Source organism: Undibacterium sp. GrIS 1.2 (assembly GCF_040544435.1).
GTDB lineage: Bacteria > Pseudomonadota > Gammaproteobacteria > Burkholderiales > Burkholderiaceae_D > Undibacterium.
The window spans coordinates 1-230,686 of sequence record NZ_JBEONP010000001.1; the positions used below are offsets into that span (position 1 = coordinate 1).

Annotated in this window: 192 protein-coding genes and 2 pseudogenes (1 of these 194 cut by a window edge); 85 read left to right on the forward strand and 109 right to left on the reverse strand. The window is 47.1% G+C overall.

The features are described from left to right. Window positions 1-654 precede the first annotated feature (654 nt). The 8 genes from AAKU61_RS00005 to AAKU61_RS00040 all read left to right on the forward strand — a co-directional run bounded on the left by AAKU61_RS00005 (window position 655) and on the right by AAKU61_RS00040 (window position 9,061). Window positions 655-855, forward strand: coding sequence for a helix-turn-helix transcriptional regulator (locus tag AAKU61_RS00005; protein ID WP_354328704.1), 201 nt, complete (start codon window positions 655-657; stop codon window positions 853-855). Between the two features lie 9 nt (window positions 856-864). Next, window positions 865-1,578 carry a Rha family transcriptional regulator gene (locus AAKU61_RS00010; RefSeq protein ID WP_354328705.1) on the forward strand — a complete coding sequence of 238 codons (714 nt, stop codon included), beginning with the start codon at window positions 865-867 and terminating at the stop codon, window positions 1,576-1,578. After that, the gene (locus AAKU61_RS00015) at window positions 1,526-2,890 is read left to right on the forward strand and encodes a plasmid recombination protein (RefSeq protein WP_354328706.1); all 1,365 of its coding nucleotides are present in this window, start codon (window positions 1,526-1,528) and stop codon (window positions 2,888-2,890) included. The genes AAKU61_RS00010 and AAKU61_RS00015 overlap by 53 nt, the downstream gene beginning before the upstream one ends. Window positions 2,891-2,893: 3 nt before the next feature. Next, window positions 2,894-3,565 carry a DUF3102 domain-containing protein gene (locus tag AAKU61_RS00020; RefSeq protein ID WP_354328707.1) on the forward strand — a complete coding sequence of 224 codons (672 nt, stop codon included), beginning with the start codon at window positions 2,894-2,896 and terminating at the stop codon, window positions 3,563-3,565. A gap of 64 nt (window positions 3,566-3,629) precedes the next feature. After that, a complete protein-coding gene (locus AAKU61_RS00025) occupies window positions 3,630-3,941 on the forward strand; it encodes a hypothetical protein (RefSeq protein ID WP_354328708.1) in 312 nt (103 codons plus the stop codon). 1,375 nt (window positions 3,942-5,316) lie between these two features. Next, window positions 5,317-5,769 carry a P-loop NTPase family protein gene (locus AAKU61_RS00030; protein WP_503012559.1) on the forward strand — a complete coding sequence of 151 codons (453 nt, stop codon included), beginning with the start codon at window positions 5,317-5,319 and terminating at the stop codon, window positions 5,767-5,769. Window positions 5,770-6,044: 275 nt separating this feature from the next. Continuing rightward, entirely contained in the window at window positions 6,045-8,219 is a 2,175-nt protein-coding gene (locus AAKU61_RS00035) for an AAA family ATPase (protein ID WP_354328709.1), read from the forward strand. Beyond that, window positions 8,216-9,061 carry a hypothetical protein gene (locus tag AAKU61_RS00040; RefSeq protein WP_354328710.1) on the forward strand — a complete coding sequence of 282 codons (846 nt, stop codon included), beginning with the start codon at window positions 8,216-8,218 and terminating at the stop codon, window positions 9,059-9,061. Before AAKU61_RS00035 ends, AAKU61_RS00040 begins: the two co-directional genes overlap by 4 nt. 161 nt (window positions 9,062-9,222) lie before the next feature. On the opposite strand, the gene AAKU61_RS00045 is transcribed toward AAKU61_RS00040, so the two are convergent. Continuing rightward, the gene (locus tag AAKU61_RS00045; protein ID WP_354328868.1) at window positions 9,223-9,759 is read right to left on the reverse strand and encodes a DUF2058 domain-containing protein; all 537 of its coding nucleotides are present in this window, start codon (window positions 9,757-9,759) and stop codon (window positions 9,223-9,225) included. A gap of 449 nt (window positions 9,760-10,208) precedes the next feature. Here AAKU61_RS00045 and AAKU61_RS00050 point away from each other — a divergent pair, with 449 nt between their 5' ends. Next, entirely contained in the window at window positions 10,209-10,928 is a 720-nt protein-coding gene (locus AAKU61_RS00050) for a DUF2158 domain-containing protein (protein ID WP_354328711.1), read from the forward strand. 145 nt (window positions 10,929-11,073) lie between these two features. Here the strand turns inward: AAKU61_RS00050 and AAKU61_RS00055 are convergent, their stop codons facing one another. Both AAKU61_RS00055 and AAKU61_RS00060 read right to left on the reverse strand, forming a co-directional pair. Further along, the gene (locus tag AAKU61_RS00055; RefSeq protein WP_322119968.1) at window positions 11,074-11,712 is read right to left on the reverse strand and encodes an NAD(P)H-dependent oxidoreductase; all 639 of its coding nucleotides are present in this window, start codon (window positions 11,710-11,712) and stop codon (window positions 11,074-11,076) included. A 523-nt stretch (window positions 11,713-12,235) separates the two neighbouring features. Further along, complete coding sequence (locus AAKU61_RS00060) at window positions 12,236-12,931, reverse strand: GntR family transcriptional regulator (RefSeq protein ID WP_354328869.1); 696 nt, start codon at window positions 12,929-12,931, stop codon at window positions 12,236-12,238. A 209-nt stretch (window positions 12,932-13,140) separates the two neighbouring features. Between AAKU61_RS00060 and AAKU61_RS00065 the strand changes: the two genes are divergently transcribed. From AAKU61_RS00065 to AAKU61_RS00115, 11 genes are all read left to right on the forward strand, one after another. Continuing rightward, a complete protein-coding gene (locus tag AAKU61_RS00065; protein WP_354328712.1) occupies window positions 13,141-14,172 on the forward strand; it encodes a TRAP transporter substrate-binding protein in 1,032 nt (343 codons plus the stop codon). Continuing rightward, on the forward strand, window positions 14,169-14,735 hold the full coding sequence (locus tag AAKU61_RS00070) for a TRAP transporter small permease (RefSeq protein ID WP_323492459.1): 567 nt from the start codon (window positions 14,169-14,171) through the stop codon (window positions 14,733-14,735). The genes AAKU61_RS00065 and AAKU61_RS00070 overlap by 4 nt, the downstream gene beginning before the upstream one ends. Continuing rightward, the gene (locus tag AAKU61_RS00075) at window positions 14,732-16,081 is read left to right on the forward strand and encodes a TRAP transporter large permease (RefSeq protein ID WP_354328713.1); all 1,350 of its coding nucleotides are present in this window, start codon (window positions 14,732-14,734) and stop codon (window positions 16,079-16,081) included. Before AAKU61_RS00070 ends, AAKU61_RS00075 begins: the two co-directional genes overlap by 4 nt. Next, a complete protein-coding gene (mdcA, locus tag AAKU61_RS00080; protein WP_354328714.1) occupies window positions 16,078-17,781 on the forward strand; it encodes a malonate decarboxylase subunit alpha in 1,704 nt (567 codons plus the stop codon). The genes AAKU61_RS00075 and mdcA overlap by 4 nt, the downstream gene beginning before the upstream one ends. Before the next feature lie 51 nt (window positions 17,782-17,832). Then, window positions 17,833-18,159, forward strand: a complete 327-nt coding sequence (gene mdcC, locus AAKU61_RS00085; protein WP_354328715.1) for a malonate decarboxylase acyl carrier protein — start codon at window positions 17,833-17,835, stop codon at window positions 18,157-18,159. Beyond that, the gene (locus tag AAKU61_RS00090; RefSeq protein WP_354328716.1) at window positions 18,156-19,049 is read left to right on the forward strand and encodes a biotin-independent malonate decarboxylase subunit beta; all 894 of its coding nucleotides are present in this window, start codon (window positions 18,156-18,158) and stop codon (window positions 19,047-19,049) included. The genes mdcC and AAKU61_RS00090 overlap by 4 nt, the downstream gene beginning before the upstream one ends. A 62-nt stretch (window positions 19,050-19,111) precedes the next feature. Further along, window positions 19,112-19,840, forward strand: coding sequence for a biotin-independent malonate decarboxylase subunit gamma (locus tag AAKU61_RS00095; protein ID WP_354328870.1), 729 nt, complete (start codon window positions 19,112-19,114; stop codon window positions 19,838-19,840). Beyond that, window positions 19,837-20,565 (forward strand): malonate decarboxylase holo-[acyl-carrier-protein] synthase, encoded by a 729-nt coding sequence (mdcG, locus tag AAKU61_RS00100; RefSeq protein WP_354328717.1) that lies wholly within the window; start codon window positions 19,837-19,839, stop codon window positions 20,563-20,565. The genes AAKU61_RS00095 and mdcG overlap by 4 nt, the downstream gene beginning before the upstream one ends. After that, complete coding sequence (mdcB, locus tag AAKU61_RS00105) at window positions 20,547-21,590, forward strand: triphosphoribosyl-dephospho-CoA synthase MdcB (RefSeq protein ID WP_354328718.1); 1,044 nt, start codon at window positions 20,547-20,549, stop codon at window positions 21,588-21,590. Before mdcG ends, mdcB begins: the two co-directional genes overlap by 19 nt. Next, a complete protein-coding gene (locus tag AAKU61_RS00110; RefSeq protein ID WP_354328719.1) occupies window positions 21,587-22,501 on the forward strand; it encodes an ACP S-malonyltransferase in 915 nt (304 codons plus the stop codon). The genes mdcB and AAKU61_RS00110 overlap by 4 nt, the downstream gene beginning before the upstream one ends. 101 nt (window positions 22,502-22,602) lie before the next feature. Then, window positions 22,603-23,232 carry a carboxymuconolactone decarboxylase family protein gene (locus AAKU61_RS00115; protein WP_354328720.1) on the forward strand — a complete coding sequence of 210 codons (630 nt, stop codon included), beginning with the start codon at window positions 22,603-22,605 and terminating at the stop codon, window positions 23,230-23,232. Window positions 23,233-23,529: 297 nt separating this feature from the next. Here AAKU61_RS00115 and AAKU61_RS00120 read toward each other — a convergent pair whose 3' ends face one another. The 5 genes from AAKU61_RS00120 to AAKU61_RS00140 all read right to left on the reverse strand — a co-directional run bounded on the left by AAKU61_RS00120 (window position 23,530) and on the right by AAKU61_RS00140 (window position 29,346). Beyond that, window positions 23,530-24,264, reverse strand: a complete 735-nt coding sequence (locus AAKU61_RS00120; RefSeq protein ID WP_323492449.1) for an ABC transporter ATP-binding protein — start codon at window positions 24,262-24,264, stop codon at window positions 23,530-23,532. A 16-nt stretch (window positions 24,265-24,280) separates the two neighbouring features. Then, a complete protein-coding gene (locus AAKU61_RS00125) occupies window positions 24,281-26,287 on the reverse strand; it encodes a branched-chain amino acid ABC transporter ATP-binding protein/permease (RefSeq protein WP_354328721.1) in 2,007 nt (668 codons plus the stop codon). 2 nt (window positions 26,288-26,289) lie between these two features. Next, window positions 26,290-27,180, reverse strand: a complete 891-nt coding sequence (locus AAKU61_RS00130) for a branched-chain amino acid ABC transporter permease (RefSeq protein WP_354328722.1) — start codon at window positions 27,178-27,180, stop codon at window positions 26,290-26,292. A 110-nt stretch (window positions 27,181-27,290) separates the two neighbouring features. Next, on the reverse strand, window positions 27,291-28,460 hold the full coding sequence (locus tag AAKU61_RS00135; protein WP_354328723.1) for an ABC transporter substrate-binding protein: 1,170 nt from the start codon (window positions 28,458-28,460) through the stop codon (window positions 27,291-27,293). A 553-nt stretch (window positions 28,461-29,013) separates the two neighbouring features. Then, on the reverse strand, window positions 29,014-29,346 hold the full coding sequence (locus AAKU61_RS00140; protein WP_354328724.1) for a TIGR02450 family Trp-rich protein: 333 nt from the start codon (window positions 29,344-29,346) through the stop codon (window positions 29,014-29,016). 106 nt (window positions 29,347-29,452) lie between these two features. Between AAKU61_RS00140 and AAKU61_RS00145 the strand changes: the two genes are divergently transcribed. After that, window positions 29,453-30,163: a haloacid dehalogenase type II gene (locus tag AAKU61_RS00145; RefSeq protein WP_354328725.1), complete on the forward strand. Its 711-nt coding sequence runs from the start codon at window positions 29,453-29,455 to the stop codon at window positions 30,161-30,163. On the opposite strand, the gene AAKU61_RS00150 is transcribed toward AAKU61_RS00145, so the two are convergent. Continuing rightward, complete coding sequence (locus AAKU61_RS00150) at window positions 30,157-32,394, reverse strand: S9 family peptidase (RefSeq protein ID WP_354328726.1); 2,238 nt, start codon at window positions 32,392-32,394, stop codon at window positions 30,157-30,159. The two genes, AAKU61_RS00145 and AAKU61_RS00150, sit on opposite strands and share 7 nt — an antisense overlap. 407 nt (window positions 32,395-32,801) lie before the next feature. Further along, window positions 32,802-34,757: a glucokinase gene (locus AAKU61_RS00155; protein WP_354328727.1), complete on the reverse strand. Its 1,956-nt coding sequence runs from the start codon at window positions 34,755-34,757 to the stop codon at window positions 32,802-32,804. Between the two features lie 417 nt (window positions 34,758-35,174). Here AAKU61_RS00155 and glk point away from each other — a divergent pair, with 417 nt between their 5' ends. Beyond that, window positions 35,175-36,182: a glucokinase gene (gene glk, locus AAKU61_RS00160; RefSeq protein WP_354328728.1), complete on the forward strand. Its 1,008-nt coding sequence runs from the start codon at window positions 35,175-35,177 to the stop codon at window positions 36,180-36,182. Between the two features lie 14 nt (window positions 36,183-36,196). On the opposite strand, the gene pulA is transcribed toward glk, so the two are convergent. From pulA to AAKU61_RS00195, 7 genes are all read right to left on the reverse strand, one after another. Beyond that, complete coding sequence (gene pulA, locus AAKU61_RS00165) at window positions 36,197-39,115, reverse strand: pullulanase-type alpha-1,6-glucosidase (protein WP_354328729.1); 2,919 nt, start codon at window positions 39,113-39,115, stop codon at window positions 36,197-36,199. Between the two features lie 174 nt (window positions 39,116-39,289). Then, a complete protein-coding gene (locus tag AAKU61_RS00170) occupies window positions 39,290-40,951 on the reverse strand; it encodes an alpha-amylase family glycosyl hydrolase (protein WP_354328730.1) in 1,662 nt (553 codons plus the stop codon). Between the two features lie 123 nt (window positions 40,952-41,074). Next, entirely contained in the window at window positions 41,075-42,088 is a 1,014-nt protein-coding gene (locus AAKU61_RS00175) for a substrate-binding domain-containing protein (RefSeq protein WP_354328731.1), read from the reverse strand. 145 nt (window positions 42,089-42,233) lie between these two features. Next, on the reverse strand, window positions 42,234-44,702 hold the full coding sequence (locus AAKU61_RS00180; protein ID WP_354328732.1) for a glycoside hydrolase family 31 protein: 2,469 nt from the start codon (window positions 44,700-44,702) through the stop codon (window positions 42,234-42,236). Window position 44,703: 1 nt separating this feature from the next. Beyond that, a complete protein-coding gene (locus AAKU61_RS00185; protein ID WP_354328733.1) occupies window positions 44,704-46,452 on the reverse strand; it encodes an alpha-amylase family glycosyl hydrolase in 1,749 nt (582 codons plus the stop codon). A 26-nt stretch (window positions 46,453-46,478) separates the two neighbouring features. Further along, window positions 46,479-47,801 carry an MFS transporter gene (locus tag AAKU61_RS00190; RefSeq protein WP_354328734.1) on the reverse strand — a complete coding sequence of 441 codons (1,323 nt, stop codon included), beginning with the start codon at window positions 47,799-47,801 and terminating at the stop codon, window positions 46,479-46,481. Between the two features lie 169 nt (window positions 47,802-47,970). After that, window positions 47,971-50,724, reverse strand: coding sequence for a TonB-dependent receptor (locus AAKU61_RS00195; RefSeq protein WP_354328735.1), 2,754 nt, complete (start codon window positions 50,722-50,724; stop codon window positions 47,971-47,973). A gap of 414 nt (window positions 50,725-51,138) precedes the next feature. Here AAKU61_RS00195 and AAKU61_RS00200 point away from each other — a divergent pair, with 414 nt between their 5' ends. Continuing rightward, a complete protein-coding gene (locus AAKU61_RS00200; protein WP_354328736.1) occupies window positions 51,139-51,582 on the forward strand; it encodes a thioesterase family protein in 444 nt (147 codons plus the stop codon). 234 nt (window positions 51,583-51,816) lie between these two features. Then, window positions 51,817-52,443 carry a flavin reductase family protein gene (locus AAKU61_RS00205; protein WP_322119997.1) on the forward strand — a complete coding sequence of 209 codons (627 nt, stop codon included), beginning with the start codon at window positions 51,817-51,819 and terminating at the stop codon, window positions 52,441-52,443. Window positions 52,444-52,459: 16 nt separating this feature from the next. Here AAKU61_RS00205 and AAKU61_RS00210 read toward each other — a convergent pair whose 3' ends face one another. Beyond that, window positions 52,460-53,026, reverse strand: a complete 567-nt coding sequence (locus AAKU61_RS00210; protein ID WP_354328737.1) for a hypothetical protein — start codon at window positions 53,024-53,026, stop codon at window positions 52,460-52,462. Window positions 53,027-53,151: 125 nt separating this feature from the next. Here AAKU61_RS00210 and AAKU61_RS00215 point away from each other — a divergent pair, with 125 nt between their 5' ends. After that, entirely contained in the window at window positions 53,152-53,880 is a 729-nt protein-coding gene (locus AAKU61_RS00215; RefSeq protein ID WP_354328738.1) for a ribonuclease HI family protein, read from the forward strand. Between the two features lie 113 nt (window positions 53,881-53,993). Here AAKU61_RS00215 and lnt read toward each other — a convergent pair whose 3' ends face one another. From lnt to AAKU61_RS00230, 3 genes are all read right to left on the reverse strand, one after another. Next, window positions 53,994-55,529, reverse strand: a complete 1,536-nt coding sequence (gene lnt / locus AAKU61_RS00220) for an apolipoprotein N-acyltransferase (RefSeq protein ID WP_354328739.1) — start codon at window positions 55,527-55,529, stop codon at window positions 53,994-53,996. A 75-nt stretch (window positions 55,530-55,604) separates the two neighbouring features. After that, window positions 55,605-56,486 carry a CorC family transporter gene (locus AAKU61_RS00225; RefSeq protein WP_322120001.1) on the reverse strand — a complete coding sequence of 294 codons (882 nt, stop codon included), beginning with the start codon at window positions 56,484-56,486 and terminating at the stop codon, window positions 55,605-55,607. A gap of 139 nt (window positions 56,487-56,625) precedes the next feature. Beyond that, entirely contained in the window at window positions 56,626-57,672 is a 1,047-nt protein-coding gene (locus tag AAKU61_RS00230; protein WP_322120002.1) for a LacI family DNA-binding transcriptional regulator, read from the reverse strand. A gap of 330 nt (window positions 57,673-58,002) precedes the next feature. Between AAKU61_RS00230 and AAKU61_RS00235 the strand changes: the two genes are divergently transcribed. Beyond that, window positions 58,003-59,358 (forward strand): GH1 family beta-glucosidase, encoded by a 1,356-nt coding sequence (locus AAKU61_RS00235; protein WP_354328740.1) that lies wholly within the window; start codon window positions 58,003-58,005, stop codon window positions 59,356-59,358. Window positions 59,359-59,509: 151 nt separating this feature from the next. On the opposite strand, the gene AAKU61_RS00240 is transcribed toward AAKU61_RS00235, so the two are convergent. Both AAKU61_RS00240 and AAKU61_RS00245 read right to left on the reverse strand, forming a co-directional pair. After that, the gene (locus AAKU61_RS00240; RefSeq protein ID WP_354328741.1) at window positions 59,510-60,712 is read right to left on the reverse strand and encodes a cation:proton antiporter; all 1,203 of its coding nucleotides are present in this window, start codon (window positions 60,710-60,712) and stop codon (window positions 59,510-59,512) included. Between the two features lie 590 nt (window positions 60,713-61,302). Next, entirely contained in the window at window positions 61,303-63,708 is a 2,406-nt protein-coding gene (locus AAKU61_RS00245; protein ID WP_354328742.1) for a TonB-dependent receptor, read from the reverse strand. Window positions 63,709-63,945: 237 nt separating this feature from the next. Between AAKU61_RS00245 and AAKU61_RS00250 the strand changes: the two genes are divergently transcribed. Continuing rightward, window positions 63,946-65,526, forward strand: a complete 1,581-nt coding sequence (locus tag AAKU61_RS00250) for a tryptophan halogenase family protein (RefSeq protein WP_354328743.1) — start codon at window positions 63,946-63,948, stop codon at window positions 65,524-65,526. Between the two features lie 131 nt (window positions 65,527-65,657). Here AAKU61_RS00250 and AAKU61_RS00255 read toward each other — a convergent pair whose 3' ends face one another. From AAKU61_RS00255 to AAKU61_RS00270, 4 genes are all read right to left on the reverse strand, one after another. Then, window positions 65,658-66,413, reverse strand: a complete 756-nt coding sequence (locus AAKU61_RS00255) for a hypothetical protein (RefSeq protein ID WP_354328744.1) — start codon at window positions 66,411-66,413, stop codon at window positions 65,658-65,660. 452 nt (window positions 66,414-66,865) lie between these two features. Beyond that, complete coding sequence (locus tag AAKU61_RS00260; RefSeq protein WP_354328745.1) at window positions 66,866-67,357, reverse strand: TlpA family protein disulfide reductase; 492 nt, start codon at window positions 67,355-67,357, stop codon at window positions 66,866-66,868. A 286-nt stretch (window positions 67,358-67,643) separates the two neighbouring features. Then, window positions 67,644-68,060 carry a BLUF domain-containing protein gene (locus AAKU61_RS00265; RefSeq protein ID WP_354328746.1) on the reverse strand — a complete coding sequence of 139 codons (417 nt, stop codon included), beginning with the start codon at window positions 68,058-68,060 and terminating at the stop codon, window positions 67,644-67,646. Next, window positions 68,023-68,313: a hypothetical protein gene (locus AAKU61_RS00270; RefSeq protein ID WP_354328747.1), complete on the reverse strand. Its 291-nt coding sequence runs from the start codon at window positions 68,311-68,313 to the stop codon at window positions 68,023-68,025. Before AAKU61_RS00270 ends, AAKU61_RS00265 begins: the two co-directional genes overlap by 38 nt. 270 nt (window positions 68,314-68,583) lie before the next feature. Here AAKU61_RS00270 and AAKU61_RS00275 point away from each other — a divergent pair, with 270 nt between their 5' ends. Together AAKU61_RS00275 and AAKU61_RS00280 are read left to right on the forward strand one after the other, a co-directional pair. After that, a complete protein-coding gene (locus AAKU61_RS00275) occupies window positions 68,584-69,825 on the forward strand; it encodes an MFS transporter (RefSeq protein ID WP_354328871.1) in 1,242 nt (413 codons plus the stop codon). Between the two features lie 227 nt (window positions 69,826-70,052). After that, window positions 70,053-71,624: a POT-type proton-dependent oligopeptide transporter gene (locus AAKU61_RS00280; RefSeq protein WP_354328748.1), complete on the forward strand. Its 1,572-nt coding sequence runs from the start codon at window positions 70,053-70,055 to the stop codon at window positions 71,622-71,624. A 346-nt stretch (window positions 71,625-71,970) separates the two neighbouring features. Here AAKU61_RS00280 and ybeY read toward each other — a convergent pair whose 3' ends face one another. From ybeY to AAKU61_RS00300, 4 genes are all read right to left on the reverse strand, one after another. Further along, on the reverse strand, window positions 71,971-72,423 hold the full coding sequence (ybeY, locus tag AAKU61_RS00285; protein WP_322120012.1) for an rRNA maturation RNase YbeY: 453 nt from the start codon (window positions 72,421-72,423) through the stop codon (window positions 71,971-71,973). Then, window positions 72,423-73,592, reverse strand: coding sequence for a PhoH family protein (locus AAKU61_RS00290; RefSeq protein ID WP_354328749.1), 1,170 nt, complete (start codon window positions 73,590-73,592; stop codon window positions 72,423-72,425). The genes ybeY and AAKU61_RS00290 overlap by 1 nt, the downstream gene beginning before the upstream one ends. Before the next feature lie 63 nt (window positions 73,593-73,655). Next, complete coding sequence (miaB, locus tag AAKU61_RS00295; RefSeq protein WP_354328750.1) at window positions 73,656-74,999, reverse strand: tRNA (N6-isopentenyl adenosine(37)-C2)-methylthiotransferase MiaB; 1,344 nt, start codon at window positions 74,997-74,999, stop codon at window positions 73,656-73,658. A gap of 177 nt (window positions 75,000-75,176) precedes the next feature. Beyond that, the gene (locus AAKU61_RS00300) at window positions 75,177-75,539 is read right to left on the reverse strand and encodes a hypothetical protein (protein ID WP_322120015.1); all 363 of its coding nucleotides are present in this window, start codon (window positions 75,537-75,539) and stop codon (window positions 75,177-75,179) included. A 173-nt stretch (window positions 75,540-75,712) separates the two neighbouring features. Between AAKU61_RS00300 and AAKU61_RS00305 the strand changes: the two genes are divergently transcribed. Together AAKU61_RS00305 and AAKU61_RS00310 are read left to right on the forward strand one after the other, a co-directional pair. Continuing rightward, complete coding sequence (locus tag AAKU61_RS00305) at window positions 75,713-76,225, forward strand: flavin reductase family protein (protein ID WP_354328751.1); 513 nt, start codon at window positions 75,713-75,715, stop codon at window positions 76,223-76,225. Window positions 76,226-76,259: 34 nt separating this feature from the next. After that, window positions 76,260-76,517: a SemiSWEET transporter gene (locus tag AAKU61_RS00310; RefSeq protein WP_322120019.1), complete on the forward strand. Its 258-nt coding sequence runs from the start codon at window positions 76,260-76,262 to the stop codon at window positions 76,515-76,517. 83 nt (window positions 76,518-76,600) lie between these two features. On the opposite strand, the gene AAKU61_RS00315 is transcribed toward AAKU61_RS00310, so the two are convergent. From AAKU61_RS00315 to AAKU61_RS00355, 9 genes are all read right to left on the reverse strand, one after another. After that, entirely contained in the window at window positions 76,601-77,662 is a 1,062-nt protein-coding gene (locus AAKU61_RS00315; protein ID WP_503012560.1) for an L-threonylcarbamoyladenylate synthase, read from the reverse strand. A gap of 28 nt (window positions 77,663-77,690) precedes the next feature. Then, complete coding sequence (locus tag AAKU61_RS00320) at window positions 77,691-78,896, reverse strand: 5-(carboxyamino)imidazole ribonucleotide synthase (protein WP_354328752.1); 1,206 nt, start codon at window positions 78,894-78,896, stop codon at window positions 77,691-77,693. Window positions 78,897-79,388: 492 nt separating this feature from the next. After that, the gene (gene purE / locus AAKU61_RS00325) at window positions 79,389-79,916 is read right to left on the reverse strand and encodes a 5-(carboxyamino)imidazole ribonucleotide mutase (RefSeq protein ID WP_354328753.1); all 528 of its coding nucleotides are present in this window, start codon (window positions 79,914-79,916) and stop codon (window positions 79,389-79,391) included. Window positions 79,917-79,918: 2 nt separating this feature from the next. Next, on the reverse strand, window positions 79,919-80,815 hold the full coding sequence (locus tag AAKU61_RS00330) for a phosphoribosylaminoimidazolesuccinocarboxamide synthase (protein ID WP_354328754.1): 897 nt from the start codon (window positions 80,813-80,815) through the stop codon (window positions 79,919-79,921). Between the two features lie 103 nt (window positions 80,816-80,918). Continuing rightward, the gene (fba, locus tag AAKU61_RS00335) at window positions 80,919-81,983 is read right to left on the reverse strand and encodes a class II fructose-bisphosphate aldolase (RefSeq protein WP_322120024.1); all 1,065 of its coding nucleotides are present in this window, start codon (window positions 81,981-81,983) and stop codon (window positions 80,919-80,921) included. A gap of 121 nt (window positions 81,984-82,104) precedes the next feature. Further along, complete coding sequence (gene pyk, locus AAKU61_RS00340) at window positions 82,105-83,538, reverse strand: pyruvate kinase (RefSeq protein WP_322120025.1); 1,434 nt, start codon at window positions 83,536-83,538, stop codon at window positions 82,105-82,107. 75 nt (window positions 83,539-83,613) lie between these two features. After that, the gene (locus tag AAKU61_RS00345; RefSeq protein WP_354328755.1) at window positions 83,614-84,807 is read right to left on the reverse strand and encodes a phosphoglycerate kinase; all 1,194 of its coding nucleotides are present in this window, start codon (window positions 84,805-84,807) and stop codon (window positions 83,614-83,616) included. 185 nt (window positions 84,808-84,992) lie between these two features. Then, entirely contained in the window at window positions 84,993-85,316 is a 324-nt protein-coding gene (locus tag AAKU61_RS00350) for an AzlD domain-containing protein (RefSeq protein ID WP_354328756.1), read from the reverse strand. Next, a complete protein-coding gene (locus tag AAKU61_RS00355; protein WP_354328757.1) occupies window positions 85,313-86,170 on the reverse strand; it encodes an AzlC family ABC transporter permease in 858 nt (285 codons plus the stop codon). Before AAKU61_RS00355 ends, AAKU61_RS00350 begins: the two co-directional genes overlap by 4 nt. A gap of 302 nt (window positions 86,171-86,472) precedes the next feature. On the opposite strand from AAKU61_RS00355, the gene AAKU61_RS00360 reads away from it, so the two are divergent. From AAKU61_RS00360 to AAKU61_RS00375, 4 genes are all read left to right on the forward strand, one after another. Beyond that, window positions 86,473-86,685, forward strand: coding sequence for a zinc-finger domain-containing protein (locus tag AAKU61_RS00360; RefSeq protein WP_322120029.1), 213 nt, complete (start codon window positions 86,473-86,475; stop codon window positions 86,683-86,685). 136 nt (window positions 86,686-86,821) lie between these two features. Then, window positions 86,822-87,253, forward strand: a complete 432-nt coding sequence (locus AAKU61_RS00365; RefSeq protein WP_322120030.1) for a YybH family protein — start codon at window positions 86,822-86,824, stop codon at window positions 87,251-87,253. 44 nt (window positions 87,254-87,297) lie between these two features. Then, window positions 87,298-88,254 carry a YheT family hydrolase gene (locus AAKU61_RS00370; RefSeq protein WP_354328758.1) on the forward strand — a complete coding sequence of 319 codons (957 nt, stop codon included), beginning with the start codon at window positions 87,298-87,300 and terminating at the stop codon, window positions 88,252-88,254. Between the two features lie 17 nt (window positions 88,255-88,271). After that, window positions 88,272-88,889 carry a DUF2946 family protein gene (locus AAKU61_RS00375; protein ID WP_354328759.1) on the forward strand — a complete coding sequence of 206 codons (618 nt, stop codon included), beginning with the start codon at window positions 88,272-88,274 and terminating at the stop codon, window positions 88,887-88,889. 233 nt (window positions 88,890-89,122) lie between these two features. On the opposite strand, the gene AAKU61_RS00380 is transcribed toward AAKU61_RS00375, so the two are convergent. From AAKU61_RS00380 to AAKU61_RS00390, 3 genes are all read right to left on the reverse strand, one after another. Then, window positions 89,123-91,462 carry a xanthine dehydrogenase family protein molybdopterin-binding subunit gene (locus AAKU61_RS00380; RefSeq protein ID WP_354328760.1) on the reverse strand — a complete coding sequence of 780 codons (2,340 nt, stop codon included), beginning with the start codon at window positions 91,460-91,462 and terminating at the stop codon, window positions 89,123-89,125. After that, window positions 91,455-91,982 carry a (2Fe-2S)-binding protein gene (locus AAKU61_RS00385; RefSeq protein WP_354328761.1) on the reverse strand — a complete coding sequence of 176 codons (528 nt, stop codon included), beginning with the start codon at window positions 91,980-91,982 and terminating at the stop codon, window positions 91,455-91,457. The genes AAKU61_RS00380 and AAKU61_RS00385 overlap by 8 nt, the downstream gene beginning before the upstream one ends. Before the next feature lie 88 nt (window positions 91,983-92,070). Further along, the gene (locus AAKU61_RS00390) at window positions 92,071-93,399 is read right to left on the reverse strand and encodes a cytochrome c (protein ID WP_354328762.1); all 1,329 of its coding nucleotides are present in this window, start codon (window positions 93,397-93,399) and stop codon (window positions 92,071-92,073) included. A 514-nt stretch (window positions 93,400-93,913) separates the two neighbouring features. On the opposite strand from AAKU61_RS00390, the gene AAKU61_RS00395 reads away from it, so the two are divergent. Further along, the gene (locus tag AAKU61_RS00395) at window positions 93,914-95,191 is read left to right on the forward strand and encodes an MFS transporter (protein ID WP_354328763.1); all 1,278 of its coding nucleotides are present in this window, start codon (window positions 93,914-93,916) and stop codon (window positions 95,189-95,191) included. A 166-nt stretch (window positions 95,192-95,357) separates the two neighbouring features. Further along, window positions 95,358-96,569: a DUF2252 domain-containing protein gene (locus AAKU61_RS00400; protein ID WP_354328764.1), complete on the forward strand. Its 1,212-nt coding sequence runs from the start codon at window positions 95,358-95,360 to the stop codon at window positions 96,567-96,569. Window positions 96,570-96,744: 175 nt separating this feature from the next. Here AAKU61_RS00400 and AAKU61_RS00405 read toward each other — a convergent pair whose 3' ends face one another. From AAKU61_RS00405 to AAKU61_RS00440, 8 genes are all read right to left on the reverse strand, one after another. Then, the gene (locus AAKU61_RS00405; protein WP_354328765.1) at window positions 96,745-96,936 is read right to left on the reverse strand and encodes a DUF4177 domain-containing protein; all 192 of its coding nucleotides are present in this window, start codon (window positions 96,934-96,936) and stop codon (window positions 96,745-96,747) included. A 107-nt stretch (window positions 96,937-97,043) separates the two neighbouring features. Further along, the gene (locus AAKU61_RS00410; RefSeq protein WP_354328766.1) at window positions 97,044-97,199 is read right to left on the reverse strand and encodes a hypothetical protein; all 156 of its coding nucleotides are present in this window, start codon (window positions 97,197-97,199) and stop codon (window positions 97,044-97,046) included. A gap of 193 nt (window positions 97,200-97,392) precedes the next feature. After that, on the reverse strand, window positions 97,393-97,881 hold the full coding sequence (locus AAKU61_RS00415; protein WP_354328767.1) for an MgtC/SapB family protein: 489 nt from the start codon (window positions 97,879-97,881) through the stop codon (window positions 97,393-97,395). Between the two features lie 206 nt (window positions 97,882-98,087). Next, on the reverse strand, window positions 98,088-99,719 hold the full coding sequence (locus AAKU61_RS00420; protein ID WP_354328768.1) for a methyl-accepting chemotaxis protein: 1,632 nt from the start codon (window positions 99,717-99,719) through the stop codon (window positions 98,088-98,090). Window positions 99,720-100,176: 457 nt separating this feature from the next. Then, window positions 100,177-101,082: a serine hydrolase gene (locus AAKU61_RS00425; RefSeq protein WP_354328769.1), complete on the reverse strand. Its 906-nt coding sequence runs from the start codon at window positions 101,080-101,082 to the stop codon at window positions 100,177-100,179. A gap of 161 nt (window positions 101,083-101,243) precedes the next feature. Then, entirely contained in the window at window positions 101,244-101,774 is a 531-nt protein-coding gene (gene pal, locus AAKU61_RS00430) for a peptidoglycan-associated lipoprotein Pal (RefSeq protein WP_354328770.1), read from the reverse strand. A gap of 203 nt (window positions 101,775-101,977) precedes the next feature. Continuing rightward, window positions 101,978-103,387: an ATP-binding protein gene (locus AAKU61_RS00435; RefSeq protein WP_354328771.1), complete on the reverse strand. Its 1,410-nt coding sequence runs from the start codon at window positions 103,385-103,387 to the stop codon at window positions 101,978-101,980. After that, a complete protein-coding gene (locus AAKU61_RS00440; protein ID WP_322120045.1) occupies window positions 103,384-104,046 on the reverse strand; it encodes a response regulator in 663 nt (220 codons plus the stop codon). The genes AAKU61_RS00435 and AAKU61_RS00440 overlap by 4 nt, the downstream gene beginning before the upstream one ends. Window positions 104,047-104,773: 727 nt before the next feature. Between AAKU61_RS00440 and AAKU61_RS00445 the strand changes: the two genes are divergently transcribed. After that, on the forward strand, window positions 104,774-106,984 hold the full coding sequence (locus AAKU61_RS00445) for a prolyl oligopeptidase family serine peptidase (RefSeq protein WP_354328772.1): 2,211 nt from the start codon (window positions 104,774-104,776) through the stop codon (window positions 106,982-106,984). A gap of 88 nt (window positions 106,985-107,072) precedes the next feature. On the opposite strand, the gene AAKU61_RS00450 is transcribed toward AAKU61_RS00445, so the two are convergent. The 8 genes from AAKU61_RS00450 to AAKU61_RS00485 form a co-directional block, all read right to left on the reverse strand. Then, window positions 107,073-107,288, reverse strand: a complete 216-nt coding sequence (locus AAKU61_RS00450) for a TOBE domain-containing protein (protein WP_322120047.1) — start codon at window positions 107,286-107,288, stop codon at window positions 107,073-107,075. 107 nt (window positions 107,289-107,395) lie between these two features. Next, on the reverse strand, window positions 107,396-108,439 hold the full coding sequence (locus AAKU61_RS00455; protein ID WP_354328773.1) for an ATP-binding cassette domain-containing protein: 1,044 nt from the start codon (window positions 108,437-108,439) through the stop codon (window positions 107,396-107,398). Next, window positions 108,439-109,221 (reverse strand): aliphatic sulfonate ABC transporter permease SsuC, encoded by a 783-nt coding sequence (ssuC, locus tag AAKU61_RS00460; protein ID WP_354328873.1) that lies wholly within the window; start codon window positions 109,219-109,221, stop codon window positions 108,439-108,441. The genes AAKU61_RS00455 and ssuC overlap by 1 nt, the downstream gene beginning before the upstream one ends. 152 nt (window positions 109,222-109,373) lie before the next feature. Beyond that, a complete protein-coding gene (ssuD, locus tag AAKU61_RS00465) occupies window positions 109,374-110,534 on the reverse strand; it encodes an FMNH2-dependent alkanesulfonate monooxygenase (protein WP_354328774.1) in 1,161 nt (386 codons plus the stop codon). Window positions 110,535-110,628: 94 nt separating this feature from the next. Continuing rightward, window positions 110,629-111,669, reverse strand: a complete 1,041-nt coding sequence (locus AAKU61_RS00470) for a sulfonate ABC transporter substrate-binding protein (protein WP_503012561.1) — start codon at window positions 111,667-111,669, stop codon at window positions 110,629-110,631. Window positions 111,670-111,800: 131 nt separating this feature from the next. Then, the gene (gene ssuE, locus AAKU61_RS00475; RefSeq protein ID WP_354328775.1) at window positions 111,801-112,454 is read right to left on the reverse strand and encodes an NADPH-dependent FMN reductase; all 654 of its coding nucleotides are present in this window, start codon (window positions 112,452-112,454) and stop codon (window positions 111,801-111,803) included. A gap of 114 nt (window positions 112,455-112,568) precedes the next feature. Beyond that, a complete protein-coding gene (locus AAKU61_RS00480; protein WP_354328776.1) occupies window positions 112,569-113,609 on the reverse strand; it encodes a sulfate ABC transporter substrate-binding protein in 1,041 nt (346 codons plus the stop codon). Window positions 113,610-113,826: 217 nt separating this feature from the next. After that, window positions 113,827-116,151, reverse strand: a complete 2,325-nt coding sequence (locus AAKU61_RS00485) for a TonB-dependent receptor (protein WP_354328777.1) — start codon at window positions 116,149-116,151, stop codon at window positions 113,827-113,829. Between the two features lie 290 nt (window positions 116,152-116,441). Here AAKU61_RS00485 and AAKU61_RS00490 point away from each other — a divergent pair, with 290 nt between their 5' ends. From AAKU61_RS00490 to AAKU61_RS00540, 11 genes are all read left to right on the forward strand, one after another. Next, entirely contained in the window at window positions 116,442-117,485 is a 1,044-nt protein-coding gene (locus AAKU61_RS00490) for a LacI family DNA-binding transcriptional regulator (RefSeq protein WP_354328778.1), read from the forward strand. Window positions 117,486-117,609: 124 nt separating this feature from the next. Beyond that, the gene (locus AAKU61_RS00495) at window positions 117,610-118,563 is read left to right on the forward strand and encodes a sulfonate ABC transporter substrate-binding protein (protein ID WP_354328779.1); all 954 of its coding nucleotides are present in this window, start codon (window positions 117,610-117,612) and stop codon (window positions 118,561-118,563) included. 300 nt (window positions 118,564-118,863) lie between these two features. Next, window positions 118,864-119,838, forward strand: coding sequence for a sulfate ABC transporter substrate-binding protein (locus tag AAKU61_RS00500; protein ID WP_354328875.1), 975 nt, complete (start codon window positions 118,864-118,866; stop codon window positions 119,836-119,838). Window positions 119,839-120,019: 181 nt separating this feature from the next. Next, complete coding sequence (locus tag AAKU61_RS00505; RefSeq protein WP_354328780.1) at window positions 120,020-120,742, forward strand: response regulator; 723 nt, start codon at window positions 120,020-120,022, stop codon at window positions 120,740-120,742. Further along, window positions 120,739-122,391 carry a sensor histidine kinase gene (locus tag AAKU61_RS00510; protein ID WP_503012562.1) on the forward strand — a complete coding sequence of 551 codons (1,653 nt, stop codon included), beginning with the start codon at window positions 120,739-120,741 and terminating at the stop codon, window positions 122,389-122,391. The genes AAKU61_RS00505 and AAKU61_RS00510 overlap by 4 nt, the downstream gene beginning before the upstream one ends. A gap of 85 nt (window positions 122,392-122,476) precedes the next feature. Beyond that, complete coding sequence (locus AAKU61_RS00515) at window positions 122,477-122,803, forward strand: DUF4212 domain-containing protein (RefSeq protein ID WP_354328781.1); 327 nt, start codon at window positions 122,477-122,479, stop codon at window positions 122,801-122,803. Next, window positions 122,803-124,857, forward strand: coding sequence for a sodium:solute symporter family protein (locus AAKU61_RS00520; protein ID WP_354328782.1), 2,055 nt, complete (start codon window positions 122,803-122,805; stop codon window positions 124,855-124,857). Before AAKU61_RS00515 ends, AAKU61_RS00520 begins: the two co-directional genes overlap by 1 nt. Before the next feature lie 125 nt (window positions 124,858-124,982). Further along, complete coding sequence (locus AAKU61_RS00525; protein WP_354328783.1) at window positions 124,983-126,440, forward strand: circularly permuted type 2 ATP-grasp protein; 1,458 nt, start codon at window positions 124,983-124,985, stop codon at window positions 126,438-126,440. An 80-nt stretch (window positions 126,441-126,520) separates the two neighbouring features. Next, window positions 126,521-127,471, forward strand: a complete 951-nt coding sequence (locus AAKU61_RS00530) for an alpha-E domain-containing protein (RefSeq protein WP_354328784.1) — start codon at window positions 126,521-126,523, stop codon at window positions 127,469-127,471. Window positions 127,472-127,588: 117 nt separating this feature from the next. Further along, window positions 127,589-128,446, forward strand: coding sequence for a transglutaminase family protein (locus AAKU61_RS00535; protein ID WP_354328785.1), 858 nt, complete (start codon window positions 127,589-127,591; stop codon window positions 128,444-128,446). 188 nt (window positions 128,447-128,634) lie between these two features. Beyond that, window positions 128,635-129,510 carry a proteasome-type protease gene (locus tag AAKU61_RS00540; protein WP_354328786.1) on the forward strand — a complete coding sequence of 292 codons (876 nt, stop codon included), beginning with the start codon at window positions 128,635-128,637 and terminating at the stop codon, window positions 129,508-129,510. Between the two features lie 142 nt (window positions 129,511-129,652). Here AAKU61_RS00540 and AAKU61_RS00545 read toward each other — a convergent pair whose 3' ends face one another. Next, on the reverse strand, window positions 129,653-130,222 hold the full coding sequence (locus tag AAKU61_RS00545) for a DNA-3-methyladenine glycosylase I (protein ID WP_354328787.1): 570 nt from the start codon (window positions 130,220-130,222) through the stop codon (window positions 129,653-129,655). Between the two features lie 314 nt (window positions 130,223-130,536). Between AAKU61_RS00545 and AAKU61_RS00550 the strand changes: the two genes are divergently transcribed. Further along, a complete protein-coding gene (locus AAKU61_RS00550; RefSeq protein ID WP_354328788.1) occupies window positions 130,537-131,049 on the forward strand; it encodes a TlpA family protein disulfide reductase in 513 nt (170 codons plus the stop codon). Window positions 131,050-131,065: 16 nt separating this feature from the next. Here the strand turns inward: AAKU61_RS00550 and AAKU61_RS00555 are convergent, their stop codons facing one another. The 3 genes from AAKU61_RS00555 to AAKU61_RS00565 form a co-directional block, all read right to left on the reverse strand. Next, complete coding sequence (locus AAKU61_RS00555) at window positions 131,066-131,641, reverse strand: CcdC protein domain-containing protein (protein ID WP_354328789.1); 576 nt, start codon at window positions 131,639-131,641, stop codon at window positions 131,066-131,068. A gap of 146 nt (window positions 131,642-131,787) precedes the next feature. Continuing rightward, window positions 131,788-132,360, reverse strand: coding sequence for a GNAT family N-acetyltransferase (locus AAKU61_RS00560; RefSeq protein ID WP_354328790.1), 573 nt, complete (start codon window positions 132,358-132,360; stop codon window positions 131,788-131,790). Between the two features lie 16 nt (window positions 132,361-132,376). Beyond that, window positions 132,377-132,895: a hypothetical protein gene (locus tag AAKU61_RS00565; protein WP_354328791.1), complete on the reverse strand. Its 519-nt coding sequence runs from the start codon at window positions 132,893-132,895 to the stop codon at window positions 132,377-132,379. Window positions 132,896-133,352: 457 nt separating this feature from the next. Between AAKU61_RS00565 and AAKU61_RS00570 the strand changes: the two genes are divergently transcribed. Beyond that, entirely contained in the window at window positions 133,353-134,147 is a 795-nt protein-coding gene (locus AAKU61_RS00570) for an EAL domain-containing protein (RefSeq protein ID WP_354328792.1), read from the forward strand. 100 nt (window positions 134,148-134,247) lie between these two features. Here the strand turns inward: AAKU61_RS00570 and AAKU61_RS00575 are convergent. The 5 genes and pseudogenes from AAKU61_RS00575 to AAKU61_RS00595 all read right to left on the reverse strand — a co-directional run bounded on the left by AAKU61_RS00575 (window position 134,248) and on the right by AAKU61_RS00595 (window position 139,789). Beyond that, a pseudogene (locus AAKU61_RS00575) lies at window positions 134,248-134,664 on the reverse strand (STY0301 family protein). 103 nt (window positions 134,665-134,767) lie between these two features. After that, window positions 134,768-136,321, reverse strand: a complete 1,554-nt coding sequence (locus AAKU61_RS00580) for a cryptochrome/photolyase family protein (RefSeq protein ID WP_354328793.1) — start codon at window positions 136,319-136,321, stop codon at window positions 134,768-134,770. A gap of 9 nt (window positions 136,322-136,330) precedes the next feature. Further along, the gene (locus tag AAKU61_RS00585; protein ID WP_354328794.1) at window positions 136,331-137,716 is read right to left on the reverse strand and encodes a DASH family cryptochrome; all 1,386 of its coding nucleotides are present in this window, start codon (window positions 137,714-137,716) and stop codon (window positions 136,331-136,333) included. Continuing rightward, complete coding sequence (locus tag AAKU61_RS00590; protein ID WP_322121327.1) at window positions 137,713-137,862, reverse strand: DUF2256 domain-containing protein; 150 nt, start codon at window positions 137,860-137,862, stop codon at window positions 137,713-137,715. The genes AAKU61_RS00585 and AAKU61_RS00590 overlap by 4 nt, the downstream gene beginning before the upstream one ends. 352 nt (window positions 137,863-138,214) lie before the next feature. Further along, window positions 138,215-139,789 carry an FAD-binding domain-containing protein gene (locus AAKU61_RS00595; RefSeq protein ID WP_354328795.1) on the reverse strand — a complete coding sequence of 525 codons (1,575 nt, stop codon included), beginning with the start codon at window positions 139,787-139,789 and terminating at the stop codon, window positions 138,215-138,217. A gap of 293 nt (window positions 139,790-140,082) precedes the next feature. Between AAKU61_RS00595 and AAKU61_RS00600 the strand changes: the two genes are divergently transcribed. After that, window positions 140,083-140,358 carry a hypothetical protein gene (locus AAKU61_RS00600; RefSeq protein ID WP_354328796.1) on the forward strand — a complete coding sequence of 92 codons (276 nt, stop codon included), beginning with the start codon at window positions 140,083-140,085 and terminating at the stop codon, window positions 140,356-140,358. Between the two features lie 303 nt (window positions 140,359-140,661). Here the strand turns inward: AAKU61_RS00600 and AAKU61_RS00605 are convergent, their stop codons facing one another. Together AAKU61_RS00605 and purM are read right to left on the reverse strand one after the other, a co-directional pair. Next, a complete protein-coding gene (locus tag AAKU61_RS00605; protein ID WP_354328797.1) occupies window positions 140,662-141,471 on the reverse strand; it encodes a class I SAM-dependent methyltransferase in 810 nt (269 codons plus the stop codon). A gap of 259 nt (window positions 141,472-141,730) precedes the next feature. Beyond that, the gene (purM, locus tag AAKU61_RS00610) at window positions 141,731-142,774 is read right to left on the reverse strand and encodes a phosphoribosylformylglycinamidine cyclo-ligase (RefSeq protein ID WP_354328798.1); all 1,044 of its coding nucleotides are present in this window, start codon (window positions 142,772-142,774) and stop codon (window positions 141,731-141,733) included. Between the two features lie 210 nt (window positions 142,775-142,984). Here purM and AAKU61_RS00615 point away from each other — a divergent pair, with 210 nt between their 5' ends. From AAKU61_RS00615 to panB, 6 genes are all read left to right on the forward strand, one after another. Then, window positions 142,985-144,070: an AI-2E family transporter gene (locus tag AAKU61_RS00615; protein WP_354328799.1), complete on the forward strand. Its 1,086-nt coding sequence runs from the start codon at window positions 142,985-142,987 to the stop codon at window positions 144,068-144,070. Further along, entirely contained in the window at window positions 144,067-144,750 is a 684-nt protein-coding gene (gene hda, locus AAKU61_RS00620; protein ID WP_323492856.1) for a DnaA regulatory inactivator Hda, read from the forward strand. Before AAKU61_RS00615 ends, hda begins: the two co-directional genes overlap by 4 nt. A gap of 87 nt (window positions 144,751-144,837) precedes the next feature. Next, window positions 144,838-145,515, forward strand: coding sequence for a histidinol-phosphatase (locus AAKU61_RS00625; RefSeq protein WP_354328800.1), 678 nt, complete (start codon window positions 144,838-144,840; stop codon window positions 145,513-145,515). Next, window positions 145,512-146,858: a polynucleotide adenylyltransferase PcnB gene (gene pcnB, locus AAKU61_RS00630; RefSeq protein ID WP_354328801.1), complete on the forward strand. Its 1,347-nt coding sequence runs from the start codon at window positions 145,512-145,514 to the stop codon at window positions 146,856-146,858. Before AAKU61_RS00625 ends, pcnB begins: the two co-directional genes overlap by 4 nt. Window positions 146,859-146,880: 22 nt before the next feature. Further along, window positions 146,881-147,363 (forward strand): 2-amino-4-hydroxy-6-hydroxymethyldihydropteridine diphosphokinase, encoded by a 483-nt coding sequence (folK, locus tag AAKU61_RS00635; protein ID WP_354328802.1) that lies wholly within the window; start codon window positions 146,881-146,883, stop codon window positions 147,361-147,363. 141 nt (window positions 147,364-147,504) lie between these two features. Next, the gene (gene panB, locus AAKU61_RS00640; protein WP_354328803.1) at window positions 147,505-148,317 is read left to right on the forward strand and encodes a 3-methyl-2-oxobutanoate hydroxymethyltransferase; all 813 of its coding nucleotides are present in this window, start codon (window positions 147,505-147,507) and stop codon (window positions 148,315-148,317) included. A 316-nt stretch (window positions 148,318-148,633) separates the two neighbouring features. Here the strand turns inward: panB and can are convergent, their stop codons facing one another. The 5 genes from can to grpE all read right to left on the reverse strand — a co-directional run bounded on the left by can (window position 148,634) and on the right by grpE (window position 154,399). Continuing rightward, window positions 148,634-149,302 (reverse strand): carbonate dehydratase, encoded by a 669-nt coding sequence (can, locus tag AAKU61_RS00645; RefSeq protein ID WP_354328804.1) that lies wholly within the window; start codon window positions 149,300-149,302, stop codon window positions 148,634-148,636. 255 nt (window positions 149,303-149,557) lie between these two features. After that, entirely contained in the window at window positions 149,558-150,178 is a 621-nt protein-coding gene (locus AAKU61_RS00650) for a chalcone isomerase family protein (RefSeq protein ID WP_354328805.1), read from the reverse strand. Window positions 150,179-150,526: 348 nt separating this feature from the next. Then, window positions 150,527-151,648: a molecular chaperone DnaJ gene (gene dnaJ, locus AAKU61_RS00655; protein WP_322121314.1), complete on the reverse strand. Its 1,122-nt coding sequence runs from the start codon at window positions 151,646-151,648 to the stop codon at window positions 150,527-150,529. A 110-nt stretch (window positions 151,649-151,758) separates the two neighbouring features. Beyond that, window positions 151,759-153,711, reverse strand: a complete 1,953-nt coding sequence (gene dnaK / locus AAKU61_RS00660) for a molecular chaperone DnaK (RefSeq protein ID WP_322121313.1) — start codon at window positions 153,709-153,711, stop codon at window positions 151,759-151,761. A gap of 142 nt (window positions 153,712-153,853) precedes the next feature. Further along, window positions 153,854-154,399 (reverse strand): nucleotide exchange factor GrpE, encoded by a 546-nt coding sequence (gene grpE, locus AAKU61_RS00665; protein ID WP_354328806.1) that lies wholly within the window; start codon window positions 154,397-154,399, stop codon window positions 153,854-153,856. Between the two features lie 806 nt (window positions 154,400-155,205). Between grpE and rfbB the strand changes: the two genes are divergently transcribed. Genes rfbB through rfbD form a run of 4 tightly spaced genes read left to right on the forward strand, consistent with a single transcriptional unit; the run spans window position 155,206 to window position 158,663 of the window. After that, complete coding sequence (rfbB, locus tag AAKU61_RS00670) at window positions 155,206-156,279, forward strand: dTDP-glucose 4,6-dehydratase (RefSeq protein WP_354328807.1); 1,074 nt, start codon at window positions 155,206-155,208, stop codon at window positions 156,277-156,279. Next, window positions 156,276-157,172: a glucose-1-phosphate thymidylyltransferase RfbA gene (rfbA, locus tag AAKU61_RS00675; RefSeq protein WP_354328808.1), complete on the forward strand. Its 897-nt coding sequence runs from the start codon at window positions 156,276-156,278 to the stop codon at window positions 157,170-157,172. Before rfbB ends, rfbA begins: the two co-directional genes overlap by 4 nt. Window positions 157,173-157,197: 25 nt before the next feature. Then, complete coding sequence (gene rfbC / locus AAKU61_RS00680) at window positions 157,198-157,743, forward strand: dTDP-4-dehydrorhamnose 3,5-epimerase (protein WP_354328809.1); 546 nt, start codon at window positions 157,198-157,200, stop codon at window positions 157,741-157,743. Further along, window positions 157,740-158,663 carry a dTDP-4-dehydrorhamnose reductase gene (gene rfbD, locus AAKU61_RS00685; protein ID WP_354328810.1) on the forward strand — a complete coding sequence of 308 codons (924 nt, stop codon included), beginning with the start codon at window positions 157,740-157,742 and terminating at the stop codon, window positions 158,661-158,663. The genes rfbC and rfbD overlap by 4 nt, the downstream gene beginning before the upstream one ends. A gap of 27 nt (window positions 158,664-158,690) precedes the next feature. On the opposite strand, the gene AAKU61_RS00690 is transcribed toward rfbD, so the two are convergent. Further along, window positions 158,691-159,659, reverse strand: coding sequence for a glycosyltransferase family 2 protein (locus tag AAKU61_RS00690; protein ID WP_354328811.1), 969 nt, complete (start codon window positions 159,657-159,659; stop codon window positions 158,691-158,693). A gap of 46 nt (window positions 159,660-159,705) precedes the next feature. Next, a complete protein-coding gene (locus tag AAKU61_RS00695) occupies window positions 159,706-160,947 on the reverse strand; it encodes a flippase (RefSeq protein WP_354328812.1) in 1,242 nt (413 codons plus the stop codon). Between the two features lie 451 nt (window positions 160,948-161,398). Between AAKU61_RS00695 and AAKU61_RS00700 the strand changes: the two genes are divergently transcribed. The 10 genes from AAKU61_RS00700 (at window position 161,399) to AAKU61_RS00745 (ending at window position 174,724) form a co-directional block, all read left to right on the forward strand. Beyond that, window positions 161,399-162,220, forward strand: a complete 822-nt coding sequence (locus AAKU61_RS00700) for a glycosyltransferase (protein WP_354328813.1) — start codon at window positions 161,399-161,401, stop codon at window positions 162,218-162,220. 5 nt (window positions 162,221-162,225) lie between these two features. Next, complete coding sequence (locus AAKU61_RS00705) at window positions 162,226-163,200, forward strand: UDP-glucose 4-epimerase family protein (protein WP_354328814.1); 975 nt, start codon at window positions 162,226-162,228, stop codon at window positions 163,198-163,200. 3 nt (window positions 163,201-163,203) lie between these two features. Beyond that, on the forward strand, window positions 163,204-163,764 hold the full coding sequence (locus AAKU61_RS00710; protein WP_354328815.1) for a sugar transferase: 561 nt from the start codon (window positions 163,204-163,206) through the stop codon (window positions 163,762-163,764). 34 nt (window positions 163,765-163,798) lie between these two features. After that, the gene (locus AAKU61_RS00715) at window positions 163,799-165,769 is read left to right on the forward strand and encodes a polysaccharide biosynthesis protein (RefSeq protein WP_354328816.1); all 1,971 of its coding nucleotides are present in this window, start codon (window positions 163,799-163,801) and stop codon (window positions 165,767-165,769) included. A 24-nt stretch (window positions 165,770-165,793) separates the two neighbouring features. Next, a complete protein-coding gene (locus AAKU61_RS00720; protein WP_354328817.1) occupies window positions 165,794-167,170 on the forward strand; it encodes a phosphomannomutase/phosphoglucomutase in 1,377 nt (458 codons plus the stop codon). A gap of 378 nt (window positions 167,171-167,548) precedes the next feature. Next, entirely contained in the window at window positions 167,549-168,550 is a 1,002-nt protein-coding gene (waaC, locus tag AAKU61_RS00725) for a lipopolysaccharide heptosyltransferase I (RefSeq protein WP_354328818.1), read from the forward strand. A 37-nt stretch (window positions 168,551-168,587) separates the two neighbouring features. Beyond that, on the forward strand, window positions 168,588-169,577 hold the full coding sequence (locus AAKU61_RS00730) for a glycosyltransferase family 2 protein (protein ID WP_354328819.1): 990 nt from the start codon (window positions 168,588-168,590) through the stop codon (window positions 169,575-169,577). Window positions 169,578-169,743: 166 nt separating this feature from the next. Further along, window positions 169,744-170,661 (forward strand): DMT family transporter, encoded by a 918-nt coding sequence (locus AAKU61_RS00735; protein WP_354328820.1) that lies wholly within the window; start codon window positions 169,744-169,746, stop codon window positions 170,659-170,661. 12 nt (window positions 170,662-170,673) lie between these two features. Beyond that, window positions 170,674-171,963 (forward strand): lipid IV(A) 3-deoxy-D-manno-octulosonic acid transferase, encoded by a 1,290-nt coding sequence (waaA, locus tag AAKU61_RS00740; RefSeq protein ID WP_354328821.1) that lies wholly within the window; start codon window positions 170,674-170,676, stop codon window positions 171,961-171,963. A 271-nt stretch (window positions 171,964-172,234) separates the two neighbouring features. Further along, the gene (locus tag AAKU61_RS00745; protein ID WP_354328822.1) at window positions 172,235-174,724 is read left to right on the forward strand and encodes an adenosylcobalamin-dependent ribonucleoside-diphosphate reductase; all 2,490 of its coding nucleotides are present in this window, start codon (window positions 172,235-172,237) and stop codon (window positions 174,722-174,724) included. A gap of 293 nt (window positions 174,725-175,017) precedes the next feature. On the opposite strand, the gene AAKU61_RS00750 is transcribed toward AAKU61_RS00745, so the two are convergent. The 15 genes and pseudogenes from AAKU61_RS00750 to AAKU61_RS00820 form a co-directional block, all read right to left on the reverse strand. Then, window positions 175,018-175,506, reverse strand: coding sequence for a hypothetical protein (locus tag AAKU61_RS00750; protein WP_354328823.1), 489 nt, complete (start codon window positions 175,504-175,506; stop codon window positions 175,018-175,020). Between the two features lie 287 nt (window positions 175,507-175,793). Beyond that, window positions 175,794-176,144, reverse strand: coding sequence for a hypothetical protein (locus AAKU61_RS00755; RefSeq protein WP_354328824.1), 351 nt, complete (start codon window positions 176,142-176,144; stop codon window positions 175,794-175,796). 1,010 nt (window positions 176,145-177,154) lie between these two features. Beyond that, window positions 177,155-177,568, reverse strand: coding sequence for a GFA family protein (locus tag AAKU61_RS00760; protein WP_354328825.1), 414 nt, complete (start codon window positions 177,566-177,568; stop codon window positions 177,155-177,157). Window positions 177,569-178,470: 902 nt separating this feature from the next. Further along, complete coding sequence (locus AAKU61_RS00765) at window positions 178,471-179,412, reverse strand: LysR family transcriptional regulator (protein ID WP_354328877.1); 942 nt, start codon at window positions 179,410-179,412, stop codon at window positions 178,471-178,473. A gap of 126 nt (window positions 179,413-179,538) precedes the next feature. Beyond that, entirely contained in the window at window positions 179,539-180,600 is a 1,062-nt protein-coding gene (locus AAKU61_RS00770) for an aldo/keto reductase (RefSeq protein WP_354328826.1), read from the reverse strand. 80 nt (window positions 180,601-180,680) lie between these two features. Then, the gene (locus AAKU61_RS00775) at window positions 180,681-181,736 is read right to left on the reverse strand and encodes an arabinan endo-1,5-alpha-L-arabinosidase (RefSeq protein WP_354328827.1); all 1,056 of its coding nucleotides are present in this window, start codon (window positions 181,734-181,736) and stop codon (window positions 180,681-180,683) included. Between the two features lie 74 nt (window positions 181,737-181,810). Further along, window positions 181,811-182,578 carry an SDR family NAD(P)-dependent oxidoreductase gene (locus tag AAKU61_RS00780; protein WP_354328828.1) on the reverse strand — a complete coding sequence of 256 codons (768 nt, stop codon included), beginning with the start codon at window positions 182,576-182,578 and terminating at the stop codon, window positions 181,811-181,813. A gap of 100 nt (window positions 182,579-182,678) precedes the next feature. Beyond that, window positions 182,679-184,250 (reverse strand): aldehyde dehydrogenase (NADP(+)), encoded by a 1,572-nt coding sequence (locus AAKU61_RS00785; RefSeq protein WP_354328829.1) that lies wholly within the window; start codon window positions 184,248-184,250, stop codon window positions 182,679-182,681. Beyond that, complete coding sequence (gene araD1 / locus AAKU61_RS00790; protein ID WP_354328830.1) at window positions 184,247-185,251, reverse strand: AraD1 family protein; 1,005 nt, start codon at window positions 185,249-185,251, stop codon at window positions 184,247-184,249. The genes AAKU61_RS00785 and araD1 overlap by 4 nt, the downstream gene beginning before the upstream one ends. Window positions 185,252-185,361: 110 nt before the next feature. Continuing rightward, the gene (locus AAKU61_RS00795) at window positions 185,362-187,104 is read right to left on the reverse strand and encodes an IlvD/Edd family dehydratase (RefSeq protein ID WP_354328831.1); all 1,743 of its coding nucleotides are present in this window, start codon (window positions 187,102-187,104) and stop codon (window positions 185,362-185,364) included. Between the two features lie 452 nt (window positions 187,105-187,556). Further along, on the reverse strand, window positions 187,557-188,444 hold the full coding sequence (locus AAKU61_RS00800; RefSeq protein ID WP_354328832.1) for an SMP-30/gluconolactonase/LRE family protein: 888 nt from the start codon (window positions 188,442-188,444) through the stop codon (window positions 187,557-187,559). Window positions 188,445-188,562: 118 nt separating this feature from the next. Continuing rightward, the gene (locus AAKU61_RS00805) at window positions 188,563-189,681 is read right to left on the reverse strand and encodes an aldose epimerase family protein (RefSeq protein WP_354328833.1); all 1,119 of its coding nucleotides are present in this window, start codon (window positions 189,679-189,681) and stop codon (window positions 188,563-188,565) included. Between the two features lie 44 nt (window positions 189,682-189,725). Then, window positions 189,726-190,673, reverse strand: coding sequence for a glycoside hydrolase family 43 protein (locus AAKU61_RS00810; RefSeq protein WP_354328834.1), 948 nt, complete (start codon window positions 190,671-190,673; stop codon window positions 189,726-189,728). Between the two features lie 95 nt (window positions 190,674-190,768). Next, window positions 190,769-192,121, reverse strand: a pseudogene (locus tag AAKU61_RS00815) (MFS transporter). A 150-nt stretch (window positions 192,122-192,271) separates the two neighbouring features. Further along, window positions 192,272-194,890 (reverse strand): TonB-dependent receptor, encoded by a 2,619-nt coding sequence (locus AAKU61_RS00820; RefSeq protein ID WP_354328835.1) that lies wholly within the window; start codon window positions 194,888-194,890, stop codon window positions 192,272-192,274. Between the two features lie 202 nt (window positions 194,891-195,092). Between AAKU61_RS00820 and AAKU61_RS00825 the strand changes: the two genes are divergently transcribed. Next, complete coding sequence (locus AAKU61_RS00825; protein ID WP_354328836.1) at window positions 195,093-195,347, forward strand: hypothetical protein; 255 nt, start codon at window positions 195,093-195,095, stop codon at window positions 195,345-195,347. A 135-nt stretch (window positions 195,348-195,482) separates the two neighbouring features. On the opposite strand, the gene AAKU61_RS00830 is transcribed toward AAKU61_RS00825, so the two are convergent. The 4 genes from AAKU61_RS00830 to AAKU61_RS00845 form a co-directional block, all read right to left on the reverse strand. Continuing rightward, window positions 195,483-196,424 carry a family 43 glycosylhydrolase gene (locus AAKU61_RS00830; protein ID WP_354328837.1) on the reverse strand — a complete coding sequence of 314 codons (942 nt, stop codon included), beginning with the start codon at window positions 196,422-196,424 and terminating at the stop codon, window positions 195,483-195,485. A gap of 871 nt (window positions 196,425-197,295) precedes the next feature. Beyond that, the gene (locus AAKU61_RS00835; protein WP_354328838.1) at window positions 197,296-197,565 is read right to left on the reverse strand and encodes a hypothetical protein; all 270 of its coding nucleotides are present in this window, start codon (window positions 197,563-197,565) and stop codon (window positions 197,296-197,298) included. Window positions 197,566-197,623: 58 nt separating this feature from the next. Further along, window positions 197,624-197,836 carry a hypothetical protein gene (locus AAKU61_RS00840; RefSeq protein ID WP_354328839.1) on the reverse strand — a complete coding sequence of 71 codons (213 nt, stop codon included), beginning with the start codon at window positions 197,834-197,836 and terminating at the stop codon, window positions 197,624-197,626. Window positions 197,837-197,864: 28 nt separating this feature from the next. Continuing rightward, on the reverse strand, window positions 197,865-198,137 hold the full coding sequence (locus AAKU61_RS00845) for a hypothetical protein (RefSeq protein WP_354328840.1): 273 nt from the start codon (window positions 198,135-198,137) through the stop codon (window positions 197,865-197,867). Window positions 198,138-198,307: 170 nt separating this feature from the next. On the opposite strand from AAKU61_RS00845, the gene AAKU61_RS00850 reads away from it, so the two are divergent. Together AAKU61_RS00850 and AAKU61_RS00855 are read left to right on the forward strand one after the other, a co-directional pair. Then, window positions 198,308-199,444, forward strand: a complete 1,137-nt coding sequence (locus AAKU61_RS00850) for a catalase family protein (RefSeq protein ID WP_354328841.1) — start codon at window positions 198,308-198,310, stop codon at window positions 199,442-199,444. 336 nt (window positions 199,445-199,780) lie between these two features. Beyond that, window positions 199,781-201,064, forward strand: coding sequence for an extracellular catalytic domain type 1 short-chain-length polyhydroxyalkanoate depolymerase (locus tag AAKU61_RS00855; protein ID WP_354328842.1), 1,284 nt, complete (start codon window positions 199,781-199,783; stop codon window positions 201,062-201,064). Window positions 201,065-201,283: 219 nt separating this feature from the next. Here the strand turns inward: AAKU61_RS00855 and AAKU61_RS00860 are convergent, their stop codons facing one another. From AAKU61_RS00860 to AAKU61_RS00880, 5 genes are all read right to left on the reverse strand, one after another. Then, window positions 201,284-203,359 carry an AI-2E family transporter gene (locus AAKU61_RS00860; RefSeq protein WP_354328843.1) on the reverse strand — a complete coding sequence of 692 codons (2,076 nt, stop codon included), beginning with the start codon at window positions 203,357-203,359 and terminating at the stop codon, window positions 201,284-201,286. Between the two features lie 297 nt (window positions 203,360-203,656). Continuing rightward, complete coding sequence (locus AAKU61_RS00865) at window positions 203,657-204,967, reverse strand: glycosyltransferase (protein ID WP_354328844.1); 1,311 nt, start codon at window positions 204,965-204,967, stop codon at window positions 203,657-203,659. Window positions 204,968-205,247: 280 nt separating this feature from the next. Further along, window positions 205,248-208,331, reverse strand: a complete 3,084-nt coding sequence (locus AAKU61_RS00870; RefSeq protein WP_354328845.1) for an efflux RND transporter permease subunit — start codon at window positions 208,329-208,331, stop codon at window positions 205,248-205,250. A gap of 11 nt (window positions 208,332-208,342) precedes the next feature. Continuing rightward, window positions 208,343-209,470, reverse strand: coding sequence for an efflux RND transporter periplasmic adaptor subunit (locus tag AAKU61_RS00875; protein WP_354328846.1), 1,128 nt, complete (start codon window positions 209,468-209,470; stop codon window positions 208,343-208,345). A 107-nt stretch (window positions 209,471-209,577) separates the two neighbouring features. Then, window positions 209,578-211,143 (reverse strand): efflux transporter outer membrane subunit, encoded by a 1,566-nt coding sequence (locus AAKU61_RS00880; protein WP_354328847.1) that lies wholly within the window; start codon window positions 211,141-211,143, stop codon window positions 209,578-209,580. Between the two features lie 399 nt (window positions 211,144-211,542). On the opposite strand from AAKU61_RS00880, the gene AAKU61_RS00885 reads away from it, so the two are divergent. The 3 genes from AAKU61_RS00885 (at window position 211,543) to AAKU61_RS00895 (ending at window position 215,293) form a co-directional block, all read left to right on the forward strand. After that, window positions 211,543-212,232 (forward strand): response regulator, encoded by a 690-nt coding sequence (locus tag AAKU61_RS00885; protein WP_354328848.1) that lies wholly within the window; start codon window positions 211,543-211,545, stop codon window positions 212,230-212,232. Between the two features lie 20 nt (window positions 212,233-212,252). Continuing rightward, complete coding sequence (locus tag AAKU61_RS00890; RefSeq protein ID WP_354328849.1) at window positions 212,253-213,605, forward strand: ATP-binding protein; 1,353 nt, start codon at window positions 212,253-212,255, stop codon at window positions 213,603-213,605. A 131-nt stretch (window positions 213,606-213,736) separates the two neighbouring features. Then, a complete protein-coding gene (locus tag AAKU61_RS00895) occupies window positions 213,737-215,293 on the forward strand; it encodes a Do family serine endopeptidase (protein ID WP_354328850.1) in 1,557 nt (518 codons plus the stop codon). 441 nt (window positions 215,294-215,734) lie between these two features. Here AAKU61_RS00895 and AAKU61_RS00900 read toward each other — a convergent pair whose 3' ends face one another. Then, on the reverse strand, window positions 215,735-216,403 hold the full coding sequence (locus AAKU61_RS00900; RefSeq protein WP_354328851.1) for an energy transducer TonB: 669 nt from the start codon (window positions 216,401-216,403) through the stop codon (window positions 215,735-215,737). A gap of 331 nt (window positions 216,404-216,734) precedes the next feature. Here AAKU61_RS00900 and AAKU61_RS00905 point away from each other — a divergent pair, with 331 nt between their 5' ends. From AAKU61_RS00905 to AAKU61_RS00920, 4 genes are all read left to right on the forward strand, one after another. Further along, complete coding sequence (locus AAKU61_RS00905) at window positions 216,735-217,385, forward strand: response regulator transcription factor (protein ID WP_354328852.1); 651 nt, start codon at window positions 216,735-216,737, stop codon at window positions 217,383-217,385. Window positions 217,386-217,446: 61 nt separating this feature from the next. Further along, window positions 217,447-219,186 (forward strand): ATP-binding protein, encoded by a 1,740-nt coding sequence (locus AAKU61_RS00910; protein ID WP_354328853.1) that lies wholly within the window; start codon window positions 217,447-217,449, stop codon window positions 219,184-219,186. Window positions 219,187-219,258: 72 nt separating this feature from the next. After that, the gene (locus tag AAKU61_RS00915; protein WP_354328854.1) at window positions 219,259-219,858 is read left to right on the forward strand and encodes a nucleoside phosphorylase-I family protein; all 600 of its coding nucleotides are present in this window, start codon (window positions 219,259-219,261) and stop codon (window positions 219,856-219,858) included. 47 nt (window positions 219,859-219,905) lie between these two features. Beyond that, on the forward strand, window positions 219,906-220,553 hold the full coding sequence (locus AAKU61_RS00920; RefSeq protein WP_354328855.1) for a glutathione S-transferase family protein: 648 nt from the start codon (window positions 219,906-219,908) through the stop codon (window positions 220,551-220,553). A gap of 66 nt (window positions 220,554-220,619) precedes the next feature. Here the strand turns inward: AAKU61_RS00920 and AAKU61_RS00925 are convergent, their stop codons facing one another. From AAKU61_RS00925 to AAKU61_RS00935, 3 genes are all read right to left on the reverse strand, one after another. Beyond that, window positions 220,620-221,525, reverse strand: a complete 906-nt coding sequence (locus tag AAKU61_RS00925; RefSeq protein WP_354328856.1) for a peptidylprolyl isomerase — start codon at window positions 221,523-221,525, stop codon at window positions 220,620-220,622. 158 nt (window positions 221,526-221,683) lie between these two features. Continuing rightward, entirely contained in the window at window positions 221,684-223,183 is a 1,500-nt protein-coding gene (locus tag AAKU61_RS00930) for an ATP-binding protein (RefSeq protein ID WP_354328857.1), read from the reverse strand. A gap of 38 nt (window positions 223,184-223,221) precedes the next feature. Then, window positions 223,222-223,950, reverse strand: a complete 729-nt coding sequence (locus AAKU61_RS00935; RefSeq protein WP_354328858.1) for a response regulator transcription factor — start codon at window positions 223,948-223,950, stop codon at window positions 223,222-223,224. 595 nt (window positions 223,951-224,545) lie between these two features. Here AAKU61_RS00935 and AAKU61_RS00940 point away from each other — a divergent pair. The 3 genes from AAKU61_RS00940 to AAKU61_RS00950 all read left to right on the forward strand — a co-directional run bounded on the left by AAKU61_RS00940 (window position 224,546) and on the right by AAKU61_RS00950 (window position 226,437). Then, window positions 224,546-225,013, forward strand: coding sequence for a hypothetical protein (locus AAKU61_RS00940; protein WP_354328859.1), 468 nt, complete (start codon window positions 224,546-224,548; stop codon window positions 225,011-225,013). A gap of 89 nt (window positions 225,014-225,102) precedes the next feature. Then, entirely contained in the window at window positions 225,103-225,468 is a 366-nt protein-coding gene (locus tag AAKU61_RS00945; protein WP_354328860.1) for a cysteine rich repeat-containing protein, read from the forward strand. Between the two features lie 45 nt (window positions 225,469-225,513). After that, a complete protein-coding gene (locus AAKU61_RS00950; protein WP_354328861.1) occupies window positions 225,514-226,437 on the forward strand; it encodes a sterol desaturase family protein in 924 nt (307 codons plus the stop codon). 117 nt (window positions 226,438-226,554) lie between these two features. Here the strand turns inward: AAKU61_RS00950 and AAKU61_RS00955 are convergent, their stop codons facing one another. The 4 genes from AAKU61_RS00955 to AAKU61_RS00970 all read right to left on the reverse strand — a co-directional run. Beyond that, complete coding sequence (locus AAKU61_RS00955) at window positions 226,555-227,877, reverse strand: TolC family outer membrane protein (RefSeq protein ID WP_322121257.1); 1,323 nt, start codon at window positions 227,875-227,877, stop codon at window positions 226,555-226,557. 181 nt (window positions 227,878-228,058) lie between these two features. Then, window positions 228,059-228,382, reverse strand: coding sequence for a rhodanese-like domain-containing protein (locus AAKU61_RS00960; protein WP_322121256.1), 324 nt, complete (start codon window positions 228,380-228,382; stop codon window positions 228,059-228,061). Between the two features lie 17 nt (window positions 228,383-228,399). Continuing rightward, the gene (locus tag AAKU61_RS00965) at window positions 228,400-229,047 is read right to left on the reverse strand and encodes a protein-L-isoaspartate O-methyltransferase family protein (RefSeq protein WP_354328862.1); all 648 of its coding nucleotides are present in this window, start codon (window positions 229,045-229,047) and stop codon (window positions 228,400-228,402) included. Window positions 229,048-229,186: 139 nt separating this feature from the next. Further along, a protein-coding gene (locus AAKU61_RS00970) for an efflux RND transporter permease subunit (protein WP_354328863.1) crosses the window boundary here: on the reverse strand, window positions 229,187-230,686 show its end. It continues 1,671 nt past the right edge of the window; the window shows 1,500 of its 3,171 coding nt (coding positions 1,672-3,171); its start codon lies beyond the right edge, outside the window — the gene reads right to left on this strand; it ends in the stop codon at window positions 229,187-229,189.

The following is a 230,686-nucleotide window of genomic DNA, read 5'->3' on the forward strand; positions in this document are numbered from 1 at the left end:
ATGGTCACATAGGGATTGACACGCCATAAAACGATAATCCGGCACAAATTCATGTCACATGTGCCGCTTCAAACAAGAAAACCAATCGCAACAGTGGCCACACCCATGCTCGACTTTACTGGTTTGGGTATTTTGCAAGAAGCTCGATGGAAAGAAAAAGCAGAGTTTAGCGATTATTTATATTGCTTATTGAGCAATTATTTTTGACTTATGTTAGTGCCTGCTAACACTGTATGGACTACTGTAGGCGACTCTAAAAAAGTCAATCGACTCCAGCAATAAAAAATGTCCTTTTATCTCACGGTTTTAAGGTGGTGCCTGTGGATAACTCTATCTGTGGGGGTTATAATCGCTCATCCAATAGCTTCCTGGTAACTTTACTTGGTTGATATTGGAAATGAAAACGCCCCAAAGACGGGAATCTGAGGGGCGTTAATTTGAAACTTAATTGATTTAAACGCAAGGCTTAAAACAAATTGTCTTTGACAGGACGACTACAAGAATATAGGTAAACCCTTAATCCGTAAATACGTTTATTTAAGTTTATTTAAGTTTGCATAAACTTAACCGGACGTTTGTGGATTTATTAGTACAATATTTTCTTGAGTTTTACACCTTTGCGTGTCCTCTTATTAAAGAAAGGGACACCGCACCATGTCAGCATTCAATCAGAAATTTATTAAACTTCCCGAAGTAATAAACACCGTAGGAAAAAGCCGTTCGTCCATTTATATGGCGATCCAAAAAGGTGAATTTCCTGCACCTATCCGCATAGGCATGCGCGCGGTCGCGTGGACTTCGGAATCAATCGCGCAATGGCAAGAGTCTTGCGTCAATGCCTCTAAACTAACCTAGAGGTCAACCATGAAAGCACACACAAAAACAGCCACCGCTCGAACGGTAGCTGCTGAAAACACACGCCCAAATTTTAACACGTTGGTAGTTCATTTATCTAAGGGCGAACCCGTCACGGACTCGCTGGCAATCTCGGATGAATTTGGACGGCGACACGACAATGTTATTCAATCGCTTGAAAATTTGGTCAAAGATGGCACGATCAACCGCCTTGATTTTAAGGTGGTTAAATATTCTGATGCAAAGGGAGAGCAACGAAAGAAAATAGAATTGTCCGAACGTGGGGCATTAATCGCCATGCCGTTTATTGGAGGGAAAAAGTCACGGCAAGGGCAAGTTATTCTCGTTAATTCGTTCCTGGCGATGCGTGCGGAAGCGGCTGGTCAAGCGCCGTGGATTGAATCACGCAAGGCGGCTGCTGTAAGTTACATCACCATGTCAGAAACATTGCAAGAGACCCGAGAGGATCAAGGCAAGGCGACTGCTGGCTATCACTACTGCAATGAAGCCAAGATGATAAACGGCATCTTATTTAATACGGTGGGCGCGGTAAATCGTAAAACGCTATCAAGCAAACAGTTGTCTTTTCTGGTGAGGGTGGAAAGTAAAAACGCTATCCTTATCGGTACGGGAAAAACATTTGCAGAGCGCAAGGCGGCATTAATTCAATATGTCGCCAAGCTCATCACAAAGGCACTTCCAAAACTGGCAGGTGCAGCATGATCGCGGCGATGAAGTATCTCATCATCAAGCTGGCATTGCTGCTGCAAGCTATCGCGGCTGCCGTGGGGGTGCGACCATGACCCAAGGATCGTACTATTTGGAAGTCAAACCATTAAGCAAGGAAACAACCAGATCACCCACAAATGAATCCGTTCTTCTTCGCGTGATGCAACATAATTTAAGAGAAATTCAGGCAGAGATAGGCATCAGGGAAGGTAGCAATATTGATGCAAGTCGCTGCCATTTAAATGAAATTGTACGGGGGCTTGGAACGGCTGCTGCCGCCGATCAATCTGCAAAATTAATGTTTGATGAAGGAGTGAAAAAGATTCGACTTAATGCCAGTCTTGGTATCGAGGTCGTAATGTCGCTTGGCTCACGATTGCGGATTGATTACAAAACATTCTTTGAGGACTGTACGAGTTGGGCTGAAAATCATTATGCCGTACCAATTCTTAGTTCAATCGTTCACAACGATGAGTCATGTCCACATTGCCATATTGTGTTGTTGCCGATCCGTGACGGGAAATTAATCGCCTCTGATTTATTGGGAGGCATGGCAGAAACATACGCAATGCAATCTAACTTTTACGCGAAGGTTGGCAAGAAGTACGGACTGGCGCAACAATCCAACAAGAAGGCAGCCAAGCGCCCTAGTAAAGCAATTGAACGTGAGATAAGGGAATTAATGTTTAACGCCTTACAGCCCGATTGCGCTTGGAATGATGAGGTTCTTCGGGCTTTGGTTAATGGAGATAGTGTCACCGTTTTGGCGCTGCTGGATATTCCAATGCCGAAAGGTGGGTTTGCCGAAATAATGACCAAGAAGGTAAAACCAGAAAAACCTATAGGACATTTCAATAAATCACCTATAGGACATTTTACGGAGAGTGATTTACCGGAATCTGAGCCAATCCAAAACGTTGATTCTGAGGGGCAAAACAAATGTCCTATCTCTGTGTATAGGACATTTGTTTCTGACACTGTTCTTTTGCCTGAATCTGAGCCAATCCAAAGCACTGAATCATCTATTCAAGGTGAAGAGATAGCGCTTTTCATCTCAGCAAACGCAGAGATAGAACCTGAGCTACTGCAAACGGTTTGCAGTGACGAGCCGATCCAAGAAGCCTATCAACGTGAGTCGGACAGCGATCAATCACCGGAATCATTCAACGAGATCACTGGTGAGTTCATCAAGATACCAAAAAAAGTATCCATGAAGCCAGCCATCAGGAAGGCTGTCGCCAACTCTTTGAACTCCAACAACAAGACCAGAACCGCACCCCGACCAACTTACCACGCAAGGAATTGAACTATGACCAAGCTAAACGAAATTAGATTGACTATTGCAAGCGAGATCAACGCCCACCACCAAGCGGCAACCAGTAAGGCAAACGAGGCAATCAATCATGCCAAAGATGCGGGCGATTTACTTTTAGAGGTTAAGAAGGCGCTACCACACGGACAATTTTCTCAATGGATGGATGAGAACATTCAGGTATCGACAAGACAAGCGCAAAGGTATATGGCGGTAGCGCAAGGAAAGCCCGTTCCAATTCGTGAACTAGCAACCAAAAACGACACCGTGTCGTATTTGACTCCACCGTCAATGTTAGACGGCGATACGCCCGCGCCTTCCTTCATTCCATTAAAAGGACATTGGTATTGGTGCGCAAGCAATGGAGGCGCTATGGATTTTGTCATCGAACAGTCAACCAGTGAAGGATACTTTTTTGTATCTCGCATTGATGATGACGGGGACACTTACAGCATAACCAGACGACCTATACGCTATGACGCAATAGAACTAATGCTGCAATTATGGGGATTAAAAGAGCCATCCAAAGCCAGTTGGCATGTGCGACCGAGCAAAGGAGTACGGGTGGCTATGGAGACATTAAGCGACGAAGAAACAATTCAAGCGTCCATAAAAGACAACGAAGATTTTCGACTGGCCAAAGGCAAGTACAGCTATTTTAGGGCATAGAACCAACCTGACAGCCAACTCCATTTTGAGGCGGCTGTTATTTCTAAACTAGGGATAAGTAGACATGACAAACGTTACCAAGATCAAGACAGGCGGGCGCAAGGCGGGCACGCCGAACAAGACTACTGCCGAGGTTAGAGCGATGGCAATGGCACATGCTGGCGATGCTATCGAATTAATCGTTAGCTTGATGAACGGCTCAGATAACGATGCAATCAAGCTACAGGCGGCAAAGGAGTTACTTGATCGGTGTTACGGCAAGACGGTAGATCATGCGCAAATGGTGAGGTATGAAGTATCGGCGGCCGTGATGGAAAGGGACAAGGGCAAGACGTTTGATCAGATCATGCAAGAAAGCTTTAACGGTCTGGTGTAATGGCCAGTCAGCAAAAGTCAGCAAGGTTATGCCAGCCTGACACGCTGGCTTTTTTCTTGGTGAGCAACTGATAATTCAAAGGTGGACGCAAGCAGCATTTGAAATGTAACTTACCCTATCCACTTTAAAATCCATAAGGGTAGGATTTGAAATCTTGACCTTCAATGAACCACCTCAAAATTGAGGCGGTGCAACGCGGTCACACGGTAGTACCGCGTTTGAAACGCGATACTCACTCGGCGACATCCGCAATTTTACGGAGACCGCATCCACCGCCTCCACAATTTTATGGAATCAAGAATCTTGTGTTTTCTTAAGGTTCAGCGGAAAAACAACACCGCATTGGTTCGCAGAATAGCCGAACGACCTTAAACACACTGCCGTAGGTGAAAGCCTATTCATTCCGAACAATAAACCCGAATTACCGCGATTATAAGTCCGCACCTGGCAACGTTGCGAGATATGGTGATGGGAGTATGTACGCCAAGGTTACGTCAAGGGTAAGGCACAACAGCGTCACCCGAATTTTTGGGCGATGACCGAGACACCCGAAACGGGGGCTTCGACTGTAGTAATTCGGAATATACCGAGAATGTCCCAAACTGAGGTTCTCTGAGCAGTACGCGCACGCACTCGAGGCTAGGCACCCTACGCTGAAATCAGCGGAGGGTTGCGCGCAATAACCTGGATACCCGATTTGCGGGTATTAAACGTGAACACAGCATACATTTGGGGCGATCCGCGCACGCGCATGAGGCATGACTCCGCAACTTTGCCGAGTCCTATTACCTCAACCCGCACGCGCGCGAGGCAACCTGATAAAACCTGACATTGCACTGCCCCCAAAATTAGGGCGAGTGTGCATGTACCAAACTATGGTTCTCACGGCACAATATTGCACCGCCAAAGTGACGGTCTGGAATGTTGGGGAATGTTGGGGTTTGCCACCTCAATTTTGAGGAGTCAGAATGCTTGCAAATGCTAAGGATTGCTAAGGTTTCCGCGCAATAACAATAAACTATTAAATAACAAATAATGATAGTTAAATATTATCAACTTTCAATTACTTGTTTATTGGTGCGATTTTGAACTGAGGGCATAAAATCAGACAAGGAAATATTTTTGACAGTATCTTTGACGGTATTTATTCATAAAGAAAAACATAGATCGTTTATCAGTATAGGTTTCAAGCCATTATTCAACTCCACCTATCCCACCAGATACACGTTCAAAGAGCTTCTTTAACGTCTTAAAACCCGCTTCTAGCCCAGTGCTGAGGCGGGTTTTTTGTTTTCTAAGCGCTTTTTAACGGCCATTTACTTCCAGCATTTTTGCATCCAGACTTGAGCACATAATCGCTTAACCCCAAAAATACTTGGATGCAAAATACCAAAACTCGCCAAACCTCTCACTGACACACAGGTCAAGAACGCTAAGCCAATCGCCAACTGCACGAACTATCACGCAGCTAACGCCTGCAACGCATCAAGGACACCCTAGCGCTGATGGTGACGAACAACGCTCAATCCACTCCATCTCAGGCGGCGAATCCTTCCTCGTTTCACTCGCGCTAGGCCTAGAATCGCTATCGTCGAACCGCGTACGCGTCGAATCGCTATTCAATCACGAAGGTTTCGGTAGCCTCGATGCAGATACTTTGAGGGTAGCTATGAATGCACTGGATGGTTTGCAGGCGAAGCGGCATAAGGTTGGGGATATTTCGCATGTGCAGGAAATGACTGAAAGGATTGCTACCAGGATTTTGTTACACAGAACGGTTGGGGACGGAGTTTGGTTGGGGTGCGGTGACGGTATATTTCTCGATTAACAATCGAATTGCAATCGTGTCATGTATAGTTCTTTGTAAGAATTTAAGTCAATTATTGAAATATTAGAAATGGCACGTTTTTTTATGTGATTTAAAATCGCTGATTTCTCTGAATGAAAATCTGAATATGATTGAGTAATTATTGAAGTTTTTTTCCCTATAAACTCAATGTAGATGTGTCTATATTAGTACTATTTCTTGACCTAATAATTTACCAACAGGTCAACTCCAATATTAACAGCAAAGTTTCTTATATTTTTAAATGAGGTAGATCAATGAGTGAACCGGAAAGAATCCCATCCCAAAATCAACGTCAACATATTAGTCTGAAAAATCTCTACCTAGATCCTAATAACTATCGATTCATTGATTCAGAAAATTATGTCCAAGTGGCTGATGACGTTGCTACCGACTCAGAGGTTCAACGACGTACGACTCAGCTTATTCTTGGGAAAAATGCAGAGAATGCGCGTGATCTTCTGGATAGTTTTCGCAAGAATGGTTTTCTCCCCGTCGATCAGATTCAGGTCCGTCGCATTGGGGACTCGGGGAAATTTCTTGTGGTTGAGGGAAATCGACGTGTCGCGATACTTAAATGGCTCCAGATCCAACATGAAATTGATGGAATTTCACTGGGGCAACTTGACATTGAAATTTTCTCCAAAGTCCCTGTGATTTACTACACTGACGTCAATGAGAGTCATCACTTAGTGTTGATGGGACTCAAACATATCAGTGGAAATAAAAAATGGCCCGCGATAAATCAAGCTGAGCTAATTCGAACTCTGCATGATACTCATCTAATGCCAGTTCAAGATATATGTCAATCTATAGGGATATCAAAACCGGAAGTCAATACAACTTTACAGACATTAGCCCTGATTGATGCGTATAAAGACAGTGATTATGGAGATCAGTTTCAAAGCGATAAGTATTCTATTTTTCGGGAAGTGATACGCAACAGAAGGATACGTAACTGGCTCCAATGGGACGACATAGAAAATAAGTCGATGTCGAAAGATAATCAAGCTCGCTTTTTCTCTTGGATCTCAGAAGAAATCTCCACAAATGAAGACGAAGAAGATAGTGACGTCATTGGGAACTACTCAAGACTCGAACCTGTATTGATAAAGTCAACTCAAATACGAGATTTAGCAAAAATCATCGACGATGAACAGGCATTGTCGAACCTTGATACGACCAGAAATCTCTCGGATGCAACTCTTTCTAGTGATGTTTTAGGAAAAGATAAGGTAAAAAATGCAATTTCCATTCTCAACCAAGAAGTTAGCGCAATTTTCAGCGTGTCGAGGTTGATAGCTGATGCAGATAGAGCTGACATCAAGCACTTAAATGAAAAATTACAAGGTCTTTTGACCCTCGGTCAAACCCAATCGGTTAGTGATTCTTCACGATCAAACTACCTAGCACCTGAATCCAAAAAGAAATTTACTAGCATTGCAATTAACAACTTTCGGCATTTTAGTGGGTTGAATTTCGAAAATTTAAACCGAATTAATATAATTGCAGGCATAAATAATGCTGGAAAAACGACCTTATTGGAAGCGGTAAAATTACTGTGTTCTTTGAATGACACTAAAGATTTTCTCGATATAATTCGACGAAGGGCTAAAGCAAGTTCGGAGCAGGTTGACATGAACTGGTTCTTGGAACAGTTTCCAAATTGCGATTTATCTGCATTTTACGATGACAAAAATGTTTCGATTAAACTCAATATGGAACAGCAGAGTATTGAGGACACGACCCACTATCTAACTTCTGCTTGTTTTGACGCGTCTTACGATTTGGAGAACTGGTCATCGCAGGTCCATTTTTTTGAGAAATATCCTCAACGAACCGAAGGTAAAGCAAGTTCAATTTGCCCTTCAGTTTTTTCAAGTCCTTTTAATGGATTAGAACCAAATTTATTGCGAGAATGCCATAGCAAAAGTCTAAAAGAAGGCAGCAAAAAAAGGGTTATAGACTTTATTCGTCAGAACATTGATTCAGATATCACGAACATTGAACAAAATGACCGGGGCCATTTTACGGTTATGCATGATCGAATTCATCCGAATCCTGACCTCACGCAGTTTGGTGAAGGACTTCAGCGCATATTTAAAATCGCCCTGCTATTTGCAGGAGCGAAAAATGGAGTATTAATTATTGATGAATTTGAAAATGCTATTCACGCATCATTGCTAGATAAAGTGGTGACATTACTTTATGAATTATCAGTCCAATTCAATGTTCAAGTGTTTATCAGTTCTCATAGCAAGGAATGTATTGATGCGTTCGCGTTATCTAAAACTATTCCATCGTCAGAAATTTCTGCATATGCCCTAGTTAAAACAGATGGAAAATTAAAGTCTCATTATTTTTCTGGTGATCGCTTGAATGATTTGGTTCAAAGTATCAATTTTGATCTGCGTGGGAAGGTGGCATCGTGAATGTACTTTTTGTATTTTGCGAAGGGCCACATGATGCCCAATTCATAGGACGTTTGATGCAAGAATCAAAGCAATATAAATCTTATGATGAGAAATTAAAGGATTACATCCAACCACTTGGGCCATTTTTTTCGCGGAAATTCTTAAGCAAGTCTGTAGATGAGCTGAGAATTGGCAAACCACACTTTCCACTAGTGCCAATCTGCGCTTACGAGACACAAGACAAAAAAACGTTGATTTTTCCGATATCAATTGGTGGCATGGATAAGTTTACACAAGCTATCGATTTAATAAAGGAGATTGAGAACTCATTTTCCACAGATGTATTAGAAACTAGTGGAAGCGCAATTAAAGATTTTTCGATCTTATTTATTTACGATGCTGATTCTAGAGGCGTTGACGACACAGTTAGACTTTTCGAGGAACGATTCAAATCACATTACGATCGAATAAGTGGTTTAACTAATTCTACCTGGATGAAACAACGCAATCACACTTTGTCTGTCTTTGTATTTACTGACACTTTAGGCGAAACGGGTGTTTTAGAAGATCTGCTTCTGGAACTGTTTCGCAATACAAATGAAATCCTTGTACGCGAAACGGAAAAACATTTTAGTACCTATTTTCCACAGCCTGCGGCCAACGCAGATGAAATAGCGCATAACGCGAAAAGAAAAAAAGGTGTGTTGGCTAGCTGCGGCCAGATGGAAACAGGAAATGCCGGGGCCGCTTTAACTGTAGTGGTTCGCGACACTAATTTGTTAAATGGTGCCTTTAATTTTTCTGATGCAAGCACCCAGTGGTCTCGTCTGCTAAAACACATAGACCAAGCATTCATATAAGTAAGGCAGTCGTAATAACTAAGCAAATTAGCCATGCAGGGTCAGGTCTTGTATTGACACGCATATTGCAATGCAGGACCTGACCCGGATTTCGAATTTAAGCTATCTAATTAAATGCGTGTCTTATGAATTTCTAAATTCCAAGGAAGCTTAGTCGCGAGCTACCACGTAAAGTCATCCGGGATCTGGAAGGCGGCATACGGATCATCCGCATCGATTTCGGTCGTTGTCTTTTTCACCCGCACCACCAGTGATGCATCGCGCTCGGCGATTTTGTCCGCGATGATACGGGGCAGTAATTCTGTTTTACCATCCAGACATACGATCACCAGTCGGCCAGCGATCAAATGTGTCTGTACCTCTGCTGACACATAGATCTTATCGATCTTGGTACCGTGAGTGTAGTAATAAGCGATGTCGCCTGCGCCCTTGCTTTGGCGATTGTTTTGCACCAACTGCACAATTTGCGCAAAAACTGCTTTTTGGCTTGCGGCTGCATCGCGCTGCGCATTGAGTTCGCGAGCGCGTTCGGCATTTTTGCGCTGCACCTCAAGCGCGGCCACACGCGCCTCATCCACGCTCTCGTTGCCAGTCCGGCGCTCGACCTTTTTCTGCTTGCTCTTTTCCTGGTGGGCCAGTTTGGCTTTGTTTTTATCGACTAGTCCCGCTTTTAAAAATTGATCTTGTAACGACGCCATCATACAACTCCGAAAAATAAGTGCCACCGGTCCACGGCAACGCTGCCGACCAATGGCAAACCGCTAGCATAGCAAAATTTGCTATGCCGCAAGGTCGTAATCCCAATAAATAGGGTGGACTTCCCCTAATTACTTAGTAAAGCTATTTCCCCGTAGGTGTGACGTAATTTTCAAAGAAAGTTATTTGGATGTGAATCTTATTTGCTGAAAATTACGTACATTAAGGGACTCGCTTTTTATTCAATCTTAGCAAGTGAATTTAAGCATTGTTACGGAACAACGGCAGTGCCTGTTTTGTCTGACGCATTCTTGTAAGCATTTTGATGTTTTAGTAACAAACCGAAAAGCGGGTCAATCTGTTGCAGCGATCACACCAAAAATTTTCCGCAGATATACTATTTTTTGAAATTTCTTTCGTAACCGTGTAGCGCGTGTAGAGAGGGCATCATATGAGCATTACTTTTAAAATTGGCGATATTGTCCAACTCCGTGATGGTGGGGAGTTGATGACGATTGAGGCTATTCTCGGCAATAAACATGATCTGGCTGAGTGTACATGGGGAGCTGGCGCGCACTCGCAATTGAAGGTATTTACGCTGGACTCGCTTGTGCATGTGACGCCTGCTGATGCTCATAAATCCAATCAAGCCGTTTCAAGATATGAAGAAGGCTTAGACCCTAACGATCTGACGGTGCAGCTATCCGAATTATTGGTTGCGACTGCGGATACGTCGGATGAGTTGATTCATCACTCGGTTCAGGAAGTCTTAAAAATTGTGCTGGAAAAACTTAAGATGGATGTTGTGTTTGTGTCTGAATTTGTGGATGGCATGCGGGTGATACGACAAGTTGAATGTCGCGACAATGCGCCGATCTTGAGTGCAGGCCAAGCTGATCCTTTGGAGGCAACATGGTGCCAACGGATTGTGGATGGACGCTTGCCACAAATTATTAATGACGCGCCGAAGCTAGCCCAAGAGATAGAAATACCGAAGACGCATCTGAAGATAGGTTCTTATCTTGCCACGCCGATTATTCTGTCTGATGGCAATGTATATGGCACATTTTGCTGCTTTAGTTCTAAGGCAGACGACAAATTGGTAGAGCGGGATTTGAAAAATCTGCAGCTGGCAGCGAAGTACGCGGCAGAAAAGCTTCAGCTCAGCTAGCTTGAAAATTAGCCTGAAAATGCGATTAAAAATTAGAACAAAGAACAGAGTAGGGTCCGGTCAACTGGCGTGATTAAGGTGATCTACTCTGCTCCGATTGTCGCTAGCTACGAATGCCTTACCCGCAGCTAGCGACATAGTCGATTTACTTCACTTCAGTCACAAACTTGTCGGTTGGGCGACGGACTTTTTTCAGGTTAACTAACCAGTCTTTGTCTTCTTCGCGATAGCCCAACGGCAAAATCACAACGCTGCGCAAACCGTGTGCTTTGAGTCCAAGGATTTCGTCAACTGCGGCAGGGTCAAAACCTTCCATCGGCGTGCTGTCAACTTCTTCAAATGCGGCGGCAATCAGTGCTGATCCCAGACCGATGTAGGCCTGGCGCGCTGCATGTTGATAATTGACTTCTGCATCGCGTTTTGGGTAGGTGTTGAGCAGCATTTGGCGATAATTTTCCCAACCTTCGTTTTTAAAATTACGAATGTCGTTGGTCAGATCAAACATCATGTTGATGCGTTCTACCGTGTAGTTGTCCCATGCGGCGAACACTAACAGGTGTGAGCAATCGGTGATCTGGCCTTGGTTCCATGCAACTGGTTTGATTTTTTCACGGACTTCTGGATTGGTAACGACGAAGATTTCGTAAGGTTGCAAACCGCTGGAAGTCGCGGTCAGGCGCGCTGCTTCCAGAATGCGGTCAACTTTTTCTTGCGGAACCGCTTTGGCAGGGTTCATCTTTTTTGCGGCATAACGCCATTCCAGCTTTTGAATTAAATCGGACATGTGAATAACTTTCGGGTTGAGATTAATGTTTGCTAATAATGATTCTTAGGGGGCTCACTAAGAGCAAACAGAGTTTTAATGACTTGTTACTTTGCCTAGTGTAACCGTGATCGAAATTAGCTGCACTGGCGCACTATTGTTCAGCTTGTGGACATCTGACGGGCATTGTTTGATCCGTCATCGCCACGATGATGGAGATAGCCATTGCCCATTTATTAGCTGCGACCAAACGTCTGACTGATATGGGTCATCGCTGGCATTTGACAAGGCTCTGCGCCCGGTTTATCTGAATCCGCCCGGCTTAGTTGAAAGCGCGTGGGAATTCCCTCGCAGGAATAATACATAAGCTAACGCATAGGCCATATATATACTCTGGGTATGTATATTTAAGTTGTCCACATACTTACTGGACAATAAGCCATATTTTTAAAAATTAAGGGGGAGTATATTTATTTAAGATCTAACTAAGCAAGTAAATCGTAAATATTTACCCGCCCGATATCACCGGTTTAAACGATAACGTCTATGGATTTAACTTAGGTAAGGACGCCATCAGATCGGCAAAACGCTGGCCCTGAATCATGATGTGACCTCTGAGCAACTCTGCTGTTAAATCGCCATTACCAGCGAGAATCGCCTGCACCACGCCGTCGTGCTCAGAAAACGATGCGCCAACTCTGTCCCTCACCCGCAATTGCAAACGCCGGTAATGCCGGAGGCGGCGATGTAAGGCGAGCGCTTGCTCAGCCAGAAAAGCATTGTGACTGCCTTTGTAGATAATCTGATGGAAGGTTTCATTGCAGTAGAAATAATCGTCAGAATTTTGTGCCAAGCTGGCGTCCTTACATGCCTGATGTGCTGCCAGCAGGTTCTGATGTTCCTCTACGGTCATGCGTCTGGCGGCGAGTCTGCCGCACATCGCTTCAAACTCAGCCATGACTTCAAACATTTCTACCAATTGCTGCGGCCCCAGTTCTGCCACAACCGCACCGCGCCTGGGGCGAATAACGACAATCCCCATTGATGCCAGCTGAATCAGAGTTTCTCTGATCGGCGTGCGTGATACGCCAAACTGCGTTGCTAGTTCGGTCTCATCCAGATGCTGCCCAGGAAGCAGCGTCCCTACAGCGATCATTTCTTCAATCGATTCCCGTAAGGATTCCGAGCGATTTTTATTATCGGCCTTATCACTAAGCTTATCGCTGCTTTTGTTACCGATTTTATTAATAGTGTCGACGATAGACAAATGGTATCCCTGGTAAATTTTTTCTTATTATAAAAAACAATTTGTACTTGCATTGCATTTATTAAGTATATATCTTGTATACATAAAAAGAAACCTTGCATGCAAATAGATAAAAATCATTGTAATGCTCTCAACCTTAGTTGCAACCTCAGTTGCAACTTTACTATCCAGCAGGAGACAGAATGTCCACATTATCCAAACGCAGAACCGTCCTCGGTGCTATGGCATCCATTGCCGCTACCCCGCTACTTTCTATGCAAACAGCCTGGGCGCAAACGTCCACTTTAAAAATATCGCATCAGTTCCCTGGCGGCACAGTGACTGAAGGCGATTTTAGAGACCGCTTGTGCCGTATGTTTGCAGCCGAAGTCGAAAAGCGGTCGAAAGGTAGCCTGAAGTTTGAGATTTACCCCGGATCGTCTCTGATGAAGACCAATGCTCAGTTCTCTTCCATGCGCAAAGGTGCATTAGATTTGTCGCTGGTGCCGCTGTCCTATGCCGGTGGAGAAGTGCCAGAGGTCAATATCGGACTGATGCCTGGTCTGGTGACTTCGTATGAACAGGGCTACGGCTGGAAAAACGCTGAGGTCGGTAAAGAGTTAAACCGCATTTTGCTAGACAAAGGCATTGTCGTCGTCAGCTGGATCTGGCAAGCAGGCGGTGTTGCATCCCGTGGCAAACCGATTATCGATCCGGATGATGCAAAGGGAATGAAGATACGCGGAGGCTCCCGCGAGATGGATTTGATTTTGAAAGCAGCCGGTGCGGCGGTGGTGTCCCTGCCCTCCAATGAGATCTATGCCGCGATGCAAACCGGTGCGATGGATGCGGCACTGACCTCGTCCACTTCATTGATTTCGTTTCGCTTGGAGGAGGTATCTAAAGCATTGACCACCGGTCGTGCAGGTGCTTACTGGTTTATGTTTGAGCCGCTAATGATGTCGAAAGCAATCTTTGACAAACTCAGCAAAGAACAACAAACGACGATCATGGCAGTCGGCGCAGAGATGGAAGCCTTCGCCCGTAAATCTGCGCAGCTAGATGATTCGCTGGTCGCTGCGGTGTACCAAAAAGCAGGCGCAAAAGTGGCTGATCTCAACCCGGCTGCTTTAAAGAAGTGGCAATCAATCGCTCGCACGACGGCGTGGAAAGACTATGGCGAGAAAAATGAGAACTGCGCCAAATTGCTGAAGCTGGCGGAGAAAACTCTATGAGCCACGGCTTTGAGTTAGAGCCTGCCAAAGGACCGGCAGTGCCGGATAATAAGATCGTTGCAGGCATATCTTGGGCAATGGATAAATTCAATATGTTGCTCATGAATTTATCCTTGCTAGCATTGGTATTAACTGCCTGCGTACTCACCTATTCGGTGGTCAGCCGGTATTTTTTTAACGCACCGACCGATTGGCAGGATGAAGCATCGGTGTTCATGCTGGTCGGTGTCACTTTTTTCTGTACCGCTTATGTACAGTCATTTCGCGGACATATCGGGATTGAAGCGCTGTCTTCATTGCTGCCAGCGCGGGTAAATGCATTTCGTATGTTGTTAGTGGATGTATTGTCGTTTTTGTTTTGCTTGTTCTTCTCATGGAAATCCTGGACCTTATGGCATGAAGCCTTTGTCGATGGCCAGACCACCACCTCCACTTTTGCACCACCGCTATGGATACCTTACGGAATGATGGCGTTTGGTATGAGCTTACTGACGTTACAGATTTTTGTGCAGGTATTAGCGCGAGTGACTAACGCATCGCCAGCAAAACGGAGCGACATATGAGCCCGCTAACATTAGGCGCGTTATACGGCGCCGTGACATTGGTAGTGATGTTTTCCGGCATGCCGATTGCATTTGCGCTAGGCATCGTCGCTACCAGTTTTATGTATTTTTTTATGCCTGCAACCTCGCTCGATACCGTGACCCAAAACGTGTATGAAGAAATGGCATCCATCACCTTATTGTCGATCCCGCTATTCATCTTAAAAGGTGCGGCTATCGGCAAATCTCCAGCTGGTAAAGACCTCTATTCTGCGATCCATACCTGGTTACACAAAGTACCTGGCGGTCTTGGCATTGCCAACGTGGTTGCATGCGCTTTATTTGCGGCAATGGCTGGCTCATCACCTGCAACTTGTTCTGCAATTGGCTCTGCGGGGATTCCTGAAATGCGCAGACGTGGTTATTCGCCTGGCTTTGCAGCAGGCATCATTGCGGCGGGTGGCACCTTGGGCATTTTATTACCGCCATCGATCACGATGATTTTGTATGCGGTCGCTGCGGAACAATCTTTGGGCCGTTTGTTTTTAGCAGGCGTCGGTCCTGGTGTGTTGCTGGTATTTTTATTTGCTGGTTATGCCGTGTATCGGGCACGCAAAGAATATCGTATGGCATTAGCGGTATTCAATCAGACCGGGACTGGATCTGCCTATCTTGAAAAAGAACATTTCACACTAGCGCAAAAAGTAGAAATGCTGCCACGTGTATTGCCCTTCGTCATTTTACTGATCGGTGTGATGGTTGCGCTGTATGGTGGCTTTGCGACACCATCAGAAACCGCAGGTCTGGGCGCGTTATTAGCGCTGGCTTTAATCGCCATTGTGTACGGTGTATGGCGACCAAAAGATTTGCGTCCGATTCTGACATCAACCGTCAAAGAATCCACCATGCTGCTACTGATCATTGGCATGTCCTTACTCTATTCCTATGTGATGAGCTATTTACATATCAGCCAGTCTGCGGCGCAATGGGTTGTTGATATGCATTTATCAAAATGGGTGTTACTGGCGGTGATACTCACGATGGTGATTGTGTTTGGCTTTTTCTTACCGCCGGTATCGATTATTTTGATGACCGCTCCGATTATTTTGCCGCCGCTAAAAGCCGCAGGTTTTGATCTGATCTGGTTTGGGATTGTCATGACAGTGGTGATGGAAATGGGACTAATCCATCCACCCGTTGGTTTAAATATTTTTGTGATTAAGAACATCGCACCAGATATCCCGCTAAAGGATGTGATCCGGGGCGTGATGCCATTTGTCGCGCTGATGTTTCTGGCAGTACTGTTGTTGTGCTTGTTTCCAGGGATTTCAACGGGCTTGCCTACCATGATTATGGGAGCGAAATGAGTCAATTTTCTGATGCTCATATAAATGAACGATCAAGTGCGCGACCCACTGCGTGGAATAGTTTGCAAGATAATCGACGTCAACGTCTGCAGCGCGCCCGGTCGTCGCTGGGTGAAGCCTTAAACGGTAAAGTTTTGCCAGCCTCACGTATCGCTGATTTACTGCATCAGGTATTGGAATGCGGTGATCGGGTCTGCCTTGAAGGAAATAATCAAAAGCAAGCTGATTTTTTAGGCAAAGCGCTGGCAACGCTTGACCCGACAAAAATCAATCAACTCCACATGCTGCAATCAGTCATCGCCTTGCCCGAGCATCTGGATGTATTTGAACGCGGCATTGCATCAAAGCTGGACTTTTCTTTTTCAGGCCCACAGGCCGGACGAGTCGCTAAACTGGTCAGCTCAGGCAAGTTAAACATCGGTGCGATCCATACTTATCTCGAATTATTTGGTCGCTACTTTATCGACCTGACACCCCGCGTCTGTCTGATCGCAGCGGAGGCGGCAGATCGTCACGGTAATTTATACACGGGACCTAATACAGAAGATACACCCGCCATCGTCGAGGCTACCGCATTTAAAAATGGCATCGTGATTGTGCAAGTGAATCAGATTGTCGATGTACTACCGCGAGTAGATATTCCGGGCGACTGGGTTGATTTTGTCGTGCAAGCACCTAATCCATATTACATAGAACCTTTATTCACACGTGACCCAGCGCAGATTTCAGAGATACAAGTTCTGATGGCGATGATGGCGATCAAAGGTATTTACGCGGAGTATGGCGTACAAAGACTCAATCACGGTATCGGCTTCGATACCGCCGCCATCGAATTATTGTTACCAACCTATGCAGAGTCACTGGGACTCAAAGGTAAAATCGGACGTCATTGGGCACTCAATCCCCACCCTGCTTTAATCCCCGCGATTGAGGCTGGCTTTGTCGAATCTGTTTATTCCTTCGGCTCAGAACTAGGTATGGAAGACTATATCCGTGCCCGGCCCGATGTGTTCTTTGTCGGACCTGACGGCTCAATGCGCAGTAATCGCGCCCTATGCCAAGCAGCGGGACAATATGCCTGCGATATGTTCATCGGTTCGACTTTGCAAATTGATTTACAAGGCAATTCCTCCACCGCGACCTTGGGACGAATCGCGGGCTTTGGCGGTGCGCCGAATATGGGCGCAGATGCACGTGGCAGACGACACGCCAGCCCGGCATGGTTAAAAGCCGGACAGCAAGCGCGGGAAGGGAAAATTCTGATCCCGCGCGGACAAAAATTAGTCGTACAAATTGTCGAAACCTTTCGCGAACATATGCAACCAGCCTTCGTCGAAAAACTCGATGCATGGGAACTAGCGGAACAAGCCAAAATGGCGATTCCACCTGTCATGATTTATGGCGATGACGTGACACATATTTTGACGGAAGAAGGCATCGCAAATCTCTTATTGTGCCGCACGGATGAAGAGCGCGAACAGGCAATCCGTGGTGTGGCAGGCTATACCGCCGTTGGCATCGCACGCGACAAGCGTATGGTAGAAAATTTACGCGATCGCGGCATCATTCAGCGCGCCGAGGACATTGGCATTGATAAACGTCAGGCCACCCGTAGTTTGCTCGCCGCAAAATCGATGAAAGATCTGGTGCGCGCCTCTGGCGGTTTGTATAACCCGCCAAAGCGTTTTAGAAATTGGTAGGCGGATAGTAGAAAAGAATAATAGAAGTGAATAGCTGAGAAGAAAGCCGCAATGGAAACCTTAAATTATCGATTCGAAAATGGCAACCGTCATTTAAATAATACGGCTGAACTGGTAGGCGTTGTCAGTTCCGGCAATCTGGAGGTGCTGATTGAAAGCACTCCACAAAATGGTGCCTGCACAATCGAAATCAAAACAGCCGCCACCGGCTTTGGTGCAATCTGGCAAGCGGTTATGCAAGACTTCCACAACCGCTGGCAGCTTACCGAGACCCGCATTACGATTAACGATATGGGCGCGACGCCTGCGGTCGTGAGTCTGCGTCTGGATCAAGCGGTTGAAGCTATGCTAGGAAAAACTGCCGGAGAAGCCTCATGAGTTATCTGGAATCCAATGCGCGTGAGCGAGTGCATGCCTTATTTGATGCGAATAGTTTTGAAGAATTTTTACCGCCTTCGGCACGTGTCGTCAGCCCCCATTTAGGACAACTGAATGCTCCTGTGTCATTTGATGATGGCGTGGTCATCGGCAGTGCACGACTGGGTGGAAAAACTGTCTTCATCGCTGCACAAGAAGGTGGCTTCATGGGCGGCGCCGTCGGTGAAGTGCATGGCGCAAAACTCGTCGGGATGTTACGTCGTGCCGTTGCAGAACATGCCCATGCAGTTGTGTTGTTGCTTGAATCAGGTGGCGTCCGCTTACACGAGGCCAATGCGGGGCTGATCGCTGTATCAGAAGTCATGCGGGCGGTGTTGGATACGCGTGCCGCTGGCGTCCCGGTAGTCGTATTAATCGGCGGCTCGAACGGTTGTTTTGGCGGTATGGGCATCGTTGCCCGCTGTGCAAATATCATCGTCATGTCAGAAGAAGCACGTCTTGCGATGTCAGGTCCAGAAGTGATTGAAACAGCCAATGGTGTAGAAGAATTTGATTCGCGTGACAGAGCACTGGTGTGGCGCACGACAGGTGGTAAGCATCGATTTTTATTAGGTGATTGTCAGATGATCGTTGCAGATTCTGTCCCAGCATTCCGCGATGCTGCGATTGCTGCAATCGATACTTGCAACCAGCAAGAGGTGGAGTTAACACTGGCGGCGCTAGAACAAGAGCAAAGTCTGCTCACGCAACGTATAAGCCAATTTGGTGAGCTGATTGATCCGCTAGATATCTGGCGCAAGTTAGGTGTTGCCGAGCCAGAACTGCTTCCGCTATTAGAGGTGGATCAGTTCATTACGACGGTTGATCATCTACGTTTAGGAGCGCGGTAATGGTACAGCCTGTCAATTCTGAAACGCAGTTATCAGCAAAAGCATCGGCAGTAGCGCCATCCATACATTGGCAAACGATCGCGACTAAGCTATTTCCGCTCGGCCATACGATTACAGAACTCGATCATTTCTTATCAGGTAGCGCCCAGACCAGCATCGGCACTATTGCCGTCGTCGGCACCTGCGAGCACGAGCCAATTGGTGTTGAAATCGCGCTGGCACAAGCCCGCTTTGTTCTTGATACGGTGCGCGAACATCCGCAGCGTCCGATCTTGATTATGGTCGATACGCAAGGACAACGTTTACGTCACCGTGATGAGATGCTGGGGATTAATAGCTACATGGCACATTTAGGAAAATGCGTCGATCTGGCCCGGCGTCAAGGCCATCCCATACTTGGTCTGGTGTATGACCAGGCTTTGTCAGGTGGATTTATTACCAGTGGCTTAATGGCGGATGCCTGTTATGCCTTGCCAGATTCTACTATCCGGGTCATGGGCTTGCCCGCTATGGCGAGGATCACTAAAGTGCCGGAAGAACGATTAATTGCCCTCGCTAGTAGCAATCCGGTTTTTGCACCAGGTCCAGAAAATTATTTACGTATGGGTGGCATTGAGGCGATCTGGCACGATAATTTATCTGCTCAATTAGAACTGGCGTTACAACAACAAGTGGATGGTAATCGAGGCGGCGATCAGCGTAGTGGTTTAGGGTTGGCACGCAGCGGCCGTAAGCTGGCTCAACCTGTAATCGATGCAATACTTTCTGGCAAAAATAGTCTGGCATCATGATGTCACGGCATGATCTGGTCTGGCTATCCGATCGAGGCTGGCAGCAGCTTATTGACCAGCTTAGTGGTCAACGTAGTAGTCAGCTTATTGTTCAACCGAGTATGACTGCGGCCGACGATCAGCTAGAAGCCGTCAAGCTTTGGCAAAACCAAGACTGGCCATTGGTCGTTAGGCGTGCTGATGCTGATATCGGTGTCAACACGGATCAAATCTGCTTAGGGCTAGCTATGCCACCGCATCCGTTAACTGGTGAGAAAAGACGAATCGCTTTGCGTTGCGCCGTCACTGATATCAAAAAAACGACACCAGCACTACCTTTATCATCCGTCATCAGCGCTGCGCCTGGCGAATGGCAGCAAGGCTTAGCCGAGCTAGCCTTGCAAGCAAATAATTTACGCCTTCATGTCTTCGGATCACTCGCTTTACAAACACTGACTAAGCAGATTTATCTGAGTACGACATCGGATATTGATGTCCTTTTTTATCCTGAAAATATCGAGCAATTGCAGACTGGATTATTGCTATTATCAGAATCTGCCAAAATCCTACCGCTAGACGGAGAAATTATTTTCCCGGGCGACCAGGCCGTATCATGGAAAGAATGGCTTAGCGCTATAGACCGGCAAGCACATGTATTAGTGAAAGAAATGCATACCGTACGGTTAGCGTCCACAGCCTCATTGCTGAGCAGTCTGGGAAAAAAGTCATGCGTCAAATCAGTATAGAGATAGTGCCGAAGATGCCGGCATTGATGTCGCAAGCTTATCGTGACGACGCTGAGAAAATCAGTGTTGATGTTGCTCATCGCGACTTTGCGGCATTACTTGCGCGTCAGGCCGTGCGCTGTTTGTACACAGAATTATCGCTATACCCCAAACCAGGTTTGGTGTCGTTGGTAGATAGCGGCAGTCATCAAGATATGACCGCCAGTACCTTTATGCGCAGCCTGTTTTCTTTACGTGGCTACTATAAAGAAATTAGCTTAGCAGGTATGACTGGAGCTTCTTTTAATTCACTAAAAAAGCTGGGCATCGTCGCTGAAAAAAAGATGATGCAGGCCACCGCGGGGATTAATACCCATCGTGGCGCAATCTTTAGCCTAGGCTTACTTTGCGCCGCTATCGGGCATGCTAAAGTTCAACGACAGTTACTATCACCAGCTAGTATCCGCCACACTTTATTAACATGCTGGGGTGATGAATTACAAAGGCACATGCAAGTTCCATCTGTAGAGTTAAGTTCTCCATCTTACGGTGTTAAGGTTGGTGTGCTACATGGTGCAAGTGGCGCCCGTGAAGAGGCCGCCCTTGGCCTGCCATCCGTATTTGAGATTGGTGTACCCGCGTTACAAGCAACCCTCGCTGCCGGGCGCAGTATCTACCATGCAAAAATTGATGCCCTGTTCGCCTTAATGGCGTATATCAGCGACACCAATGTCTACCATCGTGGCGGTGCAGAAGGTGCGGCCATCGTCAAACATCAGGCGCAACATTTTATGAGCCTTGGTGGAACCGCTCATCCAGATTGGTACGCACACGGCTTAGCTTGTCATCGCATTTTTATCGCTAAAAAATTATCCCCCGGAGGCGCTGCGGATTTGCTTGCTGCGAGCTGCCTGGTGCATGCAATAAGTTCCGATGCAATCACTGCTAATAGAATGCGCGCTAACGATAGTGAGAACAAATTAGGACTTACACAAAATTGTCGCTGCAACGCCGCTGAGGCAGTTTTGGATAAGTCGAAAAAATGACGGATCGGCTGCTCATTCTGTGCTCGGGGCAAGGTAATCAGACATCGGCGATGTTTGATCTGGCGCGCACAAACGACAAGGCCCGAGCCTTGATCGACAGCTTTGATCTGCCCTTTGATGCCATCGCATCGACGCCGCAGCTCTTATTCGCTAACCGTATCGCGCAACCGATGATTGTTGCCAGCGCGCTCGGTATTTGGGAAGCGATCAAACAGCGCATACCTGCACCGAGTCTGGTTGCCGGTTACAGCATAGGTGAGCTTGCAGCGTACAGCGTGGCGGGCATGCTCGGCGCTAAACAAGCGGTAGACTTAGCGAGAAACCGAGCGAGCTTAATGGATACCTGTCTGGCAGAATCGCCGCAACAGACTCTGGCAGCGATCAGCGGTTTGTCCATTAACAGAATCCAAGAGTTGATTCATCCATTTGATTTTCAATTGGCTATCATCACCGGCGAAGATAGTTGCATTACAGGCGGACAACAATCGGCATTTCCATCGGTGGGTCAAGTAGTTCAAGCCGCGGGCGGAAAAATACAGTCATTACCCATTGATATCGCATCCCACACTTCCAAGATGGCACATGCGGTTTCTCCTTTTTTCACTGCGCTGCAAGACATCAATTTTACGGTGGCTAGCTGTCCCGTCTTATCAGGGATAGCGGCAGTTCCGATCACCGATAAGACAATCGCCATCACGCATTTATCACGTCAGTTAGCAGAACCTATCCAATGGAGTGATTGCATGGATGCCTGTGCTGAAGCTGGCGTAACCGTCGCGCTAGAATTAGGGCCAGGCTCTGCTTTATCGCGCATGCTACAAACACGGCATCCACAGATTGCGTGCCGTTCGGTGGCTGATTTCCGAAGCATCGATGGCATCATCACATGGTTAAAGCGTCAGTTTGATTGAAAGCCTATTCTAGTAAGAAACGTAAAATAAGTCATGCATTTCAAACGGAAATTTCACCCAAAATGTAAGCTACTAATCCACCCACCGTCTGAGGAGACAACATGAAAAATAAAATCGCATCTGGTATCACATCCGGGATAGCAGCAGGCTTAATTGCCAGCGCAGCATACGCAAGCGACCGTCTGCCGACCATCCCGCCAGATCAATACACGCCGGAACAAAAACAAGCTGCTGAAGAATTTTTAGCCACCCGCAAAGTACCTGTTTTCGGCCCGTTTGAACCATTAATGCATAGCCCGCAAGTCATGACGCAAGCCCGAGCCATGGGCGACTATCTGCGCTATCACTCTGCCATCGGCAATACCTTAAGCGAGCTGGCAATCCTAATCACCGCACGCGAATGGACACAAGATTTTGAATGGTATGTGCATTATCCAATCGCACTAAAAGCTGGCATCAAACCAGCTATCGCCGATGCAATCGCCGACGGTATCCGTCCGGTGGGCATGAGCGAGGATGAAGAAATCGTCTACGACTTCTCGACTGAACTACACAAAAATAAACGCGTCTCCGACCGCACTTTCCAGCGCGCAGATAAACGATTCGGTAAAAAAGGTGTGGTCGATCTGACCGGAATTAACTCTTACTATGCCTTGCTAGCGATGCAAATGAATGTCGCACAATATCAAATACCGAAGGATGCAAAACGTTTGACCCGTTTCCCTGAATGATATTTTGGCCGATACCAGATGCCATAGGTGCGATTGCGCGATGCGATCGTACCTGTTAGGACTCGGCAAATAATCAGGCTAATGTCAAAGTGGTAGGCATAAAAAATTACAGACGCCCGAAAGCGTCTGCATTAGTCAAAATCAATATACTCCCTCATAAACTATAGAAATATGCCTTATTGTCCAATGATTATATGGACAATAAAATATACTAATCAGGAGTATATATACAATCGCTATACATAAAAGATCATCAACGAGGCGACGACAAACAGATTTCGCCGCCCATTGATCGTATCAGGCATGGCCGTGATCGCCGCCACCGAGGTAAGCTGCTTTGACTGCCGGATCGTTCTTCAAGCTCTCAGCCGGGCCGTGTACCGAGATTCTGCCGTTCTCTAAAACGTAGCCATAATCTGCCACGTTTAATGCGGCGGCAGCAAATTGTTCTACTAGCAGCATGGTGACGCCCTGCTCTTTTAGGCGCAGAATAATTCTGAAAACTTCATCCACCAGAATCGGTGCTAAGCCCATTGATGGTTCGTCCAGCAAAATCACTTCTGGATTCAACATGACTGCACGCGCCATGGCGAGCATTTGTTGTTCTCCACCGGACAAAGTCCCAGCGAGTTGGTGCTGGCGTTCTTTGAGGCGAGGGAATAACTCCAGCGCTTTTTCCAGATCAGCTGCGACGTCGCCGCGAGGACGTGAGCGGGTGAAGCGTGGGAATGCGCCTAACAATAAATTGTCTGTCACGCTCATCGTCGAAAAAACCCGCCGTCCTTCTGGCGAGTGCGCCAGACCTGCACGAGCAATTTTGTGCGACTCCAGACCAGTAACATCTTTACCGGCCAGTTTGACGCTGCCCGTTTTAGGTTTAAGCATGCCAGAGATGGCGCGCATGGTCGTAGTTTTACCAGCGCCGTTGGAGCCAATTAGTGTAACGACTTTACCTTTAGGTACTTCCAGAGAAATACCATGCAGCACTTGCACCTTGCCATAGCCGGCGTGTAAATCAGAGATAGATAACATATCAGTTCCTTGTCTGCTAACTATGGCTAACAATAGATGAAGTCGATTCCGAAGAATTCTCGATGGCGATTTCAGGCGATGTCTCATCACCGATAGATCCGCCAAGATAAGCCTCGATCACTTTTGGATCGGCCTGTACTTCGGCTGGCTTGCCTTCTGCAATCTTCTGACCAAAATCAAGTACGGTGACGGTATCGCAAATCGACATCACTACATCCATGTGATGCTCGATCAGGATAATCGTAATCCCGTGCTGGCGAATTTTTCGGATGATGGCGATCAGCTCTTTGATATCGGGTGCAGTCAAGCCTGCGGCTGGTTCATCAAGCAATAACAATTGCGGATTGAGTCCAAGCGCGCGACCGATCTCCAGCATACGTTGTTTGCCGTAAGGCAGATTACGCGCTTCTTCCACACTTAAATCAGCCAAGCCCATAAATTGCAAAATCGCTGCGGCACGGGTTCTGGCGTCTTGTTCTTCCCGACGATAACGAGGCGTGTTCAGCATCACATCCAACACATTACTTTTGAAGGTGTGATGCAAACCCACCAGAATATTCTCGGTCGCCGTCATCTCAACAAACAATTGCACATTCTGAAAAGTTCTTGCGACACCACCTAAAGCAATCTCCGAAGGCGTCGTACCTGAGATGACTTTGCCGTTAAATTCCACACTACCATCGGTCGGTTTATAAATACCCGTCAAGACATTCATCATCGTACTTTTGCCAGAGCCATTGGGTCCGATCAGACCGTGTACGGTACCTTTGGTGATATTCAGATCCACTTGATTTAAGGCTTTTAAGCCACCGAACTGCATCAACACTTGCTTAGCTTTCAGCAGATGACCACTGATCGCCGCGCTATTATCGACCAGACTCCAGGCTTTGCTTTCATCTGCAGCAACCACGTTTTGATCAGCAGATGCCGAGCGGGTACCGACCAGTCCGCGTAAAAATCCGATGATGCCATCTTGTAGGTAATACACCACAAACAAAGTCATCAAACCAAAAATCGTCAGACGCCAGTCAGTGATATTTTCTAAACGATAGGAAAATATTGCCATGCCTATCGTCGCAACCAACGGCACGATGATATTACGGATGGTGGTACGCTTTTTCATCAACAAGAAAGCGCTAGCAACAACGCCAATCACCGCAGCGGCAGTAGCGATCTTGCGGAACAGATCAATATCTGCTAACAAGCTTGGCAACATCACGACGATCAGTGCGCCTAACAAAGCACCGCTGCGGGTTTTGCGACCGCCCATAATAATGGCCAGTAAAAACATGATCGTGAGTTCAAAGTTGTAGGTATTTGGCGAGATATATTCTTCTGAATAAGAATATAAACTCCCTGCCAACCCCGCCAGCGCCGCACTGATCACAAAGGCATAGACTTTGTAGCGATACACCGATACGCCCATGCAATCTGATGCAATCGGACTATCGCGCAAAGCCTGAAATGCCCTCCCCAAATGCGACTTTAATATCCGGTGTACGACGATGAGGGACAAGACCATCATCACCGCGACCAGATAAAAGAAACCGACTTCGCTGATCTTGGTGCCGAAGAAGATCGGCTTAGCGACTTTCAAACCCATCGGGCCTTCTGTCAGGAAGGTCATTTCATTGATCAGAATCTGGATAATCGTACCAAAGGCTAAGGTCACCATCGCCAGATACGGCCCCGTCACGCGCAAGGCAGGCAAGGCAAGCAAGGCGCCAAACAAGGCCGTCACGGCAATACTGGCAGGCATGGCGAGTAAGAATGGCAAGCCGAACTTAAAATACAGTACGCCAGTAGTGTACGAACCAATACCAAATAAACCGGCATGACCGAGCGACACCTGACCTGTATATCCGACCACAATATCCAGACCAAACAATAAGATCGCATAGATCAAAATCGTTTCAGCCAGATGTATGTAATAAGGGTTATGCGCAACAATCGGGAAGACCGCTAGTGCCACCAGTCCAACGATAGAAATCAATAAGGTCTTCTTATCTGTAATCAAACTCATGATCAGACCTTCTTAATCGCAGTTTTGCCAAACAAACCGGCTGGCTTGATCGCTAATACCAAGAGCAACAAGACCAGACCTGGGACTTCTTTGTAACCTGTGGAAATATAAAAACCCGTCAGCGTTTCAGCCACGCCCAAAATCAGGCCGCCGACAATCGCGCCCATGCCAGAAGTCAGGCCACCGATAATCGCCACGGAGAAGGCTTTTAAACCCAGCGCCGTACCCATAGTGGCACCGGTCAAAGTTAATGGCGCGACCAGCACGCCTGCAAACGCTGCCGTGGCTGACGACAACGCATAAGAAAATGTAATCACCATGCTGGTATTAATACCCATCAGACCAGCAGCGTCACGGTCATTGGATGTGGCGACAACCGCTTTACCATAAATCGATTTGCGATTGAATAATTCCACTGCCAGCATCATCGCCAATGCACCCAGCACAACCACGACCTGCATTGGTTGAATATTTGCGCCAAATACCTGGAACGGTGTTGCGGACAAGGGCGTAGGGAAAGTCAGATCATCTTTGCCCCAGATATTTTCGGCGACGTTTTTAAAAATAATCGCGAGTGCAATGGTGGACATAATCCAGCCGAATTCTGATTTAATTTTAATCGCAGGGCGGACACCAATCCACTCTACGACCATACCTTGCAAAGCGCCAAACGCAATCACGATGGGGATCATCAACCAATAGTTGAGATACGGCCCGCCGTGAATATTGCCGACCAGACTAAGGCCAACCAAAGCACCTAGCATCAGCGCTTCACCCTGACCGAAATTGAGTGTGCCAGACGTGGCAAAAGTAAGTTGATAGCCGAACGCAATGACGGCGTAAATCATGCCCAGCGCAATACCGCTGAACACTAATTGAAGGACAATATCCATGATAATCCTGAGCGCAAAACGCTAGTGAAGAATAAGAAACATCCCACGATCTGTAAGGTATACGAATCGTGGGATGTTAGATTTTATAGACAGAAGCGAGACCTAATTGCTTATTGAACTTGTACGATGTGACCTTCTTTGACCGCGCCCATGACTGGCATGCCCGCCTTGATGGCTTCGTGATCAGTTTTGGTAAATGGCTTGTCGTAAGTCGTGACCAGACCATCGACTTTAGCTTGCAGATTTTCTAAAGCCTCACGTACTTTGGAGCCATCCGTGGTACCTGCTTGCTTGATCGCAGCAGCCAATAAGTAAATGGAATCGTAGCCCTGTGCTGCGGATACAGGCGATGGGATGCGACCGCCTGGTGGGTTGTAGGCTTTTACATAAGCATCGATAAATGCTTTACGTTTTGGCGTATTTGGCTGCTGGATAAAGGTTTGCGGCATCATGACGCCTTCACCATTTTTACCTGCATTGTCGATGAAATTACCCATAGACAGTGTCCAGCTACCGATCATTGGTACTTTCCAATTCAGCTTTTCCATCCCATTGGCAATTTGCGCCAACTCTGGACCAATACCGTAAGTCAGAATCGCTTGTGCGCCGGCTTGCTTGGCTTTTAACAATTGCGCTGTCATGTCCACATCTTTGATGTTGAACTTTTCAACAGCGACTGCTTTCAAGCCTTTTTTCTCCAGCGTCTTTTCCAAATCTTCACGACCTAACTGGCCGTAGTTGGTGGAATCGGCCAGGATCGCTAACTTGCTTAACTTACGCTTAGTCACGGCCTCGTCAACGATCATGGCAGACTGGATCGTATCGTAAGCTGCATTGCGGAAAATATAGTTTTCTGGCTGATCAGCAAACTGCTTGGTCACCACACTACCGGTTGCCACGTTATTCATGACCGGGATTTTGGCTTCTTGATAGAAGCGTTGTGCAGCAAGGGCGACGCCAGTATTCGCAAAACCGACTGTGGATACGACTTTTTCTTTATTAATCAATTCTTGCGCGACTTGCACACCGCGCTCATTTTTTGCTTCGTCATCACGCTCTACGATCTGGAATTGGCGTCCTAACACACCACCGCTGGCATTGATCTCTGCCACGGCGAGTTTGACGCCATCACGCATAGACACGCCCATCGGTGCAGAACCACCGGTGAAGGGACCGGATACACCGATTTTGATTGGGTCAGCAGCGATTGCTGACAATGACAAACTTGTAAGGGCTGCCGCAACAGCAATTGTGATGATTTTCTTGAATTTGTATGACATGTCGTCCTCCGTTTATATTGTTTTAGTGCTGTGATCAGCACTTACTTTGATCCATCTAGTACTTATTTTAGTACTTCTAATTTACAGCAGAAAAGCCAAACTAAAAAAACTATTTACTGCAAAAAAAAACCACTTGCGAGCAATGTAAAACATGTTATCCGCGATCAGGGATCTAAAAAAAATGCATCAGGTTTGGACTGAATTTAAACTAATTCAAAGCGATACAACTGCCATGATCAAAGACAAAGCTAGTTTAAGTGAACAATTTTTAGCAAAAAGATTTTGGCATAGAGAAATTTAATCCAAAGTGAAAAGAAATTAAAGAGTTGGTGAAAAATTTGCATGCATAAATCTGCCAACTACGCATTACTACTTATAAACATGATGTTATTTCGTTGTATCGCGCATTGATACCGAAACGATACCGAAACGCTACTGAGATGATGCTGAAATCACGCGGTAATTGAGATGCAATTACTTTGTACTGAGGCCGCAATAAAACTGAAAGACTGCTGATTTTTTGATCATTTTTTATGCTCTGGCCTCTAAAAAATTATTTCCACCCTTGGTGCCATAAATTACTGTCGGTGAGTTCTCGCCAGGCCAGTCTGATGACATTCTTGGAGTACACCGCCTCTAGCTCAATCAATTCTACCGGCGCATTGGACAAACCGGAATGATCCAAATCATCAGGTGAAACTAATTTGGTCACCATAAAATGCTTTTCTTTATTGCGTGGCGATACCGCGGTCCATTTACTGAGTAATAATTTTTTTGGACTCAGACGACGAACCGGCTGCGTCATTTTTTTAGACGCCTCAACAATATTCTCGTTGGCGTTTAAATGAGTGGCGGTCATCGCACTATTTTCCTGTTGATTTTTCATTCAATAATCCGGCTTGTGTGGGAGTTAAGATAGGTTGACGATGAGTTCATCTGCGTTGTGATAAATTGCCTGTAAAACAAATTACCTATCAATAGGAGACACATACATGCAATCAATGCACAAGAACATTAGGGTACTCGCATTCGACATATTCGGCACGGTGGTCGATTGGCATGGCAGCATCGTCAAAGAAATGCAGCGGATCGCACCGGAAGTAGATGGTGATCGCTTTACCTTAGCCTGGCGGTCTGGTTATGTTCCGGCGATGCAAAAAGTCATGTCAGGCATCTTGCCGTGGATGAAAATTGATGCTCTGCACCGTTTGATTCTGGACGATATCTTGCCGCAGTTTGGGCTGGATCATTTAGATGAATCACAACGGCAAGACCTGAACAAAATCTGGCACAAATTAGACCCGTGGCCAGAGAGCGTTGCAGCTCTGAGTCAGTTGAAATCGCACTATACGATTTGTACTTTATCCAACGGCAATGTGAGCTTGCTGACCAATATGGCGAAGCATGGCGGCTTGCCTTGGGATTGTATTTTGTCGGCAGAAATTTTTAAGAAATACAAACCAGATCCAGCAACTTATCTGGGCGTGGCAGAATTGTTTGACGTGGCACCCGGGCAAGTGATGTTAGTCGCCGCACACCAGAGTGATCTGGCGGCGGCGCGTGCCTCTGGATTGCAGACTGCGTTTATAGAAAGGCCGATGGAGTACGGTGCTAAGCAATCCAATGATATTTCGCCGGTTGCGGAAAATACCTTTCATGCCACAGACCTACTCCATCTCGCAGATCAGTTACTCGATCATTGAGAGATGCCTAACTGATGTAAGACAAATCCATACTCTTCCGCGGTCTCATGCTGGCGCACAAAGCGGCCTGATTTTCCGCCGTGCCCTGCTTCCATATTGACTTTGAATAGCAGCGGGTTTTGATCGGTTTTTGCTGCACGCAATTTCGCTACCCATTTAGTCGGCTCGTAATATTGCACTTGCGAGTCGTACAGGCCCGTAGTGACCAATAAAGGCGGATAATTTTTATGCGCGATGTTGTCGTAAGGCGAGTAAGACAGCATGTAATCATAAGACGCTTTTTGTTTAGGATTGCCCCACTCATCAAACTCGTTGGTGGTGAGTGGAATACTTTCATCGAGCATCGTCGTGACCACATCGACAAACGGCACATGCGCAATCATTCCCGCATATTTTTCACCTGCCATATTCGCTACAGCACCCATCAGCAAACCACCGGCACTGCCGCCCATCGCAAACACTTTATTTTTGGCGGCATATTGCTGGCTGACTAAATAATCGGTTACGTCAATAAAATCTGTGAACGTATTTTTCTTTTTGAGTAGCTTACCGTTCTCATACCAGTCGCGCCCCATCTCCTGACCACCGCGGATATGCGCAATCGCATAGACAAATCCACGATCCAACAAAGAAATTACGCCAGGACGAAATACCGGATCAGTCGATGCGCCGTAAGAGCCATAGGCATATTGGTATAAAGGCGCAGTGCCGTCTTTTTTAAACCCTTTGCGGTAGACCAGTGAGACCGGAATAGACGTACCGTCTTTTGCCGGTGCCCAACCGCGCTCGGTGACGTAGTCTGATTTTTTGAATCCACCGAGAACTGGCTGCTCTTTCAATAGTTTGCGTACACCGGTTTTCATATTCACAGCGTAGACACTGGCAGGTGTCGTCAGTGAGCTATAACTGTAGCGCAGCTCGTCCGTATTTTGCTCGGCATTGATGCCAAAACTTTCTGCATACGCAGGCTCATCCGACTTGATAAAAGTTGACTTACCTGATGCGCTCCAAGGCATGATACGGATACGTAATAAACCTTCCGAACGTTCATTGATGGCGATATAGTTTTTAAACAGAGCAAAATTCTGGATGAATACCGCCTTATTATGTGGCACCAGTTCTTGCCATTTACTGCGATCACCGATTTGATCATCGGCCACCGACATCAGACGATAATTAGGTGCTTGCCAGTCGGTAGAAATAATCCAGCGACCATTGATATGGTCTGCATTATATTTAACGCCAGTACTACGTGCAGCCATGACGACAGGTGCTGCATCTGGATTTTTTGCATCGATAATCCGAGTTTCAGTGGTCTCTGTACTGCGCAGTTCTATCGCAATATAACGATCATCGCCAGTGCTGCCTATGCCCATGTAATAGCTGTGATCTTCTTCGGTATAGACCACCACATCTTTGCTGACATCAGTACCGAGCACATGTTTTTTAACCCTTGTGGTCAATAGCGTGACCGGATCATTTTCGATATAAAACACAGTCTTATTATCCGCCGCCCAGGCGACTTGCGGAGCGAGGCCGGTGATTTGGTCCGGGAGTTTTTTACCGGTTTTGAGATCGATAAATTTTAAAGTGTACTGGCGGCGACCACTGTCATCCTCCAGATACGCCAATAGTTGCTCGTTGCTGCTGACAGCCCGCTGGCCGATATCGAAGTAACTCTTTTTCTCTGCCTCCAGATTGCCGTCAATCATGATCTGCTCGGCACCGCCAGCGGCTGGTTTGCGCGCAAAGAGTGGATATTCGCCACCTTTGGCAAAGCGCGTGTAGTACTGATAATGTCCTTTTTTAAACGGCACGGTACTGTCATCTTGCTTGATGCGGCCAACGATCTCTTGGTACAGCTTCTCAGTTAAGCCTTGATATGCCGCTGACTGGCTGGTGAAGTAGGCATTTTCTGCGGCGAGATACGCCAGCATATCTGGCGACTCCCGCTTATCGTCACGTATCCAATAATAGGGGTCATTACGCGAGCCATTTGGCGACTCAACCTGATACGGACGTTGCGAAGCAACCGGTGGTGTCGTAGTTTGCATAGTCGAAGGTGTTAAGGATACGGAGGGCGGCGCTGCCGGTGCTGGGGTAGTTGCAAAAGAAACGGGCATCAATACAAACGCAGAAAGCGATACGGCCGCAGCATGGTAGTACATCGGAGCAAAACAACGGGAAACAAGACCACGAAAAACAAGACGACGGGAAGCAAAACGACGCATGGTAAAACCTCGATGGAAGTTGGATCAAGATTAGTCAAAATGAGCACAGCGAGAAAGCCGGACACTGCTCAAGAAATACAGCAAGTATATTAACAAGAAGTCAAAGAATAAGCGTGTTGAAGCCAGATTTATCAAACAAACGTAGCCGCAGACTAATCAAATACGTCAATGGTTTTGGTATTAAGTTTGACCAAAACAGAACTAGCCAATCAATATACTCCCCCTCATTTTTTAAAAATATGCCTTGTCGCCCAATGATTCTATGGACGACTAATATATACCTATGAGGAGTATTATTTCTTAAAGATGGAATTCACCGCCACTATTGCAGCGGTGAATGTAGCGACGAATATAGCTATGACCGTCGCAGTGAATGATAGCGATTGGTCATTTAAGAGAACGGTGGATTAGCGGCTGTGCGACGTTAGTCTGGCTAATGGTGATGTACTAGCATTTGCTTTACTACCAATGGCATCACCACGCCCCGCGCGTGGCGAAATCGCTTTCTTCACCAGGACAGAACTGGTTTCGTCCAATCGCTCATTGGCTTCTCCACCCAGCAAGCTGCCGCCGTCCGGATTGCGGCGCATCGCGACGCCGACTGCCAGCATATCAATCACCAGCAAATGCAAAATCCGGCTGACCATCGGCAAATGCGTAGAGACGTCTTCAACATGATCGACAATCAAAGCGACATCTGCTTTGCGCACCAGTGGTGATTGGCTGGCTGCGATGGCAATCACGGTCGCACCGCGCTCATGCGCTTTTTCTGCGACCTCTAATAACTCCGGCAAACGTCCGCTGCTGCTGCTGATAACGACCACATCGCCCGCTTTGAGCACGCTAGCCGCCAGCAATTGCAAACGCGAATCGGTCTGGGCCACACAGGGAATCCCTAAGCGCAGAAATTTAAACTGCGCATCTTGCGCCACCACACCGTAATGACCAATCGCATAAAACTCGACCCGGTTTGCATGGACGATCATTTCAATCGCGCGGTCTATCATGTCGCGATTCAACTGACTACGTACTTGCAAAATGGCGGATGCCGTATTACCCAGTACTTTGGCACCCAGCTCTAAGGCGGAATCATCATTGGTGACCTGTACATGTGTGACTGGCACGGTACCGGTCAAACCGGAGGCAAGGCGTAACTTAAAATCAGATAAACCCTCGCAACCCAGCGAGCGACAAAACCGGATCACCGTCGGCTGACTGACATCGGCAGCACGGGCGATTTCTGCAATAGGATCATTCAGGACTGAACGTGGATGGGCTAATACATGCTCTGCAACGCGTAATTCTGCTGGCGACAACTCATCCCGCGCACGACGGATTTGACCCAAAATGGCAGAACCGGGGTCTGCTTTCAACGTGCGTAATTGCGCATCTAAAATGGCGGAGGCACCGATAAACGTCGCCTGCTCAGCCGTGATGACATAAGTGGGAATCGATCCAACATAGCGACTGAATCGCCCTTTTTCTTCAAAGCGGGAACGAAAACGCGATGCATCAAAATAACTTCCCAGTCGCGGCACTATCCCCCCGCCGATATAGATGCCACCAAATGCGCCTAGCGTCACGGCCAAGTTGGCCGCCGCCGTACCAAGCAGAGCACAAAATACATCCAGCGTATCCATGCAAACCGCATCGGTTTTATCCAACGCACGTTGCGTAATATCGGGTGCCGCCAGCGCCAGCGGCGCTACGCCTGCCAGATCGGCCAACGCACGATAAATCAGCTCCAATCCAGGACCTGACACCAGGCGCTCGAAAGATACGTGTTCGTACTGCTTCCAGACATAGCGCAGCACGGCAATTTCTCGCTCATCTCGCGGCGCAAAACTGGTGTGTCCGCCTTCAGACCCGAGCGAAATCCAGCCATCGCCGGACGGGATCAAGCCAGATACGCCCAAGCCGCTACCCGGCCCTAGCAGACCGATCACACTTTTCTGCACCGGCTCGCCATCGCCAATCTGACGCACATCACTTGCATCCAGTCGGGGCAGCGCCATTGCCAAGGCGGTAAAGTCATTCACAATGACCAGTGTGTCTAAACCCAATCTCAAGCGCATTTCTTCAATCGAAAATTGCCAGTGATAATTGGTCATACTGACTTGATCGCCATCCACCGGATTGGCAATCGCTACGGCAGCATGTTCTACATGAATAGCCGGATTCGTTGCCACAACAGTTGCAAGATACGCTGATACGGTTGCCTGAAAATCAGGGTAATCAGCGCAGCGCAAAGAGTTGATATGTTGAAAATCGCCCTTTGCCATCTCCAGCGCAAAACGGGCATAGGTTCCGCCAATATCGGCGATTAAGCGTGGACTATCGAAAGCTTGCACGAATGGCTGCATGAGATCTCTTTATTATTTATTGTGAGCCTGCCTAACCTAAATTGAGGCAAGCATTAGTGATTCTGAATCTAATCTTATTATTGTAGTCCGGTGTGCTTGCAAACGATAGTTGTTGGCGTGTAGTAGCGATATTTGACGATAAAAATACTGAAAAGCAACAAAATAGAACAATATCTGTAGCTAAGCTACAAATATAAAATGCAAGCAGTTTTCATAATTGACCATCGCTTCACTCTACAGTCATTTTTTAACAGTAATACCTATTTTGACAAACTAGCTAAAATTTCATTAAAGCATAACAAATGCATAACGAGCTGCTTAGTTTAAAACTTTTCTTTCAATTTCTTGCGATTTTTTTGTAGTTTTGCTACATTACGCCAACATTCAGCTTTTTGTGACCTCTTTTTCTCTAGTGTGATGACTTCAACTTCAAACAATAAACTCTCTGATAATCATTTCCCTTGGCTGGTCGCGGATATTGGTGGCAGCAATGCGCGTTTTGGCTGGATAGCCGACAAAAATGCCGGGGTTGAGCATGTGCGCACTCTACCCGTTAAAGATTATGTCGATCCTATCGCAGCAACCAAAGCGTATTTGAGCTTGATCGCCAATAAGCTGAATCAGGATTATCAGCCGCCACGCTGTGCTGCATTTGCCGTCGCCACTGCGGTAGCCAGCGACAAAGTTGCCTTCACCAATAGTCATTGGAGTTTTTCTCAAGCGGCTGTTAAAGCAGCATTGCAATTAGACAGCTTTCTGGTGCTCAATGACTTTGAAGCTCTGGCGCTGTCCTTGCCGCGACTGCAAGCATCTCAGTTAAAAACCAACGGCGCGCTACCAACCCAACATGGCACATTGGCAGTAATCGGGCCGGGCACGGGTCTAGGTGTGGCCAGTGTAGTGGAGACGAAAAGCGGCTGGGTGGCCATACCTGGCGAAGGCGGCCACGTGACATTAGCAGCGGTCGATGAATTTGAAAGCGCGGTATTGCACCATGTCCGCCAGCAGTATCCGCATGTCTCAGCAGAACGCTTATTGTCGGGCATAGGCTTGCCGGTGTTGCATAGTGCGGTTGGCAAAGTGATGCAGATCGAATCAGCACATACTACTTCTGAGGCGATCGTAGAACATGGCCTGTCTGGCAGCGATATTGTTTGCAGCAAAACCTTAGCCGTGTTCTGCGCCATGTTAGGCGGTTTCGCCGGTAACGTGGCATTGATACTCGGCGCACGCGGCGGCGTGTATATCGGTGGCGGCATCGTACCGCGCCTGGGTGATTATTTCTTTACCTCGGATTTTCGTGAGCGCTTTGAAGCAAAAGGTCGTTTGCGCAGCTATCTCGAAGGTATTCCTACCGTATTAATTATTGATACGTTAGCAGCATTGAGCGGCGCTGCCATGGCGATTGAGCAGCATGTTGAGTAATGCACTTTAGGAAATCAAAGTGACTCCACAAACACCACCGCAGTCCGCGCCGGAATAGTAAATTCTCCTGATGCCGCAACATATTTGGCAGACGCCGCCGGGCGCGGATCGGCTGCTGACTTGTTGCTCTGCACCGGATGTAATTGATATGTCTTGCCTGCCTGCTCCGCGATCACCAGTGGTTGTGATTCCTTGCTGACGTTAATGAAATACATCAGCGATTTAAATCCTGAATCAGGATAACCAACACCATCAATATGCGCCGCAATCACCGCAGGATTTTGTCCTGATCCGGTATTATAGAAATGTAGGCGCTGCCGGATGTCTGCCGCTGTCCGCAACCGGAATAACGAAGAGCTAGCTCGAATACGCAGCAAATCACGGAACATATCGCGCGCCATCGCAATATTCTGCGGATCAGGTTTGATCGCAGGATTTGAGATCAGAGGACGGATCAATGGATAATCGACCGCATTATCGGGTTTAGGTGGTAGACCAGTACCAAAATAATTATCGGTATAAGTCCAGTCTAGGCGGTTAAACCAGTCGCCCGATTCAAAGCTATTTTTGTCCATCGATTTAGATCGCAGCGTATCGATCCCGGCATGAAAGTAAGCGATGCCTTGACTAAATGCGTTGATTGCCGCGCCCAACATCTGTACCCGCACTCTGTCGTCTTTACTGGTAGTGAGCGGTAATTTATAGACGTTGATATCAAACAGAGTCTGGTTATCATGGTTCTCAATATAATTCACGACTTCACTAGGCTGACTGACATATCCGGCTGGCTGATCGCCGTAGGGAATCTGCTCCAGACGCAGAGTCGTATCACGTCGCGTCAGCATCGTATAGTCACGAATTGACCCCGCTAGTCCGACCCGCACCATGTCCGCCGCCTCCATTAAATCTGTCGCAGTGACACGATGTTCAGGTTCAGAATTAAGCGCGGAGTTAATAGCGTTAGGATCAACAAATAAACCATTGATATAACCTTGTTTACGAATTAGATTATCACCCGATTCGGACGATCCGCCGCCGCGAATTGCATCACGGGCGCGATCACTAAATGTGGCAATACCCGAACCATTTAATGACAGTTGCGACGCCTGTATAAAGCGGGCACCGTTTGCAACCTCACCAAAATTCCAACCCTCGCCTATCAGTTGTACATCATGCCCCACGCTGGCGAGTAGTTTTGCTTTGAGTTGTTCCATGACTGCACGCGGTTGATGTGCCATCAAATCAAACCGGAATGAGTCGATCTTATACGCATTAGCCCACTGCACAACAGAATCGATAATGAGCTTGCCCATCATCCTGTTTTCAGTCGCAGTATTATCACAACAGGTTGATTGCTCGACTGCACCACGCTCGTTTAAGCGGTGGTAATAACCCGGAACAATTCTGTCCAACACAGACTTTTCTTTTTGCCCGGATGCATAAGTATGGTTATAGACCACATCCATACCGACGCGTAAACCCGCTTGGTGCAAGGCCAGAACCATATTGCGCAATTCAAGAATACGCACAGCGCCATCAGCTGGGTCTGTCGCATAACTCCCCTCCGGTGCGCCGTAATGCGTCGGGTCGTAACCCCAGTTAAAACAATCCTCGGCTGCATGCGCCGTGACTTCGGCTTGAGGTATCTCACTGGCAGGATCAGTCGCATTAAATTCAATTTTCGGGGTGACACAATTATTTTCAGGGACACTACCAAAATCAAAAACTGGCAACAAATGAATATCGGTCAGTCCCGCTTGCGCCAACGCTTTCAAGTGACGCATACCATTGGAATTGGACTCAGTAAACGCCATGTACTTACCGCGATATTGTTTGCCGACTGAAGCATCGTTGATAGAGAAATCACGCACGTGCAATTCATACACCACCATATCAGTCTGCGCCGATATTTTTTTTGTTACCGCCTGAGTTCTCCATCCGGCTGGCTGCAATTGAGATGCTGCCAGATCAGCAATATAGCTGCGCTTGGAATCGGTGGTCAAACTGATGGAATAAGGATCGGTCACCCGATTGCGCACCAAGCCAACATGAGGCACGATCACATCCACAAGATAGCGGTAATACTGTCCAAAGAGATTGGTCGGTATCCTTGCATTCCACGCACCCGTTTTTACATCTGCTTGCATGGCGTCTAAGCGATGTGCCGCACCCGCGCCACTATCGTAAGTACAAACCCATACCCGCTGTGCCGTCGGCGCCCACAAAGAAAATCTCGTTTGAGTCTTTGCTTGGGTCTTCGCTTGAGTCTTCATGCGACTGGTACTTTTAGTCAAGCTCACACCAAGCGAAGTCAGCTCGCTTGCCGGTGCATACAGGTCATCTAAGACCCCTGCCAATTGCAGCGAGCTTGCGGCCATCACGATGCCATCGGCATTCTCTTGTACCAGAAATACTTGCTGTCTCTGCAAAGCCGCGATTTTGCCAAGATCATCTGCTTTGACTCCCAACACCACTCCCTCAGCAAGGTATTTAAAGCGGGTAGCAAGAGGCTCCGGCAAAGCGGCATCAGCGACTGACAAACTGAGCGCACCATCCGCGCCCGTCACTTTTGCGCCAATGCTCGCCGCCAATTGCGCTGTAGCAGAATAGACCAGTTTGAAATGACCAGAAGTAGAGTTAACTCCCGGCCAAGCTATCAACTGACGATTCAACCAGACCGCACGCGCCTCGTTTGTGGCAGCACTGGCGTCAATGCTAGCAGGACGTAAAACCGTCTGAAACTGCTGGCTATTGCAGTCGTCTAATGTGGGATTTATTCTTTGAGATGGTGCGGCTAGATTTACGCTGGCAGCGGCATCTTGAATCACACCAAAGCTACTAAAAAAAATCAGACAGGTGCATAAGCAAGCAGCTACACAACTCTGCGCAAAGCGTCCAAAATCATTTGATTTTTTATCATTTTTGAGGTGCATGATTATGGCTAAATTAATTAAAATAAGGGGAGTATTGGCACTTTTATGCATTAATGTCCAGACTTTATATGGACAATTTAAAATACTGTATCCCAGTATATAAATTAAAAAAAGATGAAAGAAATGATCTGCCAACTCCCTCGTCCGATGGCGAGAGAGAGTTTTTATCCTCTGCTAAGTTCTGGCAATACCAAACCAGGCGCCGTAGGCGGGTAAACTAACTAAGCTTCCAGCGACATCGCCCGGCAATCCATGCCCTGTCAATGCATCAAAATTGGCGGCGACTGGCAAAGTAAATTCAACCTCATCCCCTCCCAAATTAAACACAGCCAATATCTGAGGGGAATCAGGCAATGTCCGGCTCAAGGCCAATACAGGTTCAGGCGCATCAAAAAATGTAATCTCGCCGCCGGTCAGTTGCGGGAGCTGTTTTCGCCAGCGAATAATGTTACGGGTAAAGTTCAGTGCCGAAGCGGGGTCAGATTCCTGTTCAGACGCAGCAACAGCCAGATGTTCTGCTGGCACGGGTAACCACGGAGTGCCCGTCGTAAAACCCGCGTGTGCCTCGAGTTTGTTCCAAGGCATAGGCGTGCGGCAGCCGTCACGACCTTTGGCTTCTGGCCAGAAGGTAATCCCTACCGGATCGCGTAATGACTCAAAGGGAACATCGGCCTCTGTCAATGCCAGCTCATCACCTTGGTACAGACATGGCGTACCTTTTAAGGCTAGTTGCATGGCGAGGACAACTTTGGCAAAAGCGGGCGTTGCTTGCGCGCCACCCCAGCGCGTCATGACACGTGCAACATCATGATTGCCGACCGACCACGACGCACCACCGCCAACCACGCGTGCTTCAAATTCTGCTACCTGAGAGCGGATATAACGTGCAGATTTTTCTGTAGTCAGTAAATTAAAGCTGTATGCCATCTGTAATTTGTCGTTGTCGGCGGTATAGGCCGCCATTACACCCAACGCGTCATCAGAGCCAATCTCACCAATCGAGATGGCACCATACTCATTTAATAAGGTACGGACTTTTTGAAAGAAGGCGAGATTTTCTGGCTGCGTATTATCATAAATATGTGCCTGCATTCCATACGGATTGGAGGCCGCTACACTAATCGTATTTTGCTTGGCCGCCGGTGGATTGCTGCGCAATTGCTGATCATGGAAATGGAAGATACAAGCGTCCATACGAAAACCATCAACACCGCGCTCCAGCCAGAAGCGCATATTATCCAGATGCGCCTGCTGCACCGCGGGCTGGTGGAAGTTCATATCTGGCTGACTGGTTAAAAAATTATGCAGATAATATTGCAGACGACGAGTGTCCCATTGCCATGCAGAGCCACCGAAAATCGAGAGCCAATTGTTCGGTGGTGTACCGTCGGCCTGCGGGTCTGCCCAGACATACCAGTCCGCTTTTGGATTAGTACGGTTCTTGCGACTTTCAGTAAACCAAGGGTGATTTTCTGCCGTATGTGACAGTACCTGGTCAATCATAATCTTCAGACCCAGCGCATGTGCACGCTGCACCAATTGATCGAAATCAGCCAGAGTACCGAACAAGGGATCAACATCGCAATAGTCCGCCACGTCATAACCAAAGTCCTTCATCGGCGAAGTGAAGAAAGGAGAAATCCAGACAATATCAACACCCAGACTGGCGATGTAATTTAGCTTGGCAGTAATGCCGGGTAAGTCACCGACACCGTCGCCATTGGTATCCAAAAAGCTGCGTGGATAGACCTGATAAATGATGGCCTCGCGCCACCACTCAGTATTTGTTGCAGAGATCGTGGCTAGCGGAATGTCGCGCTTGGTTGTTGCAGTCATGTTGAAATCATTCATAAAACAGGTGGTGGTCGCTGCACTATTCAACAACTTTTGTAACAGCTTTATTTAAGTCTGGCTTCTTAAGTCTGGCTTCTTAAGTCTGACTTCTTTAATAGCAGCGGCTCAACTATGGCGGCACTCTCTTACCGTATCGCCCGGCAAAAGTATCGGCTGCCACAGCACTTGTAATTCTTCTGGCGGCGTTCCATCCAATAAGGACATCAACATTTCTATCATTCGGCTACCTGCCTGATCAGGATTTGGCTGATCGATCGTGGTGACGTTGTAGCCCGCCAGGGAATCTTCCATCTTGCTCCAGACGATGATCGATATATCGGTACCAATCTGAATACCCGCATCCAGCAAAGCGCGTACGGCGCCCACGCCAGACATCTGGTTATCGACGATGACTGCGGTTGGTGGTAAGGGGCTGGCAAGTATTTGTTGCATCGCCTGATACCCTCGGCGTCTGTCGTTACTATCGCCGATCAGATGCGCGGGATTCGGTTGTAAGCCCGCCTTTTGTATTGCCTCGATAAAGCTGTTGTAACGTTGACGGGCAAAGTTCATTTCCAAAGGCGCACTGATCAGGCCGACACGCTGGTGTCCGTGCGAGAGCAAATACTGAACAGCAGTCTGCATACCAGACTCATTGTCATAATCAAACCAGGCGTGCGGCTCATTAACCTGTGTGCGTCCATGCGCGACGAATGGCAAGCCGTGTCCGGTTAAGTAAGCAATCCGCTCGTCATATAAACGGGTACGGGAAACGATCAAACCATCGACCCGACGCTCTTGCACCATACGCTGGTAGGCACGCAACTCATTCGCAGGCGACACCGGCGCAATGATCAAATCCATTTGTCTGGACTCCAGCGCGGACGACATCCCGTCGACGATAGACATAAACATAGGATCGCCTAAATCGTTCGGCAGCAAAGGATGAATCATGCCAACCACATTAGTGCGCCCGACTGCCAGACTCCGCGCCATCGGATTGGGACGATATCCCGCTGCATTGGCTGCCGCCATTACACGCTGTCGAGTCTTCTCGCTAACCTCTGGATAGCCGTTCAGAGCGCGGCTCACCGTAGTTTCGGAAATACCCAGATTTTTAGCGAGGCTTTTAAGATTCATTGGTGTCGGTTACTTCAAAAATGAGACTACTTTTAAATTTGCTGAAGCTTACTTATTTGCTTACTTATTTGCTTACTTTATTTGCTTACTAATTTACTGACGTATTTGCCAACTGTTGTCCTACTTTTGCGGATGACTTTTTACTTCAGTTGATCTGCACTACGACGGTCTGCTCTGTTCTTGCTGGTATGTTGACCAAGACTGATAATTGTTTTTTTACCGCATTCCATTTAAATGGCAAAGACCGGTTTTTTGCCTTGACCCAGTTCGGCGCAGTAGCAATGTTATGCATGATCAATTCAATTTTTCTATCAACAGGCTGATAATTCAAACCCGTTTCCGTCTTCAGCTGTACCGTGATTTTTTGGTGATTATTGTCTACAGCGGTATCGCCAAAAAACTGTAAAAGTTGATATCGACCTTTCTCGAAAGCGGCGGATGTCAAACCATCATCGTCATACAATTGACCGCGACTATGCGGTACAGATGAATCGTAGTAATAATGCAGATCAAGTTCTTTAGTCGAATAATCTCTGGTGGTTTGGACCAACTTTGCCATAGGGATAAAGGCACCTGCTCTGACAAATACGGGGATGTGCTCAGGCACAATCGCAACTGATCCAGTACTACCAGCGACATATTTTTGATCAGTATAAAAATCAAACCAGTGATTGGTCGCAGGAAAACGAATCGTCTGCTCTTTGACAGCGGCTTTGAGTACGGGCGACACAAAAAAATCATGCCCCCATAAATAACGATCAGATACGCCGCGCATCTCAGGATTGTCCGGCTCTTCATACAACATGGGTCGCATCAGCGGCAGGCCACGCTGATTATTTTCAAACGCCAGCGTGTAGTTATACGGCAGCATGCGATAACGCAGTTCAATCGCCGCCTTTGCTAGAGCCTTTGCGGATGTGCTTCTTAAAACCGGTTCTGCGGCGACTTCCTCTTGGGCATGTGGACGAAAAATCGGTTGGAATACGCCGTACTGCAACCAGCGCGCATATAGCTCATCATCCAAATTGGCACCCGCAAATCCACCCAAGTCTGAGTGCATATATGCCAAACCTTGCATCCCCATCTGCAATGCAATCTCTGGCTGACTCTGCAAGCCACCCCAAGTGCGGTTCACGTCGCCCGACCAGGGGATCATGCCAAACCGTTGCGAGCCGGAGTAGCCAGAACGCATCAAAATAAAGGGACGCTCTTCCGGAAATTCTTTTTGGTATCCCTCTGCGATCAACCTAGCCCAATCGTGTCCATAAATATTATGCAGCTGATCTGCCGAGCCCGTCTTATGCTGCAAGTCAGACGGGTGCACTTCTGGCTCGCCCAGATCACCCCACCAACCAGCGACACCATCTCTCTTCAAATTTTTATAAATCGACCAGAACCAGTCTTTTGCTTTCGGGTCAAAAATATCGATGAGCCCTGTGTGTCCAAAATAAAAATCATAGACAAATGGTGCTCCATTCTTATCTGTTGCGAGAATTTTCTTCTCTACTGCCTCGTTCCATTTACTGGAAGTCGTCAAGATAAACGGCTCTGTGATCAATATAGTTTTTATGCCTTTTTTAGCAAAATCGGCAATCATCTCCTGAGGATGCGGGAAGTTATCCCGATCAAACTCTAGGTTGCCCATCGTGCCTTTGATGTCTTTGCCAAACCAGTACAAATCAAAAATGATGGCATCCAGTGGAATTTTTTCAGCAGCAAATTGATCTACGATTTTGCGTGCTTCTGCTTCGCTGTGGTAACCGAAGCGACTGGCGAAGTTGCCGAAAGCCCAGCGTGGCGGCAACGGTTGCTTGCCGGTCAAACTGGTGTAGTTACCAATAATATCGTCCCAGCTATCGCCAGCAATAATCTGATATGTTTTTCTGCCGCTGATGGTTTCATAAGCGAGTACATTCTCTTTTTTACTATCCAGATCTAGATAGCCAATCGGCGCATTATCAAAATGAATGCCGTATCGTTTAGACGAAAATATCAGAGAAATAGAAAAATTCATCTGACTAGAGCGATCCTCATAACCGTAATGCGCCTTGTTGTAGAGTGGCAGACGATTACCACGGCGGTTCATCCCTAATGCACGCGCACCTGCACCGTACAGCGCTTCCGTTGCATCCAGATTAAAGTCTAGTACTTCAGAGGTATCTTGTTTGCTGTAACCATTTTTTTCAGAAATGAGTTGCTTGCCTTTATAGGCGTAACTGATTTGAAAAGGCGATTTGGTGATGTGTACCACCATACCGGTCAGACTGGAGCCAACACCGGAGCCGACAGCATAATCGACAGCAACGTCTGTATTGCTAACACTAGTTTTAAGCATGGCGGGTGACAACACAACTGCATGTGACCCGGAGATAAAACTTTGTCCTTTGGGGATAAACGTGGTTTCTATAATCTTGTCAGAATATGGCTTGATCTGATAAAGACCATCGTTGGTCGTCAGTTCTAAGTAACTACCCTTATCAGCAACGACCTCAAGTACTCTTCCTCTGTTTTGAGCAAAAGCTGGCTGTGTCAGTTGTATCGCTAGAACAACTAAGGCGGCTACTATGCAGAATACAGTGTTGCCAATGATTGGGCGTTTTAGTTGATTTTTCATCTTAATTTCCATCCGATCTAGCAGGCGGATGTTCATCCTTACCAATCAGCACCATATTATTCTTGCTATCAAACTTCACCATGCCATTAACGACGATGGCACTATGTCCTGAGTAATAGTCTTTCAATTTTTCTCCATCAAGAAAAACGCCCGTAACGGGAATTGCTACGCTCTCACCAATCGGCAAATCGAGCGCTACTACCACTCTGTCGTTGATGCCATCATGCTGATAAATCCGTTTAAAAATATACGGTCTATCTGATATTTTTTGATGCACGCCAGCGCCCACTGCGACATGCGCTTGGCGGAATAATCCCAGCTTGCTCCAATGCTGGAACACATTTGCGATGTTGTAATGAAATCTCGATTTTTTTTGCGTCAGCTCATCCCAGTTCATCATGGACCGCAAATTGGCATCCCCTTGCGCACCAGCGACTGATAAAGAGCGGGCAGTTTCGTCACCGTAGTAAATTTGTGCGGCACCGGGGCTCAGCAATAGTCGGGTACCCGCATCAAACGGATTGTTACGTTCCCGGTCAAACGGACTTAAATCGTCATGCGAACTAACATAGTTGAGGACGGAATATCCGTGTAAAGGACTATCCGGCATATTGAGTTTTTCTGAATACTCGCTAAACAAGACGTCGATATTTTTCTTAGCATCGGTCTTAAAGCCGAAGTTGATAATGCTATCAAAACCATTCTGATAAAAATTCACTTGGCTACCACCGTCCATAGTGAATTGCTGTCCACTGGCGATGGAGTAGCCATACACTTCTGCCGTCATAAAAAAAGGATCGTCACCTAATTTTTTATCAGGATTGTCCCGTTTCCAATCCTCATACGCGGCGCTGGCTACTTGTTTTAGCTCTTTCCAGACACCGGGTTCTACATGCTTGACTGTATCGGCGCGAAAACCGTCGATACCATATTTTCTGACCCAATCGGCATGCCATTTCATCAGGTAATAGCGTGGTGCGCGAGGGAAGCCCGTATGTTTGAAAAACGAATCCAACTCGCTGACTTGCTGCTCGTAGCGTCCTTCAGATTTCCACTTGGCGACTAAGGCTGGTGGTAACGCTACATTGGCATTACTTTCGGTACGAAAATCTGGCAGATTTTTAACCAGTACGCAATTGACGGTAGTTGCTACATCTTTATAAGTACAAACTGGCGAAGTACGCACCCAGTCATTGGGCCATTGAGGATCTACCTCGGTGACTGGGCCGGTGTGATTCATCACCACATCGAGCAGTACACGGATTCCATTAGCGTGAGCGGTATCAACCAACTTGCGCATGTCGGCTTCTGTACCCCAGTTAGCATCTACCTTAGTAAAGTCACGCGCCCAGTAACCGTGGAAACCGTAAGACAAGCCAATACCTTCATCAGTCGCGCTGTGAATTTGCTCGACAGGCGGTGTGATCCAGATGACGTTGACGCCTAAGTTTTTAAAATAACCTTGCTTGATTTTTTCTGTAATGCCTGCCAGATCACCACCTGCAAATCCGCGTAACTTTGCAGCATCATTTTTGCGTTCATAGGCAAGATCATTAGTCGGATTCGCGTTATAAAACCGATCCGTCAGCAAGAAATATATAGTGGCGTTATTCCATACGAATGCTGCTTTTTTCGATGTTTTCGGTAACTGTTCTTTTGTCGTGGCTGACATGTCTGCCGCATAGACAAGGCTGTCAAAGACATTGACAAAAAATAGTGCCAGAGAAAATACGATCGCAAAAAAATTCATGCCAATTCTATTCAGAAAGAATGTCACTACGACTGTTCTACAACGTCTTTAACAAACATGGTCAATATGCCTGCGAGGATCATGCAAAAGCCACCTAGCATCAGAACTTTGACTGATTGATAATTGAACAAATGTTTCAACATCGCGCCCAATACAAAGCCAGCCACAATTTGCGGAATCACGACAAAAAAGTTAAACAAACCCATGTAATAACCCATGCGATTAGCAGGCAAAGCGCCAGCCAGAATGGCATAAGGCATCGTCAATACGCTTGCCCAGGCAATCCCTACGCCGACCATAGGCAACAACAACATTTGTTTGGAACTAATAAGAAAGATGCTGACCAGACTGACGCCACCTATCATCAGGCAGATCATATGAACGAATTTACGGCTAGTCATACGCGACAGGATCGGTAAGATAAAAGCAGCTATCGCGGATACGCCGCCATATACACCAAACATAATGCCAACCCAGTTACCACCCTCTTGATAAGCAGCAGATTGAGCATCGGTACTATGGAATACGATTTCGGCAATCGATGGTGTGGTGTAGACCCACATAGAAAACAAAGCGACCCAAGTAAAAAACTGCACCCATGCCAGTTGCACCATGGTTTTTGGCATCTTGAGAAAGCCGCCCAAAATTTCTGTAATAGCTCTTGCAAAACCTTGGTTATTTTTACGTTCCTGGCGAAATTTCTCTAAATCAGTTGGCGGTATTTCTTTCGTCGTAAATACAGTCCACATCACCGACAACGCAAAGATAGCGCCACCAAAATAGAAGGAATAACGCACCGTATCCGGTATAGCCCCATCAACCGGAACATTGCTGACGCCGAGATAATTGGTCAGCAAACTTGGCAACAGGGAGGCTATCACACCGCCGCATCCGATCAAAAAAGTCTGCATCGCAAAACCCGCCGTCTGTTGCGAAGGATTGAGTTTGTCACCGACAAAAGCGCGGAATGGCTCCATCGAAATATTGATCGCAGAATCCATCATCCACAAAACAGCAATCGCCATCCATAACATGCTGGAGTTAGGCATCAGGAACATCGCAACCGATGCTAATAAAGCACCGACAAAGAAAAATGGACGACGACGCCCCCAAAATGGATGCCAAGTATTATCACTGAGATAGCCTATCACCGGCTGTACTAGCAAACCCGTGATCGGTGCGGCAAGCCAGAACAAGGCGAGATCATCCGCGTTAGCACCTAAGGTGGAAAAAATCCGGCTGGTATTGGTGTTTTGTAAGGCAAAGCCGAATTGAATGCCGAAGAAACCAAAACTCATATTCCACAACTGCCAGAACGAAAGCCTAGGCTTGTTTGTCGATGATTGCATACTTGCTTGTTCCTGGTTTTTTTAAGTAACGTCCAACAGAATAACGAGATTAAGACTGATGCAAAATTATTCGCGCAGTTGGTATTAAATTGCTGCTGAAACGATTTAGCCTAAGTCCTAAAAACAAGTCCCCGCAGCTTGGAGTCTGCGAGGACTGTTTTAGTGTTACTTAAAACTTGTAGCTGGCGCCTAACAACATGATACGTCCGTATTTTGCATACTCTAACTGACGATCTTTGCTATTTGCGTAGGTTTCATAGGCTGCATTGGTCAGATTATTGACTTGCAACATGATGCCCAGACCTTTGTATGGACCGTCTTCAAACACGTAACCAATTTGGAAGTCAGTGACATTATCACCAACGACATAACGCAATTGACGATCACCGGCAAAGTTACCGATCTCACCAACGTAGTCAGAGCGACGGCGTTGACCGATACGGGCTGAGAAGCCTTTTTTCTCATAGTAAAGCGTGAGATTGGTGACATTCTTAGACAGGCCAGGCAATTGAATTTTGCCGATAGTATCGTTCACTTGAGGAATATTAATCGAGCTATCAGTAAATGTCGTACTAGCAGTGACACCAAATCCATCAAGCGCTGAGGAGATCAGATTCAGCGGTGCTGATGCTGATAATTCCAGACCTTTGAGCGAACCACCTTGGCCGTTCTTAGGAGAGTTATATTGACCAAAATTAGATATCGCTACAGTTCCCGGTGTGAACTGGGAGAAGTCACGAGTTTCCGAATAATCATAGATATAGCTCTTCAAGTCTTTGTAGAAAAAGGCTGCAGCGAAATAAGCTTTAGTACCGAAATACTTTTCATAAGAGATGTCTAAAGCAGTAGCACGCCAAGGCTCTAACTGTGCGTTACCACCGCTACCCCCAGGCAATCTGGTAGAGGCATCCACTTTAAACTCAAAGCCGGCATTTAACTGATCCAGGCGCGGACGCGCAACTTGTTTTGCTAATGCAAAACGTAAAGTTTGCTGGTCAGGCAAACCAAAGACCAGATTCATACTTGGCAGCACGTCGGTATAAGTTTTTCCGTCGGTATATGGATGAGCAGCGCCACTAGGATCGGAATACAGCGATGCCGATGACTGGTCAGTATTGATCACTTGTACGCCGATATTGCCACGGAGCGAAACACCACCGAGTTGAGAGTCAATATTACCTTTAACAAAAGAGGTCGTGATTTTCTCAGTGACATCCCAAGCACGTGAAATCGTGTTGCTATTATTGGTCAAGTTGTAGGTAATTGGATCAAAGTATTTCGCGATGACACCAGGTACATTCCAGGAAGGAACAATGCCGCTACCAGCAAAACCAAGATTGACCGGGGCATACAACAAATCGCTAGAAATAGTTGGACTACCGCTAGCGGTCAGCGCACCACTTGGTTGACGTTTAGTTTTAGTACGATCACTACGATTGACACCCACATCTACATTGTCAAAAACATTGTCGAGCATCGCTGGCACCGGCATTGTTGCAACCATTTTAAAGCTCTTTAAAACGTCTTTAAGATGTGGTGCATAGGTACTGCCGTAGCCATAAATCGAGTTACCGGTATACAGCTGAGTCGGATCACTATAATTTAACTTGCCCGACAAGGTAGCAAAACTGCCTGGTACCCAGCCGACTGTCAGGGCTGGGTCATTGAGCGGTCCGCCAGATGGATTTCTCAGTTGTAAATTGTTTTCAAGATACAGCTCATCACGCTTAGCTTCAGAGTAATTAACGTCTGCTAATAATGACCATTTGTCGAAAGTAAATTTATTACCCCAGCCAGCAGTATGGATAGAATCTTCGCGGTTATTGTATTGTCCGCGTACCAGTGGGTATGCTCCGGTTGCAACGCCACCGAGCAAAGTATTGTTAACCACATTGACCGAACTGTAATTAAATCCTTGTGGATTGTTGCTACCGTTATAGCCACCTAAGTTGGCTTCAAATTGATTATTGGTATCAACTTGTTTAAAAGTAGAACTGAATATATCCAGCGTACTTCTCCACATTTTTGACGGACGATATTCCAATACACCGATGATGCCAGTACGCTTTAAGGTACCGCTCTTCGCCAGTGATTTAACACCCGCAGTAACGTAGGTACCAGGAGGAACGCCAGAGACAGAACTTTGACTAAACGGCTCATAAGTACCAGTCTCATTATCCAACACCGGCGACTCCAGATCTGCAATACCGATGGCAATACCAATCGTACGATCGGCAAATTGATCGATGTAACTTGCGCTGATGCGATGACCAGTATCTTTAATATTAGCAATCGATCCCATGGAATTTTTCTCGCCACGAGCATTTAAAGAAATTGTACGGGTAGAAAAATCCAGCGGACGCACTGTTTGTAAATTGATCGTACCAGACAAACCCTGCCCTACTAGACCAGCGTCAGGGGTTTTGTACACAGTCACGCCGCTCAGCAATTCAGAGGGGTATTGATCAAACTCAACACTACGGTTGTCGCCAGTACTGACTTGCTCACGGCCATTCAACAATGTAGTAGCAAAATCCGGAGATAAACCCCGAACGCTGATGACCTGAGCGCGGCCTGCAACACGTTGCGCGGCTAAGCCAGGCAAACGGGCAATGGATTCGGCAATACTGGTATCGGGCAACTTGCCTATGTCTTCAGCAGAAATTGCTTCGACGATGGAATTAGAATTTTTCTTTACTGAAATCGCATCCTCAATACCCTTACGGATACCGGTGACAACAACCACATTACCGTCGTCTGCTTTGGTAGCAGCGGTAGCAGCAGCTGGGGTGCCAGCTTGTTGCGCATATACCGCAGTGGATGTGGATAGCAGCAATGCACAAGCTGCAGCGATAGGGGTTACGTTAAATACGAAGCGATTGAAGGCAACACTCCCGCCTCGCTTTTTTTGAAAGCTAGTCATTACTCGTCTCCTTGGTTTTTTATTATAAAACTACGATTCCAACAGCAAAATCTTGGCAGCTCAAACGCTCTAATTAAAATCCGGAATTTGATGCCCCGAACGAGATTCTGTACTAATACTAAATTACATGTCAAATCAAATAATTGATATTTCGTCGAATATATTGCGTCAAGAATGAAAATATCAATCTTAACCGTTGCTAATCACCCACAAGCCTAGTCACTTTATGTAGTCATACTACATAAATAATTAAAAATTTCTGTTTTTTATCAAAGCGCATTGAATATTAACAACAAAAAATCCAAAGCGCATTGGATATTTATTTCTTGCCTGCAATGGATTTTGAAGAAATCACAACAATTCCTGCGAATCACAAACGGGTAAAATCAGTCGTTTATATAAATCTTAAAAGCCATGGCTCGCCTAACACTCCATTTCCCAGAAGATCAGTACTACTACTCCACCCTGCTGACGGTAAGGGTGACCGACATCAATAGCGCAAACCATCTTGGCAACGACTCGATGATTTCCATGATCTCTGAGGCAAGAGCCAGGTTTATGTTTGAATTTGGGATTGGCGAAACCAAAGGCGTCGGCCCGGGCACCATCATCACCGACCTGGCGACCACCTACAAATCCGAAGCGCACGCACGCGATCAGTTGTTGTTTGAAGTTGGCGTCATGGATTTCAATAAATATGGCGGCGATATCACTTTCCGCATCACCCGCCCCAGCGACCAGCATCTGATTGCGATGGCAAAATCAGGATTTATTTTTTATGACTATGCCAAAGCAGAAGTCACCAGCATGCCGGACTATGTGAGGGAGAAATTTCCGAAAGTGAATTGGCTGAGTTGATTATTCGTAGTCAGCTTCAATCAACATAAGCAGAAAATAGTAATGGGACGAATTGAATAAAGATATACCCTATGCAGTATATTTTTATTGTCCATAGAAAAATTGGACATCTACGGTTTTTTTATCAAAAAAGTAGGGGAGTATATTTAATCACACCTCTTCCAAAGCAGGCAATCATCAAACGACTTACCCCATTCTCGCTGTACAAATTGAATAGCAAATTAAAGGAATTCCATGCTGATCGACTTTTCATCTATAGCACCAAGACTCGCTTATTTTTGGATGGGCTCTACCATTACGCCGCGTCCGGTTGCATGGGTTTCTTCTAAAGGGAAAAATGGCCTGACTAATCTCGCGCCGTTTAGTTTTTTTCAGATGATTACGGCATCGCCGCCGACCTTGATGATTTCACCTTTGGTCAATAGCGACGGCAGTATGAAAGACACCGTGCGCAATATCCAGGAGACTGGCGAATTTGTCGTCAATCTGGTGTCATTCCCCATGGTGCAATTGATGAACGAAACCTCATTTGGTTACGACGCAGAAACCAGTGAGTTTGAACAATGCAATGTGAAGTCTCTGCCGTCACAATTTATTGGCGTACCCAGAGTGGACGGCGCGCCTGTCAGTTTTGAATGCAGACTGGCAAAGCTGATGCCCTACCCAGAACATGCGCCAACTTGCTATGTGGTCTTTGGTGAAGTCGTCGCAGCACATGTGGATGACAGTATTGTCACCGCAGATGGCCAAATTGATCCGGTCAAATTAGATCTGGTGTCGCGCATGGGTGCGGACTGGTACGGCAGGACGAACGCGACAGAAAATTTTACGCTGGCACGTCCGGCTGGCTGGGCTAAATAAAAACCTAAGGAATAATTCAGTTTGGTGCGCGGGTGGAGATGGATGTCACCAGCGCGCCAAAAAATAATTCATCAATTTTGAAAGCCTCTTTAATCCGCTGCTGTCCTTCTTTATCATTGGGTAATTGCAGCACGACCGTTAAGTATTTTGGCTGCGTTGTGGGTTCTGATAGACTAGATAATTGAGGCGAGCTGACCTTGGCAGATTGGCTTGATGCAAAACTGCCTGGCGCCTTAACTTCTGCAACCACGTCCTCTTTATCTTGCGCATCTTCTAATAACAAACTCAGCGCATGCTCAATCTCTGAGATAGAAACGACGACAGTCGTATGCGGCTCTGGCCATTTTTTGTAGCCACCGCTACCAATCGCGTATCCGCCAGTGCAGACATACTCTGTATCAGAAATTTTTTCGTAATGAAACGGTGCCCAGCCTGCACTACCAGAGCCAGCATCAGCATTAGCATCAGCGCTATGTTTTCGCACTGCTGCCATTTCTATCGCTTGTCCATAAGTGCCTGCATTGGCAATCATGCCGACTGGTAGAAAAGCGGCACTGTCGTTGGTGTTTTCTTTATATGTCATTATGTGCTCCAAAATTCTTTTTTAAGTACTCATCTTGCAAATGATGGCACACTTGCTAAGTACGGTGACTACTATATTCATGGTGCTAAACTAAGCCAAATTTCAAAAAAATGATCCCTCGCAATATGCCTACACATGGTCAACTTCTTACTATTGCGTTTAAAGCAGAACTAGCGAAAAGCCAGTGCTTAGCAAAAGCCAACATCACTGAATCGCAAAGCCTGGAACAGGCACAAGAGCACGCATTAGAAAAAATCCTGTTCAACATAGCAGGTGAAAAAGGCTTAGAAAATCTTATTGCTATACGATTATTGGAGCAGGAAAAAATTCGTGCTCGCCATATCGTACGTCAACAACTACAGGCTGAAAAATTAGCCCAACATAAGCAAAGTAATAAGCAAAGCAACTGCGCTGTCAACGGACTGGGTGCTGACACCTGGCAGGCCTATTTTGATGGTTCAGCACATCCCAATCCGGGCAAAATTGGTATCGGTGGCGTCGTAGTCAGCCCATCAGGAATAAAGATAGAAATCAGCCGGGCGATGGGCTACGGTGATAGTAACGAGGCAGAGTTCTATGCGCTAAACGCAGTATTAGCATGCGCGTTAGAACAGCGCCCTGCCAAACTTGTTGTGTTTGGAGACAGCCGCACCGTGATAGACAGCGTCAACGCCGACCACACCCACAGCAAGAAAAACATCGTGCGCTTGCCTGCATGTTCAACACTGCAAGAGCAGTGCGAACAAGCCAAGCAACTGATAGCGAAATTCACTGATATTCGTTTGATCTGGATTCCCCGCAAAAAAAATACAGAAGCCGATGCGCTGTCACAAAACGCAGTGACACTTTTTTAAAGATCGCTGCGATGGGATAAGGAATTGAATTCAAATTCAAATTCAAATTCAAATTCAAATTCAAATTCAAATTCAAATTCAAATTCAAATTCAAATTCAAATTCAAATTCAAATCAGGATTGTACGTTTTTCCGTGACACAAAATACGCCGCCAGCAGACTCAAGATGATGAGCGCAAGAATACCTGCATTGCCCCAACGCACATACGGCGTCAGACCGTTGGTACCTTGTACTTTGGCGCGCAAAATATCCTTTGTTAAAGGCTTTAGCTGAGCAGTTACAATCCCCTGCGCATCAATCACCGCCGTCGCACCGGTGTTGGTAGAACGCAGCATAGGCCGCCCGGTTTCTAGCACCCGCATTTGCGATATCTGTAAATGCTGCGGGATAGAAATCGAATCACCGTACCAGGCAATATTAGATACATTTAATAATATGGATGGGCTATGCGACGCTGCCGACAATTGGTGCGCGATTTCTTCACCAAACAAATCTTCATAACAAATATTGGGCAATACCCATTGATCTTTTATCTGCATGGCTTCTTGCAAAACATTGCCAGCAAAAAAATCACCCAGCGGAATCTGCATCAGATTCACAAACCATTTAAAACCAAACGGGACAAACTCGCCAAACGGCACTAGATGATGTTTGTCATAACGATAGCCGCGTACCGCATGCTGGCGCGACAAACCTAAAACGCTATTGGTATATTTATCGCCGCCGTCATAGACCCCCAAACCAATGACCAGATGACTGTCAGTGTCTTGTGCAAAGGCATTTAACATCGGCAAATAATCCGGTGGTAATTGGCTGGACAATACCGGTAAGGCGGTCTCTGGTGTCGCTACCAAATCGGCTGGCGCGGTCAATATCATGTCGTGATACAAGCGCAACGAATCATTCACATGTTCCGGATCAAATTTGATATCTTGCGCTACATTACCTTGTAATAAACTGACGCTGATCTGGTTGCCGGATGGCTGTGTCCATGCCACGACTCGCAAACCGATGCCGACTAAAAATAGACAGGCAACGCAAGCAAGCAATGCAGGCCACCAGGTTTTTTTAAGCATCAATAAAACCACGGCGCCTGCGATTAAGGCATTCAACCATCCCAATCCATACACGCCAAAGACGGCAGCATAGCCAGCCAAGGGGCTCGCGGTATGTGCATAGCCCGACACCAGCCACGGGAAGCCAGTAAATATCCAGCCCCGTAGCAACTCCGACAAACTCCAAAGCGATGGCAGCACGAATAGCAAGGATGCGACCAATGATAGCGGCCAACGCTTGCGTAGGTAATGAGCCAGCGACAAGGCCAGACCGGCGTACAAAGCCAGATAAGCGGCAAACAAAGCGACTGCGGCCAATGCCAGCAACCACGGCATACCGCCAGCATCAGTCATCGCCACCATCAACCAGCGCACACCCCAAAACATCCAGGAAAAACTATATGCCCAACCCAGCATCCACTGGCGTCGCAAAGTCCATGCACTGGCGGAATAGCTCAAGCAAAAAATCAGTGCGAGACTGATGATCTGAAGTGGCCACAAATGATAGGGAGCAAAAGAAAATACGTTCAAACCACCTGCCAGCAAAGCCAGCAAGATGGATGAACGAAATGGAGGGGAATGAAATGAAAACAAGATCAGAGAATCTGCAAATGAGTACGAGCTGGGCGACAGAAAACAATTCTATGAATACAACGATGAACGATGGATTCAATCATCATCAGTCTGCACCAAAGACCGTTTTTCGACTAACAACATCTGCACCTGACGGGCATCGGCGCGCAAGACTTCAAAATGCAGATTGCCAATATTAAATTCTTCACCCTTGTGCGGTACCCGTTCCAGATGATTGGTGACCAAGCCGCCGATGGTATCGACTACTTTGTCTGAAAAATCGGTACCCAACGCGGTATTAAACTGTTCAATCTCGGTCAAACCTTTCACACGCCAGCGCACGCCGTCGCCGTTATTATCGAGGACAATAATATTGTCTTCTTCTTCATTGAAGTCATATTCGTCTTCAATATCGCCGACAATTTGCTCCAGCACATCCTCAATCGTAATCAGACCTGCAACGCCACCGTATTCATCCACCACCATTGCCATGTGATTGCGATTAGCGCGAAAATCCCGCAACAAAATATTCAGGCGCTTGGATTCCGGGATATACACCACCGGGCGCAACATCACTCGGACATCAAAAGACTCTTCTGCGTAGTACCGCAACAAATCTTTTGCCAATAGCACGCCAACCACTTTATCTCTATCGCCTTCAACCGCAGGGAAGCGGGAATGCGCCGTCGATAAGACTTCGGGCATCCATTCTGCTATCGGTTTAGAAATATCAATCACGTCCATCTGGGAACGCGGCACCATGATGTCGCGTGCAGCCAGATCAGAAACCTGGAACACACCTTCGATCATTGCCAGTGCATCGGCATCAATCAGATTACGTTCTTGCGCGTCATGCAGAACTTCCAGCAATTCAGCGCGGTTCTCAGGTTCGGGGGAAATCAGTGCGGTCAAACGTTCAAACAATGACCTGTGGGGTTTAACGTCAGATGGTCTGACGCTACTAGAGTGCTCTTGCATAGTGGGCTTAAAGCCGTTGTTTCAATACTATAGGATACAGCAAATACAGATCAGTCCCAAACTTCGATGCCGGTTTAGAACAAATTTAAGCCTGATTTTTAGCTCTTTTTTGTATCAAGAATGTCATAAAGCGGCGACATCATCTGAAGCGACGTGTAGTTTCTCTGACAATCAATTCCAACTTGGGCAGCTCGACATCCACTTTTTTACCGCTGATCAGTCCGAGTAAAGTGGTCGTTGCCAGTAATCCCATGTCATACAAAGGCTGATGTATCGTCGTCAACGGCGGTGTAGTGTAAAGCGAGCCGGGCAAATCATCGAAGCCGATCAGGGAGATATCATCCGGCACCCGTATCCCTTTGCGGTACAAGCTAAGCCGTACACCATAGGCAATCTGGTCATTCGCGGCGAACACAGCGCTAAACTGCTGCTGAGTATCAAACAGACGATTGACTGCAACTAAACCGCTGGCCTCATGGAAATCGCCTTCAACCACCAGGTTCGCATCAAATTCCAGATTGGCGCTTTTCAGTGCGCGCTGGTATCCGAGCAACCGTTCGCTGGCATCAGAGTTATCGGCAGGGCCAGTGACAAAGGCAATGCGACGATGTCCTAACTCAATTAAATGGCGCACAGCAAGGTAGGCACCGTTTTCATTGTCTAGCTTAAATCCAATCGCCGTCTCGCTTTGCAATGCACGCCCTGTCGCGACGATGGGCTTCTGATGCGAAAAATGCAGCACGTCTTTATCCGCAATATGGCCGGACAACAAAATAATCCCATCCACCTTGCGCGCCAGCAATAACTTAATCCGGGCCGCCTCTTCTTGCGCATCCCAATGCCCACTGACGATCACGGAGGCATAACCAGTGCCTTTTAAACCATCATCAACACCACGTAAGGTCTCATCAAAAAACGGACTGGAAATATCTTGTACGACGATACCGATCGTCATCGAGCGACCACTTTTAAGACTTTGTGCCAGTTGGTTTGGCTCAAAGTGCATCTGCTCAATGGCAGTTTCTACTGCTTTACGTTTATCCGCAGAGACTTTGGCAGTGCCATTCAAAATCCGTGACACCGTGCTAGGCGAAACGCCCGCCTGACGCGCCACATCCATCAAAGTCACTGGATTATTGCTTGAAGCATTGTTATCCGAATCGGTATTGATTTGTTTCTCGACCACGTGTGCCTTCTCAACTATGCGAATTGAAGATGAATTAACGATGAATTGATGATGAATATCTAGGTAAGCTTGTGAAAAGCTTTTCGTAGCGAGAATAACATGGATTATTCAAGGTTTTATGAATTGATCAACTCATCACAAATAAAACCATCTTCCCCATCCGTTCCCCTCTGACCGCAGCTTCAAGATGAAAGCTTTCACTGCAGCTAAGCGCCATCCAAAAAACGCAATGAAAATAAAGATTGTTGATTGACAGGCGATATCCCCAATGTTAAATTCTAATCACTCGTGAAAACGATTTCAAACAAAAGAAATATATGAGACCTACACATGCAAAATCACGACTCAGCAACAGAATTTTCTCCCGCATTTACCTGGGGTGTGGCAACCAGCGCCTACCAAATTGAAGGTGCTGCCGCCGTTGACGGACGCGGGCCCTCTATCTGGGACACCTTTACCCATACACCCGGCAAGATCATCGATGGCAGCACCGGCGACGTCGCTTGCGACCATTATCATCGCTACGCTGAAGACATCGACATCATCGCCTCGCTCAATGTCAGCGCATATCGCTTCTCTATCTCTTGGTCACGCGTGCAGCCTTTGGGCTATGGCGCATGGAATGAAAAAGGCTTTGAGTTTTATTCCAATCTGATCGCCAGACTGGCCGAGAAAAATATTCTGGCGCATGTGACTTTGTATCACTGGGATTTACCGCAAGGTTTGCAAGATCAGGGCGGCTGGCTCCATCGTGACACCCCTGCCCGTTTTGCTGACTATGCGGCAGAAGTAGCGCGTCGCTTTGGCAACCGGGTAGCCACCATCGCCACTCATAATGAACCCTGGTGTACTGCTAATCTCGGTTTTGGTAACGGGCAATTTGCACCCGGCATTGCAGATACTGCTGCATCAATTCAGGTTTCTCATCACCTATTGTTATCGCATGGATGGGCAATGAAAGCGATGCGTCAGGCTTTGCAAAAGATCGGTAGTTCCGCAAAATTAGGTATCGTTTTAAACCAATGGACGGCCATGCCAGCAACCGACTCAGCCGCCGATAAAGCAGAGGCAGAATGGGAGTACGCACGCTCGGTGCAATGGTTTATGGACCCGATTTTTAAAGGTCGGTACCCGCAAAAAGCGCTTGATCGCATGGACATGAGCAAGTTTGACGTACACGCTAATGACATGGCTGACATTCAGCAACCCATCGATTTTTTAGGTGTCAATTATTATTTCCGTTCTTTTATCAGTACGGATAATCCGCCTAAAAAACCGGAAGGTAAATTAGGTTTTACCGATATGGGATGGGAAATTTATCCTGATGGTCTGACTGACTTGCTCTTACAACTAAACGAAGAATATAAAGACTTACCACCAATTTATATTACTGAAAACGGGATGGCCGTTGCAGATCAAATAGTTGATGGGAAAATTCATGACCAAGCACGCATACACTACGTTCGCTTGCATCTGAACGCCTTGCAAAAAGCGATCGCACGAGGTGTCAATGTACAAGGGTATTTTTACTGGAGTTTGCTGGATAACTTTGAGTGGAACTCCGGCTACGCCAAGCGTTTTGGCTTGGTATATGTGGACTACGACACACAAGAGCGAACGCTCAAAGACAGCGCACTTTGGTACCGCGATTTTGTAGGGACTCAGCGTTTATCCCGGGCTGAATAAAGTCTAGCGACCGGTGAGAAAATCTTCGCTAAACGCTTAGTTTTAAAAATAAAATGGGCAAAGAAAAACTAATTTCTTTGCCCATTTTTATGATGAATACACCCAACCGTATTTTGATAAAGTCATACAGATATTGATGCTATCAATCTCATCAGGTTGTCCGAAAAATCAATGCCTTCATTTTTTGTAATTGAGGCACTACCATCGGTACCGTCAGCATGGTACTGGCAACAGCCATCATCAACAGCGCGGTAAACGTTTCACTGGTAATGATTTGTTTATCCAGTAATACATTCGCAAAAATAATCATAATCAGCGCTTTGGTTTGCAATAACCAGCCTATGATCGATGCCTCGCCTTTTTCCCATTGAAGGATTTTTCCGGCAATGTGAATGCCTACCAGTTTGCCCGTTACCGACGCCAGCAATAATAAGCCTGCCGCAATAAATACGGTCGTTCCGCCGAGCTGCCAGTTAGTCCGTAAGCCGGTACTCAAGAAAAATACCGGCATCATAATCATCAATACAAAATGACGCAGCTTATCCATGTCAGCCTGATTAAACCAGTCACTATCCATCACCATGCCCGCCAAAAACGCACCAACCATAAAATGCAAACCAGACCAGTCGGCAAAATAAGCGCATACCGCCAGCCAGATAAAGGCAACATACCAGCGATCACTCTCTGGCAGCTTGCGCATCAAACGGCGGAATAGATAGCTCGCCAACGCAAATCCAGCTAAAAATAAAGCTTGCCGCCCGACTCTCGTCCAGTCCAACAAAATCAATGCCAGCACGCCCCAGATCGCTACATCATCCAGGCTGGCGTAACGCAAAATACGTTGCCCGATGGGCTGTCGTAAGATCGCCAGTTTTTCCATCAGCAAAATCAAAATGGGTAATGCCGTCACTGCGCAAGCCATGCCTATGCCAAGGACAAATTGCCAGGTAGTGGCTTTAGTTCCCATCCAGCCTTGGCTCAGATTGAGTAAACAGACTGCAGCGACACAACCGAACAACAGCGGCATACCAAGTGCAAGGCCTGAAGTTATCGCGCTCTCTCGTTTGTAACGCCACATTTTTTTAAGATCTAGCTCAACGCCAGCAATCATCACAAATACCATCACCGCCCACCAGGCAATCCCATTCAGCGCAGAGGTCACTTGCGGGTTAAATACAAATTGATAATAGTCGGGGAAAGCTGCACCCAACACACCTGGCCCTAAGACAATGCCGGTGATGATCTGCACTACGACTAAGGGCGCCCAATAATCAGTTCTGCCAACGCGCCAGATCAGGTAAGGCACGGTAAAAATAATCGCCATTGCGATCAAAAAAATTTCGGTCACGCTCATGATTTTATTCTCGTCATATTGGGGGAGGAGCAGTACAAATTGAATCAACAACAGAATGAAATATTGGATCAAAGATGGGATCAAAAACTGCTTCAAAATTACACTTCAAGCGGAAGTCGGCTAAGGAATATTTAGCAGAGAAATTAAATATACTCCCCATTATTTTTTAATAATATGCCTTGTTGTCCAATGATTATATGGATGATTAAAATATACATACTACGAGTATATATATCAACATGACATATTCAGATTAAGTATTGTTGATTCTTTTGTTAGTAATGCATTGCTTTTTTATGTCATTCCGCCATGGTTTTAGCCGGAATCCCGTGTCGTTATCCTGATAATCAGCATCGTCACTTTCAAGTCTAGGGTACGACTCAACAACCGTCGCTGGATTCCGGCTAAAACCATGCCGGAATGACGCCCTGACCCTTTTGAATATCGATACGACGACAGTACTTTAGTTAGGCGAGTTACTACTACGGAGTTGGGACAGTCTCGCGTAATTTTTAAATAAAAAAAACCCTCATCCTTGGAGAAGAACGAGGGCATTGAACTACCAGAGGTAGCAAGACGAACTAAAAAATTTAAAACTCTACACCAGCATTAATACCAAAAGTACGTGGTGGCAGGTATTGAGATTGCCACACACCGCCAAAGCTATTTTGCGCACTGGTTTTGATGTTGGAATTTTCTACGTTACGAACGAAAGCATCAAAGTACCAGGCCTTGCCTGAGGCGTAACGCAAACCCAGATCAGTTCTTGTATAGGATTTTTGTTTATCGCCATCACCGAGATCAAATACACTGAGCCAGCTTGCGGTCTCGTAATGCATGCTGATGCGCGGCGTCAAGGTAGCACCATTTACCATGTTAAACGTATGTTGATACTGAGCTTGCGCAGAGAACTTAGGCGCATGCGGCATCTCATTACCGGTCACATCTAAACAGTTGCTGATACCCGGGACAGCGCAGACAGGCAAGACGTAATCATTACTGCCGCCGATTAAATGTCCCAGCTCAGTGCGGGTGATTGCAAGAGATACCTGGACTTTATCGGCGGGTGTCAACCTAGCGGCGATCTCAGATTCAAAGCCATAAATCTTGGCGCCATCGGCGTTGGATGTCACTAGAGAATGGCTGCCATCTGGGTTGGTCACTGGTGCGCTGAATTGAAAACCTTTAAAGTTTTCATAGAACAGCGCATTGTTCATCTTGACCGTGCCGCCCAAGAAAGTGCTCTTGGAACCTAGCTCATAATTGGTCAAAGTCTCTGCGCCGTATGGCTTGCCACCGTCTTGCAGACCACCTGATTTATAGCCAGTAGAAATGCTGGCATAGACCATGTTGTTGCGATCGATGTCATAACCAACTCGTGCTAGGGCAGTGGTTTTATTACCGCTAAAAGTACCATCGTTTTGACTAGGGACACCAAAACCAGAACCAGGCGCAGCTGGATTCACACTTGGGTTCACCGGAATTTGCGGTGCGCCATCATATGCCCAGCCATAACCGCGACCACCAACGTTAGTGCGGTAGTCTGCGGTATAACGGATACCGCCAGTCAAGTGCAAACTATCGTTCACATTCCAAGTCGCCTGACCAAATGCAGCTTTCGATTCAACTGTTTCTTTTGGTTGAATAAACGAACCCTGCCAGCCAACCGTACCTTGTTGTGTACCGTTAAAGATAGGAATATCAAAGCGGATATCGTTGGTTTCTGCGGCATAGTACAAACCTAATAACCAGTCGACTTCTTTTTTACCGACGGATTGCAATTCGACTTCGTGGCTATAATTCACATAGTGCGACGATACGGTGTTGTCGGCCTGATAGGTCGCGCCGGTGTTGAAGCTAGTCGGCACACTGGCACCGCCATCCTGATCAAAGGTCGATGATCCGCTGAAGCGTGAGTACCCTGCAATATAGGCCAAGGACATGCTGTCGCCAATCGCATAATCCAGACGACTGCGGAATGAATCTGTATCGCGGTGGACGGACGGCGCCGTGTCAATCAATGCAGACCAAAAATCCTGACCCGGACGCGGTGTTTGCATCAGATTCATGTTTGGCGTACCGCGATCCATATATTTTTCGTAAGAGACATCCCACTTTAGATTAGGCGTCAGCTTCCACAACAAGCTCAGGCGCGCAGCGGTCTGATCTTGTGCACCATATTTTTTAGCAGAACCATTTTGAATAAACAAATTGGAATTGATCGGCTGAAACGTGCTCAACGTTCCGCCACCAGCAATATAGGCAGCTTGCTGACTGGCAAGAGAAGGATTCGGCGCATTCTGATAATCAACATAACCATCATGCTGCTCATGCACTACTGCTACCCGCAAGGCCATCGTGTCGTTGAGTGGAATATTAAAAGCACCACGCACGCCGAAACGGTTGTAGCTGCCAACACCAGTTTCAAAATTGCCTGAGTGGTCGCCCAGCACTGGCTTGACCGTCTGCATATTCACTGCACCAACGGAGGAGTTACGCCCCCATAAAGTACCTTGTGGACCGCGCAATACTTCAATCGCGTCCAGATCAAACAGCAACGAGGTTGCGCCTTCAGGGCGTGGTGAATAAATGCCATTCACAAAAGTAGCGACTTCTGGATCGGCGTATTCTGTCTTGGCACTATCGTTACCAACACCGCGCAAGGTCATGGTGATGACACCGTGATCGCCCTGCGTAGTCGCCTGGAAGCCTGGTACCAGATTGACGACATCTTGTATCGTTTGTACATGCGCATCATCGAGTGCAGCAGCGTTGATCGCCGTAATCGCCACTGGCGTACGCTGCAAGGACGTAGCGCGCTTGGTACCTGTGACAATCACCTCTGCAATCGCAGCAGAATCTGCTGCCGGAGCAACTGGGGCAACGGGCTGCGCAACTTGTGCATGAGCAGAGTTAATGCCCGCTAGCAAGGTGAGTACAGCTAAATGGATAGGTGAGCCCGAGATTTTTCGGGACGTGGGGGTACGGATTTTCATATGTCTCCTGTGCTAGGTTCATTTCATCTGCATGAATGCGATGATGTTAGAATTATGTTTTGAAACCGATTTCATATTTTGAAACCGATTTCATAATAGCGATTATTTAATATCAAAGTCAATTAAAAAAACCAAATCATTTGTTTTCAATGTGCGATTGTTGCCTTTTGTGATGTTGCTGCTAAACAATTACAAGACTTGATAATTACCTCCACCTTCCAACTCTTAGGCTACGTCATGAACCCGATCAAACAAGTTTTAATCGTAGGCGGCGGCACCGCTGGCTGGCTAACTGCGGCATTTCTCGCCAAAACTGTTGGCGCTACCTCGGGTGAGAGCGTACAAATCACGCTGGTGGAATCCAAAGAAATCGGCATTATCGGCGTCGGCGAAGGCACCTTCCCCTCGATACGCGGCACGCTGGCAGCGATTGGTATTGATGAAGCGCGGTTTGTACGGGAATGCAACGCGACCTTTAAACAAGGTATTAAATTTGTAGATTGGGTACGGCCACAAGGTGCAGCAGGCATCGATCATTATTTTCATCCATTCAGCTTACCCAGCCAGCGTGCTGGCGGTCCCGAATTATTGCCCTACTGGTTGCAAGGTGCTGCGGGTGCGGGTGTACCTTTTGCAGAAGCGGCGACCATGCAAAAGCGTGTCGCTGATGCCTCGCATGCACCTAAGCGCATGGACGACGGCGACTTTTTAGGTCCAATGAATTATGCCTATCACTTCGACGCAGGACGCTTCGCTACTCTGCTGTCCGATCATGGAAAATCGCTGGGAGTAAAACATATTCTGGCCAATGTTGAGCAAGTCGAACTGGACGCTGATGGCGCCATTAGCGCCATCGTCACACAAGAGGCTGGTAGGCTAACAGCCGACCTGTATATCGACTGCACAGGCTTCAAAGCCAGGCTGATCGGCGAGGCTTTAGGCTCACCATTTCATAAGGTAGATGATGTCCTGTTTGCCGATCGCGCGCTGGCAGTGCAAGTGCCTTATCCACAAGCCGATACAGCAATCCCCTCCTATACAATTTCTACCGCCAAAGAGGCAGGGTGGATCTGGGACATCGGCTTACAACAGCGCCGCGGTGTTGGCTATGTATACTCTAGCCGCCACACCGACGATGCCCGGGCAGAACAAGTATTGCGTGACTACATCGGCGCAGGGAACGAGAATTTAACACCAAGATCACTCAAACTCAATGTCGGATATCGAGAAGCACACTGGGTAAAAAACTGTGTCGCAGTCGGCTTGTCAGGCGGATTTTTAGAACCACTAGAAGCCTCCGGCATTGGCCTGATCGAAACCGCTGCCTATCTGGTTAGCTACCTGTTCCCGTTCAACGGCGAACTGGAGCCCGTCGCTAAATTATTCAATCATCAAATGAAAGAACGCTACGAACGTATCGTCGATTTCGTCAAAATGCACTACTGCCTGAGCCAGCGCACCGACAGCACATTCTGGACGGATAACACCAATCCCGCATCAATCCCCGACACACTGAAAGAAAAACTCGCAATGTGGCGCTGTCGTCCACCCCACCGCCTGGACTTTATCATCGACCTAGAAATGTACCCACCATCCAGCTGGCAATACGTGCTGTATGGAATGGAATTTCAGACCAAACTCAATGCCAACGCAGCCTCTTACCCACGCTTTGAAGAAGCAAAAAAAGAGTTCCAGATGATCGCCCAGATGTCACAACGCGCACTGGCAAACTTGCCACCGCACCGCACACTGATAGGACATTTATGTGAGAAGGATTATATGACTGCGTCGAAAGCGGCGGTGAAGCTAGCAGGTTAATTTGAATTACTTGGTAGCACTGCCTGCCAAAGATCGTAGGTGCGATTAGCGCAGCGTAATCGCACGCATGTCGACGCTGGTCAGAATATGGAACGATTGTTCGGTGCTAATCGCATCACTGGCTATACATGTTAGCGAAGGCTTGCTACAGATGCTTGTCCAAGCTTACTTCGCAACATCGAGATTGCCAAAACTGCCTTAAGGCACTGCTGTTGGTTCGGACCGCCAAATTTGTAAATTGCACTTACACCTAACGCTGTCCAACCTACCGGACCAAGAAGAAGATGCAACATAGAAGATGCTGCTGTGTAGACTCCAAAACCAGCTAGCCCAGCCGTGACTGTACTAATTACCGTTGACAGCAAGATGTATGGTGCAAAACCACCAACGCTCGCAAGAGTCATCAGTGCAGCCGAAGTTGTCAACCCCCCTATATTCGCTCCCGGCAGTTCTTTAGCTATTTCCTGTACTTTTCTGTCGACTTCTCGCTTTTGTTCTGGCGTCATCCGCTGATAAGTATCCATCAGAAATTTCTTCAATATCTCTTGCTCGTGATGCTGGATATATGCATTCAAAGGTATCTGCCAGCTTTTAGCAATTTCTGAATTGACTACATTATTGTAGGCACGAGAATCCATTTCCGAAATCGAGAGACCGTATGAAGTTATATTCTTTGGGGATACGATATTTTCTATTTTTAGCGAGGTTGCTACGTCGAATATCAACTCTGCGTATGGCAACCCTTGGTTACGAAGCCAGTTTCCTATTGCATGTCCACCAGATGAGCAAATCTTTTCTGCAAGCTGCTCTGGCTTATCTGGTAATTTCATTTCTACATTAAATATCCGACTAAGCTCCAACCGCTCGTCATCTGTTATTTTTGACAACACGTTTCCAATTAACGACCTTGAGCTATAGTAAGTTTTTGTCATAATTGCCTAATGGTGAGTGTTTAGATCACAGGACGTTTTTATAATACTCATTATTAAAAAAGAAACCAATAGCGAGGCCTATATTTATCCCATCTAGCTAGATTAAATTTCATTTTCACATATGACCGGGAACGAAAAAGACGGCAATTTAATTTGAATATACTGAAAATCACTTAGATGTTGAGTAAATATATGGGAGTGTTGGACGTACCTAGCTAGCTGCATGTAGAATTTAGATTCACATACCAAAAAATGTCAACGCTTTTCCATATACTCCCCATCATTTATAAACATTGAGGCTTCTTGACCAAGTAATACTTGGACGTCTAAATATACCTACCAGGAGTATTCAATAATGCGGTGCGTTCAACGCACCTGTACCGATGCCAATTAGCTACACCGAAAGCTTAACCGCCGCTGTTGGCAAGTAAAGACTGGACTAGTGATTCTGTGATCTCTGACGGTTGACCACGCCACAGGATTTTGCCGCTTTTGTTGACAAAGATCGCATAGGGTAATGCTTTGATTCCCAAGGCTTTGTGAAGACTCTTGGCACCTTCGACTGCGTACGGGTAGAGGATGGGCATCTTCTCTAAAAACGGCGCTACGACTTCTTCTGACTCTTTGGTAATGCCGATTACCTCAAAACCTTCTGTCGCAAACTTTGCATGTAATGCGTTGAGCATTGGAATCGATTCTCGACAGGGCACGCACCAAGTCGCCCAAAAATCGATGAGAGTCAGATTCGCGTTTTTATCGGGTGTTTTCGCTAAATACTTGAGGTCACTTTCAGGAAGTTGACCTCCAACTTTCACACCATTAAACAAATCGACGAATCCAGCCGTGGCGATATTACATGCGCCGAACAATAAGGCGACAGTGATTAATAGAGTTTTCATGGTGGCTAACTTGGAGGTTCCAAGTGACAAGTGAAAAATACTAAATTAACAGAATGCCAAGACGGAAGCAATTAATTCAGCGTCGTTGAAACCTTTACCTTAAGTAGCGCAGAAATCGCAGGGGAGATTAGCGCAGCCTGATCCCACGCAATTGAAAAAACTGGACTACGGTACGTATAGGAACCAAGAGATTTGCCTGGCATCTCAGTAAATAAATGCGCGATTACGCTGCGCTAATCGCGCCTACGGGTGTTTGTGTGCTTGTTAAACGCAGCCTTACTCAGCACTAACTAAGCCAACGCGCACTGCTCATTACCTCTGTAAAAAACTCTTTGAGCGCAGGTGCTGACATGCCGTAGGGATCAAATTCGGCAGTTGGAGAATACTTCAGGAACAAGGCTGTGTTTTCTGTGGTCGAGGCAATCAAGCCCATGTTCCAGCTTGTAAACTGGCGTTGAGTAATTTCTTCCAGGGACAGAACTTCGGGCTTGGTGTGACGTTTGTCTCGCAAAATGTGGTGGTAAACCGCGTTGACTGCGGAGCGCTCACCTTCCAGGCATTGTAAAAAGATGCCGTTGGATAAACTCAGTGCTCCGGTCACTGCGAGTTTCTGATTGTTGCGGCGTGAACTTGCCAAAATATCTTTTACATCTGCGGGGCCGAGGTTAACTGCGCGGCTCGCATAAATCAGACGAATCATCATAATCAGACACTTTCAAAAAAATAGTAAGAACACAAAAAATAAGTTTTTTGAACAGACATTGGGCTATTTCAGCATTGGATTTCATTTTAATGATTTTAGATTTGCTGGTGCCGCTGGTGACGGGATGGAATGTCAACACACCGGTACACGCCGCTCCATCATTAGAGGCAAGGGTCTTCCCCTCTGCCAACAACACGAGCTTTAATACGTTACTTAGTACCAGAAAAAATCCCCAAGCGAAGTCAAAGATCATGCTATTCTGCTTTCTTGAAAAGGATTTCATAAATTTTGACTGGCGTCATTTGTGCCTGAATTACGCTTAAAAATCTGGCAATAAAATAGTTTGCGGCAAAGACTGCAAACAAAAAAGCATCCTAAGGACGAGACCATGCAAAACACCCTTCCAGACGCCCTGCCTGGTGGCACGGCAATACCTCCTGCTACGCATACGCCTGCAGAAAAAACCGCTCACACTCGGGTGAAACGCTCCCCGTTATTCTGGGTGCCTACCGGTTATTTCACGATGGCTTTGACGTATATGACGCTCACCAGCGTGACCGCCATCATGTTTAAGAATATGGGTATGGACAACGCTAAAGCGGCGGAATACGCCAGCTACCTGATTCTGGCGTACACCATCAAGCCGCTATTCGCGCCGTTTGTGGAGATGTATAAAACCAAGAAGTTTTTTGTGATCTGCACCCAGATTGCGGTGGCGCTTGGTTTTTTTGGTGTGGCGATCGTGATGTCCTTGCCTAGTTATATGGCGATTTTGATGGTGTTGTTCTGGATTATTTCATTTTTGGGCGCCACGCAAGATATTGCCTCGGATGGTGTGTATGTCACCTCGCTCGACAGCAAAACCCAATCACTGTATTGCGGCATACAGGGACTAAGCTGGAATATCGGCCCCATCATCGCCTCTGGCGGCTTGGTCTACCTGAGCGGCAAATTACATGCTGACGTGTTCCATCATGACCCAAAAGTATTCGGACCAGAATGGGTAGATGCCTGGAGGATCATTTTCTTCATCGTTGCGGGTGTAACTATTCTGATGGCGTTCTGGCACATGCGCGTAATGCCCGACGGTGCCAAAGCCGAGAATACGCCGACCAGCGCCCGTGCTGCGCTGCATATTATGTGGGATTCGTTTGTCACGTTTTTCCAAAAGCGCGATGTCTGGCTGATGATCGCATTTGCTTTTCTGTTCCGTCTGAGTATCGGCTTTCTGGAAAAAATCGGTCCCTTCTTTATGGTCGATCCGATTGCTAAAGGCGGCTTGGGTTTATCCAATGAGCTGCTAGGGATTATTTATGGCACCTATGGATTGATCGCTGTGCTGCTGGGTTCTGTGCTTGGCGGAATTTTTCTGGCACGCCGTGGCTTACAGCCTTCTTTATTTATCTTGTGCTGCGCAGTGAATATCCCTAACGTGACATTTTTGCTGATGAGCCTGTATCAACCAAGCAGCCTGCTAGCGATTACCGCCGGTGTGGCAATTGAAAAATTCTTTTTTGGATTTGGCTCAGTCGGCTTCATGATTTATTTAATGCAGCAACTGGCCCCGGGCAAATACACCACAACGCACTACGCTTTTGGTACCGGCTTAATGGGTTTGTGCATGCTTGTGACTGGCGTTATCAGCGGTCACTTACAACAGTTGTTGGGCTACACCAGCTACTTTACGTTTGTGATGATCGCGACAATCCCCTCGTTTCTGGTGTGCTGGTTTGCGCCCTTCCATCAAAAGGAAAAGACTGACTAGAACGCAGCGAATACATGCAATCCAGGCACTTTGTCTGACAACTCACAGAACTGCCTAGACATACTGCTTGACATCCATTTGTTCGACTGGCGATACTGCGTTGCTGCGACAAGTACTCTAAATCTCAATTATCCATTGAGATTTAGAGCACTAAAAATAAAACGGCCCAGCAATGATTGAGGCCGTTTTGTTGTCCATCACCATAAAACTAAAAAATGGAGAAATGCATGAGTCAAACAATAGAAGAAACCAACACGCCAACAAACCCGGCAAAAATGCCGAAGCAAATTCCCTACATCATCGCCAGCGAAGGCTGCGAGCGCTTCAGCTTTTATGGCATGCGCAATATTCTCACTCCATTTTTGATCACGAGTTTATTGTTGTCGATGCCAGAAGCGATGCGCAAAGATATGGCAAAAGAGGTGTTCCATACCTTTGTGATTGGCGTGTATTTTTTTCCTTTGCTGGGCGGTTGGCTGGCCGATCGGTTTTTCGGTAAGTACAACAGTGTGTTCTGGCTGAGTCTGGTGTATTGCGCTGGGCATGCTTGTCTGGCGATTTTTGACGATAACCGCAACGGCTTTTACACCGGATTGTTTTTAATCGCGCTAGGCTCAGGCGGGATTAAACCATTAGTTGCGTCGTTTGTGGGTGACCAGTTTGATCGCAGCAATAAACATCTGGCGCAAAAAGTGTTTGATGGCTTTTACTGGATTATCAATTTCGGCTCATTCTTTGCGTCGCTGCTGATGCCGATATTTCTGAAGCAGTTTGGTGCCAGCGTGGCGTTCGGCATTCCGGGTATCTTGATGTTGATTGCGACGATCATCTTCTGGTCGGCACGTAAGCGCTATATACATGTGCCTCCCGTAGCGAAAAATCCTGACTCCTTTTTAAACGTAGTCCGCACTGCATTGATGAGTGCAGCACCAGGACAAAGTCGCAATGGACTCATCCTCGCGGCGCTGGGTGGCGTACTTGCGGTTGGTGGTTTATTGATGACACCCAATATTGGCATCGTTGCAGCATTATGTTTAGGCTTGGTACTAGTGCTGGGTTTTGGCGGGCTGGGCGCCTGGATACAACTGGATCGTGCGCGTGGCGTGCATCCAGATGAAGCCGTGGATGGTGTGCGCTCAGTATTGCGTTTGCTGGTGGTGTTTGCGCTAGTGACGCCGTTCTGGTCGCTGTTCGATCAAAAAGCCTCGACCTGGATTTTGCAAGCAGATCAGATGACCAAGCCGGACTGGTTCCAATCAGCGCAGATGCAAGCCTTAAATCCTATGCTGGTGATGTTGTTAATCCCGTTTAATAATCTGATCCTTTACCCGATTTTAAAACGCATGGGTATTGAGCTGACTGCCCTACGCCGCATGGGATTAGGGATTGCTTTCTCAGGGCTTGCGTGGATCGTCGTTGGTCTGATGCAAGTGGCGATTGACGGCGGTAATCCTTTGTCGATCACCTGGCAAATCTTGCCTTATGCTTTGCTGACGTTTGGCGAAGTATTGGTGTCGGCAACCGGCTTGGAATTCGCCTACAGCCAGGCACCGCTGGCGATGAAAGGTGTGATCATGAGCTTTTGGAATTTGTCCGTTACCATCGGCAACTTATGGGTACTGTTAGCCAATTCTAGCGTCAAGAGTGAAGCAGTCACCACGCAAATCCAAAGCACAGGGATGAGCGTGACTGCGTTCCAGATGTTCTTCTTTGCTGGCTTTGCATTATTGGCAGCGCTAGCATTTGCGCTGTATGCGAAAAGCTATTTGCTAGTCAGTCATTATCGAAAAGTAGTGTGACATTGCATCTGACTTTGCCGCATGTAAGCTGAATACAAGCACAGTACAAGCTGAATACAAGCCACATATAAGCTAGAGATAAGCTGCATATATGCTCCCTCTCTCCCGGTGGCGGGAGAGAGGGAGTTAAGTACAGGCGCTTTTTAGTTGTGGAGGAGATAGTCTGAGGTTTGTTCAAAAATCCGCTTAAATCAATATACTCCCCATCATTTTTGTAAAAATAGGCTTATTGTCCAATTAGTATATGGACAATTAAATATACATAGTGGGAGTATGATTTAATTTCGAATAAGGACAAGACCAGATTCAGCGTTCAGAAATAGCGACAACCGCCTACAACCTAGGATTATAAATACGGATTTGGCCAACCCAAGTCAGCCAGAATCTCGATCTCTAAGGCCTCCATCTCTTCTGCTTCTTCGTCGGTCTCGTGGTCATAACCCTGGGCGTGTAAAACGCCATGGACGACCAGGTGAACCGCATGTTCTTCTACCGATTTTTTTTGCTGCTGTGCTTCACTCAGCAAGACATCCGTGCAAAAAATAATGTCTGCCTGCGTCACTTCGGCGTCTTCATCTTCGGTGTAAGCAAAGGTCAGTACGTTAGTCGCATAGTCTTTGCCGCGATAGTCACGATTTAAGGTCTGGCCTTCTTCTGCATCCACAAATCGTAAAGTCAATTCTGCGGGAGCAAACAGCGCCGCCTGTATCGCTTTGCGTAACAGAGGCCGCGGTAGATTTTCTTTTAAGCGAGGATCAGGATATTGAACAGATAAACTGAGTTTGTGTTTTGCTGCCATTATTTTTTACGTCCGTGCGCCGAACTCAACGGCGTCGCTTGTTTTAAGGTGCCGAGATCGGCGTTATGTGCATTGGCTGTTTCATAGGCATCGACAATTCTGCCCACCAAGGGGTGACGCACCACGTCGGCACTGGTGAAGCGGGCGAAGCCGATGCCCCGAACTTCATTTAGCACCTGACATGCATCAACCAAACCGCTACGCTGACCGCGTTGTAAATCAATCTGTGTGACATCGCCGGTAACTACGGCTTTACTACCAAAGCCAATACGGGTCAAAAACATTTTCATTTGCTCTGGCGTAGTATTTTGCGCTTCATCCAGAATAATGAAAGCGTGATTTAAAGTGCGTCCACGCATGTAAGCCAGCGGCGCAATTTCTATCGCCTGTTTTTCAAACATCTTTTGCGTGCGATCAAAACCAAGCAAGTCGTACAGCGCATCGTATAAAGGTCGCAAATAAGGATCGACCTTTTGTGCCAGATCGCCCGGCAAAAAACCAAGCCGCTCGCCCGCTTCGACTGCAGGACGGGTCAAGACTATGCGTTTGACCGCATCGCGCTCCAGAGCATCTACCGCGCAAGCAACTGCTAAGTAAGTTTTGCCGGTACCGGCAGGGCCTATGCCAAATGTGATGTCGTGCTCAACAATCGCTTTGAGGTAGAGATTTTGATGTGGTGTACGTCCACGCAAATCTGCCCGGCGGGTTTTAAGGATAGGGCTTTCTGCCGCTGCGTCTAAGTCAAACTCCGCTTCACCATCCGCACTATCGACGCTGTCAGCATTGACTAAAGGCGCAACGACTTTGACGATTTTCTTCGCTGCACTGGCTTTCGTTGTCTTGCCCACAGGAGCGGTCGCGTCAGGATTGTTCGCCAACTTAGCCTTGGCATTATTGGTTGCCCGTTGCTCCACTAAAGCTAATTGCACTTCATCGATAGAGATGATTTTTTTTGCTTTGGTATAAAAATGCTCAAGGATGTCCAGCGCATTTTGTGCATTGTGACCACTAACGACAAACTTATCACCACGCCGGAAAATACTGACATCCAAAGCGGCCGAAATCTGCCGCATGTTTTCATCCAAAGGCCCGCACAAATGCGCCAATCGGGTGTTGTCCATCGGCTGCGGCATGAAGTGCAAAACAGGAACAGGCATTTTTGGTTTCATCAATAAATTGTTAGTACGGTTCTGATGTCAGGTTAATCGAGTGTTTACGATATCCGTGTCAGCTCAATTGACTTCCAGCATCTCGGTCATTAATTCGCCGCGCAAGGAGTAGTTGTACGATTCTGTAATCCGGGTATTCACCAATTGGCCTATCAGGCTTGCTGGCCCGGCAAAGTTGACTACACGATTGTTCTCAGAACGGCCTTGCAGTTCATTCGGGTCTTTAACCGATGGCCCTTCGACCAGAATACGCTGCACTGTACCTATCATTGCATTACTATATTTTTTGGTATTGCTGTCGATCACTGCTTGCAGATGTTGCAGGCGTTTTAGCTTGAGTTCATGCGGTGTGTCGTCGGCCAGACTGGCCGCCGGCGTACCTGGACGTTTGCTGAAAATAAAGCTAAAGCTGTTATCGAAACCGATGTCGTCAATCAACTTCATCAAGGCATCAAAATCCTCTTGCGTCTCGCCGGGGAAGCCAACGATAAAATCAGATGACACCGAAATATCAGGACGCACCGCGCGCAGGCGGCGCAGGACAGACTTGTATTCAATCGCTGTATAGCCACGTTTCATCGCGGACAAGATACGATCCGAGCCATGCTGTGCCGGCAAGAAAACATGATTCGCAATTTTAGGAATCTTGGCAAACGCATCGATCAAGCGCTGGTTAAATTCTTTAGGATGGCTGGTGACAAAACGAATCCGCTCAATCTGCGGGAACTCAGCAATATATTCCAGCAACAGCGCAAAGTCGGCGATTTCGCCATCGTCCATTTTGCCGCGATACGCATTGACGTTTTGGCCCAGCAGCGAAATCTCTTTGACGCCCTGCTCTGCCAGCCCGGCAACTTCTGCCAGAACATCATTAAACGGACGCGAGACTTCTTCACCACGCGTGTAAGGTACAACGCAATAACTGCAATACTTGCTGCAACCTTCCATGATCGACACAAATGCAGTCGCGCCTTCTACTTTGGCAGGCGGCAAATGATCGAATTTTTCAATTTCAGGAAAACTGATATCGACTTGCGAACGTCCGCTGGTACGACGATCATTCAGCAATTGTGGCAAGCGATGCAAAGTTTGCGGACCAAACACCACGTCAACATAAGGCGCACGCTTGATAATCGCTGCACCTTCTTGCGAGGCGACGCAGCCACCGACACCGATAATCAGATCAGGCTTGTTACGCTTAAGTTCACGCAAACGACCCAGATCAGAAAACACTTTTTCAGAGGCTTTTTCACGCACGCTGCACGTGTTGAGCAGAATGACATCAGCATCTTCTGCTTTATCAGTTTTGATCATACCTTCGGAGGCATGGAGCACATCGTTCATCTTGTCCGAGTCATACTCGTTCATCTGACAACCGAAGGTTTTAATAAACACTTTTTTTGGCATGACGGTTTGATTCTTCTTAATATTACGTATTTAGTTTTGTTTTAGTTTTGCTTTGGGGAGCTTCTAAAAACCTCTTAATCGAGATGCAGCGCTAGGCGCAAAACATAGCAATACGTCGGTATTGCGAGGCTTTGCAACAACGCGATGCGCTCGGGTAAGAGGTTTTTAGAAATCCCATTAGTTTTGCTTTAGTTGTTTGCTTATATCCACATTCGCTTCTTGCACAGTCAAAATCCAGATACGCTCTATCTCACCATACTCATTCGCAAGATAATTAATCTTTAAGGTGGCGTTCGGCAAAGTAGCGGGCAATACCAGCAAACCTAGTTCGTTAAAAATACGGGTAGAAGGCCGAGTAACCTGAACCTTGCCATCAATCACAATGTCAGGGTAGGCAGAGGCAGTTAACACGCCGCGCTTGGTACCAATTGGAAAAGTGCGCGGATCGGCATGCGCCACACTCAAAACCAAGCTTAAACTACCCAATAACATCATTGCGCAACAACGTCGCAGCAGGGAAAATACAGGCATTCTCAACATAGGATTAGCTCTTCCAAAATAGACAAACAAATCAACAACTTATGCAAATTCTGCAAGGTCGTTTGCAGGGTCTTTTGAGGGCGCAAGTTTAACACATGCGGGCTGAACCGCTTGTTACGCTGACGTCTGGGTGACTTATTTGGCATAATGCCCAAAATAAATCTGGAAACACGATGCATACTCGCTCCCCCCGCGCTGCTAAGCGCGAATTTGATACCCCCCACTTTCGTCAGGCTTTGTCGCAGTTTGCGACTGGCGTGACGGTGATTACGACTCGTCTAGCAGACGGGACTTTTTTAGGCCTGACTGCCAGCTCCTTCAATTCAGTTTCGCTCGATCCGCCGCTAGTGTTGTGGAGTCTGGCAAATACCTCAAGTAGTATGGATGCCTTTAGCGGCAATTCTCACTATGTTGTGAATATTTTGTCATCCGAACAGGCCAGATTAGCGGAACAATTTGCCAGTCGCAAAAAAGACCGGTTCGACGGCGTTGAGTATCGTTTGTCACGCACCGGACATCCTATTTTAGTTGGTGCATCTGCTTGGTTTGAGTGTCATAATCGCAGCCGCTATCCAGAAGGTGACCATGTGATTTTTGTCGGTGAAGTGGAGCATTGCGAATTTACTCCGCAAGCGCCACTAATTTATCATTCTGGTCAGTTTTTGCCGCCGCAGTCGACACTGTAGCCAGACCAACCATACCAATACTGCCAAGTAAATGATGCCTCAACTGACTGACCTGATCGGTTATATTGCCGCCAGCATGACGACAACCGCCTTTATTCCCCAAGCATGGATGACCTGGCGTCGTAAGCGGGCTGATGGAGTATCGCTAGGCATGTACATCATTCTGGTAGGCGGGATTGCGATGTGGCTGGCGTATGGTTTGATGCTGAACGCTCTGCCTATCATCATCGCCAATTTTATTACCTTGGTGTTGGCAATCTTTATTCTGGTGATGAAGCTGCTGTATAAATAATCGGCAAGGTTTCTGTGGCCCCTTGGTCAAGCAAACCCATAAGCTAGCTCGCAAACCAAATAAGCTAGGCCAGCCCCATTTATTCAATTAGCCAGCAGCGTTTGTAATACCTCACGCGAATCAAATGCTGCGCGGCGCAAACGATCATTCACGCCTTGCCAGGCAGTCTCATCCGGCAGCATTTCTACCAAAATCACATCGGCATGCGCCGCATCCAGCTCACGTAAACCAGCGTACAAATCATGTGCATACGCTGACGGATCAGCAACGATCACTTTTAATGCCTGCACGTTTTGCTGAACGTGTTCCCGGTAGCGCATGACCGCTACTTTTTTGCCGCTATCCAGCAATTGTTGTATGGTCAATTCCAACGCGTTTTCTGCGATTAAAACAACCGGCGTGTTTGGCGCATAGTGTGCGTCCAAGGTACCCGACGCTCTTGGTGCGGTGATATCAGGCGCGGATGGCTGTATTCCTAGTACGGCTGCCAGTTCGGTAGCAGAGATATGCCCGGGACGCAATAACACTGGACCGTGGGTTGCGAGTCGAGTCAAATCCAAAATCGTTGACTCAATCCCGACTTCACTCTGACCACCGTCTAACACTGCTGCGATCATCTGGTTCGCAATCTCGGCTGGAAATTCATCTTGCACATGCTGGGCTGTGGTTGGACTAACATGACCGAATTTATTTGCCGATGGCGCTGCGATGCCACCTTTGCCATTCTTAAACGCGCGTAACAACTGCTGTGCAACCGGATGCGAAGGACAACGTATTCCTATCGAATCCTGACCGCCAGACACCGCGTCGGGGATATGCGCGGCACGCTTTAAAATCAAGGTCAACGGGCCAGGCCAGAATGCGGCGATCAGCTGGTGCGCCTCGACCGGAATATCTTTAGCCCAGTAGTGAATGTCCGCGTCTGGCGCCAGATGCACGATCACGGGATGATTAGCAGGACGACCTTTGGCGGCATAAATGGCTGCCACGGCGGAGGGATTTTCTGCGTCGGCACCAAGGCCGTATACGGTCTCGGTCGGGAAGGCGACCAGTTGCCCAGACTCCAGCTGCCGGGCGGCTGTTTCTATTGTGGTGATCATTGCTGTTAGTGTTGCTGACATCGCTGAATTAGTCTCGCTACTCATCGTAATTTGATCTTAAACTCGTCTGATATTAGTTAGCAATGCCAAGAATGTCGCAAGCAAGTGCCAGCGTCGCTTGTGCGTCCGCCAACTTGGGGGCAACAAAGGTGACGTGCCCCATTTTGCGTGCGCGTCGCGCTTCAGATTTGCCATATAAATGCAAATGCGTACCCGGCAAGGCGAGTAGTTTGTCCCAGGCGGGTTCGCGTGGATTGACAGCATCACCTTCAAACCAGACGTCGCCTAAAATATTTAACATCACCGCTGGCGAATGCTGACGTACATCACCTAAGGGCAATTGCGCCAATGCCCTCACTTGCTGTTCAAACTGACTGGTGACGCAGGCATTGATGGTGTAGTGACCGCTATTATGGGGGCGTGGTGCCATTTCATTGACGACCAGAGAGCCATCTTGCAGCACAAAAAATTCTATGCACAAGACGCCGACATACGCTAGCTGGGCGATGATATCCAATGCCGCTTTTTGCGCAATTTGCGCTACGCCATCCGTCACATTTGGACTTGGGACAGTGGTGGTGAACAAGATTCCATCGCGATGGACATTCTCTGCAATCGGATACACCACGGCTTGCCCATCAACACCGCGCACGACCAACACGGATACTTCATATGCAAGCGGCAGCATTTTTTCTAATACGCAGAGTTGGCCGTTCATACCGGCGACGGCTTGCGCCAACTCATCCCGGTTACGCACTCTGACCTGACCTTTGCCGTCGTAACCCATGCGTACGGTTTTTAAAATACCGGGTAATAAATCCTCGCTGATTAGAGCAACATCGTCCTGATTCTCGATACGTGCATGCGGTGCCGGAAATACGCCCGTGTGCATGGCACAGCGGGTGAAAAAATCTTTCTCTTGCAAACGATCTTGTGCAACCGAAACACAAGCGCCAGACGGAGCAACGAAACCGTCTTGCGCCAGCATCGTCAAACTATTGGCAGGGACGTTTTCAAACTCAATCGTGACTGCACCGGTCAGCTTGCGTAATGCGGCTAGACCATCGGGGTCGTCATACGCAGCCTGGATATGATGCTCGGCGACCTGACCCGCTGGACAACCCGCTTCTGGCTCCAATACGGCGACCTGATAGCCCATGGTTTGTGCGGCGTGCGCAAACATGCGCCCGAGTTGCCCACCACCTAAGATGCCAAGACAGCTTTGCTCGGTGTTCGGTAACAGGGGATGGCGCGGAGTTGTTTGGGTATCGATAGTCATGATGTTAGGCAAATATAAAACGTAATCTAAAACGGAATTTGAATGTCAAAATAGGATTAAAGGTGCGCACAAGCAGCACACAAAGAGTACACAAACTCGCACTACGGCGTAGCAACAAAGCGATGATCAACCACATCACGACATCCGATAATTTGGCGAGAAACTATGAAAAGCATCATATACTCCCCACCAAATTTACAAAATATGGCTAATTGTCCAGTGATTCTCTGGACAATTAAAAATACACTATGGGAGTATTATTTAAACGCAAAAAAAGCTTGCTGGCGTCATCGTCCGCGCAATAGTAAAATTCAGCATCTGGTCTGATCTTTTTGCATCTGTACCTCGCTGGATTCCAGCCTGCAATGGAATGACGAATCCTTTAATTTTGCATTGTGAATTGCATATTACTTCACTGTGATTTAGCCTCGGGCGCATCAAATATAAACTCATACCAACCCACACCAACCCACACCAACTCATACAACCACACTAAGCAGGTAACACCATGTCACGTGCTACTTGTGTTTGCTTCAGGCGAAAATCCAACAGCTTTTGTGCTAAATCTTCATCGGTTGTCGCCAGCATGGCAATCGCTGCCAGTGCCGCATTAGCAGCACCCGCCTCACCAATGGCAAACGTCGCTACCGGAATCCCTTTTGGCATTTGCACAATCGACAGCAAAGAATCTTCACCGCGCAGATATTTTGATGGCACAGGCACACCCAACACTGGGACGATAGTTTTTGCAGCGATCATGCCAGGCAAATGTGCCGCACCACCAGCACCGGCGATGATGGCGCGCAGCCCGCGTGCTCTGGCAGTTTCTGCATAGCCAAACATCTCATCCGGCATGCGATGCGCAGAGACGACCTGCGCTTCATAAGGGATGCCAAACTCTTTCAGAACAGCGACGGCATGTTGCATCACATCCCAATCGGAGGAAGAGCCCATGACGATACCGATGATCGGCGATATCGACAATGATTGCGATGGTGACTCGTTACTTGATTGATTCATGATTAGGCCTTCAGCGTTTCGCCAGTCAGACGTTCCAGTGCCTCACGATACTTTGCGGCGGTCTTAGCAATCACTTCTTCTGGCAGGGCTGGTGCTGGCGCTGTCTTTTTCCAACTCGTAATCGTTTCCAGATAGTCGCGCACAAATTGCTTGTCAAATGACGGTGGTGATATACCAGTCGCGTACGAATCTGCTGGCCAGAAACGGGACGAATCTGCGGTCAAAACCTCATCCATCAAATGCAACACGCCGCCGTCGTCCAGACCAAATTCAAACTTGGTATCCGCAATGATGATGCCACGAGTAGCAGCATATTCTGCGGCCTCGGTGTACAACTGAATACTGATGTCGCGGATTTTTGCGGCGAGTTCTTTGCCAATCAGCTCTTCTGTTTTGGCATAGCTGATGTTCTCATCGTGCTCGCCCATTTCTGCTTTTGCTGCTGGGGTAAAAATCGGTGCTGGCAACTTTGCTGCCTGTGGCAAACCGGCTGGCAAGGTGATGCCGCAAATTGCACCGGTATCCTGATAATCTTTCCAGCCAGAACCGATAATGTAGCCGCGCACGACCGCTTCTACCATGATGGGTTTCAGGCGTTTTGCCACGACCGCACGACCGCGCACTTGCTCCACTTCTTCAGCAGCGACAACGCTTTCCGGCGCAATACCAGTCAGATGATTTGGCACGATATGTCCGAGTTTTTCAAACCAGAAATTGGCCATCTGATTGAGCACGCGACCTTTCTCAGGAATCGGTTCATTCATGATCACATCAAACGCGGACAAACGATCGCTAGTGACGATCAGGAGTTTGTCGTCGCCGACAGCGTAGTTGTCACGGACTTTCCCGCGGCCTAGCAGCGGTAAGGAATGCAGAGTGGAATTGATTTGCGTCGTCATAATATTTACTTTTTAAAAGTACGCAGGGCGCACTGTGCGCCCCGTCTTTTTCAAATTAATTTACTGATTTGCTGCACTGATTTTGCTTAACATAGTTACCGGCTTATTTAACCAACTGAGCCAAGCTACCTTTTTTGTATTGTTCAGCGATTTTTTCCAAAGGCATAGGCTTGATCTTTGCTGCCTGACCTTCGCAGCCAAATGACAAATAACGCGCTTTGCAGACGAGTTTAGCGGCTTCGCGTGCTGGCTTAAGATAGTCGCGCGGATCGAACTTGCCTGGATTCTCAAACAAATAACGACGGATTGCGCCGGTCATTGCTAAACGGATGTCGGTATCAATATTGATTTTACGCACGCCATGCTGGATACCGATCACGATTTCTTCTACCGGTACGCCGTAGGTTTCTTTCATATCGCCACCAAACTGGCGAATTTCTTCCAGCAGTTCTTGTGGCACTGATGAGGAGCCGTGCATTACCAGATGGGTATTCGGAATACGTGCGTGGATTTCTTTGATGCGGTCAATTGCCAGAATATCGCCGGTAGGCTTACGAGAAAATTTGTACGCACCGTGTGAGGTACCGATTGCAATTGCCAATGCGTCGCATTGTGTTTGCTTGACGAAATCAGCAGCCTGATCGACGTCGGTCAGCAATTGTTCACGGGTCATTTTACCGTCGGCTCCGTGGCCATCTTCTTTGTCGCCCATCATGGTTTCCAGTGAGCCGAGTACGCCCAGTTCTGCTTCTACCGTGACGCCAATTGAGTGCGAGAATTTGACGACTTCACGCGAGACTTCGACGTTATATTCGTAGCTGGCAACACTCTTGCCGTCTTCCATCAATGAACCGTCCATCATCACCGATGTAAAGCCCGATTTAATCGCTGCCATACAAATCGCTGGCGACTGGCCATGATCTTGATGCATCACTACCGGGATGTGCGGATACGCTTCTACCGCAGCTTCGATCAGATGGCGCAGAAAAGCTTCGCCAGCATATTTACGCGCACCGGCGGAGGCTTGCATAATAACGGGCGCGCCGACTTCATCAGCTGCTTGCATGATGGCAGTGACTTGCTCCAGATTATTGACATTAAATGCTGGTAAGCCGTAGCCATTTTCAGCGGCGTGGTCCAGCAATTGGCGCATAGATACGAGTGGCATAATTTACTCCAGAGTACGATTAAAAATCTTGAATTAAAAATATAGAATTAAAAACCTCGAATTAAAAACCTCAATGGCACATTAAAAAATCATTCAAGCTGACAGAGAATTAATTCGAGAATTAATGATCTCCGACCTTGACGATTTTCAGTGCATTGGTTCCGCCAACCTGCCCCATAGGCTCGCCCCAGGTAACAACGATCATGTCACCTTTGGTGACGATGCCGTTTTGCAGCAAGATGGTTTCTGCCGATTTCAATACGGCTTCGCGGTCGCTTGAATGCGGCAAAGTATAGGTTTCTACATTGCGATATAAAGCTACTTTGCGCTGGGTCGCGATACTCGGCGTCAGTGCAAATAAAGGAATATCAATATTGTGACGGCTCATCCACAGTGCGGTGGAGCCGGACTCAGTCAGCGCCACAATCGCTTTTACGCGTAAGTGATATGCGGTGAATAAAGCACCGTAAGCGATGGACTGATCAATCCGAGTAAAGGTCTGATTCAAAAAATCTGCATCCAGTTTGCACTCCTGGAATTTTTCCGCCTCGACACAAATCGCTGCCATTGCCTCGACTGTTTCTACCGGATATTTACCAGATGCGGTCTCTGCGGAAGTCATCACAGCATCCGTGCCATCCAACACGGCATTGGCGACATCGGATACTTCTGCACGAGTAGGTACCGCGTTAAAAATCATCGACTCCATCATCTGTGTTGCGGTGATGGCTAATTTGTTAGAAGCACGCGCCATTTTGATCATGCGTTTTTGCAGGGCAGGCACAGCTGCATTACCTACTTCTACTGCCAGATCGCCACGCGCTACCATGATGCCATCGGATGAGTCGAGAATTTCCTGCAATAACGGGATCGCTTCTGCGCGTTCGATCTTAGCGATCATCATCGGCTTATGACCATAAGCCTCTCCAGCAATATTAGATAACTGGCGCGCCATTTCCATATCAGTCGCGTTTTTAGGAAAGGACACGGCAATGTAATCTGCCTGGAACGACATCGCGGTCTTAATATCTTCCATATCTTTGGCAGTCAAAGCAGGGGCAGTTAAACCACCGCCCTGGCGATTGATACCTTTGTTATTGGATAGCTCACCACCAATTTTAGTAATCGTGTGAATTTCATTACCAATAATTTTATCGACAATTAACACGATCAGGCCATCATTGAGCAACAACACGTCGCCTGGCTTGACGTCACGTGGCAAGGCTTTGTAATCGAGACCAACGCGCTCTTGATTACCCATGCCACAATCGGCATCCAAAATAAACTTGTCGCCGTTAGCGATCTCAATTTTGCTGTTTTCAAACTTACCGATACGGATTTTTGGACCTTGCAGATCCGCCATGATGGCGATCTCACGACCGCACTCTGCCGCGGCCTGGCGTACCAGAGTCGCGCGATCAATGTGATCTTGCGCCTTGCCATGCGAAAAATTCAGACGTACTACATTGACACCCGCTTGCAGCATGCGCTTGAGTGTCGCCAAATCACTGGAAGCTGGGCCTATCGTTGCAACAATCTTGGTTCCGCGTGCCATCTGGTCTCCTGATATTGATATCGGTTTTTAGTTTTTTTACCTTGCCTTACAACTTGATCATCTTGCTTAATTTGATTACTTTGCTGCTCGTTGCAATAAAATATCGACCGCTGGCAAGGTTTTACCTTCCAAAAATTCGAGGAAAGCACCGCCGCCAGTAGAGATATAACCAATTTTGTCGGTGATCTGATATTTTGCAATCGCGGCCAAAGTGTCGCCACCGCCAGCGATGGAAAAGCCCTTAGAGTCTGCAATCGCCTGTGCCAGCACTTTGGTGCCGTTACCAAACTGATCAAACTCAAATACGCCGACCGGACCGTTCCAGACGATGGTGCCAGCTTGTTTGATTTGCGCCGCCAGTAAGGCAGAAGTGACTGGACCAATATCCAGAATCATGTCATCCGCTTCAACCTCATGGACTGACTTAACGGTAGCAACAGCCGTTGGAGAAAATTCTTTAGCGCAAACAACATCGGTAGGAATAGGCACCGATGCGCCGCGTTTTGCCATCATGTCGATAATGGCTTTGGCTTCATCCACCAGATCCGCTTCTGCCAGTGATTTGCCGATCTTTAAACCAGCTGCCAGCATGAAGGTATTAGCAATGCCGCCACCGACGATCAGGTTGTCAACTTTGTCCGCCAGCGATTTGAGTATCGTGAGTTTGCTAGAGACTTTAGAACCCGCGACGATTGCCACCAGAGGACGTGCAGGATGACCTAGCGCTTTACCCAAAGCGTCTAGCTCAGCGGACAACAAAGGGCCAGCACAAGCGACTTTGGCGTATTTTGCAATACCGTGTGTCGTGGCTTCTGCGCGATGCGCGGTACCAAAGGCATCGTTCACATAGACATCGCATAAGGCGGCCATTTTTTGCGCCAGCGCATCGTCATTCTTTTTTTCGCCTTTATTGACGCGGCAATTTTCCAGCAAAACAACTTGTCCTGCTGCGACGTCCACGCCGTCTACCCAATTTTGTTTCAGGTCGACGGTCACACCCAGCAGCTCGGACAAACGCACGGCAACCGGTGCCAGACTGTCAGCAGGTTTGAACTCCCCTTCCGTCGGACGTCCTAAATGCGAAGTCACCATCACTGCTGCACCGGCTTTTAAGGCTTGTTGTATCGCCGGGACCGAGGCGCGAATACGCGTATCTTCTGTGATGTTGCCATGATCATCCTGGGGCACGTTGAGATCAGCCCGAATCAATACACGTTTGCCCTGGAGTTGATTGGCGGCGATCAGGTCGCTGAGTCGATTAAATTGCATGGAGTTGGCGAATGAAAGAGGTGGGAGAAAAATCTAAGTCCCGTATTCTACCAAACACCCGTCGCTGACTACACCGTTTTTAGCTGGAATTAGTGCGCTTTATTGCAAATTTGCAATTAAATAGGGCTTACGCAAAATTGTCGCTGCAACGCAGTTGGGGCATTTTTGCGTAAGTCCTATTAAAATCACAATCCCAATCGTACATAGGTGTACACCGCCATCCCAAAGAAAATCGTTAGTAACATATTTCGTTTAACCAGAAAGAAACCACCTGCGGCGATGGCAGCGATTAATTTAGGGTTATCGAGCGCAAACGATAACTGGCCGTTGCTAAGCAACACATCCGGCACAATGATCGCTGCCAAGGCGCAGGCAGGCGCATAGCGTAAAGCTTCTTGTACCCGTTTTGGCAAATTAATGTGATGCCCGACCAACCAAAACGTACTGCGGGCAATAAAAGTCGCAACAGCCAATGCAAAAATAACCAGCCAGATTTCAAGGTCGCTCATCGTTTCTCCTCGTTGGTGGCAACAGATTGCGCGGCGGTCTTGGGCTGAATTTCAGTCTGAATTTCAGTCTGAATTTCCGTCTGAATTTCCGTCTTAGTGTCAGTCTTAGCATCAATCTTATGCATTGTTTCCAGCCACTCTTCCACCACCATGGCAGTGACCATCCCCACAATGACGGCGATCAGCAACCCCAGCTTGTAAGGAAAATTAACGCTTACCAAGGCAACCACACTAGCCACGACCACACCTGCCAGGGCAGCCTTATTCATCACCAGCGGTAACATAATGCACAGAATCGCCAGAGTACCGGCAAAGCCTAATCCCCAGCTCATCGGCACCTGGCTACCCAGTAAAATACCGATCAGCGACCCGATTTGCCATGCCGACCAATTTGGCATGATCAGACCTTTTAGATAGGCGAGCTTGTTTTCAAGTGTCACCACTGATTGCTCAGGCGATATTTCTTCCTGAACATCAGAATGGGGGAAGCGCAGCATAAAAAATGCCACCGACACGTCACCGGAAAAATAACCCAGATAAGCGCGCACCCGCAAAGGCAAGCGAGAGAAATGTGGTGCCAGAATCGCAGAAAAAATCACAAATCGCAGATTAACAACCAAGGCCGTGGCGAAAATAACCCAGATGGGTGCATGCACAGCGATCAAAGGCAAAGACGCGAGTTGCGCAGAACCGGCAAACACCAGCAGCGTCATGCCAATAGCTTGTGGCACGGTTAAACCCGCTTTGATCATGGCAACGCCCACCACCAAACCCCATGCACCAATCCCAAACAAACTTGGCACGCCGATTTTAAGTCCCTCGCGGAAGGCGTGTTGCTTAGATTGAAAACTCATGGAGGGCTTTGAAAAATCAGAAAAGGTGCTCATTTTAACGACGATAGCCAATCAATGCTGACAGCAATCGCTAAATCACTTCCGCCATCGAAGGGGAAACTTCTAAAAACCGCAAGGCACAGACGCCGCAATCCGTTAAAATCATGGGACTTTGTATAGTTTGTATATTTAAAAGACTTGCATAAAATTGTCCCAGCAAGGCGCAGCGATAAAGACAGTACTTTAGTACCCTAAGTAACTAAAACCCGTCGCTGCAACGCACCTGGAGCATTTTTGTGTAGGTCTTACCTCAGGAGAATTTTATGTCTGCAACCACATCCCCAACTAAAACCCCAGCCGCTGTCGTCGAATTACAAGCCAAGGATTTACCTGCGCACTGCCCAAATCCGGCGATGCCCTTATGGTCCTCCCACCCACGGGTTTATCTGGATTTATCCCATGGTGGCTCAGCGACTTGCTCTTATTGCGGCACCCAATATAAATTAGCACCGGGCACTGTTTTAAAAGCGCATTAATATGAAAATCAGGGAGTATAGGCATTGATAGCTCAATACTCCAGAGAATGATTGGACAATATGACATTGTTTCCATATACCCCAACCCAGTATCATTTATCATCATCCTCGCCGACAACCTCAAACAGAATCCATCATGCCAGCTAAAAAGCAATTGAACGGAAGTGCCGACGAGATTGAAAGCGCCTTTTATGACGCAATCAGTCGCGCTGATCTGGACGCCTTGATGGCATTGTGGGCGGAGGATGAGGAAATCGTCTGCATCCATCCCGGTGGTCCCAGATTGATCGGGCATGCGGCAATACGCACCTCGTGGGAAGCGATTTTTGAGCGCGGCAGCGTGCACATCCGTCCAGCGCAATTGCATGCCTCGCACAATATGCTGACAGCGGTACACAATATTATCGAGAACGTGCAGCAACATAATGATGTTGCACCGGACGTGCATATTTTAGCCACCAACGTGTATGTCAAAACCCCGCGTGGCTGGCGGATTACTGCACACCATGCCTCGGTTGCCTCGGGAAAAGCACCTTTAGATTTATTTAAAGCAAGCGTGCTGCATTAAAGGGAACATCAAATTTTTGTATCAGTCAGGCTAAACCTAAACACATGAAGTACAACGCTCCAAAATGGCTGCCGTCCGGCCACTTACAAACCATCTACCCTGCCCTGTACATCAGCAAACCCAAAGTCGATTTCCGGCGTGAGCGCTGGGACACGCCTGATGGTGATTTTATCGATGTGGACTTTGTTGACGGTCAGGCCGGACAGCCTTTTGTCGTGTTGTTCCACGGCCTCGAAGGCTCTAGCGACAGCCACTACGCACGGGCGCTGATGGCACTGGTTAAAGAACGGGGCTGGTCTGGCGCGGTGCCGCATTTTCGCGGCTGCTCTGGCGAATTAAATCAAGCGCCGCGCTTTTATCACTCTGGCGATGCGCAAGAAATTGCCTGGGTAATTCAACGTCTGCAAGCAGCCTATAGCACGCAACATCCCGGTGGTAAATTCTACGCCGCCGGTGTCTCGCTAGGCGGTAACGCCTTGCTGCGCTGGCTGGGCGAATCACCGGATCAGGCGGCAATTGTCGATGCTGCTGTGTCGATCTCAGCACCGTTGGATCTGGCGCAAGGCGGCGCGTCTTTATCCAGCGGTTTTAATATGCTGTACACGCGGATGTTTTTAAAAACACTGAAGCCAAAGTGTCTGAAAAAACTGGACCAGTTTCCAGGCCTATTCAATCGCAACGCGCTGCTTGCTGCTAAAAATTTATATGAATTCGATAATGTCGTCACGGCGCCTTTGCATGGTTATCTGGATACCGACGACTACTGGAATCGCGCCAGCGCCAAACATGTATTGCCCGATATCCGTGTACCGACACTAGTGATGAATGCGCTGAATGACCCGTTTTTACCTGGTCACCATTTACCGCACAAGGCCTCGTCACATGTTACGCTGGACTACCCTAAACATGGCGGCCATGTCGGCTTTGCAGTGGGCAAACCACCTGGCAGTTTGCATTGGCTGCCAGAAAAAATATTGCATTTCTTTGAACGGGGTCGTTAGAATTTTGAAGGTAGCTCATGGATGACATCGTCAAAGCCGCATTACAAAAATGGCCGAACGTACCGCATTGCTTCGGCTGGCTGGCCTTGGATGCGCGTGGTCACTGGCGCATGCGGGATGAGCGCGCGCAAGCGCAGCATTTGCCAGGCGATAAGATCGTCAACGCTGCCTTGCTCGGTTTTATCAATCGTAATTATCAGCATGATGAGCAAGGTCGTTGGTATTTTCAAAACGGTCCGCAACGGGTCTATCTGGATCTGGAAGCAACGCCGTATATCGCCAGAGTAACGCCGCAAGGTTTGGTATTGCACACCGGCGAGCCGCTGACTCATTTACAGCACGCCTATCTGAGTCAGCAAGGGACATTATTTTTGCTAGCGGCAGATCAGCTGCTGGCGCAAGTTGATGACAGAGATATGGCAAGCTGCCTGGAATGGATCAAACTGAACGGTCAACCAGTCGGTGATGAGTCGCTGATGACATGGCTGGATAGCGCTGGGAATGATCTTGCGTCGGCACATGCAACCGCGCTTGAACTGCAAGCACCAGGACAAGTTGCCGTGCCGATCAAGCGAGGGAGTTTGTCCGGCTTGATGGCAGAATTCCATTATGTCAGCTCGCCTGAGGCTGACTGAGAGCGATTGACAACGCTACTTTGTAGCGTAATTCAAGCCGATTCAACGGCCATTGATCAATTTCCCCATAAATATACTCCCTATATGTATATTTTAATCGTCCAAATAATCATTGGACAATACGGCATATTTTAAAAATTTTCCGGGGAGTATATTCAACACATTAGTCATTTCTCAGGTTTCACCCCAAAAAAAGCCATGCTATCTGGGTGCCAGACAATAAAATTGACTACCTAAACTTTTTTACCCAAAGCCGCCAAAATTGCCTCTGCCCGCATCGGTAAATGCCGCATTCTGACGCCAACCGCCGCAAAAATTGCATTGCCAATCGCGGGAGCCACCACCGTTGTCGGTGGCTCGCCCATGCCAGTTGCGGTCTCTGTACTGCTGACAAATTCAAATTCCATCTCTGGGACATCTGCCATCCGCAGAGGCGTGTAGGAATTTAAATTCGTGTCCCGGACTTCGCCATTCACAAAAGTCGTGCCCTCGTGTAACGCCATGCTCACACCCCACAAAGCGCCGCCCTCTGCCTGTGCCAGCGCGCCATCTGGATGAATGATGGTGCCAGCGTCAATCACCATGACGAGTTTCTCCACCTTGACCATACCGGTTTTACGGTCTACTTTGACGCGTGCTACACACGCAGTCCAGGTTGGCATGTCGCGCTCTTGCCCAAAGGTGCTGGCGATGCCCAATCCGGTATCCGGCGGCATTGCCGATCCCCAGCCCGCTTTTTCGGCAGCACGTTTAAGTACATTGGCCAAGCGCGCTGCGCCGCCAACGGCGTTCGGTGCGCTGCCCGCGTTGATCCCTTTGGCGTCCAGCATCGATAATCTGAATGTCAGCGGATCGGCCTTGATCAGCTGCGCTGCCTCGTCCATAAAACTCTCTACCGCCCAGTTAGTCCAGCCAGGTCCCACTGATCGCAACCAGCCCGGGCGAAACGTGCTGTTCGCCAGATCATTGGAAATCGCCCGTACCCGATGCGCCCCAACGGTATACCAATGATCAGCACCAGAGATAGAAAACGGATCGTAAGGTTTGCCATCTTTTCCCTTGGCTAAAAATGCGGGAATCATCACCTGTGTGGGCCAACCAGCGCAGGCATGATGCTCCATCGCTGTCACGGCATTATTCTCGCCAAACGCCATCCGCACATGCTGAATTGATGCAGAGCGGGGCGAATCAAAACGGGCATCATCAGCGCGGGTACAAAGCATTTTGACGGGACGCCCCATCGCTTTAGCGGCCAGCGCAGCAGGTACGGCGTAGTCGCCATTTAAGCGACGACCAAAGCCGCCGCCTAACAAATAGGTATGCAATATGACCGAGGTTTCGGCCACACCAAGTGACTTAGCTAGAGTTGGAAGTATCAGCGATTGCCACTGGTTACCGGTATGAATATGCCAGACGCTATCTTTAAATAGAGCGACCGCGTTGACCGGTTCTAACTGAAAATGCAGCACGGTACTGGTGGTGTAATCTTGCTCCAGCATTTGCTTGGCTTTAGAGAAAGCATCTTCAACACCGCCATCAGCAACGACCAGCGTACCAACTGCTTTATCGGCAATCAGCTTAGTGCCATGCGCGATGATGTCGTCTTCTGATACGGTGGCAGCGGCGCCGGCGCTCCATTTAATATTGACTAATTCTGCGGCGCGATTAGCAGCGCTAAAAGAATCAGCAAACACCATGACCCAGCCAGGCACCGTGCCTGACGGATCGTCTAATGCGATCGATTTGATATAACCTTTGATCGCTTTGGCGGCAGAATCATCTATCGATACGACCTTGGAGCCATTGCGTGTAGGCGGCAAACGCGGTCTGGCGTAGACCATGCCCTCGATCACAGCATCAATTCCGTACACTGCACTGCCATTGGTTTTGGCGGGGATATCGATTGCTTGCAATGTCAGATCAGCATGCCCAATCAAGCGCCTTTGCTCGGGTGTTTTGAGGACGATGGCTTTGAGTTGCTCTGGTGAATACTTGCGACTGAGATTGCCTTTGCGAATGATGTCGGCATACGATATCGTCTTGCTACCGGCACGCACAACACCGTCGCGTGCTTCACAGGCATCTACTGACGCGCCCATGAGTTTAGCGCCCTCTTCGATCAGCGCGATTCTACCAGCGGCACCGGCACGGCTGAGTGCCTCAAAACTTTGCCAGACCGACCAGCTACCACCGGTGACCATGGTGCCCCATTTAGGATCGCTGTCTACATAATGTAAGCGGATGGCATCCCAGCTGACTTCCAATTCTTCGGCGACGATACGTGCTAATGCGGTACCGACATGCTGACCCATTTCTGCCTTAGCGATATTCACAGTGACCAGACCATCACGATCCATTTCAAACCAGATGGTGGGATCAAACATCGGCAAGATAGATTTTGTACCAGTTGTAGCCGCCAAGTCAGTATCAGCAAATGACATGTCAGCCCGCAAAAACGCTAGCGTAAATCCAGCGCCGGCGGCGGTGATCATAAAGCTGCGACGCTGCAGAGATATTTGCTGATTGTCTGCTTGCGCTTTATTGGACAGAGCCTTGGGTAACTTATTAAGCATGGGTCTGCTCCTGTTTTGTCTCTTGCACACTCGTACTTTGCGTACCTTCGGCAGCCAGCTTGATCGCTTTACGAATCCTCACATACGCCATGCAGCGGCATAAATTGCCACTCATTACTGCATCAATATTGGCGTCGGTCGGGTGCGGATAATCTTTTAATAAAGTCGCCGCCTGCATAATTTGTCCTGACTGGCAATAACCGCACTGCGGTGCCTGAGTCGCTATCCATGCGATTTGCAGCGGATGCTGACCGTCTGCACCGGAGCCGGCACTTCCACCCGAGCCCGCACCTAGCCCTTCTATCGTCGTGATCTGCGCATCCGCCACGGCGCTGACTGGTGTAATACAAGAGCGAATAGCGCGGCCATCCAGATGCACCGTGCAGGCGCCACACATGCCTATACCGCAACCAAACTTGGTCCCTTTTAAACCGATTTCATCCCGGATCACCCAGAGCAAAGGCGTCGCTGGATCAACATCGACGGTGACGGATTTACCATTGACGGTCAATTTATTCATGCTGGTCTCGTTCCACGAAATAGGTTCGTTGTAAAAGATGATTAAAAATTTAGTGACTAAAGTTGATAGAAAACTCGCTAAGCAACATTTATTCAGATTTTGAAGATTTACGTAGCTTTGCTACCGTCACATCTACCGAAGGCCAAGGCGCAAGTTCGGTGCGGCTACGGCGTAAATAGCTTGCAATTTGCGCGATATCGTCATCGCTCATAGTTGCGGCAAAACCTGGCATGACCAGACTGGGCTGCGCCTCACGCTTAGCGATGCCATGCAAAATTACCTGTATCAGATTGGTCGGCTCCGCCGCGGTCAATGCACTATTCAGACCAAGCTCTGGACGGATAGTGGCTGGTTTGCCGTTGCTGTTGGAGTGACATGAGGCACATGCGGCAAGATATAAATTAGCTCCATGGTCATTGTATTGACCACCGACTTGCGACGACTTTGACATGATTTTTGCGAGCGTAGCTTCCGATTTGATCGTATCAAGACTAAGCAATTTAGACTGTTTGGCATCGGGAGCACTGCCATTCATGTCCGCAAAATAAATCGCCATCGCGCGGATGTCACTGTCAGGCGCTTTGGCCAGACCGTCATAAATAACCCCTGCCATCGGACCTGATGCAGTGCCGTGCAAAGCAGTCATGCCGCTGCGTAAGTAGGTATAAATCTCATCCTCAGTCCAGGGTAAAGGCGCGGTATTGGCAGCAGTTAAAGCAGGTGCAAACCATGCGTCAATATTGGCACCAAGGTAGGGTGAATTTTTTATCTCCGCACCCAACTTGTTGCGTGGCGTATGGCAGGCGGCGCAATGAGCAACGCCTTCAGACAAGTAGCGGCCACGATTCCAATCAACGCTTTTACCGACTTCAGTTTCGTAACTGGCTTTTTTAAAATACAACAGCTTCCAGCCAGCTTGCAGCGGGCGCCAGCTGAGAGGGAACGGCACGGTATTGGCAATGGCCGGAGCGACAACCGGCGGGCGGGTCATCAAATACGCATACAGCGCAGTCACGTCTTCATCCGTGATCGTGGTGAAATGGGTATAGGGGAAAGCGGGGAACAAATGCGCGCCATCAGCACGCACGCCTTCATGCATAGCACGCTTAAATGCCTCTTGCGACCAGCTACCAATCCCGGTAGCCGGGTCTGGCGTGATGTTACTGGAATAAATTGTGCCGAATGGTGTTGCCAGGCCGTAACCACCCGCAAATGCTTTGCCGCCTTTGGCCGTATGGCAAGACGCACAATTGCCTAGACCTGCCAGCACTGCACCTTTTTCTACTAACTGCGGAGAAAAACTGTTGGCTGCGGGAACCGGAGTAGCTGCCAGAGAAGGCCGCCAGAATGCGCCATAAACACATAAACCAGCGACAATCATGGTCGCTACCAGAGAAAGTAAAATTCGTCTTAGCAAGGCGGACTCCATTGATGTTGTGTTGAATTTGCGCTGGACTTACATTACATCTGCACTAAAACTTGATTACCTGCGCAGAGGCAATATGCGATGTCTCTATAGCCAGAAGAGCTGATGATAAGAGTGGCGTAGCTACATGTATGTCTGCTACCGAACACAAAAGGGCTTAAGTTAGGACTTATCGGAACTTCTAAAAATCCAGTCGCGTTGCGCTAAGGTATCGTTTTTTAAAAGTGCCCGGTAATAATGGTTGCCCCCATTGCTACGGGTTTTCACTTACTACTTTCTGACACACTGGGCAATAGTCGCTCAGCTATAATTGCCGCTTATCACTCTGGACAAGGATCTAGGGGAATGCGAAGCGTAATTCTTCGCAGAGCGTTGACATAAAAGCTCACTTATTGGCTGAGTTAATAGCTAATACAGTAGCCGAGTCAATCGCTAAAATAACAGTTGGCATACCGGTTTATCCTTTGCCAACAATAAAATAGTTTTACTCTTAAAGGGACAGCAAATGGAGACGGCAGCACCACGCCAATCGCAGCTCGGGATGGTTTTCCGCGTCACTAGCGGCAACTTTCTGGAGATGTTTGATTTCTTCCTGTTCGGCTTTTACGCCACCTATATTTCCAAGACTTTCTTCCCGGCGGCAGATGACTTCAGCTCGCTGATGTTTACCTTTATGACATTTGGCGCAGGATTTTTAATGCGTCCGCTAGGCGCGATCATTCTGGGCGCCTATGTCGATAGAATTGGTCGTCGCAAAGGTCTTATCACTACTCTCGCCATCATGGCGTCGGGTACGGTATTAATTGCCTTTGTACCGGGCTACGCCACCATCGGCATACTCGCACCGATCCTGGTCTTGATCGGTCGCTTGCTGCAAGGCTTTTCCGCTGGTGTAGAGCTGGGCGGCGTATCGGTCTATTTGTCCGAGATGGCAACGCCAGGACATAAGGGTTTTTATGTCAGTTGGCAATCCGCCAGTCAGCAAGTAGCAATTATCCTGGCAGCCGCGCTGGGCTATGGTTTAAACCATTGGCTGTCACCAACGGAAGTGGCTGATTGGGGATGGCGTATTCCATTTGCGATTGGCTGCATGATCGTACCGTTTATCTTTTTGATCCGTCGTTCTTTACAAGAGACGACAGAATTTCTGGCTCGTAAACATCGTCCGACGACAGCGCAGATTTTCCAATCCATGAAGAAAAACTGGGGCATCATCGTCGCAGGTATGATGCTGGTATCAATGACGACAGTATCGTTTTATCTGATCACGGTCTACACACCGACCTTTGGTAAAACTGTCCTGAAATTAACTACCAAAGATAGCCTGGTAGTGACTTTCTGTGTCGGTATTTCCAACTTCATCTGGCTGCCTATTATGGGCGCATTATCTGATCGGGTTGGTCGTCGTCCTCTACTAGTTTTCTTCACTGCATTAACTATCCTGACTGCCTATCCAACCATATATTGGCTGGTAGCTGCACCAAGTTTTGACCGTATGTTGATCGTTGAGTTGTGGCTCTCCTTCTTATATGCCAGTTATAACGGTGCAATGGTCGTGGCCTTAACCGAAGTGATGCCAGTTGATGTGCGTACCGTTGGCTTCTCGTTTGCTTATAGTTTAGCGACCGCCATTTTTGGTGGCTTTACACCCGCCATCGCCACTTGGGCGATTGAGGTCACTGGCGACAAAGCGGCACCAGGTTTGTGGATGACATTTGCTGCCATTTGCGGTTTAGTTGCTACACTTGTGCTATACCGCCGTAAGAGTGCGGCGACTGCATAAAGCTTCAACCATCTGCCAGCAAGGCTGGCGAAATGCAATATCCTTAAAAGCCGTTCAGCACATCACTGAGCGGCTTTTTTTCGTAACAAATATTAAGTTTTCTATTTTGAGAATTAAGTCATGCGATATGATTGCAAAAATATTCATTATAAATAATTAAAATCTTATGCAAAATATCGTCGATAACATTCTTAACTTCAACGCAGGTCGTGATTCCGAGCGCTTGACAATGAAGTATCACAATATGCGCCAAGATCCTTTTGTTTTTTTGCGTGGTACCTGCCATCTATTCTATGCACGGCTTCCTAAACATAAATTATTACAGCAAGCGCCTTTAACCTGGTGTTGCGGCGACCTGCATCTAGAAAATTTTGGTAGCTACAAAGGTGATAACCGGCTCGCTTATTTTGATATTAATGACTTCGACGAAGCTGCATTAGCACCGCTCACATGGGATTTAATTCGTGCCCTTACCAGCATTTTGATTGCAGCACCTACGCTCAGCGTAGCGACGAGCGATGCCACTGCGTTATGTAAGATATTTCTCGAGTCCTATCGTATAGCGCTCGCTAATGGCAAGAGCTATTGGGTGGAACGCGATAACACTAGTGGGATGGTGTACCAGCTACTAGATAGCGTAAAACATCGGCTACGTACTGATTTTTTAAACAAACGCAGTGTCCTAGTCGGTAAAAAACGGAAACTGATTATTGATAGCGTACACGCCCTAGCGCTAACACCCAAACAGCGTAAACGGATTCTTGAATGGATGGCCGCTTTTGCAGAAAAACAAACGGACAAAAAATTCTTTAAAGTGATTGATGTCGCCAAACGCATTGCTGGTACTGGCAGCTTGGGCGTAGACCGCTATATTCTGTTGGTACAAGGTAAAGGAAGTCCTGATAATAATTATTTACTCGACCTCAAACAAGCACTGCCTTCTTCATTGGTTCCCTGTTTAGGCGCACTGAGTAAATTACAACCAGTGTGGAAAAGTGACGCAGAGCGCACCGTTACATTACAGCGCCGTATGCAAGCTGTCTCTATGGCATTCCTACAGCCAGTAAATATCGGCAAGCAGTCCTATATCCTACGTGCCTTGCTACCGACAGAAGACCGGGTCGCGCTAGCTAAAGCTAAAACATCCATGCAGGAGATTCAAGACGTCATCAAGATCATGGGCGGGCTGGTGGCATCGGCACATTTGCGTAGTTCCGGCAGACAAGGCTCTGCTATTGCAGATGAATTAATTGCCTTTGGACAACAGAAAAAATGGAGTAAGCAAATGCTGACTCTGGCGCAAGGAGCAGCTGCGCAAGTCAATCAAGATTGGCAAACTTATTGCAAAGCGTATGATGCTGGTGATTTTGAGTGCTGATAATTAAAAGCAAGTACTAGATAAGCGCAGTAGCATATACTTCATCTGCCAGATTGCGTCAGGTAGGCTGTGGCTTCAGCTCTAAATTGGTCTGGAAGAAGCTCTCGGGAAGCGCCAAATACTGCTAGTTTTGCTCAAATGAAATACTCACGCAAATGGTTATATCGGCATCTCTCTATATCGCGCGCCTGAACGTCAAAACGGGCGATATAGCATGTCGCATACTGAGTCCCTCCATATTCACCAATTCCCAGCCTTGCTGCCCCATGGAATTTAATTTATCCTCAACCACTTTCAAGTCAAATTGCCCCGTCCAAAAGCTACGTTTCGCATGTATTGAAACAATTTTGTATTCCCACGTAGTCATAATTCCCCTTGATAATTTCTTACTGTTTTAATTGACTAAGGTAAAAAATATTACTTCTCCATGTAAACGAAAGATAGTCACTTCTTTCTACGCCCAACCAAGTGAACCTATGCCTGGTCAGCAAATACGACAAGTTTCAAAAGCTGCTTGCCTACTGCCTCTGGCGGAAGCGACGGATTAAACGACAAAGCGAGCTCGATACCATTTCCTGCCGGGTGTGCAATTGCAGCTCTGACGATACTGTTTGATGAGTTCAGGCTCATGCAGGTCATCAGACGATACGAACTCTCGAAGAGCTTCACTGAACTTAAATTCGATGCCGAGGATACTGGCTACTCGGTTTTTATTGTCGCTCGATATATTGAACGAATCTTGGAAATTCACTCTTTGCGTCTAGCTCAAGCTACCACTCAATAATAAGCACTCATCATTGAGCTGGCGAATTTGATTTTAAATTTATTCTTCGTGACGCGTGATTGCCGCTTTTTCTTCCACACTTTTATCCAGCCATTTTTGATGCAACATTCTTTCTAATGGGCGGCCGATCAAAAATAGCATCAACACAATAATCATCGCTACACCAGCAATTTGCCATGATCCCATGCCGCATACAATTCCCAGTGCGGCAGTCACCCAAATAGATGCAGCAGTCGTCAGTCCGCGAACTCTATCATTTCCTGCTTCATGAATGATCACGCCAGCGCCCAAAAAACCGACACCAGTAATTACACCCTGAATCACGCGGCTCACCGCGGATGGATCGTATTTTCCTTGCGAGAGCGAAAAATCCATACTCGCCATGGTTAATAGCGATGCACCTAGCGCCACCAGACCTAGTGTTTTAATCCCGGTTGGCTTGCCATGTAAATTGCGATCTAGCCCGATGATGCAACCGACAAGCACAGCAGATAAGAGTCGAAATGTGATTTCACGATAATCAATCATAGAAATTTTTATTGTTAGAGTTAAGGGATGTAAAGCTTAACAGGATGCAGCGGGGTTGTGAGACATACTGCCGCTGTCGGTAGATAAAAATCAGGCGCATCAGACTGATGCGCTTCGAAGCATTCTAAAATAAAGACAATCCTGTTTTTTTGAACTACTTTATGACTGACAAAACTAAACATAAATCGCCAGACAACCATCTTTTATCAGCTTGGAATCAATTTTAGATTTGACCCAATACGCTTTGCTGCCGGTGCCTGATTCGTATTTTTATGTGTCACAAACACACTGACCACTGCAGTTAAATGCTGCGCCTGCTCTTGCAAGGATTCGGTCGCTGCCGCTGCTTGTTCGACTAGAGCTGCATTCTGTTGGGTGACATTATCCATCTGACTAATCGCCTGACTGATTTGCTCGATCTCGGTATTTTGCTCATGATTGGTCGAGTTGATTGTGATCAAAACATCGCTGACGCGTTTAACGCTCTCGACTACTTCTACCATCGTATTACCCGCCTGATTTACCAGCACAGCGCCCGCCTCTACCTTGCTGACAGAATCGTTAATCAAGGTTTTAATTTCTTTGGCAGCACTGGCAGAACGCTGCGCCAGATTGCGTACCTCGGATGCGACCACCGCAAAGCCGCGTCCTTGCTCACCAGCTCTGGCAGCCTCTACTGCGGCATTTAAAGCGAGGATATTGGTTTGAAAAGCGATGCCATCAATGACGCCGATAATATCCACAATCTTTTTGGAAGATTCGTTAATTGACGCCATCATCTCGATCACCTGGCTGACTACTGATCCACCTTTGGAGGCGACTTCAGACGCGACAATTGCCATGCGACTAGCTTCACTCGCATTGCCGGCATTTTGCCGGACATTGTAAGTGAGCTCCTCCATAGAAGATGCTGTCTCTTCTACCGATCCGGCCTGTGCCTCTGTTCGTGCAGATAAATCCAGATTACCGGTAGCGATTTCTGAGGATGCCTCATGAATGGCATCAGTACCACCGCGTACCTCGTTGACGATATTCGACAGACTCTGGTTCATTTCTTTGAGGGACTTCATTAATAGACCAATTTCGTCCGTACCGTTGACGGTGATTTTTGAAGTGAGATCACCCGATGCTGCGGTTTGCGCCATATTGACTGCCTGGAGCAGTGGTCTGGTGATGCCACGTATTAGCCAATAGGTAATCGTGCCGCCCAACACCAAGGCGAGCAAAATACCACTCCAGAGTAAGCGGGAAGAAAACTGATAACGTGCCTGAGCATCTTTTTCTGATTCTGCGACCAGGCTATCCGCCTTCGCCAAAATAAAATCTACGATGCCATCAATTTTTTGGGTTGGCGGTCTGTCCATACCATTGACCAAGGTATCGACGATATGCGCACTATTTTGATCGGCCTGATCGTATTTTTTAAGTGCATCAAGGTATTTCCCCTGAAGTTCCTGGTGCGTAGTCAGCGCCTCATCCACCATCTTGGTATCTAAATCGAGTTGAGAGAATAGCTTCTTCAATTGCTGAAGATTAGTTTGCGTCACTTCACTTTGCTTTACAAAAGCTTCGGAATATTTGGTGAAGTTGGCGGGATCATTGCCGCGTAGTAGCAGATTTTTCCATTCTTGCACTTGCTTCTTAAATTCGACCTGAGCTTTTCTGGCGGTATTCACGGTTTGCGTCAGCACATTGTCTCTGTGCATGTTCGCAATATTGGTCGTACTGCTAAGGCTCAGTGCGCTTTGACCACCGATACCAATACTCACCACCGCCAAAAGAAGAATGCCAGACAAGGCACCCAACTTCACTCCGATTTTAATATTAGCTAGCTTCATTTGATTTCCTCTTTGCAAGAAAGAACATCGAACTACTTAAGTCAGGACTGATGCAAACTAGCATACAGCATGCCACGAAGCATCATATTTGAAGTCCGAATATATTTATCAAGCAGTTTGGCTTGTGCAATTGTTGCCGCACGGAAAATACAATTGTGACTGAATTCAGAACCGAAAATTTAAGCAAAAGTTGTTCTTGGAAAATAGCACTCTTTTGCAGAAAGTACATGGACGTAAGCCGCTACAGATTTGCATAAATGCACGGGGCGGCCATTCAGGAAGATAGGTAAACAGGGGGTTGCAACGAGAAATCAGACTTTGCCATCAATATACTCGACATGAGTATATTTAGATTGTCCATATAATCATTGGACAGTCAGGCATATTTAAGAAAAATAATGGGGAGTATATTTAACCGATATTTTCTATCAGGTGCGCCAACGGCGCACCAAAGGTACTATCGGAGCGGCGGGACAATTGCCTCGGCAGACATAACGACAGGCTGTGCATCAGGATGTTTTGCTAAAAACCGGCGGATATTTAAGGCGTCTAAAAAGCGGGAAGAACTGGCTCTGGCGTTCAGCAACACTAAGGTCGCCTTTTTACCGGCAAGCTTAAATCGCATGATCAGGCAATTGCCTGCCTCATTAGTAAAGCCGGTTTTAGACAAGAGAATATCCCAGCCTTTGCTGCCAACCAGACGATTGGTATTGTGGAAATTGACGTTACGTCCGTTGATTTTGATCAAATCAGATTGGTCTGTCGTGATATCGGCAATCTCTGGGTAACGGGAAGCGGCTACTGCCATTTTGATCAAATCTGCGGCAGTAGAGGTATTGCCCGGCGAGAGTCCTGTAGGCTCATTAATCACCGTGTTGGTCATGCCTAAGACTTTAATTTTTGCTTTGACCGCCGCGGCAAACGCAGTAGTGCCGCCAGGATAAGTGCGGGCAAGCGATGCGGCGGCACGATTGTCGGACGACATCAGCGCCAGTTGCAAGACATCGCTTCTGGCAAGCTTGGCACCGACGGGTACATGAGAAGAACTGTGTTTAAGCATATCGACATCGGCAAGTTCTATGGAGATTTTCTCATCCATATTGGGCTTACTATCCAGCACGACCATTGCCGTCATTAGCTTGGTTAAAGAGGCAATCGGGACGATATCTTTGGAATTTTTTTCTAGCAAAATCCGGCCAGTGCCATCCTCCACCACGATCGCATGTTGCGAGCCAAATGGCAGTGTGCTGGCGTCTTTGCTATGGGAGTTCGCAGCGTTTGCAAAGCTAGCTAAGCTGGTGAACTGTACGGAGAAGAGAAATACGAGTGAGGAAATGACGCGCAGCGAAATCAAATTATTCATTTAGGAGATTGTCATCTGAAGAATTACATCTGAAAATTACTAAAGCTCTGGTCAGAGCCTAACCGGAAAACCTTTGTGAGATTTTCCGGTTAGTTTAATGCAGAAAGAGTTGTAAATTCAACTGTCGAACGTAGTGTTACAAATCACCAACTACTCACGACTTATTTTGCAGTGTAGACAATATCAGCACGGCGATTTTCTGCCCAGGATGCCTCATCATTGCCAGTCGCTTTAGGCTTTTCTTTACCGTAGGATACTGCTTCCATTTGGGCTTCTGGCGTTCCCAGCAACGCCATCGCTTTGCGAACTGCCTCTGCACGTTTTTGTCCCAATGCGAGGTTGTATTCGCTGCCGCCGCGCTCATCGGTATTTCCCTGGATCAGAATTTTCCGGGTTTTACTGCTCGCAACATACTTGGAGTGTGCATCAACCACGCCGCTAAATTCTGGCTTGACTGTGTATTTATCAAAATCAAAATAGACGCTGCGTTTCGACAAAATATTGTTTGGATCGTTTAAAGGATCGACTGTCGGTGCGACGACCGTTGCTACGGTGCGCGTGTCTGGAGCGGTTGGTTTTGGTGTTGCGGCAACGGGTTCTGCAGGTTTGTCAGCGACTTTGACTGGTGAGCTGCACGCTGCTAAAAGAACAGCACCAGAGACGATAGTGGTGAAGGTGGCAATAGCGCGCATGTAAATTTCCTCTGAAAGTCAGTTTGAATTAGTAGTGTTTGGATGAATTTAAAGTTTGAATACCTTGCTCAAGCGCTGATCTTTTGCGCTGTTGAACAACCGGTATCATCTTTAAAGACCGCCAATGATCCAATAAAAGACTTAGGCGAAACTTAAATGCAGGCGATTTTTTAAAAAAAAGATTGATGATACGACGAGCAATCTCAGTCAGGCAATGCGGGAAAGTCGATCTGCACAGACAAACCACCAAGCTTAGAATCTGCCAAGCTGATCGTCGCTTTATGTCGGTCTGCAATCGTTTTAGCAATCGCTAATCCTAATCCGCTACCGCTGGGTGAGGTACCAGGCACACGATAAAATCGATCAAAGATTCTAGTACGTTCTTCCGGTCGGATACCGCTGCCAGAGTCCTGGATAGTCAGTGTGACTTTATTCGCCGTGGCTAGGATATCAAGTTGTACTTGTCCAGATTCAGGAATATAGCGGATAGCATTATCCAGTAGATTACAAATCATAATGCGCAGGCTATCGGCATTGCCCCAAATATCAATATCCGGTTCTGAGTTTGATCCAGAATCCACTAGCGTGTTGCTATGCAATTGGATATGGCGAGACAACGCGAATGGGCCGAGGTCTGAGATCGCCTGCTCAACGCAAGAAGTCAATGCAATCCTGCTCAACTCGCCATTCTGAGAAGACGGATCTTGCCTTGCTAGCGCCAGCAATTGCTCCACCAATCGGGAGGCGCGATCGACGCCGCCCAGTAAGCGCCCCACTGCTTGCGAAATCGCAATATCGTCTTTTGAACGTGACAGAGTTTGTACTTGCAAGCGCAGCGCCGTGATAGGCGAACGCAATTCATGCGCGGCATCTGCCACAAATCGCTGCTGCGATTGCAATGCCTGTAGCATGCGCGCCAGCAAAGAATTTAGTTCGGTTACTAGCAGAGATACTTCTTCTGGCACCCCGGTATCGGATACCGGCTCTATCGAATCGGCATTTCGGTTAGCCAACTCTAATCCGATCCGGTTCAGCGGCGCGAGTGCCGCGGTCACCAACCACCAAGCCGCGACAAACAATAACAGCGATACCGGAATAATCGGCCACAGCGAGCTGGTGACCAAGGACAAAGCGCGGTTGCGGCGTGCATCAATTTTTTGGGCAATTTGGACGACATGATTATCTGCTTGTGCCGCATAAATCCGCCACTCACCATTTTCCAGTGTGACGGTGGAATAGCCCAGCGGCGCTTGCTTTGGCAAAAAACGATAGGTGTGCGATTGATAGACACGCACGCCTTTATCGGACCAGACTTGTACGACAAAATCAAAACTATTACTTTCGATCCCGGGCATCGTATGCCACTGCGCCTCATCAAAATCTCTGTCTTGCAAGGCCAGCGCCATTTGCTGCATGTGGTAATCAAATAGTTTGTTCGCCTGCCGCATCGCCGCCTGAAATGACGTCGCAAATTGTAGCGCGGCAGCCAAAAAAATCGCAACGCCAAATAACAAAATCAGACGTACCCTTAATGATCGAAAAGTACTAAATGACTGAAACGAGCGGAATACGGACGACAAACGCGTCACTTTGACGGTGTTGATCGGCGTCATTGGCTTTTCTCCAGCATATAGCCGACACCACGCACGTTGACGATAAATTTTTGACCGAGCTTTTTACGCAGACCATGGATATACACTTCCACCGCGTTACTTTCTACCTCGCCCGACCAGCCAAACAAACGTTCTTCCAACTGACCACGGGATAAAATCGCACCGGGTCTGGTGATCAGCGCATCAAGAATAGCCCACTCCCGCGAAGACAAAATCACTTGTCCCTGGCTATTGCTAACCTCTTTGGTAATCGCATTGATCAGCACATCGCCATGTTGGTAAAGAGGTTCAACCCGTCCGCGGGCACGGCGCACCAGCGCATGTAAGCGTGCGATCAGCTCATCCAGATCAAACGGCTTGACCAGATAATCATCGGCACCGTTATGCAAACCTAACACACGCTGCGGGACGGTATCTCGTGCTGTCATCACCAGCACGGGGATCGCATCTCCGCGGGAACGCAGTTGACGCAAAATGTCCATGCCATCACGTGAGGGCAAACTCAGATCGAGTAGCAAGGCATCGTAGGCGTGCTGATGTAAGGCGTTTTCTGCGGCGGCACCATCGGTCAGCCAATCCACCAAAATCGCCTCACCTTCCAGCGCGATCTGGATATTTTCGCCAATCATAGGATCGTCTTCGACTAACAGAACTTTCATATTTTCTTAAAATGTTTGCGGCAGATTAGGCAGCTAGTCAGATTGCTAGCAATGTGCGGATTGTAAGCGAATCGCAAAGACGAACGATGCATCGTCATTTTTTTTCATGCCATTGTCGAACTGCGTCTTTCGATTACCCCATCCCGTTGCTAGCTTGCGACTCATCGTTTGGCGAACAACGATGAGCATGCCAACCAATTACAAAAAAACAACAACATCCAAGACAATTGGCAAGAACGGCAAGCTAAGCCGAACGCCATCCGGCGAACAGTCTCATCGCCATCACGGATTCGATCAAAGGGAGCACTATTTCGTATACGCCCCCTAATTTTCATAAAAAAACGCTCATTGTCCAATTAATATATGGATAATTTAAAATACTCCTATGCAGTATTAATTAATAGAATCTGGCAACGCGTTAATTTGCATGCATCTTTGTTCCTCAATTCTTCCCTGCCAGCATCAACTTCATTTACGCGAGAGCATTCAAAGCTTGCTCCGAAGAACATCATTTTGTTCGATGAATCAATACATTAAAAGACGCTTGATAAACTCTTTTAGTTGCAATATATTTAACAAATTAAATGACTCAGTGAAGCATCGCTGGGATTTAAGGGTGGCAATTCTGGTTCCATGTGTTGTGGTTTGTGTCCTCCCGTTTTGGTTTCAACACACCTAAGCAGACTCATTTTTTCAATTGTTCTTTTCAATTTTTTGAGGAAAACGCATGAACACAGTGGAAAACTCCCCCTCCTTTAAACGACGCACGCTGCTGAGCGCCGCGGTCAGTCTGTTATTTGTCTCGGGCAAAACATTCGCTGCCGATAGCAGTGCGGGCAAAGCCATGCTGGCGATGGCACCGATTGCAAAAAAAGAACCGGTCACCGATACCTATTGGGGCATGCAAATTGTTGATCCCTACCGCTGGATGGAACAAAAACCTGCAAGCACTGAATGGACTACCTGGCTTAAAGAGCAAAATAATTACACCCGAGTCGCATTAGAAGCCTTGCCAGCCAAAGCCTCATTCATGAAGTCGCTAGAGACCTATACCAAAGCAGTGGACACGCTGGGCTTTATACAATCCGCCGGCGATAAATTATTTATCTCGAAGCGGGTTATAGGATCGCAAGTAATCGCGCTGTTTGTCAGAGATGGCGGAGGCAAAGAGCGTTTGCTCTTTGATCCCTCCGTCGGTGTAGAAGCCGGAAAACCCACGCGTACTATGGATTATGCGATGCCCTCGCCAAGCGGCGATTATGTGGCGTATGGCGTCTCTGAGGGTGGCTCAGAAATAACCACCAGCTATATACTCAACGTCAGTACGGGCGACACCACAGAAGTGAGCCGCATCTTTTCACGCGGGACTGGCTGGACTGCCGATAGCAAGGGATTTTTCTATTACCGTCTGAGAGCCGATGCGGTTCCCGGTACGCTAGAATTTGGCAAAGGCGGCAGTTGCTGGCTGCATCGTATCGATCAAGCAGGCAAACAAGCAGGCAAGGATGTTGAATTATTCCGTAGCGGCGAAGGGCCAGATTTTGAAGAAATTGAAGATGACCAGCCGCATCTGGCAAGTGCACCACATAGCAAATGGGTTCTGGCTAGCCATGTTTGTAACGGCAATGAAATCGCCTCGCTCTACGTGTGCCGCTACGATGATTTGTTGAAGGGGTCACCAGCATGGCGCAAAGTCGCCAACCGCAAAGATGGCGTACTACAAGCCAAACTTGTTGGCGACGATATCTATGTTCTCGCCAACGGACGGGCTGATCGCGGTGAGATGCATAAACTCTCCGCCCAAAACGGCAAGATCGATGCCAGTACCAAAGTGATCAGCCAAGGCAGCTTCGTCATCAACGAATTTATCACTGCAAAAGATGGCGTCTATGTCCGCACCTTTGAACATGGTGTCAGTGGATTGATGCGACTCTCCGCCAAGGGCAAACTCGATAAAATCAACATGCCGATGCAAGGTTCGGTATGGAGTCTGGCGACTAATCCTGACCATACCGGTCTCTGGTATCTGATCGATGATTTGACAACGCCTGCTACCTCCTATCATCTGGATGGAAAGATGCTCACATCTACCAGCGTAGAACTGGTCAAAGCGCCGCCCTACAGCACCAAGAATTTTCTCACCACCCGCACCTCGGTCAGTGTCAGAGATGGCACAAAAGTACCGGTAGAGATTTTGTTGCGCAAAGATACGCAACGTGATGGTCACCGGCCTGTGCTGCTGATCGCCTATGGTTCTTACGGCTCTATTCTGGACCCTGGCTATAACAGTTCGATGCTGTCTTTATTAGATGCCGGCGGGCTGGTCGTGTACGCGCATGTGCGCGGCGGCGGCGAGCTTGGTGATGACTGGCATCGTGCCGGACAAAAAGCGACCAAGCCCAATACCTGGCGGGATGCGATTGATGTCGCAGAATTTTTGATCAAAGAGAAATGGACCTCGATAAAACAGGTCGCGCTGTGGGGCACCTCAGCTGGTGGGATCATGGTGGGACGAGCAATGACGGAACGACCTGATCTCTTTGGCGCTGCCATCGGAGAAGTTGGCGCATTCAATACCTTACGGTTTGAACTGACCTCCAATGGTCCGGGCAATGATGTCGAGTTTGGTACCGTAAAAAAGGAAGACGAGTTCCACGCGCTACTAGCGATGGATTCGTATCATGCGGTGCGCGATGGGGTCAAATATCCAGCCACCTTATTACTCACAGGCGCAAATGATTTACGCGTCGAGCCATGGCAAATCGGTAAATTTGCAGCGCGCTTGCAAGAAGCCAACGCGGCGAGTACACCGATCTTGCTGCGAGTAGATTACGACTCTGGCCACTTCGCCACGAGCCGTAAATATGCGATGGAAAAGTATGCGGATATTTTTAGTTTCGTTGTGAATTTTTGCAATACTACCAGCGCCAGAAGCTGACCTCACCAACAACGATAGTAAGCCAAAATCAAAAGCCCACGCGTCTGTTGACAGATGCGTGGGCTTTTGTGTTTGACGCAAGAAGAACTTATAACTTAGCGATGGATACCTCAGTCGCCTTCACCAGCGCGACCACTTCCGTGCCGATGACCAAGCCCAAATCTTTGATTGAGCGGGTGGTGATGACAGAAGTCACAATCCCTGCCGGGGTTTCCACATCGACTTCTGAGACCACAGATCCTTCGATAATCGCTTTGATTTTGCCGCGAAATTGATTACGTACATTGATTGCCTGAATGCTCATCATAACTCCTATGAAGATGAATAAGAAGATACTCCCCCGTTAAATTACAAAAATCACCAGATTGTCCAGACAATACCTGGACAATTTAAAATACCCACTACCAGTATCTAAATCGCCCAACTCACCTGATTGACTGTGCGCAGTAAAGAAACATCACCTGGTGTGTTGTCCGGCTCCCCATCTAATACAGATGCCGGATGACGTAAAACCCGTTTTAAAATCCGTTCTTCTAATTTGGCAAAAGCTGGATTACCGCGTGCCCGTGGCCTGGCAAAACTCACCCGTTCATCCAAGGTGATCTGACCGTCTTCAATCAAAATCACCCGATCAGCCAAGGCGATCGCCTCTTGCACATCATGCGTGACCAGCAAAGCGGTAAAGCCACGCTGCAACCATAATTCTTCAATCAGACTTTGCATCTCGATGCGGGTTAATGCGTCCAGCGCGCCTAAGGGTTCGTCCAACAGCAACAACTCTGGCTCGTGTACCAAGGCGCGTGCTAAGGCAACGCGCTGACGCTGACCGCCAGACAACACGGATGGCCATTCTGTCGCACGTTCCGACAATGCGACTTTTCCCAGCGCGTTTTTTGCGGCTAGCGCACCCTTGCTTTTTTCCAGACCCAGCGCTACGTTGCTAAGTACATTTTTCCACGGCAGCAGGCGGGAATCTTGAAACATCACGCGGGTCTCTGGCTTTTTTTGCCCCTGATTAAAACTGATCTCACCGCCGTCTGTCTTTTCTAAACCCGCAATCAGGCGCAACAAAGTGCTCTTGCCACAACCACTGCGACCAATCACGGCGACAAACTCTCCCGCTTTTACATCCAGGTTCAGCGCTTTTAGTACTTGTCTTTCGCCATACACTTTTTTAATACCGCGCAGTTGTATTGCCGCGCCTTTGGCTTGAGCTTCTTGCAGCTCCGGTGCGCCGGATGGATCTGACAATAGTTTTTCATCAGGCCATTGCGCAGCGGCAGCGTTGCTCCAGTCTCTATCCAGTTCCTCCTTGAGTTCCTTCTTCAACGCGCTAATATTGTGGACACTATTCGTAACCAAGTTCTTGCTTGTAGGAGCTGTATTACTCAAACCCGCGTGCTCTGGCGACGTATTTTCTGGGGTATAGCGAGGGATTAATGCATAGCGATTCATCATATTTTCCTTTGATAACCGGGATGCCAGCGCAACCAATGATGTTCTAAGGCGCGGGACAACACATCTGCCAGCTTACCCAGCAAGGCATATAAAAGTATCCCGACCAGTACCACATCTGTTTGTAAAAATTCACGTGCATTCATGGTCATATAACCTATCCCAGCTTGAGCAGAAATAGTTTCTGCCACGATTAATAAGACCCATACCAGACCGAGTGAAAACCGTACCCCAACCAAAATGGAGGGCAGCGCACCCGGCAGAATCACATCACGATACAGCGGCCAGCCAGACAGGCCGTAGCTTTGCGCCATCTCGATCAAACCTTTATCAACTGAACGTATGCCGTGAAAAGTATTTAAATAAATCGGAAAGAACACACCGATCGATACTAAAAATAACTTGGCGCTTTCTTCTATCCCAAACCATAAAATCACTAGCGGAATCAAGGCCAGCGCTGGGATATTACGTATCATTTGTAAAGTCGTATCCAGCAAAGTCTCAGCAATTTTAAAGCTGCCTGTCAGCAAACCCAGCAATAAACCCAGACCACCTCCGACGATAAATCCAGAAGTTGCACGCCACAAACTGGTCTTGGTATGCAGCCACAAATCACCAGAAATCGCCAGCGTCCAAAAGGCTTTTGCAACTGCCCAAGGCTCAGGCAAAATCCGGCTGGACAACCAGCCAACCTGCGCCGCAAATTGCCAGAGGCCGATCAAGAGCACGGGCACTGCCCAAGGTAATAATGAACGCAAGGACGAAACGGCTACTGCTTTCATATACTTACTTAGTTGCAAACCCAATCCACTGCCTGCCAAGGCATTATTAGTCTGTGCTTGCGGAGGCTGACGAGATTGCCTGCCACTAGCAAAAACGATCTGATCTGACACTTCGGTGATGAAGGGCTCCATAGTTTCTCTCTAACACCAATCTAACTTTGTGAGACCTTGGGCTCAATACTATTGGCAATAATCTCGCCAAAAGGCCCGGTCAACGTACTGATTTCCGCAGTTGGCGCTTTACCAATCAGTGGGAATACCAACTCGGCAAAACGATAAGATTCTTCCAAATGCGGATACCCAGACAGGATGAAGGTATCAATACCTAAATCGGCATATTCCTGCATGCGGGCTGCAACCGTTTCTGGGTCGCCCACCAATGCGGTGCCGGCTCCACCGCGCACCAGACCCACGCCTGCCCACAAGTTAGGGGAGACTTCCAGCTTGTCTCGCTTACCGCCGTGCAAGGCAGTCATGCGCTGCTGACCGACTGAATCCATTTTGGCAAAAGCGGCCTGCGCGCGGGCAATTACCGCATCATCTACATGGCTGATCAATTCTTCTGCGGCTTTCCATGCGGCGTCATTGGTCTCGCGCACAATCACATGCAAGCGGATACCAAAGCGCAAAGTACGGCCATATTTGGCGGCGCGTGCACGCATGTCCCTGATTTTTTCGGCAACGGCTGCCGGTGGTTCACCCCAGGTCAGATATACATCGACCTGCTCGGCTGCCAGCTCGTGCGCGGCCTCAGACGAGCCACCGAAGTACAGCGGCGGATAAGGTTTTTGCACCGGCGGATACAAGGTTTTTGCACCTTTGACCTTGATATGTTTTCCATCAAAATCAAAACCGCCGCTAGCACCGTCTGCGCCCTCGCCCGCTAAAGAGCCGCGCCAGACCCGCAAAAACTCGTCAGTGATTTCATAACGCTCAGAGTGATCTGCCCACAAGCCATCGGCCTCTAATTCGCCCTGATCACCGCCAGTTACTACGTTGATCAGCAAGCGTCCATTTGATAAACGATCAAAGGTGGATGCCATACGGACTGATAAGCCAGGGGAGCTCAGACCGGGACGGATCGCTACTAAAAATTTAAGATTTTTTGTCGCACCAATTAAGCTGGAAGCGACTACCCAAGCGTCTTCGCAAGAACGTCCTGTCGGTAACAAAACACCGTCATAACCCTGCGTATCGGCAGCAACCGCAATCTGACGCAGATAGTCATAATTGATCTGGCGTGCACCTTTGGCCGTACCTAAATAACGGCTATCGCCATGAGTGGGAATAAACCAAAATACATTAAAGCTCATGATAAATCCTTGAAAATATTGACGACTTCATTAACGAATTTTTAGTATGAAAATCTGAGTGCGACATTGTTAATCTTGATTGAGCTGATGTGGATTACTTCGTGCCAGGTGACAACCAGACGACATCTTTAATGCTGATCTTTTTAGGAATCAACTTCAGATCAAAAAAGGCGTCTGCAATACTTTGTTGTTCTTTAATGACTTGCTCTGAAATCGGCTTGACGCCAAAACTAAAACGCTTGGTCGCCAGATCAACAATAGAAGCGTCTAAACCCAATTGTGCCGTCAGTACGGCAGTGACTTCTTTCAGATTTTTACTGCCCCACTCATCGACTTTAGCAATTTCTTCCAGGACGACACGTAAAATATCCGGATGCTTTTGCGCGTACGGACGGGCAGCTAAATAAAATTGGTGATTGCTGACGATACCTTTGCCATCGACCAGAATACGGGCATCCAATTGCTTTTGCGCCGCAGCTAAAAATGGGTCCCATATCACCCAGGCATCGACGCTGCCACGCTCAAAGGCAGCGCGGGCATCGGCTGGTGCCAGGTAAATCACTTCAATATCTTTGTAGGCAATACCAGCTTTCTCCAGCACTTTGACCAGCAGATAATGCACATTGGAACCTTTGTTCAATACGATCTTTTTACCCTTGAGATCGGCTGCGGTTTTTAATGGAGAATTTTTCGGTACGATCACGGCTTCGCTACCTGGCGCTGGCGGTTCGTTACCGACATACAGCAAATCAGCTCCCGCAGCCTGAGCAAAAATCGGTGGCGCTTCGCCCACGGTACCAAAATCAATACTGCCGACATTCAAACCTTCCAGCAATTGCGGTCCTGCCGGAAATTCAGTCCATTTAACGTCGATACCTTGTGCCGCCAAACGGGTATCCAATGCGCCCGTCCCTTTTAACAAGGTCAGCGTGCCGTATTTTTGATAGCCGATACGTAATACCGTTTTCGCCTGGGCCGATGCCAATGAGGGAAATACGCTCAATGAGCCGCCAACCATGACGCCAGCAATTGCTGCTGATAACGTCGTCAGGGAACGACGTTTTGCCTGCTGCCCACCGGATAATACTGAGATTACTGACAACTGCTGATGCTGATTTTTTTGATCTTTACTCATGATATTTTCTAGTTTGTCTGGGTTGAGATGTAATGATCCCTGCCGCAGTATCTATAGCGGCATAGGTAACATCTAAATAACTACAACATGAATCAAGTGGCGCGCTAAGAACGATGCTTAGCCATCAAAAACTAAGCCGTACAGGGCACCTTTTCTGCTGCATGACTGCGATTGAGATCAGCGGTATGAGTTACAACTGCGGTAGTTGCGACTGGCGCTAATGGCAAAGCCGTAGTAGATTTCAGGCGATTGAATTCACTTAATGCCAATCCCTCATTCAATTGATGTATGCCAATATGCAGACGTTTTTCGATAGCAGGATCGAGTCTTAAACCGTCTTGCTCGGACCATACAATCTGAGCATCTGTGGCATAAACGCTGGGCAGAATATGCTTGGCATCTAGGGCTGCCAGTACCGGACGCAAGGCATAATCGAGTGCCAGCATATGTGACTGGCTACCACCGGTCGCGATGGGCAAGACCAGCTTATCTTTTAACCCGTCTTGTGGCAGCATATCTAAAAATAATTTCAGTAAACCGCTGTAAGCGGCTTTATAAACTGGCGTTGCCACGACGACGGCATCTGCCTCTGCAATCTGCTGACGAATCGCTGCCAGTTCAGAATTTTTAAAATCTGCATGTAGCAAAGCCTGCGCAGGTAAATCACGCAATGAAATATGAATCACATGATGACCAAGCTCACTCAACTTATCGCCGACAAAATGCAACAGGCGACTGGAACGTGAAGGTGTAGATGGGCTGCCTGAGAGTAATAAAATGGTCATGATGAAATGCTCTTTTTCAGTCTGCTGATGTGAATTTGGAACAGACGAAAAATGATCGAACCGGATAAAAATCTATCGCTACGTTGGCTATCATTTTGCGTCAATTCAACGTAATTACTTTTTACTCGGTTGATAGATCTGGTCGAATATACCGCCATCAGCAAAGTGTGTTTTTTGTGCTTTAGTCCATCCACCAAAAGTGTCATCAATATTGAACAACTTGATCTTGGCAAAATTGCTGGCATATTTTTGTGCTGCTTTTTCAGAGGTTGGACGGTAGTAGTTTTTAGCAATAATTTCTTGTGCTTCTTCCTTGTACAAATAGCTCAGATACGCTTCAGCAACTTTACGCGTGCCCCGTTTGTCGACAACTTTATCGACCACGGCAACTGGTGGTTCTGCCAGGACACTGATGGACGGCGTAATGATTTCAAACTTATCTGCGCCGAATTCTTTAAGCGCCAGATAAGCTTCGTTTTCCCAAGCCAGTAGCACATCACCAATACCGCGTTCTGCAAATGTGACGGTTGATCCGCGCGCACCAGAATCCAATACAGGAACATTCTTAAACACTTTAGATACGTACTCTTTTGCTGTGACTTCGCTACCGCCCGGCTGCTTCAACGCATAACCCCATGCGGCCAAATAGCTCCAGCGTGCACCACCAGAAGTTTTAGGATTAGGTGTGATGACCGAGACGCCCGGCTTAATAATATCGGCCCAGTCTTTAATTCCCTTTGGGTTACCTTTGCGTACCAGAAAAACAATCGTCGAGGTGTATGGCGAGCTATTGTGTTGCAGGCGTTTTTGCCATGCTTTGTCGAGCAAACCTGTGGCTGCAATCGCATCGGTGTCATAGGCCAATGCTAGTGTCACGACATCGGCATCAAGACCATCAATTACCGCGCGAGCTTGCTTGCCAGAACCTCCATGCGACTGCTTGATACTGACGTTGTCACCAGTTTTGGCTTTCCATTGCTTGGCAAATGCCTGATTTACGTCCTGATACAGCTCGCGAGTAGGATCGTAAGAGACATTGAGCAAGGTAACATCAGCGGCATGGGCAATACCGGAAAGACCGCCAGCAGCGGCAACGATTGACAATGAACTTACTAAAATGAGCTTTTTAAGGGAATTGATGCGTGGCAGTTTCATCTACAGTCCTTGAACTAAATTATTTTTCGAGAAGTGAAGAGTAAAACGGCCAGAATAAAAGGAGAACGAATAGTTTCGCGTTTTAATATGACTTTTACGCATATAGAAAAAGTCGCTCTGCTTTTTTTGGGTCACTTGCAAGAACACGGTAATTAGACCGACATATAAATCCACATCAGGATGACGCCAGGCCACGATATGGTGACCGTGGCACATCTTAAAAATCCTTATGCAAGTTAAGTCCTAAGTAGCGCTCGTCATCCCTTGGAACCGCGCGGGTGACATAACTGGCATTGGCGACTAAGTTCGTAGCATAGGATTTATTCGTCAGATTTTTACCGACCAGAGCGAGTCGCCATCCATTGTTGAGCGATGACAAGGCGATGCTGCCATTGAGAATCCCGAACGAGCCCTGTATCGCGTCTGGCGACTGGAACAAGTCATATTGCACTTTGCTTTGCCATGCGTAATCGACTGATAAATCCGTATTCAAACCATTTTGCAAAGGAATGGCGTAGCTCGCTCTTGTATAGGTTTTTACGTGAGGAGAAAACGGTAAGGTCTTACCATTCAGATTGCAAGATGCTGCTGCCGCTGGCGGGCAGTTGAACTGATCGATCGTCGCATCGGTGTAGGCCAACGATCCTGACAGGGTTAAACGTGCCACCGGTCGTGCTGTCAGGTCGATTTCAATACCTTGTGTAGACACATCACCAGCGTTGATCAGCCGTGTTACGACAGCACCTGCAACCGTGTCATAAAAGTTAGCCTGATAATTGGCATACTTCGTTTTGAAGACAGCCAGATTCAGAGTCAGACGTTTATCAAATGCGGTCGATTTAAGACCGACCTCAAATGAATTGGAGGTTTCCGGCTTTAGCGCCAAAGTATCCCGACTTAGCATATTAAAAAATACGTTATATGCCGGCCCCTTATAACCACGTGAATAGGTCGCATAGGCAACCACGTCTGGGCTTAGATCCGTTTGAATACCAACCCGTCCAGATACACCATTCTCTGAGGTGTCGCCGCTATTCTGTGCGCCAGGCTGCACGCCGGCAAACGCTGTTGCCTTGGTTGATGTACGTTGATGGTCGTAAGATAACTCATCATGTGTCCAGCGCAGTCCGGCAATTCCACGCCAAATCGAGGAGAAATTAATAGTGCTTTCACCAAAGGCCGAATAGCTATCGCTGCCTACACCATACACCGCATAACCCTGATCGGGACTAGTGGCACTAACTGCACTGGTAGAGACGATACGACGATAAGTTTCGCTATCCTTACCGTGCAAATAATAAAGCCCAGCGACGTAATCGATGAACTGCTCTTTGGGAGACGCAATCCTTAACTCTTGCGAAATCTGATCAAAAGCCACTGTACCGATATCGCGGGTCGCTGGGAAGTTGGCAGAAATACGATTCACATTATCGCTATTACCGATGGCCGACGTGGTCGTGTATTGCGTGTTGTCCCATCTTCTGATGGCAGTGATTGAGGTCAGCGTATATCCAGCGTTGCGCCAATCGACTTGTGCCGATACGCCTTTATTAATATCACGAATATCGCTAGGGATATCAGCGTTAACTTGGCGGCTATCTAGCGCAACCGTTGCCGGAAATATCGCCTGAGTGAACGCAGGACTATAGGATTTATAGGCGGTAAATGATGGCGAGCTTGTAGAGCGAAGGTAGTCAGCAATTAAGGTGATATCCGTATCTTTATTGGGCGTAATCAAGAATTTAACGCGAGCACCCTGTCTATCATAGCCGTTGACTTTTTCACCGCTGGCGACATTGCTGACATTGCCATCGTAGTTAGCATATAAGGCCGTAAAAGAAGCTTTCACTACCTCTGGTACCAGAGTGCCGGAAATACCGGCACGGACACGTTGCTCATTACTCTGATAATAAGAAGCATCAACATAGCCAGAAGTTTGTGACGTGGGCTGACGGCTGGTCACGCTGAGGACGCCGGATGAAGCATTTTTACCAAATAATGTTCCTTGTGGGCCGCGCAAAATTTCGATGTGATCGATATCTAGCAAATCAACAGTTGCCTGACCCGGACGCGCATACACGACGCCATCAATCACGGTTGATACTGTGGGCTCAACACCAGGCGAAGTCGAAATCGTACCAATACCACGCACAAAAATAGTGGAATCCTTATTCCCACCTTGCTGCCTAAAATTAACACTAGGAATCTCAGCCACGATTCTGTCGATACTAGTCCGATTGGATTGCTCCAGCTCATCACCATCTAGTACCGAAACCGCAATCGGCACCGATTGCAGAGAGGCATTGCGACGGGTTGCCGTCACGGTGATGATAGGCGCTGCGCCAGAATCATTGTCCGAGGTAGCTGCATTAATAGAAGCACCAATAGCGACATTAGTTTCAGCCGCACCCGCTGCGACAGAAAAGAAGGCGCTCGTCAGTAATATACTTTTTTTCAACTGAAATTTCAGACGGGATGAATGGGCGAATTGACTCGATGGAGTTTGAATACTATTTTTTGCAGATGCACTTCTCTTCTTCATTTCTTGATTCCCTTAATTGTATTTAGATAGTGAAAAATTCTGCTGGAGTCCTGAGAGTGCAATGCGGCTGACACGTCTTATATACATATGCAAATCAAATATCCTGATGATTTCCTTTATAAGAAAAATCAACTTTCTTAACCGAAGAATCAACTTTCTCTCGCGTGTCGGCTCTGCTACACTTTTTATGGTACCGGTACCGTCAGAAGTTTCAGGAAGTGTCAATTAGGCAGAAGTTGAAGTCAAAGAATTAAAAAGATCATCGATATGTCATTTAGGAATAAGCCGTAATGAGCGATCAAAATGGGAGCGGCCGTAAGCGGCGTGGATCTGGCAGAGCGACAATTCATGATGTCGCACGTCTGGCAGAAGTGGGCTCAATTACCGTATCGCGTTTTTTAAAACAACCCAATTTAGTATCCGCCGAATTAAGCCTGCGGATTGCCAAAGCCATCACTGCTTTGCATTACGTCCCCAACATGGTGGCGGGCGGTCTGGCATCTACGCGTGGACGGGTAATTGGTATGGTGATTCCGAATATCTCAGGACCGATTTTTGCCAATACCATCCAAAGCTTTAGCGATGTGCTGAGTCAGCACGGTTATCAGTTGCTCTTGGCATCGAGTTATTTTTCGATTGAGCAGGAAGAAAGTGCGGTCCGGGCGTTTCTGGGCTGGTCGCCCGCTGCTTTGGTGGTGACTGGTCAATACCATTCCAAAGCAACCGAACAACTACTCGCTACAGCAAGTATTCCGGTAGTAGAAACCTGGGATTATCAGCCGCGCGGAAAGCCAATACAGGTCGGATTTTCGCACTACGAGGTGGGGCAGCAGGCCGCACGATATTTGTATGACAAAGGCTATCGCCGGATTGCCTTTGTACAGAATAGTATTGCTGGCGATATCAGCGCATTAGACCGCCGCGATGGCTATGTCGCGGTGATGCAAGAACACCGTTTAAAGCCCTGGATTTTTATCCCGAATGAAGCGGCTCCGTTTGAATCAGGCAAGCAAGCTATTGATGCGCTGACCATGCGTAAGCATCCTGCGGAAGCGATTATTTTTGCCAATGACAATCTGGCAGCCGGCGCCATTTTAGCGGGACAGCGCGCTAACCTGCGTATGCCTGAACATTGCGCGATTGTAGGCTTTGGTGATTATGCAATGTCGTCGTTGCTGCTACCCAGTCTGATCACCATAAGACCACCCGCAAAAGAGATGGGAGAAATCGCTGCCCTACGTATTTTGGAAACTCTGGGGGAAATTCCGGTTGAGAAAAAAGTCCAGCGTTTAAACCGCCTGACCTGTGAACTGATACAACGTGAAAGCGCTTAACAGCTATGGGCTTAAGAGCATAAATACATCAATACCAAAACATAATAAAAACCGACTTCATTGCCTACTATTTTTAACGCGCCATTTGACGACTGATTTAACTACTTATTTGACTACCACTGCTATGAAAAAAATTCTTCTCACTCTACTCTTACTTGTAATCAGTGCTTCTGGCCTGGCACAATCTAAATCCAACAAAGTCATCAGTATCGGCTTCCAAAAAGGTAGCGGCTTGTTGTCCATCTTAAAAACTCAAGGCACTTTAGAAAAAGCTCTAGCGCCGCAAGCTTATCAAGTTAAATGGATAGAATTTCCAGCAGGACCACAGCTATTGGAAGCACTCAATGCAGGCAGCATCGACTTTGGCAATACTGGCGCACCACCGCCGATTTTTGCGCAGGCTGCCGGAGTTGATCTGGTATATGTTGGCGCAGAACCTGCATCGCCCTCATCAGAGGCGATTTTTGTTAAAAAGGACTCTGCGATTAAAACAGTGGCTGATTTAAAAGGGAAAAAAATCGCCTTGCAAAAAGGTTCCAGTTCTAATTTTTTGCTGGTAGCCGCATTACAAAATGTGCATTTGCAACCTAGCGATGTACAAGCCATCTACCTGACACCAGCCGATGCCAGAGCGGCTTTTGTGAATGGCAATGTAGATGCATGGATAGTCTGGGACCCGTATCTGGCGGCGGCACAAAAGGCGTACCAGGTGCGCATCCTCACGGATTATCATGGCTTGCAACAGACTAATGGCTTTTATCAGGCGTCACGCAGGTTTGCAGAACAGTCGCCCGATCTGGTTTCTACTCTGTTGGCGCAAATTGCTGTCGTCGGTGACTGGGCAAACAAGCATCCTCAACAAGTCGTAGAGTTGATCGCCCCGCAATTGGGGCTGGAACCGGATATCGTCGCTATCTGGCAAGGCCGTACACATTACGGTGTGACGCCGATCACGCCAGAGATCATCGCCAACCAGCAACGCGTGGCAGATATCTTCACGCAATTAAAGCTGATTCCCAAAACTATCAAGGTCAGTGATAAGGTATGGAACTGGAAGCCAGCGAAGTCAGCGAAGTGAGACTTAGGACAAGCCTAGGAAAGTCAGCCACCTCGATTAAGTACTGAAAATTAAAAAATTTAATATACTCCCCTATAAATTAAAAAAATAATGCCTATTGTCCAGACTTTATATGGATAACTTAAATATACTTAATGGGAGTACATTCATTGAATACTTAAGAATAAATCGTCTTTCTCATGAGTTCAGTTTTTTTACGAAGGAAAATGTATGTCCATTCATCAAGTTAACAAACTCCCTTTTGCACTATTTCACTCAACAGTGCTGAAGCGCACAGTGCGTCCTTTGCTGGCAAGTGCAATGTTATTGGGATCGATCTTCATGGTGGCACCTGCTGCCCACGCCGATACTGCATTGCTTAACGTGTCTTATGACGTTACACGCGAATTGTTTAAAGAGATCAACCCGGCTTTTATCGCTGAGTGGAAAAAAACCACAGGCGAAACCATTACCGTCAACCAATCGCATGGCGGCTCCAGCAAACAGGCGCGTTCGGTAGTCGATGGTCTGGAGGCGTCTGTCGTTACCATGAATCAGGCTAATGACATTGATTTCCTGGCCGACCAAGGCGTAGTTGCCGCTGATTGGGCAAAACGTTTTCCAAATAACGCAGCGCCGTTTTATTCCACCATGGTATATCTGGTACGCAAAGGTAATCCTAAAAAAATTGCTGGCTGGGATGATTTGATCAAACCAGGTTTGAAAGTCATTATTCCTAATCCTAAGACCTCAGGTAATGGTCGTTATTCCTATCTGGCGGCATGGGGTTCTGTGATTAAAAAAGGCGGTACTGAGGCGCAGGCGCGTGATTTTGTTTCCAAACTATTTAAAAACGTACCGGTACTTGATGGTGGCGGACGCGGCGCCACCACTACGTTCACCCAACGTGAAATCGGCGATGTGCTGGTGACATTTGAGAATGAAGTACAGCTAGTACGCAATGAGTTTGGTGATAATTTTGAAGTGGTCTATCCAAGCTCGTCTATTCTGGCAGAATCGCCCGTTGCGGTTGTTGATAAAGTCGTGGACAAGAAAAATATCCGCAAGCAAGCAACGGCTTACCTGCAATTTTTATACTCGGAAGCAGGTCAAGATATTATCGCCAAGCATTTCTTACGCCCTCGCTCGGCGATCGCTGCAAAAAAACATGCGGCGTCGTTTAAACCAATTACCTTGTTTACCGTAGATGAAGTTTTCGGTGGCTGGAAAAATGCGCAGAAAAAGCATTTTGATGATGGTGGCGAATTCGACAAGATTTTTCAATCGCATCGGTAAACAGCTCATCTCCGGAAAGAATACCAATCGGACTTACGTCAAATTGTCGCATTTTGGTATCGAGAAGAGACCGCGACCATTCATTTAGAGCTTGTCACAGCAGACCACGCATCTTGCTGTGACAAAGTCCGCCAAACGCAATAAACTAAGCTGAGAGACAAACACTATAAGAAAATACCCCATGCGCATATTGCTCGCCGAAGATGACAGCGTACTTGCCGACGGACTGACCCGTTCGCTCAGGCAGTCTGGCTATGCCACCGATTGTGTCGCCAATGGCGAAGAAGCGGATACGGCTTTAACGACCCAAGATTTTGATTTGCTGATACTGGATTTAGGTCTGCCACGACTCAGCGGGCTAGAAGTATTGCGACGTTTGCGTGCGCGTAATTCCCATTTGCCGGTGCTAATCTTAACGGCCGCGGACTCCATTGAACAACGCGTCAAAGGCTTGGATCTGGGTGCAGATGATTACATGGCAAAGCCCTTTGCCTTATCAGAACTGGAAGCTCGAGTAAGAGCATTAACCAGACGCGGCGCCGGTGGCGGCCCTACCGTGATCAAACACGGACCGTTGACTTATGACCAGGTCGGTAGAATTGCCTACATCCATGAGCAAATGCTGGATTTGTCTGCACGGGAGCTGGGTTTGTTAGAAGTCTTATTGCAAAGAACAGGCAGATTAGTCTCTAAAGAACAGTTGGTAGATCACCTGTGCGAGTGGGGCGAAGAAGTCAGTAATAACGCGATTGAAGTTTACGTCCACCGCTTAAGAAAAAAAATTGAAATCGATGGTGTGCGCATCGCCACAGTACGCGGCTTGGGATATTGTCTGGAGAAGTTTTTTGTCGCTGCCTCGACGAACCCCACTGCCACCACCACACCAACTAACGATCAAGCATGATGGATGACGACGGCGCAAAAGTAGCGATGACATCGCAAGCGCCGGAGCATATTGCTCGTGAGCATGGCAGCAAAAACGCCGATACCAATAGTCACAGCCAACCACCAGAAAAAATCCAGCGCTCGCTATTTGGCGAAATTCTCGATTGGATGCTGGCACCGCTGTTATTGCTCTGGCCTATGAGCATCGCCATCACGTATCTGGTCGCCAAATCGATTGCTAATCAACCGTTTGACCGGGCGCTGGAAGACAATGTGCTGGTACTGTCACAGCAAGTTAAAGAAGTCGATGGCAAAGTCGTCACGCAATTATCTAACCCTGCCCGCGACATTTTGCGGGCAGATGATTTGGATAGTATTTATTTCCAGATCAAAAATAGCAAAGGCGATCTGATCGATGGCGATAAAGATTTGCCCGTGCCAGCCGAAGACGACCGCCCTACCCCGGGCACCGTACAAATCAGAAATGAGTACTTACACGGCATCGATATTCGGGTCGCATATAGCTACATCAATCTGAACAAAGTTAACAAAGAAATCAGTGCGAAAGTAGCCGCGAAACTAACTGGAAATTCAGTAGATCATTCGGGAGATAAATCTGGGCAAGCAGCACTACCTTCAAGCCAAGTACAAGAATCCCAACTAGTCTTAGTGCAAGTTGCGGAGACCTTAGAAAAACGCGCCGTACTTGCAAATGAAATTATCAAAGGCGTGATCCTGCCGCAATTTATTATTTTGCCGATAGCACTTGCCTTAGTCTGGTTTGCTTTGAGTCGCGGACTATCGCCGCTAGCCGAATTACAACATAGAATACGCGCCAGGCGGCCCGACGATCTTAGCCCGATAGACTCGCGCCACGTACCGGAAGAAATCACGCCTCTGGTGCGCTCACTCAATGAGATGTTAGAACGTTTAGCGCAAACCATCGTCATCCAAAAACGCTTTATCGCTGATGCAGCACATCAGATGAAAACTCCGCTGGCGGGTATGCGCATGCAATCTGAATTAGCCTTGCGCCAGACCGATCAGACAGAAATCCATCGTTCACTTTTGCAGCTAGCTAAAAGTTCGGAGGCGGCTACCCGCCTGATCAACCAACTGCTGACTTTAGCAAGGGCAGAAAATCAAACGCCAGCCACCAAACCCTTAGAGTCGATTGAGCTATGTGAGCTGGTACGCAGCACCGTACATGACTGGATACAGACCTCGTTCTCTTATGAAATTGATCTGGGATTAGAGCAACCAGATTTTCCTGTTTTTATATTTGGCAGTCCGCTGATGCTGCGCGAGTTATTAAGCAATCTGATTGATAACGCGATTCGCTATACACCAAAAGGTTTAAGCGTCACCGTCAGAATCCGGGTGAGTGAAGAGCAGGCGCTGGCGATATTGGAAGTAGAAGACAATGGACCTGGGATTCCGGTATCAGAACATGAGCATGTGTTTGAACGCTTTTATCGTATTCTGGATAACAATGTACAAGGCAGCGGATTAGGGCTTTCTATCGTACGCGAAATTGCTCAGCAACATAATGCGCCTATCGACATTATGGCGAATCCACGCAATCAAAATCCGCATTATCCAGGCTGCATATTCCGGGTGTCATTTCAGATGAATCCACATGCCAGTTTGCTTGGGGATATTAGCTAGCTTAGTACCAAATATCTTAATACTAGTCAAATTTTAGAAATAATCCGCAAATAATATTTAGACTCCAAGACCTGAAAGCCTTGAAATGGAAACTGATAAAAGTATCAGTCCGCTGAACAAATCAAAAACTACTGCGGCTACTCACTGGCGGCGTACCAGATACCTGACTGCATTTTTGTTGATGAGCTGGTTTTTTTTGACTTTTGGCATTCTCTTTTTTGCCAGAGAATTATCTGCCTACACTTTTTTTGGATGGCCATTTTCTTTTTATATGGCAGCGCAAGGCTTAACTTTATTTTATGTCGCTTTACTAGCTGTTTTCTCACTTTGGATGCGTAAAGTTGAAGACGCTTACCACTCCGAAATTTCAGCAAAAAATCCTGATTTATCTCAAATAAAGGACAGCCACTAATGGCACAGGCTGGATTTTCTAAGCGACTAACACGCTATTACGCCTGGTACACGCTGCTGTTCATCATATTTTTGATCAGCCTTGCGGTACTGGAAAAAGAAGGCGTACCCCGTGCCTGGATAGGTTATCTGTTCATGTTCTCTACCATCGTGATTTACGCTGGTATTGGCGTCATGAGCCGCACCTCGGATATTTCTGAATACTATGTCGCTGGCCGGCGTGTACCCGCTGTTTTTAATGGCATGGCAACGGCGGCAGACTGGATGTCGGCAGCTAGTTTTTTAAGTCTTGCGGGTGGCTTGTATTTACAGGGCTTTGATGGTCTTGCCTACATCATTGGCTGGACCGGTGGTTTTTGTCTGGTTGCGTTGTTAATCGCACCTTATATACGCAAATTTGGGCAGTACAGTATTGCGGATTTTTTAGGCACCCGTTATGCCGGCGCGAATGGTAGCAATATCGTGCGCGTACTGGCCGTGATTGCGACGATCTTCATTTCATTCACCTACGTCGTCGCGCAGATTTATGGTGTTGGTTTAATCACCTCGCGCTTTACCGGTGTGGATTTTTCTATAGGCATTTTTTTAGGTCTGGCAAGTATTCTGGTCTGCTCTTTTTTGGGTGGTATGCGGGCAGTGACATGGACCCAGGTTGCGCAATACATCATCATCATTATTGCGTACATGATTCCGGTCACATGGTTGTCAGCGAAGCATGCTCAAACACAGACCCAGATGCCGATCCCGCAAATTGCCTACGGTTCCAAACTGTCGCAATTAAGCGCTAAAGAAAAGCTGTTTGCAAGTGATCCCAAAGAACAAGAAGTCCGGGCTATTTTTAAACAACGTGCTGAGGTGTTCCAGCAAAAAATCCAGCATCTGCCTGCGTCATGGGAAGAGGGACGGTTGGAATTACAACACCAGCTAGATGAGCTTAAATCTGGCAATGCCTCACTGATCGAAATCAAAGCAGCAGCGCGGGTATTAAGCAATTATCCTAAAACACCGCAAGAGGCGCAGCTGCGATGGACTGATGCCAAGAATAACAATCTGGCACGCGCAGAACCCAGCGTCACTACTTACATGCCGTATGCCGCAAAAGACAAAAACGAATCTGACATCAAGCGTAATAATTTTTTGGCCTTAGTATTTTGCCTGATGATGGGTACTGCGGCTTTGCCCCATGTACTAATCCGTTACTACACGACGCCGTCAGTGAGGGAGAGCCGTGAGTCGGTCTTCTGGTCACTATTTTTTATCATGCTGTTGTACATCACGATCCCTGCTCTAGCGATTTTAGTGAAGTACGATATTTATACCTCACTGGTCGGTACTGAATTTTCTAAATTGCCATCATGGGTCACCTATTGGGCCAGCATCGACAAACTCAATCCGCTGGTGAATATTACTGATATAAACCACGATGGCATTGTCCAGCTTGCAGAGATTGCGATTGATGGTGACATCGTCGTGCTCGCGACACCTGAGATTGCAGGTTTGCCTTATGTCATTTCCGGCCTGGTTGCCGCAGGTGGTCTGGCCGCCGCTTTATCGACTGCGGACGGTTTGCTGCTGACAATTTCTAATTCGCTGTCGCACGATATTTATTACAAAATTGTTGACCCCAATGCGTCGACGCAAAAGCGGGTGACTATTTCTAAACTACTATTATTGGTGGTGGCGCTAGTCGCTGCTTATGTGGCATCGCTTAAGCCTGCAGATATTTTATCGTTAGTCGGTGCGGCATTTTCGCTGGCAGCATCTACCCTGTTCCCTGCACTGGTATTGGGCATCTTTTGGAAACGTGCGAACCAACAAGGTGCCATTGTAGGTATCAGCGTCGGTTTTATTGTGTGTGTTTATTACATGCTCAACACACATCCACTATTCGGTGGTAGTGTATTAAATCAATGGTGGCATATCGCTCCGATTTCGGCCGGGGTATTTGGTGTGCCGGCAGGGATCATCAGCATGGTACTGATCAGCCTGATGACACCTGCACCAGATCCTCGCACTGTGGACTTGATTGATTATATTCGTGCCCCTGATGTTTGATCTAGGTTTGATCCAAAGACGACGTAACCTGAAGTATGTTTTGCAATGCCAAAAATACACTGGCATAGTTCTTGATAGTAGAAACTGAAACTATAGTAAAACTCAAATAACAGCGAAACCGCATCATGGCAAAATTTTTTAATGAAATGGCTGCTGATGGCATAGAGTCAGCAAGCTCAGTAGCTGGCTCGGCAGCAAATATAGAAAATCACATCCGTGATCATTACCGCGAATTTAATACCTGGTTAAAGCAGCAATCTCCAGAGACTATACAACGTAAGCGTGCAGAAGCTGATCTGACATTCCGTCGCGTCGGCATTACCTTTGCAGTGTATGGCGACGATGCCGGTACCGAACGCCTGATCCCCTTTGACATTATTCCCCGCATTATTCCTGCTAGCGAATGGTCACATTTACAGACTGGTCTGGTACAGCGCGTCAAAGCCTTGAATATGTTTATTCATGATATTTATCACGATCAAAACATCATCAAGGCGGGCATTATTCCCGCTGAACAAATTTATAAAAATGCGCAATACCGGCCAGAGATGCAAGGTATTTCGGTCGCCTCGGATATCTATGCCCATATCGCAGGTGTCGATATTGTGCGCGCCGGTGCCGGTGAGTTTTATGTGCTGGAAGATAATCTGCGGGTACCGTCTGGCGTGTCCTACATGCTGGAAGATCGCAAGATGATGATGCGACTTTTCCCGGAATTATTTGCCCGTAACAAAATTGCGCCGGTAGATCATTACCCTGATATGTTGCTGGATAATTTACGTTCGGTTGCACCGGTCGGCGTGAATGACCCGACGATCGTCGTGATGACACCAGGGATGTATAACTCCGCCTATTTTGAACATGCATTTTTAGCGCAGCAGATGGGCGTGGAACTGGTAGAAGGTAAAGATTTATTCGTCAACGATAACGCAGTATTTATGCGCACCACACGCGGACCTAAACGCGTCGATGTGATTTATCGCCGAGTGGATGATGACTTCCTCGATCCGCTGGCCTTCCGTCCCGATTCTTCGCTTGGTGTGCCTGGTTTGTTGTCGGTGTATCGCGCTGGCCGCGTGACCCTAGCAAACGCAATCGGCACCGGTGTGGCAGATGATAAATCGATTTATCCGTTTGTACCGGACATGATTAAGTTCTATCTGACTGAGCAACCGATCCTGAATAATGTCCCGACTTACCAATGCCGCAAACCCGAAGATTTAGCCTATACCTTAGCGCATTTACCTGAGCTGGTTGTTAAAGAAGTACATGGCGCGGGTGGCTACGGTATGTTGGTAGGACCTGCATCGACCAAAGCGCAAATTGAAGATTTCCGCCAGCGTCTGCTCGCCAAACCTGACGGCTATATCGCACAACCGACGCTGGCATTATCGGCTTGTCCGACTTATGTTGAGAGTGGCATCGCGCCGCGCCATATTGATTTACGTCCATTTGTGTTGTCCGGCAAAACCATCTCGATGGTACCTGGTGGTTTGACCCGTGTGGCCTTACAAGAAGGTTCGCTGGTGGTTAATTCATCGCAGGGTGGCGGGACAAAAGATACCTGGATACTAGAAAAATAGTTTCCTCATTCGTTTGCTGATATCAGACCGGATCAAGTCCGATCGAATGCCCAAATAACTTGCCGCGCTGGAGAAAATTTATGCTGAGCCGCACCGCTGATCACTTATTCTGGATGGCACGCTATACAGAACGCGCCGAAAATACTGCCCGTATGCTGGATGTAAATATTCAAACATCGATGCTCCCGCAATCAATTGAGAGTGCAGAGCAAGGCTGGCGTGCGATGCTGGGCATTTCGGAATTGCAGTCCGCATTTGATAAAAAATACGGTGTACTCAATGCGAAAGACGTGCTCGATTTTATGGTGCGCGACCCGGATAATCCGTCGTCCATCGCAGCCTGTCTGACCGAAGCGCGTGAAAACGCCCGCGCCGTTCGTGGCACTCTAACCACCGAGGTATGGGAGACCCAAAACGCAACCTGGCTGGATATGCAGCAACACCTGAACAGCGGCGTGCTGGAAAACGACCCTAGCCAGTTTTTTGAATGGGTCAAATACCGTTCGCACTTGTCCCGTGGTGTAACGCTGGGTACGATGCTGAAAGATGAAGCAATCCACTTCATCCGTCTGGGCACTTTTTTAGAACGTGCCGATAACACGTCGCGCATCTTAGATGTGAAGTTCCATGGCGCCAAAGAAGCAGGCATCAGTGAAAAAGCCACTCAAAGAGATTTCTATTATTGGGCAGCCTTATTGCGCTCGGTCTCAGGTTTTGAAATTTATCGTAAGGTATATCGTGACGTTATCACGCCAGAGCGCGTGGCAGAGCTGCTGATATTGCGTGGGGACATGCCACGTTCTTTATTGGCCTGCATGGACGAGGTGGTACAAAACCTGAAGCAAGTCAGCAATGATGTCTCGGCCGATACCGAACGCTTTGCCGGCAAACTACATGCAGAGCTGCAATTTGCCTGCATTGAAGATATTCTCGAAGCAGGCTTGCATGAAACGCTGACAGAATTTTTGCAAAGGATTTTCGAACTGGGCAATCGTGTCAGCCGTAACTTCCTGGTGCCACTTGCCGCGTAATCTACCAACGATAAAGAATCAAAAAATATACTCCATGGTAGTAATTTTAGATCGTCCAAAGAATATTTGGACAATCAGCCGATTATCTAGAAAATAAACGGGAGTATATTAATTCGTATGAAACTCTCCATCAGACACGAGACCATCTACCGCTACACCGCGCCTTTGGCTTACACCATACAGCAACTTCGTCTGACACCAAGGGAGGAGTTACAACAACACGCCTTGTCCTGGCAAATCACTACTTCGGGCCAGCGTCACGCCTACACCGATGCGTATGGCAACCTGTCGCATATGCTGACCATCACTGGTCAGCATGATGCTTTGTCCATCGTCGCACAAGGTTTGGTCGAAACAATCTACCCATACCAAGGTCGTTTGAACTCAATCGAAACCTTGTCGCCGCTGATTTTTTCTGTTGCCACCCGCTTGACTGAGCCGACGCCACAAATTATGGATTTTGCCGCCGGCAGTTTTGCAGGGAATTTAGCAGGAAAAACATTCAACACGCACGGGAAAACTCAAACCCAAGGAAAAACTAAAACTCCGGAGGCGCTCAAACTAGCAGAGCTTATTTTTGGTGCAATTGAGTATCAAAGCGGTGCAACGCTAGTGACGACCAGCGCAGACGATGCGCTCAGCTTAGGTCGCGGCGTTTGTCAGGATCATGCACATCTGTTTTTAGCCTGCTGCCATGCTCACAGTATTCCGGCGCGCTATGTTTCTGGCTATATTGATCCCGGCACCAGCAGCCATGCAGAAAGTCATGCCTGGGTGGATGTATGGGTGGAAGACAGTGATTTCTCGGGTTGGGTCAGTATTGATGTCACGCATGCACGTTTGATGACCGATGCTTATTGCCGCCTGGCAGTCGGACGCGATTATGATTCCGCTGCGCCTATCCGTGGCGTGCGACGCGGCGGTGGAGAAGAAATGCTGGACGTCAATGTACAAGTCATGCCAGTTCAACAATAAGTACCAGTGATAGCACTTCTACCGTCGGGGTAGTTTTGTGTAAGTCCTAAGAAACCGTTGGCAATTCACAAACGGATTACACACTATCTGACAATCAAGCGACATTCCATAGGCACTTAAGAGCCCTAAATCAGCTAAACCATTTTGCCTTAAGGTAAAATATGGCTTTAGTTTATTGACTTGTAACAATGACATATTGTGTTGGCATGCGCCTGGATGCTGGGCTAGTTTTTCTCTCTGACTCTCGTACTAATGCGGGTGTGGATCAAGTTGGTACGTTCCGTAAAATGAGCGTATTTGAAAATCCGGGCGACCGCATGATGGTCTTGATGACCGCAGGCAATCTCTCTATTTCCCAATCGATACGCCAATTAGTCGCAGAACACGTGTGTGTTGATGGCAGCACGATCTGGAATGCGCCCAACATGTACGAAGCTGCCCGTATCGTCGGCGAAGCGGTGCGCACAGTACATAAACGCGACGCACAATCCCTGTCGGAATTTGGTATCGATTTTAATGTCAGCCTGATCTTTGGTGGACAAGTCAAAGGCGAACGTTGCCGCTTATTTCAGATTTATTCTGCCGGTAATTTCATTGAATCGCATAATGAAAATACTTACTTCCAGATCGGTGAAGCCAAGTACGGTAAACCGATTATTGACCGGGTAGTCAATCCATTGACGCCGCTGGACGAAGCCGCAAAATGTGCGCTGATCTCGATGGATTCTACCCTGCGTTCCAATGTATCCGTCGGCTTGCCATTAGATATGCTGGTGTACGAAACCGATCGTCTGGCCGTCACCCGCTTCGTCACGATTGATGAGAAAAATCAATACTTCCAGATGATACGCAGTACTTGGGGCGAGCAACTCAAACACGTATTTGAAGGCATCGACGATCCGATCTGGGACGCAGCACCGGACGCCACCATGAACGTGCTGTCCTCTACCAATATGAATAGCAAACCAGTACGTATTGCCCTGCCGCCGACGATTGCTCCCGTTGTTTTGGATGTCGCACCTTTACAATCGCTGGCGCAAGAGTTTAACCAAACACAGCATTGAGCTACGTATTGATACAAGCTTAAGTTGCACCAAAGCGCAACTTACGATCAATAGATCGACCAAAACAGCGATCAACAGATCAACTAACAGATAGCCTAACAAAACGGCCAGCAAAAGCTGGCCTTTTTATCGACTTATTAGTCTATTGTTTTATGCGCCAATCGCAATCGGCGGCATGATCTTGCACCATTCCAATGGCCTGCATGTAGGCATAAATAATCGTCGAGCCAACAAATTTAAACCCACGTTTAATCAAATCTTTTGAGATCCGGTCAGACAATTCGGTTTTAATAATACGCTCACCGCTATTGTGAATCGGCTTGCCATTCACATGCGCCCACAAATACACATCCAAGCTACCAAGCTCGTCACATAAACGCAAATAGGCATTAGCATTGGTAATCGCCGCAGCCACCTTCAGGCGATTACGCACTATCCCCGCATTTGCCAGCAAACTCGCTACTTTATCCGCATCATATACAGCAATTTTTTTTGCATCCCAATCATCAAATGCAAGGCGATAATTCTCACGCTTGTTGAGGATCGTTTCCCAACTCAAACCCGCCTGCGCCCCCTCCAGATTCAGCATTTCAAACAAACGCCGCTCATCATGACAAGGCACGCCCCACTCCTGATCGTGGTACGCCAGATAAAGAGGATTGGCTGGATTAGCCCAGGAGCAGCGTTGTGGAGTGGCAGATTGAGTGGGCATTGTATTGAGTTAAGCGTTTTAAGAAGCTCTATTCTGCACTATGCTAAGACGACAGATAAAATAATTGTAAGGTTTTAGAAACGGATACGACTCAGAAATAACGAGGACATAAAAAATGATGTCTCTACGAGATCGTGAACCGATTAAATGATGAATCTATCTGAAGCGAACATCCAAACTCCGTACTCAAGTGCATTACGATCAGGCCTTGCTACGCATTTTTATAAGCATTAAATCTTTACCAGTACCAATTAAGGATTTTTAGAAATCCCTTATCTCATACCTACTGCAAGAATTGACCGACAAGGTGAAAAATGAACAGACGAAAATTTATGCAAACAGCCGCAATGGGTAGTATCGCCTTGAGCAGTTCTGCATTGTTTGCACAAGAAAAAAAAGAACCACCGACCTTTACGATGCAGGGGACAGATATCAATGGCAAAGCGTTTAAGCTGAGCGATCTTATGGGACAAACGGTATTAGTCAGCTTTTTTACCAGTGGTTGTAACCTATGCACCCGGGATCTCAAGCTGATGCGTGAATTTTATGTAGGCAATGCCCGCCGAAAATTTGTTCTGCTCGGTGTCAATATTGATCAGGATAAGGGCGACTTTGAGACTTACAATCGACTGGTATCGCTCGCTATCCCAAAAGAACAACGCTTCCCCACGGTTTGGCGCAATGCGCCCGGTCATAAGGACAATTTTGGCACTATCGTCAAACAACCCACCCACTTTGTTCTGAATGCGCAAAACCAGTTTATTTTTAAACGAGAGGGTACGTTTCAGCCCGACGATTGGGACAATCTCTGGCTATCGTTGAGCTAAGAGATGCGCAGTATATTTATGCTTGCAGGGTCGGCGCTGTATCGGCAGATGCGTCAACTGCTAAGGCTTCGCGTTCTGCTTTCGCACGCATTACCGCAAAGCGCCAGCGCAATAAGCCAATCGCATATCCGATGTAGTAACTTGCCAGCACCCCAAATACTATTAGCGTGAGTGGGCTGGCAGCAAAACTCAGGGAGTCGTGTGTTTCTACCGGATTGAGCACATAGACCTCCAGCATACGATATACAATCCGGCAAAAAAACAGCAGCGATAAGGCAATACCAAGATGCGCATTGGGCGTATAAAACAAGCCTTGCGGCGTAGGTTCGAACAGAGTTTTTTTCAAACCGTAAACAGCCAGCCCTGCGCCGATTACAAGACCACCAAGCAAATACGACAGACGGTCAATATGCTCACGCGCGAGAAAGCCCAACGCAGCTAATATCAATGGAAAAATCACTAAAGTAATCCATGGACGTATTTTAGATAAGCGCTGGCGACCTACTAATTTACGAACCCGCGCGTACATGCGCCAGGCAATCAAGGGCAATAAAATAACCAGGGTAATCGTAGATGGATGAGGAGCTGGCATCTGGAATCTCGTTTCGAATCTCGTTTGAGTATCTGGGTTGATATCAAAATATGCCAATGGCAAATAATGACAAATAAAGTACAAACTATTATCCTGCAATACATTGATCCGTCGTCAAATGCGCTTGTATCGAAATGTGTCCGGCACTAGAAAAACGTCGTCAGATTACGCATGTAAAACAAAGACATATTTACTACAGCCAGGCTATTTTTTATACAACACATCAGTAATTCATCAGACTCCAGACCATATTCAATACGCTGATCTACGGTAGCAAGTACAAATCCTAAACGTTCCAGTAATCGATACGACCGCATATTATCTCGTTTGAGTATTGCAAAATAATCGTTTATTTGATTATACTCAGTCAGATGCGCCATCATCGCAGTAACCGACTGAGTCGCAAGACCACGCCCCCAATAAGCGCTGGACAATTCATACGCCACAAAGACTCGTCGATCCGGGTAGATGGTAGCTTGCACATATCCTATCAATTCAGAAGTCGGTAAGCGAATCACCCAGTTTAGCCATTGCTGCTGCCCATCTGGTGAATGTCTTGCCTCCAGCCTGGCATATCGAGCCCGCAACCAATCCAGCGATGCCGGCGGCCCATTCTCAAATTCATATATTGCAGGATCACTGAGGACAATCCACATCTCCTCTGCATGCGCGATTACCTGAGGTTCTAAGACAAGAGCGGCGGTTTGAATCGTTTGCACAGATCGCGCACTCAATTCAAGGACGAACAAACTCAAACTTATTGCGGAAAGTGCTCGTACCGTCTGCGCTCACCTCATCTTTAGACAACTTAAAAACGCCAGCAGAAAGTTCAAGGGTATAGCGGTCCAGCTTATCGCCATCCTTGCGTTCAAATAAAATTTTCCGGCCAGATCCATCCACAATGTTGGAGGTGATGCGTCCGACCGATACAGATTTTTCAGAAGATCCGGAAGCCCAGGCAATTTCGTTTTTAAGAAAATCAAAATTCATTCGCTCATAAGAGAATACCGTCTTGGACGGACCATCATCAAACACATAATGCAGCACCAGCTCATTCGGCGCGCCCAAGGCAATAAACAAACGCGTCGGCAACGTCACCAAGCGATCCGGCTTGCTGTAATCGCGATAAGTCAGAGCGCCTTTCCACTCACCCTGTACCGCCGACAAAGCAGCATCCGGCTTGGGATCATACAAAGCAAAAGCGGGAGCAGAAAACAAACAAAACAATAAGGCAAGCGTTGCACGACGTTTCATAACGAGAACTCCAGTTAAACCTTCGTTGAATCAAATTGATTGAATCGGATCTTCATTGCTTTGGCACACGAAATATATACTCCCAATTAGTATATTTTAATCGTCCATATAATCATTGGACAATACGGAATATTTAAAAAATAAATAGGGGAGTATGCTTATCACTACGAATTAATTGCGAACACCAAACACAAAACACCACAGGGAAGAATGTTCTAGTCACCACGACATGTTAAGGAATTATCAGCAATCTTAATCCAGCTTTAATCCCATAATCCCATAATCCCTATCAATTATAGGCACTGCATATATTTGATAACACTTTTCTTTAGCAACTAATGCAAGGCCCAAATAAATTGAATAGTAATGCGATAAAATAATTATGCCTTACAGACTTTCGACATGGCTAGCCATGCCAATGCTCTAATACTGATGATGTTAAAGAAAAGAGTACACGATGATTTCAATCTTACCCATCAAGTCAAACAGCGATAACAATGTAGATGTCAGCGGAGCTTGTGTTGGTTGTCAAAGTAACGAGCCTTTTGAAATCGAATTTGAATATGCCTATCAACCGATAGTCAATTTTTCTACCCGCTCCATCGTCGCCTATGAGGCATTAGTGCGCGGCCCAAACGGTGAATCCGCCGCCAGCATTCTGGCGCAAATCAATGATCACAATCGCTATCGCTTTGATCAGCTATGTCGTATGAAAGCAGTCGAGGGCGCAGCCAAACTGGGCATGACAGAATTCTTATCCATCAATTTTTTACCGAATGCGGTGTATCGCCCTGAAGTCTGCATCCGCACCACGCTTGAGGCTGCACGGAAATATAATTTTCCGGTGGAGAAAATTATATTTGAGGTTACCGAGGGCGAGCGGGTACAAGACCGGCCACATCTGGTACACATCATCCGTGAGTATAGAAACTTTGGTTTTCAGACGGCGATTGATGACTTTGGCGCCGGTTACGCAGGCCTCAATTTGCTATCGGAATATCAACCGGATTTTGTCAAAATCGATATGGATTTAGTACGTGGGGTAGACCATCATCTGCCGCGTCAGGCGATTGTTGAAGGGATTACTTCTATCTGCAAAAAACTGAATATTAAAGTTCTCGCAGAAGGCATAGAAACCCGCGCGGAACGTGATTTTTTATTCGCATCCGGTATTGAATTGATGCAGGGGTATTGGTTTTCTAAACCCGTATTTAAGGGGCTGGGCAATATTGATCCGTCGGCGTGGGAATAATGTAATTAGTAGTTTGGATTAAGTGTGCTCATAACCAGCTAACCATCTCAGCATGGTTCACAACTTGAGCACTATTTTTTCAAACAGCTAGCCTTGAGCACTATTTTTTCAAACAGCTAGCAACGATAGGTAATGAGCGGATTGACGTTGTTGCGCATTGAGTTACGTCCGAATTTAATCTTTTTTGAAGAACAAAAGCAGTTGCGTAGTAATGGCATCTCATCCAAATCTCGGCGTTTCCGACAGGATTAGAAAATCTCTAAAGCGCCTTGTAATTTGAACTACCTAAATCAATAAAATCCGGCTTTAGCAATCCTAAAGCCTCTGCATCTGTCGGGCCGTCAAAGATATCCATGCTTAGTAATTGATGTTCCGATTTCATCAATTTTGAAGTCCATCCCTCCGGTAAGTCGTTTAGGTTTTCTGATAGATGAATTCTGGCAGGACATGTTTGTGCATGCAGCAGTTGAGCATAACAAAATATGAATGTCGCAAAACCGCTTTTGATTAATTTCATCAGGTGTGCCTGTAATAAGCGATTTTAATCTGGACTACAAAACTAATAGCTTATAAGAGACATCAATATACTAATTCAGATCAAGCCAATCCTCTGAAAAAACTCACAGCGAATCCAAATTCTCCAATATCCAAGCTGCCTGCGTCTGAAAATCTACAATCGCTCCCTCGTCCATTTTTTCCAACTGCCGGTAAGCCATACCGATACGTGGATTCTTCGCCAGCGTCTTCTCATTGCGATGGAAAAAATCCCAATACAGCGCATTGTAGGGACAGGCGTTTTTGCCGATACGGGCTTTTTTATCGTAGTGACAGCCTTTACAGTAATCGCTCATACGATCGATGTAGGCGGCGCTGGAGACATAAGGCTTGGTGGCGAGTAATCCGCCATCAGCGAACTGACTCATGCCGATGGTATTGGGAAGTTCTACCCACTCAAATGCGTCGATGTAGATACCCAAATACCAGCGATGTACCTCGGCCGGATCTAAGCCTGCCAGCAGGGCGAAATTGCCGATCACCATCAGGCGCTGGATGTGATGTGCATGCGCTTGCTCCAGCGATTGCGTGATCGCATGCGAAAGACAATTCATCTTGGTTTTGCCATCCCAAAACCAGCTAGGAAGCTTACGAGTGTGAGCAAAAAAATTCTTCTCGGCGTATTCCGGCATATTCGTCCAATAGACTCCGCGCACATATTCCCGCCAGCCCAATATTTGCCGGATAAAACCTTCTACTGCAGCCAACGGTGCATGGCCTGCGTGATAGGCGGCCTCGGCTTTGGCAACGACTTCACGCGGGTTGAGCATTTTTACATTTAAGGCAAACGACAACAACGAGTGAAATAAGCGCCAGGCTTTTACGCTCATCGCATCTTGAAAGTCCCCAAACTGCGGCAGCGCATTCTTGATAAATGCGTCCAGTTGTTGCAAGGCTTCATCGCGGTTCAGTGCCCATGCCAATTGATCGGCTTTGGGATTACCAAAGCTCTTTACTCCAGCATCGACAATGGTTTTCCATAAGGCAGAATGATCATGCAAGGTGCGCGCATCTTGCGGCTCTAAAGGCGTGCCGCGCCAAGGTTTGCGATTGTCGTGATCATAGTTCCATTGGCCGCCGACTGGCTTCTTGGCATCTTCCATCAATACCTGATTCTGTACCCGCATCTGGCGGTAGAAGAACTCCATCAACCATTGCTTGCGTCCCATAAAAATGTCTGCAGCTTGATGGCGGGTGGTATAAAAATGCTCGCTATCGACCATCCTCCAGGGAATGTGCGAACGACGGCCATGCTGGTACAGCTGCTGATCCAGACGCCATTCGTCCGGAGCCTGATATTCAAATACCGTGGCTTGATAGTGCGCGATCAACGCATCAATATTGGCTGGCATGGATTGCAGATTATGCGCATCATCAATGGCGAGGTAATGCACTCTATGACCTGCCTCGCGCAACTGCCGCGCCAGATCGCGCATCGCGGCGAAAATGGCCAGAATTTTTTGTGCATGATGTAGCACGTAATCGGTCTCTTGCCGCACCTCCATCAAGACATAGACAGTGACATCATCTACCTCTTTAAACCAGCGATGCTGCAGATTAAGCTGGTCTCCGAGTATCAATCTGAGTGTGGTTTGGGATGTCATTTGCGTTGTGGTCATCGTCATTCTTTATAGTGCGTTCCAGAGCCGTTGATAAATACCGTCCCTATCATGATCATGAACTTGTTTCTGAATATTAAATCGTCGTCCGTTACGGGGATCGGTACCTCGTCCAGAGATATATAGCCAATTACCCTGATTGCTGTAGGCATCGTAATCAATCAATTGCGCCTCAAACCAGGCAGCACCAGCACGCCAGTCGCAGCCCAGATCGTGAATCAGATAACTGGCAACAATCTGGCGCAAGCGATTAGATAAATAACCGGTAGCGGCCAGTTCTGCCATGCCAGCATCAACCAGTGGCTCTCCGGTTCTGGCCTGGCACCAAGCATCAAATCTGCGTGCACTGTGCGTTGGCGGCGGCAAGCTGGTCAGACCTTTTGCGAGGTAAAGTTGGCGACCATATTTAAGATGCAATAACCGGAAATAGTCACGCCACAACAACTCAAACCAAATCCAATATGTGCTGTCGTTGGCACCGTGAGTTGCTTCAAATTCTTTCAACGCCACGTAAGCACTGCGCGCCGACATTGCGCCAGACGCCAGCCAGGGAGAAAATTTAGTGGAATAATCTGCTCCCGTTAAACCATTGCGTGTCAGCTTATAAGTGTGCGCCAGCTTACGCTCAAAATACTGCTGCAAATGTGCAGAGGCCGTAGTTGCGCCACCAGAAAATGCAGGTAAAAAACACGGGAAAGATGAGCGGCTATCTGCTTGAACCTGATATTGAAGTTTAGACTTTGCGTGCGTCGTAAGCATCGGCGATATCAACAGATCGGCCTTATTCCATTGTTCACGCACGGCAGCGAAAGTCGGTGGCAAGGCCGGAATCTTCTCCGGTCTTGGCAGCGGTAATGGTGGCTGCACTTCATGCCGCTCGACCAAGGTGCGAAAGCTGGTAAAAACGTCAGGCAAAGCATCAACCGCAAACGGTAAATCGGCTGGGTCAAGCAGGCTAGATTGCCAGACCGTATGCACTGTCAAACCGGCTGCGCGCAAAGTGGCAACTTCCTCTTGCTCTTCCGGCGCGGCGATCTCTTCGCAATAAATTGTGGTGGCACCGATATCACGCGCTAATGCGGGCAGGCGTTCTGCGGCGCTGCCCTTAATCCCTAGCAATTGACTGTCTTGCAAACTGAGTTGTGCATTTAAATCAGCTAAGGCCGATGCTAAAAAATACTGGCGGTGCTGGCTAGTGCGCGGCACATTCCAGCGTGTCATTTTCTCCATGACGAGATCGTGGCAATACACGAGGACTAAGTTACTCGCATGCTGGCAGGCGTGTGTCAAAGCGGGATTATCGTCCAGGCGCAGATCGTTGCGAAACCAATAAATCACGTTCGCCTCTGGCGCGGCTTTTGGTACGGCAGTCGGGATGAATGATGCAGAGGTCATACGCTAGCCTTGCTATCACGGCGGCAGCGTTCGGAACAATATTTCACCTCATCCCATACCTTTTCCCATTTTTTTCGCCAGGCGAACGGGCGATTGCATTGCGGGCAGAGTTTGGTCGGCAAATCCGATTTTTTGCGCATGCGCATGTGATCTTTCCTTGTTGAGCGGATGATGAAATACGGTCTTACTAAGTTCACTTGCCCGGGTGACTTTCTGCAGGTACTTTGCTTCACTGATTGCAAGGGAATTAATATACTCCCAATTATTTTTACTAAATATGCGAGATTGTCCAATTACTATATGGACACTTAAAATATACTTACCATCAGTATATAAATTATCCTAAATTCTTTTTACGTTTTTTTTTAGACTTTATTCCCCCTCTTCCGCTTGCTGGAGAGGGAGTTAAAATCCTGACCCGATATGTACTGCCATCCGCTTTAACAAGATCAATTTCGTCTGGAGTAAGCACTGCAATTCTGCAATTGTCTTCCTGCTTCAAAATCCTAAATCTAACTGGCTATTCTGCTGCGCCGCATTGGCGGCTGATTTGCGTCGCGTTCTGCCGGTATCTTTTTTGCGTGAACCATGTTTTTCTACAATCGCTGCCTTGGCTGATTTCACACCGGACTGGGTGCGTAAGGCAAACAGACGTGCTTTGGCTTCGCGGGTTGCGAGATCAATATCGACCACAGGCATGGCGATATCAACACCCACCTGTACGCCGCAAGCCGCCTGCACATCGGGCGGCATACGCCAAGGTTCAAACAACCATGAGTCGGGTACGCGCCGCATTGCAGGTAGCCAGCGACGTACAAAGCGCCCATGCGGATCATGGTCGCTGGCTTGCTTAATCGGATTGTAAATACGCGGCACATTGATACCGGTCGTACCAGACTGCATTTGCATCTGGCTCCAGTGGATGCCCGGTTCGTAATCCAAAAACTGCCGCGCTAGCCAATGTCCTACTGGCCGCCAGTCCAGCCACAGCGGATAAGCGGCGACCGAAACCAGCATGGCCCGCATTCTGAAATTAAGCCAGCCAGTCTGATGCAACATGGTCACGCAAGCATCGACTAGAGGCCAGCCAGTGCGCGCCGAGGTCAGCGCCTCGAAGTGCGCCTGGTTCCAGTCATGCTCACGCAAACCGTCATAACCCCGATGCAGATTGCGGTACTCCAGTTGCGGCTCGCTCTCTAGTTTTTGGATGAAATGACAATGCCAATATAAGCGACTGACAAAAGCATTCAAACCTTGTTTTTGGCGGCTGGTACCGGGCGATAATGGTGACGACGGCGACAACGAAGCGACTTGCCGTCGAGTAGCATGCACGATTTCTCGCAAGCTGACACAACCAAACGCCAGATACGGTGACAAACGAGAACAGGCGGTCGGCGCAGATAAAGGGGAAGAAATTCCGCCGCGATATTGATTGCTGCGGTCAGTCAAAAAACTGTCTAACACGCTCAAACCAGACTGCCGGCCACCGCGTTGCCGTTGTGGCGGATCGTAGGCGTCCAAGCCCAACTCTTGTGGCGAAGCAGGCAGTTGCGGCATCGCCAATAATGGCGGCAGCGGCGCAAAACTCGCCGCAGTCAACTCGGGCACGGGCACACAAGGCAGGTCGTTATGCGCGTTCCATTGTCGCTGCCAACCATCACGATCTTGTAGGCGACGCACTACGCCGAATTGGGCAAACTCATGCCAGGCAATTTGATGGGCACGACACCAGCGGCCAACGGCTTTATCGCGCTGGTAGGTGGCATCGTTACCGGTTTCTTCATGCGAATAAATAGCGGAAAAAGGCGCGCTGGCAAAAAGCTGATCAAATACGCTGGTAACTTCGCCCGTTAAAATATGCAGCTGTCCGCCACGTTGGCGCAGTGCGACATATAAATCGCGCAGGCTTTCTAACAAAAATTGGTAGTGCTGATTTGCCGCATCAGGCTGCGCCCAAATAGAGGGTTCGACCACGTATAGACACAGCACAGGCCCCTGGCTTGCTGCGGTGTGCAAGGCGATGTGATCATGCAAACGCAAATCACGTTTAAACCAAACGATGCTATAAGTCATGGCATCATTATACGAATGCACTGAGAAATACAGGCTTGGATAGAGGCTAAATCGAGGTACAAAACCCGTGAAGAGTGAGTCAATTACGGGACACGACTTTAAGTTGATGGAGTAATTTGCCTTGATTGTCGCTGCTTATTGCCTATGCTATAGAATGAGTAAATTATGAATTGCAATGAATTGCCATCGGTATTTAAGATAAGTGCTTAAATACTTTTCAAGATGTTATTTCAATGAATTAACTAATTTAATAAAATAACATCCATCACGCTTAACACTAGAGAAAGTTCATCATGAGCGTTAGTTCAGTCAGCAGCAGCACAACTACCCCAACGCCGGTTACTCCGCGTCCTACGGATCAGTTGCAGGCACAAAAGCCGGACAACACCAAGACCAGCAATGACGATAACGTCAAGGCAACTGCGCAGGCGCAGGCGCAGGCGCAGGCGCAGGCACAAGCTCAAATTCAGGCTCAAGCACAAACTCAAAATCAAGCGCCACCACCGCCAAGCCCTTCTGTGAATACGGACGGGCAAAAAATCGGACAAGTGATCAACGTGAGTGCTTAGGTTTAAATCTGTTGAGTTTAAATTTGTTGAGTTTAAATTTGCTGAAATTCAATCTGCAGAATTTCAATTTGTGTCACGGATTCAAAACAGCTTTGTATTTATAGTTTATTAATGGTGTATTTATACCCACAACGACTGGCATCTAATTATGTTGTCCAGCATTAGATAAGCTGACTAACAATACCCAGATCGTAAAAAATCGGCATCGCGTGTGACACGGATGCCGATTTTTTTTTGAAGTTACTTTTTATTCCAGCGCTGTCTTTGGTGTTGTGTTGTTTTGAATCTGTTTCCGGTTTAGCGCTAGTGCACTTTCGCTTCAAACAAGTTCATCGTGTAACCGTGCATAATGCGCTTGAAAAATGTCCGCAATAAAAACAAAGGGAAGCGCTGTTTTTGCACTATCAAAGTTTCTTCCACGATGGATTCGCTGGCAGCATGCTGGTAGCCGCAACGCTCAAAAATATCTTTAGGATTCTCCGGGAAAAACCGGAATTTTGCGCCTAACTTTTCTATCCTGTCTGTGAGCTTCTTGCCCGTCTTTTGGATGAAATGCTTACTCATCAAATCGCACATCAAACTATGTTTTGGATACGCTGCCCGCAATGCCTGCAAGGTTTGCTTAATTTGGGTCTCGGTCAAATATCCAAACACACCTTCCATCACAATAATGACCGGCATGCCATCATTTTTTGGCAATTTATTGGTCAAGGTTTCTTGCGAAAAATCTATTGCGATACGCTCCAGGGCATTGGCACAGGACGCTGCTGGCAAACAGGTATTTTTATGCTCGATGACCTGTGGCTCATCAATCTCAAACCAATGTCCGTGATCCAGCCTGAAAGCCCGTGCATCAAACCCTGCGCCGATCAGTATCACTTTCGTTTTTGGCTGTTGAGCTAAACGCTCACGCAAAAAATCGTCAATCATCCTATGCCGTACCGCAATACTCTGATTGGGTCTGACATCGGTTTTAAGCTGGTCAAAAATCGTGTTGCCATGATCCGTCATAAATAAATGCGCATACGCGTCGCCACATAAAGGCTTTGCTGATTGAGCATCCTGAGCACGTACGCCGCAGGTATAAAACGCTGTGTCTGAGATAGGATTCATTGGATGATTTTGTGATTTGGTTTTGTTATTGATAGGGCTTACGCAAAATTATCCCGGCAAGGCGAGATGAACTCAAGAGTATCGATTAAATAAAGAATCCGTGTCGAATAAAAATATACTCCCATCTTTTTGACGCCAAATAGACAAAAGGTGCAGGATATACCTGCACCTTTTAAAAATACTCTCTACCAGTATTGAACTGACAGTTCATCCCTGACAGATCACCCATCGGTATTAAGTTAATAAGTTGATGGCAAGCTTACACCACGATCGTCTGATGCTCGTCGCCTTCGCGGGCGCGAATGGTGCCGATGCGAGAAACGGTTTCGCCAGCGGCAAGCAGTTGTGCCATCGCTGCATCCACATTCTCTTGCGAGACGATAACAACCATGCCGATGCCGCAGTTGAAGACACGGTGCATTTCTGCATCTGCCACGCCGCCGTGTTGTTGCAACCAGGTAAACAGTGGTGGCATGGCCCAGGCTTTGCTGTCGAGGATCGCGGTCAACTTATCTCCTAACACGCGAGGGACGTTTTCTACCAAGCCACCACCGGTAATATGCGCCATACCTTTGACTTCCATGCTCTCCATCAATGCCAGCAGTGGTTTGACGTAGATACGGGTCGGTGCCATCAAGGCATCTGCCAGAGTGCGTCCGTGGAAATCCGAATTCAGGTCAGGGTTAGCAACTTCGATAATTTTGCGTACCAGTGAGAATCCGTTGGAATGGATGCCAGACGATGCCAGACCGAGGATGACGTCGCCGGGAGCGATTTTGCTGCCGTCGATGATTTTAGATTTTTCTACTGCGCCGACCGCAAAACCCGCCAGATCGTATTCGCCTTCCGGGTACATGGATGGCATTTCGGCAGTTTCGCCACCGATCAGGGCGCAGCCTGCTTGCTCACAACCAAAGGCGATGCCTTTGATGACATCTGTCGCGGTAGCAACATCGAGTTTGCCGCAGGCGAAATAATCGAGGAAAAATAAGGGCTCGGCACCTTGCACCAAAATGTCGTTCACGCTCATGGCGACCAGATCAATCCCAACGGTGTCGTGACGATTCAGGTGGAAAGCGAGTTTCAGCTTAGTACCAACACCATCGGTGCCAGAGACCAGAACAGGCTCTTTGTATTTTTTGCTAATTTCGAACATGGCACCGAAACCGCCGATGCCAGCCATGACGCCTTCGCGCATAGTACGTTTGGCGAAAGGCTTAATCGCGTCAACTAGCGCATCGCCAGCGACCATATCGACGCCAGCGTCACGGTAAGAAAGGGAAACATTGCTTGGAGTACTCATGATAGTCGTCAATAGAGGCGTGAGGCGGTAAAATAGAAGGATTGCTGAATTTGATGATTTTCTAATACGCTTAAGAAAATTCAAGCAGATTTCTGCAACAAAGAACGCTATTTTAACAAATCGACCCGAGTCGCAGCTAGTTTTTGGACTTTTTGCGGCATGTTCTGGTTTCATCCCCAGTTTTTGTCTGAAGAGAAACTTATATCCACTATGGCATTTTCATTTACCCCTGAACAAAAACAGACCGCCTTATGGTGCGTGCTTGGGCTGGCACTACTGATTTTGATCTTATTATTGGGGCCAATCTTAATGCCATTTATTGTGGCGGCGATTTTGGCTTACATCCTTAATCCTTGGGTAGATCGCCTGTGCGCTTTGCAATTAAAAGGCATCCATTTACCACGTTCACTAGCGGCGACTTTGCTGATTGTGTTGGTGATCATGTTGATACTGGCAATGGTACTGGTGATGACGCCAATTTTGCAGAAGCAGATACCGCAGTTGCAAGACCAGATACCTCGTTTTTTTGATAAAGCGAATGAATTATTAGGCCCGATGTTAGGCAAATTGGGCATTCATATTCAATTAGATAGTGCTGGCATTAAAGATATGATCACCAAGCAACTAGACACCAGTGGTGACGAGATTGGCAAGGCAGTATTAGCCTCCATCCGCGTTGGTGGCACCGCTGTATTGGGCATGGTCGCCAATTTGATGCTGATACCGATTGTATTGTTTTATCTTTTGCTTGACTGGCATCCTTTGATGGACAGGTTGGAAAATTTTATCCCGCGGCGCTGGGTCGGCAGCGTCAAATCCGGCGCCTCAGAAGTAGATAGTATTTTGGCGCAATATCTGCGCGGTCAGATCATGGTGATGGTTGTGCTGGCGATCTATTACTCAGGTGCGCTGGCGATTGCTGGTTTTGATCTGGCACTGCCGGTTGGCATTATTACTGGCTTTTTAGTGTTTATCCCGTATCTGGGATTTGGGCTGGGTCTAGCACTCGCTTTGATCGGTGCATTTTTACAATTTGATGGTTTTCACGGTTTGATTTCTGTCGCAATTATTTATGGTGTTGGTCAAGTATTGGAAAGCTTTATTTTGACGCCGCGTTTAGTCGGTGAGCGTATTGGCCTGCATCCGTTGACAGTGATTTTTGCCTTATTGGCATTTGGTCAGCTATTTGGTTTTATCGGTATTCTGGTTGCACTGCCGACATCGGCAATTTTAGCGGTAGCGGCCAAACACCTGCGCATCGCTTATCTCAATAGTTCGGTTTATCGTCAGTCATGAGGCAATTACTGCTAGATCTGGATGCGGAACAACCGCCTTCATTAGATACTTTTGTCGTCGGCCAAAATGCTGAGCTGGCGCAACTGCTGAGCTTGTTTTCTACCCGTACTGCAAGTCAATATGGCGAGCGTTTTGTGTATTTGTGGGGCGAAGCTGGCGCGGGCAAAACTCATCTACTGCATGCGCTGGCGAATAGCGGGCAAGCGCGCTACATCAGTGCAGATGCGCCTGGCAGCGCCTTTGATCATACGCCGGAGGTCAGTTTGTACTTGCTGGATGACTGTGAAAACCTGCCAGCACAATCGCAAATTGATGCATTCAACTTATTTAATGAAGCCCGTGCGCATGGCGGCTTTTTAGTGGCGGCAGGCAAGCAGCCGCCCATGATTTTGAATGTAAGGGATGATTTACGTACCCGTTTAGGCTGGGGCCTGATTTATCAGGTTCATGGTTTAACAGATGAGGATAAAATCGATGCCTTGGAACGATCTGCTCAGGCACGAGGGATCGTTATTTCAGGCGGCGTCTTACCCTACCTGATTACGCACTACCGGCGTGATATGTTGTCACTGACGGACATGCTGGATCAGTTAGACCATTATTCGCTAGAGACTAAACGAGCAATCACGCTACCGCTGCTGCGGGAACTACTGCAACAACAGCAGGCGTATGACCATTAATGCTATGTACTTAGTTTGTCGCCTGCTCAGCCACTACAATATCCATGCAGTATTACTACAAAATAAATAAGGCACTTCCCTAACACTATGCGCAACATTGCTTTATTTGATCTGGACCACACGCTGCTTCCCATCGATTCGGATTATGAGTGGGGGCAATTTTTGGCCCGCACCGGTGCGGTCGACGCCAAGGCCTTTGAACGTCGCAATCGCGAATTTTTTGCGCAATATCAGGCAGGTACTTTAGATCCGGTGGAATATCTGGAATTTGCACTCGGCACGCTGGCACAATTTCCGCGCTCTGAACTAGATGCGATGCATGAAGAATTTATGGATGAGGTCATCCGTCCAGCCTTATTACAGCCTGCGCATGATCTGGTACAAAGCCATTTAGACGATGATGATCTGGTCGTCATCATCACCGCCACCAATCGCTTTGTGACGGCACCGATCGCACATGCTTTTGGTGTAGAACATTTGATCGCCGCAGAACCTGAGCGGGACGCGGCCGGCAACATTACCGGAAAATTGCTAGGCGTACCAACTTCTGGTGCAGGCAAAGTCACTCATTTGCAGCAATGGCTAGCGCAACAAGGCATGCATCTGGACGATTTTCCACGCAGCTATTTTTATAGCGACTCGCAAAACGATATTCCTTTATTATCCATCGTCACTGATCCAGTTGCGACCAACCCCAACACCAAACTGCGTGCCCATGCCGAAACCCAAGGCTGGCCGATTATTCACTTATTTGACGAGCAATGATCAAGAAATTTATCCGCAAAATCTTGGGCGTTAAAAGCCCGGCAGAAGCCGCAGCAGCCAAGCGCAAACCCACGGTGCTCAATGCAAAAGAACATGGCATCGATCCGCAATTGTTGTCGTCCAACGCGATCCGCGTCACTTCCACACTGCAAGAAAATGGCTTTAAGGCTTTTGTCGTCGGCGGCGCCGTACGCGACTTGTTGTTGGGCGTAAAGCCAAAAGATTTTGACATTGCCACTAACGCCACACCAGATCAGGTTAAACGTCTGTTTCGTCGTGCTTTTATCATCGGCAAGCGCTTTCAAATTGTGCATGTGATGTTTGGACAAGACTTACTGGAAGTCACCACCTTCCGCGGTGCGGCAGTTGATAGCGCGCCCAAGGACGAACATGGTCGTGTGTTACGTGACAATACGTTTGGCGAGCAATTTGAAGACGCAGCACGGCGCGATTTTACGATTAACGCGATGTACTATGATCCGGCGACCCAGAGCGTGCTGGATTACCACGGCGGGATTGCCGATATCCGTAAAAAAACGCTACGTATCATTGGCGTGCCAGAAGAACGCTATCGTGAAGATCCGGTGCGTATGCTGCGTGTAGTGCGCTTTGCTGCCAAATTACAATTTACGATTGATGAAGCAACCCGCGCGCCGATTCCCGTCATGGCGCCCCTGATCAACAACGTACCAACAGCACGGGTGTTTGACGAAATGTTGAAATTGCTGATGAGCGGTCATGCCATGGCATGCTTACAGCAATTGCGCAAAGCAGGTCTGCATCATGGCTTGATGCCTTTATTGGACGTCGTGTTAGAGCAGCCTATGGGCGAACGGTTTGTCACTCTGGCACTGGCGAATACCGATGAGCGCATACGCCAGGGCAAACCCGTGTCACCGGGATTTTTGTTCGCCTCTTTGCTGTGGCATCAGGTAGTAGAAAAATGGAATGCCTATAAAGCCGCAGGGGAGTTTGCCATCCCTGCCCTGCACCTCGCAGCAGACGACGTATTGAATAAGCAAACCGATAGTCTTGCCCTGCAACGCAAGATCGGCTCAGACATGCGCGACATCTGGGCGATGCAACCACGGTTTGAAAAACGCGTAGGTAAAACACCGTACAAAATGCTAGAACATCCTAGGCTGCGGGCTGGCTATGATTTCTTGCTACTGCGTTGTGCATCGGGTGAACTGGATGCAGAATTAGGCGAATGGTGGACGGCATTTATGGAAGGCGATAGTGAACAACGAGAACACCTGTTGACCGTTAAACCGAAAGACACCGGAGTAGTGAAAAAGCGCCCTCCACGTCGTCGTGCGCCACGCAAACCCGTAGCAGAATAAACTTTATATTGTTAGGTCAGAGATGACGACACAAGCATTCATCGGCATAGGCGCCAATCTGGGTGATGCACGTGGTAGCGTAGAACAGGCTATTCTGCGCTTAGCCGATTTGCCTGCCAGCCTTTTGATTGCGCAATCCAGTCTATTTAAGACTGCGCCAATTGAGTCCTCTGGTGATGATTACATCAACGCCGTAGCAGAGCTCCGCACAGATTTGAGCGCTACTGACTTGCTACTAGTTCTGCAGCAGATTGAATTAGCATTTGGGCGCGAACGTCCCTACCGCAACGCGCCGCGCACACTTGATCTGGATTTGCTACTGTATGGCTTAGAGCAAATCCATACCGATGCTTTAACAGTGCCGCATCCGCGCATGACAGAGAGGGCATTTGTGTTGCTGCCGCTGCTACAAATTAGTCCTTTAATCACGATACCTGGTAAAGGTGCGGCACAAGATTTCGCTGGTGTAGTTGCAGAGCAGGTAATTGTCGAGCTAACTTCTTGAACTAACTTATTGAAATCACATACTACCCTATAGTACCTATATTAGCAGACTTAACGTCCATATAATATTTGGACGACTTACTAAAACAAAGGCATACTCCCCATAAAATGCCTGATATCACTCATTTATTGGAGAATTATTTTGGCTGAATATTTGCAAGATCGTAAAGCTGTCAGCATCCCGGGCCTGGCGATACAAGCCCAACAAGGCAATAAAATCACCATGCTAACTTGCTACGATGCCAGCTTTGCGGCATTGATGGATCGCTGTGGTGTCGAAATATTGTTGGTTGGCGATTCACTTGGCATGGTTTGCCAGGGGCACAATTCAACATTGCCGGTAACAATTCAAGATATCGCTTATCACACCGCTAGCGTAGCGCGTGGCAATAAGAATGCGCTACTAGTCGCCGATATGCCGTTTGGCAGTTACGCGACGCCAGAATCTGCCTTCAACAACGCCGTACAATTGATACAGGCTGGTGCGCAAATGGTGAAGCTAGAAGGCGGCGACTGGCTTGCACCGACGATCAAATTTTTGACAGAAAGAGCCATCCCGGTATGCGCCCATCTGGGTCTGACACCGCAATCGGTGCATCAATTAGGTGGTTATAAAGTACAAGGAAAAACCAGTGCCGCGGCTGATTTACTCAAGTCCGACGCACTGAGTCTACAAGCAGCTGGCGCCAGCCTCTTGGTGCTGGAAGCGATCCCCGCCGCACTCGGCAAAGAAGTCACCGAGCTATTAGCAATCCCAACCATTGGCATCGGTGCTGGCCCGGATTGCTCTGGACAAGTATTAGTCATGCATGACTTACTGGGCGTTTTCCCAGGACGCAAAGCCCGCTTCGTGAAGAATTTTATGGATGGTCAAACGACGATTGATGCGGCTGTAACCGCCTATGTCACTGCAGTAAAAGACAAATCATTTCCTGGACCGGAACATTGCTTTTAACTCAGATTTTCCATTGAAACAGCTACAAGTGTGCCTTTGGCGGACTGACTGGCTAGACGCGACGACGACGCAAGCTGCATCTTGCTAGGAGGAGAAACAACGCCAGGCAGTTCGCCAAAGGGTCAATTGTCGCTGTAGCGCCCCCACTCAAATCGCGGTGGTGTTATCCCTCTGAAGACCGCATGCCGTCTGCGTTTCTGCGAAGTGGTAGCGGTCTAATAGAAAATCTGAGTTTAACTGAAGTTGAATCTTTGGAGAGTGGCTGCGGCAGTCTCTGTGCCACAGCCATCCAATACCAGTGACGTATCAGTGCGTTTTAAGATTTAAAACGAGCAAGGCTGGTTTCAAGATGTGCCGATAAGGTTTCTGGCGAACTCACCGTCATACCCAATTGGCGTAATAAGCCGTCCTGCAAACCATATACCCAACCGTGAATCGTCAATGGCTGTGATCGCTCCCAAGCATCCTGAACGATATTAGTTCTGCAAACATTGACTACTTGCTCAATGACATTGAGTTCACAAAGACGATTACTTTTCTCTTTTTCAGTGAACACATCACCTAGGTAGGCTTCGTGTTTTTCCTGTACGTCCTGAACATGCCGCAACCAGTTATCAGCCAGGCCAACACGGCGGCGCGTCAACGCTGCATGCACGCCTGAGCAACCATAATGACCACAAATAATAATATGCTTAACGCGTAATACATCAATCGCAAATTGCAATACGGAGAGGCAATTCAAATCGCTATGTACGACTACATTAGCGATATTTCTATGAACAAATAATTCGCCTGGCAACAATCCCAGTAATTCATTGGCCGGGACGCGGCTATCAGAACAACCTATCCAGAGGTATTCCGGACTTTGTTGATCTGCCAGTTTTTTAAAAAAACCGGCATCCTTGGCGACGATGGCATCAGCCCATTGGCGATTATTTTGGAGAAGTTGCTCGGGAGTGAGGTTCGGTTTATCTTGCGCGCTCATGCTATTTCCTTCATTTTCGACAGGCGCCATTTTAACCGAGAATGCACTCTAAACCCGGATATCCCTACAAGGAGACGGCAGGCAAGAAATTTGCCGAAGTAGCTTAGTAGTAAAAATTCAGATGTAATTATTCGGGTATCAATAATAAAAAACGCGGAGACAATTTTTGTCATCCGCGTTTTTGATTATTTAGCAAATCTGTTCACAACCAACTTAAAACAAGGCTAAAAACATGAATGCTGTACCAGCTCCAGACTAACGATAACTACTTCTGTCCTCAGTCGCCTCAGGAGCTAACATCGCCTTCTTAAGCGATGAATCAACTGGTTTTTCACCTAACCAAATACGCATCAAAGCATTATTGAAAACGATATCGGGATAGGGCTCGCCTACTTTTTTACCGTTAAGATAAAAAATAGTACCAACACCAGGTATCCAGTCCGTCAGGATGATGTCGCCTTTTTTTAGTAGCGGAACTGAGGCAAATAATTCCCCCAGACGCAAAAACTGCGAAGTAAGTTTTATCTTTTCAGCTTTATCAGTATTTTTTTGAATACCCGAAATAAAACCATCCCCAAATTCATCGCTACTTACTTCACGTAGCATGACGATTGCAACACGCCGCGGGCCAGTCGTGGCAAGCACGTCAGGCACGGTAGTTTTTTTGTCTTTTAAATAGAGTGCAGCAGCATAGACCTTAAAAATCGCTTTGTAGCGAATGCCGGCACCATTGAGCTTTAAATCTGTGTTGGCAACATGTGCTGTGTCATCAAATTTGACACCAGCCACTTCCATCTGGGCCGCTTGTGTTGCCATGCTAGTTAGGACAAGCAATGCAAAGCCCGCTAACAAGCGGTTACTTGTATTCAAAATCATTTTTGTCTCCATTAATTTCACCCTTATAAATGCGTGGGCGTTTTCTTAGGCTATGCTAAATCAATATAAAACTGTTTAATAACAGCATCTTATTATACGTTGCCACAGCGCCACAAGGAATCCGATTACCGGAAAAGTGGTTTTATTCCACCAAATCCATCACACCACTCAATCTATTAAACAAAGACTTTCATCCTGAACAAGCCGGAGTTTAGGATTTGATGTGATTTAATTATTTTCGCTAATAAAAAACCCCATCAAAAATAATTTGATGGGGTTAGCGCTTATCGTTATTGATGACAAACTGTTTTTAACAGATAAAGATATTTCATTTAAAGCTATTCAAGCTCACTCAAAAAACTTTTTAACCTTATCCATCCAAGTCTTACTTTGCGGATTGTGCTTCGCTCCGCCCTCGACAGTTAATTGCTCAAAATCACGTAGCAACTCTTTTTGCTTGTCTGTGAGTTTGACTGGCGTCTCAATCACAACATGACAGAACAAATCACCGGCATAACCTGATCGAACCCCTTTAACGCCTTTGCTGCGCAGACGGAATGTCTTACCAGACTGCGTACCTTCAGGAATAGTAAAAGACGCTTTACCGCTCAGGGTTGGCACTTCAATATCGCCGCCCAAAGCTGCTTTGACGAAAGAAATCGGCATTTCGCAATGCAAATCATCTCCCTCACGCTGGAACACCGGATGTTGTTTGATGTGAATTTCTACATACAAATCACCAGGAGGACCGCCATTGACGCCAGGTTCACCATTGCCCGATGAGCGAATCCGCATACCATCATCAATACCTGCTGGAATTTTGACTTCCAGGGTTTTGTTACGCTTGATGCGACCAACACCAGAACAAGTGGTGCAAGGTTCAGGAATCATCTTGCCAGTGCCATGACACTTAGGACAAGCTTGCTGAATACTGAACAAACCTTGCTGCATACGGACTTGTCCATGGCCGCCGCAGGTAGTACATGTGACCGGCTGTGTACCCGGCTTAGCACCAGAACCATGGCAGGTATCGCACTCATCCCAGCTAGGCACACGGATCGTGGTATCAAAACCATTCGCTGCTTGCTCTAATGAAATCTCTAAGTTGTAACGCAAGTCAGCACCGCGATACACTTGCGGACCATTGCTGCGACCACGACCACCACCGAAAATATCGCCAAAAATATCACCGAAAGCATCTGCAAAACCAGCTCCACCACCGCCTCCGCCACCACCCATATTCGGATCGACGCCAGCATGTCCGTAACGGTCATATGCATCACGCTTTTGCGGATCAGACAGCATTTCATATGCTTCTTTACCCTCTTTGAATTTTTCTTCTGAGGTTTTACTATCCGGATTGCGATCTGGATGATACTTCATCGCTAATTTGCGATAAGCCTTTTTGATTTCGTCTTCTGTCGCGTTCTTTGCGACGCCCAGAATTTCGTAAAAATCACGCTTCGCCATCTCTTTGCACCTTGTTTTATATCAGCGAATTAAGCAAAAACGCCGAGCAGGAAATCGTCAACACGATTAACTGCCCGGCGAGTCATGGCGGGAATCTCCCGCCGGACTAATTACTTGCCGTCTTTAACTTCTTTAAAGTCAGCATCAACGACATCATCATCTTTAGCGTGGGCATCGGATGCGCCAGCGTTAGAAGAAGAACCGCCTGCCGCCGCACCACCGGCAGCAGCTTGTTGCGCTTGCATATCGGCATAGACTTTTTCGCCCAACTTCTGCGATGCAGTAGATAAAGCACCAATCTTGGTATCAATCTCAGCTTTATCACCAGTTTTCAGAATTTCTTCCAAATCTTTGATTGCAGCTTCGATTTTTTCTTTATCGCCTGCATCTAGCTTATCGCCATGCTCACTCAAGGCTTTTTTGGTTGAATGAACCAAGGCATCGCCTTGATTACGGGACTCAGCCAATTCTTTGACTTTTTTGTCTTCGTCAGCGTTCAGCTCGGCATCTTTCACCATTTTCTGGATTTCATCTTCCGTCAAACCAGAGTTTGCTTTGATGGTGATTTTGTTTTCTTTGCCAGTTGCTTTATCTTTTGCACCTACATGCAAAATACCATTGGCATCGATGTCAAAAGTTACTTCAATTTGTGGCGTGCCACGTGATGATGGTGGAATACCTTCCAGATTGAACTCGCCCAAACCTTTATTCCCGGCAGCAATCTCGCGCTCGCCTTGGAACACTTTGATCGTCACCGCTGGTTGATTGTCATCCGCAGTGGAGAACACTTGGCTGAACTTAGTCGGGATCGTTGTGTTCTTTTGAATCATCTTAGTCATTACACCACCCAGAGTTTCAATACCCAAGGATAAAGGTGTTACGTCCAGCAACAACAGATCTTTACGCTCACCAGACAATACCGCACCCTGGATCGCTGCACCGACGGCAACTGCTTCATCAGGATTAACGTCTTTGCGTGGCTCTTTACCGAAGAACTCTTTTACCAGTTCTTGTACTTTAGGCATACGTGTCATACCACCGACCAGGATGATGTCATCGATGTCGCTGGTTTTAACGCCTGCATCTTTGATCGCGATACGGCAAGGCTCTATCGTTTTTTTGATCAATTCTTCAACTAGGGCTTCTAATTTAGCGCGAGTGATTTTCAAGTTCAAATGCACTGGTGCGCCATTTGCCATCGCAATATACGGCTCATTGATCTCTGTTTGCTGCGCGCTGGATAATTCAATCTTGGCGCGTTCTGCAGATGCCTTAATACGTTGCAATGCGATTGGGTCTTTTTTCAGATCGAGGCCATTGATTTTTTTGAATTCTTCAATGATGTAATCAATGATGCGTTGATCAAAATCTTCGCCGCCGAGGAAAGTATCACCATTAGTAGACAATACTTCGAATTGTTTTTCGCCATCGACATCAGCGATTTCAATGATGGAAACGTCAAACGTACCGCCACCCAAATCGTAGACTGCAATCTTGCGATCGCCTTTTTCAATTTTATCCAAGCCAAATGCTAATGCAGCGGCAGTTGGTTCATTGATGATGCGTTTTACGTCCAGACCAGCGATACGGCCAGCGTCTTTAGTTGCCTGACGTTGTGCATCATTAAAGTAAGCAGGCACAGTGATGACGGCTTCTGTCACTTCTTCACCGAGGTAATCCTCAGCCGTTTTTTTCATCTTACGCAAAACTTCTGCGGAGATTTGCGGTGGCGCCAATTTTTTGTCACGTACGCTAACCCATGCATCGCCATTGTCTGCTTTAGAAATGGAGTAAGGCATCAGACCGATATCTTTTTGAACTTCTTTTTCTTCAAACTTACGACCAATCAAACGTTTAACGGCGTACAAAGTGTTGACCGGGTTGGTCACAGCCTGACGTTTGGCGGATGCGCCGACTAAAATTTCGCCATCTTCTTGGTAAGCAATAATGGACGGTGTAGTACGCGCACCTTCTGCATTTTCGATTACTTTTGGCTGGCCGTTTTCCATAATGGCCACGCAGGAATTAGTTGTTCCTAAATCAATACCGATCATTTTTCCCATGATATTTCCCTTTGAGTTTATTTATTCACTATTTTTGAGCTCTATACCGCAGTTTTACATCGGCATTTTTGCTCTATTGGTTTGGATATCGGGCAAAAAACCCTAATTTCAAGCATTTTTTAGGGGTTTTTACTTATTTTTCTTATTTAGCTTGTGCGACCGTCACCAGAGCTGGGCGCAATAACCGATCTGCGATGGTATAGCCTTTTTGCAATACAGTAACGACGGTGTTAGCGTCTTGCTCAGCTGGAACCATAGAGATTGCTTGATGCTTGTTTGGGTCTAACTTGTCACCAGTTACAGGGCTAATCTCAAGCAGGCGGTTTTTCTCAAACGCGGAGCTTAATTGCTTCAACGTCATTTCAACGCCCTCTTTTAATGAATCAATCGAAGGAGTTTCAATTTTGAGCGCCATTTCTAAGCTATCTTTGACTGGCACCATCGCCTCAGCAAAGCTCTCAATCGCAAATTTATGCGCCTTAGCAATATCCTCTTGGGCACGACGACGAATATTTTCGCCCTCTGCTTTTGCGCGCATAAACGCATCTTGCAACTCGGATACTTTTGCTTCTAGTTGAGCCAAGGTATCAACTACTGGCTCTTGTGCTGCAGCTGCGTCTTGAGGAATTTCTGACACAACGGATTCTTCAGGATTGGTCACTTCTGACGGTTTTTCTTGCTCTTGCATTGCTGATCTCCAAATCAATTACACATAGACAATTGATTTGGGGGGTATCCATGTCATTTCAAGGGGTATTAGCGAACTTTTTAAGCAAAACCCGGTCACTATCAACTTATAGTGCTAAAAAGTTAAGTTTTAAAATATATTTCGTTACAATTTCTACACAATTCGTTGCTGAAAAAATCAGCAAAATCTCCTACTATGAATTCAAGAGATAATTGCAAAAAATATTACTTTCTACGATGTCATCTCGGTATCGTATTTTTTATATCTGGAGGAAATTGTCATGAAACTCTCCATCGCTTCCATTATCGTTTTTGCTTACGCATTAGTGATAGTCGCTTGGATTTGTACTTCACAAGCTAACGTAATTTGATTCAATTTTGTAAACGTACAAATTAGATGTGGGGACGCAGATAAGCTTTTCCACATGAATCTGAGTGCGTTTGGCAGTAATAAACTTCTATAAATTACATACTCCCTGTAATTTATATAAAAACGCTCCTGTGCCATAGTAAATATATGGACGTCTTAAATATACTTACCATGAGTATATTTAAGATGTTGCTAAACATCCGCAATATCAACTCCCGTTCCGTTCAATAATCTTACCTGTCAATAATTTCAGACAGGTGAGGGCGAATCGTGCAATCACTCACACCAAATCCATCACGGAGAGCCATCTTCTATAATTGGCGACGGAAGTACCTAATTGACAATAATTTTATTAAAGTAGCGCCTAGATAGCGCTTAACACTACGAAATATAAAGCGAGTCGCGTAAAATCACGCTTTTAGGAAAAGGATATAAGCATGATTTTAGTAACTGGTGGGGCGGGATTTATTGGTGCCAATTTTGTACTCGATTGGCTAAAGCAATATGATGAGCCAGTAATCAATTACGACAAGCTGACTTACGCAGGCAATCTCAACAATCTCAAGGACTTGCAGCAAGATGCTCGTCACGTGTTTGTACAAGGTGATATTAATGACGGCGCCACATTATCGGCACTGTTAGACAAGTATCAGCCGAGAGCTATTTTGCATTTTGCTGCAGAAAGTCATGTCGATCGCTCTATTCTCGGACCTGCCGCCTTCGTCACAACGAATATTAACGGTACCTTCAGTCTGTTAGAGGCTACTCGCGCCTATTGGCAAAATCTAGCCGAGCCCGAAAAAGCTGCTTTCCGCTTTTTGCATGTATCGACCGATGAAGTCTATGGCACTTTAAGCGCAGAAGATCCGCCGTTTTCTGAGACTACGGCTTACGCTCCTAATAGCCCTTACTCGGCATCTAAAGCAGCATCAGATCATTTAGTACGTGCTTATCATCACACTTACGGTTTGCCTACGCTAACTACCAATTGCTCCAACAACTATGGTGCTTATCACTTCCCAGAGAAGCTAATCCCGTTAATTATTACCAATGCCCGTGCTGGTAAAGACCTGCCTGTGTATGGTGACGGTCAGCAAGTACGTGACTGGCTTTATGTTACAGACCATTGCGCGGCTATCCGTCGCGTATTGGCCGATGGGCGACTTGGAGAAACCTATAACGTCGGTGGCTGGAACGAGCAAAGCAATTTAAGCGTCGTTCACACTTTGTGCGATTTGCTGGATCAACTGCAACCAAAAGCCACTGGTAGTTACCGCGACCAAATCAAACACGTCAAAGACAGGCCTGGTCATGATCGTCGTTACGCGATCGATGCTCGCAAGATAGAAAAAGAGCTAGGCTGGAAGCCAGCAGAAACCTTTGAAACAGGTTTACGTAAAACTGTGGAATGGTATTTAGCCAATGACGAGTGGGTCAACCAAGTACAGTCAGGTGAGTATTTAAAATGGGTTGATTTGCAATACAAAAATGGTGCAGAGGTGGTCGCGTGAATCCAAGTTTGAGCAAACGTAAAGGCATCATTTTGGCGGGCGGTTCTGGAACCAGACTTTACCCGGTAACCCAGGCGGTCTCCAAGCAATTATTGCCGGTGTACGACAAACCAATGATCTACTACCCGCTGACCACGCTCATGCTCGCGGGCATTAGTGATATCTTGATTATCTCTACACCTCAGGATACGCCGCGCTTCCAGGAGTTATTGGGAGACGGATCGCAATGGGGTATCAGCCTGCAATATGCTATCCAACCTAGTCCTGACGGATTAGCGCAAGCATTTATTATTGGTAAAGAATTTGTCGGTAACTCACCCTCTGCCCTTATCCTTGGTGACAATATTTATTATGGCCATGATTTTGAAACTCAACTAAAACAAGCCGATAGCAATCAACATGGTGCGACCGTATTTGCCTACCACGTACATGACCCTGAACGCTATGGTGTAGTCGATTTTGATCAGCACCGGCAAGCCATCAGCATAGAAGAAAAACCGCTCAAACCGAAGTCTAACTATGCTGTCACCGGGCTATATTTTTATGACAATCAAGTCGTGGACATCGCAGCCAATATACAACCGTCGCACCGGGGCGAACTAGAAATCACCGATGTCAATAATGTTTACTTAAAGCAAGCGCAGCTTAAAGTGGAGTTAATGGGACGCGGCATGGCATGGCTAGATACCGGCACACATGAGTCTCTTTTAGAGGCAGGTCAATTTATCGCCACCATAGAAAAACGTCAGGGCCTGAAAGTCGCCTGTCCGGAAGAAATTGCTTACCGTCGCGGATATATTGACGATGCTCAATTAGAGAAGTTAGCGCAGCCACTCAAAAAGAATGAATATGGCCGCTACCTTTTGCAATTGCTCAATAATAAAGCGTACTAAACCCCAAAAAAATTAAGAAGAGATTATGAAAGTCACCCCAACTAATTTGCCTGAAGTAATGATCATTGAGCCGCGTGTATTTGGCGATGACCGTGGTTTCTTTTACGAGAGCTTTAACGCCAAAAAATTTGCAGAACTCACTGGTGTAGAAACAAATTTCGTACAAGACAATCACTCTATGTCGGCAAAAAACGTATTGCGCGGCATGCATTATCAGATCCAGCAAGCTCAAGGTAAATTAGTAAGGGTGATCTCTGGTGAAGTATTTGATGTTGCTGTTGATTTACGTAAAAGCTCACCACGCTTTGGGCAATGGACTGGCGTGACTTTATCAGCCGCGAATCAGCGTCAGTTATGGATACCACCAGGCTTTGCTCATGGTTTTGTCGTTACCAGCGATAAAGCAGAGTTCCTCTACAAAACAACCGATTATTGGGCGCCAGAGCATGAACGCTGTTTGCAATGGAATGATCCTGCGATTGGCATTCAATGGCCATTAGAGGACGAACCAGTGATGTCTGCCAAAGATCAAATAGGTAAGCTGCTCGTAGATGCAGAGGTATTTGCATGAGAATTTTACTGACAGGTAGCACTGGCCAGGTTGGAAACGCTTTACTAAGTACCTTGCAGCGCTTAGATCACAATGAAATCATTGCGCCGCAACGGGCTCAAATGGATTTAAGTAATCCAGATCAAGTTCGTCAGCTGATACAAGATATTAAGCCTGATTTAATCATTAATCCTGCTGCCTACACAGCGGTGGATAAGGCAGAAGCTGAAGCTAATCTCGCGCAGACGATTAATGGTGACATTCCGAGCATCATGGCAGAGGAAATCAAAAAAATAGGTGGAGCGCTGATTCACTATTCGACTGATTATGTATTTGACGGAAGCAAGCATGCAGAAGACGGCAGTCTAATTGCCTATACAGAGGAAGATCAGACAGCGCCTATCAATGTTTATGGCAAGACCAAACTTGCGGGCGAACAAGCAATCATTGCCAGCAATTGTAACCATTTGATTTTGCGTACCAGCTGGGTCTACTCCACGTTCGGTAAAAATTTCTTACTGACGATGTTGCGTTTAGCAAATGAACGCGAAGAATTAAAAATCGTCAACGATCAATGGGGTGCGCCGACTTGGGCTGGCTGGATTGCTCAAGCGACTACGGACATTGTCAGTCAATGGCAAACTGCCAGCATGTCTCAGGATTGGTGGAAGGAGTATGGAGGAACATATAATTTTACTTCAGGTGGCACTACAAACTGGTGTGGTTTCGCTCAAGAGATCATGCGACAAGCAGATGTTAAGAGATTGCTGAAAAAAAATGCTCCGGTTGTATTGGGCATACCTTCAACAGACTATCCAACACCAGCCAAACGCCCGGTTAATTCTATTTTATCAAGTGATAAATTAAGGGATAAATTCGGCATACAGCCACCAGCTTGGCAAGATGCACTGGCGGCTTGCCTAGAGCCTATTAACAATTAGGCACGCAGAATTTGACGTCCTGAATAGTTACTTAGTTTGCTTTATAGTCGGCATTGTCAGTGCTAACAAATACAAAATGACAGTGCCGAAAAAAGTTCGGTTTTCAATTTTTTTTGTTTTAAGCCCAGCTAATCGTTTTAGCTTTGACATAGCACCAAACTCAACCAAAAAATCAATCGCCTCGACACTGTGTTTTGGTATTGAGCCAAACCGGTATTTGAAACTTGCGGCTTGCTTCGCTGCGTTGTTAAGACTGTTTTTGGCAAGGGCATACTTTACCCTTGGAGAAAATAGTAAATCTCGATATCGTCTCTTTTTCGCTCCAACTTGATTGTTTTCGTGTTGGCGATAGAAGATCGTCGGATCGCTGATATGCGCCACTTTGCCAAAAGTGCTCGCTACCAAAATCAACCACCAATCATGCATTACTGCCTGCTCAGGCACAGGCAGCGCCAACTCTATAAGCTGTCGGTTAAACGCCATCGTGCATCCTGGAGCAACATTCGAGAAAAATATATTCTTGGCCGCTTTGTAGCCATCTGGCTTGATTTTTTGAGATTGAAAAAAAGATGCACTAATCGTGTTTAACTTACTATCGGTGACAGTCAGATCGGTGAATACTAAAGCAGGACTTGATCGATCTCCATCGCCCTCGATCTCAAGTAATTTTTTAATTGTTTTGTGTATTTTGTTGCTAAACCAAATATCGTCTTGATCTGACAGCATGATGTAATCTGCGGCCGAGTTCTTGATTGCATGGTTGAAATTACTAATGACACCGCGCTCTTCGTTTATCAGCAATCGTACATTGGGATGTTGTCTGGCGATCTCAGACACGATGGCCGCTGTGCCATCAGTTGACATATTGTCAGAGATTATAATGTCGCCCAATGAAAAATCCTTGAGCATAATCTCATTAGCCAAAATCGAAGCGATTTGATCGGAAATGTATTTTTCTCCGTTATAAGAAGCAAGCGCAATATCAATTTTCGGCATATTTCAAAAACTATAAAATGGTGTGGATTTTGGTAGAAAAGATGACCTACAGCAGCGAAATATTCTTCTTTCTCGCAACCGCTACCATAGCGACGGTAATAGAAATTTCAGTGATATAGAGACTTGCAATTAAGCCATTTGATTGGTACTGATAGGTCAGAAAAGTCGCGTACAAAGCATGTAATGGTCCCGCAATTAAGTATATTTTGCTGAGAATTTTGCTTTCGCCTAAAGCTAAAAACCGCCATTGAGACAAGATAGTCGCGATCGCAATAATCACAGGTAAAAACGCAAGTGATTTAAGGTAGAAGGCCGCAGGTAAAAAGGCCTTACCTAAATAGCGCTCTGCAATCGTTTCTGCAAAAAAGTACATCACGAAACCACAAAAAAACTCCAGGCCGACGAGTAAAATTGCTCCACTCTTAATCAACGCCTTTGACTCTTCTGCTTTACGTGGGTCCTGGCTTAACGCGGCAATCCTTGGGAATAAAGCGGATGCAATCGGTTGTATAAACCCTTGTGCAGCGATACGAATTTTATCTGTTGCTGCAAAATAAGCAACCTGATCAGTACCAGCAAAAATCTTCAATAAAACAATATTAATTGTTGTGTAAAAACTCGTAGATATATTCGACAAAAATACTGGCCATCCCTCTTTTAACAGGGTTTTAATGCTACTGAGACTGACCTTAGTTTCTATAAAAATATTCTTAGAGTAAATATAGTAAAAAGAAAATATCGCAGCAATTACACCAGGAATGTTTTGTAAAATAGCGGCAATGACGACATCATCAGTATTTTTTACAAAGATAAAAAATAGTGGCAAGGGAATGATACGGGATGCACCTGTAATTAGCGCCAGAACCCGCATTTTTTCTAAACCTTGAAACAACCAAGTTGGAAAAAGTGCATTCCCTATCACGCCGAGGAAGCAAGCAAATATAAGCGCAGTATTCTCGCGAATATCATAAAAACAAGTAATCAGAACTAGCAAAAATATCGCCGAGGCACCTGCGAGTAATAGTTTGATCGCAATAGTATTTGCAACGACTGAGGAAATATTTTTATTATCACTATTATTAATAGCGATTAATCTAGTTGCAGTAATCCCAAAGCCATAATCTGTGATGAGAATAAAATATTGGATTATCGATTGAGTAAAACCAAGCGCCGCATAATTGCTAACGTTTAAGGTTCTAGTTAAATAAGGTAGTGTGATGAGTGGAGCAAGATAAATCACCGCCTGGACCAAGATTAAATAAAATATGTTTTTTGTAATGCCGGTCATTTATTTTGAACTGTAAGGGGGATGATTTTTTAGTTCGACTTGCGCGAATTGTTACAAAAATGCAATTGAGAAAGACATTACAACGTACGACAAAGAGATGCAACGCTGTTAGACCAATTTTTCATAAGATCTGAGTAAATCTAAGTTAAGCACATGCAATACAACACTCGGTCTAATATTGGGTTCAATAATTGGTCTGATAACTCGCCTGATCGCTGTCCCATTCATTTCCAGCAAGTGTAGCGTAACTCCGTTGCGCGACCAGATAGATCTGCGGTCCAAAGCGCCACTATTAATGGTTCAGGCCTCGGCTTGTTTGGCTACCGCAAATTACAACTATCGGGTCATACAGTTCCGACTATGAGAAGTGTTACATAAGTCCTATTATTACAAATAACCATCGCAATTAAGTTTTGATTTGTATCACCGGATCAAAAATACTCTACAAAGGATGCAAGAGCATATGATCCATGTCGCCATCATCAGCCACGGACACGAAAAATTACTGATCGCCAGTCAGCTTGGCGGTTTACTGCATAGCACACACAGCGACGATGGCATTAAAGTTTGGATCAAAGACAACCGACCCAGCGCAGAACTACAAATTTATTGTTCGCATTATGAGATTAGTTATACAGACTCAAAACCGAACTTGGGTTTTGGCGAAAATAATAACTTCTTATTTAAAAAGGTAAGTGCAGAGTTCGGCATTCAACCCGGCGACTACTTTATTGTGATGAATCCTGATCTAAGTACTACGCCGGAAACAATTCGTGCACTGGTAACACAAATGAAAAAGGATGACTGCGTAATCGCCAGCATTAACTTGTTCAAAGATGCTGAGCACAAGCTAACGGACGCCAATATCCGCCACTTTCCGACTTACAAGTCCTTGCTAAAAATCATGATGGCAAAGTCGCTGACCCAGCATTACGATAAAAACTCCATCATGCAAGCTTCTTATGTTGACTGGGCATCAGGCGCTTTTCTGGCTTTTGACGCAGCGCATTACAATCAATTAGATGGTTTTAATCAAGCCTACTTTATGTATTTTGAAGACGTTGATATTTGCTACCGGTCTCAAAAAATAGTAGGTAAAGGCGTCTTGTACTACCCTCAATTTAAGGCGATTCATCTGGCAGCACATAAAAATCGCCAGCTTATTTCTAAGCATGCCTATTGGTTTATTTCTAGCTTCTTGAAATTTTTATCTCGACGCTACTTTGTCTATTCCCGACAAAAACCGGTAGCCAGCTTACCCTTGGCGAAATAAGCAATATGAGAAGAACTATTTTGCTGACTGGTGCGACTGGCTTCGTGGGACGGAGACTCGCAGATCAACTACAACAACAAGGTGAGGAACTGATTTGCGTTAGTCGCCAAGCACAAGCGACTACCAGCGCAAATACGCTTACTCGCTATGAAAGCATCCCTGACTTAAGTGCAGAGACCGACTGGACAAAACTGTTATCAGGATTAACGCATGTTATCCACTGTGCCGCGAGAGTCCATGTGATGAATGAAACTGCAACTGATCACTTGGCGCTGTTTCGCCAAGTCAATGTAGATGCGACTATCAATCTTGCACGTCAGGCTGCGAACGCCGGAGTAAAACAGTTTATCTTTATCAGTTCAGTCAAAGTTAATGGCGAACATACCACCAATAATCAAGCTTTCACCGAGGATAGCAAACCCCAACCAGAAGATGCTTATGGTATTTCGAAATACGAAGCAGAGCTTGCCCTGCTGGCTTTGGGACGTGAAACTGGAATGGCAATTACCATCATACGTCCGCCACTAGTATATGGCCCCGGGGTCAAAGCTAATTTCCTCAGTATGCTGAATTGGGTACAGAAAGGTGTTCCACTACCGCTCGCCAGCATAGACAACCGACGCAGCTTTGTGTATTTAGATAATCTGGTCAGTCTGATTCTGGCGTGTATTGATCACCCGAAAGCAGAGCAACAAGTATTTTTAGTCTCCGATGGACAGGATTTATCGACTGCGCAGCTATTACAATGCTGTGCAAAAGCATTACATGTACAGTCCAGACTTTGGCCTTTTCCGCCTAAGTTGCTACTGTATGCTGCTAGTTTAGCGGGTAAAAAATCAGTCGCAGAACGCTTGTGCCAGTCTCTTCAAGTTGATATTTCGAAAGCACGGCTTTTGTTGGGCTGGACTCCTCCGTTCACCACGCAACAGGGCTTACAAGCAACGGCGGATGCCATTAAAAATAGTAAATCAAAAGGATAAACTTTGAAACGTGTATTTGATCTCAGTCTCGCTCTCGTTGCGGCATGCATATTGCTGCTTCCGGTGGCAATCGTCGCCATCTGCGTAAGACTGACTTCACCCGGACCTGTTGTGTATTGGTCTGACAGAGTCGGTCGGTACAATAAAATTTTTAAAATGCCTAAATTTCGCAGTATGCGTATTGATACTCCTGCTGTAGCAACCCATTTGCTTGGCAACCCCGATCAGTATTTGACACCGATTGGCTCTTTTCTCAGAAAATCGAGTCTGGATGAATTGCCACAATTATGGAGCATACTCAAAGGCGATATGAGCTTTGTTGGTCCTCGTCCCGCGCTTTATAATCAAGACGATTTAATCGCCTTACGCTCGGCAAAGCAAGTAGACACTATCCTGCCGGGGCTTACCGGCTGGGCGCAAATCAATGGGCGTGATGAATTACCAATACCTGACAAAGTAGAATTGGATGTGTACTATCTGCGGCACCAGTCATTTATCCTAGATATGCGGATTCTGTTTTTGACTTTTTTTAAAGTCATCAAACGTGACGGTGTGACACATTAAACCAATTAAAAAAAGAAAAATAAAAGAACCCCACATGCAATCTCTTCTCGCGCTTCCCCGCTTAAAAAAACAAGCTATTGCCGCGCTGGCAGATGCACTCTGTTTACCGCTGACGTTTGTGATGGCGATTTGGCTCCGTTATGACGGATTGACTTTTGACGTACTCTCCCATTACGCCATACTCATCATTGCGGTTCCACTCATCTCTATCCCGATTTTTATTCGTATTGGCTTATACCGCGCAGTGATCCGTTATCTGGATCAAAAAATTATTTATATCGTCGTGCTTGGTGTGACGATGTCAGTTTTATTTCTGGCATTTATTAGTGTGATGACGCATATCATGGCTTTATCACGTGCGGTATTTGGGATTTATTGGGCTGGGGCGATTTTATATGTCGGCGCTAGTCGCTTATTGGCACGCTCGTATTTATTGGGTGTGAATCGCAATGAGAATGCGATCAACGTCGCAATCTATGGTGCAGGCAAAGCGGGTGTGCAATTGGCGACCGCATTACGGTCTGGTGATGAATATATCTGTGTCGCTTTTATTGATGATAATCCGAGTAAAAAAGCGTCTTTGATTGCAGGCATTAAAGTAAGTAGTTCAAGTGAATTACACAAACTAATTCCGCAACACCAGATCAAAGAAATTTTATTGGCGATGCCCTCCATTTCTAAAACCAGACAAAAGCAAATTCTCGATGATCTAGAACAATACAAACTCAAAATTAAAGTCACGCCCTCAATAAAAAGTTTGGTTAATGGCGAACTACGGGTACAAGATGTGCGAGAAGTCGGGATTGAAGATTTACTCGGTCGTGATGCGGTAGAGCCCAATCCAAGTTTACTGGCAACCTGCATCACGAATAAAAATGTCCTAGTCAGCGGTGCCGGCGGCTCCATTGGTTCAGAATTATGTCGCCAGATTTTAAATCAGAAACCAGCACAACTCATCCTGCTAGAGATGTCGGAATACGCACTCTACGCGATAGAGCAAGAGCTCAGTAATTTACGCACAGAAATGGCTCTGCAATGCGAGATACTGCCCTTTTTAGGCTCAGTCAACGATAGTGCCAAACTGGACAGAATTTTTCATACCTACGAGATAGATACGGTCTATCATGCAGCAGCTTACAAACATGTACCCTTAGTTGAGCATAATCCTATTGAAGGCATTCGTAACAATGTGTTCGGATCGTTAACTCTGGCAAGCGCTGCAATCAAGGCCAAAGTCAGTAATTTTGTGCTGATCTCTACGGACAAAGCAGTACGCCCGACCAACGTCATGGGTGCGACTAAACGCCTAGCAGAATTAATCTTGCAAGCCTTTGCCCGGGAACAAAATCACACTCGTTTTTGTATGGTGCGCTTTGGCAATGTACTCGGCTCTTCCGGCTCGGTAGTTCCGCTGTTTCGCCGACAAATCATGCAAGGCGGGCCGATCACGCTGACACATCCAGAGATCACCCGCTACTTCATGACGATCCCAGAAGCAGCGCAATTGGTATTACAGGCAGGTGCGATGACAGCAGATGGCGGCGGAGATGTCTTCGTGCTGGACATGGGCGAGCCAGTCCGTATCATCGATCTGGCACGACGCATGGTGCATTTAAGCGGCTTAGAAATAAAAAGTGACGCGACACCAGAAGGCACCATAGAAATCCATCACGTGGGCTTACGTCCCGGCGAAAAATTATATGAAGAATTACTCATCGGAGACAATGTAGAAGGTACCAGCCACCCGTTAATTATGCGGGCACAAGAAAAAGAAATCCCGTGGGCAGAACTGCAAGTTTTATTGCAAGAATTAGATGCAGCATGTAACGCATTTGATTATCAAAAAGTACGTACTATCTTGCTAAAAACAGTGGCAGAATACGAGCCACAATGCGGTATTGAAGATTTTCTATGGCAAGCACAGCAAGCCAGCAAACCCAATAATTCAGCGACTGAAGTTGCTACCACAGCTAATATCACTAACGTAACAGATATCACTAATTAATTGACTCAATAAATAGGAAGCCACATGTCCCTACTCTCCCCCAGCATTTTTAAAGCCTACGACATTCGCGGTATTATTGATAAAACCTTGGATGCCGATGTCGCTTACTTAATTGGCCAGGCCTTCGGCAGCGCGGCGCTTGCCAAAGGTGAACAAACCGTTGTGATTGGTCGTGATGGGCGTTTGTCCGGGCCTGATTTAATTAAAGCACTTGCCAGCGGCCTGCAAGCTACCGGTGTCAACGTGATTGATCTTGGCATCGTCGCCACGCCGATGGTGTATTTCGGCACCAATACCTTGGGCGCAGCATCCGGCATTATGGTCACCGGCAGCCACAATCCACCGGACTACAATGGCTTCAAAATGGTGCTGGCAGGCGAAGCGATTTATGGCGATGCGATCCAGTCACTGTATCAAGCGATTGTCAATAAAGATTTCAGGCAAGGTAGCGGCAGTTATAAAACACATGACATTAAAGCGGCTTACTTAGAACGCATCATCAGCGATGTCAAACTAGCGCGTCCGATCAAGATCGTGATTGATTGCGGTAACGGCGTGGCTGGTGCTTTTGCAGGCGATCTGTATCGTGGCATGGGATGTGAAGTCACTGAATTATTTTGTGAAGTCGATGGTAACTTCCCTAATCATCACCCTGATCCGGCACACCCGGAGAATCTGCAAGATTTGATACGTGCTTTGCAAAGCGGCGATGCGGAAATCGGTCTGGCATATGACGGCGACGGCGATCGTCTTGGCGTCGTCACCAAAGACGGACAAATTATTTACCCTGATCGTCAGTTAATGCTGTTCGCAGAAGACGTATTGACCCGCAATCCCGGCGCACAAATTTTGTATGACGTTAAATGTACCAGGCATATTTCCGCCTGGGTCAAAGCCCGTGGTGGTGTACCGCTAATGTGGAAAACCGGTCATTCATTGGTCAAAGCAAAACTACGCGAAACCGGATCACCACTCGGCGGCGAAATGAGTGGGCACGTTTTCTTTAAAGACCGCTGGTATGGTTTTGATGACGGCATGTACGCTGGTGCGCGTTTGTTGGAAATTCTCAGCAAAGTCAGCGATATGACTGCAACATTAAATAGTTTGCCACAATCGGACAGCACGCCAGAATTACAATTACAACTCGAAGAAGGTGAGAACTTTGCCATCATCGCGCAAATGCAAAAGAATGCCGATTTCCCAGGCGCTGATGAAATTATTACGATTGACGGCTTGCGCGTAGAGTACCCAGATGGTTTTGGTCTGGCCCGCTCGTCCAACACAACCCCCGTCATCGTGATGCGGTTTGAGGCAGAGAATCCGGCAGCTTTGGCACGTATTCAAGCCGCGCTGAAACAAGCAGTACTGGCAGTAAAACCTGATGCACAATTACCGTATTAAATAAAAATTTTGGATGAAAATAGGATTTACATAAGTTTTGCGTAGATCCTAAAAATCCAGCGTAATTTAAAGTAACTACAACAGAGATTTGCAATAGCCAAAAGATATACTCCAACCTGTATATTTTATTGTCCAGAGAATACCTGGACAATAAAGGGTTTTTTATAAAAAATAGGGGGAATATGTGAATAAAAAGCGAATTACAAGCGAATTACAAGCGAACAGTCAGCGAACTTCAAGCAGAAAATCGATGCGATGTAGTGGTGTAAATTTCCATCAAACCTAGCTCACGGAATCTCACTCAAATTCACACTAAGTCATATCAACTCAGCCTAGTCATCTATCATCTGTCATCTATTAAGTAAGTAAATTCGTTTCGTGAAAATCCTCCTCATCCGCGTCTCTTCGCTAGGCGATGTACTGCACAATATGCCGATTGTGAACGACCTGCTGCGCCACTTTCCCGAAGCACAAATTGATTGGGTGGTAGAAGAAGCCTATGTACATCTGGTGAAACTCAATCCCGGCGTGCGGCAGATATTCGCCTTCGCATTACGACGCTGGCGCAAAAGCTTATTCACCAGCCAGACAAGGCAAGAAATTAAACATTTTTTCACCCAACTACGCGAACAAGAATACGACCTCGTGCTCGACACGCAAGGTTTGCTCAAGACCGGCATCATCATGGGTATGGCACGTATCACGTCAACTGGCAAAAAAATAGGCTTAGCCAATGGCACAGAGGGTTCGGGCTACGAAGGTATTTCAAGGATTTTTCATACAGACAGCGTAGCTGTCGACCGTCATACACACGCTGTCTTACGTGGTCGTTTAGTCGCGGCTTATGCCGGTGGATATACAGTGGATACGCCTGCCTGTTTTGGCCTCAATAAACTCTATACAGAATCTCAGCCGCGTCCGGCATGGATGCCCTCCAAACCTTATGCGGTGTTCTTTCACGGTACCGCTGGAGCGTCCAAAAAATGGCCGCAAGATCATTGGGTTCAACTCGCGGCAAGCTTACAATCTAGCGACTTAGCAATTCTGCTGCCTTGGGGCAGCACCGCTGAAAAAGCCGAGGCTGAGCAAATGGCATCGCGCATACCCGACGCGATTACCTTACCAAAACTCTCTATGCAAGATGCCACCGTCCTGGCACAGGCTGCACGTATCGCCATCGGTGTTGATACTGGCTTAACTCACATCGCAGCAGCTTACGAGACACCAACCATAGAAATTTATTGTGATTCTCCTCGTTGGAAAACCGAGGGAAATTGGTCAGATAAGATTATTAATCTTGGGGATCAGGGTGCACCAGCTAGTGTGATAGAGGTACAAGAAGCGATTCAAAAACTATTATCTCCTGTCATTACCGACTAAGACAATATCAACAAGGCGATTCATCGAACCCCAACGCATGCAAGATATTCTGATACCCAATAATCCAAAGGTCACCGTCATCATTGTTAATTGGAACGGTGGTGATTTATTGCTTCGCTGCCTCAGTGATTTGCTTGTGCAGACTTACGCGCCACATGAAGTGATCGTGATCGATAACGCCAGCACAGATGGATCGGGGCAAGCCGCTGCAACGCGATTCCCGCAGATACGTGTGATTGATGCAGGTAGTAATTTAGGATTTGCAGCGGGAAATAATCTGGCAGTCAGCTTAGCCAGTAAAGAAAGTACCTGGATTGCTTTGCTTAATCCTGATGCTTTCCCTGAGCCAAACTGGTTGCAAGCATTGGTCAGTGCTGCAATCGGTAATCCGCAGTTTGCGATATTTGGCAGTCGTCTGATGGATGCCAATTCAAAGACTTTACTTGATGGTGTTGGTGATACTTATCATATGAGCGGGCTGGCATGGCGCGAAGCTCATGGCAAAGTATTGCAAGCAACGATGTTAGAGCCAAAAGAAATTTTTTCGACTTGTGCCGCCGCAGGCTTATATCGACGCGACATATTCGATCAAATCGGAGGATTTGACGAAGACTATTTTTGCTATATGGAAGACGTAGATCTTGGTTTTCGCTACCAGTTGCTCGGCCATCGATGTCTATACGTGCCTGATTCAGTTGCGAACCATGTCGGCTCAGCGCTGACGGGAAAACGCAGCGACTTCTCTATTTATCACGGTCATCGCAATCTGGTATGGACCTTTGTCAAGAATATGCCCGGCGTCTTGTTTTGGCTTTTACTACCACTACATTTGCTACTTAATCTGGCCAGCATTCTTTATTTTGCAAGGCACGGCAAAGGTAAAGTTATCCGTAAAGCGAAATTCGATGCCATCAAGGGGTTGCCGCATGTCTGGCGAAAACGTCAGTTAATTCAAGCGAATCGCCACACCAGTATTGCCAGGCTATGGGGCTTAATGAACAAAAATGTCACCGTTGATCGATATTAAATACAGTTAATCTCAATACAAGCTACTCTCCGGATAAAACGTAGCTGATCCGTCCATCGGCAAATTATGCAATAAGAGTGCCACTCGAATCCCAAGCAGGATATAGTTTTAAGGTATATTCCAGCATCACTATTATTCCAAACGAGGACATTCCTCCTCGCTCCTGATGACATCCAACCGTAAAAATCTTGATGGCTTTGCCGTCGCCACCATGATATTGCTCTGCATTTGCTGGGGCTTACAGCAAGTAGCGGTGAAAATCGCTGTCCCCATTATCAGTCCCAGCATGCAATTAGGCTTGCGTTCTGGCCTGGCGGCAGTATTGGTTCTTTGCCTCATTCTGGTAAGGCGAATTCCATTTTCTGTACGCGATGGTAGTTTTTTACCGGGGATGCTGGCGGGCAGTTTGTTTGCCGCTGAGTTTATGTGTATCTCGATAGGTTTGAATTACACCTCAGCCTCTCATATGTCAGTTTTTTTATATACTGCACCGATTTTTACTGTGATTGGTTTGCACTGGCTGATTCCCTCGGAACGTATGCAGGCTAGCCAATGGCTAGGGATCATATCTGCGTTTGCGGGTGTTGCGATCGCGTTTTCTGCGGCATTTCAAACTAACTCGCATGCGCTGAACGATATGTTGATCGGTGATGCTTTCGGTATCGCTGGCGGCATCTTGTGGGCGGCAACTACGGTAGCGATCCGTCGCTCTAAGCTATCAGAGGCGCAACCGACTACAACGTTGCTATATCAGTTGTTGGGAGCGGCAGTCCTACTGCTACTGTTCTCTGCGCTTAAAGGTGAGTTTCAGGCGGAGAAATTCTACCCGCAAGACTGGGGGATCAGCATCTGGCTAAACCTCTTTTTTCAAACCATTAGTATCGCTTTTGCCAGCTATCTAACCTGGTTTTGGCTGTTGCGCCGCTATCTGGCATCTCGTTTGTCGGTGTTCTCATTTTTAACTCCGCTATTTGGCGTAGCGGCTGGCGTGCTGTTATTAGATGACCCTATTAGTCCGCGCTTTGTGCTGGGTGCAATACTGGTGTTAGTCGGCATTGTGTTGGTCAATTTTCGCCGAAACTGATACCCTGCTGCTATGCGTCTTTTATATTCTTTTGTCTGGTGTTTATCTCTTCCGATCGTCTTATTACGACTCTGGGTAAGAGGCCGCCAAGAGCCTGGTTATCGCCAGCATATTGCTGAACGTCTCGGGTTTTATTCCAGCTATCGTCATCAAAAAACAATCTGGGTACACGCGGTATCTGCTGGCGAAACTCGTGCCGCAGAACCATTAGTGCGTGCTTTGCTACGACATTACCCACAACATCATCTTATTCTCAGTCATATGACGCCAACAGGTCGTGCCACCGGCGCGATTTTGTTTGCCGATATTGCCGACCGGATTACGCAAGTGTTTGTGCCGTATGACATTAGTTTTATCGTCCAGCGATTCTTAAAGCACTACTCCCCTTCTCTATGCGCATTGATAGAGACCGAAGTCTGGCCGAATCTGGTCGCCCAATGCAAGCAAGCTGGCGTACCAGTTGCGCTAGTCAATGCGCGGCTTTCAGAAAAATCCTTGAAGAAAGCTTTAAAACTCTCTTCTCTGATTTTGCCAGCGGCACAAGCTATTACTTGCGTTGCCGCGCAATCAGGGCCAGATGCAGCACGTTTAAAAATGCTGGGAGTAAGTAATTTATCTGTTACCGGCAATATGAAATTTGATGTGACGCCGCCAGATCATATGGCCGAGAATGGTGCGAGATTGCGTCATTGGCTAGGCGACCGCCAAATTTTTCTCTGTGCGAGCACCCGTGATGGTGAGGAAGAACTCTTACTCAAAGCCTTCGTCGCCAATAGACGACGCGACAAATCCAATACCTTACTCGTGATCACGCCACGCCACCCGCAACGTTTTGATCAGGTCGGCACCATGCTGACGCAGCATGGTCTTAGTTTTGTCCGCCGGTCCAGCATGGATTTAACGATTCAAGAAAATCCCTTATCCGCCTCAGTGGATGTAGTGCTAGGCGATAGTATGGGTGAAATGTATATGTATTACGCCGCTTGTGATCTGGCCTTTGTTGGCGGTAGCCTGGTCAATCTAGGTGGCCACAATTTAATTGAAGCCTGCGCCATGGCAAAACCCGTGCTAACAGGTCCATACACTTTTAATTTTTCAGAAATTACCGAACAGGCCATCGCCGCAAAAGCAGCGCAACGTGTAGCAAATTCTGAAGATTTATTTCAACAAGCTTGGGCATTATTAGATCAACCCAATACTCTCAACAGAATGGGACAAAACGCCCATGCTTTTTTCATGCAGCATCAGGGTGCGACTAATAGAACCATGACGATGCTAGAAAATTTTATCAACATTAGCTAAACCCTCTGTGGCTATGTTCACAATACTAGCTTTGCCACGTTGCACCTCATCGATCATTGCGACCACTGTATAAAGCGAAAGTTTTTCTGAGGTCTATAATTGAGCTAAGGCTCTTTATCAAGGCGCTATAACGCCATACTACGCTCAAGCGTATTTTCAGCTATTTATAACGATTTACCAGACGATAAGGAATTTTCTTATCGTCCAGACAATTACCTCCTCAATAATCAAACCATCGGTTATCGCCATCAACGAACGGATTAGCAATCAAATGAACGCCAACGACAAAATACTCGGTATTACAGAAATGCCACCGCAAGAAATCTCCTTAGATGTATTGCTAGAAAAATATGCCAAAGGTGATGAGGCCACAATTCTTGAGGTACAACAACGTGTAGCCAAAGCACTTGCCGTAGTTGAAGGCGCAGATTTCCATGGCTACTATGAAGAAAAATTCTTATGGGCGCAGCAAAATGGCTTTGTGCCTGCTGGCCGCATTAACTCCGCTGCGGGTATGGATTTGCATGCCACATTGATCAATTGCTTCGTACAACCAGTCGGCGATTCCGTATCTAGCACCACCAACGGCAAGCCCGGCATTTATACCGCCTTATCAGACGCAGCAGAAACCATGCGTCGCGGTGGCGGCGTTGGTTATGATTTCTCAACGATACGTCCAAAAGATGCATTGGTACGTGGCACCCGTTCGCGCGCGTCGGGGCCGGTGTCGTTTATGCAGGTGTTCAATGCCTCTTGCTCCACAGTAGAATCCGCCGGTGCACGCCGTGGTGCGCAGATGGGCGTGTTACGTGGAGATCATCCCGACATTCTGGAATTTATCCGCTCCAAGGATAAAGGCGGCTTAACTAATTTCAATATCTCCATTGGTGTCACAGATGAATTTATGGAGGCCGTTGCCAAAGACAGCGACTACTGTTTAGTACATAAAGCCGAACCCGGCGAAGAAAAAAAACAAGCTGGTGCTTACCAGCGCGAAGACGGCATCTGGGTCTACCAGACCTTACGCGCCCGCGCCTTGTGGGATGAAGTGATGCGCTCTACTTACGATCATGCAGAGCCAGGGATACTATTTTTATCACGGATGAATACAGAAAATAATCTGTACTATTGCGAGAAGATTGAAGCAACTAATCCTTGTGCAGAACAGCCGCTGCCAGACTATGGTTGCTGCTGCCTGGGTTCAATCAACCTGACTAAATTTGTGGCGGCACCTTTTACTGATGCAGTCAGCTTTGACTACGACAAATTTAAATCCGTCGTCAGCATCGCTATCCGTATGCTGGATAACGTACTTGAGGCGACCGCCTGGCCGCTACCGCAACAACAGGCAGAGGCACAATCCAAGCGCCGCATCGGCCTTGGCTATTTAGGAGTTGGCAGTACGCTGGTGATGATGGGCCTGCGTTACGATTCTGATGAAGGTCGTACGGTCGCACAAAAAATTTCTGAAGTGATGCGTGATGCAGCCTATCTGGCATCGGCAGAACTTGCCAAAGAAAAAGGCATGTTCCCGCTATTTGATAACGACAAATATCTATCTGGTTTATTCGCTAAACGCCTGCCAAAAAACCTGCGCACCATCATCGCAAAAAATGGTCTGCGTAATTCTCACCTGCTATCGATTGCGCCAACAGGCACTATTACTTTAGCCTTTGCCGACAATGCATCCAACGGAATTGAGCCAGCATTCTCTTGGGTTTATAACCGTAAAAAACGCATGGCAGATGGTGAGAGCAAAATCTATGAAGTCGCCGACCACGCCTGGCGTATGTATCGTCACTTAGGCAATGATGTCAGCGACGATAGCAAATTACCAGAGCAGTTTGTGACCGCGCTCAATATGTCAGCAACCGACCATATGAAGATGCTGCAAGTGGTGCAACCATTTATCGACTCATCGATCTCCAAAACGGTGAATGTACCAGCAGATTATCCGTATGAAGATTTTCAAAATTTGTATATGGATGCCTGGCGCGCAGGACTAAAAGGTCTTGCTACTTATCGTCCCAACAGTATTTTAGGCAGCGTTTTATCGGTCTCAACAGAACCGGCAGCACCGCAAGTAGCAGCAATTCCAGACGATGATTTGCTACGCAAACAGTTCGATGGTCGTCCATTCGGCGATCTTGAATCGGTCACATCCAAAGTGCAATACATGACTTATGAAGGTAAAAAAACCGTCTACCTGACAGTCAGCTTTATCCACCTGCAAGGCATGATTGGTGGTGAGCGGGTCACCATCGAACGTCCATTTGAATTCTTCATGCCAGCAGGTCAAAAGAACGACGGTCAGCAATGGATATCCGCCAGCATGCGCCTGCTATCCATGGCAGCCCGCTCCGGCGGCTCCATCGCAAAAGCATTGGCGGATATGCGTGAAGTTGTCTGGGATAAAGGTACGGTTCGCTGTGGCACCATCACCAAAGAAGACGGCACACAAGCGCCGCTGTTCCACGAATCAGAAGTAGCAGCAATCGGCTATTCACTACAACGCATCTTGATCAAACGCGGCTTTATCGACGCCGCTGGCAATCAGATTCCCGTCACAGTGCTGGCCGAACAGTTCCGTAATAAAAGCCTGGCCTACGGCATGGACGACCTTGCCTATGAAGGTGAATCAGCACCGATCAACTATGTCGCCACTGGAAAAAAATGTCCCGACTGTGGCGCATACGCGCTGCAAAAAATCGATGGGTGCAGTCGTTGCGTTTCATGCGGATATGTAGGGGCTTGCGGGTAATTCGACAATTATTGGCGCAATTCAATGTGTGGGTTCGGGCATAAAGCTGGACTAACTATTTGAATCTAATGCCAAAGCAATTTATGATTTAAAAAAATAGGGTCCGTTGTTAAAACGGACCCTATTTTCGTTCGACGTATAGCTCTATTTTCATTTTTTAGCTAAATTAAAACTCACACCAGCTTTGTGATTTGCAAGAGTTCATGAGCACTTCTTTCTCCTACCCCCATCTCGCAATAGTAGCCAAACTATTCACCAACAGCAGAGTATGGCTTGCACGTAACCCAAAGAATCTAGTCTTTGAACCACTTGCGAATTCCAGCCCCAATTTTCTGTCCTATTTTGTATGACCTCGAAACATTGTGCTTTTTAGGCGTCAATATTTCAAACACCCGCGATTGTACTGGGACTCCTTCTGCAATGACAAAGTCCGCTCGCAAACCCAAGAACTCACCACCATCCTGCTTTGTCGTGAACGTACCGTAAATTTGGGGTGGTTGTGGAGCAATGTATCGGGTAGTGCTACTCCACTTTTGCTGCATTATGGAAGTCGATGCGCCAGGAGGTAAATAATTAATTTCAGCAGTTTTGTATTTTGATAATACTGGTTTCATATGCGTATCATCCAGTCCGAATCTACTTGGTCCAACTATTTCATAAATATCTAAACGCAAATTCCACAAGGACGCATCTCCGAGGTTTTCGACTGTGAAATCATAGGTGTTGAGTACTTCTCCTGGTCGCAGAAAGATTCTTAGTCCTTGATAATTGGTGATGCTCATTCGAATATTCCCATCACAAAAGGCCGCACGACAGTTCGTAGGCGAAATTGTCCATTCGTTGTTGATGATTAAAGACTAAATGTAACGAAACCGCTTGCCATTGAAAAGTCTTTTGTCTCCCTATCCGGATACACAGAAAAACTTCACAACAAAAAAAGATAGTTGAACACACTCAATCATCCGCACTCCAAGTCTTTGGTTTTAAAAGAATCTATTTTCGACAAAGGGAAATCATGTAAATTTCCGATGAAAGTTGTAGTTTATGTCTCCTAAGCTTTTAACCACCACTACTCGTCCGATTTTGGCTTTCTGGTGCCGCTACAAAATCGTTTGGCAGCAGCCTTATCTTTTGACTCAACCTGGGCCTCAAGTTCGCCAAGTTTTCCCATAACCAATTTATTTCTACGATATTTCTTCATAAGACCTGCAAGCTTTTCGTCGGTACCTGAGCAAGACTGACAAATGTACCAATCAATATCGGCTTGCCGTTCATTGTCATAACCTGGCTCGCCGCGCCAATGATCGCAAGATTCACGCTCAGCTAGAAAGACAGTAACGTCTTTAGGAAATTCTGGTGGTACTGCCCATACTGAAAGATGTGCGAGCCCGACCAGAAGAAAAATATAAATCAATTTCATTTGTAGCCTCATAGTCGTCTCTGTCGTCATTAGCCAACGCTTCAGCGTATTTCAGCGGGATGCCACAATTTATGAGCGGTACAACTTTAACTTGGACTTAGCCCATAGATTTGCATGTTGCATCAAACATCCCGAAGTTCTTGCGTAGGATCGCGGCGTCCATCGATAGTTGATCACCAAAGACGCAGTAGTAGACGCTGAATACAAGTAGAGCACCATCCGGCTCATTAAGTATTCTATTTAATGTGAAGAAACGCTTAATTTCCCACTATAAATGACGAGAATTACCATGACGATGGTGGATACTAATTTATCGTAAGCTGAGGAGTAATTAGCGTTAATCTCTTCAAAAAACGTCTGGCGTTTTTTCTTTCAGCGTTGCTCTATTCAAAAAGTTTTGATTAGATTCGACTTTGATTTTACCTTTAGATATCAATTGCTGCTAAGCTAATGTTGGAAGATTGATATTAAATTTAGTTGTTTATCTCGTCAAACTTACCCAACTAGCGGCCGATACACCATGACGGCAAATTGATAGCTACTTGAGGTTTTTATTGATTTACTTAGTAAGGCCTTTTTTCAGGAAAATAAAGAAATGAATTCATTCAGCGACCTGTCACCCATACTTATTCCAATCACAGCTCTGCTTATTCCGATCGTCAGTATCATTGCCTGGGTCGTTTTGAAAATTACACGTCTACATTTATTACATGAGACCGTGCGCCATTTAAGTGAGCATGGACAACCAATTCCGCCTGAACTTTTAAGTAAAATAGTTAACGACAAATCTTCTTAACTGCGGATAGTTATACGCGTGATTTAGGTCCGAATTTCAGTCTGAAAGTGACGCGGTGTGTGGGTGGCAAATTCGTTTTATCACCGCATATCGCTCGATTGATCAATGTGGTATTTTCCCAAGTAGCCAAAATGCTTAGGTACGCAGGAGCAAAGTCTTACTTTGTGCGCAGTACCCACATTGCAATAACAGGTGCGTCGTCAGGTTTTGGATCTCATCCTATATGCTTAATGTTGCTTGGCATATGGACCCAGAGGTGCATACGTTCTTCATACACTGAAACGCTGGGTCCCGGAAAAGAGGGTTCAGCAAAAGCGCCTACAGGTATTGCGACCGCCTCAGGGTAGGCATCTAAGGTGTAGTACACGGTCGCACCGCAGACCGGGCAGAACCTGAATGTGCATTTCGTTCCTTCGTCTCCGATACGAACATATTCTGTGCTTGCACCAACGACCGTGACCGCCTCTTTTGCAAACCGTGCTTGCGCAGCGAACACGCTGCCAGTGCGGCGCTGACACGCCAGACAGTGGCACACAGATACGCCCAAGGGTTCGCTGGCGACATGCGCTTGCAACTGCCCACAGCCGCAGGAGGCAATTCGAGAAGATTGCGGAGATATAGGATGCATTTCTGAGTCACCTGATTCAAATAAAGTGAAAGATTTGCCTAGCTTGGCAGATCATCCGCCTATCCTGGCAATCCGTTCGTACCAGTTAAAAACCACCAAAATTACTCGGTCTTATTAAAAATCGTCTTAGTACACTAGAAATAGCTCACGTATGGAAAAAACCTATGTCTGCTGGCTTTGAAAGTATGCTCTCTTTAATGATATCCGGCTTTCTATACAGATGGGTGCGGAAGAAATCAAATCACTTGATACTTGAAAAAGCAAGCGCAGCATCCATCTGATTTCCTTGAAATCGCCATATAAATCTACCGCTGATTGGAATAATGTGTCATTTTTCCCTCGCCCTCCTCAACTACCACCACGCCCACGCGAAGTCGCTATGCAAGTAGTTGAGCAAAAGCAGTCTCACGCCATTGATCAGCGCGTCCTGATAATAGAGAAGAAGATAGCTGACGTAAAGCCACTTTTGCCATTAATCAAATCCAAATAATTGATAGCAATCCTGTTTCAAAGCCCGATTTGGCAATAAGTACATTTAGTATTTTTGACATCCACGGCATCGAAGCACAAATGGTTTCTTCGTACCGATCACTTCTGGACTGCTTGGATCAATCGCCCTTTGCAGACGTTCGTTTTCCGGACGATTATTTACAGAAAAACCAATATACTCCCCATAAAATAATAAAAATATCACTTATAGACCAATAATTACCTGGACAATAATATATACCTGTATGGAGTATATATTTATACCTCCGTTAAACAAGCATTCATCCAGATGTCTAAAAGTGCCATTTAATCCGGCCATCGCGCCATACCAGCATGAACGAAACAGGTAATTGAACCTGCAAACGGAGCTCTAACAAACAAGACTCAAAGTACCTTAACGCGAAGAAACACTATCAATACAAAGCCAGGGCTTCAGTCCTTACTGCGTTTAAAAGTAGCTCTGCGCCGGGTGACATTAAGCGCTCTTGTTGCCGGATAATCCCAAAGGCATCCATCGCACATGGGAGCTCGATCGGCAAAATACTTAGTACATTTAAAGAGGCGTAATACCGTGCGACTTCGATAGGCATGACATGCAAAGAATCGGTTTGCTGTAAGAGTGCGGTGATCAGCAATAGCGCCGTGGTATCCACCACATCAACCGGTGGCAGCAAGCCTGCCCGACGGAACATCATGTCAAAGCGGTGGCGCAAGATGCTGCCTTGAGGCGGTAATATCCAGGGTTTAGTAGCGATGTCTTTAAGCTGCAAATTTTTATGTGTTAACAACGGATGCTCGTTGCGAACGACGGCGCAAGCGGGTTCTTCTGTGAGTTCTTCATAGATCAGGCTAGAACCGTTTTCTTTCTCCAGAATGCGACCAATCATAAAATCGAGTGAGCCATTTTGCAGTCGGTCTAACAAAATATTACTTTGATCCATGTGCACGCCTATGCGCAACAGCGGTGCTTGTTGCTTGATGCGGGCAATCGCACGTGGCAGCAGTGCCATACCTGGCGTCATGATGACACCCACTTCAACTTGCCCAACCAGACCGGAACGCAGTGCCACAATATCGTCATGTGCTAACGACAAATTAGTCAGTGCCATACGAGCATGACGGATCATGGTCTCACCGTAAATCGTCGGCTCCATACCGCGTGGCAGGCGCTCAAACAGACGCACATCCAGCATTTCTTCCAGGTCTTTTAATTGTTTGGACGCCGCTGGTTGCGTCATATGTAATGCATCAGAAGCGCGGTGGATATTGCGGTGTTCATCCAGAGCGATTAAGAGTAAAAGTTGCCGGGTTTTTAAACGTGCTTTTAAGAACCAGTTGGGATTGAGCTTATCCATCTTTGAAATCATCGTGTCATTAATCTTGAAAATGATACAGCATTGATTTTGGCGGCATCTCTTTATCCACGAGCTGTCTTACTTAGGTTTGAGCCACGCTATTTTTAACGAATAAAAATAGCTTGCTTAAGCTCTGAAATCAGGGTTATCGACTAAATCCTGTCCCGTCGCTTTAGCCGGCATAGAAAAAACATCTGGGTCGCTTTGACTAATGACATCAATATGCTGTATTTCTTCCGTCGTGAAGTGCAAGTGATTCAGCGCATCTAGGCTGTCGTCTAGCTGTGCCACTGTGCGGGCACCAATCAGAGTTGAAGTAATGCGATCATCACGCAAGGTCCAGGCTAATGCCATTTGTGCCAGGCTCTGGCCTCGCTCCAACGCAATCTGGTTGAGTGCCTTGATACGGGCTAATACCTCAGAATTGAGACCGTTACGCACCCAGTCCAAGCGTGAGGCACGCGAATCAGTAGGAATTTCTTTCAAATATCTGTCCGTCAGAAAGCCTTGCTGTAGTGGAGAAAACACGATCGTGCCAACTCCGTTCTCTGTATTCTTTGCCAGCAACTCCGGCTCTATCCATCGATCTAGCAAGCTGTAATTAGGCTGACTGATCGTCAACGGCATCCCTTCTGCACGCAGACAATCTGCTGCTTTTTGTGTCAGAGCAGGACCGTAATTGGAGATGCCTATGTACAGAGCTTTACCTTGGCGCACCATCTGTGCCAATGCGCCCATGGTTTCTTCGATCGGGGTATGGGGATCAGGGCGATGACTATAAAAAATATCCACATAGTCCAAACCCATGCGCTGTAAGCTTTGATCAAGACTGGCGACCAAATGTTTTTTCGATCCGTTCATACCACCGTAGGGACCCGGCCACATATCCCAGCCAGCCTTGGTTGAAATGACTAGTTCGTCACGATGCGATTTAAAGTCCTCGGCAAACAGCCGGCCAAAATTGCGTTCTGCAGCACCAAAAGGTGGGCCGTAATTATTTGCCAGATCGAAGTGCGTAACACCACGATCAAAGGCACGACGCAACATCGCTCTTTGGGTTTCAATCGGATTAATGTCGCCAAAATTTTGCCACAAACCTAGTGATATCGATGGCAACTTCAGTCCACTGCGACCGCTACGGCGATATGCCATCGTACCGTACCGTGAGTCATGTGCTTGATAGATCATTTGTGATTTTCTAAATTAGACAGATTGGAGCGCCAACTTACACATACGAGAAAAGCATCACCAGCATGTAAAGAAAAAACCTATTTTTTAGCTGGTAACAAGCGACTTTGATAGCGATCTAAATCCTGCGGATTAACCACTGGCCAGCCTTCCGCATCCCAGCTCATTTCCATAATTTTTAGCTTTTGCAGGTACTTGTCAGCGGTCTCGTAGGCATGCAGTACGAGATAGTCTTTGCCATCAAACTGATAAGCGCTGTTGTGTCCAACGCCCGTCCATGCCGGTGTCCCTTTTAACAGCAAAGAACCGCCACCTTTCGCCAAGTCTTTACCGGCTTTATCGAGATAGGGTCCGCTCACTTCGGTAGAGCGTCCCACCATTAAATGGTAGGTGCTGTCCGCGCCACGGCAACACAAACCCCAAGAAACGAACAAATAATAATAACCACCTTTTTTAAAGATGAAAGGTGCCTCTATTTCTGCCGGAGGGGCAGATTGGTTTACTCCCAAGGCTGGTTGCTCGCGTTGAGCGATAGAACGCCATTCTTGCGGCTGTGCTAATTGAGTCCAGTTGTCATTGAGCTTCACTAGTTTAATACCGCTCCAAAATGAACCAAAAGCCATCCATCCGGCTCCTTTACTATCGGTGATGATATTCGGATCAATCGCATTCCACTCATCCCGACCCGGCACAGATTGCAGCACCATACCCTGATCTTCCCAATGGTAATTTGGCGAACGCGGATTCAAGGTTTTATTTGTCGTGACGCCGATACCAGATGCATTCTTACCAAAGCCGGATACTGAATAATATAAATAATATTGACCATGATGAAACTGAATATCCGGTGCCCAAATATGGTCATTAAACTCCGGCGCAACAGCACGCGCCCAAGTCGGTGCATCTGCAAAAACACGCCCTTCCAGCTGCCAGTCCTTCATATTCGATGAGCTATAAAATGTAATGCCAGGCCCGGTACTAAATACGTAATAGGTGTCGCCCTCTTTCGCCATCACCGGATCATGCACGCTGACTTGCGGAATTGGTTGTGATGGCTGGATTTGCTGTGCATGGACATGCAACATCAACACAAAACCACATAGAGCGACAAGGGTGCGGAATAAACTAGATATCATGAAGACCTCAAATCACTGACTAACTTACGAACTAACCGGCAAACCACATTGAATATAGTTCAGCCGCATTCAAATCACACCCAGCCGGCATCGACAATAAATTCTTGTGAGGTACACATAGCACTATCATCCGCCGCTAAAAATAGCACCATGGACGCGATATGCTGCGGCATTAATTTTCCAGGCAAACATTGATTTCTTTTGATCTCAATTTCTGCAGCATCGTCCACCCACAAATCGATTTGACGTTGTGTCATGACCCATCCGGGCGTCACAGTATTCACCCTGATACCATGCGACCCAAGATCACGTGCCAAACCGCGAGTAAGCCCGACGACGGCTGCTTTTGAGGTGGCATATACCGGATAGCCAGCGCCTTTGATATGCCAGGAGATGGAGCTGATATTAATAATAGACCCGCCGCCTTTACGCTTCATACCTGGCAGTACGGACTGGCAGGTAAAAAACATCGGGCGCTGATTAATGGCGATGCGCTCATTCCAATAGTCCAGCGTGACATTTTCGGTTTCATGACGCTGATCGTTGGCTGCGTTATTGACCAGAACATCAAAATCTCCAATTTCGGCTGCGAATGCGGCCATCACTTTTTGCAAAGCTGGGATATCGGTGATATCACAATGACTAAATAATGGCTCAAGATCGCTGGCGGCTGCGATGCGACTGCAAAGCGCCCGGCTAGCCTCTTCGGCGATATCGACAAATGCGACCTGCGCACCCTGCGCTGCAAAGGCCGCGACGATCTCCTCACCAATACCACTGCCGCCACCAGTAACGAAAATACGCTTGCCTTCAAGGCTGCCGAATTTGGCTAACTGACTCATTTTGTCTCCTATTTTTTTGTTATTGAGCGTACTTTTTTTGTTAGTGAGCGTACTTTATAGTTACTTTTTTCTGCTCATTGTATGCGCCCACTGATTACATTCACTGCCTGGTCAGCGCACCGTCACGACGACGCCAGATTCCAAGAGGATTATCCTCCTGTAAAGCTTGCGGCAATAGAGTTTGCGGCATATTTTGATACGACACTGGCCTTAAAAATCGATGGATCGCGGCGGTACCGACAGAAGTACTGCGACCGTCCGAAGTTGCCGGGAATGGGCCACCATGCACCATAGACGACACTACCTCTACTCCAGTCGGGAACCCATTGACTAAAATACGCCCTACTTTGCGCTCAAGTACCGGCAATAACTGGGCGGCGACGATTGTATCTGCCTCATCCATTTGCAAGGTGGCAGTTAATTGCCCTTCCAGGCTCTCAGCGACCTGACGTATTTCATCTGCATCTTTACAAGCGACGAATATCGAAGCAGGGCCAAAAATCTCGTGATGCAATTCAGCTCGTTCCAGAAACACTTTACCACTGGTGGTGAACAAAGCTGGACCACCCTTGCCCTGCTCAATCGGCGTATTAATTACCGTAGTAACGTCGGCTTGCTGCGCCATATTGGCGACACCAGTCTGATAATTGGATGCGATGCCCGGGGTCAGCATGGTGCTGGATTGAGCTGTTGCCAATGTCTGTGCAGCCTGCGCTGCAAAGTGATCAAAATCTGTGCCCTCAATTCCCAACACCAAACCAGGATTAGTACAAAATTGCCCCACTCCCATGGTGAGCGCAGCAGCAAACCCGGCAGCAATCTCATTGGCCCGGTTTGCCAATGCGTGGGGTAATAAAAATACCGGATTGATGCTACTCATTTCTGCATAGACCGGAATCGGTTGTACTCTTGTAGCCGCCGTCTGCATCAGCGCGATGCCACCTTGCCGCGACCCGGTAAAACCAACTGCCTGTATCGCCGGATGACGCACTAGCGCTTGTCCAAGTTCATTACCAATACCGCTTAACATTGAAAACACGCCAGCGGGCAACTGACATAATTGCACGGCTTTAGCAATCGCCTGCGCCACCAGTTCCGACGTGCCAGGATGTGCAAAATGTGCCTTGAGAACGACGGGGCAACCAGCAGCAAATGCCGATGCAGTATCGCCACCAGCGACCGAGAACGCTAACGGAAAATTGCTGGCCGCAAATACCGCCACTGGCCCCAGGCCAATCAGCTGCATACGTAAATCTGGCCGCGGTGGTTGTCGCTCGGGTAAAGCTGCATCGATACGGACATCACGCCAGGAACCTTCCCGCAGCAGATCGGCAAATAGCTTTAACTGCGTCACTGTACGGCCACGTTCGCCCTCTAAGCGCACCCTTGGCAAACCGCTCTCAGCCATGGCACGTACAATTAAAACATCACCCAGCTCTATAATTTGTTGCGCAATGGTTTCTAAAAACTGGGCACGTTGTTCATCGCTAGTCGCACGGAAGGGATCAAATGCAGCTTGTGACAGACGGCAAGCTTCATCAATTTGAGCCGCATCAACGGCGTAAAAAGCAGGCTCTATCGATTCTTTTTTTGTTGGATCAAATGCCAGAAACGCGCTACCGTTTCCCTTCACGCTAACACCACCGATCAGCGCTTTTCCTGTAATCATCATAATGCATGTACTTTCGCAAAAGTAGTTTTTGACACTTCCAGTTTATTTCTTAGAGCCGGGCCAAATGCCGGTGCTTCGATCTCAAAAGTTTCACCTGCCTGCACGCTGACATTGTCTGCAAAACTCAGTGTAGCGGTGCCAAAAAAATGAATATGTACATCGCCGGGACGATTGAACAAGGTGTATTTAAAATGGTGATATTCTAAATTCGCAATCGTATGGGACATATTTTGTTCGCCACTGACGAAGGATTTTTCCCATCGTACTTGCCCCTCTTTATCAATAATGCGAGATGTTCCGGCAACATGGGATGGCAACTCGCCGACCAGTAAAGCAGGACCGATACTGCATGGGCGTAATTTAGAATGCGCAAGATAGAGATAATTCTGGCGCTCGGTAATATGATCTGAAAATTCATTTCCAATCGCATAACCAACACGATATGGCGCGCCATCATCGCCGATTACATACAGACCGGCAATCTCTGGCTCTTCTCCACCATCCAACGCAAAATCAGGCATGTTCAATGTCTGTCCACTAGCACTGACAACGGAGCCGTCTCCTTTATAAAACCATTCTGGTTGTGCTCCAACCTGACCTTGCTCTGGCTTCCCACCTTCAACGCCAAGGCGAAACATTTTCATACTGTCGCTCAGCGTGTCCACATCGCCACCGATTTTTTTATGCATGGCATCACGTGCATCGGCACTGCCCAGATGGGTTAAACCCGTTCCAGTGACATAGCAATGCGCCGGATCTGCATGATCTAGTGGCGGCAAAATGCGACCTGCTTTTGCAATATCCTCATACTGATAGACCACATTACCAATAGCCGAACGAGCCAATTGCTCAAGCCCAATCTGCTGCCGGATGGCGCTCTGTGCCAGCGCATAGGTTGACGAATAGCCATCAATCACGCGAATGCTGGATTGATCCAGAATACCAATATGTCGCGTGCCGGCTCCGGTAGTAGATTCGGTAAGAAATTGAATGAGTAACATGTGAGTTCCGCGATGAAAAGTGAGATAAAAAGCGTAGTGCGAAAAGATAACAACTACGCTTTATTTGAATGCTTGGTGAGAATGCTTATACAGATTGCTTATAAAGAATATTAATGAGAATGTTTAGGTACGGCAGAGCCACGACTACCCAGCAAAAAGTCAAAGTCACAACCCTCATCAGCCTGCAATACATGATCGATGTAGAGCTTCTGATAACCGCTCTTGGCAGTAGGAACTTGGTTGGTGGCACGTGTTGCCAAGCGCTCTGTCATTTCTGATTCAGAAATATCTAAGTTCAAACTACCTTTGCTGCAATCGAGCGAAATCCAATCCCCATCCTGAACGATACCCAAAGGCCCACCCGCCATTGCCTCCGGTGCCACGTGCAATACGACTGTGCCATATGCAGTACCGCTCATACGGGCGTCTGAAATACGCACCATGTCTTTCACACCTTGGGCCAGCAGCTTCGGCGGCAAACCCATATTGCCCACTTCGGCCATGCCAGGATAGCCCTTAGGACCACAGTTCTTCATCACCAAAATTGAATTTGCATCTACCTCAAGATCGGGGTCAACAATGCGTTTTTTATAGTGATCAAAATCCTCAAATACCACTGCCTGACCGCGATGTTGCATCAGATGTGGCGATGCAGCTGAAGGTTTTAAGACAGCACCACGTGGCGCCAGATTGCCACGCAAAATACAAATTCCACCATCTGCAATCAAAGGATTTACCAATGGCCTGATCACTTCGTCGTCATACACCGGAGCATCTTGACAGTTGTCCCAGAGAGATTTTCCGTTGACGGTTAAGGCATCTTTGTGCGGTAGTAAGTTACCTTCACCTAAGCGTCTTATCGCCCCGGGCAAACCACCCGCGTAATAAAACTCCTCCATCAAAAACCGCCCCGACGGCAATAAATCAACAATCGTTGGCGTGCCCTTGCCTATCGTTGTCCAGTCCTCTAATTCCAGATCAACACCGATACGTCCGGCAATGGCTTTCAAATGGATGACGGCATTGGTTGAGCCGCCGATGGCAGCATTCACCCGGATCGCATTCTCAAATGCAGCGCGCGTCAGTACTTTGGACAAACGTAGATCCTCCCACACCATTTCTACAATGCGGATGCCGGACATGTGTGCCAATACATAACGACGTGAATCGACCGCAGGGATCGCGGCGTTATGCGGCAGCGAGGTACCTAAAGCCTCGGCCATGCAGGCCATCGTCGATGCTGTCCCCATGGTATTGCAGGTACCTGCAGAGCGCGACATGCCGGACTCTGCCGCCATGAACTGATGCATCGTAATATCGCCAGCTTTGACAGCTTCATGCAATTGCCAGACCGCTGTACCCGAGCCAATATTCTTGCCATTAAGCTTGCCGTTGAGCATAGGGCCGCCGCTTACAACGATGGTGGGGATGTCGCAACTTGCTGCGCCCATGAGCAAAGCAGGGGTCGTCTTATCACAGCCAACCAGCAGCACCACCGCATCCATAGGATTGCCACGGATAGATTCTTCTACATCCATGCTGGCAAGATTGCGGGTTAACATCGCGGTGGGACGCAAATTGGATTCGCCATTCGAGAAGACAGGGAATTCCACGGGGAAACCGCCTGCCTCCAATATCCCTTTTTTGACATGCTCTGCCAGCTGGCGGAAATGGGCATTACAGGGCGTTAATTCTGACCATGTGTTACAAATACCGATGATCGGCTTACCCTGAAATTCATGATCAGGTATGCCCTGATTTTTCATCCAGCTGCGATACATAAAACCATTTTTATCTTGGGTGCCGAACCACTCAGCCGAGCGTAGCGCGACTTTCTTTTTTGTCTCAGACATGCGTACTCCTTATTTTTATATTGCCAGCCCAATGTGTCTCATCCGGCTGGGTAGCGATATAGAAATAATACGGAGTTCATCGATGCCTTTCCAATCACTTTTTATTTAGTATTGATATTCGATTTGGTATCGATAAAGTGATCAAGAGAACTAATAGAACTTATGCAAAATTGTCCCAGCAAGGCGTAGCGACGACGAAAGTCTTTAATACGACTAGGCGCTACAACGCAGCTGCGGCAATTTTGCGTAAGTCCTAACTAAAGACACCTTACCGACGTCCAATGATTATGTGGCTTACAAGACAAAAATAGCTGGAAAGCCTTATTATCATTGGACCATGAAAATCGGTATTTTTGAACAGTGCGATCGAAGTACGCCGGATCAATAACCGATAATCTGCGATAGAAAACGGTAAAGTACAGGACTAGCTGCACAGCCCTAAGAATGTCTAGCTAAAAACGTCTACCTAAAAATCGTTGTTCTGGGATGCCACGAGCATCATCCAGCTCAGCATGAAAAATACCTCCCGCTTGCGGCTGAAATGCCAACTCAGTGTCAGATAGTGAAACACGCGCCGTACTGACGTAAAGCGCAGTTAACGCCGACCCGCCAAAAGTAACGCAACTCGGTTGTGATACTGGCAGATCTAATACCCTATCTATCTGTCCATCCGGCAAGTAGCGCACCACACGTCGTCCGCCCCATTGCGCATTCCATAAATATCCTTCAGCATCAATAGTTGATCCATCCGGCTCACCAGGCTGATCGCTCAGGTCTGCAAACAATCGGTCTTCCGAAATCGCGCCGCTGACGGGGTCATAGCTGCAGCAACGAATAACTTTGTCAGGAGAGTTGCAGTAATACATGGTGCCGCCATCAGGACTAAAGCAAATACTATTCGCCACTGCGGCTTGGGATAAAGGCAGACGCTCTAAGCTTAGGTCGGTATTGAGGCGATAAAAACTACCGATCGCCGCCGCATCGGGTGCTTGATTAAAACAGCCAAACACAAAACGCCCCTGACGGTCGCAGCGACCATCGTTGATACGCGTCGTTGGGAGGTCAGATTCCACATCGCAAACCGGTGTGATCAGCGAGGTCGAAAATTGAAAATAAGCGAGTCGGGAGGCCAGACCGAGTAACAATTGATCATCGTCATCGGTTAAAGCGAAGCAAGCTAATCTTTCTGGCATAGCCCACTGAAAAATCTCATCGCTGGCCGGATAATAGGACCAGAGACATGCGCCTTCTATATCGGTCCATAACAAGCGCTGAAAACGCTCACACCATAGAACGCATTCACCTAATATGTTCTTGGCGTCTATTTTAAGTTGCATCATGCGATCAATTTTTTGCTCACCGTTAAGCTGTTAATCAGTTTGTTAGCTAGTACGCTAACGAGTTCGCTAATAAGTCCATTTTGCGATTCGCCTGAAGTCACCTCACTCGCCGTGATGATCAGTCTTGTACCGAAAACCGGTAAACCGAAAGACTTTCATATTCCTCACCTGGCCGTAAAATAGTATTCGGAAAAGCAGTCTGATTTGGTGAGTCGGGATAATGTTGTGGCTCCAAGCAAAAACCACTGCGATGACCGTAATTAGCTGTCTTGCCAGATAATGAACCATCCAGAAAATTACCGCTATAAAACTGTATGCCTGGTTCTTGCGTCCACAATTCCAGTACGCGTCCAGACACGGGTTCATGCACACGCGCAGCCAGACTCAATTCTTGACTAAACTCTTTAGATCGACTTTTATTCAGCACATAATTATGGTCATAACCGCTGCCATAGCCCAGTTGCTGATCCTCGTCTTGAATCCTCGCGCCTATGAGTTTAGGCGTACGAAAATCAAATGCAGTATCTGCCACAGACAATAAGCTACCAGTAGGTATCAGTGCACTATTCACAGGGGTATAAGCATCGGCGTTGATCATTAACTCATGACCCAGAATATCGCTTACGCTATCACTAATTCCTGCCAGATTAAAATAAGTATGTTGAGTCAGATTGATTGGCGTCGCCTGATCCGTTTCCGCTTGATACAGCACTTGCAGTTCGTTGGCATTAGTTAGTGTGTAAGTGACGGTGACTTGAAGATTGCCGGGATACCCTTGCTCACCATCGACACTGAGGTAGCTCAAAGTCAGGCCAACCGCGGCAATTTCGCCTCGTGCATCATTGCGGACAAAGGGAATGGCATCCCACTTTACTCTATGAAAACCTGCTGAACCACCGTGCAAATGATTGTCGCCATCATTGCAAGGAAGTTGATAACTGACATCATCCAGCACGAAACGTCCATCGGCAATGCGGTTACCAAAACGACCGATCAAGGCACCAAAATAAGGAGAGACATCGCAATACGGCGCCAGATGATCAAAGCCTAGCGCCACGTCGGCCAACTGACCGTGTTTATCCGGCACATGCAACTCGGTGATAATGCCGCCAAAGTCGGTAATTTTGACGATCATGCCTTGGCTATTGGTTAAAGTGAATAGCTGTGCATCCCTACCGTCTGGTAGTTGTCCAAATACTTTTTGACTGACGGAAGGTATCTCGCGGTTATCACTCATGCCGAAGTCTCCGTCATTATTTTTATTACATTTGACACTCATGGTTACGGCTCTGAGGGGCGACCAAACAAGGGCATCCCGTTCGCATCCCACTTCAATTGTTTGACAAAAGTATGGCGGTCTGGATTCCAGAGCGGGTCACCGATAATCTCGGTATAAGTACGTGCGTGATATACCAGCATGACAGTCTCACCATCGGCACCATAGGTAAAACTATTATGACCTGGGCCATAAATTCCATGCTCGTAGCAGGTCTGGAATACGGGTTCTTTAGCTTTGGACCATACCGACGAGTCTAGCAAATCGGCATTCTCGTCAGCCCATAATAATCCCATCGCATAATTTTCATCCGTCGCGCTAGCGGAGTAGCTGATGAATATCTTGCCGTGACGTTTTAACATTGAAGGTCCTTCGTTGACCCAGAAGCCGCGGATTTCCCAATCAAATTCTGGCTTACTGAGCATGACCGGTGGCCCGCCGAGTTGCCAGGGAGTTTTCATTGGAGCGATATAGATATTGGAGTTACCTTCAATCGCCGGATCTTTTTGCGCCCATACGTAATACAACACACCCTGATGAGTAAACGTTGTCGCGTCCAGGCAAAAGCTATCGATACCAGTATCAATTTGCCCCATGAATTGCCATTCACCTTGCAAGGGATTGCTATTGGTATTGCGGATAGCATACATCCGGTGTTGAAACAATTTATCTTTGATCTCGCGGCTCGGTGCCGCAGCAAAATACACGTACCAAGCACCCTGATTAAAATGCAGCTCTGGTGCCCAGACTAATTCGCTGTAAGAGCCGGTATCTGGCTTATGCCAGACATCGACCGTCTCCGCATTTGCCAGCTCTGCAATCGATTTGGCACGACGTAATTCTATTCGGTCATATTGCGGCACTGAGGCGGTAAAATAGTAATAGCCATCGGTATGCTGATAGATGTGCGGGTCGGCACGTTGCTCGATTAAAGGGTGTAATTTTTCAGTCACGGTTATTTCCCATAGTCACATTGCGATCACAAAAAAATCGGCAACTGACGTCAATACATTGATCTCATTTCAAAACAATCTCTCGACTTCATACCTCAGGCTGCTACATAGCCTTTAGTACGCATCTCATCTTTCACACCGCTGTAGTAGTCGTCATTAATACGGTACTTAAACATCAGCAATCCCATAATGAAATGGAACACGCCCGGGATCACCGAAAACATTAAAACAATGCCAGTCAATGCGAATGGAGTCTGCTCTTGATTAGCCTGGTAATTAAAATAGCTCAGCAGGATACCGACCAGGCCGCCCGCTACTGCCATGCCGATCTTTTGACAAACTGAAATACCGCCGAAGGCAAATCCAGAGACCCGCTTACCAGTTTTTACCTGGCCATAATCAATTGTCTCTGCAATCGCCGATCAAAATACAGGTGCATGCAAATCCACTATAAAGGACAATAAAAAATACAAAACAAAAGCCAAAACCATATCGCCGGGTTTAACCACCAGATAAATCAATGCGCTGATCAAGGCCACAGCGATTTGTGTATAACGGAATAGTTTTACCTTGCAATAAAATTTAGTGATCCAGGTTGAAGCAACCATCGATAAAATCGCTGCGACGACACCGGTAGATAAAAAAGCAGCGACTGTTTCTGTGTTGGCACCCAAAAAGTATTTGGCGTAATAAATCGCCACAGATCCGCGCACTACATAGCCCACCGTACCCGTGACACAGACGCCGCATAAAATCAGCCATTGATCATTGCGTAACAGCACTGCTAACTGCGAAGACAAAGACTGTTTTTCGACAACATGTAAAACCCGTTCTGTGGTGCTGAAATAGCAGAATAAAAATAAAGCAACACCCATAACTGCCATCACCGCCATTGCAGCCTGGTAGCCGACTGCCGGATTACCAGAGCCCCATTTTTGCGCTAGCAGAGGCACAATAATTGTCACCATAAACGCACCGATTTTGGCAAAAAACAGTCGATATCCGTTCGCCGATAAACGCTCTTTAGGATCATTGGTCAAAGCACTCACCAGGGAGATATACGGAATCCCAACCCCCGCCGTCATCACCGTCATTAATATATAGGTGGAATACGCCCAAACTAATTTGGCGCTGTATTGCCACTCAGGCGTAGTAAACACAAAAAATACACTGGCGCCATAGGGCACAGCCAGCCACAATAAATAAGGACGGTAGCGACCAGCGCGGCTGGTATATCTATCAGTGATTTGCCCCATCCCTAAATCAGCAATCGCACCGACAAACTTAACCAAGACAAAGAGTAAAGCTAGGTCTGTAGTTTTTAAACCATAGATGTCGGTATAAAAAAAAGTAATGATCAGCATCATTGATGAGATCACTACATTTAAGGCCATATCACCTGCCCCAAAACCTACTTTTTCTACTGTCGATAATTTTTGAGTATTCATTTAATTTTTGCCCGGTACAGGTACCAGTTATATGTTCGTCTCAACCAAAAGGGGCATTACTGCTATTTAGCAATGCCCCGATGAAATCACCTGCTGGTGTTAATGTGCCTATGTTTTTTTCTTGACCTTTATCTGTTTAGCTTTGAAAGATTAACCTTTCCAGTTCAAACCTATACCTATCCTGCGGTCGTAACGGCGGGTGTCACGCGGATACACATTAGGATTGCTAAAGTAATCGCTGTACTTAAAGTCCAACAAATTGCTGCCATCTAAAGTAATTGAAAGATTAGGTGTGATCTTATAGCTCAGCGACCCATCCAGCGACGATATCGGTGCAACCGTCAAATCCAAACCGGAATTAGAGGCATTATAAGTATCCACAAATTTAGAACGCCAGTTATAAGCCAAACGTCCAGACCAGCCATTTTTCTCATACAAAGCGGCAATGTTATAAGAGAATTTTGATAAGCCAGTGAAAGGCTTATCGACTAAAGTCGGGTCAACTGATTTGGTCGTTTTACCTTCCATATAAGTCACGTTCGCCTGCAAACCAAAGCCACCTAACCAGCCAGGCAACTTATCATAAAACTGCTGATACGCGACTTCCAAACCTTGCAATTGTCCGCTGTCGGTATTGTAAGGACGTGTGACCTGATATACCGTCCCCGCGAAAGTTTCCGCTTGTGTTTTATTGAGAATATAGCCGTCAAAATAATGCTGGAAAACCGCCGCGCTGACAGATCCCGCTGGTGCAAAATACCACTCAAGTGCGGCATCAAAATTGCGACCTGTTACTGGTTTTAGGTCTGGATTACCGCCTGTCGCGGTCGGATTGACGGTCACGCCGGCATTTATATAAGCCGCCCCCGGATTGAGCTGCGCAAAATCTGGACGAGTAATCGTTTTACCTGCTGCCAGACGAGCGATCAGATCTGGTCGCAAATTAAATTTAAAACTCATGCTCGGCAATACATCTGTACTCGAACTGCTTTTTTGTGTCGCAACATAGCTACCGTCGGTCAACAAATTATTACCTTGCAGTTCCTCATCTGTTTTAACTATACGTACACCAATGACTCCGCTGACCGGCACGCTACCCAAGTCGAAGCCAACATTTGTTTTTCCATAAAATGCATAGCTTTTTTCAGAGTCCTGGAACATTGATCCCGGATCGAGTGCTTTCGCGCTGGAAGAGCCTGTTACCGCATTGCGAATCGCAGCCGTATTATTGATCAGGAAAGTAGCGCATGGTGTGTACCATTGCGCCAAGCCGTAGTTACCGCCCAAGGCTGGCGATACACAGCTCAAGCCATTGATACTGGCCGCATTAATACCTGGTGGCGCACCTACTCCACCTTCAAATGATTTGATTGATTCAGCCGTTCTGCTAGAGACGCGGACGCCAGCGCTAAACTCTTTAAATAAACCATCGGCCTCCGGCGTATAAAAACCATCCGCACGCCAATCAGTTGAGCCCCCTTTATCACGACCATAACGATCAAATAATTGAAATAAAGAGAAATTTTTCGCATCCTTCATATCAATACCCGTGTATTGAAAATTAGGCGTGCCATTCAAGCTGGTGTTGACATTGACATTAGGTACCGTGGTGTTGGTATCCAGGATCGGATTAGCCCAAGTGTATTTGCTCGAGGTAGTAGATATTTCTGAAGTAAATTTTAAGCCCGGACTCGCATTCCACCGGCCACCGACGGCAAACTGCTGTGTCAGCGTATCCGCCTTATTTGCCTGGGTTGAGTCGATAGTAAAAGTGTTATGCGAAGAGATCGTCTGCACCTGATTTGTACCAGGAATCGTCGTAGTCGTCACTGAATTACCAAGCCATGGCAACCCAACAAAAAAGTCAGTTTCAAAGGTATTTTTATAGCGGGTAGAGATGCCCTCTGCGTACAACTCAACATCCGCATTAGGACGCCATTGCACGGCAACATTCTCAGCCAAGCGGCGACGATTACCAGGAATGGCTTCAATACCCATTACAAAAGGACCTGTAAGATTAGGGCCCTGGCTAGTTGGATTGGTATTAAATGCACGCTCTTCCTGGTACTTATTTTCAACATAAGACAGACCGAATAGGGCACCAAATTCGCCGTATGCCGTTTTCCAGCGATTGGATACCATCATCCCGACATTAGGGTCATTGGATTTTGATTTATCGCTGTTTTCCAAATGCCCATTAGCTGAAAATGTGTAACCTTTAAAATCGAAAGGCCGGTTGGTGCGGACATCCACTACACCAGCAATACCGCCCTCCACCAAATCGGCGCTTTGGGATTTATACACATCGACCCGTTGCAACATAGTTGACGGGATATCTGCCAAGTTCACATAGCGTCCGTTGGTGGTGTACATTTCTCTACCGTTTAACAACGTAGCAATCCCAGGGAGTCCGCGTATCAATACCGAATTGGCTTCTCCGGCATCACGACGAACCTGAATCCCGCTCACACGCGCCAAAGTCTCGGCAACATTTGTATCGGGGAATTTACCAATATCATCGGCAACAATGGTGTCGATGACCTGATCTGAATTTCTTTTGATTTGCAGTGCGCTTTCAGCCGACTTGCGTACGCCGGTGACCACCACTACGACACCCTCGTCTGGAGCAGCAGCAACTGCTTTAGTTTCTTGCGCCCAGACAGAAGCACAGGTCAGTATCCCGACACTGGCGAGTGCCGCCACAGATACTTTTAAAACCAAAGGGCGATAAGGCTTGGCCATATCTGGGCCAGATACGTTACGTTTCATACGTCTCCAATATATTTTTAGTTATGTGCTTCAAAGTCAGGCATTTTTATCTACATGCTCTAAATTCATCTTAAGGTGCACACAAAAATCTCTCCAATCAATTTTTTAGCGTTTTCGATATCAATATCGATATCAGGACTCGCTTAAGAACTAACCTAGAAGCTCGCTAAGAGCACGACTTCGGAATTGATTGGCTATAACGATGTCAGATCACATCGCCAAAAAGGGCAAACTTGCCCTTGTAAGCCTAGGGAAATTGCCACGCCAGAAAAATTCAGCGCAATTTGGCGCAATTTGTGCACATATTGTCAAAGCAAGAGGTGATGTAAGCCAGCACGATTTAAGAGCGGCACAGATTAGCTCATCGCTCGAGATAGTTTTATTCTGTGTAAAAGCCGTGGGAATTTACAACACTTCTGCTACCAACTGCAACACTCAATGCAATCATCCTTGGTAATTATGTCGTGCCAGGTTTGAAGGAGTGGCGAAGGAGTTAGCAAAAAATGATGATCGTAAAGGGCTTCAGGCTCACAACGAAGCGTCGTAAGCCTGAAACTGATCCTGACCTAGCGCTGACAAAATAGCGAAGAGATTAGTAAGTTGGCCATCCATTCGAGAAATACAGATCGTTTAAAAATAAGACGCCATTGAAATTATTCTGACTATCCAGTTTATGTCTGGCGAGTACACCGTTACTGACCGACTCTCCGCCGGGAGCAAAAAAACGACCGCCGCCCGCCTCTAAGGTAGTACCGCCAGAATTGAGCATATCGTTACCGCTCATATCGAGATAAGGGCCGGTAATGCTAGTCGATCTGCCATACGAGATGTGATAAGTGCTGTTGGCTTTTGAGCAGCAAGTACCTTTAGAAACAAACAGGTAGTAGTAGCCACCATTGATCATGATGAAGGCGTTTTCAATCCCGCTACTGTCAGAGGCCAGGTGGTATCGGGTACCAATCGGCTTTAATGTGGTTGGATCAACTCTGCTGGTATAAATCCCAGTCCACCAAGACCCAAAAGTCAGCCACGGTTGCCCCGCTTTATCGACTACAAAATTTGGATCAATCGCGTTAAAGTCATCGCCACTCTTGGAGGACAAAACAAGCCCTTTATCAACCCAGTCGCCCTTGGCAATACTGGATGCGGTGGCAAGGCCGATGGCGGATTTTTGCGAACCAAAGGTCGATACGGCATAGTACAAAATCGCTTTGCCATTATAGACACGCATGTCGGGTGCCCAAACGACTTTAGAATTGCCGTTGTACTGCCCCCACCACGACAAGCCGCCAGCAAATATGCTGCCACCTTGCGTCCAGGCATGCCCGTCAGGCGAGTATTTGACACCAATACCGATGTCGCTGGTTTCAACGATCCACCAAGTGTTACCGTCTTTTATCATACTAGGATCATGCGTCACGACTGCGCCGGTCAGCGTCCATGCCGCCGCCTGTGCGCTGGATATTGGCAAGATACTGCTGAGCATAATACCGACGATTACCGACCATTTTTTGATGCGATTTATCTTGTTCATCGTAGCCTCTATTTTATGTATGTAAATATAATTGGCACTATATTTACTCTGGCGTTTTTGCCAAATGTGGGTGTCTCCCACATTTATACTGCGATAAACGGAATGTCTCGTCCAATCACTTTTTTATGGCGATCCATATTGCTATGGGTATCAATCTGGGCTTGCCAGTTGACGCTACAACGCGAAGCCATAGCTAAAACTACTGTGACGTTTTTTCTGTCATTGGATGAATTTAAAAATGGAATTGCTTTACGACCAAAAGATGCTCGCCGCTTAAACAGTCTTAGCTAATCTGCGTAGGAAGTCCGCCTTATCATTACAACGGCAATTTTGCTTAATGCGGGATTAGTATCTGGCGTTGGGAGGCTGTTGATTGAGCCAATCTACGGCAACAAAATAGCAATATTGAAGGGGGCTTCTGCCAGAGGATCTGAAATGATTTTTTCTTACGGGCTTAGTTATTACATCTTTATTACATCTTTACTACATCTGGATTGATGGCTCAATTGTAAAGTTCAGTTACTAGTTTAAATTTCCAGGCTAGATTGGCTGCTTCGGTCATCGTTAGCAACTACCTGCCGGTTAGCTCTACGGCCATGCTAGCTGTTTACTCATAGCAAAAATCAACATACTCCCCGTAAAAAAATCAAAATATCGCTTATAAACCAATAATTACCTGGACAATAAAATATACTTATGGGGAGTATTAATTAAGCACAAACCAAACACAAGCTAAGTATCAATCAAAATCTAGTCAGAAAAATACAAAAGGACGATACCGTTACGCGGTGTCACCTAGTCGTATTCGCCGAACTTATCTCCCAATTAAATGCGATACAAAGGCATTTATACCGATTAGCAAAATAATCTTTTAAAGCGCTTTCAGGTAGTAGCGATTACCGTTATTACTGACAATGACGTTATCTTCCAATCTGCCGGCGGGTGTTCCGTACATGAGTTTTTGAAGGTTCGCCTTTTTATAAAAGAAAAGGCCATGCTCAGTATGCGTTTCCATCGGATGATCGCCAGGTTCAGCGTAATAAACACGGTCTAACAAATAGCCTACCGGGCTCTGCTGATCAGCGTGAGAGAACAAATCGTATTGCACTGCTGCTTGTAAATCTAAGTATTCATCACTCATGTACATCTCCATAAAAATTTTTCGATGTTAATTAAATAGGGTAAAACAGAAAGCGGGATCACGCATTTGGCACTCTTCCCAAATAGGGGCCAGTTGACTTGCTCCAATGAGCCAGATCCTCACTTGCTTCCGCCTCAGAATGAAAAGTTTTTTCCGAGGTGATGGACTTGCCCTCAACTTCTTTTTTAGAGTGCGGATCAATATGGAAGTCATACACTCGCCATAACCAAAGACCTTCGGGCGTTTCATGAAATTGTGTTTTAGTAGACATCATCATTCCTTCAAAAAAAGCGTAGCCTTTAATTTGAGCCAAGAGAAAGTAAAAATCCCGCTAACAAGACGATGAACACCAGCGATAATGCAGCGGCACCGATGTCCCGCGCCAGCGTCGCAGTCCAAGATGGCTTCCCAATATTAAATTCATCGACCTCGTTATCAAAAATCAGGCTCTCATTTTTTGCTTCAGCTTGGGCATGCATACGATTCTCCATTTTTCTGGTTGGCTCTGACCGTGTCACAGTTGACTTGAAATTACGCCGATTATTGGCAGAGATCGGTTCGATAACCCACATAAGTCCTTTTTTCCTGCGATTGTTATTTTGCTTGGTAAGCGTCGCTAAATTCTGTTGGACGCTTACTTAATTGCCACCTCGATTACGCTTACGTGCGGTCACACACAGACTGTGTTTAGGCTTAAACCATAAACTCGGCACCCGACTTAACAACTACCGAAGGGTCTGCCATGTCATCTCTTATGCCACCGGATTTGCCACCAAATTTTCCACCAACGTCACCCCTGCCTTATAAATCAAGCTATGAAATGTCTGAAGAGGAAGAGGATGAAACACAAATTGGTTTGCTCAAAACGCTGCGACATATTTCGGACATCACCTACAAAGATTCAGGTCACGCTACCCGTAGTGTGCATGCAAAAAGTCATGGCTTATTACATGGGGAAATGTCGGTTGTAGACAATCTGCCGCCCGTACTGGCGCAAGGTATTTTTTCTACTCCCGGAACATGGCCGGTGGTCATCAGATTATCGACCATCCCAGGTGATGTACTGGACGATGCCGTATCCACACCACGCGGTATGGCAATTAAACTCATTGGGGTCAAGGGAGAACGGCTGGCAGGTAGCGAGGAGGATGTTACTCAAGATTTTTTATTGGTCAACGGCAGCCCTACTTTTGCAGCGCCACGGGCGAAAGAATTTTTGGGTAGCTTAAAATTACTAGCATCGACTACCGACAAAGCGCCAGGCTTGAAAAAGGTATTGTCCTCAGTATTACAAAGCACAGAAAAAGTGCTGGAAGCGGCCGGAGGAAAGAGCGGTACGATCATCGCCTTGGGCGGTCATCCAGAAACGCATATTTTAGGCGAAACGTTTTTTAGTCAGGTGCCGATTCTATTCGGCGACTACATGGCAAAATTTTCTGTCGTCCCGGTGTCTTCTGGCTTAACGGAGCTAACTGGCGCAGTGGTCGATTTAAACGACAAACCGAATGGCTTGCGTGAGGCAGTAGTCGACTTCTTTGCGCACAACAATGCAGAATGGGAATTGCGAGTACAGCTTTGTACTGACATAGAAAAAATGCCGATTGAAGATGCCTCTGTGGCCTGGCCAGAAGAGCTCAGTCCTTACCTGACCGTTGCCCGCATATCGGTACCGTCCCAGGTCGCCTGGAGTGAAGGCCGCTCAAAAGCGATTGATGACGGCATGTCGTTTAGTCCGTGGCATGGCGTTGTTGCACACCGGCCTTTAGGTTCTATCATGCGACTCCGAAAAGCGGCGTATGAGATGTCGGCTAAATTCCGAGCAGAACATAATAGACTAGCCGTGACTGAGCCCAAAAATATGGATGATTCTCCGCTCTAGGTATGACGAAAGCAGAAACCATACGATACAACCAACAGACACCACCCAAATTTATATACGCCGGAAATTTTTTATGTACCGGTCTGACAAGAGCGCTTAGTGCACTATTGAGTCACGAAGGATAATAACGATGATATCGATAATGAATATTGTGATCATCGTTTTAATGGCTCCAGATTATTGGAGCCATGTTTATCTATTAGTTGTATAGTCGTGAAGACTCGCGATCTCGTTGATGTAGTGTTTGCTATCTTGGAAGTCCAGCTATCCCATAGGCACCCTAGCGGTACCTGCAGAGAACATTAAAATTTCCCGCTAAATCAACAGAGAATTACCATGCGTAAAAACAAGAATTGGATTGCTCAATTAAAAACAATCACAACACTATTTCGCATCGCCAGCCCAAAGGGATTGAGTAAAATAATCATGCCCTTTAAACGTATTGTGCAGAAGCGAACTAAGAAATTATCGCCGTTCCAATTACCGACACTACCTACCATACCCCGAATACCCAAAACACCTGGCTTCAGTAACTTCGACATCAGTAAACCGGTCAAAAATTTACGTGAGAGTAATAGAATAAAAGTAGCCTCAACCTGGCCGTACAGCGAAGCGATGCCAACGGATCTTCCTGCCGAGGGAGAGTTTTTGACTAAGTCGTATGTTAAAGAAAGTCATGATCAGACACGGGGACAGGGTCAGACTCAAATTCACCCCCAGCTTGTGCCTCATATTCACTTTCATACTAAGTCGCGTCCCTCTCACACTTACAAAATTTATATTCCCAGTAACAGCAATGATCAGCCGCTACCACTATTGATCATGCTGCATGGCTGCACCCAAAATCCAGACGACTTTGCAACGGGTACTGCAATGAATTTACTGGCAGAGGAGCAGAAATTTATTGTCGCCTATCCGGCGCAAACTCAGTCTGCTAATGCGCAAAAATGCTGGAATTGGTTTAGGACCGACAACCAGTCACGCGGCAAAGGCGAGCCCTCCATTATCGCGGGAATTACTCAAGACATTATCCGTGACTACCCGGTAGATACGACGCGCGTGTATATCGCAGGCTTGTCTGCAGGCGGCGCAATGGCCGTTACTGTGGCAACACTTTATCCAGATATTTATGCCGCTGTTGGCGTCCATTCTGGATTGCCGTATGCATCGGCAAATAATGTTCCTTCTGCTTTATCCGCCATGCGCAATGGCAGCTCTCAGGCCAACTGCCAGCAACTAGATGAAGCAGCGCTGACGGCCATCCCGATGATTGTTTTTCACGGTGATCAGGATCACACAGTCAACGCCAGTAATGGTGAACACCTGATTCAACAAAATATCGCGGCCCAAAATATAGAAATCGATTCTGCGTCGCCTCAAAATATCTCAGTGCAAACAGGTAAAACTGATGGCGGTCATACCTACTCTACAACGTCTTATTACGATAGTGATGGCCACTCCGTAGCAGAACATTGGGTGATCCATGGCGCAGGTCATGCATGGTCGGGCGGCAATCCAGCTGGGAGTTATACCGATGCAAAAGGACCGGATGCATCGCGGGAAATGCTACGGTTTTTTTTGAGCCATCAATCTTTGCGACTAAGTCAGTACAAAAATTGAGTCTAAAAAGAACGCCCCTTAGCAATCACACTGCGCTGAGCATGTATTAATGATTGAGTCCATCATGCCCACAAACCAAGTCAATAATATAGAGGAATAAGAACATACTCCCCCTAAAATATATAAAAATCGCCGTTTTGACGAGCAAAAATATGGACAACAAAAAATACCCACCTGGAGTATTTATCCTACACAATAATCTACCTGCTATGAATGAAGCTAGCTGACGGTACTTGACACCGGCATCACCTCAAGGCAAGTTTGCAGCGTTTCCTGGTAAGACCTGACGATCTGATCTGCACCGGCAACTTGCTCCAAGACACCTTCGGTTTCATCAAACGGGTTAGCTAGCAAGACCGCTACGATTTTTACGTGGGGTAGTTGACTGCGTAATTTAGTGGCAGCGGATTCCAGATGTTGATGGCCTTTGATCGGATCAGTGCTGACGAAACAGACCATAGAAATGATGTCCGGGGTGGAATCCGGTGGCGGCGGCAATTCAAATTCCTCAATAGAGAAATGACGTGCGTCAATATGCTGCGCACGCAGAACTCTGACCAATATTTCTGCCGCCAGTACATCGGTATTGCTTAATCCTATGCTCAGCAAGATCGATCCGGCGGGCGCATTGATCGGCCCTTGCCACTGCCCGATCATCCGTTCGCGCTGGCTACGCAATTGCAGTCCTAGGCTAATTCCTTCTAATAAGGAATTGCGGGAATAATGCTTCCACCATTTTCGGTTCTCGCCCAACTCCTGGATCACGGACACAATGGCGTTACTGACTTTGACTTGCTCGACCTTGGTAATCGCTCTGTCAGTAAAATCCATTTTCGCTAAATGCAAGGCTGGGCCTAACACCGTGTCGCAGTAGGCGCTAAACGATTTGCGCTTTAAGAAGCGACGGGCGTTGGCGATGATTTCTTGTGCATCACCCGCTAAGGCGCGCTGGTAAAAATTTTCTGGCATGGTGAGTGCTGGTATCTCGCCCAACAATACTTCTAAAAAATTCAGCGAGCTGATATAGCGCCCGGCGACCACCATACAAAGCGTCAGCGGCGTGGATAACATTAAACCTACCGGACCCCATAACCAGCTCCAGAAAATCGCCGCGATCACGACAGACAATGGCGACAATCCGGTGGTGTGTCCGTACAGATGCGGCTCTATCAATTGGGAAATCACCAGCTCCACTACAAAAAACAGACTGATGGTCATCAGCGCCAGCGACCATCCTGGCGCGATTGCAGCGGCCAGCAAGGTCGCGCACACCGCAGCAATCCAAATGCCGACATACGGGATAAACCGCAAAATAGCGGCCATCGCACCCCATAGCAGGGCTTGCGAAAGTCCGATGACGCTCAGCCCTAACCAGATCAGCAAACCCACCGCAATATTCACCCCAAACTGGGATAAGAAAAAACGAGAAAGCCGTTCGCCAGCATCATTGACTGCAATGGTGGTCTCGCGCAAATCATGCTTGCCGATGAGCCGGATAAAACGATCCCGCAGGGCTTCGTGCTCAAGTAAGACGAATATCAGGACAACAAAGACAATACCGGTCGTTTCGATTGGTCCCCATATTGAGTTAAATATTTTTTCTATTAGCTGGAAGGGCTTTAAGGGTGGCGGGCGGACTTCGACCGGTATCGGCGCAATGCTCTTAGTGGCGGTAGTCGTTTCTCCCGCATTTGTTCCAGCATTTGTTCCAGCATTCAGCCCAGTATTAGGCCCAGTATTCAGCCCAGTACTGACTGCACTACTAGCCACGGCGCTTGCTGCAGTATTGGCGGAACCACCTGCGGTGCTGTTTGCAGCCCTGTTGCTGCTGTGCTTAGGATTACTAGCGACCTTAGTCGGGGTCTCTGCCAGAGCCACACTCTCTGGCGCGCTGCTAACTGGTTTTGAATAGTCCGATAAACCATCCATCACCCGGTCTGCCTGTCCGGTCAGTGCGTTCAGTTTGCCCAGCGTTAACTGATCCAGTGCGCGGAGTTTGCCACGGATGGTCTCTTCATATTTTGGCAGGCTGGCACCCATTTGTATCACCTGCACGCCAATCAAAATACACAAAGTACTCAGCGCCAGCGTGAGCGTGACGACCGACACAATCACAGACGCCGCATGCCCAAAACCAATGTGTCGCATACGCCGGATAAGAGGCGCAATCAACAAACTTAAAATCACAGCTAAGGTAATCGGGATCAGAAACTCTCTGCCAAAATAGAGCATACCAAGCACAGTCGCCGCACCAACGAGTTTGGCTAACTTGTCCGGCGATGTTTTGGGGTTCATGAAATTAAGCAAGGTAGTTCCTGTCGGTGATCTGAATTAATGATCCAAATATGTGAACAAATTAAGCGAGGTAGGTACCCGAAAGATTGTACATGGCGATTCGCAAAAAATACGCGCTCAATGATTCTTTTGAGCAAAGATATAGCGATATAAATCGTGTTGGACGATTACAAATATCTAAGGACACAAACATATACTCCCCATAAATATTTATAAATATGCCCTATTGACCAATAATTTTATGGACAACCTACATATACAGATAAGGAGTATATTCATTCGCCTTAAATTACTCGTCTAAGATTCAGTGACCAAACCGCTTGTAGAAGATGGCCGACTGATACAAGCCTCCAGCAATTTAACGGCCACGTCCACACCATTCTCCTGCGCCATTGCCTGAGCAATTACCGCTGCGCGGTTTGCCATATCTGGCGATGCCAACACCTTGGCGATAGAGGCTGACAGACGCTTTGCAGAAAGTCGCTTACGGATCAACTTTGGTCCGGCGACACCAAGTCGTTGTAGCTCTGCGCCCCAAAAAAATTGATCGGCGATATGAGCAACTACCACTGACGGTCGCCCTGCGCGCAGGCTAGCCTGCGTGGTTCCAGAGCCGCCGTGATGGACGATCAAAGCGCAGCGCGGGAAGATCGTTTGATGAGTAGAACGCTGTACCTTAAAGACATTTTCATTGCAATCAAACACCGACAAATCGTCCCAAGGCAGTTGGAATATAGCGCGGCAACCGACACGCTTAACCGCCTCATTCCAAAGCGCCATGGTCTGTTGGATGTAATTCAAATGATGAATCATCATGCTGCCAAAGCAGAAATAAACAGGTGGGTTTCCAGCAGCAATAAATTCTTCCAGCCCGGCCGGTGACGCAGCTTGCGGTAAACCTTTTGGTAAGTTGAGGAAGCCGCAAACGCTATGCATGCCCTCCCAATCCGGTGGCACATGAAAAATGCTGGGGCTGACCGCAATCAGATTCAATCGCTCAAATACCCAGCTTTGTTGGATGACATCGGTATTGGGAATCAGGTTTTCTCTCAGCCTGAGCGCATTCACTCGCGGCAAAAAAATATGATTCAGAATAACGCGCACTATTCTCCATGCAAAGGGATAACTCCAAGCCCCAAAGTCAGGGAACCCTCCCGGGCACAGATGTGATGATGGCTGCAAACTATGGACAAGATTGATCGTCACAATTGGTGTCGCTGATTTCTCCGCAGCGGCTCGTAAGGGATGCAAGAAAAAATGTCCCACCACCAAATCATTATTGGCACATAGCTCTTTTGCTGCAGCAAACATCTGCTCCATCACCGGATCAAATCCAAAACTCAGGATCATCTCGGTTTGCGTGATCAGATTGCGCGTACCAATCATTTTTCGCCAAAGCTGCTCCATCACTTCTGGCGACATTTCCTTAGTATTGAGAACATTGATCAGCGTAAATCCGAACTGCTCAGAGTACTTGCTGTAATCTCGCCCCTCATTATCAGTCACCAGCAAAGTCACAACATGCCCAGCCTGCACTAAGCCTGCCGCCAATGCGATAAATGGCTGAACATCGCCTTCACTACCCCATGTTTGTAAACCGATTTTCAATTGAGCGTCCGCTTTAAATTAAATCTGATTAATTGTTGTCAGGCACAAAACTAATACTAATCAGCTTATAGAAATCTAAGTGATGTAATAAAAAACCCACCTTGATTAAAAGGTGGGTTTTGCTTTACTTTCGTTCTTCGTGTCGCTATTGCTTTCGCTATTAATTGGCCTTTTTGCTTCGTTCTTTTTGACATCTGCTTAACTAGACAATTAACTGCAAAATTAACTACACAATTAAATGCACAAATATCAGATAAAACTAGCAGAGCAAACCCATTAGTTACACCAATTTTGGTACTGTATTGTCGTCGCGGTGGCTAGCATCCACTGGCTCGGCAGGCGTCTCAGCAACATGTTTTCCTGAGATCGCCAGATACATTGCAGGCACCACAAACAAGGTGAACAGTGTGCCGATGGAGAGTCCGGTAAAAATCACCAGACCCATCGCATGACGACCTGCTGCGCCTGCGCCGGACGCGATTACCAGAGGTAATACGCCGAACACCATCGCTGCTGTCGTCATCAGAATCGGGCGCAGACGTTCGCCTGCAGCTTCTTCAATCGCGTCACGTTTACTCAAGCCTTTTTTACGTAACTGATTCGCAAATTCAACGATCAAGATACCGTGCTTACTAATTAGTCCCATCAATGTGACCAAGCCAACTTGAGTATAAATATTGACCGACGAGAAGCCCCAGAAGATGAAAATCATCGCGCCAAATAAAGCTAACGGCACCGAGATCAAAATCACGACTGGATCGCGGAAGCTTTCAAACTGTGCTGCTAATGCGAGGAAAACGATAATTACCGCAAACGCCATCGTCACAAGAAATCCGCCTGATTCGCTCTTGAACTGACGCGATTGGCCAGCGTAATCTACAGTATAGCCAGCCGGTGCGATCTCTTTGACTAAGCCACTCAGATAAGTCAATGCCTCATCTTGCGATACGCCTGCCACACCAGAGATGGTTGCCGAGTTTAATTGCTGAAAACGGTTAATCGCCTCTGGTACGATGCTGGTGGTAATGTGTGCGACAGTACTTGCCGGGATCATGCTACCGGTTGGTGTACGGATATAAAAATCAAGCAAATTGTCTGGATTTAACCGGTCCACCTGCTGCACCTGCGGTATCACTTTATACGAGCGGCCGGCAATGGAGAAGTAATTTACATAACCACCACCTAAGGCCGCGCCCAATGCCTGTCCGACATCTTGCTGCGTCATTCCTAGCGCAGTAATTTTGTCGCGATCAACTTCCAAGGTGGCTTGCGGCTTATCCAGTTTTAAATCCACGTCCATGAAGTAAAACTTACCGGAGGTACGAGCTTTATCCATCACTTGCTGAGCAACTGAGTTTAAGTTCTCAAAAGGCTCGGTCGTCGTGATCAAAAACTGAATCGGCAAACCGGATGAACCTGGCAATGCTGGAAATTGGAAGGCTGCGATTCTGGCACCGGCAATCTTGTTCCACTTTGCCTGCAGGTCTTGCTGGATTTGCTTGGCACTGCGACCGCGCGCGCTCCAGTCCTTAAGCAAGACACCACCAATACCTGCATTAGTCGTTGGCACACCCGTGATCTGGAACATCTGCTTATATTCCGGCATGTCATGCGCGACTTTAAATACCTGATCAGCATAGGTTTGCATCTGATCGGATGTAGCCGTTGGCGCACCGACGACTTGTGACAAGACAATACCCTGATCTTCTTCCGGCGCCAGTTCAGACTGCGACATCTTAAACATCAAGCCCAGGCATAAAATCAGAATCACGCTCATCACAATCAGCACAGGCCAAGTATTCAACAAGCTATGCAAAATACGTAAATATCGGCCGCGGACTCTTTCAAAATTGTGGTCAATCAATTTTGCGAATCGACCGTTGGTTTGCTCCATCTTGAAGAAGCGGGAGCACATCATTGGTGATAGCGTCAACGCCACCACACCGGACATGGCAACCGCGCCCGCCAAGGTAAAGGCAAACTCAGTAAACAAAGCACCAGTTAATCCACCCTGGAAACCGATAGGCACATACACTGCAATCAGTACCACGGTCATGGCTAAAATCGGAGAAGCTAATTCACGCGCAGCAAGTAGCGATGAGTCCATGATGGACTTACCTTCTTTCATGTGCCGATCAACGTTTTCAACCACAATAATCGCATCATCGACTACCAGGCCAATCGCCAGCACCAGCGCGAGTAAGGTCAGTAAATTGATGGAGTAGCCAAACATCAGCATCACAAAGAAAGTACCGATCAGTGACAGCGGCATCGCAATCACAGGCACCATCACCGCGCGGAAACTACCGAGGAACAAGTAGATTACTACCGTCACAATTAACAGCGCTTCTAACAACGTTTTGACTACTTCTTCTATCGAGGTGTTAATGAACTCGGTGGAGTCATACACGATTTGCCCGGTAAGGCCGGATGGAAGTTGCGATTGCACTCCCGGGAAGGCGGTACGAACGCGTTTTGCGACATCAAGGATGTTAGCTTCCGGCGCTACCTTGATACCGATAAATACCGAACGTACACCACTAAACGCGACGTTAAAGTCATAATTTTCTGACCCTAAAGTGACGGTAGCGACATCCTCCAGACGGACAATTGCGCCATTATTTTGCTTGATTGCTAGCTTTTTAAATTCTTCCACTGAGTGTAAATCCGTACCGGCGGTTAAAGGCACTGTCACCATCTGACCTTTGGATGCACCTAATGCGGTCAGATAATTATTGGAGGCTAAGGCAGTACTGACATCGGCAGCAGTAACGCTGAATGCCGCCATTTTTTGTGCGTCCAGCCAGGCACGCAGGGCAAATTGGCGGGCACCTAACAGCTCTGCAGTTTGTACGCCTTCAATCGAATCTAACTTTGGTTTAACAACGCGTATCAAAAAATCGGTCACGTTATTAGTTGGCAAGGTATCGCTATAAAAGCCCATGTACATCGCATCAGTCGTCTGACCAGTTTGCACGGTCAAGACTGGTTGCTGTGCTTGTGCAGGTAACTGGTTTTTAACCGAATTAACCTGGGTGCTGATTTCAGTCAAAGCCCGGTTTGCATCGTAGTTAAGACGCAAGGTTGCGGTAATTGTTGATACGCCGCTGGAACTGGAGGAGGATAGATAATCAATTCCCTGCGCCTGCGCAATAGCGGACTCTAATGGCTGCGTAATAAAGCCAGCGATGGTCTGTGCGTCAGCACCAAAGTATGTCGTCGAGATCGTGACGACTGCATTCTGAGTATGCGGATATTGGTTGACGGGTAAGCTAAACAAGGACCGCATACCGAGTACTACAATCAGCAAACTCACGACGATGGCGAGTACCGGACGCTTGATAAAAATGTCGGTAAATTTCATCTTGACTCCTCTTAGTGTTCTTGCGGAGTTGGATTAGGACTATTCTTTGGCTGCACGGAATTATCGATCAGCACTGGCGTACCATTCTTCAATTTAAGCTGTCCGCTGGTGACGACCATTTGTCCGACTTCTATCCCTTTTAATACAGCGACCTGATCACCACGAGTAGCGCCGGTCGTCACGAATACTTGTTGGGCGACTTTAGCGACCTCACCTTTTTCATCTTTTTTGTCGCTGTCTTTAATTACAAATACAGTGGAGCCGTAAGGATTGTAGGTAATCGCTGTTTGCGGCAACGTGATAAATTTATTTTTGTCGCCGACATCAATTGCCACATTGCCGAACATACCCGGCAAGAGAAATTGTTTTTGATTATTCAAGGTTGCTTCTACCTGAACATTACGGGTTGCTACATCGATTTTTGGATTGATAGAAGAGATTTGTCCCTGGAAATCCTGACCTGGAAAAGCATCACTCAAGAGCTTAAGACTTTGCCCAACTTTCAGCGAGGCGATTTGTTTTTGCGGCACAAAGAAGTCCACAAAAATAGGATCAATCGTCTGCAAGCTGACTAACTTGTCACCCGGATTAACGAACTGACCCGGATTTACAGTGCTGATCCCCAAGCGACCTGCGAATGGTGCGCGAATAGTTTTTTTCTCGACGTTGGCGGCTTGTTGGGCGACCAAAGCGCGTTTACTTTTTAAGTCGGCCATATCAGAATCAACTTGTGCCTGACTAACACCCTCTGCTGCCAGTTGCGCCTGATCGCGCTTGAGGACAGTGGCAGATAATTCTGCTGAGGCTTCCAGAGAGCGCAGTTGTGCAATATCGGAATCTGCGTTGAGCTGTATCAAGATATCGTTATGCTTTACATTTTGACCGGACTTAAATTTTACGTCGCGTACCAGACCAGCGATTTCGGAACTGATGTCCACACCACGATAAGCTGTGACTGTTCCGACGGAAGAAATCTGCGGCTGCCACTCTAAGGTTTCTGCTTTTATGGCGCTCACGGTTTGCGCGCCCGCCTTAGGTGCACTGGCAATTAATTGTTTAATTTGTAGATACTTGCCAAACGCCAGACCGACGATCAACAACACCACACAGCCGAGCATGATAAACATACGCTTTGTCATGAATACTTCCCCTTTAATATACTAATCCGGTCACGAATACGATTAAGAAGCGTGACTCAATTCATATCACTTCAATACATCTCATTAAAATTCGAGAACTACAAGATTTATTCTGTGCTTGCCGCTTTATTGTCGGTAATAGCGGCACCGGTAGCGCTGGAAATATCCGTCAACGCCGGACGATTCCACCAGCCTCCACCCATAGACTGAAATAAAGCCGCCGTATCCGCATACCGGTTTGCCTGTGCCTGAATCAGACTGACACGCGCTGTTTGATAAGTTCGCTTGGCATCGAGCAAGGTCAGAGAACTAACGCTACCCAATTTGTACTGTTTGGTCGTCAAGTCCAAGGTTTCTTTGGCGATGGATTCAACATCTGCTTGCTGCTTTAAAGTTTGCGCATCGAACTCTAAAGCGCGCAAACTATCCGCCACATTTTGGAAAGCCGATAACACCGTAGACCGATATTGTGCGGCCGCCTGGTCGTAAGATGCCACTGCGGCACGACGCTTAGCTGAGAGGGAGCCGGCATTAAAAATCGGTGCCGTCAGACCGCCAGCCAGACTCCAGAAACTCATATTTTCGCTGAACAGATTATTGGTTTTAGTCGATGCAAAACCATAACTACCAGTGAGAGAAAATTGTGGATACTGATTGGCCGTTGCAACACCGATTTGGGCGCTGGCTTGATGTAATAAGCTTTCAGCTGCGCGAATATCTGGACGTTGGCGCACCAATGCGGAGGGAATAGATACCGGTAACTCTTGCGGCAATTGCAATGCGTCCAGATTGAATTCAGGCAAGCCCGGATCACTAGGTAAGCGCCCCGCATACACCGCCAATTGATTCCGCGTTTGCTCTAAGGATTTTTGCAGGCCAGGCAAACTGGCACGCGTCTGAGCAACTAGATTACGCTGAGACAAAAACGACGCTTTGGCGATCGCACCGACTTTAAATTGCTGCTCAATCACTTCCAGCTGCCTGGACTGCGCATCGAGTATCTCTTGCGTCGCTTGTAACTGCGCCCGATAAGACGCTTCGCGTATCGCGGTGGTGACCAGATTGGATGTCAGTGTCAGATACGCTGCCTCGACCTCATAACGCTGATAATCAATACCTGCTTGCAGACCTTCTAGTCCGCGCTTATTCGCACCAAATACGTCCACTGTATAGGACACGTTGACGGAGGCATTGTATAAATTAAATATGGTGCCGCCCGGAATGCCTGTAGATACCGCCGAGGCATGTTCGCGCTCACCATTGAGGCTACCAGTCACAGTAGGAAATTGGCTTGATCCATACTGGGCATTGTAGTTCTCTTGTGCTTGTCGCAATGCCGCCTGGGCAGATGCCAGCGAGGGGCTCTTTGTTAAAGCGTCGCGGATTAATTTGTCCAGTGCTTCAGAGCGGAATACTTGCCACCAGGCTGCTGGAATATCCTGCCCGCTCACCAAGGTTTGTGACGTCCCTGCATTACCTGCCGATGTCTCGGTCTGGCTAGCTGTGGGCGATGGGGTATACGAATAATTCTCTGATTTGACCGGGGCTGGTGGCGCAGTAAAGTTGGGGCCAACTGCGCATCCGCTGATGAGTAAGCTGAGAGCGATGGTTCCGCCAGCGCCACGAGCCAATGATTGCAGAGAAACCTGTTTGCAGATCCTTGTTTTTTTCAATTTCCACACTCCCGAATACGCGAATAGTTTGGCAATAATATTACTGACTTTATAGTCATCTACAGATATTACCTGATTATTTGATAAGTGTTTTGGATAATTAGTAAAGTTAGGTAAATATTAGCAGTGTGACTAAAGTAGGTAAAAATAACCTCAAATAGTTTAAATCATCAGTTCATCATTCATAGCTATATTAATGAAAAAAATGCGGTAAGGTAGCAGCGAGCTGACGATAAGTTAATGACGACTAATCTATGTGCTTATACGAAGCGAAATATATACTCCTATATGTATATAAAATTAGTCCATATATTAAATGGACAATAAGCCATATTTATTTAAAATAATAGGGAGTATATTAAAATTAATCTTATTACCCCTATCAGCGGAGTGAAATAAATGCGGATTTTATTGGTAGAAGATGATCAGATGATAGGCGAGGCCATCAGAACCTCTTTGCGTCAGCTTGAGTACGTCGTTGATTGGGTGCGGGACGGTGGCTTGGCGGATTCTGTTTTACAGACTGAGCATTTTGATCTGGTGTTGCTGGATTTAGGCTTGCCAGGCAAAGATGGAATTGAGGTGGTGCGTAGCTTACGCCTGCGCAAGGTGAGCATACCGGTCATCATCATCACTGCCCGCGATGGACTGGAGGATAGGATTAAGGGATTGGATGCGGGCGCTGATGATTATGTGATTAAACCTTTTGCGATTGAAGAACTGGCAGCGCGTCTGCGCTCTGCCCTGCGGCGCAGCTCGGGGCAAACTGAGCCTGCGATCCAGATCGGCGACGTGATAATTAATCCTACGACACACGAAGTCAAACGTCATGATGTGGCGGTATCTTTGTCAGCCCGTGAATACGCAATGATCGAGGCTTTGTTGCTGCGACCCGGTGCAATTTTGTCTCGTGCGCAGTTAGAGGAGCGCATGTACGGCTGGGGTGAGGAGGTTGAAAGTAATACGGTCGAAGTGTATATCCATTCGGTACGGCGCAAACTCGGCACCAGCTTTATTCAGAATGTACGCGGGGTTGGTTACTTTATTCCTAAGCCGACATCAACTACAACATCAAGTCCTACGACGTAACAACAACGCACAGTTTCTCGATGAAAATTACTTCAATACGCGCAAAATTATCGGTCTTTTTGATCGCTGCAGCCATACTCACAGCAATGCTAATAGGTTTGATCACTTATCGGCACACACTAAAAGAAAATGAAGATTTGCTGGATTACCAGTTGCGTCAGATTGCTTTATCGTTACGCGACCAGGGCGTTGTTGCCGACCCGTCGTATTACCAGCAAGGGGACGCTTTAGACGTCGTAATACAGATCTGGAATAGCAATGGCAGCATGCTGTATTTATCGGTACCGGGCGCACCTTTATTTGATCGCGCAACATTAGGCTTTACCGACGTGGATGTGCCGCCCAATGTAAGTTTGAACACCTATCCAAAACGCTGGCGGGTATTTAGCGTTGCTACCAGAGACAGGATTATTCAAGTCGCACAACCGCTGGATCTGCGCAGCGACCTCGCCGCAACAGCAGCACTGCGCAGCCTGACGCCGCTACTGGCATTTGTGCCGCTGATGGCGCTATTAATCTGGTGGACCGTAGGCAATTCTTTATTACCCTTGCAGCGAGTTGCTAAGGAGGTAGAACAACGCGATGCCCGAAGTCTGGAACAAGTAGCGGAGACCGATTTACCGAACGAAGTGGTACCGCTGATCACGGCCCTCAACTCACTACTGGCGAGGTTGCAGCAAGCATTCTCTAGCCAGCGCGCATTTGTGGCCGATGCAGCGCATGAGTTACGCTCGCCACTGACGGCACTCAAACTGCAATTACAATTATTGGGCAATGCGCCGGATGATGCCGCAAAAAAGCAAGCCTTGGACCAACTCAACCAAGGGGTAGATCGATCTAGCCATTTAATAGAACAACTATTGATTGCAGCACAAACCGACCCGGCGGACACGCAAATCCAATTGCAAGCCAACGCGCCATCGACCAATATCGCAGAGCTGACGCGACAAACAATTGCCGATCTTTTCCCGATTGCGCAATCGCGGGAATTACAGCTTGAGTTAGCTGCACCAGAACAATTGCTGATCCCTGTTGACGCCGCACGTTTAAGCATCCTGATCCGCAACCTGATCGACAACGCCATCCGCTACACGCCGAACGGCGGGCAAGTACACACCAGCGTGATTGATCAAGGACCGCAAGTTGAATTATTGGTAGAAGATTCCGGCCCCGGGATCGCGCCATCCGATCGTGAGCGGGTTTTCAGCCGGTTTTATCGTCTGAATAATCACCCAAGCCAACAAACGGGCAGCGGCTTGGGATTATCGATTGTGAAGAATATTGCAGACCAATATGGTGCCCGGATTACGTTAGATAGTTCGGCTTTAGGTGGTCTGAAAGTCAGCGTCATTTTTCAAATTATTTCAAATTAGTTCAAGCTAAAGTGATGGTTATTTCGTCTTAAGTCTAATTTAAGTTTGTTCTTTTATTCTGCAGATGTCCCCACATTTTTAGGGCAATTTCCTTGCACTGATTTGTACAGACCTGCTGAATAGGAGCAAACATGAAAGCTAAAGAAATTACCATCGCACTGGTCGCCGCTGGAGTCTTATCTGTTGGCACCGCTAACGCATTCAACTGGAATGCATCTGACTGGTTTCATAAAAAAACGAGTACGGCACAAGCAGATACGCCGACAACAATCGCCGGTTCGGCAATGTCTTCATCCCAGGCAAACACAGCGCAAAATACGCCGTCAGGCACAAGCGCCACCGCGCCTATCGGCCCCATCACTGCGCCCAATTATCGCGCCATTGTTGAGCGTTACGGTTCCGCCGTTGTGGGTATCAATACCGAGGCGATGCATAAAACCAGTATGGAAGATTCGGACGGCGCATCGAGTGATCCGTTCTTTCAGTTCTTCCGGGGTTTGCCCGGTATGCAGGGTATGCCAGGTTTTAACGGTCAAGGTCGTATGCAACCGCATGACGTCCCTGTGCGTGGACAAGGTTCAGGATTTATTTTAAGCAAAGACGGTTTAATTCTGACCAACGCGCATGTCGTCAATGACGCTGATGAAGTCACGGTCAAATTAAGTGATCGTAGGGAATACAAAGCCAAAGTATTAGGCAGCGATAAAGCGACCGATATCGCAGTATTAAAAATCGATGCTAATAATTTGCCAGTAGTCAGTCTTGGCGATACCAAACAACTTGGCGTTGGTGACTATGTTCTGGCCATCGGCTCCCCTTTCGGTTTTGAACAAAGCGCGACTGCTGGCATCGTCAGCGCAAAAAGTCGCTCATTGCCAGGCGACGGTTATGTGCCATTTATCCAGACCGACGTAGCAGTCAATCCCGGCAATTCTGGTGGTCCCTTGTTTGATGCTAGTGGCAATGTGGTTGGCATCAATTCACAAATTTATAGCCAGACCGGCGGCTACCAAGGCGTTTCATTTGCGATCCCGATTGAGGTTGCTTTAAACGTCAGCAACCAGATCGTCAAGAGCGGCAAAGTAGTCCATGCCAGACTAGGGGTAACGATACAAGAGCTGAATCAAACTCTGGCCGAGTCTTTTAAATTGAAACAACCAGACGGTGCCCTTGTGGCCAATATTGCACCCGATAGTGCAGCGGCCAGAGCCGGACTAGAGCCTGGTGATGTGATCCTTAAATATAACGATCAGATCATTAAGCGATCCGGTGATTTACCTGCACTGGTTGGCATTGGCAAACCCGGCGATAAAGCGACGCTGCAAGTCTGGCGCGCTGGCAAGGCGATCGAACTATTAGCCATGCTGGATACCGCAAAAGATGTAGCAATGAATGAAGATGCATCCCCAAGAAACCAAAATAAAGGCAGACTAGGTGTTTCGGTTCGCCCATTAACCTCCGATGAAATTCGGCAAGCAGGATTGCCGTCTGGTTTAGTGGTAGAGCAAGTAGGCGGTGCCGCCGCCCGGGCTGGGATCGAGGCTGGTGATGTGATTATTGCTGTCAACGGCGCCAACGTAAAATCAGTAACGCAACTTCAGTCACTGGTAGCTAAAGAAAATAAGCAGTTGGCATTGCTGATACAACGAGGCGACGCGAAGATATTTGTGCCTGTGAACTTGGGTTAAAAAGAAGTTGAAAAAGAGTGAGCGTAACTCAAGAAATACATCAACTGTTTGCTCAATAAAAAAATGTCCTTGTGATATTGCAAGGGCATTTTTTATTTTGCCAGACTTATTGTCGAGATCTATTTATCACGACTAATTTATCAAGACTTACGCAGAATTCTCCGCCTGATAATCGTATCAAAGTCCTGTCACTCAGTATGGATCGGGGAAATATAAGCGAGCTGATTCTTCTTTATTCAGTTAAATTTACTCCAAATGACATCGTTATAATTTACGGACTATTAATATACTCCCTGCTTTTTATCTAAAAAACCCTTTCTTGTCCAATGATTCTATGGACAACTTAAATATACTGTTGGCAGTATATTTAAATCAAATATCAAAATAGATAATTACGCCTTGTACCAAGACCTAATTAACTAACTTCATTAATTAACTTCATTAACTATCCAGACTCCACACATATTGCATCTTGGCCCAAGTCTTTTGCGGCTGGCCGTTGATGCTTGCTGGTTTAAATTTGCATAAGCTCAGACCCGCCACGGCTGCCTGATCTAGTTCTCTGTGTCCGCTGGATTTCTCAATTTTTGAATCCGCGACCTTACCATCCAAGCCAACCAGCAATGCCAGCGTGACGGTGCCGGTGTATTCGTTACGTAAAGCGGTGCGCGGATATTCTGGCTTTTCACAAGATTTAGCGTCCACTACCGCGGCGACCGTGACTGCTGCTGGCATGCTGTCAGAGCTATTGGCGCTGCCCTGCTCTGTATTGCCGCGATTGATTGCACCGGCTGGAGGATAATCAGCCACTCTTTCTGCAACGATGAGTGCATCGGACTGGACATGGATGTCTGGCGGTGTAATCAATGGGATCACCGGATTCCGCATTTGTGTTGTCTGAGGGTGGATTACTGGCGGTATTAAAGGCTCTACAGGCTTGGGCGGTTCTATTACCGGCGCCACATACACCACATCCGGCGTTGGGAAAAATACTAGGCTTGCTGGCTTTAAGCCATATACTAGGCCAGCGACGATCGCCACATGCAGAGTAACGACGATTAACCCGGACATGGACGTCTGTTTTTTGTTTGCATCAAGTGTGAAGTTCATATTGCGCCTCTTCTATTGTCTAGATTTGCTATGAAAGAGTAATAAATTAACTCTCACACGGCAAATATATATACCAAACAAAGAAATATCAACCACTTTAGGAAGAAATTATTTCTCCACAATAGAAATATTGATTCTATAAACAAGTAATATTTAGAACATACCTTAGCAAAAATAGTTAAAAACTCCCTTTTTGGCTTATTAATACGCTGATTACAATGCAATTTTGCTCATACCGATGATTTTAGACTCGTGCTAACATACCAAGCAGTAGAATAATTAACTCTCTCATCTAGCAATTTTTATTGAATAAACTATGATTGAACCTGCTATGAAACAAGAAGCTACAAGCATCCGTGTAGTCTTAGCCGACGATCATCCTATCGTCATGACTGGATTTGCGATGTCGCTGCAAGGTCAGGGTATTGAGGTCGTTGCTCAGGCAAAAACACCCGCAGAGGCGATACAGCAATTTGGCGATTTGCAACCCGACGTGCTGATACTGGATATTCGTTTTGGCGAGCACTTATCTGGCTTTGATGTAGCAAAAACGATTTTGCAAAACACCGCTTCAGCGCAGATTATTTTTTTAAGCCAGTTTGATCAGGATAGCTTTATTAAAGAAGCCTACCGTTTGGGTGGCAAAGCCTTTGTCACCAAAGACTGCGACCCTGCCGATTTAGCACAGGCTGTGCGCAAAGCGCATGCTGGCGAATTATATTTTTTGCCGTCGATTGCGGAGCGGTTGGCAAATCTATCGGTCAGAGGTGATGTCTCGCCACAATCGATGCTGGACAGCCGCTCGCTGGATATTTTTACCCTGCTGGCAGAGGGATTAACTAATGCAGAGATCGCGGAAAAGTTAGATATTTCTACCAAAACTGTCAGCAACACTAGCCAGATTATTAAAGAAAAATTAGGTGTGCAACGCCAGGCAGAGATGACCAAGCTGGCGCTTAAGCATGGCTTAATTCAGGCATGAATTCGCCTTCAATGCCAGATCTGAATCCTGTTCAAATGCAAGTTCAATTTGGACGTACGCAATGCTAGGCTTTTTTTTAGGCTTTCTTACCAGACTCCAGAACAGATTTAGCAGTTGGAGCAAGGACTTACACAAAATTGTTCCAACAAGGCGCGGCGACGACGACAGTACAAAAGTACCGCTAGGAGATGTTACGCGGCTGGGGCGATTTTGTGTAAGTCCCTGGAATAACTGGAGCATACGCCAGCAATTATTGTTGACTACCTTGTTGCCAGTGACCTATCTATTTTGCATGCTGGTCTGGCATTCTTACTGGCTGCACTCGCACGAGGTAACGGCAGAGGTAGAGGAGCGTGGCAAGATTGTTGCCAAGGTGCTGGCCGAGAGTAGCGAATACGCACTGGCAACAGGCAAGCTATCGGAGTTGCGTTTATCGCTGGACGGTTTGGTGGAGTCAGAGCGCGGCATAGTTAGCATCGATATTTTAGATGCCAAAAAAAAAATCCTGCTCCACAGTCAACTCAATAGTCAACCTAATAGCCAACTCAGTAGCACGCTCAACAGTCAGCCTGTCGATAACAATCAAACCGAGCTTCGCACTTTTGATGTGCCTATTGAAAAGCGCTTGCTCTGGGTAAATGTGATCTCCGGCATTGATAACGCGCTGTTAAAGAATAATCAGAATAGCCCCAACAATAGCGACCACTCGGGTGCCAGCGCACAACTTGCAGGCTATGTCCATGTCGTCATGTCACCCAGTGATTTACAACGTAAACAACAACACCGGTTCGGTCTCGAACTGGCCGTAGCCGCCTTGGGCTTACTGGTCAGCGCCCTGCTGGCAGTGCATTTATCGCGCACCTTATCAACATCATTTAAAAGTTTTATTGAAGCCTGCCGTGACATTCGCAGGGGTCGCTATCCAGTCGATCTGGAAGTCAAAAATGGCGGCGAAATCGGCGAGCTGCAAGCATCCATTAAAGAAATGGCGACTAGCTTGCAGCAGTCAACTTATGAGCTAGAAAGCAAAGTCACCCAACGTACACACGAGTTAGAAAATTCGCGTAACGAGGCCTTAAAAGCCAACGCGGAGAAACGCAAGCTAATCCAAAAAGTCCACACCATTGTTGAAGAAGAACGTAAAAGTATCGCGCTGGAAGTACATGATGAATTAAATGCTGCCCTCATCGCAGCACGACTGCAATCACAAAGAATCGCCGATCTAGTGACGCAAATACCGGCGACTGTCCAAACCGATGAGATCAGACAACATGCCCTCTCCATCAACCAGATAGCACGTACTTTATATAATAATGGCCGCTCCTTAGTGCGTAGACTGCGACCAGAAGTGTTAGATATGCTGGGACTTGAGGGCGCAGTAACTGAGATGGTAAACAGCTACGACAGCACGCATACGACATGCACGTTTAGCTGTACAACCAAGGGTGATTTTTCTCATTTGGATAATGCGACAGCGATGTCGGCGTATCGGATTATTCAGGAAGCTTTATCCAACATCATCAAACATGCAGATGCCAGTGAGGCGCATGTTTTACTGCAACTAAATGCGCAAGAAAATAAGGTGTATCTGCAAATTTCTGACGATGGAAAAGGTTTTTCTGAAGATGAAGTCACTGCAGGCATAGGCCTAGTCGGTATGCGCGAACGTGTATTTGCGCTGGAGGGGGAGATTCAAATCAAATCCACCGCATCAACAAGATTAATAGCAACATCAGAAAAAAATACTGGGACAATTATTTCTATTTGGTTTGCGGCTGTATCGAAAAAACCTATTCCTTAATGCCGACAAACCCGCATAATTTTGCATAAGTCTTAAAGTAGTTATAGCCCACATCTCATTGGATATTTAAACATGAACATCACTATCCTCTTCCCTACCCAAACAGAAGCAAGCCAGTTTCAACGTGATGATGTATCCACGATGATTTCTGGCGTAGGCCTAACTGCGACCGCGCTTGCGACGATGAAGGCAATTCAGCAATATCAGCCGGAGTTGATCATCCTCGTGGGGATCGCTGGGGTTTATCCGCATGCGCCATTCAAAAAATATGATGTGGTATTGGTAGAAACAGAGGTCGAAGGTGATTTGGGGTTCTTCACCAAGACCGGTTTTGTACACATGGCACATTTGCCTATTGAGATGGAGTTTGAGCGACGCCATACTTTGACTTGTCCACATCTGCCGTTAAATTCCCCTTTCCGGCTGGCAAAAAGTATGTCACTGAATGCGGCATTAGCGCCCTTTGTTGATGTGCAAAATATTGATATAGAAAATATGGAAGGTGCAGCTTTTTTCCATGTCTGCCTGCAAGAGCAACAAAAGTTTTTAGAGCTGCGGGCAATCTCTAACATTGCACAGATTGGCGATGATGATTGGGATATGCAAGGCTCAGTCAAAGTGCTCACTAAAGGATTGCATCAGCTGATTGATATTTTGCAAGGGCAAGGCTAAGCATTTAGCAATTGAACGCGTCAATTTTTTTACTTTAAGGAACCGTGATGTACACACTTTTCTACTCCCCGGGCACTGCCAGTATGGTAATCCATCAAGCACTGTTAGAGATAGGAGCACCTTTTGCATTACGCCTGGTAGATTTCGCCTCCAGTGGTCAGCGCGATGCTAGTTATTTGAAATTAAATCCGCAGGGTGTGGTGCCGACGTTGATGATTGATGGCAAAGCGATGGTGGAGTCTGGCGCGATTCTGATGATGCTTGCGGACCGTCATCCTGAGTCACATCTGGCACCGGCAGTCGGTACGCCTGAGCGAGACGCACTTTATCAATGGATCGTATTTTTGAGTAATTCGCTGGCGGCAACTTATCGTTTCTGGTTCTATCCTGCCGACCTTGGGACTACAGACACGACAGAACATACGCCTGAAGTACGTGTGGCTTTACAAAGAAAAATTGAAAGTGTCTGGGACAGACTTGATCAGCATCTGAGTATGAATGGTCCTTATTTATTGGGCGCAGATATCAGTGCTGCCGACTTACTATTGATTATGCTAATGCGCTGGTCACGTAATATGCCACGTACCGCACTCGACTGGCCTGCACTGAATAAATTTGCTGACTTAATGCGTACACGCCCAAGCTGGAAAGCGCTGTACCAAAATGAGGGGCTGACGGATTGGACAGGATGGTAATACGGGTTATTTCGGTGCAATAAAAAAGGAGCCGAGGCTCCTTTTTTATTGCCTGAATATCGAGAATTACTTCTTCACAGCATCAGCAGCTGGTGCTGTAGCGGCTGGCGCACTTGCCGGAGCTACGGTCACTGGCGCATTCACCATTTCGATTTTCGCTTTTGTACGGATATCGTCGATCAATTTTTTCAAGCTTTCTTGCTGGACTTGTTGCTTCAATCCGTCTTTAACTTCATCTAATGATGGGACGACTTTTGCACGCGAGTCTTCTAACAAAATTACGTGGTAGCCGAATTGTGATTTAACTGGCTCTACCGTGAATTTGCCTTTTTCTAATTTAGCTACCGCTGCGCCAAATTCTGGCACCATGCGTGCCGGATCAAACCAGCCCAAATCACCACCACTCGCTTTAGAACCCGCATCCAGTGTTTTTTGTTTAGCCAGTGCTTCGAATTGGCTTGGATCTTTTTGCAGCTTAGCGATAATGTCTTTCGCTTCAGCTTCTGTCGCTACCAAAATATGGCGCGCTTTGTACTCGTTACCACCGAGTTTGACTTTGATTTTTTCGTATTCTGCTTTGAGCATGTCATCGCTGATGACATTGGTTTTCAAATAATCTTGAACATACGCATTAGCCAAAATCGATTCTTTGGTCAACTGAGTCTGATCGATCACTTCTGGTGTTTTATCCAGACCTTTTTTTACGGCTTCTTGCGAGACGAGATATTGCAGCGCCAAATGATCAATGATCTCTTTGCGTGATTCTGGCGTGTCGGGCTGGCCTTGGGCTGCACGTTGCTTGACCATTAAATCAACGATGCTTTGGCTAATCGGCGTGCCATTGACGGTCGCAGCCGCTTTGGATGGAGCAGCAGCCTTGGATGCATCTTGTGAATTACAAGCAGTCAGGATCAGTAAAGAAGCAGCACTAGCTAACAAAATACGGGTATCAACACGGGACTTGATGAACATCTTTAGATTTCCTCTATAAGGTAAGTAATTGTATTCGGCTCAATATTAAGCTTGAGTTCAGCTCATATGATAAATGCAGAAAGCCGCATATATTAGCAGCATTGCATGGCATTGCTCAAAATTGGCAAAGAGATTGTATTCAGGATGGTAGTCAATCCTTACGCCAGAGGGAAAAACAGCAGCACCTGCAAACCCGGTACCGCATCTTGCAATAACATGTTGCCGCCGTGTCTTTGCATGGTGCGTTCTACTATTGCTAAGCCCAAGCCGGTTCCTGGCAAGCCCCGGTCTTGCGCACCGCGAGAAAAAGGCTTGCGTAACAAATCTCGCTGATCGGCAGCAATGCCTGCGCCGTGGTCGCGCACTGCCAATACGGCAAATATCTGCTCCTTGGTTTCTTGCAAATATAAACGCACCAGGACAGGCGCTTGGCCATATTTAGTGGCGTTATCTAATAAGTTAGCTAGCAATCTCTCGATTGCGATACTACTGGCTGGCGCTATCCATAACGCAGCGCTGGATTCGATACTGGATTCGACGCTTAAGCTGACGTAATCGTAGTCACCCGCGCTCAGCAGACGCTGTGTTAATGCGCATAAATCGACCCGTTCTTCCATCGGTTCGGCCTCGGCACGAGCAAGGTCTAAAAAAGAACCAACCAACTTATCGGCAATCTGAACATTGCGCACAATGCTGTCGCGTTTATTGTTGACTTCTGAACTCTCAGGCAGCAGCTCTGCAGCCATACGAATGCGGGCAAGCGGCGAGCGTAAATCATGCGAGATTGCGGCTAACATCAAATCTCTTGCGGTATCTTGCTCTGCTCTTTGTGCTGCAAATTCTGCAAATTGGGCGGCTAACTGACGCACTTCTGCTGGCCCTGTGTTTGCTGCTTTTGCTGCTTTTTCTATATCTGCTGACCGTGTGCAGGAAATCGTATGGAGTTGCTTGCCGCTAGCCGCAAAGGCCTTAACGCTACGCTGCAAATCTAATAAAGGCCTGGCAATACGTCGGCTTAACCAGGCCGAGGCCGCGATAAATACCAGGACCACAATGAGGAAGCCGATCAAACCACGGCGGCGGATGTCTGGCCCTTCTAGCTCACTTTGCACACCGACCCAAACTGGCTGTGCGCTGGTTTGTAATTCTAGCCATGTGGTGGTCTTACCTGTCTCACCGCTGACTGCCAGACTCATCACAGGAATACCTTGCGCATTTAACTCAGAAATCAGAGCACGGTAACGCGGCACCAGCGGCATTAGGCTGGCAGAAAATGGCGGCGGGCCGGGGATTAAACTAATGTCTGCGGTGACGGTTTTAGTATTTGGCAACCCTGCTGGTTTACCGTCGCGTAAATTTTGTTGTACCGGCTTGAGCGCCTGCGCCCATAACGGGGCTGTTGAATGAGCAAAAATATTAGCTTGCTCATTAAATAGCAGGACAACAAATATGCCCGTCAACAAAATGCCCACAGTGACTTGGAGTAAAAAAATCCGTGCGAATAGTGAGTCAAACAAAGAATCAAACCTTGAGTAAAACCATTTACTGAATAATTTATAAAATCTGCCGGCAAAGCTCTTGCCTGGACTGATTGTCTCCGCCAGATTTACAGGCTGAATTGTCGACTGATTAATGGGTGGCTCCACAGCCTCATTCATAGAGTTTTGGTTTGCGGACGACCTGTTGATTTTGTCTCTCATCTGGCGCTGCCCGTAAAGACATAACCTTCGCCTCTGACGGTCTCTATCCAATCACGTCCATTGGGTGCGCTACGTAACTTTTTGCGCAGTCTAGCGACTTGTACATCAACCGCTCTGTCCAGCGGCATGTAGCTGCCGGGCTGCACCGCTGCAGACAAAGCATCGCGGGAAACGGTAATCCCAGGTTGGCTGGCCAAGGCGACTAATAGTTTAAATTCATTCGACGTCAGCTGTAAAATTTGCGGCTCGCGCTCAGTCGGATCAGTGCAAATTGCGCGTCTTGCCATTAAATCTAAGCTCAGGCCATCAAACTGCAATTGGGTGCGCTTGGTGAAGACCCTGACCCGACGTGCAAGCGCACGTACGCGGGCGACCAGTTCCCGCGGCTCAAATGGTTTAGCCAGATAATCATCGGCACCCAGTTCTAATCCCAAGACACGATCAATCGGATCGCCTCTGGCAGTCAGCATTAGAATTGGTAATTCATTCCCCGACTCGCGCAGACGACGGCATACATCTAAGCCATTCGCATCGGGCAACATCAGATCTAACAGCAAGACATCCGGTTGATAAGTCGCCAGCGCCGCCATCCCGAGTGCAGCCGTCACTGCGCAATGCGTTTGTATCCCTTCGCGCAATAGCAGCTCGCTAGTCATTTGCGATAACTCAATATCATCATCAATCATTAAAACTTTGGTCGGCTCTGCACGTGCAAACATTTCCATAGATGCTTCCCAATTGAATGAAATCAGAATCTGCATTGATGGCAATGCGATGACGCAGTAAAGCGCATACGGCATGCGGTAGTCAAGTGGGGAGGTTGATGCTAAGTCGATTTTTTACTTTTGGGATTGCATTCGAATAAACACTGTTCGATAAAATAGCTTCAGCAGGCTCACGATTGCTTTTTAAATAATTTTGTATGGCCAATATTAATATACTCCCCATTATTTTTACAAGAAATGGCTTACTACTCAACTAATCCATGGACAACTTAAATATACCTACCCGGAGTATAAATATAGCACCATACAAGCTTCCTACAAAAAATTGATAAGGGAGACAGATAAAATTTTTCCGATCGACGCCTGAGCAGCACCTAAGCAATACCCTGCCACTACCTGGCATAGCGACTTATTCCCCTATAAGTTTGATTTGTGTCACTGCTGACATATTTTGACATCGGATGTCAAACACAGAAACCCGCCTTGCTCCTAGAATAAAGTCTGCTTATTTCACTACTTTTATTTGTTTTTTTTATTTCTTAACAGGCCTTCACTAACTGGGCTCAGTTAACAAACTTAACCACCGGAGTCAATCATGAAAACAGCTCGGATTTCTAGCGTTGCGGTTTTATTCACTGGCACTTGCCTACTGATTACTGGCCTGACTATCGGCACAAGCGCATCAGCAGCAGAATTTACCGGACGCCATGGCAGTACCGCCAGTGCCAGCGGCGTAGTGCTGCCGAACCGTCAAGGCGGTGTATCAGCCGCCGGGCAAGTCACCGCCAATGGCGCACGAGGCGGCACAGCGAGCGGACAGGCAAATATCCAGACTAACGGGCAGCAAAGCGCTATCTATAGCGCGAGTGGCTCCGGAACGACGGCAAACGGCACAGGTTATAGTGGCACCAGTAGCGGTAGCTCCAGCTATAACAGCAGCACCGGTTACGCTGGCAATAACACCACTACGGTGAACGGAAAAACCGTGAATACCATTACACAAAACGGAGCAACGACAGTGTCTTCCGCTAAGGGGACAAAGACTTTTGGTAGCCGTCACTAAATCAGATATTTTTAATATCTAAATCGAATAACCATCGCAGCGGTTTCAAGATACATACACAATAAATCATCAACCAACGGAGCCTCATCATGCAAACTCAACGCGTCTCTATATCCACCTTGTTGAAGATGTTGACAGCCAGTCTTTTTATACTCGGTGCAGCACATAGTCAGGCAGAAGATGCTGGCTCAGTACAAAAAGCCTGCCGCGCAGATTTCTCTAAGTTCTGCCCATCGATCAAACCTGGCGGTGGCCGTTTAGCCGGATGTCTGAAGGAACATCAAAGTGAATTATCTGCGGGCTGTCAAGAAAAAATGAAAGTAGTGTCATCCTGTGGCGAACAAATCAAAGAGCTTTGCGGTAAAGAATCTGATCCTAAAAAAATCAAACAATGCGCTAAAGAACATCGCAGCGAATTTAATGAAGAATGCAAATCCTCCATCACAGACAAATAATTTTTACTTATTTTTTAAGTCATCAATGCCAAGACGGTGAGCCACATGATGCGTAACGAATTGACGACACAACTGATCAGCGCAAAGACCTTACCCTGGATTTTTGGCTTGCTATTAATTATTCTTCTGGCGGCCACTATCGAGGGGATAGTGCTAACGTTTTACAGTAAAAAATCCTATGATTGGCGAGCCTATGCGGCGACTGCGGTGGATATGATCATCCGCCGATTGATTGATGCATCGGGTATTTCTATCGCAGCACCAATACTGTTTTTTGCCTTTACACATCGGATCAATACTGTAGAACTTTCTACGCCTTTTGCATTTGTTTTGCTATTCATCGGGCAAGAGTTTTTTTACTATTGGTACCACCGTACGTCACATACGGTGCGGTGGTTTTGGGCGACGCACTCGGTACATCATTCACCGAATGAATTGAATCTGGCTGCGGCTATGCGCTTGGGCTGGACTGGTAAGCTGACAGGCACCAGTTTATTTTTTACGCCATTAGTCTGGTTGGGATTTGCACCGACAACGGTATTAGCAGTAGTGGCGATTAATCTGCTTTATCAGTTTTGGATACATGCACCGTGGATACCAACATTGGGGCCGTTGGAGTGGGTACTGAACACACCAGCACACCACAGCGTGCATCATGCATCCAATCCTGAATATCTGGATTGCAACTACGGTGGCGTCCTGATTATTTTTGATCGCCTGTTTGGCACCTTCAGACAAGAGCAAGCTGGCATACAAATACGCTATGGCTTGACTGAAAGATTGTATAGCTACAATCCAATAAAAATTGCACTACATGAGTGGAGTAAATTAGTCAGAGATCTGTGGTCGGCAAAGACTTGGCTTATGCGAATAAAAATATTGTTTGGACCACCGGGTACGGTCGATAAGGAATACGGCAGCAGCACTAACACGATCCACTCTATCAAGCCTGGAACATCAACATCATAAGTCCAACATAGCAAAAAAATTGCTTCTTAAAACCGGATCATTGCTATTAGCAAACCCAATTTTTAAGAAGCGAAATAAAGTGCAGTCAATCTGCTGCACAAACGATCCGGCTAAAAATTAATGTAAAAGCAAATCGTTAACCTCGATCAGATCAGCTTCTTTTAAAGTACCAGCAGCGGATTTAAGACGCAGGCCGTTCATGATCGTGTCATAACGCGCTTTCGCCAAATTTTGACGTGTGGTGTACAACTGCTGTTGCGCATTCAAAACGTCGATATTGATACGTACACCAACCTGATATCCCAGCTTGTTAGAGTCTAACGCGGATTGCGAAGAAATCTCAGCCGCCTCATACGCTTTTACCTGTGCCAGACCGCTAGTGACGCCCAAGAATGCCTGACGGGCATTTTGTGCCGCTGTGCGGCGAGTGAAGTCCAAATCGCTTCTGGCTTTATCTTCTAATGCGATGGATTCACGCACCCGGCTGTCGACTGCAAAACCAGAGAACAGTGGAATATTCCATTGCACACCGATTGAGTTCGATTTGACAACACCGTTACCGTTAAGTGAACTATTGCCGCCATTAGAATTACGACCGGAACTGGCAACCAGATCTAGCGTAGGATAATGACCGGCGCGGTTTCTGGAGATATCACGGCGTGCGATCTCTAACGAAACTTGTGATGCGACTACGCCGTAATTTTGCTTCTCAGCGGAACTCACCCAGTCACCAATCTGCGCCGGTTGTGGCGAGCTGATTTGAATACCACGTTTGAGGATCGCCAGATCACCGGCTTCTTTACCAATAATTTGTTGCAAGGCTGCGCGTTTGATTTGCAGATCACTGATGCCTGCAAACTCTTGCGCTACTGTCAAATCGTAACGTGCCTGCGCCTCATGCGTGTCAGTAATGGTGGAGGTACCGACTTCAAAATTGCGCTTGGCTGAAGCTAACTGTTCAGAGATCGCCGCCTTTTGAGCTTGCAAAGTTTCCAGAGCATCTTGCGATGTCAGCACATCAAAATAAGCTTGACCAACTCTGACAATTAAATCTTGCTGCGCTTGTGCAAATTGCGCATCGCTGGCTACGACCAATAATTTACCTTGCTCATATTGCTGCCAGTTTGCCCAACGAAATAAGGGCTGGGATAAAGCTAAGCTATAGGTATTGGTGTAACCCGTGCCTTTACTCGTAAACGGCGCATCGGGCTGAATTTCTGCCGTGGTGCGAACATCACTACCGCTCAAAGCCACGCTGGGCAACAAGCCTGCGCGTCCCTGCACTACTTTTTCTAAACCAGCCACTTGCGAAGCGCGCGCACTGCTGTATTGCGCATCGTTCGCCAATGCATCTTTGTAGATTTGCAGCAAATCAGCGGCACTGGCATCGAGAGTCAGAAAAACACCGGCGATCAGTGTGGCAATGATGGGATTACGCATGTAACACTCCGAAAGAGTAAATAAGTAGATAGGTAGGTAGTAAAGTAAATGATCAAAATCAGTAGTACAGACGTCAGTTAAAAACTTTGTTCCACAAGCTGCAATAAATTAAGTCGAAATTTATCAAAACGAAATTAATCGAAACAATCGAAGCGAATTAATCAAAACGGATTAATTAAAATCAATACACCGGCATTGCGTTATCCACCTGCTGTGCCCAGGCATGTACACCGCCGGTCAGGTTGATCACATTCGTAAAATCATGCTGCTCTAAAAAATGTGCGACTTGCATACTACGGGCACCATGATGGCAAATGCAAACAATACTAAGGTCTGAATCAAGCTCCTGATGTCTAACCGGAATACTCTGCATCGGCATCAGTACCGCACCGGGAATATGACAAGTTTCGTACTCCCATGGTTCCCGTACATCGAGCAATAAAGGCGGTGTTTTTGTTTGATCCGCTAACCAGATGGCCAATTCAGGCGCTGTCATATGTTGCATGAGCCAATTCCTATTTTTTAAAATTTAAACTTGGATGCAGGCACAGATTGCGGCAATGCCGGTACGACTGTTTCAAACAAAGTCGTGGTCTTAAATTCTGTTGCTGATTCACGCAAAATAAGTTGTGCCGACATTGCCGGAGCCTGACCTGCGATCACAAACAGACGACCGCCGACATTCAATTGCTGTTGCAAATGCGTAGGCACGATCTCTAGCGAACCACTGACAACGATCACATCGTAAGTATTGTTATTAGCGATTAAGCCGTTGCCAACAATCACGGTGACATTAGGAACATCGTTCTCGCGCAGATTATGTTTGGCGGTTTCTGCCAGAGCCGGATTGGTTTCAGTCGTGGTGACATGGTGTGCCTGATGCGCTAACAAAGCGGACAAATATCCAGTGCCTGTACCGATCACTAAAACTGACTCTTGCTTTTTAACGAACAGTTCTTGCAAAATACGTGCTTCGAGTTTTGGACTCAATGCAAAAGTGCCATCCGCAAGCGGTAACTCGGTATCAAAAAATGCCAGACTTTTTTGGCTTTCCGGGAAAAAGTTTTCACGCTTACAAATGATCAATAAATTTAAAACATCCTGATCCAGTACATTCCATGGACGGATTTGCTGTTCTATCATGTTAAAACGGGCTTGTTCGATATTCATATTGTTCACTCTGTCGCATTAATGATGGGGAACCCGCATTTTATCAAAGCGCGCTGCCACGTAGAAGAATCCTTCACTAACTACACTCACTACACCCTCTGTACCGCTACTGCTTCAATTCTGAGTAAAGATAATTTGTTCAAGATAGCCATTTCTTTTTAAACCATTCGCCCAAATCGTCCAGATAGGTGTACATCACTGGCACAACCACCAACGTCAATAAGGACGAGGTGATAATGCCGCCGATCACCGCCTGCCCCATAGGTGCTCTTTGCTCTGAACCCTCGGTCAAGGCAAATGCCAGAGGCACCATACCAAATACCATTGCCAGGGTGGTCATCAAAATAGGACGCAACCTGACATGAGCGGCCTCTAACAAGGCATCGATCCGGTTCATCCCGTCCCTCCGTGCCTGATTGGCAAAATCCACCAGCAAAATCGCATTCTTGGTCACCAGACCCATCAACATGATGAAGCCGATAATGGAAAACATATTCAAGGTCGACCGGAAAAACATCAGTGCCAGGAAAACACCAATCAGTGTCATTGGCAAAGCAGTCATAATCGCAATCGGCTGCAAGAAGCTGGCAAACTGCGACGCCAAAATCATGTAAATAAAAATCACTGCCAAAGCCAGTGCAGACACAGCATAGCCAAATGATTCCGCCATATTTTTAGACGCTCCGCCCATCTGATAGCGATAACCTGGCTGCCATTGCATGCTGTCTAAAATCTTCTTGACCTCGGCGCTAACTTCTCCGGCAGAGCGCCCGACCACATTGGCTGACAGCTCAACCTCACGATTTAAATCCCGACGATTAATCTGATTGGCGCCAGTCGATGCCTGGATATCAGCGACCTGACGCAAAGGCACCATCTTGGGAGAACCATCGGCGTTGGTTTGGGAACTCGCCAGCATCAAGCGTGATAAATCATCTTGGTTATTTCTATCGCTAGGCGACAAACGCACTGATACATCATAATTTTCATTATCTGGTGCGCGCCAGGTGGTTGCGGCTTCACCCGCTAATAAAGGTCGCAAGGCATTCCCAATTTGTGCCACGCCAACACCAAGATCAGCACCGATATCACGTTTAGGCTGAATCGAAATAGTCGGTTTTTCAGCCTTCAGGCTAGAGTCCAGGTCCACTAAGCCAGGGATGGCGCGAAGGCGGCGCTGCACGTCTTCTGACATGATGGCTAATTGCTTGAGATCGGTACCAAGCAAGCTAAACCGTAGTTGTTTGTTATCGCCACCCACACCGTCCAGTGCGCCGATATGCGTAACGGTAATACCTGCAATTTGCGTTAAGCGATTACGCAATGGAATCGACATCTGCGATGTGCTTCTAATGCGATCTTTACGCGGGACTAAACGGATGTATGTCGTCACATAACTTTTACCTTGGGCGGAACCAGTATTGACGGTGCTGTAAGTATCCAAGACTTCTGGAAATTCTTTCAACACCGACTCAACTTGATGCACCTTGGTCTCGGTCAGTTCTAAGGAAGAACCAACTGGAGTATAAAAGGTGATGCCCGTTTCTGAGTAATCTGCTTGCGGAATAAACTCTGATCCTATCAGGCCACCAATAGGAATCAATAAGCCACCAATAAAAGTCAATGCGGCAATGAGCAA

Bases quoted from the DNA above. Each gene is read 5' to 3' on its own strand.
- AAKU61_RS00005 (WP_354328704.1), top strand. From the start codon at position 655: ATGTCAGCATTCAATCAGAAATTTATTAAACTTCCCGAAGTAATAAAC.
- AAKU61_RS00010 (WP_354328705.1), top strand. From the start codon at position 865: ATGAAAGCACACACAAAAACAGCCACCGCTCGAACGGTAGCTGCTGAA.
- AAKU61_RS00015 (WP_354328706.1), top strand. From the start codon at position 1,526: ATGTCGCCAAGCTCATCACAAAGGCACTTCCAAAACTGGCAGGTGCAG.
- AAKU61_RS00020 (WP_354328707.1), top strand. From the start codon at position 2,894: ATGACCAAGCTAAACGAAATTAGATTGACTATTGCAAGCGAGATCAAC.
- AAKU61_RS00025 (WP_354328708.1), top strand. From the start codon at position 3,630: ATGACAAACGTTACCAAGATCAAGACAGGCGGGCGCAAGGCGGGCACG.
- AAKU61_RS00035 (WP_354328709.1), top strand. From the start codon at position 6,045: ATGAGTGAACCGGAAAGAATCCCATCCCAAAATCAACGTCAACATATT.
- AAKU61_RS00045 (WP_354328868.1), bottom strand. From the start codon at position 9,759: ATGGCGTCGTTACAAGATCAATTTTTAAAAGCGGGACTAGTCGATAAA.
- AAKU61_RS00050 (WP_354328711.1), top strand. From the start codon at position 10,209: ATGAGCATTACTTTTAAAATTGGCGATATTGTCCAACTCCGTGATGGT.
- AAKU61_RS00055 (WP_322119968.1), bottom strand. From the start codon at position 11,712: ATGTCCGATTTAATTCAAAAGCTGGAATGGCGTTATGCCGCAAAAAAG.
- AAKU61_RS00065 (WP_354328712.1), top strand. From the start codon at position 13,141: ATGTCCACATTATCCAAACGCAGAACCGTCCTCGGTGCTATGGCATCC.
- AAKU61_RS00070 (WP_323492459.1), top strand. From the start codon at position 14,169: ATGAGCCACGGCTTTGAGTTAGAGCCTGCCAAAGGACCGGCAGTGCCG.
- AAKU61_RS00075 (WP_354328713.1), top strand. From the start codon at position 14,732: ATGAGCCCGCTAACATTAGGCGCGTTATACGGCGCCGTGACATTGGTA.
- mdcA (WP_354328714.1), top strand. From the start codon at position 16,078: ATGAGTCAATTTTCTGATGCTCATATAAATGAACGATCAAGTGCGCGA.
- mdcC (WP_354328715.1), top strand. From the start codon at position 17,833: ATGGAAACCTTAAATTATCGATTCGAAAATGGCAACCGTCATTTAAAT.
- AAKU61_RS00090 (WP_354328716.1), top strand. From the start codon at position 18,156: ATGAGTTATCTGGAATCCAATGCGCGTGAGCGAGTGCATGCCTTATTT.
- mdcG (WP_354328717.1), top strand. From the start codon at position 19,837: ATGATGTCACGGCATGATCTGGTCTGGCTATCCGATCGAGGCTGGCAG.
- mdcB (WP_354328718.1), top strand. From the start codon at position 20,547: ATGCGTCAAATCAGTATAGAGATAGTGCCGAAGATGCCGGCATTGATG.
- AAKU61_RS00110 (WP_354328719.1), top strand. From the start codon at position 21,587: ATGACGGATCGGCTGCTCATTCTGTGCTCGGGGCAAGGTAATCAGACA.
- AAKU61_RS00115 (WP_354328720.1), top strand. From the start codon at position 22,603: ATGAAAAATAAAATCGCATCTGGTATCACATCCGGGATAGCAGCAGGC.
- AAKU61_RS00120 (WP_323492449.1), bottom strand. From the start codon at position 24,264: ATGTTATCTATCTCTGATTTACACGCCGGCTATGGCAAGGTGCAAGTG.
- AAKU61_RS00125 (WP_354328721.1), bottom strand. From the start codon at position 26,287: ATGAGTTTGATTACAGATAAGAAGACCTTATTGATTTCTATCGTTGGA.
- AAKU61_RS00130 (WP_354328722.1), bottom strand. From the start codon at position 27,180: ATGGATATTGTCCTTCAATTAGTGTTCAGCGGTATTGCGCTGGGCATG.
- AAKU61_RS00135 (WP_354328723.1), bottom strand. From the start codon at position 28,460: ATGTCATACAAATTCAAGAAAATCATCACAATTGCTGTTGCGGCAGCC.
- AAKU61_RS00140 (WP_354328724.1), bottom strand. From the start codon at position 29,346: ATGAAAAATCAACAGGAAAATAGTGCGATGACCGCCACTCATTTAAAC.
- AAKU61_RS00145 (WP_354328725.1), top strand. From the start codon at position 29,453: ATGCAATCAATGCACAAGAACATTAGGGTACTCGCATTCGACATATTC.
- AAKU61_RS00150 (WP_354328726.1), bottom strand. From the start codon at position 32,394: ATGCGTCGTTTTGCTTCCCGTCGTCTTGTTTTTCGTGGTCTTGTTTCC.
- AAKU61_RS00155 (WP_354328727.1), bottom strand. From the start codon at position 34,757: ATGCAGCCATTCGTGCAAGCTTTCGATAGTCCACGCTTAATCGCCGAT.
- glk (WP_354328728.1), top strand. From the start codon at position 35,175: ATGACTTCAACTTCAAACAATAAACTCTCTGATAATCATTTCCCTTGG.
- pulA (WP_354328729.1), bottom strand. From the start codon at position 39,115: ATGCACCTCAAAAATGATAAAAAATCAAATGATTTTGGACGCTTTGCG.
- AAKU61_RS00170 (WP_354328730.1), bottom strand. From the start codon at position 40,951: ATGACTGCAACAACCAAGCGCGACATTCCGCTAGCCACGATCTCTGCA.
- AAKU61_RS00175 (WP_354328731.1), bottom strand. From the start codon at position 42,088: ATGAATCTTAAAAGCCTCGCTAAAAATCTGGGTATTTCCGAAACTACG.
- AAKU61_RS00180 (WP_354328732.1), bottom strand. From the start codon at position 44,702: ATGAAAAATCAACTAAAACGCCCAATCATTGGCAACACTGTATTCTGC.
- AAKU61_RS00185 (WP_354328733.1), bottom strand. From the start codon at position 46,452: ATGAATTTTTTTGCGATCGTATTTTCTCTGGCACTATTTTTTGTCAAT.
- AAKU61_RS00190 (WP_354328734.1), bottom strand. From the start codon at position 47,801: ATGCAATCATCGACAAACAAGCCTAGGCTTTCGTTCTGGCAGTTGTGG.
- AAKU61_RS00195 (WP_354328735.1), bottom strand. From the start codon at position 50,724: ATGACTAGCTTTCAAAAAAAGCGAGGCGGGAGTGTTGCCTTCAATCGC.
- AAKU61_RS00200 (WP_354328736.1), top strand. From the start codon at position 51,139: ATGGCTCGCCTAACACTCCATTTCCCAGAAGATCAGTACTACTACTCC.
- AAKU61_RS00205 (WP_322119997.1), top strand. From the start codon at position 51,817: ATGCTGATCGACTTTTCATCTATAGCACCAAGACTCGCTTATTTTTGG.
- AAKU61_RS00210 (WP_354328737.1), bottom strand. From the start codon at position 53,026: ATGACATATAAAGAAAACACCAACGACAGTGCCGCTTTTCTACCAGTC.
- AAKU61_RS00215 (WP_354328738.1), top strand. From the start codon at position 53,152: ATGCCTACACATGGTCAACTTCTTACTATTGCGTTTAAAGCAGAACTA.
- AAKU61_RS00225 (WP_322120001.1), bottom strand. From the start codon at position 56,486: ATGCAAGAGCACTCTAGTAGCGTCAGACCATCTGACGTTAAACCCCAC.
- AAKU61_RS00235 (WP_354328740.1), top strand. From the start codon at position 58,003: ATGCAAAATCACGACTCAGCAACAGAATTTTCTCCCGCATTTACCTGG.
- AAKU61_RS00240 (WP_354328741.1), bottom strand. From the start codon at position 60,712: ATGAGCGTGACCGAAATTTTTTTGATCGCAATGGCGATTATTTTTACC.
- AAKU61_RS00245 (WP_354328742.1), bottom strand. From the start codon at position 63,708: ATGAAAATCCGTACCCCCACGTCCCGAAAAATCTCGGGCTCACCTATC.
- AAKU61_RS00250 (WP_354328743.1), top strand. From the start codon at position 63,946: ATGAACCCGATCAAACAAGTTTTAATCGTAGGCGGCGGCACCGCTGGC.
- AAKU61_RS00260 (WP_354328745.1), bottom strand. From the start codon at position 67,357: ATGAAAACTCTATTAATCACTGTCGCCTTATTGTTCGGCGCATGTAAT.
- AAKU61_RS00265 (WP_354328746.1), bottom strand. From the start codon at position 68,060: ATGATGATTCGTCTGATTTATGCGAGCCGCGCAGTTAACCTCGGCCCC.
- AAKU61_RS00270 (WP_354328747.1), bottom strand. From the start codon at position 68,313: ATGATCTTTGACTTCGCTTGGGGATTTTTTCTGGTACTAAGTAACGTA.
- AAKU61_RS00275 (WP_354328871.1), top strand. From the start codon at position 68,584: ATGGCTTTGACGTATATGACGCTCACCAGCGTGACCGCCATCATGTTT.
- AAKU61_RS00280 (WP_354328748.1), top strand. From the start codon at position 70,053: ATGAGTCAAACAATAGAAGAAACCAACACGCCAACAAACCCGGCAAAA.
- ybeY (WP_322120012.1), bottom strand. From the start codon at position 72,423: ATGGCAGCAAAACACAAACTCAGTTTATCTGTTCAATATCCTGATCCT.
- AAKU61_RS00290 (WP_354328749.1), bottom strand. From the start codon at position 73,592: ATGAAACCAAAAATGCCTGTTCCTGTTTTGCACTTCATGCCGCAGCCG.
- miaB (WP_354328750.1), bottom strand. From the start codon at position 74,999: ATGCCAAAAAAAGTGTTTATTAAAACCTTCGGTTGTCAGATGAACGAG.
- AAKU61_RS00300 (WP_322120015.1), bottom strand. From the start codon at position 75,539: ATGTTGAGAATGCCTGTATTTTCCCTGCTGCGACGTTGTTGCGCAATG.
- AAKU61_RS00305 (WP_354328751.1), top strand. From the start codon at position 75,713: ATGCATACTCGCTCCCCCCGCGCTGCTAAGCGCGAATTTGATACCCCC.
- AAKU61_RS00310 (WP_322120019.1), top strand. From the start codon at position 76,260: ATGCCTCAACTGACTGACCTGATCGGTTATATTGCCGCCAGCATGACG.
- AAKU61_RS00315 (WP_503012560.1), bottom strand. From the start codon at position 77,662: ATGAGTAGCGAGACTAATTCAGCGATGTCAGCAACACTAACAGCAATG.
- AAKU61_RS00320 (WP_354328752.1), bottom strand. From the start codon at position 78,896: ATGACTATCGATACCCAAACAACTCCGCGCCATCCCCTGTTACCGAAC.
- purE (WP_354328753.1), bottom strand. From the start codon at position 79,916: ATGAATCAATCAAGTAACGAGTCACCATCGCAATCATTGTCGATATCG.
- AAKU61_RS00330 (WP_354328754.1), bottom strand. From the start codon at position 80,815: ATGACGACGCAAATCAATTCCACTCTGCATTCCTTACCGCTGCTAGGC.
- fba (WP_322120024.1), bottom strand. From the start codon at position 81,983: ATGCCACTCGTATCTATGCGCCAATTGCTGGACCACGCCGCTGAAAAT.
- pyk (WP_322120025.1), bottom strand. From the start codon at position 83,538: ATGGCACGCGGAACCAAGATTGTTGCAACGATAGGCCCAGCTTCCAGT.
- AAKU61_RS00345 (WP_354328755.1), bottom strand. From the start codon at position 84,807: ATGCAATTTAATCGACTCAGCGACCTGATCGCCGCCAATCAACTCCAG.
- AAKU61_RS00350 (WP_354328756.1), bottom strand. From the start codon at position 85,316: ATGAGCGACCTTGAAATCTGGCTGGTTATTTTTGCATTGGCTGTTGCG.
- AAKU61_RS00355 (WP_354328757.1), bottom strand. From the start codon at position 86,170: ATGAGTTTTCAATCTAAGCAACACGCCTTCCGCGAGGGACTTAAAATC.
- AAKU61_RS00360 (WP_322120029.1), top strand. From the start codon at position 86,473: ATGTCTGCAACCACATCCCCAACTAAAACCCCAGCCGCTGTCGTCGAA.
- AAKU61_RS00365 (WP_322120030.1), top strand. From the start codon at position 86,822: ATGCCAGCTAAAAAGCAATTGAACGGAAGTGCCGACGAGATTGAAAGC.
- AAKU61_RS00370 (WP_354328758.1), top strand. From the start codon at position 87,298: ATGAAGTACAACGCTCCAAAATGGCTGCCGTCCGGCCACTTACAAACC.
- AAKU61_RS00375 (WP_354328759.1), top strand. From the start codon at position 88,272: ATGGATGACATCGTCAAAGCCGCATTACAAAAATGGCCGAACGTACCG.
- AAKU61_RS00380 (WP_354328760.1), bottom strand. From the start codon at position 91,462: ATGCTTAATAAGTTACCCAAGGCTCTGTCCAATAAAGCGCAAGCAGAC.
- AAKU61_RS00385 (WP_354328761.1), bottom strand. From the start codon at position 91,982: ATGAATAAATTGACCGTCAATGGTAAATCCGTCACCGTCGATGTTGAT.
- AAKU61_RS00395 (WP_354328763.1), top strand. From the start codon at position 93,914: ATGGAGACGGCAGCACCACGCCAATCGCAGCTCGGGATGGTTTTCCGC.
- AAKU61_RS00400 (WP_354328764.1), top strand. From the start codon at position 95,358: ATGCAAAATATCGTCGATAACATTCTTAACTTCAACGCAGGTCGTGAT.
- AAKU61_RS00405 (WP_354328765.1), bottom strand. From the start codon at position 96,936: ATGACTACGTGGGAATACAAAATTGTTTCAATACATGCGAAACGTAGC.
- AAKU61_RS00410 (WP_354328766.1), bottom strand. From the start codon at position 97,199: ATGAGCCTGAACTCATCAAACAGTATCGTCAGAGCTGCAATTGCACAC.
- AAKU61_RS00415 (WP_354328767.1), bottom strand. From the start codon at position 97,881: ATGATTGATTATCGTGAAATCACATTTCGACTCTTATCTGCTGTGCTT.
- AAKU61_RS00420 (WP_354328768.1), bottom strand. From the start codon at position 99,719: ATGAAGCTAGCTAATATTAAAATCGGAGTGAAGTTGGGTGCCTTGTCT.
- AAKU61_RS00425 (WP_354328769.1), bottom strand. From the start codon at position 101,082: ATGAATAATTTGATTTCGCTGCGCGTCATTTCCTCACTCGTATTTCTC.
- pal (WP_354328770.1), bottom strand. From the start codon at position 101,774: ATGCGCGCTATTGCCACCTTCACCACTATCGTCTCTGGTGCTGTTCTT.
- AAKU61_RS00435 (WP_354328771.1), bottom strand. From the start codon at position 103,387: ATGACGCCGATCAACACCGTCAAAGTGACGCGTTTGTCGTCCGTATTC.
- AAKU61_RS00440 (WP_322120045.1), bottom strand. From the start codon at position 104,046: ATGAAAGTTCTGTTAGTCGAAGACGATCCTATGATTGGCGAAAATATC.
- AAKU61_RS00445 (WP_354328772.1), top strand. From the start codon at position 104,774: ATGAACACAGTGGAAAACTCCCCCTCCTTTAAACGACGCACGCTGCTG.
- AAKU61_RS00450 (WP_322120047.1), bottom strand. From the start codon at position 107,288: ATGAGCATTCAGGCAATCAATGTACGTAATCAATTTCGCGGCAAAATC.
- AAKU61_RS00455 (WP_354328773.1), bottom strand. From the start codon at position 108,439: ATGAATCGCTATGCATTAATCCCTCGCTATACCCCAGAAAATACGTCG.
- ssuC (WP_354328873.1), bottom strand. From the start codon at position 109,221: ATGAAAGCAGTAGCCGTTTCGTCCTTGCGTTCATTATTACCTTGGGCA.
- ssuD (WP_354328774.1), bottom strand. From the start codon at position 110,534: ATGAGCTTTAATGTATTTTGGTTTATTCCCACTCATGGCGATAGCCGT.
- AAKU61_RS00470 (WP_503012561.1), bottom strand. From the start codon at position 111,669: ATGAGTAAAGATCAAAAAAATCAGCATCAGCAGTTGTCAGTAATCTCA.
- ssuE (WP_354328775.1), bottom strand. From the start codon at position 112,454: ATGACCATTTTATTACTCTCAGGCAGCCCATCTACACCTTCACGTTCC.
- AAKU61_RS00480 (WP_354328776.1), bottom strand. From the start codon at position 113,609: ATGAAACTGCCACGCATCAATTCCCTTAAAAAGCTCATTTTAGTAAGT.
- AAKU61_RS00485 (WP_354328777.1), bottom strand. From the start codon at position 116,151: ATGAAGAAGAGAAGTGCATCTGCAAAAAATAGTATTCAAACTCCATCG.
- AAKU61_RS00490 (WP_354328778.1), top strand. From the start codon at position 116,442: ATGAGCGATCAAAATGGGAGCGGCCGTAAGCGGCGTGGATCTGGCAGA.
- AAKU61_RS00495 (WP_354328779.1), top strand. From the start codon at position 117,610: ATGAAAAAAATTCTTCTCACTCTACTCTTACTTGTAATCAGTGCTTCT.
- AAKU61_RS00500 (WP_354328875.1), top strand. From the start codon at position 118,864: ATGTTATTGGGATCGATCTTCATGGTGGCACCTGCTGCCCACGCCGAT.
- AAKU61_RS00505 (WP_354328780.1), top strand. From the start codon at position 120,020: ATGCGCATATTGCTCGCCGAAGATGACAGCGTACTTGCCGACGGACTG.
- AAKU61_RS00510 (WP_503012562.1), top strand. From the start codon at position 120,739: ATGATGGATGACGACGGCGCAAAAGTAGCGATGACATCGCAAGCGCCG.
- AAKU61_RS00515 (WP_354328781.1), top strand. From the start codon at position 122,477: ATGGAAACTGATAAAAGTATCAGTCCGCTGAACAAATCAAAAACTACT.
- AAKU61_RS00520 (WP_354328782.1), top strand. From the start codon at position 122,803: ATGGCACAGGCTGGATTTTCTAAGCGACTAACACGCTATTACGCCTGG.
- AAKU61_RS00525 (WP_354328783.1), top strand. From the start codon at position 124,983: ATGGCAAAATTTTTTAATGAAATGGCTGCTGATGGCATAGAGTCAGCA.
- AAKU61_RS00530 (WP_354328784.1), top strand. From the start codon at position 126,521: ATGCTGAGCCGCACCGCTGATCACTTATTCTGGATGGCACGCTATACA.
- AAKU61_RS00535 (WP_354328785.1), top strand. From the start codon at position 127,589: ATGAAACTCTCCATCAGACACGAGACCATCTACCGCTACACCGCGCCT.
- AAKU61_RS00540 (WP_354328786.1), top strand. From the start codon at position 128,635: ATGACATATTGTGTTGGCATGCGCCTGGATGCTGGGCTAGTTTTTCTC.
- AAKU61_RS00545 (WP_354328787.1), bottom strand. From the start codon at position 130,222: ATGCCCACTCAATCTGCCACTCCACAACGCTGCTCCTGGGCTAATCCA.
- AAKU61_RS00550 (WP_354328788.1), top strand. From the start codon at position 130,537: ATGAACAGACGAAAATTTATGCAAACAGCCGCAATGGGTAGTATCGCC.
- AAKU61_RS00555 (WP_354328789.1), bottom strand. From the start codon at position 131,641: ATGCCAGCTCCTCATCCATCTACGATTACCCTGGTTATTTTATTGCCC.
- AAKU61_RS00565 (WP_354328791.1), bottom strand. From the start codon at position 132,895: ATGAAACGTCGTGCAACGCTTGCCTTATTGTTTTGTTTGTTTTCTGCT.
- AAKU61_RS00570 (WP_354328792.1), top strand. From the start codon at position 133,353: ATGATTTCAATCTTACCCATCAAGTCAAACAGCGATAACAATGTAGAT.
- AAKU61_RS00580 (WP_354328793.1), bottom strand. From the start codon at position 136,321: ATGACCACAACGCAAATGACATCCCAAACCACACTCAGATTGATACTC.
- AAKU61_RS00585 (WP_354328794.1), bottom strand. From the start codon at position 137,716: ATGACCTCTGCATCATTCATCCCGACTGCCGTACCAAAAGCCGCGCCA.
- AAKU61_RS00590 (WP_322121327.1), bottom strand. From the start codon at position 137,862: ATGCGCATGCGCAAAAAATCGGATTTGCCGACCAAACTCTGCCCGCAA.
- AAKU61_RS00595 (WP_354328795.1), bottom strand. From the start codon at position 139,789: ATGACTTATAGCATCGTTTGGTTTAAACGTGATTTGCGTTTGCATGAT.
- AAKU61_RS00600 (WP_354328796.1), top strand. From the start codon at position 140,083: ATGAGCGTTAGTTCAGTCAGCAGCAGCACAACTACCCCAACGCCGGTT.
- AAKU61_RS00605 (WP_354328797.1), bottom strand. From the start codon at position 141,471: ATGAATCCTATCTCAGACACAGCGTTTTATACCTGCGGCGTACGTGCT.
- purM (WP_354328798.1), bottom strand. From the start codon at position 142,774: ATGAGTACTCCAAGCAATGTTTCCCTTTCTTACCGTGACGCTGGCGTC.
- AAKU61_RS00615 (WP_354328799.1), top strand. From the start codon at position 142,985: ATGGCATTTTCATTTACCCCTGAACAAAAACAGACCGCCTTATGGTGC.
- hda (WP_323492856.1), top strand. From the start codon at position 144,067: ATGAGGCAATTACTGCTAGATCTGGATGCGGAACAACCGCCTTCATTA.
- AAKU61_RS00625 (WP_354328800.1), top strand. From the start codon at position 144,838: ATGCGCAACATTGCTTTATTTGATCTGGACCACACGCTGCTTCCCATC.
- pcnB (WP_354328801.1), top strand. From the start codon at position 145,512: ATGATCAAGAAATTTATCCGCAAAATCTTGGGCGTTAAAAGCCCGGCA.
- folK (WP_354328802.1), top strand. From the start codon at position 146,881: ATGACGACACAAGCATTCATCGGCATAGGCGCCAATCTGGGTGATGCA.
- can (WP_354328804.1), bottom strand. From the start codon at position 149,302: ATGAGCGCGCAAGATAAACCGAACCTCACTCCCGAGCAACTTCTCCAA.
- AAKU61_RS00650 (WP_354328805.1), bottom strand. From the start codon at position 150,178: ATGATTTTGAATACAAGTAACCGCTTGTTAGCGGGCTTTGCATTGCTT.
- dnaJ (WP_322121314.1), bottom strand. From the start codon at position 151,648: ATGGCGAAGCGTGATTTTTACGAAATTCTGGGCGTCGCAAAGAACGCG.
- dnaK (WP_322121313.1), bottom strand. From the start codon at position 153,711: ATGGGAAAAATGATCGGTATTGATTTAGGAACAACTAATTCCTGCGTG.
- grpE (WP_354328806.1), bottom strand. From the start codon at position 154,399: ATGCAAGAGCAAGAAAAACCGTCAGAAGTGACCAATCCTGAAGAATCC.
- rfbB (WP_354328807.1), top strand. From the start codon at position 155,206: ATGATTTTAGTAACTGGTGGGGCGGGATTTATTGGTGCCAATTTTGTA.
- rfbC (WP_354328809.1), top strand. From the start codon at position 157,198: ATGAAAGTCACCCCAACTAATTTGCCTGAAGTAATGATCATTGAGCCG.
- rfbD (WP_354328810.1), top strand. From the start codon at position 157,740: ATGAGAATTTTACTGACAGGTAGCACTGGCCAGGTTGGAAACGCTTTA.
- AAKU61_RS00690 (WP_354328811.1), bottom strand. From the start codon at position 159,659: ATGCCGAAAATTGATATTGCGCTTGCTTCTTATAACGGAGAAAAATAC.
- AAKU61_RS00695 (WP_354328812.1), bottom strand. From the start codon at position 160,947: ATGACCGGCATTACAAAAAACATATTTTATTTAATCTTGGTCCAGGCG.
- AAKU61_RS00700 (WP_354328813.1), top strand. From the start codon at position 161,399: ATGCAAGAGCATATGATCCATGTCGCCATCATCAGCCACGGACACGAA.
- AAKU61_RS00705 (WP_354328814.1), top strand. From the start codon at position 162,226: ATGAGAAGAACTATTTTGCTGACTGGTGCGACTGGCTTCGTGGGACGG.
- AAKU61_RS00715 (WP_354328816.1), top strand. From the start codon at position 163,799: ATGCAATCTCTTCTCGCGCTTCCCCGCTTAAAAAAACAAGCTATTGCC.
- AAKU61_RS00720 (WP_354328817.1), top strand. From the start codon at position 165,794: ATGTCCCTACTCTCCCCCAGCATTTTTAAAGCCTACGACATTCGCGGT.
- AAKU61_RS00730 (WP_354328819.1), top strand. From the start codon at position 168,588: ATGCAAGATATTCTGATACCCAATAATCCAAAGGTCACCGTCATCATT.
- AAKU61_RS00735 (WP_354328820.1), top strand. From the start codon at position 169,744: ATGACATCCAACCGTAAAAATCTTGATGGCTTTGCCGTCGCCACCATG.
- waaA (WP_354328821.1), top strand. From the start codon at position 170,674: ATGCGTCTTTTATATTCTTTTGTCTGGTGTTTATCTCTTCCGATCGTC.
- AAKU61_RS00745 (WP_354328822.1), top strand. From the start codon at position 172,235: ATGAACGCCAACGACAAAATACTCGGTATTACAGAAATGCCACCGCAA.
- AAKU61_RS00750 (WP_354328823.1), bottom strand. From the start codon at position 175,506: ATGAGCATCACCAATTATCAAGGACTAAGAATCTTTCTGCGACCAGGA.
- AAKU61_RS00755 (WP_354328824.1), bottom strand. From the start codon at position 176,144: ATGAAATTGATTTATATTTTTCTTCTGGTCGGGCTCGCACATCTTTCA.
- AAKU61_RS00760 (WP_354328825.1), bottom strand. From the start codon at position 177,568: ATGCATCCTATATCTCCGCAATCTTCTCGAATTGCCTCCTGCGGCTGT.
- AAKU61_RS00765 (WP_354328877.1), bottom strand. From the start codon at position 179,412: ATGGATAAGCTCAATCCCAACTGGTTCTTAAAAGCACGTTTAAAAACC.
- AAKU61_RS00770 (WP_354328826.1), bottom strand. From the start codon at position 180,600: ATGATCTATCAAGCACATGACTCACGGTACGGTACGATGGCATATCGC.
- AAKU61_RS00775 (WP_354328827.1), bottom strand. From the start codon at position 181,736: ATGATATCTAGTTTATTCCGCACCCTTGTCGCTCTATGTGGTTTTGTG.
- AAKU61_RS00780 (WP_354328828.1), bottom strand. From the start codon at position 182,578: ATGAGTCAGTTAGCCAAATTCGGCAGCCTTGAAGGCAAGCGTATTTTC.
- AAKU61_RS00785 (WP_354328829.1), bottom strand. From the start codon at position 184,250: ATGATGATTACAGGAAAAGCGCTGATCGGTGGTGTTAGCGTGAAGGGA.
- araD1 (WP_354328830.1), bottom strand. From the start codon at position 185,251: ATGTTACTCATTCAATTTCTTACCGAATCTACTACCGGAGCCGGCACG.
- AAKU61_RS00795 (WP_354328831.1), bottom strand. From the start codon at position 187,104: ATGTCTGAGACAAAAAAGAAAGTCGCGCTACGCTCGGCTGAGTGGTTC.
- AAKU61_RS00800 (WP_354328832.1), bottom strand. From the start codon at position 188,444: ATGATGCAACTTAAAATAGACGCCAAGAACATATTAGGTGAATGCGTT.
- AAKU61_RS00805 (WP_354328833.1), bottom strand. From the start codon at position 189,681: ATGAGTGATAACCGCGAGATACCTTCCGTCAGTCAAAAAGTATTTGGA.
- AAKU61_RS00820 (WP_354328835.1), bottom strand. From the start codon at position 194,890: ATGAAACGTAACGTATCTGGCCCAGATATGGCCAAGCCTTATCGCCCT.
- AAKU61_RS00825 (WP_354328836.1), top strand. From the start codon at position 195,093: ATGTCAGATCACATCGCCAAAAAGGGCAAACTTGCCCTTGTAAGCCTA.
- AAKU61_RS00830 (WP_354328837.1), bottom strand. From the start codon at position 196,424: ATGAACAAGATAAATCGCATCAAAAAATGGTCGGTAATCGTCGGTATT.
- AAKU61_RS00835 (WP_354328838.1), bottom strand. From the start codon at position 197,565: ATGAGTGATGAATACTTAGATTTACAAGCAGCAGTGCAATACGATTTG.
- AAKU61_RS00840 (WP_354328839.1), bottom strand. From the start codon at position 197,836: ATGTCTACTAAAACACAATTTCATGAAACGCCCGAAGGTCTTTGGTTA.
- AAKU61_RS00845 (WP_354328840.1), bottom strand. From the start codon at position 198,137: ATGTGGGTTATCGAACCGATCTCTGCCAATAATCGGCGTAATTTCAAG.
- AAKU61_RS00850 (WP_354328841.1), top strand. From the start codon at position 198,308: ATGTCATCTCTTATGCCACCGGATTTGCCACCAAATTTTCCACCAACG.
- AAKU61_RS00855 (WP_354328842.1), top strand. From the start codon at position 199,781: ATGCGTAAAAACAAGAATTGGATTGCTCAATTAAAAACAATCACAACA.
- AAKU61_RS00860 (WP_354328843.1), bottom strand. From the start codon at position 203,359: ATGAACCCCAAAACATCGCCGGACAAGTTAGCCAAACTCGTTGGTGCG.
- AAKU61_RS00870 (WP_354328845.1), bottom strand. From the start codon at position 208,331: ATGAAATTTACCGACATTTTTATCAAGCGTCCGGTACTCGCCATCGTC.
- AAKU61_RS00875 (WP_354328846.1), bottom strand. From the start codon at position 209,470: ATGACAAAGCGTATGTTTATCATGCTCGGCTGTGTGGTGTTGTTGATC.
- AAKU61_RS00885 (WP_354328848.1), top strand. From the start codon at position 211,543: ATGCGGATTTTATTGGTAGAAGATGATCAGATGATAGGCGAGGCCATC.
- AAKU61_RS00890 (WP_354328849.1), top strand. From the start codon at position 212,253: ATGAAAATTACTTCAATACGCGCAAAATTATCGGTCTTTTTGATCGCT.
- AAKU61_RS00895 (WP_354328850.1), top strand. From the start codon at position 213,737: ATGAAAGCTAAAGAAATTACCATCGCACTGGTCGCCGCTGGAGTCTTA.
- AAKU61_RS00900 (WP_354328851.1), bottom strand. From the start codon at position 216,403: ATGAACTTCACACTTGATGCAAACAAAAAACAGACGTCCATGTCCGGG.
- AAKU61_RS00905 (WP_354328852.1), top strand. From the start codon at position 216,735: ATGAAACAAGAAGCTACAAGCATCCGTGTAGTCTTAGCCGACGATCAT.
- AAKU61_RS00910 (WP_354328853.1), top strand. From the start codon at position 217,447: ATGCTAGGCTTTTTTTTAGGCTTTCTTACCAGACTCCAGAACAGATTT.
- AAKU61_RS00915 (WP_354328854.1), top strand. From the start codon at position 219,259: ATGAACATCACTATCCTCTTCCCTACCCAAACAGAAGCAAGCCAGTTT.
- AAKU61_RS00920 (WP_354328855.1), top strand. From the start codon at position 219,906: ATGTACACACTTTTCTACTCCCCGGGCACTGCCAGTATGGTAATCCAT.
- AAKU61_RS00925 (WP_354328856.1), bottom strand. From the start codon at position 221,525: ATGTTCATCAAGTCCCGTGTTGATACCCGTATTTTGTTAGCTAGTGCT.
- AAKU61_RS00930 (WP_354328857.1), bottom strand. From the start codon at position 223,183: ATGAATGAGGCTGTGGAGCCACCCATTAATCAGTCGACAATTCAGCCT.
- AAKU61_RS00935 (WP_354328858.1), bottom strand. From the start codon at position 223,950: ATGGAAATGTTTGCACGTGCAGAGCCGACCAAAGTTTTAATGATTGAT.
- AAKU61_RS00940 (WP_354328859.1), top strand. From the start codon at position 224,546: ATGAAAACAGCTCGGATTTCTAGCGTTGCGGTTTTATTCACTGGCACT.
- AAKU61_RS00945 (WP_354328860.1), top strand. From the start codon at position 225,103: ATGCAAACTCAACGCGTCTCTATATCCACCTTGTTGAAGATGTTGACA.
- AAKU61_RS00950 (WP_354328861.1), top strand. From the start codon at position 225,514: ATGATGCGTAACGAATTGACGACACAACTGATCAGCGCAAAGACCTTA.
- AAKU61_RS00955 (WP_322121257.1), bottom strand. From the start codon at position 227,877: ATGCGTAATCCCATCATTGCCACACTGATCGCCGGTGTTTTTCTGACT.
- AAKU61_RS00960 (WP_322121256.1), bottom strand. From the start codon at position 228,382: ATGCAACATATGACAGCGCCTGAATTGGCCATCTGGTTAGCGGATCAA.
- AAKU61_RS00965 (WP_354328862.1), bottom strand. From the start codon at position 229,047: ATGAATATCGAACAAGCCCGTTTTAACATGATAGAACAGCAAATCCGT.